This is a genomic window from Sporosarcina koreensis, assembly GCF_000826145.2.
Taxonomy (GTDB): Bacteria; Bacillota; Bacilli; order Bacillales_A; family Planococcaceae; genus Sporosarcina; species Sporosarcina trichiuri.
In genome coordinates this window covers 289,442-520,127 of sequence record NZ_LN651337.1, presented here as the reverse complement: position 1 = coordinate 520,127, position 230,686 = coordinate 289,442, and the positions used below count along the sequence as shown (strand labels likewise).

Genomic DNA, 230,686 nt, shown 5'->3' with positions numbered 1-230,686 from the left:
AAGGGCAAAGCGGAGGAACTCGATCAGGCGGTGGATGATCTGCAGAAGATCGCCGGCAATACGTCCGTTGAATTGGATGCATTCCTGAATGAGTATGTCAATACGATCGAACCGACCGTGAAAAGCGAGATCAGTCAGGCAAAATCGACACTCGGCCAGGCGAAAGGTCTGCTGACGGATATCCAGGCGGCCCTTCCGCAAGTGAAGACAATCCTTGGCAATTCGGACAGTGATCTGGATGAAGGAAAAGCGACCATAGAGAAAGCGGTCGCCCAGTATCCGTTCATTTCCGAGAAAGTGAACGAGCTTGCAGACCGCATCCGATCCACCCAAGGTGAAACGGACATCAACGAGATCATCAAGCTGCTGCAGAATGATCCGAATGCGGAGAAGACGTTCTTTGAAGAACCGATCCAGCTGCAGGAGAACCGGCTGTTCTCAATCGAGAACTATGGGACCGGTATGACACCGTTCTATACGGTACTGTCGCTGTGGGTCGGCTGCCTGCTGCTCATTTCGCTGTTGTCGACGGATGTCCACCAGGAGGGCTATACGGCACGGCAAGTCTATTTCGGGCGGTTACTGACGTTTGCGGTGATCGGGCTGCTGCAGATGCTCATTGTCGTCAGCGGCGATCTGCTCATCCTCGATGTCCATATCCGTGAACCGTTCTGGTTTGTCGTTTTCGGAACCATCATCAGCTTCGTGTTCATGTCGATCGTCTACACACTTGTATCCGTATTCGGGGATGTCGGCAAAGCGATGGCGATCGTCATGCTCGTCCTGCAGATCGCAGGATCGGGCGGCACGTATCCCGTCGTCCTGCTCCCCGATTTCTTCGGAGTTATCAACCCGTTCCTTCCGTTCACCTATGCTATAGATGTGATGCGCGAAGCGGTCGGCGGTATCGTATGGGAGCGGGCAGTGAAAGACCTGTCCTTCTTGCTGCTCTGCAGCGCCGCCTTCCTCGTATTCGGGGCACTGCTCAAAGAGCGCATTAACAGGGGGACGAAGAAATTGCTTAAGAAATCGAAGGAAGCGGAAATCTTCCATTGAGAACGCAAAAAGCACGGCAGCTGAGTGATACGGCTGCCGTGCTTTTCAATTGGACGCAATCTCTCGTCGGAAAAGAAGACCGAGGACCGTGCCGAAGACGGCATGACCGGCGAGCCAAAGCAGCATGGCAGTCCCATCCGTCACGTCAGGCGTCCTGTCCGACAAGGCGGTCGTCGGAAACAGCAGGATGCCGATCAGGACGCTCACAGCTGTGCAGATCAGCAAAGCGCGCCGCTTCCAATGAGGCCGAAGGATGTACATGAGCCGGAAGCCGAACGCGACGGCAACCGAGACGATCAGATGGAAGACGACTTCCAGCCATTCCGGGTAATCGACCGTACCGACGACCGGTATGTAATCGACATTCAGCAGGAACGTATACACCTTGACATCCGTGACCGCTTCCAGCCATTTCAGCAGGAAGGTCAGCACCAGACCGGCAATAAGGCCATAAATGGCTGTCCGGACGATATTCCAGTAAGAACGGACTCTCAAGGCGGTCATCCCTTCTGCCCTTTGATGCTGTCATAGGCGGCCAGCGCCCGCTTCCGTGCTGCAGTATGATCGACAATCGGTTCCGGGTACGTGCTGCCGAGGATGACGCCGGCTTCTTCCAGCACTTCTGGATCAGCCGCTGCAGGTTCGTGGATGGCGTCATCCGGCAAAGAGGCAAGCTCAGGCACCCATCTGCGGATATACGTTCCGGCCGCATCGAATTTTTTTCCCTGTGTGATCGGATTGAAAATCCGGAAGTACGGCGCCGCGTCGAAACCGGATCCGGCGACCCATTGCCAGCCGAGTGTATTGTTCGCGATATCGTAATCGGCAAGAGTCTCTTTGAAGTACTCCGCCCCTGTCCTCCAGTCGATCAGCAGATGCTTGATGAGGAACGAAGCGGCCACCATGCGGACGCGGTTATGCATCGTTCCGGTTTCCCACAGTTCCCGCATGCCGGCATCGACGAGCGGGTATCCGGTGCGTCCGGCTTTCCAGGTGGCCAGCCCGTCGGCATCGCTGCGCCAAGGGAACTTCCGAAACTCGGGACGGAGGGATTCGTCCGTGATGGACGGGAAGTGATACAGCTGATAATACGCGAATTCACGCCAGGCCAGCTGCCGGAGGAACGGTTCCGGCTGCAGCACATCACCTTCTTCCTCGGCTCGCCGGACTGCATGCCACAGAGCGCGTATGCTCATATTGCCCGACGCAAGGAACCCGGACAGACGGGACGTGCCGTCAATGCCGGGATAATCCCGTTTCACTTTGTAGTCTTGAATCCCGTTATCCCGGAATGCTTCCCAGCGGACGAACGACCCATTCTCCCCCGGGGACCAATACCTTAGGAATTTTTCCTCCCACCCGCTTTCGCTGCTGAGCCGGCTGTCTTTCAGTATAGCGGATTCCACATCGGCTTCCGGCCAGGGAGACAAGGATTCCGGTACCGGAACCGGCCATGGCACGGTCTGCTGCTGGAACGCTTTCCAGAATGCTCCGAACACCTTGAAGGGGGTGCCCGATTTGGTCAGCAATGCATCCGGGTCGAGCATCATATCAGGCACAAAACGCCGGATGCGGAGATGGTTCAGGCTGCCCTCTTGGAGGAGTGCCGTTTCTTCTGAACGCGAGACGGGGTCGACCTGTCCGTTGAAATAGAGCGCCTCTGCCCCCGTCTCTGCAGAAAGACGCACAAACACATCCAGCGGATCCCCTTCCATCAGCTTCAGCGGACTGCCGAGCGCTTCCAGCCGGTCCATGAGGATAGCGAGTGATTCCCGGGTCCACCAATCGCAAGCGGACAGAGTCTCTTTTTCAGGCAGCACATAGACCGGCAGGACCTCCCCTTCTGCCGCCGCTTCCGCCAGCGCCGGATGATCATGGACCCGCAAATCTTTCCGGAACCAGACAATCGTTTTCACCTTGCATCCCTCCTGAAAAAAGGACCGCATCGCATGCGGTCCCTCGGTTTGTCTTGATTATAAAGGAGAGGGCGCCGGTTTTCCAAAATAATACCCTTGGAACAGCTGATACCCCTTCTCTTTCAGCCACTTGAAATCCTCTTCCCGCTCGATTCCTTCGGCCAGCGGGACGGAACCGCTCTCCCCTGCTTTCTCAAGGAACTTGAGCGCCGTCTGCTGCTTCTTTTCGTCTTCCGCCACACCGTCCACAAAAGAACGGTCCAGCTTCATGTAATGCGGTCTCAGATCCGTCAGCATCTCGACGGTACTGTACCCTTCCCCGACATCATCCAGCGCATAATGGAATCCTTTGTCACGATAGTAACGCAGAATACTTTTCAGATGCTCCACGTCGTCCACGTGATCGGTCTCCACCACTTCGAAGACGAGCTGTTTCGGATCGATGTTGAATTGATTGGCGACCGCGACGGTGGACTGCAGACAGAACTCCGGCGAATAGATCGACGTCGGGACGAAGTTGATGAATGCCTTCAGATCGACCAAGGGCGCCGCATGCCGGACCGCCGTAATCCGGCAAAGCCGATCCAGCGCATACAATCTGCCCCGGTTACGGGCTGCTGCGAACGCCTCATTCGGAAAGATCATCTCCCCTTCCGGCGTCAGGAAGCGGGCCAGCAGTTCGTATCCGTATATTTGACGATCACCATCGACAATCGGCTGATAGTAGGAAATAAGTCTCTCCTGCTGGATCAGTTCGTCGATCCATAAAGAAGTGAAGACACGGTCCGTTTCTGAAAATGGACGCCATTTTTCTTCCCCGGCAATCCGGAAAACCATATCGCTGTCCCCCAGATAATCGTTCGCAAAATCCGCCAGATCATGCAGCCCTGCCTCGTTCACTGCAATAATGTCCGGGTCCCCTGATAACGACCCGAGTGTGTTCAGACGCTCCATATGGCCAGCGACCATTTCGCGTTCCTTTGCATCCGGCACGTTGACTTCAAATGTCAAGTCCGTCACGATGCATGCTGCTCTGCATCCCATCCTCAAGCCTCCGTCCTAATTTCGTATCCATGATAAATGACTTTGTTCTCCATTGTAATCGATTTATCCCATCAGAAGCAAGTGAAAACATACTAAATGCCTAGTGAATATATGAAAAAACAGCATGCCCGATAGGACTAGACGGGCATGCTGCATATTGTTTTCGTTATGTGGACAGACCAGGATCGGACGGCGGTATCTTCGTCGTCTCCGGTGGTGCTGTCTGGACTTCCACCGTCGTATCGATTTCCGATTCGATCGTCTTCCCAAGCATATAGTATTCCGTTTCTTCCTGCGTGAGACTGTTATATTTCTTCTGGATGACCAGATAGAAGCCGATTCCGAGCACAGCCCAGCTGACAAGCAGCACATACGATGGCGTAGTCAGGGAAGCCGGTGAGAGCGGCACAAGCAGCAGGAGCAGGAATACGGCGCTCGCGATGATGCCGAACAGTGCCAATGCTTTCTTGACGGGTGCGATTTCACGGTTCGCTTCCTCTGCCCCCCATGCAAGCACTTTGTAGGCCGCAATGCACGTGAACAGATAAGCGACCGAGACGCCTGTTGCGGACATGTCGACGATCCAGGAGAGTGCCTGGCGGCCGAACCAAGGCGTCGGAAGCGTGATCAGAGTCACGAACCAGATGCCCCAGACCGGTGTCTGGTTCTTCTTCGAAATCGTGCGGAACATATCAGGCAGCGCCCGTGCGCGCGCCATCGAGAACAGCAGACGGCTGGATGACATATAGAACCCGTTGAGTCCTGTGAAGATCCCCATCATGATGGCGACCGCCATGACAATCAGTCCGATCTGGCCGAGCGCCGAATTGACGACCTGTCCGGTGAGCCACAGATCACCGTCCGCAATCGATCCGGCCGGGAATGTCCAGGCGGTCAGCCCGATCATCACGGCATAGATGAGGAACGAGGTGAACAGCGAAGCCACAATCAGCATCGTCGCTTTCCGCGGCGAGAAATTGAATTCCTCCGCCGCCTGCGGAACATTGTCGAAACCGACATAGGCCCATGGCGCAATCGCCAGGATGACCAAGATCGATGTCAGGATCGACTGCTCCCCGCTGAACAGCGGTTTCATGTTATCGATCGGGTTATCTGCAACCCCATACGTGAACGCCCCGAGGATGAAAACTCCTGCAACGAGGAAGACGCTGAAGTAGAACTGGATCCTTCCGGAGATATCCGTTCCCGTCGAATTGACGACGGCAAACAGCAGGATGATGATAGAGGAGATGATCACTTCCGGCAGATAGACATCCCAGCCGGCGATACTGTATAAGTACATCTGTTTCATGAAGCTTGGTGCCAGGAATTTCAGCAGCAGGGAGAATGCTGACGCATTCAGAGCAACGATCGAAATATAGCCGAGTGACAGGAACCATCCGCAGATGAACGCCCACACTTTGCCGGCTGCGATGAACGCATATGTAAAACCGCCTCCGGAAACCGGGAATTTCTTGATCATCACGCCGTAACTCGAAGCGATCACCATCATGACAAGGGCCCCGATCAGCAGGCCGATGATAGCTCCGAGCGGCCCGGATTCACCGATCCAGTCCCCGGGCAGGATGAACGCCCCCCATCCGACGGACGAGCCGAGTGCGATGGCGAACACCCATGACGGTTTGAGAGTCTTCGCCAGTTTCCTTCGTTTCTGATGCGTGTCAGATTGATCCATATGTAAGTTCCCCCTAGAAAATCTTTCTTGGAGTTATTCCCTCTCTCAACCAAGTGAAACATGGACTTTTTTCTGTCTGCCGACCTCCAGGTTCTCTACCATAGATGCCGGCTGCGCCTTCCCTCCATCTCGCCAGCACCATGTTTCGGAAGCCACGGCGAGGGTAATCTGAAACTAGCAATCAAAATACATTCACGAACCAGGAGGCGCTGCAATATGGTGAAACGTCAAGTAGTCGGATATTATAACAATGAAAACGATGCGATCCTAGCCATCGAAGATCTGAAACGCCAGGGGTACAATTCAGACGAAATTTCCGTGATCAGTAAAGAGCGCGAGCCCGCCGAAACGGTTGTGGAAGAAACCGGAACCCATGCAACAGACGGCGCGGCAACCGGTGCTGCGACGGGCGGGGTGCTCGGCGGACTTGGCGGGGTGCTTGCCGGTATCGGAGCCCTTGCCATTCCCGGAGTCGGCCCCATCATCGCGGCCGGACCGATTGTCGCCGGCATCACGGGAGCTGCCGCAGGCGCAGGCGTCGGCGGTCTGGCAGGTGCATTGATCGGCATGGGCATCCCGGAGGAGGAAGCCCATCAGTACAATGAGCGGTTCAACGAAGGCAAGATCCTCGTCCTCGTAGATGGGGACTACCCGCGCCGGGATACGGGACTCGATGAATACAACCGGACACTTCTTTAAGATCCACAAGTGCACCCTTTCGCAAGCTGAAAGGGTGCTTTCCATGCTATACTGGTCGTATGGATACGACGAACGGAGGAAGCGGATCATGCAATACAACCAGCAGAAGATGGCCAAGCTCGTCAAACAGGAACCCGAACTGACGAAGCGGCTGAATACGATCATGAAGGAACACGAACTCGAACGGGCCTACGCCCTGAAGGCGCTCTATCACGCTGAAGTGAAAGAGAGCGGCCGGTTCATGAAGTCCTATCAGGAACTGAAATAAGACGACAGAGACAGGCAGCGGACACACGTACATGTCCGCTGCCTGTCTTTTCTCTATGGATGTCCGCGGCTGCTCTGTGACGCTTACCGGAAGTTTCCGCCGAGCAGAAAAGGTTCGGCCTATCCGCACTCGCATCAGGAGGTTTATGAGCGGTCTGCCGCCGGTTATGAGCGCTCATGCTTCAGTTATGATCACATTCTATGTTTTACGATCACTTTGGCCGTTTTATGAGCGGAAACCGGTTTTTATGAGCACACTTTCTGATTTATGAGCGCAATCCCTCTTTTTATGAGCCCTGCCCTCTTATACAAGACAAAAATCCGCATACAAAAACCGGCGCAGCTCATTGCGCCGGCCGGCCATTCAATAGTATGGCGAAATCAGGACATAGACGAGGACGCCGGTGAAGCTGACGTAGAGCCAGATCGGCATCGTCCAGCGAACGATTTTGCGGTGCCGTTCGACTTCCCCGTTCCAGGCACGCGCCACACTCGTCAGCGCAAGCGGGACGATGGCTGCCGCTAGAACGATATGGCTGAACAGGATGAAGTAATAGAACCCTGCCAGGAACCCGCTGCCGCCGAACGATGTCGATTCAGCAAGGAAATGGTACATGACATATGTGATCAGGAAGAAGAATGTCGTAACGAATGCCGCGTAGATGAACCCTTTATGTAGGGTAATGTTCCGCTTCTTGATGGCGATCAGCGCACCGACAAGGAACAGGAAGGTGAACGTATTGAAGATTGCATTCAGCATCGGAAGGATCGTAATGTCAAATGCGTCGAAATCCTTCTGACCCGGGATGCCGGCCAGTATGCCGATCGCGCCGATCAGTATAATGGACGTGATCGTGATGAATGGTCTGTAATTGCGTTTCTTTATAGGGGGCTGCAAAGTCGTCGTTTCTTTCAAAGCTCTCACTCCGTTTTGTGCAATTTGCCGTACCCTTCCAGTCTACCACAACAAAAAAGGCGCGGCCAATGGGGATCAGCCCAATGTGCGCGCCAGGAACGCTTTCGTGCGTTCTTGTGTCGGATTTGTTAACAATACGGCAGGATCGCCTTCTTCGACAATGTGGCCGTCCGCCATGAACAGCGCTTTTGAAGCGACATCTTTCGCAAACGACATTTCGTGCGTCACGACGATCATCGTCATCTCCTCTTCCGCGAGCTTCTTAATGACGGCGAGCACTTCCCCTGTCAGCTCCGGGTCAAGGGCGGATGTCGGTTCGTCGAACAGCAGGATCTCCGGCTCCATCATGAGCGCGCGGGCGATGGCTACGCGCTGCTTCTGACCGCCTGACAAGTTCGCCGGATAGGCATCGGCTTTATCCGCCAGACCGACCTTCGCCAGCAGCTCCGTGATCCGGCCCGCAAGTTTCTCCTTCGGTTCCCCTTTGACGAGCCGGGGGGCCAGCGCGAGGTTCTGCTTCACGGTCATATGAGGGAACAGGTTGAAGTGCTGGAACACCATCCCGATCCGCCGTCCGATCGTGCGGATGTCTGCAGGTTTTGCATAGTCTCCGTTTTCGACGAGCGCCTGCCCGCCGATCCGGATGGTCCCCCCTTCAATCTCCTCGAGGTGTGCCAGGCTCCGCAGCATGGTACTCTTCCCGCTGCCGGACGGACCGATGACGGCCACCACTTCGTTTTTCTCCACTGTAAACGTGATCTGCTTCAGAACTTCCGTCTCCCCGAACGATTTCCGCATATCCGTCACTTCTATCAAAGCCATCGCTGTTCACCTTCCTCATACATAATGGAACCGTCTCTCGAGCCACTTGAAGACGACCGTCAGCATCGCAGTGATCAGCAGGTAGATGATCCCTGCCAGCACAAACGGCACGATCGTGAAGTCCCGGTTGACCGCTGTCTGTGCGAAGTGCAGCAGTTCCGGCACGGCGACCGCATACAGCAGCGCCGTATCCTTCACGAGGGTCACCGATTCGTTCGCGAGTGCCGGCAGTGCAATACGGATCATCTGCGGGATCACGATGCGTGTCGTCGTCTGCCATTTGTTCAGACCGAGCACCTGTGCGGCCTCATACTGCCCTTTGTCGATCGACAGCAGCCCGCCGCGGAAGATTTCCGCGAAGTACGCGGCATAGTTCAGGATGAACGCAAGCGCCGCGGCGGCGAACCGGTCGATGACGAGGTAGTCTCCGATGACCGGGATGAGCGGCAGCCCGAACACGAAGAACAGCAGCTGCAGCAGGAGCGGGGTGCCCCGCATGAGATAGATATAGACGTTCGCCAGCCACGACAGCGGCTTGAACGAACTTCGTACAGCGAGTGTCAGAAGGAAACCGAGCGGAATGGACGCGATGATGGCGATGAAGAACAGCAGGATTGTCGCCTGCGCCCCTTGCAGCATCGGTTTCAGTATGGATAACAGATAATCTGGTGACATGTCATTCCCTCCAAGCAGACTGGAACCTCTTCATCAGTCCAGGACTTTGTTCTCCCCGAACCACGTTTCGGAAATTTTGGCGGCCGTGCCGTCGTCGTTCATCGTATCGAGCGCTTTCTGCAGCTTCTCGAGCAGTTCCTCGTTCCCTTTCTTCACACCGACCCCGTATTCTTCAGGAGCGAGTGTTTCATCGAGCACTTGGAACGTTCCTTCTTCTTTCGACATATAGTAATCGATGACGACTTCATCGATGATGACCGCATCCACCCGCTTGCTCTTCAGATCGGACAGGGCGAGGACGTTATCCGCGAACTCCGTCTTGTTCTTCACTTTGTCGGCGATCGGATTCGCTTCGAGCGCATCGGACGCCGAAGACAGTGCCTGCAGCCCGACAGTCTTCCCTTCCAGATCGGCGAGCGACTGGATGTCGGAGTCTTTCAGCACGGCGACGACTTGCGCGTTGCTCAAATAGGGTTTGGTGAACAGCACTTTCTTCTTCCGTTCATCGGTGATCGTATAACCGTTCCAGATGAGGTCGATGCGGCCGCTGCTCAGCTCGGTCTCTTTCGCTTTCCAGTCGATCGGCTGGAATTTCGCCTTCATGCCCATGTGCTCGGCAGCCGCTTTCGCATAGTCGATATCGAATCCGGTCAGTTCGTTGTTCTCATCCCGGAACCCCATCGGTGCGAACTTGTCGTCGACGCCGATCACCAGCTCATCGCTATCTCCTGCCGCATCCTTCTGTGCCCCGCATCCTGCAAGGACGGCTATGATCCCGGCGCCTGCCAGCAGCATTTTCATCTTCTTGAAATTCATCTGGTTCTCCTCCGCTTCATCGCTTTAGTGTGGTAAAGTACTCATAGAATAGCATACTCGTCTTTCCGTTGCAAAGCATTTCGATCAAAATTTTTTCTGGAAATCCATGCAACCGTTTGCATGGCGGTCCGTATACAATGGAAAGAGAAAGGGAGGGGTGGCATGATGGGCATGGCCCCGTTTGAAACAGCAGCTTTCAACATAGTACCCGTGCTGGTTGGCATAGTCTTTGTCATTGTTATAGGAGTTATCCTCTTTGTCGCTGTGAAAAACATCAGTGAATGGAATACGAACAATCAGTCACCCCGGATGACAGTGGCTGCGCATGCGAAGACGAAGCGGACCGAGGTTTCCGGAGGCGGACATGATACCATGTCCCACACGTATTACTATGTAACGTTCGAATTCGAAAGCGGCGACCGGCAGGAATTCAGCGTCGACGGCAGGCAATATGGGCAGATTGCGGAAGGTGACATCGGTCATCTCACATTCCAGGGCACACGGTTCCTTGCGTTCGACCGCTCCCCTGCCTGAGAAGACCAAAAGCCCTTTGGATCCGCTGACGGAATCCAAAGGGCTTTTCGTTATTCCGGCTGCAGGGCCGGACGTTTCTTCCGGGCGATCAGCAGATACAGCACAAGGGCCACAACAATCAGACCGGCCAGTACCAGGTAGAGATCCCGGTACCCGTAAGACGTCGCGATGCCGCCGAGGAAGTACGGTCCGAAACCAAATCCGAAATCGAGGAAGATGTAGAACGTCGAGGTCGCGATTCCGATCCGTTTAATCGGCACCCCAATCAGTGCAATCGCCTGTGCACACGATTGGAAGTTCCCGAACCCTAAGCCGATGATGGCACCGGCAATCAGCAGGACAATCCCGCTCGTCGTCCCGCTCAGGACGAACAGACCGACAGCAAACAGAACGAGGGACGGCAGGACGACGAACGTACCGCCTTTCCGGTCCAGCAGTTTGCCGGAGAACGGACGGGAGACGAGGATAGCCAGTGCATACACGAGGAAGAAGAAGCTGGCCGCGTTCACCAGGTTCGCCTCTTTCGCGAAAAATGACAGGAACGACAGGACGCCCGAATATCCGACACCGGCCAGCAGCGTGATGATGCCGATCGGAATGGCGCGTTTTTCGATATAGTTCGCAATGCCTTTCGGCGCGTTTTCATCCTCGACCACTTCATGGCCTTCTTCTTCCGGACGTCTTTCCACAAAGAAGAACATGAACAGACCGATGATGCCGAGACCGAGCGCGAAGGCGAACAGCCATTTGAACTCGACATGCTGGCTCAGGTAGATGCCGAAGAACGGCCCGATCGCTGTCGCGAGCACCGTACTCATACTGAAATAGCCGATCCCCTCACCTCTCCGCATCGGAGGGATGATCTGCGCAATCATCGTACCGGTCGCCGTCGACGCAATCCCGAGTCCCATCCCGTGGATGAAGCGGATGATCATGAGCAGCACGAGGTTGGTGGCCGTGAAGTAAAGACCTACCGCAATTACCGACAGCATCATGCCGATCAGCAGGATCTTCCGGCTGCCGACGCTTTCGATGACCCGTCCCGTGCCGAGACGTGCCAGCAGCGTCCCGATGATGAAGATCCCGGAGACGAGTCCGGCCATGCTGGCGGACGCGCCGTATTCATCGACCGCATACGGCGCCATGGTCACCATGAGCATGTACATGACGAGCATGAGGAAAAAGTTGATGATGGATATAAAGATGAAGTCCTTCGTCCAGAGATTTTGTTTTCCTTCCATATTGTCACCACTCCATTAGTTCATAAGATTTGCATATGTTTCGTCGAGCAGCCCGACAGCACGCTCGATGTCCTCTTTCGGGATGCCGGCCAGCAGCTCGTCGTACAGAGGCTGCAGCTCGGACAGGATCTCCTGGACAAGAGTCTCCCCATCCCCGGATAATTTCAGCCGTTTCTCCCGTTTGTCCTCACCCGGCGTCACGTCGAGATGCCCGAGTTCATGGAGCCGTTTGACGGTTTTTGCAACAGACGGCTTTTCGATCATCTGGTACTCCGCAATTTCCGCCGACGTCATCTCCCCTTCCCGCGACAGCAGGCTGAGCACTGTCCACTGGGCCGTATGGAGGTCGAAACGCGCGAGCAGCTTATTGACCTGGTTGACGACCGGCCGGTACAGTTTGATATAGCTCCTGAAAAACTGATGCGCCAGATGCAATGGGCTCCCTCCCTTTAATTAGTTATCCTATCTAACTATTTAAGTATACACCCGCTGGTTGCCCATGTAAATGGATGTGCCTTAAAAACGTAAGAAGACTGCTCCGGCAATGAATCGCCGAGGCAGCCTATTGTACAGATCAGTACGCGGACCAGCCGTTGTCCGCCTGCATGATGACGCCATTGACATAGGAAGACTCGTCTGATGCGAGGAACAGCGCAATGTTTGCAATCTCTTCCTTTGTACCCGGACGGCTCAGCTGAGGAACGCCTTTCATCGCCTGCTCCATACCATGCTTGTCCGGCTGCACGAGGTTGTTCGTTATATTGGTCGGCACAGAGGCCGGCGCGATGGCATTACAGCGGATATTCAAGTGTCCATAATGCGATGCAACGTTTTTCGTCATCCCCGCCACCGCATGCTTGGATGCTGTGTACGCGAGCCCTCCTCGCCCTCCGGTCACTGCGGAAATGGAGGCCATGTTGACAATGACGCCCGATTGCTTTTCTTCAAAGATGGACAGCGCCTTTCGGGTCGCCCGCATGACGCCTGTCGTGTTAATGGCGATGACTTTGTCCCATACATCATCGGTGATCGTCGCAGCCGAAAACATGTTGTCCATAATGCCGGCATTGTTGACGAGGATATCGAGCGTGCCGAATGTCTCGACAGCCGTATCGATCATGTTCTGGATATCCTCTTCCGCCGTGACGTTCGTCTTCACCGCAAGTGCAGACCCGCCTGCTGCTTCAATTGTTTTTACGGTCTCTTCAGCGCCCTCCATGTTCATATCCGCAATGACCACTTTCGCACCTTCCCGCGCGTACAATTCCGCGATCTCCCGGCCAAGACCGGATCCTGCACCTGTCACAACAGCTACTTTGTTCTCCAATCGCTTCAACAGAATCGCCTCCATTACAAGTATGTACTTCATCTATCAGTATACTCTTTAACATCTAAATAATAAAACAATCCGACCGCCTGCACCGGATTCACACAAATACTTGCCCGCCCCGCCGGAATACCGTATACTGATAGAGTTCTTTCACAATGTCTCAGTAGCTCAGGGGATAGAGCAACAGCCTCCTAAGCTGTGGGTCGCAGGTTCGATTCCTGCCTGGGACGTATGTAAACCCCCTCGCAACGTAATTTGTTGCGAGGGGGTTTTTGCGGTTGTATATTTCATCGTAATTCAAATACTGGGTGGAATTAGTAGTTTTTAAATGGTAGTATGTTACCAAGGAACTTGCACCTACTTTAAAGTGGCAGTAACTAAGAATCTCACTTTTTATGAAGCCTACTCTATATTTTATCATCGCGGCAGATGGAGGACGCTCTTTATAAAAAAGGAACAGAACCCGGTCATGCAGAAGCTGCTGCTGGCCGAAGAGTTTTACCATGTGTACGCTAACCAGATCTTGCAGCTAACCAGCAGTGAGACAGTCATCCATAAGCAAGAAGCTCAGGCCAAACGGATGGCCGCTTACTTGCTCATGCCTGAGCGATTCATCTGCGACGTTTATGAGGCTGCATTAAACGAGGCTATGCTGATCTCAGAAATCGCCGACTACTTTCTAGTGGCGGACGAGTTTGCTCACTATTGAATGGAGCTGAACTTTCATCATAAGGTGGATGTGATTGCTTCGTATGGTGGGAAGTTGGGGAATTTTGAGTGGATTGAGTGAGAATACTTATATTGTTGGGAGCGAATATACATGGATGTTCTAAATGAAATAAATGCGACAAACTACCATGGATCAGTTCCTATCGGTAATACCCGACCATTTATCGTAAACTGCGGGAATGAAGCCTATGTGGCTAAGATATTTGATGAGGAATTCGAAAATAAGCATCTAATAAATGAATACGTTTGTAATTGTTTAGCCCAATTTTTGCATGTCCCTTCACCTGATGCATCCCTGATAAGAATGGATCAATCAATAATAGATTCAGTGCCTGAACTCAAAGAAAGAAACATAAAATCAAACTTATTATATGGCAGTAAACTTATTGAGCCAGCTCAGCCTAATATCACTCCTCCCTTACTGGAGAGAATTAAGAATACTGATGATATACCTTCTATTATCCTTTTTGATCAAATTATCTACAATAATGATCGTGCTACTAATGATGGTAATCTGCTAATTAACTTCAAAGAAAAAAAGATATATGCAATTGACCATTCTCATGTTTTTAAGGATGGTTTATTATGGGATGTGCATTCATTGGATAGAATCAATTCGGAGCGGGTATACTTAATTGATAATTTCCATCAGAAATATTACAAAATGATGCTACGCTATGTCAAAGGTAACGATCCTTTTAGCAAAATAAAAGCACGACTTTCATTTTTAACTGAGCAAGATGTCACTTACATAATTGACTCTGTTCCTTTAGAATGGAAGCTGTTACCTGACGATGCGGACGCATTGAAGCGATTTATCTTGCATAGAATTAATAACGTAAACGAAATTTTCAGATGCATACAAAATCAGTGCCCTCAATGGAAAGGAGTGATATGAAATGAAAACAACGATCTTTTTTTCAATTTGCAGGTACGTGCCATCGCTTCTTAGAGGGGAAAAAGTTAACGTTGGTTTCGCTTATCATCTTCCTTCTGAAGGCCTTTTAGGGTTTTATGATTCAAAAAACATGAAACGAATAAGAAATTTTGATGATGAAGTAGAAGCGGATATGATTCATGCTGTTTTTGAATCTTTGAAGTATGATTTTTCTTCCGATTATCTAGACGGGGTCGAGGAATATGAGGATAAAAAGTTATTCAGCAACTCCCTCTTGAAAAGTAAAATTAAAAACTATGTTAACCAAATTCAATTTAGTGATGTTAGTGTTTATGAGACATGTGACAATTTAGATAAAGCAATAGAAGATATTGCTGATATGTATCTTTATTTCGATAAGCCAAAAAGTCAAAGAATGAATCATCAACGCGTTCAAGCACTGGCTAGGAAAATTATAAAATCTAGTGCTTACAAAGATGACTTAATTAACTCTTCGAGTAAGGATGTGTTTTTTGATCCACCGTACGATTTTAAAGTAAGCTTAAATGGTCAAATGAATTACATAAAAGGTTTTTCATTTGAATATAAGCAGGCAAACCGTTTTTACAAAGAATTTAAATCGTATCTGTTTGATTTAGAGCATGAAATCACCAATAGTGATATTGATATTTCGAACTTCAAGATTGTAATTAATAATACGGAGTTTGAAGAAGAGCATGAAAAAGTTATTCAAGAATATCTCCCCGAGGAACTAGATATCATAACTCTTGAAAAGTTTGGCGAGTATATTAACTCTAGTAATTATGGATTGTTTAATCAATAAAACTCATCTTTAGATAAGGTGGGTTTTCATTTGCCCTGAAAAAGAACATTCATTCTACTCAGGCGAGATATTAGATGGGAAGGGCAGTCGAAATATAAAAGATATATTACGTCTTATCGCGGACATGGCAACTAGAGGAGGTAAACGTCAACAGAAAACAACAACTGTTTCGGCACGGGACAAAACAAATGCTGCTAAGCAGCTCACTTTATTTGAAACCGAGCTGCAGAACAATAAGGAGCTCTAATTTGGTGAATAAAAGGACCTCACATTCAAAGGATTTTTCGCCATGTGGAGAAACAAGTATTCGGATACGACCTTCGCTCCCCTTCCAAGGATGAAAATATTAGCTGCATCAAAGCCCGCGTCCTCACCGCTTTGTCAAATTACAAGATGACCGTAATCCCTAAGATGGACATGGTTCACTTCTTCGATAATTGCAGAAGTCCGGCCGCCGGTTGGATGGCAAACCCGGCATTCCCCCTTCCACACTGCACAACATCTATAAAACCTTCAACTCCGTCATGAGTCTGCGACCGAATGGGACATAAAGTTACATCTGCCTATGTATCACGAATTTGAAAATATTCTGATTTGTTTATTAACTTCATTGTGTACAGGTAATGAATACCCTATTCCTGCCTGGGACGTATTGATAAATTGCCTTTTGTGCTGGTCTTTGCCAAGACTTGCACAAAAGGCAGGTTTCTTTTTGTCCATTTCTGTAACTTCCCCTCGCCTTCACCCGTCTCATTCAGCTGAAGGAGTGATAAATCATGAGGAAACTGATGATGATTGCCTTGCTCGTCTTGACAGCTGCTGCGTTGGCGGCTTGCGGGCAAGGTAAAGATGATGGAAATGGAACGAATGAAAACAACGGCGGGTCAGCAGCACCTGAAGAGACGGCCAGCCTGGCAGCGTCGGAGCCGACATTGCCGCCAGGGTTCGAGGATCGCAGCAATGCCGAGGAGCCGAAGGGCTTTTTGGCTGAATTGGCGGATGAGAACAAAGCCTATGAACACGCCTGGGAAGCGTACGGTATGGAAGGCGAACGCCCGGACATCGACCTGTCCGATCAATCCATCCTGTTCGTGAGCCTTCAGGAGTCCAGCAGCTGCCCGCACAAACCGGATACGATGGAATTGGATGGTCAGCAGCTGACGATCGGCTTCGAGCCGCTGCCAGATGCCTGCACAGCGGACCTGGCTCCTCGGACTCTTGTCTTCGCTGTGAAAAAGATGGATGACGATAAGGCGCTTTCGTCCGTCCTGCTCAAAATGCCCCAGCAGGATGTGAAGGTGCCGGTCACGCCGTATGACACAGAATACCAGCCTTCCGGACAGCCTGAATCAGCCGTCGAGAGTACCGGCAAGATCACTGCGATCGAGGATGGCCGCCTGACCGTCATGATGGATGACATGAAGCAGGAAGTCGTCGTGTTGACGGAACAGATCGATCCGGCGAAACTGTCGTCCCTCAAGGTCGGCGATCAAGTGACGCTCACGCATGACCAGGCGTTCACAAAGTCGATTCCCCCGCAAACGAACGGGTACGACATTGAGCCTCTGAAGAAGTAAGTTATTGGACGAAGCTCCCCTTGTAATTCTCCGCGCTGGCGGGTAAGCTGAAAACATCTTGCGAACACACCGGGGAGGTTGTCGCTGTCCTATGAAAGAGACTTGGAAAGAACTGAAACAAAGCAGCCGGGGCCGAATGATCTATCTCGGTCTCCTGCTGCTGCTTGGGCTCGGCTATATGGGCACTGAAATCAGGAAAGTGAAGCTAAGCCGCTCATTGGGGTCTATTGAGGATTTGTCGAAAGCTGACGTCATGCAGCTCGATTCCCTGCATGGCACGTCCGTCGGGCTGCAGATCGGCCTGCTTGCGATCATCGGTCTGTATGCGCTGTACATCTTGACGGGTCCGTCGGCGTCTTTACTTACCTTCGTCCAAGTACACGCGGCTGTTCTGGCCGTGTTGGCGGTGATCGGTCTGCTGCTGGCACTTCTGTTCAGAGCATCGGTGCTTGCGATGATCCAACCGCTTGCCGGGCCGGCTGTCATCATTGGCGCCGTGTATTTCTTCTATATGGTTCGGCAGAGTTTTGCGAAGCCGGCGGACTGACAAAAACGGACTTGACTGCCTATCAGTCAGGTCTGTTTTTAAAAATCAAATTTTCCTTACTTACCGACTTGCGCCTTCTCTATATGCTAAGTTTTCGTTCGTCGAAAAATTCAGACAATATACTGGTTTATGTCTGAATTGTATGAAGCACAGGCACGCTATGATTTTTTCTGGCATAGAAAAAGCACCCCGAAGGATGCGAGTTTACTGAAAGAAATGATCGATAACTTCTTTTGAAGATTTGAAACCATTTCCTTCTTGATCTTTATAACGAAAGTTTTCATTCCTATAGCTATTCAGGAGACCTTCTCGACTTTCCAATTCAACTTCTAATTCGTGGATTGTATTTTGCAAGTTTAAAGTGCAGAGATTTGCAATGAAAAATACAGAGGGTTGCCACCCGAGTATTTTACATTCTTTTGGATAAAGCATTGGTCAACCGGAAACTCTGTCCTGTATAGGAGATGATGTGCGCATGATGGATCAACCGATCCACCATGGCTGCCGTTAATCTAGAATCTGAAAAGATACGGTTCCACTGACTAAACTCCAGATTTGACGTTAAAATCAAGCTCTTTTGCTCGTACCATTCTGAAATCAGTTGAAACAATAATTCGCTCCCTTCTTTTTCAAAAGGCAGATACCCCATTTCATCCAGAATGATCAACTCGACCATTTCAAGCTTTCTGCGAAAGTTTTTCAATTTCCTTGCCGCTAATGCGGACTCCAATTCTTCCACGAGCCGGGACACCCGAAAGAAGCGCACTTCATAACCCTTCAGACAGGCCTCGCGGCCTAAGGCGGTGGCCAAATGAGTCTTGCCGGTACCAGGCGCTCCCACCAGAATCACATTCTCTTGCCTGCGGATGAAAGTGAGATTGCACAGTTCCTCCTTATCCAAGTGTCCTGGAAAGTGAATATCCTTGTGCCAGTGGTAGTTATCCAGTGATTTCTCGTCCAGAAAATGTGCTTTCTTGATATTACGAAATGCTTTGGCATGATCACGTCCATCTCTTTCTTTAAGCAGAAGACCGTGTACAAATTCTTCGGGTGTCGTAAACGGGACGTCGGCGTAGCCATCGGCTACGTGGGCAAGCCGTAGTTGCCGGCACAGTTGCTCAATGGATTCTCTCATGACTGGACCTCCTGCTGCTCCGGCTGTAAAGCATCATATTGAGACCACTCTACATCGTACGGATGAGAGGGGGCTGGAGAAGCAGTCATCAACTCATAGAAACGCTCTTCGATTTCATTCATTTCATGCTGGATCAAAAGTGAAATCATCTGTTCAATTCGTTCCTGGCGCTGCCTCCCATCCTTGACGGATAAGTAGTTCAGTATGCGAGGCGGCAGATACCGACGATAGCAGGAATGTTCGACCACCCTCGGTTTAGTGCGCCAGATTTTCAAAATCTCATACCAGGGGATCAAGCGTCGTTTTTCTAGATAAGGCCTATGGTCGCTCAGGAGTACTTCGCCATCTTCCGTAATGATTTTGAAGATGTCCCAGTAGGCGACACACGTCAACTTCGCATGTTTCCTCGCGCCAGGCACGTGAATGAGACGGTTATCCAATTTAAATTCGCTGTACTTGTTAAAAGACGCGTCTGTTTGCTTGAATACGGGATAATCCTCGTCTGGCAGCTTCCGAAGTACTTTTCTTTCTTCCTGCCACAGCTCTTCGATCAGTTTCTGCTTTGTATAATGGAGTCGCTGTCGGTCCTTCGTCAGTACTTTGAGCAGCTGCGATCGAAGATCGTCCCAATCTATCATGATCGGTGGGACACTGAAGAAGTTGTAGCGTACATAGCCTACCTTCCGCTCCACATGTCCCTTTTCGTTCCCTTTGTTTGGATTGCACACCTGCACGTCAAATCCGTAATACGCCTGGAAAGCGGCGAAGCCATCCGTCAACTCTGCTTCTCCGTGGGAGCCGCGCACTTTCTTCACGGCGGGAGATAAGTTGTCAATCCGGATACTGAGCGGAACACCGCCCGCTTGTTCAAAAAGCATCTTTAGTCCGCTCAAGAAACACTCCTGATTTTCCGATGGCATTGGTACGCAAAAAGCTGCGTTGCTTGCCGGGTAGGACATCACCAATGCACGAACATCCTTATAGACGCCCCCTTGGACAGCTTCCATGACTCCAAAATCAACCTGCGCCTGCCAGGAGGATGTTCCAAACGCTCCGCTTCCGTATCAGGCGAACTTTTCTCGTCGTTGGAAGCTCGCCAAGTTTTGATGAAGTCACACAGGGTCCGATAGGATCCTGTAAATCCTAACTCCACCAACTCCTGATGCATTTGCTTGTTCGTCCGCCGACTTTTCCGTCTTTCCCTTGCAACCTCTTCCAGCCAGTCGCCAACAATTTCTCCCCACTTGCTTTCATACATCATTCCTCTTCGTTTTTTTATTTTCATTTCGGGTAGTTGATTGTCATCCGCATATTTCTTAGCGGTCCGCCAATTGATCGACATGGTCCTGGCGATTTCAGATATCGTCAATCCTTTATTATCTCGTAGTGTTTTAATACAATGAACTTCAGACATTGCTAGCATCCTTTCCTACCTCCACCTGTTAGATTCGACACCTATACAGTAGAGGGACTTGGGGTGGCTGGCAAGTCTTTTTTTATGCACCAAAAAAGTGCGGGACTCTGTACAAATCACTTGCACAAGTCTGCACTTCTATTTTGCAATACACAATACCTGTAATATTCGTTCGACATATATCGACACATTACCACTTTGCATAGAAAAAGCACCTCCGAAGAAGCGCTATGAATGTAAAATAACTTTCGCTTTATATATCTTGCCAAGTGAACTTTTAAAAAACATGTAAGTTTTCAACTTCTTGATACCTTTGCTTCTGAGATAATTATAAATTGGTTCGTAAGATAACTTGTGTTCATAAAATTCTCCGGGATTTAATAATATTTTTACGTTCTGGGTTCCATCTGGGAATGCCATTCTCGCCTTATTAAATCTACTCATTTGTAAGGTGCATTCCGCTAAATGAATTGGAATCTTACCGGTATTTACAATCTCCAAGTTTATGAAAACTGGATGTCTAAAAATGTCCCCGGCGTAGCTAACCCCATAGCTCATTGTCGATTTGACCTCAACTCGTGGTTTATCGTCCCTTTTCGCTAAATATAATGCCACTATTACAGCGCTTATGGTTCCGATAGAGGTTAACCAATCAGATATATTACCTAAATCATAAATTATCATCCCGCTCACCCCCATCTGACACTATTCGCCCAGAAAGGTGAAAATCCTTTATTTATCACTCGTTACGTACGGGGCAGTCAGAGGTGTCTGAGTTGCTCAAGCGCACCCCTCCTTTAATGGTTCCCCTCACTTATACAGACTTCGTATGACAAGCGTATGACAAGGAACATTCAGGACACCCGTTCCAGCACCTTTTCCTTTGCTCGGCTGATGTACTTCTGGACGGTCGCCTTGCTTACGCCGATCTCTTCTGCAATCCGTCCCATACTCATCTTCTGCCCAATATGCAAGATGTAACACTGCTGCTCCCGAAGCGACATCGCACCGAATATCTGCGAAAGGAGGATATTCTCTTCCTGCGTCATATACAGCTGTTTAGCACCCATATCCTCCAGCTGCTCCTAAATGTCCGGAATCAGATCCATACTCTCAAAATACTGCCGCTGATAGATCGCCTTTTTGTCCGCACCGCGATAGTTCCCAGGTTGCCGCCCGGTTGCCATCCAGTCCATGGAATACGCCATACTGTCGATCATGCTATTGATCTGCGTCAGGTCCTGTTTGGTCGACGGATCCAGCCGCTCCAGTCCATCTCGCATGGCCGTCAATCCCCTCTTCCCTACCTCATACTCCCGCAGCAACTGATCCGCCCAGTTCTCCATCCTAACTCCCCCTATCGTTTTCTGACTGCTCCCCGCCGCCGTGTATACGTGCCTCGATTCGTGCCCATCAGATCAGCCAGTTCCCGGGCAGACAGGCGCTCTACTGGCTTGTCCGCTGTATTGGTATGTTGAATTCTTTCCGACTTACCTCGTCGCTCCTGTGCCTCTCTCATGACACCCCTCTTTTCTGTTTGAAAATAAAAAAAGAGGACAACAAATGACACAGCGCAATGCTGCAATCAAATGTTGTCCTCTGGTTGGCCAGGGCGGACTATTTTATATCAAGTTGGAATAGCTCCCATTGCATGATAAAGCCATCAATAACTCTCCATCTTCCTTCTTCAGAACCTCTAACGTAAGGAGTTCTTTCATCGTCTGAGTAAATCAATCTGAATGTTTCATCATTGAACTTTATTTCATCTTTGACCTTCAATCCAACTTTAACTTTCAATTCAGTTACTGCGGGAGCTTCATCTCGTATTTCTAGTATTTCGTAACTATCAATATCAATGTCCTTTAGTAATCCTTTTAATTCTCCGGCTTTTTTAGCCTTCGTCATTTTTCTCGAATCATAAAAAATTCGATCTGATAAATGACCAAAGTTGTTATCGTTAATATATTTAAAGATTTCAATCAAACTTCTTTCAGGTGTACCTTCCTCAAAATCTTCAACTCTTCCCTCCTTAGGAACAGAAACACCCACTTCAATGTCTCTTTTCTTCCATTCATCCATCATATCTTTTTGCTGGTCCAGTTTTTCTCTCGTTGTAGCATAATTTGATAATGAAGAGAGGGTTTCTTCTACGCTAGGAGCTGCATAGAATTCTTTGGTTTTTCCGGATTTCATTTTCTTTTTAGCTTCTATCCAATCCATAAGTGAAAAAATTACAGCTAATAATTTACTTGAAACAACAGGATTTGCATAGTTCAAATCTCTCCCATGTAAAATACCATTCCTGTAAGGTATCTTAATCTCTTCAATGTTAGTTTTCCTTCTAGTTTTGGACATTAATTTTGAAACTTCGTTTAGTCCTGATTCATGACCTACAACTGAATCCCAAGCAATTAAGTCCGTACTTTCCGCAAAAAATCCTGTTGCTTCTTCTTCGTTAACGAATCCATCAATTATCATCAAAAAGAGTGGTATACATGAATAATATCTCCCACTGAAGTGGTCATCAGTAGCCAATTCAAATAAGGACGATCTTCCCCCCAGATGTCTTTTAGCCCGGTTGCATAAATGGTTCACCTCTTCTCTATTAGTATAATAACTAGTTAAATATTCTTCTCCATCATCAGTTCCATTTTCATTTGCAATTTCAATGCTCTTTTCCATAATTTCAACACTTAATGACTCGAAAGCAATCCATCCTGTATCTTTGAAAGTTTCATTAAAGCTGTCCGGTAAAGTGAAGAGGGAGGCGAATTCCTCATCAATCCTTTTCACTTGACTTTCAAATTTCATTTTTTGAAGAGGTGTGATTTTCATCGATTTCATAAGAGTTTTATTGCCTAGCAATTCTTTAATTCCGCTTATATGATTTCTTATCTCCGCAATCGAAGTAACATTTTCTATTTTACTCAAAACTCTTCTCCCTCTTTCCGCCGCATCCATGTAACTTTTTCTTGGTGCGTAACGATCTAATCTTCACTGTGCTTATTGAGTGACAACAAATGACACAGAGCTATGCTGTAATCAAATGTTGTCCTCTGGTTGGCCAGGGTGGATTTATTTCTTTTTCTTCGCTAAGTGACTAAGATCTTGGGCATATTTGTGATTCAAAAAATTTTCTTCGTCAACTGCATCTATACTTTCTAAGTTTGCGATTCTCCAAAGAACTTCTTCCGCATCTTGCATTTCCTCGCTAGTTAGTTTTACATTTTTTAAAAGTAACTGATTTTGAAAAAGAAGATAAAACTCTATTTTGTCGTTTGTTAATGAATCACCCCTACTGAAGAGATACTGAATAATTGGCATCATAATTGTTACTATAATGACAAACCCTGCAAAGAATATCATTTTTTCATCGGTACTCGTTTCATTGCTTGTTATCGTAAAGACAATTACCGAAATTGCTTGGATAACTAAAAGTACGATTGGTAAAATTTTTAAAGTTTTAGAGTACTTCTTATTCTTTTTCATCTTACTATAGTAATACAAATTCATGTCAATTCTATCAAATGTTCTAGGTTTTTTAAGGAATTTATTAATGTCAGCCTTCCTAGCCTTATCCCGGTTCTTTTCACTCTTTTTACCACTCAAAACTCTTCTCCCTCTTCCCTCCGCATCCGTCTCACTTTCCCCTGATGCGTTACGATCTTGTATTCACCGTGCTCTGGTAATTCTCGCAACTTCGCTTTCCCCTCCGAAATTACCACAACACAGTTTACCGGTAGATCAATTATACCAAGATAATTGAGAAATGTATCCATATTTAATGGAATGTCTATGTTCACGTGGACCTCTCCAATTAAAGTTAGATGTTCCTGTGTATTACACAACTTCGACACTATTCTGACTTGTGTCTGAATTGTATGATGCACAGGCACGTGACACTGAAATTACCAGACATAATACATTCGAGCAACCAAAGTCTTCAAAAACAGCTCAATCTCCTCTTTGTGTTATAAACCTGATTTTCATTTGAATTGCACCATGTACAGTTGCGCGTTAAGTAAAAACTTTGTACCTTGACCGGTGATGAAACCGCCGATTCCTTTGGAGATCATACAGCCCCACTTGCCCTCGACTACCCAGTCCTTAGTAGCGCTGTTGGAATCGGACAATTCCTATCCAAACAAAAAAGAGAACTCGGTGAACTTGTTACGGTTCAATCGACCTAACTTCGTCGCGAGTCCATCTGAAAAGAGAAACGTGCCTGTGTGTCACACAACTCCTAAACTGAGTGACATGAGTGACATGTGCCTGTGTATCACACTACTTCGACACTATTCTGATTTGTTTCTGAATTGTATCTTGCACAGGCACTTAACGATTATTCCCTGCATGGCACGTCTGTCGGGCTGCAGATCGGTTTGCTTGCCATTGTCGGCCTGTATGCGCTGTATATTCTGACAGGACCGGCGGCGTCTATACTTACCTTTGTTCAGGTACATGCAGCTATGCTAGTCGTACTGGCTATGATCGGTCTGCTGTTGGCACTTCTGTTCAGAGCATCGGTACTTTCATTCGTCCAGCCGCTCGCCGGACCGGCTGTCATCATTGGCGCCGTGTATTTCTTCTACTTGGTTCGACAAAGCTTTACAAAGCCTGCGAGCTGATAAAAACGGAAGCTGACCAATGACGGTCAGCTTCCGCTTTTCATTTAACGATATTACCAAGAAACTGCCCAACTTTCTCCCTATACAATCCCGGCTCCTTCGCATACGACTCCCCATGATTCGCGCCTTCGACAACAAGCAGTTCGGTACTGCTGGAGGTGCTGTTGTACAACTCCAATGCGTTCTTCAGCGGGACAAAGGTGTCGGAGTCGCCGTGGATATACAGGATCGGCACGTCCGTATGCTTCACCGCTTCCAGTGAGTTCGCCTCCCGGAAGAAATACCCTGCCCGCAGTTTCGTGATCAGGCTTGTGCTGTCGAGGAGCGGGAATGCCGGCAGGTGGAACATCCGGTTCATCTGGTAGGCGAACAGCTGATAGACCGAGCCGTACGGACTGTCGGCCACGATCGCTTTCACCTGCTTTGGCAGCTCTTCTTCTCCGCTTGCCATGAGGACGGTCGCCGCACCCATGGACAGTCCATGGTAGACGACTTCGGTCTGCTGGCCGAGCTTTCCTGTCAGAAGGTCCGTCCAGTCGATCAGGTCGAGCCGGTCCGGCCAGCCGAATCCATAGTAGGTTCCCCCGCTCTTTCCATGTCCTCTGGCATCCGGCATGAACAGGTTATAGCCGAGCTCCTGGTAGTAGAACATGCCGAACAGCCCCATCTGTTTGGCGTTGCCGAGATAGCCGTGCGTCAGGATGACGAGCTTACCGGACGGCTTGGCAGCAGGCAGGAAGTACCCGTTCAGCTCGATGCCGTCGCGGGACGTCATCGTCAGCTGTTCAAAGTCCTGATCCGCCACCCATGATGTCCAGTCGCCGTTCAGATAGAGATCCATCGATTCATCCGCCACATCGAGGTCGGCGTTGTTCTGAAGGAATTCTTTCGGTCCCCGCTTGATGGCGAGATCATAGAAGAATATGCCGCCCGCCAGCTGGATGAGGACGAACAATGCGATGACCCCGACGATGATTTTTTTCCAATGGTTTTTCAGCAGCTTCATGCGGTCCCCTTCTGTCTTCTAGTAGTTACTACAAGTATATAGCAGTCTGCCCCGGAAAGGACAGTGCAGACTGCTGGTGTTCAGCTGCTCGGCCTGCATCGTTTGACAGTGCCTGCTGACAGGGAAAAGGAAAAGGAATAGGACGGACTCTGTCGAAGACGGATGTACCGGGGAGGTGTTCGGATGAGTGTACTCAAACTGATGCTCCTGGCCGCATTCGCGCTGCTTTTGACTGCATGCGGAGATGCCGGCATGGGGAATCCTACGGCAAAAAATATTTTAAAGGAAAATCCGGAAGCCGATATCGTGCGCGTCGGCAGCTTCGTCTATACGGCGAGTGAGAAGCCTGCAGCTGAGATGACCAACCTGGAAAAAGGGTTCAATATCGGAAAGGTGAAAAAGACGACGGATTCGCCGTATTTCTTCCATGACTTCTATGCGAGCCGCCTGGAAAAAGGCTCAAAGATCTATTCGACAGACAAACATGGCAGCCGGGAGGATACGCTGTACATCCTGGTCATTGAAGAGGACGGTGAACTGTACGAATACTATACTCTGCTTGAAGGATGACTCATCTATGTAGGCGGCACTGCTGGGCAGTCCCCAGTCGGAGCGGGCCGGGTATTGGTTTTCCACTTTCTGCCGAAAGTGCCCCTCAGGCGGGACAGAGTCGTGCCGCGGCTCTGTGATGCTTCAGTCTATGTCAATTCCAATAGGATTATTCATCGCAGATCCTGATTATCGAACGGACAGCTCCGGACTTCTAAACTTTTTTCCGTTGGACGGTTTGGTCAGCTGAAATCGAGGGAATTCAGGAAACAGGAAGATTGGTAAGGGAAGAAAGGATGACGACTTGTGATAGATACGAAACAGGCATTGCTGACGAAAGAAGACCTGACAACAAGAACGGATCTGCCTGAATGGCTGATCCGCGAATATACGACATTCCATGAAACGGTTACGGATAAAACGTTCCCGTGCTATTTCGGTATGAACGGCGAACGGAAAGGTGAGCTCCGCTATGCCTACATCACCCAGGATGACTGGAGTAATCTCCCGCAGGCGCTGACAGAATTCCTCGCACTGTTCGATAATCCAAAACATAAGCGGCACGGCTTGTTCGTCTTTGTGGAACCATTTGAAACGGAAGGGACACTGGATGAATACCGGAAGCAGTTCTGGGACATTCTTCAATATCTGCACGATGAGGACGAGATCGAATGGCCTGCAGACAGCCCACGGGATCCCGACCACCATCTGTGGGATTTCCGGTTCCATGGAGAACCGATCTTCGCTTTTGGCAACACACCTGCCTATAAACAGCGGAAGACACGGGACCTCGGCAATGCGATGGTGATCGGGTTCCAGCCGCGTAAGATCTTCAAAGGACTGACCGGTACTGAAAAAGGCGGCATCATGTCACGCGAAAAAGTCCGCGAGCGCGTCGAAGCGTGGGATCATCTGCCGAAACATCCGGATATCAGCCATTTTGGCGACCCGGATCATAATGAATGGAAGCAGTTCTTCATCGGTGATGACAGCGAACCGATCCAAGGCAAATGCCCGTTCACCCATAAGGAAATGAAATAAGCCGTCCATACCGGGCGGCTTTTCCTGTGCCTGTATTGTCGTCCCGTCAGCCGAACTTCCCTGCAATATAGTCGGCTGTCTCCGAAAACTGGGGGTTGCTGAACACCCTCTTCGTCTCCCCTGTCTCCTTCACTTCCCCGTTCAGGAAGAAGGCTGTCCGGTCCGAAATCCTTTGTGCCTGCTGCATGTTGTGTGTGACAAGGATGATCGTGAACCGCTCTTTCAAGGACTTGATGAGCTGTTCGATCCGTGCGCCGGAGACCGGATCGAGCGCGGATGTCGGTTCATCCATCAGCAGGATTTCCGGCTCCACTGCAAGCGCACGGGCGATCATCAGCCGCTGCTGCTGACCTCCTGACAGGCTGGCTGCCGGCTTCTTCAGATCATCTTTCACTTCCTCCCAAAGGGCAGCGGACTGCAGACATGATTCCGCGATCTCGTCCAGTTCGGATTTCCTGAACGTTCCATGGATACGCGGCCCGTATGCAATGTTGTCGTAGATGGAAAACGGGAAAGGATTCGCATGCTGGAAGACCATCCCGACTTTCTTCCGGAGGGCGACCGTATCTTCCGTGCGTTTCGTGATGTCCTCACCGCCGATCCAGATGGAACCGGATGTCCTTGTTCCAGGAATCAGGTCGTTCATGCGGTTCAGTGAGCGGAGGAATGTCGACTTTCCGCAGCCCGACGGACCGATCAGGGCGGTGATCGCCTTCTGTTCGACAGTCAGATCGATCCCTTTCAGCGCTTCGTTCGTTCCATAGAAAAATCGGAACTGTTCTGTCCGGATTGCCGGTTCGTATGTGGGCACGGCAGCTGTCTTCATCATGTAGATCCCCCTATCCGATTTGTCCCGAGACGTATTGTTTCGTCCGTTCGTCCAGCGGCTGATTGAACAGCTGCTCCGTGGCTCCGTGTTCGACCATGTGCCCCATGTAGAAATAGGCGGTTTCGTCTGATATGCGTTTCGCCTGCTCCATGTTATGGGTGACGATGATGATTGTGATCTCCTGTTTCAGACGGCCGATCAGCTCCTCGATCTTTGCAGTCGATACAGGATCGAGCGCGGAGGCCGGTTCGTCCAGCAGCAGCACATCCGGCTGCATGGCAAGGGCCCGCGCGATACAGAGACGCTGCTGCTGACCACCTGACAGACGGAGCGCCGAACTGTGCAGCTGATCTTTCACTTCATCCCACAGGGCGGCTTTCCGCAGGCTGTCTTCGACGATCTTGTCGAGTTCTGCCCGGCGCCTTTCCCCATGGCGGATCGGACCTGCAGCAACGTTCTTGTAGATCGATTTAGCGAAGGGAACCGGCCGCTGGAACACCATGCCGATCCGTTTGCGGACTTCCAGCAGATTCACTTGCGGCCGGTTCAGCTGGATGCCGTCATAATAGACGCCGCCTTCCGTCCGGCAGTCCGGAATGCTGTCGTTCATGCGGTTCAGCGCCCGCAGGAAGGTCGATTTCCCACATCCTGATGGTCCGATCAGCGCTGTCACCGTGTTTGTACGGAACGTCAGACTGACTTCCTTCACTGCCTGGACGCTTCCATAGAAGACCGACAGCCGGTCCGTTGACAGCTTCGGATATTCCCGTCCGGAACCTGTGGCTGCGGTGACATGCGCACCTGCAGGTACTGACGGGTTCCTCAATGTGACTGCCTGCATACGATCACTCCTATTCTAGCTTGCACTCATTTTTTTGAAGACGAAGCGGCCGATGAAACGTGCTGCCAGGTTGAACAGCAGGATGGACAGGATCAGCAGGGCCGCGGCACCATCTGAGATTGCGGCCGCATCCGGCATGATGCCTTCCCCATTGATTTTCCAAATATGGACGGCCATCGTTTCGGCGGGTCTGAACGGATTGAGCGGTGACACCGGCGACAGTGGATTCCAGTCACTGAAATCGAGTGCCGGCGTACTCATGCCGGCTGTATAGATGAGTGCCGCCGCTTCCCCGAATACCCGGCCAGCCGCCAGGATGATCCCCGTCAGCAGTCCCGGCAGCGCAGCGGGCAGAACGATCTGTGTAATCGTCTCCCATTTGGAGAACCCAAGTGCAACGCCGGCATCCCGCTGTGCACGCGGCACGTTCTCAACCGATTGCTCGACGACCCGGACAAGCAGGGGCAGGTTGAATACGGACAGCGCGAGTGCTCCGGATATGATGGAGAATCCCCAGCCCATATAGATGACGAAAAACAGAAAGCCGAACAGACCGACGACAATCGAAGGCAGGGACGACAGGACTTCTATCGCGACCCGCAGACCGCGGATGAGCCAGCTGTCTTTCGCGTATTCAGCGAGATAGATTCCTGCGCCTAGTGCGACAGGCAGCGAGAATACGAGCGTCAGAATGAGCAGGTAGAACGAATTGAACAGCTGCGGGCCGACCCCGCCGCCGCTTGTGAAGATCTGCGGTGGCGAGGTGATGAATTCCAGGCTCAATATCGGAAGCCCTTTGACGAATACATAACCGAGAAGCCCGCCGAGCAGCGCGAGGATCAGTCCTGCGATGGCGTAAAGTCCGGCCGTTGCAAGCCGATCCGCCTGTTTTGCATTGATCATCGGCGTTTCCTCCTTCCGATCCAGCGGACACTGAGTGTGAACACGAGTGACATGAGCAGCAGGACGAGTGCGAGTGACCAGAGAGCATTGTTTTCCGCAGTACCGAGAACGGTATACCCCATCCCCATCGTCAGGATGCTCGTCAATGTCGAGGCAGGCTCGAACAGTGAATGCGGCAGCACGGCGGCGTTGCCGATCACCATCTGGACTGCAAGAGCTTCACCGAATGCGCGTGCCATTCCGAAGATGACAGCCATCAGCAGTCCCGGTTTGGCGGTTGCCAGGATCACTTTACAGATCATCTGCCAACGTGTGGACCCGAGTGCGAGAGACGCTTCCCGGAGCTGGCGCGGGACTGACTGGATCGCATCGAATGCAAGGCTTGTCACTGTCGGCAGGATCATGACCGACAGCACGATGGTGCCTGCTGCGATTCCGAAGCCGCTTCCTGATACATGGTCCCGCAGCAGCGGGACGACGACACTGAGACCGATGAAGCCATACACGACGGAAGGAATTCCGACAAGCAGCTCGATCACCGGCTGCAGTATGGTCCTTCCCGACTTCGGCGAAATTTCACTCATGAACAAGGCGGCACCGACAGCGATCGGCGTGCAGAGGATCGCCGAAAGCCCGGTGACCGCAAGCGACCCAGCAAGGAACGGCAGGGCGCCGATGATCGGCTGGCCCGATCCAGTTTGCCGGCCGGGATTCCAGGAGGTTCCTGTGAAGAATTGTTTCACGCTTCCGCCGTTCACCGTGAATGTCGATATCCCTTTTGTAAAGACGAGGAAGAAGATTGCCGCAGTCAGCAGTGCGGTCATCAGAACGGCGGCAAAGGTCAATCCTCTGCCGATCCGTTCAGTGTGCTGTTTTCTGCTTCGTCTGAATAACGGATGCTCCGTCTCTTTCACTAACTTGGCCATCATCCGTTCCCCTTTCTGCGAAGACTGCGTTCTGCAGTTACTTTGTTTTCTCGATGGTACCTTCTGCATCCCGCTCGACTTCCATACCGGTCACCGGCAGGTAGCCCATCTCAGGAAGCAGTGTATCCTGTACGTCATCCGACAAGATGTAGTCGATCAGCTCTTTCGCGAGCCCGTCCGCTTCCCCATTCGTATACATGTGCTGGTAGGCCCAGATCTCCCAATTGTTCGTTTCGACTTCCTCTTTGGTCGGAGAGACACCATTCACTTTCAAAGCCGTGACGGAATCATCGAAGTACGAGAACGCCAGATAGCTGATGGCGCCTGGTGTTTCGCTGACAATCTTCCGGACAGTGCCTGAGGAATCCTGTTCCTGGGCGTCCATCGGTTCGTTCCCGTCCAGTCCGAATGCCTCGAATGTGGCGCGGGTGCCGGAGCCTTGCGCCCGGTTGATGACCGAGATTTCCTGGTCCGCTCCGCCAAGCTCTTTCCAGTTCGTCAGTTTGCCTGTGAAGATATCGATCAATTCTTCCGACGTGACATCTTCCACACCGGTATCCGGATGGACGACCGGCCCCATGCCGACGACTGCCACTTTATGGTCAACGATCTTGCTTGCATCGATTCCGTCCTTCTCTTCAGCGAAGATATCAGAATTTCCGATATCGACAGCTCCTTCACTGATCTTGCTGAGCCCTGTGCCGCTGCCGCCTCCCTGGACGTTGATGACAGCTCCCGGATGATCTGCGCTGTATTGCTGGGCTGCAGCTTCAACTAGCGGCTGGAGTGCACTTGAGCCGACCGCCGTAATGTTGCCTGATGTTTCTGCGGCAGGTTCCTTCGCATCTGCCCCGCCTTCTGACTGTTCTGCTTTTGACGAACTGCAGGCTGCGGACAATCCGGCACACAATAGAATAGCTGCTGCGAATGATAACCGATTTCTTTTCTTCAATCTGTATCCCACCTCAACATTTTTTTACAGCTCTCGTTCGCTGCTGTATCTATACTGTAACGAAGCAGTATTAAGGGCACTTGAAGCGGAAGTAAAGGTTATGTAAAGATCATATATTGATAGCTTTACACGAAAAAAACCGCCTGGCATAGGCGGTTTCGCGGTATGTATGCAGGATCAGTCACTGATCCGTTCCAGTTTGTAGCCGAACCCCCGGACGGTCTTGATATACATCGGCTTCCTGGAATCCCGTTCAATCTTTTCACGCAAGTGGCTGATATGGACATCTACGATCCTTGAATCCCCGGTATATTCATAGTTCCATACTTTGTCCAGCAGCTGTTCGCGGTTCAGCACTTTGCCGCTGTGGCGCGCGAGGTACAGCAGCAATTCGAATTCTTTCGGCGTCAGGTCCAGCGGCTTCCCGGAGAACTGGGCCTCGATCCGTTCTGGATAGATGATCAGCTCCCCGATGCGGAACGGCTTATCCTGCTGCGGCTCAGGTTCTGGAACGGTCAGCCGGGACCTCCGGATGATCGCTTTGACGCGGGCGACCACTTCCCGCGGGCTGAATGGTTTCGTCAAATAGTCGTCAGCCCCCAGTTCGAGTGCGAGAATCTTGTCGAATTCCTCCGATTTTGCGGTCAGCATGAGGATCGGTGTCTGGATTTTCTCCTGCCGCAATGTCTTGCATACTTCCATGCCGTCCATTTCAGGCAGCATGATGTCGAGAATGATCAGATCCGGCCGGTTTTCCGCTGCCATGGTGACGGCTGACTGCCCGTCATGCGTGACATCCGCCAGAAATCCCGACTGTTCCAAATTGTATTTAAGCAATGCAGCTATGGACGGTTCGTCTTCGACAATCAAAACCCTGTTCATCCCTGTCAGCCCCTTTTTCAGTACTTTCACACAAAGCGATAGTCTCCTACCTAATGTAAAGGGTAACCTGTCAAATGTCTACACAATCCTGGCCGAACAGGGATTCCCTGGTTCAGTCAGCTGGATCGTCTGCTCCATTCACTGCTTGGAACAGTTTATCGTGAATTTCCATACTGGGGTCCTCAATGTAAAAGTCTCCGATCTTCCCCTCTTTCTTATTGAAGACCGCTTTTCCAACCATGTCAAAGCGTCCGGGTTCCATGCCGTCAACCGCCATCTCGACAACTGCCGTGATATTGTACTGGTTGGACGCTGTCTTGACGTCACTCTGGGTGACCTCCGCTTCAATGAGACGCAGACTGTAATTGGTCTCTTCAATCAAGTGATACCGGAATACCCCTGTTGCTTTCAGCCGATACAGGCCGTCTTCGGTGAAATAAGGTCCATACAGCGATTCGATCAGGGAATCATAGTCTGCTTGTTTCTCTTTTTCGCTCCCCGGACTGGTCATGATCTCATGCATGACCGCCTGGTATCTGGGGTTCGGCCCGTTCAGTTCGATATTCAGGACGGACTGCACTTTCGCAATCGCCACCGCGGGGATCAGCGTGTCTTCCGTCTTCCCTACTTCCTCTTTCAGCTGAACGGTTCGCGCTGATTCCTTATCCGATTTCAGGTCCTCTGTATGCGGAGCATCCGTTTTCTCTGTGCATCCTGCGAGCAGCAGGCTGAGCACATCTGCCGCAGCTGAGAAACCTGCCCGCCGTCCCTCTTTCCATCTCCCCATGTTGCCGCCTCCCCGTCTTGTTTTCATCTGCCATGCTAATGTATACGTCCATGAAGACCGGTAAGGTTCAGAATTCCAATAAAAAAATCCGGCACATCCCTGTACCGGATTCCAATTATTATAGTAGATCAACAATCCATGTCGCGAAAATGATGACGATCGCTGCCGGCACGATATACCGGACGAGCGTTTTCCAGATTGTATGCAGTGTCGGATTCATCTTCAGTTCATCTGCAGTATCCTGCTGGCTCAGCACGAAACCTGCAAAGACAGAGACGGCGAGAGCGCCAAGCGGCATCGCGATCCGGCTCGTCAGCAGATCCGCAAAATCGAAGATTGAACCGCCGAAGATCTGGACGTCCTGGAGCAGGCCGAATGACAGGGCACTCGGAATCCCGACGATGAAGATCAGGCCGCCGAACAGCCATGCAGCACGGCCCCGCCGTTCGACTTTGCTTCGGATTCCCGTCGACACGACAATTTCAAGCATTGCAATTGCCGAGGTCAGGGTCGCAAACAGCATAAGGATGAAGAAGACGAGCAGGAAAAAGCCGCCGAACGGAATTTCGTTGAAGATGGCCGGCAGAATGACGAAAATCAGCCCGGGGCCTTCCGCAGGCGATTGGCCGAGCGCGAAAACGGCCGGAAAGATGACGATTCCCGCGAGCAGGGAGATGACGATGTTAAGTACCGAAACGTTCACGGCAGACTGCCCGAGCCGCTCTTCTTTGTTCAGATAGGATGCGTACGTCATCATAGCGGTGACCCCGACACTGAGCGAGAAGAACGCCTGGCCAAGCGCGAGCAGGAAGGTCTTTCCGTTCAAATAGGACCAGTCCGGCACGAACAGGAATTTCAGCCCTTCCATTGCACCGTCAAGCGTCAGCGACCGGATTCCGAGAACGACGAAGAAGATGAACAGCAGCGGCATCATCCACCGGCTGGCCCGTTCGACGCCGCCCCGGATGCCGCTCTGGACGATCCAGATGGTCAGCATGAGGAAAGCGGCCTGGGCGATCAGCACCTCGAATGGATTTTCGATGATACCGTTGAACAGCTGTCCATAGCTGACATTGCTCAAGCCGCCTGTCAGGGACCGGATCAGGTAAGACAGGATCCAGCCGCCGACCACACTGTAGAATGACAGGATGATGAACGACGCGGCCAGACCCATCCAGCCGGCCCAATTCCACTTCCTGCTGCTCGACAGCCGTTCAAGCGATGTGACGGCGTCCGCCTGTCCGCGCCTGCCGATGACAAACTCAGCCAGGAGGATCGGCAGACCAATCGCCAATGTGCAGAGGATGAACAGCAGCACGAACACACTCCCGCCATTCATGCCTGCCATGTAAGGGAATTTCCATATTGCGCCGAGACCGATTGCACTCCCGGCCGCCGCTAAGATGAATCCGATTTTCGATGTCCATTGTTCCCGTTCTTTCATTCCGTACCCTCGTTTCAGGCAAACCAGCAGTTTACACGTCGTTTAGATTTTTCAGATCGCCTGTCACCGCGTCGACACACTCTTCGGAATCGAGGAAGCCGCACAATTTATACCGCTCCGTTTCCTGGTGATAGACATAGACCGGATCCATGGTGATGAACGGCACCATCTCGTCGAATGCACTCTCCTGCGAGACGGTTGCGACGAGCGGCTGGGTGAAGCCTTCGAACAATCTTGCCATTTCATAGGAATCCATGTAATTCAGCACTTCATATGTATGGACATCCATCAGCAGTTTCAGTTTTCTGCGCAGCGGCCCGTTGATGCCGCCGACCATGCGGCATTCGGCTTCGATGATCCCCGGCTGCCTGTACACTTTGTACAGCTCCCATTCCCCTGACTCATCCGACACTGCGGATCCCAGGAAACGGGCAGCCGATCGGGCAGCTTCTTCGAGATCTGCACTATTCAGGTTTTCAGACGGCTCAGCCAGAATCCGGAATGCCTCGTCCGCAGCAAGATTGGAACGGAACGGAGTGACCGGGTGCCGCACATCGCTGATCTCTTCTTCTCCCGTCCAAGTCAGGAGGGCGGCCGGGAAGCATGCCCCCTGGTCTTCCGTATCATACGGAAGCACATGACCGTCCTGTGTGATATATACTTCATCGATCGCATAATAATCCGCAAACCGCTCTTCTTCCTCGATCGGCAGACGGACGAGTGTCAGCTGCTCCCGGACGAGCGGCTCCACATCTTCGAGCGTCAAGTCGAATACAGCCGGCTCGAACACCTGTGATGCGAGCAGGGGCATGATCGCTGTCAGCAGGCGGCCGTCCGCATCCCATTCGATCTTCATATGGGATTCGGTTGCCAGAGGGAACCCTCCGTGTGTCAGGATTGCTTCGTACCCATCTTCACCGGCAGCAGTCAGCGTCAGGGACTGTCCGAATTCCAAGCCGGTCTGCTGTTCAGCCCACTTTTTGAAAAAAGCGGTTTTGTCGCTGTCCGCAGTGAGCGGCATTGCACATGACGTGCCGCCGGCTGCAACTGCCAGTGTGATCTGTCCGAAGCGGAGGGAATAGTCGACGGACACTGCGCCATCCGGCAAGTTCACGTCTTCCTCCTCAACATCCGTATCAGCCGGGTACCAGTCGCAGGATACTATGATGTCCGTGCCTCCGAACGCACACGGCCGTTCAAATAACGACGTATTATGCAGACGGCAGTTTTGCAGGCCGATCATCTCGCTGATCTGCTCTGTGATCTTCTCAATTCGTAAGTCCACTGCTGACGCCTCCTTGGAAATTATTCGAAAAAGACTTTATCGGTATTGTACTTCGCACGCATGGTATTGATGATGTACGTTTCGTAAATTTCGCGCTCCATCGGGTCTTCAACTAGGATGACGCCGATCTTATTCACTTCGTCCCGGTGAGGTTTCAACGGGGACACGTTGTCCTCCAGATGTTTCTTCACTCGCGGGCGCAGTTTCCGTGCTTTGCCGACGAACAGCAATTCGTCCTGTTTGTTGTAGAACAGGATGATCCCGCCTTTGTCGCGTGGAATCTCATGCAGATCGACGAACCCGTTCACCGGGGTGATCGGTGTTTCGGATGCCATCTGTTTCTGCAGGCGCTGTTCAATTTTTACAGTGATTTCAGGGATGGTAATCGATATCAATACAGTCACGTCCTATCTCATTTTGTTAGTATCCTACCACACATTCCCCATGAATGCGATTTGTCATTATTTTTCGACGAAAAGACCGCCCTTATACATGGACGGTCTCTGCTGAATTTTTTATTTGCCGAACACTTCATGGAGCACCTTATCCGCGCCGGAATTATTGAGATTCTTGTGCTGGATGCTGTCCGGCTTCTTCTGCATGGCAGCTGCGAACGCCTGCGCATATTCCGCTTCGCCGATGATGTGGACTTCATCCCAATGCCGTTCTTTTTTCATCTTACTGATGTCACCGGCAAGTGATTTGTAGAACCGCTCGAGATTCTCTTTCAATCTATCATCCAGGTCGTCCACGTGGCTGCCGCCTGTGCCGCGGTTTCCTGAAGGGTTGAGCCCTTTCTGTTCACGCCAGACGTCGAGTCCGGAGTCGAATGTATAGGTGAAGTCATCGCCGACGTAGCCCATTGCAGTATCCAGGAAACGGACATTGCCGAAGCTCGGCATGACGATTCCCGAGTTCGGATAAGCGCTGAGCATATTATGAAGTTCGTCGATGACGGGATGGTCTTCCCAGTAGAAGTTCGTTTCAATCGGAATTTGCACGTAATAGACGGAAAAAAGTTCAGGATCCGCTGACGCAAAGATGACGACTCCTTTTTTCAAGTCGTTCCGGTTGTCCTCGATCTCCTTGACGACACGGTCTTTCGCTTTCTTGAATGCTTCTGTTTCCGCTTTGTCATCTGCCGCAGCCAGATATTCTTCCAGCCGCTTGAAGCCGGACTTCAGCTGGATCTTCCAAGCACCCTTCTGCTGATCAGGGTCTGCCGGGTTGGTGTTCAGATAGACACTGAGGACACAGCGGTTCTCGCAATGGAAATCTTTCAGAGTTTGAAGTTCTTCACTAAGTGACATAGTCGCTTCGACCTCCTCATAGTTTGCTTCCCTATTCCTCTTTCCCTTCAGCATTAAATACTAAACGGGATTCAGATCGGTTTTCTAAAAATTCATGCAGTATTCCGGATGGGTTGTCCGTCGGTTCCACCAATGATATACTGCAGAAAAACATGAAGATGGACAGGTGATGAAGTAAATGGATTACGATGTATTTCTATTCGATTTGGATGATACCCTGCTTGAATTTGAAACAAGTGAGCGCAATGCGTTCAAACGGGCATTCACGGAAGCTGGACTTGCGGAAGGACTCGATGCATACCGTTCGGAATACCGCAAGATCAGCAGCGTTCTCTGGCGGGAGCTTGAAGAAGGCAGGACGACGATGGCCGAACTGAAGGTAAGCCGGTTCCGGGAATTGTTCCGGCGGTTTGATATTCGGCTGGATGCCGATGAATTCTCGGAGACATACTTGGCGATGCTCGGAGAGGAGGCGCACCTGATCGACGGAGTGGTCGATATGCTCGACTCGCTCGGCGATGCTCCGCTTGCTATCGTGACAAACGGTTTCGTAAAGGCACAGATTGCACGTATCGCCTGTTCCCCGCTGAACGAGCGCTTCAAGGTCATTCTGTCGTCCGAAGAAGCAGGCTATCAGAAACCGCGGCCGGAAATCTTCCGTGAGGCACTTGAACGTCTTGGAGCGGACGAAACTTCCCGTGTACTGATGACCGGTGATTCCCTCACTTCGGATATCAAGGGCGGAAATCAGGCCGGCCTCGATACATGCTGGTTCAATCCGGATAAGCTTGAAAATAAGACTGACGCTGTACCTACCTATGAAATTTCAGACTGGCGGGAATTCTCGTTCGGGAAATCGGCCGCAGGCACCAAGGGGTAACGAAGCAGCCATCCTTTCACTGAAAACAAAAAAGGCAGCGGACCGCAATTCAGTTGCGGTCCGCTGCCTTTTCATGTCACTTTTTCCGTTCAGCGTATTCTGAGAGACCGGTATAATACCGGTTCAGCGACGATGGGGAAACCTCGAACGAACCGGCAATCGCTTTTACCGTGAGATCGAGAGGCTCGATCAGACCGCTTTCCATTCCATAACGGATCGCTCCGGCCGCGACGGCTGCATCTTTCCGTGCGTTCGGCTGCTCCTCGACCAGGTAATCCTCTACAAGGTCAAGCAGCTGGCCGCTGTCCCGGCCGTTCTCTTCCAGGAACGCTGCCAACCGGCTGAGGACACCCTGCTCGAAATGGGTGAACTCCTCCCCTTCATAGCCATTTTCGGCGAGCGCCTCCCATAAGGAAACAGCCTGCGCTGCCATGAAGGCTTCCGGTTCCTCAGACTGAGCTCTGAACCTGCTGACAAACGCTTCGAACACCGGCTGCTGATCAACCGGGAAGAAGATCAGCGTCGAGACGGCCAGAAGACGGCCGTTTTCTTTGTCTTCCGGCAGCGTGAAGCACCAGAGATGGACCCCGTCCGGTATGGGCTTGCCTGTTTCTTTCCGAAGCAGGACCTCTTTCTCCCTCAGTCGGTCCATAACAGTGATCGTCTCAGCGTCCGATGTCTTCACCTGACCAAGAAGTGTGAGGGGGGTCCCCCAATTTTCCAGAAGCCGGATGATGGAAGGCCGGATCGCTTTCTTCAGCTGTTTCTTAACAAAGCCTGCCCAAATATCATGACGGTGATGGAAAAAGAATTCATCAAGCGCAATCGCTTCGATCATTTCTTCATTATAGGAAGAGGCGAGCGGCCGTTTCCAGTTGAGTGCAAATTCCCGGTAGTCCCCGAAATCCTTCTTTTTCGGGTATTCGTCATAGAACGCCTGCAGGGTCCGCTCGATCTCTTCGGATTTCACGGCCTCTACGGTCGTCTGTTCATTCGTCTCACAGCATTTCTTATGCTTTTTCCCGCTGCCGCAAGGGCACGGATCGTTTCTGCCAATCATAGTCAACACCTGTTTCTTTATAAGCTGTTGTATAGTTTATCACTTTTATCTGTCTCCGGGAAGGGTGCCTACACTGTAGGTTGGAATTCCTCTGCATCGACGACACGGTTACGGCCATTTTCTTTGGCGTAATACAGGCACTCATCAGCAATTTCAATCAGACGTAAAAAGTGGATGGCATGTTCCGGCAGCTGAGCTGTCCCAGCGGAGAATGTGATCGGTTCACCGACAGGGCTGTTCTCAGCAGAGATATCGATCCGGAGCCGGTCTGCAAAGCGGGCCGCTTCCCTGCTGGTTCTGCCGGGCAGAACGATGACAAACTCCTCGCCGCCATACCGGTAGCAGGTGCCGGCTGTCCCGGTGTGCTCCGTCATCTTGCGGGCCAGGAACTTCAGCACCTCATCGCCGGCACTGTGACCGTATGTGTCGTTGATCCGTTTGAATCGGTCGATATCCAGGATGATGAGCGAGAATCCCGTTTTCTGCTCGGTCAGGGTGCACGTTTGTTCAGTCAGCGCCCTCCGGTTGAACAGGCCGGTCAGTGGATCTGTCGAGGACTCCAGTATGAAATGGTCCATTTGTTCCCGGTAATTCATGAAACTGTCATTGAGCGCCCTGTCCAGTTCGATCGCCTCACGGTACCAGGCCCCGCTGTCGACAGTCTGCGGACCGGTGCCATTCTTATGATCGGCCGCATACCCCGCAAGGCGTTCCAGAGGTCTTGCGATTCTGGACGCCATATATAGAATGAGCAGAGCAGAGAGGATAAGCAGCGGAATTGTTTTGACGATCATTTCCAACAGCATCCGATTCGCAGGAGCAAGCGCTTTTTCGGCAGGCCGCTGGGAGACGATGCCCCAGCCTGTCAGCGGGATGACAGCATATCCTGCAAGCATCTTCTGGTCCCGGCTGTTCACAAGCTGCATACTGCCTTCATTCCCCCGCTTGAGTTCTTCGATGACTTTGTTATTGTCAACATATTCCCCTACCCTGCTCGGATCCACATGGTACATGAGCATCCCCCGGCTGTCGACGACGTATACATACGAACCGTCCTCATAGAAATGCTGACCAAGCAGGTTATAGAGTACATTCTCTTCCGATAGATAAATGCTGCCGCCGACCATGCCGGCAATCTCCCCATCAGCGTTAAGGATCGGGGTGCTGATGAAAACGATCAGACGACCCGTTTTGGAAGTGAACGGCTCACTGATCTCCGGCAGACCAGTATGCAGTGATTTCACTGTATCCGTCCCTTGCATAGGCTCACCGACCAGCCCTTCCACACCTTTCGATGTCCCCCGGATGATGCCCCTGCCGTCCGTAATGACGACAGAGCTCAAGGATTCCGACTGGACCACCAGCCGTTCCGCTTCACGGTTCAAGTATTCGGTGTTTTCAAAGCTGACCGCCTTTGACAGGCTCGAAGCCGAATATGCGAGCGTCCGTTCCGTCCGCAGGAGATAGCCTTCTGTAATCTTCGCAAGTTTCTGGGCATATGCCGAATTGGTCTCCAGGGTGATGTCTTTCAGTGTCTGCCGGTCGGCCCGGTATCCGGCATACAGGCTGCTGGCGAGTGTAAGTATGATGGACAGGAGTGCCATTCCGAGTAACAGTTGTTTGATCGATCGCTTCATAGCCGGACACCGCCTTTAGTTTTGAATAGTTATATATACTCACGACTATTATGCCACACGTTAAGAAAGAACTAGCATTGGTTTTGGAGATTGATCAGCCAGTCATCCGTCTGTGGCGCAGAACAGGATGCCTGCCGGTGAACGTGGCGGTTTTCAGATACTTCTCGGCAGATCGGGTGCCCGACTGGAGGAGTTCCTGCTTCTCTTCATCAGAGAGGGCGAACTGTACAGCGGAGATCCCCTCCGTCGGAATGAACAGCACATCCTGTTCCAGCTGCTTTGGAATATGCTTTTGGTCATGTGCGTCTTTCATCGTCGAAAAGAGGGCTTCGTAAAGGGTGAGACCGTTCCGGATGGATTTTTCTTTTTTGTGTCCGGCTTCATACGTGAGCTTCATTCCGACAACTGGCTGTGCGGGCGGTTTTTCTGCTTCACCGAACACCCAGAGCGGGAAGTTGCTCAGCACCCCTCCGTCCACAGTGACGGCATTGCCGGCCAAGGAATGGAGGGTGACAGGCTCGAAAAAGAAAGGGATGCTGGTACTCATCCGCAGCGCACGGGCCACCGGGAAAAAGTCCGGCCGGAGTCCATACTCTTCCAGATCATCTGGCAGGATGACCAGCTTGCCGTTCGTCAAATCGGACACGACGATTTTCAGCGACCCTTCCGGCAGGTCTGCAAACGTGTACACCCCTTTTTCCGCAAGCAGGTCACTGAACCAGTTCTCCAGCGCTACCCCCTTGTACAGCCCCATCTTCCAGTACAGCTGGATCCATTTAAGGAATGGCACGGGAAACCAAGTCTTGCGGGCATCGAGCAGAGCCGGGAAGTCCTGTTCCATCAGGACGTCCTCCATCTCGCTGGCCGAGTAGCCGGAAGCGATCATTGCGGCAACGATTGCTCCTGCACTCGTACCGACCGTATTTTTGAACGTGTACCCATTCTCTTCAAATACTTTGCAGGCTCCGACAAGTGCGAGCCCTTTCATGCCGCCGCCTGAGAATACGCCATCTATCTCCAAGTTCTCTCCTCCCTTTTTTCTACTGTAAGGTCAGGAGGAAGTAAATAGAACAAAAAAGACCATCAGTTGACATGAGGGTGAACAGCTGGTATACTTTATAAGTTAACAATTGTTTTGTTGATTGTTTGAATTCTGGCATTCTGCGGAATGTTTACCGATAATACGTATTCACACTGGCGCGGCTACAGGGCCGCAAGGACGCAAAAGTAGGTAGGGTTTGCGTTGCTTATGTTAGGAAACACCTGCTGGACAACGACCGCGGCAAATGATCGTTGTGACACATCACATTTCGAAAACAATCATCCACTATTGACGATTCGATAATCAGCAAGACACAAAAAACAAAGGGGCGCCCCATTACCGGGCGCCCCTTTTCCAATGGGTTCATGTCTCTGCTCTGTCGCCGATCAGCACAGCGAGAATGATCATTCCGACAAACATCGCTGCAAACAATGAGATGGTCACCTGATGGGTTCCCGTCAGATCATATAGGACCCCGATGACGAGCGGCAGCAGACCGCCGATCACATATCCTCCCGTCTGCATCATTGCAGTCCATGAATTGGTTTCCGCAGCGCTCTCCGTTTCGTCCAGCGGAAGCACGAGTGCGATCGGAAACATTCCGCCAAGCGGGATGCCCATCAGCAGAGCCCCGACCCAGAGCAGCGGGATATAGCCTGTATAAAACAGCCCGACAGCAATCAGACCCACGGACAGGATGAACAGCAGCCACATCTTCCTGCCGGGGTACTTTTCCATCATCAGCGGAATCGAGATATTGAGGACGATCTGCACTGCCGTCATCATGCTGACGAGCGTTCCCGCCTGTACGAGCGTCATGCCTTTCGAGACGGCGATCGGTGCCAGCCAGATGACGACGGAAAAGAACGCGGCCGACTGGAGTCCGAAGAACAGCAGGAACAGCCAGGCTTTCCCCGTCTTCCATGGGGAGCGGCCCGGGCTTGCAGCGGCAACTGTCTTCTGCTTCGCGTTCTGCCTCACCATGACCGTGTCATTCGCGGAAGACAGCCAGGCAGCGACACCGATGAACGCAAGCACCGCCCAGATGCTGAGGGCAAACGGATACGAACCCGTCGCTTCATAGAAGTAGGCGGATAACCCTGTACTCAGTGTAGCGCCGGTCCCGAGACCGAACGAATAGATGCCGATCACCGCGCCCGCACGATGCGGGAAGTTCTGTTTGATCATCGCGGACAGCAGCGGACCGGCCACTGCGATGGCGACACCTGCCCCGACGGACGAAATGACGAGCATAGAGTACGTCGGGATGAATTCCCGGACAGCCGTCATGACACCGATCAGCAGCACCATTGCCACCATCGTCGCATTCAGTCCGATACGGCGGTTCAGCACCGGCGCAAGCGATGCAAAAATCCCCATGCAGACGACCGGCAAGGCGGTCAGCAGACTGACCTGTGCGTTCGTAAGTTCCAGATCGGCCCGAATCGTATCGAGCAGCGGACCGATCGATGTGACAGCCGGCCGCATATTGAGCGATACTGCAAAAATGGCGAAAATCATCAAGTACATCTGCTTAATAGTCATTTGATTGGTTTCCATAGGCAGTCCCTTCCCTCACAGGCTCCTCCGAACTTGCGTTTGCCCCTCGCTGCGGTTATAATTTCCAGTGAAAGGGTGGCGTACATGAAAATCATACATTGGTCGTATACACGCAAGTATCAGATCAAAGGTATATTCGACTTGTTTCCTGACGCTGTAGTCATCTTCCGGCAGATCAACGGCTATTATTTCATCCGCTCCATCAGGGGGCTTGAGCCGACCTATCTGCCAGAACGAAAACATTATGTACAAATGGAATATTGCATCAATAAAGAGCTCGGCACACTTGCAGCCTACCAGAACCGGCGTGCACTCGGCAGACAGCAGCAGAGCAGCTGACTGCGCAGTTTACGCGGCTGTTTCCATTGTAAATCCGGCAGCGGGATTATGCCACTTTGAATGGTTCCCCAGGCGCCGGTATTCATGCTATAATAGGCAAAGTGTGAATTTTAGGAGGTCAATCATGTTAGCAGTGAGTAATGTCAGTCTCCGGTTCGGGGACCGGAAACTTTTCGAAGATGTTAATATACAGTTCAACCCCGGCAACTGTTACGGTCTGATCGGTGCGAACGGTGCCGGCAAATCCACATTCCTGAAAATCCTTTCAGGAGAACTGGAGCCGCAGACAGGCAATGTCATCCTCAATAATGACGATCGTCTTGCAGTCCTGAAACAGGACCACTTCCAATATGAAGACGAAGCCGTACTGGATACCGTCATCATGGGTCATAAGCGCCTGTATGACATTATGACAGAGAAAAACGCCATTTACATGAAAGAGGACTTTTCCGACGAGGACGGCATGCGTGCCGCTGAACTCGAAGGCGAATTCGGCGAGCTGAACGGCTGGGAAGCTGAATCGGAAGCAGCAATCCTTCTCCAGGGCCTCGGTATTCCTGAAAGTATGCACTCGATGAAAATGGCTGAACTGACAGGTTCCGACAAAGTGAAAGTGCTCCTCGCACAGGCCCTGTTCGGTAAACCTGACGTGCTGCTTCTCGATGAGCCGACCAACCACCTCGATCTGAAAGCAATCCAGTGGCTGGAGGAATTCCTGATCGGATTCGAGAATACGGTCATCGTCGTATCCCACGACCGTCATTTCTTGAACAAAGTCTGTACGCACATTGCGGACCTCGACTTCAGCAAGATCCAGATCTATGCCGGCAACTACGATTTCTGGTATGAGTCGAGCCAGCTCGCGTTGAAGCTGTCCCAGGAACAGAACAAGAAAAAGGAAGAGAAAGTGAAGGAACTGCAAGCGTTCATCGCACGGTTCAGCGCCAACGCTTCAAAGTCGAAACAAGCGACTTCGCGGAAGAAGACACTCGACAAGATCCAGCTGGATGACATCAAACCATCCTCCCGCCGGTATCCGTACGTCAATTTCCAGCTCGGCCGTGAAATCGGCAACGATGTGCTGATGGTCCGTGACCTGTCCAAGAACCAGGATGGCGTCCAATTGCTGAAAGATGCATCGTTCACGTTGAACAAGGAAGACAAAGTCGTCCTGATCGGCAACCCGCTTGCGAAGACGGCGCTCCTCGACATTCTCGCGGAAGAAACGGAAGCGGACGCTGGAAGTGTCAAATGGGGTGTTACAACGTCGCGTGCATATTTCCCGATCGACAACAGCGAATTCTTCGAAGGGGATGAAAAGACACTTGTCGAGTGGCTTCGTCCGTATTCTCCTGAAGATGAGACCGAGACGTTCCTGCGCGGATTCCTCGGCCGCATGCTGTTCTCCGGCGAAGAAGTGAACAAGAAGCCGTCCGTCCTCTCGGGTGGTGAAAAAGTGCGCTGCATGCTGTCCAAGATGATGCTCACAAATGCAAACGTCCTTCTTCTCGACGAGCCGACGAACCACTTGGACCTCGAGTCCATCCAAGCACTTAACAACGGCCTGATCGCATACAAAGGCGCCATGCTGTTCACTTCCCATGACCATCAGTTCATCCAGACTATTGCGAACCGCGTCATCGAAATCAACGATGACGGAACGATCTTCGATAAGATGATGGGCTATGATGAGTACTTGGAATGGAAAGAAGCACAGCCTGCAGGGAACTGATTGAAAGCAAAAAACACAGGAGCCGCCGGATGATCCGGCGGCTCCTGTGTTTTTCTTTTTGGCGGACATGATTTTCGATAATCCGGAAATACTAAAGAAAAAGGAGAGGATTGCAATGAACCGATGGATAGGTTTCCTGCTGCTGATCATCCCCCTTCTTCTCATGCCCGCCTGCTCGAAACTGAACGGTCAGGATGTTACCACCCCCGATAATTCAGGCAATAGCGGAGAACGGACACCGCTTGACGAAGACACGACAGGTGACGGTGAGGAGAACCGGGCGGACAGCAGCGGCGATCCCGAAAAGACAAAAGCTGACAGTGATGAAGAACATGGCGATATCCAGAATCCCGCGATGATGGACTATTTCCTTCCCGATGGCTCAAAAGTGCATTACAAAGGGCTCGGGAATGAGTATGCCGAAATCGACATGCAGGTGTTTCATCCATATGAAGACATTGTCATGACCTATGAAGACAACGGCGGCTCTCTGATCCGGAAGCTGTTCAAGGTCGAAGAGGACAAAATCATCAAATTGGATGAAGAGCATGTCGATACGGAATCCAATGCACCGTCCATCGCAGAGATCAAGCAGATGGAACGGCAGGGAATCTATTTGCAGAAGCCATTTGAAAAAGGGGCTTCCTTTGAGCATTGGACAGTCGTCGATACGGATGCTTCCGTCGATACACCCTACCAAAAATTCGATCATGCCATCGTAATAGAAGAAAAAGGGAATGACTACGTCAACAGGCGCTATTTTGTGGAAGGGTTCGGTGAGGTGATACGGGAGTCGGTGATGAAGGGCGAGAACGACGAAGAGTTCACGATCACATCCACCATGGAGTCGGTGAAACAGCCGCATTAAATCCATAAAAAAGAGGACCTGCCTCGGCAGGACCTCTTTGTTCGGTTATTAGAGTTTAATAACGTTCGCAGCCTGGAGACCGCGGTTGCCTTCGACGATTTCGAATTCAACCTGCTGGCCTTCGTCCAATGACTTGAAGCCTTCGCCCTGGATTGCTGAGAAGTGTACGAATACGTCGTCTTCTCCGTCAACCTCGATGAAACCGAAACCTTTTTCTGCGTTGAACCACTTGACTGTACCTTGTTTCATAAAAAATTACCCCCAAATTATGATTGCTAATACATGAACCCGCCAGTGAAAGGCAAAATTCACGTATTACAAAAAGTACCGACGCAGCCGATCACTTTCTGTAATACGTGAATAGTTGTTCGTTGCGAGTATCTGCTATTAACCTGTAAAACTACTATACCATACAGCTAGTATATGTCAACGACACAATAGGAAATATTCTAATTATTATTCATCCAGGAAAGGAACCGGTTTCTCGCCGGATAAAATGAAAATCCCGTGATACAGCTGCAGGTCCTCATCACATCCGTCACAATACGTCCGCTCCCCCGGATTCCAGAAGGCGGTGAACGTCCGATGTTTGCTGCGCTCCTTCTTGAAACGCGGACGCATTTCCTCCATCAGGGAATGTGCATACGCTGCCGCCTCTGCCAGTTCTCCGAAATAACGCCGGCTGCGCACCATTTCATCCCACCCATCAAACATCCACCAAGGTTCGTAATCCGCTTTCATGTAAATGACTTCATACATAGTGCAACCTCTTTTCCTGTTCAGTTGACAATTATACAAAGCACCCTCATTTTTTCCAAGCAATGCGTTCCGGACCCTGTCCTAAATATTCGTCTCCGGCCGAAATGTGCGGTATAATTGCAGAAGAACGATACTTAGACGAAACCTTTTACTGATCGATACGTAATAAAGATAATCACCTTACTCGAAAAGGAGGGCTGTCTGACGATGAAAAAAGTAAAGCAGTTCTTTTTGCGTCACTTCATCGTGGCACCCGTCAGTTTCGGAACGTTCTTTTTCCTGCTGCTCGGTACGGGGATGAACCTATTTGCTGCGACCGGCATCCTCATTGCCATGTATCTCGGCGGCACATTCGGCATCAAACAGCTCCAGATCGGCTCGGCAGTCAAGGAACTCGGCATGACGCGTTCCGAATATAAACATATTCAGTTCCAGCTCGAAGAAGCGAAAAAGAAAGTCAAAAAATTGGGCAGCCTCTATGGACAAGTGCGTTCCGTCCAGGCATTCCGGCAAGTGTATGAACTCAGCAGCCTGTCACGGAAAGTCATGACCATCGTCCGGAACGATCCGAAGAAGTTCTATCAGACCGAGCAGTTCTTCTACGCTCATCTCGATTCTGCCGTCGAACTGACGTCCAAATATGCCCTGCTGTCGAATCAGCAGCTGAAAGACAAGGAAGTGCGGATTGCACTCCAGCATACCCGGGAAACGATCACCGACGTCACCCGTCAGTTAGAAGATGACCTGCAGGATGCGCTTGCAACCGACCTGGCCGCCCTGCAGCTCGAACTCGATTATGTCGATGTGACCATGCGGCGCAGAAAAGAACTGCCGACTACAGAGGAGGAATTACTCGATGACCGAAAACAAGCCAATGACCGATGACGTGACATCTTTCGATGACTTGCTGAGCAACCCGTTCAGCCAGGATGATCAGCTGCTTCCTGAAGAAATGCAGACGAAACAGCCTGCTGCAGGTCAGCCTGTCAAGCTCATGGAGCGGCTGACAGATGAGGAACAGCAGAAAGCGAAGGAATTGGCGTCACAAATACCTGTCGGCGATTATGAAGCCATCCTGACATACGGATCAGCTGCACAGAATGAACTGTCCTCATTCTCCCATAAGATGCTCGACCACGTGCAGAGCAAGGATATCGGGCCTGTTGGAGATGTGCTGAACGACCTGATGGGCAAGCTTTCCGAAATCGATCCCGATGATCTGTCAGAGAAGAAGAAGTCGGGTCTGAGCCGGCTGTTCAATAAAGCCTCCCGGTCCATCCAGGAAATGATGACGAAATACCAGAAGCTGAGCACTCAGATCGATCGCATCGGTATCCAGCTTGAACATTCGAAACGCGGCCTGATCGAAGACGTGCATATGCTCGATAACCTGTACGAACAGAACAAAGTCTATTTCCAGGCACTGAACGTCTATATCGCTGCAGCCGAGCTGAAGCGCGACGAACTGGCTGGCGAAATCATCCCGAAGATGCAGGCGGACGCCCAGCAGTCGAACGACCAGATGGCGATCCAGGAAGTGAACGATATGATCCAGTTCCTTGACCGCCTCGAGAAACGTCTGTATGATCTCCAGCTATCCCGCCAGCTGACGATCCAGAGTGCCCCGCAAATACGAATGATCCAGCAGACGAACCAGACGCTCGCCGAAAAGATCCAGTCATCGATCATGACATCGATTCCCCTCTGGAAAAACCAGATTGCGATCGCCCTGACGCTCAATCGTCAGAAGAAAGCCGTCGAGTCCCAGCAGCTCGTGACGAAGACGACCAATGACCTGCTGCTCCGGAACTCGGAAATGCTGAAGATGAATTCAATTGAAACCGCTAAAGAGAACGAACGCGGGATCATCGAAATCGATACTTTGAAGAAGACACAGGAAAACCTGATCCAGACGATTGAGGAGACTCTCGCAATCCAGGCGGACGGTCGTGCGAAACGGAAGGAAGCCGAACGGGAAATCGGACGGATGGAAGAAGAACTGAAACAGCGTCTGCTCAATATCCACGAAAAAACGCAAAATCGTCCGCTTTGAGACGATTTTGCGTTTTTTTATTGCGTCACGATGGTCAGCAGCTTCCGCAGGATACGCAGCGTCTGGTCGGCAAATTCCTCAACCGAGCCGGCTGCTGCCGTTTTGCTGCCGAACATCGCAGAAAACAGCTCCCGCTGTTCCTCGGTCGTCTCTACGGCGGATAAGAACAGGTGAATGACGGAGATTCCCTCCCGCTCCGTCTCCCAGACCGCTTCCGCCGTATCCAGGACGCCATTCCGGTCGTACCCGAATGCCGATGGCTCCCCATCCGAAAATACGAGAAGGAACTTGTGCCGTTCCTGCCGTTTCGCCAGGCGCCCGGCCATCCAGCGGATTGCAAAGCCGTCACGGTTATCTTCATGAGCAGTGAAATTCATGATCGCGCCGCCGCTGTCCGTCCGTATGTCTTCGAAAGCATGCATGATCTCAAAATAATTCGGCTGTATCTCCTTCGTCGCTTCATAGGCATCTTCATAATACGACGCGATTTCGAACGGCACGGACAGTGCCCGCAGCACATCGTGGAACAGCAGAACGGCTTCCTTTGTTTCATCCAGTTTATCGATCATCGATGCAGAACCATCAACGAGAAGGCCGAACACAGCGTCGAGCTGGATGGAAGGCGCTGACTTCCTGTAGAACGGTTTCGGCCGCTCCTCCGTCAGCAGGCTGGTGAGCTTGGATGACAGACGTCCGGACGCAAGGCTTTCCCGCCGATCCTGCCGTTTCTGCTGCAGCCGTTTCCGCATCTCGGCGGTGATCGCTTTGACGAGCGGAGTATGCTTCGATCGAAGCAGTTCAAGCCTGCGGCGCTCACTCCCGTCTGTTTCATCCGGCAGCCGCACGACCTCATACGTGACATTCCGGTTGGCAGGGCCGAATGAGTCCCCCGCCCGTTTCATGGCAGTCTCCAGCTTTCCATCTTTGTGCGCTGCTACCCCCGACTCTGCGATCTCATCCTCGTTCCCTATCGACGTCCCTTTGCCGGTCTGCTGGATACTGGACGGATCATCCCCCGCCTTGGCATCATCCGAAGCCGACAGGCCGGACGTTCCTTGCTGGAGATCGAATGTCAGATGAAACCCTTTTTCATCTTCCGTTTCACGGTGCCAAGCACGGAATTCCTCCTCGATCGTTTCCTTTTCCACGGAGGACCCGATTTCTTCCGTTTTTGTTTTTCCGGATGGTGTCTGCATCCGCTCCCCGTCCTCAAACCCATCCCCGATCGTATAAACAGGCAAAATTACATCGATCTGCAGGCTGCCTGCCGCCAGTTCGAGAATACGTCTTGCCAGCAGGATGCTGTCCCGCGTGGATGATACGTCATAGACCTGTTCCGCAAGAAGCCGGATCCGATCTATCGGCAGACTGCCGAGGAGCGGATCCGGTCCTCCGAGCGTTCCGAGATGGATATCCAGAAACAGCTGGCTGATCAGCGCGTCTGCCAAAAAACCACGTTTTGCGTTGGCGGCCAGCCGATCGCGATGGTAAGCAGCGTACACGTCCCGCCGAGCATCGAACACCCTGCTTGTTCCCGGACGCTCAATTCGGATAGCTTCGGTGAGCCGGAATTCCTCCAGCATCATGACAAGCTGACGTCCGAGGATCGGCAACGGAGAGGCTCCTTCGGAAGCGGTGAATTGCCGCCATGCCCGGAGGTCGAACTGCCGGAAAAAGCCTGCGGACAGCAAGTATATATCCGACAGCCGGCCAAGATGTGTGACAGTATCGTCACGATGCCGCCAGAAGACGCTCATGGCGAGGACTGATTCCTTTGGCTGGTATTCGATCAGCTGCCTCTCTGTCAGGCGCAGGTACGGCGCTTCGGCGAGCGATTGTGCAATTTTTTCGTACAGCATCAGACTATGTGTCTCTACGGACTCATCGTTGAATTGGATGAACCGGCTTACTTTGCTCATCGCTCTCCCCTCACTTCACCCATGTGGCTGCCAGTTCGTTGACCAGGTCACGTTCCATCCTATCTTCCAGCAATTCTGCAATCGCATAGCGGACCGCACGGCCGATCGGTATATGAACAGCAAGTTCCAATGCATTCAGCAGGCTCCGGACTGAAGCCGCTTCGTCAGCCAGCAGTCCGTTTGCCACCTGTTTGGTCAGGTCTTCCGACAAGTTCATCAGGACATCGACCGTATCGGCCGGGGCATCCGGCACAGCTCGTTCGAGTACCTGGCGCAACTGACCGGCTGCCAAGTAGGGTATCGAAAACGACACAAAGCGGTTTTTCAGTGCTTCGTTCATCGGTGACGTCCCGATATAGCCTTCATTGATAGCTGAGATGACGGAAAAGTCAGGATGCGCCGTCAGCACCTCGCCCGTGAATGGATTCGTGAGCATCCTTCTGTGATCGAGGACGCTGTGCAGGACCGGCAGTGTTTCGGGTTTTGCCATGTTGATTTCATCGATATACAGGATATGGCCATTTTTCATGGCCTGGATCACCGGCCCATCGACAAACTCGATGATGCTCTGCCCATTCCTGACGATGATCGTCTTGAACCCCAGGAGTGCTTCAGCATCTAGATCGACCGAGCAGTTGACACTCTGCATCGGCTGATGGAACAGCGCTGAAATACTTTGCGCCAGCCGTGTCTTGCCGCTGCCGGACGGGCCTTTCAGCAAGACCGGTTTCCCGAGTGACACAGCTGCTGTAATATCTTCAAAAAGATGTTCTGTCGGGCTGATATATCCGCCGGACTGGATGAGCCGTTCTTCGTCTTCTGTATAGGTGCGTGCATGTCTGGACCGTATCATCCGTTCCACAATCGTTTCCACTCTGCAGTCCTCCCTGTTACGCAAAACGGTCTGATGCGATGGAAGCATCAGACCGTCTGCCGGATCATTCGAAATATGTCTTGTAATAGCCGCCGACTTTCCCTGTGTTATCGACAACGAACAGGAATTCTTCCGTCTCGTTTTTGACATCATAGGTACGGCCGGGCGTCAAGACGTTCGTGACAAGATATTTTGCAGCGTCTGCATGCTTGCAGACGACTTGCCGGATTGCCGGAGCATCCGGCCATTCTTTGAACGATGACATTGCGGCTCCCGCCCTTCTGTAGGTAATGATGATGCAAGACACCGCCCATCAAACTGCAGGCGGTGCTGGCAGTCCGATTATGAACCGAGAAGGAGGTCTTCCGGATTCTCGATCAGTTCCTTGACCATCTTCAGGAAGCCGACAGAATCTTTGCCATCGATGACACGGTGGTCATACGAAAGGGCGACATACATCATCGGACGGATCTCAACGTTGTTGCCGACAGCGACCGGACGCTTCTGGATCGTATGCATGCCGAGAATGCCGACTTGTGTGCCGTTCAAGATAGGTGTCGACAGCAGGGAACCGAAGACGCCTCCGTTCGTGATTGTGAACGATCCGCCTGACATGTCTGCAAGTGTCAGCTTGTTGTCGCGTGCTTTCTTTGCAAGTTCACCGATCGTCGCTTCGATCTCTGCAAAGTTCTTGCGGTCAGCATCCACGACGTTCGGAACGACGAGGCCGCCTTCCGTAGACACGGCAATACCGATATCGTAATAGTTCTTCATGAGGAGCTCATCTCCGTCAAGCTCGGAGTTGACGTTCGGATATTTCTTGAGTGCCGCCACGACTGCCTTCGTGAAGAAGGACATGAAACCGAGACGGACGTCGTTCTTATCGAAGAATTCGTCTTTCTTGCGCTTTCGCAGTTCCATGACGTTCGTCATATCGATTTCGTTGAACGTAGTGAGCATCGCTGTATTCTGCTTCACTTCCAGAAGACGTTTTGCGATCGTCTGGCGGCGGCGGCTCATCTTGACGCGTTCAACCCGGCCATCGTCCGCTGCAGGTGCCTGCTGTTTTGCAGGAGATGGAGCCGCTGGAGCCGGCTGGGATTTCGGCGCAGACCCGTGAGCTTCCACGTCCTGCACACGGATGCGTCCCATTGGGTCGACAGGTGAAACGTCTGCGAGATTGATGCCTTTTTCGCGTGCGAGCTTGCGTGCTGCCGGGCTTGCGATCGTACGGTCTCCTGAAGCAGCCTCTTCAGCTGCTGCAGGCGGTTCAGCTGCAGCCGGTTCCGATACTTGTGCAGGCTGCTGCGGAGCAGGCTCGACGGATGCCGCCGGCTGCTGTGCAGGAGCACCAGATCCGGCGCCGACTACTGCGATCACTTGTCCGACTTCAACTGTGTCGCCTTCTTCCGCCATCAGCTGCTGGACGGTCCCTGCTTCTTCCGAGATGACTTCGACGTTAACTTTGTCAGTCTCCAACTCAACGATGAATTCACCTTTGTCTACGTTGTCACCGGGCTGTTTCAGCCACTTTGCGATCGTTCCTTCGGTAATCGATTCTGCCAGTTCAGGTACTCGGATCTCTGCCACAATAAATTCCTCCTCTAAATATCGTTCAAAAAGTAGTTCAGGCTTACTGTTTCAGCGCTTCTTCGACAATGCGCTGCTGTTCGGCTTTGTGCATCGTGCCGTTGCCTTCAGAAGGACTTGCGCGATGGATCCTTCCGGTATAGTTTACCGGCAGGCCTTGTGAGATTTCGTTCAAATACGGACGCGCGAATGACCAGGCACCCATGTTTTTCGGTTCTTCCTGAACCCATACGATCTCTTCCGCATTCGGGTAGCGCTGGATGATCGCGGACAGTTTATCGGATGGGAACGGATACAGCTGCTCCACACGGGCGATGTGCAGATGATCGTAACCTTGTCCGTCTTTCACTTTCTCAGCAAGGTCGATCGCCATCTTGCCGCTGGTCAGGAGGATCTTTTTCACGCTGTCCGCGTTTTTCCCTGTATTCGGTTCTTCAAGCACCGTCTCGAAATGACCTTCCGTGAGATCTTCCACGTCTGCTCCGACGAGCGGATGACGGAGAAGTGATTTAGGAGTCGCCAATACGAGCGGGCGCTCGGCTTCATCACCCAGGATGGCCGCCTGCCTGCGAAGAACATGGAAGTAGTTCGCCGCGCTTGAAATGTTGGCGACGGTCCAGTTGTTTTCCGCACAGAGCTGCAGGTAGCGCTCGATACGTGTACTTGAGTGTTCCGGTCCCTGACCTTCATAGCCATGCGGCAGCAGCATGATCAGACCGGACTGCTGGCCCCATTTCGCGTTGCTGGAAGAGATGAACTGGTCGTACATCACCTGCGCCATGTTGGAGAAGTCCCCATACTGTGCCTCCCAGATTGTGACCGTCTTTTCCTCTTCCAGATTGTAGCCGAACTCATAACCGACAACGCCCGCTTCGGTAAGCGGACTGTTATAGGCGACGAACGATGCATTCGAGCCGCTGATATGGTGGAGCGGTACGAACTCCTCACCTGTCTTCTCGTCGTGGAGAACGAGGTGACGATGAGCGAAAGTCCCCCTCTGGATATCCTGGCCCGACATCCGGACCGGCTTGCCGTCCTGCAGGATCGATCCCAAGGCGAGCTGTTCAGCGTGCGCCCAGTCGATCTTCCCTTTGCCGTTGAACGGATCCTGGCGGCGTTTGAGAATCCGGTCCAGCTTGCCGAATACATGGAAGCCTTCAGGATAGGTCAGCAGTTCCTCGTTCATGCGGCGCAGGCGGTTTTCTTCCACGCCTGTCTGGAGATCACGCGCATAGCCTGCGAGGACAGCTTCCGGTGTCGCGTTTGTTCCCGGTGTGCTGTCGGCGGATGTCTCCTTCACCTTATCGTAAGCCCGCTGCATCTCAGCGAATACATCCGCATCCAGCTTGTCGACTTCTTCCGCTGTCAGGATGCCTTCATTGACGAGTGCTTCCCCGTAAAGCTGGCGTGCCGTCGGATGGCTGTGGACTTCCTGGTACATTACCGGGTTTGTGACCATCGGTTCATCCATTTCGTTATGACCATACCGGCGGTAGCCGATCAAGTCGATCAGGATGTCCTTGCCGAATTTCTGGCGGTATTCGAAGGCGAACAATGCAGAAGCAATGACGTCTTCCGGACTGTCGGCATTGACGTGGACGATCGGCACCTCAAAACCTTTTGCCATATCCGATGAGTAATGGGTCGAACGGGAATCGTAATATTCTGTCGTGAAGCCGATCATATTGTTTGCGATAACATGGATGGAACCGCCTGTCTGGAAACCGCGGACCCGGCTGAAGTTGAACGTTTCCTGGACGATCCCCTCACCCGGGAATGCTGCATCGCCGTGCACCATGACAGCATATGCCGCGTTCGTATCCTGCACCGGAATCCCCGGAGCATCCGTGTTCTCCTGCGCTGCGCGTGTCTGACCGGCAATGACCGGATTGACGACTTCCAGGTGTGACGGGTTATAGGCAAGGAAACGGTCCATGCCGCCTTCTTTTTTGTAAAGGGCGCCGAGATGGTACTTGACATCTCCGAACCAGCCGCGTGTCACCTCGACCGAGCCATCTTCCGGAAGGAATGGCGACGAAGGGACTCCCGCAAATTCGGCGAACATCATTTCATACGGTTTGTTCAGAATGTGCGTGAGTACGTTCAGCCGGCCGCGGTGCGCCATGCCGATCAGCATCTTCTTCGTGTCCGCTTCCTCAGAACGGCGTACGAGCTCATCGAGGAACACGACAAGCGTATCAAGGCCTTCTATGGAGAAACGTTTCGCCCCAACGAACGTCCGGTGGATGAATTTCTCGAAACCTTCGATCCTTGTCAGACGGTCGAGCAGCTGTTTCTTCTCATCCGCAGTAAGTGAGACTGCCAGCCGGCCGGATTCGATGCTCTGCTGGATCCACTGCTTTTCATCCTCATCGATCAGATGGGCGAATTCAACAGCGATTTTCCCTGTATAGAGCGATTTCAAGTAATTCACGGCATCCAGAGCATTCTCCACTTGAGCGGGTGCATCCTGAAGGAACAAGGATGCCGGCATCTCTTCCAGATCCCGTTCGGAAAGATCATAAGAGGACAGTTCCATGCGTGTTGCGTCTTTCGGACGGTCGTTCAGCGGATAAATATCCGCAGCGAGATGTCCGTATGCGCGAATAGCGTCCATCAGTCTGTAAGCGGACAGGACTTTCCCGAAATCAGCCGGACTGCCTTCTGTCCTTTCCGGCGACGGTGAGCCTGACTGACTTCCGGCTGCAGCCGGGGCTCCGTTCCTTCTGAAGAAGTCAGCAAGTTCTGCATCGACAGACTCAGGGTCGTTTTTGTACCGTTCGTACATTTCCATTACGTAGCCAAGGTTCGGGCCGGAAAAGGCCGCATACGGCGAACGTTCGGAACCAACACGATTCGACATGAATTATTACCTCCACATTTGCCTTTCGGCATGTTGCACAAATTTTTATATCCTTATCCATGTTACCATGCAGAATGGGGAATCGAAAGGGTTTCGTTCTAGTAACTGCATGTTTTATCCGCGAACTAGTTTACACGCTGCGGCTTATGGTTGCAAGGGGCAGGATCATATGAGACACGGAATTCCTTGCCGCATAATTATGCACCTGTTCGGCAGCCGAGGATGAGATCCGCCATTTCTTCCGGTGTTTTTGTCGAATCTGTCTTTTCCATAGTGGCGAGAATGGCCTGCCTGTCATCCTTGAGTCCATCCAGGCTCAACAGCAGCTCGGTTTCTGTCAGTTCTTCTTCTGTCAGAACACGGGCATAACCAAGTTTTTTGAAGTGTCGTGCATTCAGGATCTGATCGCCACGGCTCTTCTCAGCGGAGAGCGGCACGAGCAGCATCGGGATTCTGACTGCCAGCAGTTCGAAGATCGCATTGGAGCCGGCTCGGGATAAGGCGTAATCGGAGGCTGCCAGCAAGTGCGGCAGGCCTTCCGTCACGTATTCGAATTGGACATAGCCTTCCCTGCTGTCGAGTGACTCGTCGAGGTTCCCTTTTCCGCACAGATGGATCACCTGGAACCGGCTGAGCAGCTCGGGCAGACATCCGCGGATCCCTTCGTTCAGGACGGCGGATCCCTGGCTTCCGCCCATGACAATCAGGACGGGTTTCCCTTCCGACAATCCCGCCATGCGGAGTCCTGTTTTGCGATCGCCATCGAACAGCTCGGGCCGGATGATCGCTCCGATGCACGATGATCTGTCTGCGGGCACATAGGCAAGTGTCTCTTCGAAAACAGTGAAGATATGTTTTGCGAATGGAAGTGCGAGTTTGTTTGCAAGACCCGGTGACACATCGGACTCGTGGGCCACAACCGGAATGCGTGCAAGTTTCGCAGCCAGGACAACCGGCACGGAGACGAATCCGCCTTTCGAGAAGATGATCTCGGGCTTCAGCTTCCGCAATATGGAGTATGCCTGCAGGACCCCTGCTCCGACACGGAACGGATCCGTTAAGTTTTTCATGGAGAAATAGCGGCGCAATTTCCCGCTGTCGATTGCATGGTAGATGACTTCGGGATGACCTTTCCCGATCAGATCACGTTCGATCCCTTCATGGGACCCGATATAGTGTATTTCATAACCCCGCTCCAGAAATGCAGGAATGATCGCTTCGTTGACAGAGACGTGGCCTGCTGTCCCTCCGCCTGTTAACACGATTACTGGCCGTTTCATGTGGCCGTTCACCTCTTCTATTCGTTAAAAACTTAACGTCTTTTCTTCTAACCTCTTGATAGTATACCAAAAAAGCATGCTACAATTAGAGTCGAATTTGAAAAAGGAGGGGAAACCCATGGAACCTTCTCTTCTTCCGGAACGGAAACCGGTCCGTTTCCTGAAGATCGTGACACCGATCCTTATTACACAAGTGGCCCTGTACATGGTGACGTTCTTCGATATTCTTATGACTGGCCGCTACGATACATACCATCTGGCAGGCGTGACGATCGGTTCCTCATTCTGGGTGCCGGTCTATACAGGCCTTGCCGGCATACTTATGTCACTGACACCGATCATCGCCCAGCATATCGGCGCCCGCAGAAATACCGAGGTCCGGCCTGCGGTCCAGCAGGGGCTGTACGTATCGGCTGCACTGGCAATTGTCGTCTTTCTGCTGATTACCCTCGTGTTCTTCAAGGTCATCCGGTCGATGGGACTTGAAAATCCGGTCGGACCGATCGCTATCCGCTACTTGCAGGGCATGTCAGTCGGCCTGCTGCCGCTGTTTGCGTACACCGTTCTCAGGTCCTTCTTTGACGCGCTCGGATCGACACGGGTGTCGATGTTCATCATCCTCATTTCCGCGCCGATCAATGTCCTGCTGAATTATCTGCTGATCTATGGGAATTTCGGCTTCCCTGAGCTCGGCGGTGCGGGAGCTGGGTATGCATCCGGTCTGACATACTGGATCGTCTTCGGGATTGCTCTTGGGGTGGCATTGGGCGGAAGGCCGTTCCGCAAGTTCAGTCTGTTTGCACAGTGGCAGCGGCCGAAGTGGCTGTACTGGAAGGAGATTCTGGTCATCGGGGTGCCGATCGGCCTCTCCATTTTCGTGGAGACGAGTATTTTTTCGGTCGTCACACTGCTTATGAGCTCATTTTCGACTGAAATCATTTCCGCACATCAGATCGCACTCAATTTTACGTCCCTGCTGTATATGATGCCGCTCAGCATTTCAATGGGCGCTACGATTCTTGTTGGTCAATCGGTCGGCGGGAACCAGTATGCGGATGCAAAACGATACAGCTACATGGGCATCACGTTTGCTGTCGCATTCAGTCTGCTGTCCATCGCCATCCTGCTGATCGCCCGCTCGTCGATTGCATCCCTGTATACGACCGATCCTGCAATCATGGCACTGGCTTCCCAGTTCTTCATATTCGGTGCGCTGTTCCAGCTGTCCGATGCGGTGCAGGCCCCGATCCAAGGTGCCTTGCGGGGTTATAAGGACGTCAACATTACATTCATCATGGGGTTCGTCTCCCTGTGGGTCATCGGTCTGCCTGTCGGCTACGTCGCAGCTTCGTTCACCGGGCTCGGTCCATATGGATATTGGGTCGGCCTTATCGCCGGCTTGACCGTCGGTGCGGTTGTCCTGAGTTTCCGTCTGCGGTTTATCCAGCGAAAACACGAAATGCCCGCTCAATGAAAAACCGCTTCACTGCAAGTATGTCTGCAGTGAAGCGGTTTTTTGATCACTTCTGGATGAACTGCTGGGTCCAGTAGTTTCCGTTTGCATCGTAGCCGATACCGATATGGGTGAAACCTGGCGTCAAGATGTTCTGCCGGTGGCCTGGAGAATTCATCCAGCCCTGGACAACTTCCTGAGCGCTCCGCTGACCCATCGCAATGTTCTCAGCTGCAGAGCGGTAGGTGATGCCATTCGCTTTCATCTGATCGAACGGAGACCCGTATGTTGGACTTGTATGGGAGAAGTAACGGTTCGCTGCCATGTCGGCGGATTTCTGACGGGCCGATTTCAACAGTTTTTCATCAAACTGCAAAGGTTTCAGTCCGGCTTTCTGACGTTCTGCGTTCGTCAAGTCCAATACAGCCTGTTCGATCTGGCTTGCAGAAACTTGAGTCGAAGCTTCAGGCTGACTCGGTTTTTCTTGTGGAGGAGTCGGTACTGAAGGAGCAGTGTCAGGTTTCTGCTCGGGTTTCTGTTCGGGTTTTACCGGCTGCTCGGGATTCGCTTCCGGCTTTACCGGCTGTTGCGGCTTTGTTTCCGGCTTCACAGGTGTCGGTGCGGGTTCCGGTTTAGCTGACGGTTCATCGGGTTTACTGTCCGGAGCAGGTGCGACAGGTGTCTGCTCTTGTCCGGCCTGATTTCTATATTGTTCGAAGAACAGTTTATACAGCTTGATGGAATCTATGTTGATGCGCCCATTGCTTCGGAATGCCTTAGAGTAGCAAGGCTGCTGGCCCGCTTCCAAATTGATCACTTGTGCTGCTGTCTTCGTCTGGACGGAATCCAGTGATGCTGCTTCTGCGTGGCTGGTATACGGCAAAACGAGTGCCGAACCCAGCAAGATGACTGCAATCGGTTTTTTCATCTTGTACGCCTCCCTTCGCAACTATCATATACGAAAGAGATTCGGCGAAAATTGGAAGAATCCGGTCTGGGGACCAATCCGGCTGGTCGAACCCTTTGTTAAGGTGATGTTTTTACGCACAGAAGGATATCTTTGGCAAGGTGCTGAGTTATTGCCATGTTTCGGATGTTGACATTCTCGCTGAAGAAGTTATTCGGCCTCCCATTCCAGCCTCTCGATGCCTTCCCCGATCATGACGATGCGAGCCGGCATCGTGACGTATTCCGGCATCCAATTCACCATCCCATATGCATACTGGAAGAGCATCGGATGCTTGGCGCCTTCCACTGGTATATAGCCTTTCATGCGGTACACTGTCTCCGGCAGCCTCCGTACCCAGCGCTCGACAGCTTCCTGTGTCACCGGTTCACGGAACTCGATGACCTTTGTTGAAATCGGCAAGTGCTTGCCTGAGATGACCGGACGTTCAGATGCGGACTTCCGGGCCAGCGTCTTTTCGATGAAACCGAAATCGAGCTTTCCCTGGACTGTCTGGACAATCGGAGCATCTTCATTTAAAGATGAAATCTCCATAGATATAGAGGCGAGTTCCGATTCACTGACCAGATCCGTCTTATTCAGCGCAATCAGATGGGCATGGCGGATCTGTTCCAGGAACAGGGCATGCATACGCGGAGACAGCTTTTCCCTGTGCAGCCAGTGCAGCGCATCCGCTACTGTTACGATCCCTTTGACAGACAGACGATCGGCAAACAGGGGAGAATGGACAGCGTCGAGCGCTTCCACCGGATGGGCCGCTCCCGTCGTCTCGATAAGGATGACATCGATATCCTCATAGTCCGTCAGCAGGCTTTGCAGCTGAGCCTCTGTGTTCTCTGAGCCCGTACAGCAAATACAGCCGCCGAGCAGTTCTTTCAGCGGCACGTCGCCGGATTGGGCCACGCTATCCGAGTCTACCGGGACGTCGCCGAATTCGTTCATGAGCACAGCCGGCTTCCTCCCTTGCGCTTGGAGCTGTTTGAGCGAGTGAAGCAGCAGCGATGTCTTCCCGCTCCCGAGAAAGCCGCTGTACAAATAGACATCTATCATCGTGACTGTTCCTTTCCTTGAAAGAAAGCGTCCGATCTCCAGGGATCAGACGCTTTCCAGCTCATTATTTTGCGATTTTCTTCTCAACTGTCTCTTTTGCCTTCAGCAGCTGAGGATCGTCGTTTTCCACTTTCTCTTTCAGTTTGTTCATCAGGCCGATTGTCGTATCACCCGTCAGCACGCCTGTTTCCTCAAGCTGCAGGTCAGCCTGCAGCTTCTTGACGGCCGCTTCGGTCTTTTCGTCGAACAGGCCGTTGATCTCACCGGGATCGTAGCCGACCGCTTTCAGCATTTCCTTGGCCGGTTCTGTATTCGGAGAGACCTCCCCTGCCTTCAGTTCTTCTGAAGGATCGAGGAACGGCAGCATGGCGTAAGTTGGATAGTCGACCTTCACATCCGGCTCGATCCCTTTCTTGTGGATCCAGTTGCCATCAGGTGTCAGCCATTTCGCTGTCGTGATCTTCAAGTTGGAACCATCTCTCATATCGGTCGGTGACTGGACAGTCCCTTTCCCGAATGATTTCGTTCCGACGAGCGGAATGCCTGCCGATTCCTTCAGGGCGCCAGCAAGGATCTCGGAAGCGGATGCACTGCCATCGTCGATGACGAGAGCAACCGGCACGTTGACCTTACGGCCGCCGGAAGCAGGGTACAGGACTGCCTTCTTGCCCCGTTCCTGTGTCTGGACCAGCGTCTTGCCTTCCTCCACGAAGAGGTCGGAAATTTTCAGCGCTCCGTCAAGTACGCCGCCCGGATTTTGGCGGACATCAAGAACAAGCCCTTTCATGCCTTTGGCTTCCATTTCATCAAGGGCTTTCAGCAGCTCATCATACGTATGCTCGGAGAACGTCGTCATACGGATGTGTGCAATTCCGCCGTCGAGCATTTCCGCATAGACGGTTTCGATCGGAATATCATCACGAGTCACTTTCACATCGAACGGCTCCGCCTTGTCACCGCGTTTGACGGTGAGCGTGACAGTCGTCCCTTTTTCCCCGCGGATCAGCATGACAGCTTCCGAAGAAGACATACCCTGGATGCTTTTTCCGTCAACCGCCGTGATGAGGTCGTTCGGCAGCAATCCTTCTTTTTCAGCCGGGGAGTTCTTGATAGGTGAGACGATTTTGATGTAGCCATCCGCTTCCTGGATTTCTGCACCGATCCCCTGGAAACTCGATGAGATGTTTTCCATCAGATGCTCGGTCTCCTCTTTGTTGAGGTAATCCGAATACGGATCATCCAAAGAATCGACCATCCCGTTGATGGCGCCGTCCAGAACTTTATTGTCGTCGATATTTTCGTAGTAGTTCTTCTTGATTTCGTCATATGCGTCATACAATTTCTGGAATTCAGCCCTGTCCGTTTTCTGCGGACTGACCACTTCCACCACTTTGTCCTCACCGAATGTCAGCGCGAAAAAAGTGATTCCCGCTGTCAGGATGACCAGCGTGAAAATCAGCATGACGAAAGAAAACGGCTTGATCTTAAAGTAGCGGTTCGCAGAAGGCGTACGCTCTGGTTCCGGCGAGCGGCTCGGCTCCCGCTGTTCGTTTTCGTCCATTTGGGATCCCACTTTCTTCGTTGAATTGCCAATACCGTCGAAAAAGGGCCGCTGATTTGCATGCGGCCCTTTTATCTATTACTCCTGGATCGCAGCTTCCAGAGCAACTTCGATCATTTCGTTGAAGGTCGTCTGACGTTCTTCGGATGAAGTTGCCTCGCCTGTCAGGATGTGATCGCTCACTGTCAGGATGGACAGTGCTTCACAGCCGTGTTTCGCAGCGAGTGTGTAAAGTGCGGCAGTTTCCATTTCGACAGCCAGCACACCATACGAAGCAAGTTTTTCGTGCTCTGCGTGTTCATTGTAGAAAAAGTCTTCTGTGAAGACGTTACCGACCTGGAGGTGGAGTCCCTTTCCTTTACCTGCATGATAAGCTTTCAGCAGCAGGTCGAAGTTAGCCGTCGGCGCATAGTCGACACCGTTGAAAAACGTACGGTTGATGGGCGAATTGGTCGTAGCGCTTTGCGCCAGGATGACATCGCGGACTTTGACGTCCTTCTGGATCGCACCGCAAGTACCGACGCGGATAAGTTTCTTCACACCGAATTCCTGCATCAGCTCTGTCGTATAGATGGAAATTGACGGAACACCCATGCCTGTCCCCTGTACGGAAATACGCTTGCCTTTGTATGTTCCCGTGAACCCGAACATGTTGCGGACTTCGTTGTATTGGACAACATCTTCCAAGAATGTTTCAGCGATGTACTTCGCACGGAGGGGATCTCCGGGAAGCAGGATCGTATCGGCGACATCGCCCTTTTTAGCGTTGATATGTATACTCATTTGTCCAAGCACCTCTTCTTTCTATTTCTTAACACATCATACAATTAAACCGTTTACTTTGCAACGGTATGCCGAGCTCTTACAAATACCGCTCCTCATACTGACGATACAAGTCATCGAAAATAACAGAGGGCATTTCGGAATCCGCTTTCTCTTCGATATAACGCGATAATGCGTCGAAAGAACGCTCACTCTTCGGAAAACTGTGATCGTTGAACATCCTTTCGGCGAATACCGCATTCAGGTCATCTTTTCCGCCGCCGCGGAATGAGAGGACAAATTGATAAAAAGAGCGGTCCATACGCGGACCCCCTTCCGTTCTTATTTGAATTGGGATTTATAGTCCCCGAGCCCTTCTTCGTCGAATTTATCGACAGGGACAAAACGCAGGGCTGCAGAGTTGATGCAATACCGGGTGCCGGCTTCTCCGGGTCCATCCGGAAATACGTGACCGAGGTGGGAATCCGCCGTCTTGCTGCGCACTTCCGTCCTCCGCATGCCGTGGGACGCATCGAAATGCTCGGTCACTTCCTCTTTCTCGATCGGTTTCGTGAAGCTCGGCCAGCCGCAGCCTGCGTCATATTTGTCTTTCGAACTGAACAGGGGCTCTCCTGACACGACATCGACATAGATGCCGTCTTCATAGTGGCTGTCGTATTCGTTCTGGAACGGCGGCTCTGTGCCCTGTTCCTGTGTGACGTGATATTGCAAATCTGTCAAACGGTTTTTCAGATCTTCTTTCATGGCTGCTCACTCCAATTCTCTGATTTGAATCGTTCGCGACCGGATCCGACGGAATACCGCTTGTAATGACCCGGGTTTTTCTTATAGTAATCCTGATGCCCTTCTTCTGCCAAATAAAACGGTTTGGCCGGCAGGATATCTGTAGCGATCGGTTCGCTGAATTTTTTCGATTCCTCAAGTTCCCGTTTGGACTGTTCAGCTTGTTCATGCTGTTCAGGCGTATGATAATAGATGGCCGTCTTGTACGATTCCCCGCGGTCAAAAAACTGTCCGCCGCTGTCTGTCGGGTCGATCTGCCGCCAAAAGATGTCCAGCAATTCCCTGTACGATATCACTTCATCGTCAAATTCTATCTGCACGGCCTCCCGGTGGCCCGTCGTTTCCGAACAGACCATCTGATAGGTGGGGTTCGGCACGTCACCGCCAGTATAGCCCGAAACAACGGATTCGACGCCGTCATACTTATGGAACGGTTTCACCATGCACCAGAAACAGCCGCCTGCAAATGTCGCTACTTGTTTCATCGTCTGCACTCCTTATCTTTTCAGAATTGACACATCGAGAACAATCTCATCCTTCTCCAGGTTGAACGATTTTGCACGGACGGATACCCCTTTGGCGACCGGAACTTTCGACAAGTCGATGAAAATCTCTTCCTCCTTCGGCCGGACGATCATCCAGGAAGGCAGCTTGATTGAATCCCGCAGGACCTTCAAAACAGCGGATGGCTGGATGTTCAGCTGTCCGAGTTCCATGGAGGATTGCTTCAGTATGAGGTTTCCATCCTCTCTGACGATCGGATCGAAGTGCATGACGACTGGCAGCCGGAACGAAAATACCGTCAGCTCCGAATAAAGGATCACATCATCCTTCACTTTCATCTGCACGGGCAGCTTTTCACCTTTCATCGCGTCACGGATATATGTATTCGCGATGCCCTCGAAGTCTTTCTTTGTCGTGCGAACCGTCAGGTGGTTCGCTTCTCCTTCACCGATCACTTCCGCAGCTGGCAGCTCCTGCGATTCACCGGCTGAACCGATCAGGAACAGCACCCCGGCAAATCCCGCAGCCACAACGCCGGATAATGTGAAGAAGGCTATTTTCCATCCATTCAAGCAATCATCTCCTACCTGTCCTTTTCCCCCTGGACGCGTACTTGCAAACCCCAATCATGCAGGACGCTCACATAGCGATCTTCCATCAATGCATAGCCTGTCGCATTCGGATGAAAGAAATCTGTATGATAGACGAGGTTCGCATTCTCTTCGAACAGATCCGCAACCGGGATGAAACAGCTGTTTCCATCCAGTTCGATCCGTGCCTGGATCGCTTCGTTCCAGTCCTCGATAATGTCTTCGAACTCTTTGACCTCATCAGTGATCAGCAGCATCGGATTGTACAGACCTGACATGATGATCGGCGCATCCGGATTCAGAGCACGGATCGTGCCGAAGATTTCATCGAGCCGTTTCGAATAGCCATCGAGTTCCGTATAGAACGGCTTCTTCTTCAGTTTGAACAAGTTGGCTTTCAGCACTTTCATCAAGTCGTTGCCGCCGATTGTCATGAAGATGACGTCCGCATCCCCGACTGAATCTTGGATCGCTTTCTCATCCAGCTGTTTCAGAAGCTGATCGCTGCGGCGGCCCCTTTTCGCCAGGTTCTCTGTTTCCACATACGTGATACCTTCCCATTCGGTCAGGTCTGAAGCGACCCGCTCGAAATAACCGCCTCTTTTCATCTCATCTCCGACACCTTGCGTCAGGGAATCGCCCAACCCGACAACATGCAGCGATTTCGGCAGGAAATCTGTCGGTATGTCCCACTCTGTAAATTCGACATCACGTCTTTCCGTAAAAGGCTCTGCGTTATTTCTGAACACCTGATCACACCCCGTAATCACCAATGAGAAGGCGAGAAAAATGACTAGCGCGCTTCTTCTCATTCTCCTTTTCCCCATTTCCTAAAAATTATGCGAGCAGCTATGCATACAGCGTTTCCTGCTCAGTCCGTGTAGTACATGAACCCGATTGCTCCGGCTCCGGTGTGGGTGCTGACGACAGGCGATGTGAAAGAGAACCGGATATCCGTGAAGCCGCTCTCTTCGATAAGACGTTTCAGCGGTTCGGCCATCGCCAATCCGTTGGCGTGGGAGATCCCGATACCTTTCACGAGTTTACCGGCCGTGTCCTCTTTGAAGGACGCGAAGAGCTGCGCAGCAACCTGCTTATGGCTCCGCGCCTTGCCGATCGGTGTATAGACACCATCCTGCAGCGAAGCGATTGGTTTGATGTTCAATAAGGAGCCGATGATCCCTTTGCCTTTTCCGATCCGGCCGCCTTTCACGAGATTGTCGAGCTTATCGACGACGACATACAGCATCGTCTTCATCCGGATGTCCTCCAGGCTGGCAGTGATTTCAACCATCGACTTTCCCTGCTGCGCCATCTTTGCCGCTTCGATCACTTGGAACGCCAGACCATGGGATATATATCGGGAGTCCACGACTGTCACGGGGGCTGTAGTCATTTCGGCTGCGGCTTCAGCTGACTTCACTGTACCGCTCATGCCGCCTGTCATATGGATCGACAGGATGTCGCTGCCGTCCGAGCCAAGTTCGTCGTAGATCTCCGCAAAAGTTCCGGAGGACGGCTGGGAACTCTTCGGGAGCGATTCGGCCTTTGCCATTTTCTCAAGAAATTCCTCAGGTCCGAGGTTCACCCGGTCTGTGTAGATTTCACCGTCGATATGGATGGATAACGGGACGATACGGATCCCGTATTCCTCGATTTCCTGCTGGGTCAAGTCTGCGGTGGAATCTGTCACAACTTTAATCTGTGTCATTGTCAATCTCTCCTCTATCAGTGGAAACAAGTTTTCTATTTCAGTATAATAAGCAAAAAAGGAGGCTTTCTGCCATTGGCGACTGCATTTGACTATAAGAACGGCCGTGAAGAACTTTGGAATGCGCTCACCCATGGTCTCGGCGTCCTGCTGAGTATACCGGCTCTCGTTCTGCTTATTCTGAAAGGCATCCGCCAGGAAAGTACGCTGGCCCTTGTCAGTTATACCGTTTTTGGGATTTCCATGCTGTTTCTCTATTTGATGAGCACACTTTTGCACAGTATGCCGGAACGCCATAAACGGCTGTTTGCGATTCTCGACCATTCTGCGATCTACCTTCTGATCGCCGGGACGTACACGCCATTTGTCCTTGTCGGAATCGGCGGCGGCTTGGGCTGGACCTTGTTCTGCATCGTCTGGGGTCTGACATTGTTCGGTACGGTATTCAAGATTTTCTTCATCCACCGTTTTGAAATTGTTTCTCTCTTGCTGTATATCATTATGGGCTGGCTGATCATCGTTGGACTTAAGCCATTATATGCGAGCCTGTCAGGCCCTGGCATCTCGCTGCTCGTAGCAGGCGGTATTCTGTACACTGCCGGCGCTTTCGTGTATGCCTGGCGTAAACTCCCCTACAATCACGCTATTTGGCATCTGTTCGTACTGGCGGGCAGTGCTTCCATGTATTTCAGTGTAATACTCTATTTATGAAGCGGTGTTTGTAAGTATGTTTGTAAAGAAAGGAGACTGATTCTTCGCGGATATCGCGAGTTACGAATCGGTCTCCTTTTTCGTCCGCACGGCTGACAGGCAGCTCAGGCCGCGGTTTCCCGTTCATAGATGCAATAGACGTATTCAATGCCGTCTTCCGTACGGTGGGCATCCGATTCAGAAATCAGTTTCCAGCCGGTTGAATACTCCGGGAAGTACGTATCCCCTTCGTATGAATGACGGATCACTGTTACATACAGACGGTCTGCGATCGGCATCGCCATTTCGAAGATTTCCGCCCCGCCTATGATCATCACCTCATCGGCATAGTTTTCTGCACGGACAATCGCCTCGTCCAGAGTCTGGACGGCCACCGCCCCTTCAGCATGATACCCGGCGTTCCGTGTGAGGATGAGGTTCAGCCGGCCTTTCAGCGGGCGTCCGATCGATTCGAACGTCCTGCGTCCCATGATGATCCCTTTCCCCATTGTCTTCTCTTTGAAATATTTCAGTTCTTCAGGGATATGCCATGGCATGGCGTTGTCAGCACCGATGACCCTGTTCTCGTCATGTGCAACCAGCAATGAAATCATAAAGTATCCTCCTGTTCAGACAGCGACGGGCGCTGAAATTTTCGGATGCGGATCATAGTTTTCAATGGAGATGTCCGCGGTTGTCAACTCGAAGATCGAGCGGCCTGCCAGATTGACTCGCAGATCAGGCAGTTTGCGCGGTTTCCGCGTCAGCTGTTCGTTCACTTGGCTGATATGGTTGGAATAGATATGTGCGTCCCCGAGTGTGTGGATGAACTCACCGGGTTCAAGCCCGGTCTCCAGTGCAATCAGGTGGACGAGCAAGGCGTAGGAGGCGATATTGAACGGCACACCGATGAAAATATCGGCACTCCGCTGGTACAGCTGGCAGGACAGTTTTCCGTCCGCCACATAGAACTGGAACAGGACGTGGCAAGGCGGCAAAGCCATGTCATCGAGTTCCGACGGGTTCCACGCTGTGACAATATGCCTGCGGGAATCAGGATTCGCTTTCAGACCTTCGATCAGCTGCCTGATCTGATCGACAGGTTCGCGTCCTGCTGCTCCTCCGAAACTGCGCCATTGTTTTCCGTAGACAGGGCCCAGATCACCGAAGCGTCCGGCAAAGCTCTCATCTATCAGAAGACGTTCTTTAAATGATGCCATCTCGTTTTCGTACGCTTCCCGGAATGTTTCATCCGCTGGTGCACGTCTGCCGAAATCTGTCATATCCGGGCCGGTGTACTCATCGCTTTCGATCCATTGGGCGAAAGCCCATTCATCCCAGATCGGATTCCGTTCTTCGACGAGCGTCCGGACATTCGTATCCCCTTTCAGGAACCAGAGCAGTTCCGAGACAATCAGACGGAATGCGGTCTTTTTCGTCGTCATCAACGGAAAACCCTGTTGAAGATCATAGCGCATCTGATAGCCGAAGACACTGAGCGTTCCTGTACCGGTACGGTCCTCTTTCTTGACCCCGGTCTCCAGTACATGACGGCAAAGATCCAAGTATTGCTTCATAACCCAACCTCCTGTTACTCAATAGCTTAACTATAACAAATCAAGCACTCAAATTACGAGCGAGAGAAATAAAAACCGCCGGCAGCTGTCAGGACAGCCACTTCGGCGGTGTGTTCTTCGACCAGTAGACTTCCCCGATCGTATGATGTGTTTCGTAGTCGTCAGCTGCGACATGATAGTGGAAATTGAAGAAATACCCGTCTTGCGGGCGTTTCTCCGTCCGGACGTGGAACAGGAGCAGGTTCTTATCGGTTTCGGCATCTTTTATGTTGAATATCTTTTCAGCATGTCCGCCGGATGGCCGCTCTGAAATCGCCAATTTCCGGTCCATCTGGAACTGTTCGCCGAATGTGTCCCGGATAACGCGCTCCATTTCAGGGAAGATCACCGTATCGAACTCGTCGCCGATCGCAGGTCCGATCTTCGTTCCGAATTTTGTGTACGCCAGCTTGCGCGCACCGCTGATCAGCTCGTCTTCCGAGGCAGCAGGGAGCGGATCGCGTTCAAACGTGGTCTCAAAACTGACAGAATAGGCACTTCCGCTTTCCGGAAGACCCGGTTGTTTGATGTTTTCCTTTTCATGCAGTGAATCCCAGATCTCATGACTCGGCGAAATAACGCCCAATGTTACGAACGCAACAGAAATGATCATCAGCTGCTGCAGCCATTTTTTCATCATCCATCACCTGCGCATTTCATAAAATATCGATTTGCTTTCTGAACAGTACGAAAAATATTCGAAAAGGTTCCTTCTTTTGTAGTTTCATTGTACAATAAGTGACAGGGAACTGGTATGTTTTTTTAAGGAGGTTGCTCAGATGGATGTTCAACTGATTGCCGGTATCGGCATGCTTGTCTTTGTTCTATACTTAAGTTCACTCAATTTCACGCACTGATTGCTTAAAACGCCCGCAGATCCAGTTACTGGACCTGCGGGCGTTTCATGTTTCCATGCAGCCGAAATGAAATTTTGTATTCGGCCGGCGGATCCGTGTGAAGCCGAATGTCTCGAATGCCCGATCGCCGAAATGAGCTTTCAGAACGACCCGTTTGGCGGCGACCCGCCTGGCCTCTGCTATCCACTCGTCCGTCAATCCTCCATGCAATCCCGTGTCACGGAGCGGTGCGAAACTGGCGGATTCTTCGATTGATGTCGAAAACATCGGATCCAGATAGACGACATCAAACGAATCCGTTTCCATACTGCGCAATATTTCTACAGCCGTTCCCTGCTTCACCTGGATGCGTCGCATCGCTGCTTTCAATTCAGGGAAAGCGGGATCGTATTGCTGCAGTCCCTTGGCGGTGATGAAAGCGACCACTGGATCGGCTTCAATTCCGACAATTTTGCCTGAATGTCCTGCCGCGGACGAGGCAAGAATACAGTCCGTCGCAAGTCCGAGTGTGCAGTCGAGGAACCGGTCCCCTGCAGAAAGTGCACAGGCGGCCAGGAAAGGATCCTCTTCTCCCCTCAGTACCCGTTTCAGCCGGAACATCGCCGTGTCCGGATGAAAGAAGAACGGTGAACCCGAAGTTTCCCGGCGGTAGAATGAAAACCCATCCTTGCCGGCGATGAGGGCATCCGCCTTGTGATCAGCCATCAAGTTCTGCACCGACCGCTTCCTCCGTTCCTCGCACGGACAGCCGAGACGTTCGGCGGCTTCCCGGGCAAGCTGTTCGGAGAGCGAGTCCGGCCGGCTGGCTGTCGAAACGATCAGCTTCCGGTTCAAGAGGCAGACACTTGGTTCAGGGCTCCTGTCAGGTGCTCTTGTACTTGTTCCATCTCGAATCCTTCGATCTGCTCCCGCGGGATGAAATAGGCAAGCTCACCATCTTTCAGGACAGCGATGGAAGGGGAACTCGGCAGGACATCTGAAAAATAGGAACGCATGGCGGCTGTCGCTTCCTTATCCTGACCGGCGAACACCGTATAGAGCTGATCCGGTTTCCGGTCGGCCTGTCCAATCGCTTCACGGACAGCCGGACGGGCAAGGCCCGCCGCACAGCCGCAAACGGAATTCACGACGACGAGCGCTGTTCCCTTTTGGTTTCGCATCGCCTCTGCAACATCCTCTTCCGTTGTCAATTCCGTGAAGCCGGCAGCCGTCAGTTCGCTGCGCATCGGCTGGACAATCCCCTTCATGTATTCTTCATAGGCATTCATATCCCATATCCCCTTCCGGTTCATCATTTTTTGTCTTGCATCTGCTGTCCATTCTACATGGAAACGGGCGGAATGAAAACGAAGTGCTTTCAAGGCACCTGTGGTAAACTGTCAGCAGAGAACTAGGCAAGGAGATGTTTTGGGATGGACCTCAAAATGAAACAGCTGAATCAATACTATTATGACAAATTCACGGCTCGCGCATTCGATGAAAAAGATGTCCTCGGCTTCTTTGCAAGTGAGGTGCCTGATCATCCTGTATTGGCGGAAATACGCCGGCTCGTGTTGACGAGAGAGATTGGTAACGGGCCGGCTGAAGTGTACTTCCGGCACGCAGCCGAAGTGATCAGCCGGCTCGGTAAAGGCGGCCCGAAAGAGAAAATCGACCTCCTGTACACCTTCAAGGATATACGGAATGCACTCAACCAACATTTCACACAGGCCGGACGGGAAAAGCTGAGCATTGCCGCGGTCAGCGATTTCCTGCTCTGCCTTATATCGCTCCTGCAGCATATCCCGCTCGGTCGGGTGACCGGCAGACGTTCGTCGGGTTTCCTTTGTTTCGCGGCTTCCAAGAAGGAGCTGCTGCTGATGGGAAATTTAAAAACGACTGTCAACGGGCGTTCCGTTCCGGTCACGTTCCCGGTGCTCACGGTGAAGAACGACTACGAAAAAGTGGAGCCGCGCGACAGCGCCGACACCCCGTATCTTTTCGAATCGGCAGCTGCGGAAATCATCACCCAGGAAGGACGGCTCTTCGTCAGCTTTCCTGAGCTGACTGGACAATCGTGAAAAAACAGCCCTTCTCCAATACGGGAGAGGGCTGTTTTTCCGTGTCAGTTCCTGTCTGGCGTGTCGGTCGGCATCCGGGACCTCCAGACACTCTGTCTAGTCAGCAGGATAGTCGTTGATAGTCCGAAGACAGGAACTCCGCTTGCCGGATCACTTTCAATCGGACTCAAAAAGCAAAGCAGGATTCCTTAGCAAACAGATTCAGTTGGAGCTTCCGCGGACCTCCGTCATCTGCTTCCAGATCGATCCTTTGGCATCTTCCCCTTCTTCAATCCGCTCGATAGCCATACGGACCTGCAGCTTCACTTCGAATTCCGGATCGTCCTCTGCTGCATGCAGGGCAGGAAGGGCCTTTTCGGTGCCTGTTTCGTACAGGAACATGGCCGCACGCCAGCGGACAAGTTTGTTTCTGTCCTGCAGCAGGTCGATCGCAGCGTCTTCGAATTCCGTGAATCCGAGATCGCTCATGCAGTCGCCCGCTGTCCTTCTGACGGCCCAGCTTTTGTCGTGCAGCGCTTTTTCGATGTACGGAACGACGTCCGGAGACTCGATCATGCCGAGATAAACGGCCGCCAGCCGGCGGATCGACATCTTTTCGTCTTCCAGCGCACGGCTGAGCAGCGGCAGATCAGCGGTCGACGGATCCGCCATCTGATCGAGCAGACGGAACCGCGTTTCCCATTCGTCCGTTCCGAACTGTTCGAGTGTGACCGGCTGTCGTTTGGAAGACACAGTTTCGCCGCCTTCCAGTGTGCTGCGGACAATCGAGTCCAGGCGTTCCTGCGGATAAGCGGCCTCGATTTCCTTGACGACGGTTTCGCCGATCTCCTCCTTGCTGCCATATCGTATTCCGTAATCGGCCCATTTGCGGAGCAGGATGTAATTTTCGACTTCCGCGCTGTGGACTTTCTCCATCGCTTCAGTGAAGCGGCTGCCGAGAGCGAACCGTTCTTCGTTTTCACTGTCGAACACTTTCACCTGAAGCGGGATTTCCTTATACGTCTGGACATGTACATACACTTCACCATAGTGCTCCGCAGCCTCTTCAGTTGCTTCCGGTTCACCGGATTCCTCATCCGCAAACACATTCCGCACGTCAGCCAGGATCGTTTCCCACGGGACATTCCCCGCCCGTTCCAGCGCCATGAAGTCCATGACATGATAGATGCCTTTCACGCCGTTGATAGCGAGCAGCCGGTTCACCGGTTCAGGGGCTGATCCGGCATCCTCCTTTTTATAGTTGTGGCTTTCGAGCCCCGGTAATTCCGTGTCGAGCACAAGTTTCATGGAATTCGGGCTCGGTGTCGGTTCGATTGACAGGATATTCATCCGTCCGTACCTCCTTTTAATTCTTCATGATTTCTTCCAGTTCACTCCACCGTTCAATCAGAGTTTCATAACGGTCATTCGCTGTATTCAATTTCTCCGTAATGGAAGATAGTTTTTCATAGTCGGCACCGCATGTCACCATTTCGGCTTCCAGCGAGGCAATCAGCTGTTCCGTTTCGTCGATATCAGCTTCGATCGTTTCCCACTCGCGCTTTTCTTTGTAGGTCGGCTTCTTTTTCGGGACACTTTCCTGACGCGGCGCCTGCGGTTCGGCAGCAGGCTGTACTGTCTGTGCTTTTGCAGATTCATGCGTCTTTACGGACTGGAGATAATCCGTATAGGTCATGAGGACCGTTTCGATACCACCGCTGCCGTCGAGCACCCACAGCCTGGAAGACGTCCGGTCCAGGAAGAACCGGTCATGGGAAATCGTCATGACGACACCCGGAAACGTATCGATGAATGATTCAAGGACGGATAAGGTTTCGAGATCCAGATCATTCGTCGGCTCATCCAGCAGCAGGACGTTCGGCTGCTCCATGAGCAGTTTCAGCAAATAGAGCCGTTTGCGTTCGCCGCCGGACAATTTGCCGATCGGCGTTCCGTGTACAGAGGCGGGGAACAGAAAACGTTCCAGCATCTGTGAAGCCGAGATGCGGTTGCCTTCACTGTCTTCGATGTCATTCGATGTCTCGCGGACGTATTCGATGATCCGCTGATCCGGCTTCATCTCAGGCAGGTGCTGCCGGAAGAATGCGATCCGGACAGTCGACCCTCTGTCGATCTCTCCCTCATCCGGCTGGAGTACGCCGGCGAACAGATTGAGCAGTGTCGTTTTCCCGGCGCCGTTCGGTCCGACGATCGCAATCCGGTCGCCGGACTGCAGCAATGCAGAGAAATCCTGTATGACAGGCCGTCCGCTGAACGATTTGGAGATGCTGTCCGCTTCGAGCACTTTCTTGCCGAGCCGGGATGTCTTCAGCGCAACATCCAGTTCATCCTTCTGCGTTCCGCCCTTCACCTGCTGTTCGAGTTCCTCGAAGCGTCCGATACGTGCTTTCTGTTTCGTCGAACGTGCTTTGGCACCTCTCCGTATCCATTTCAGTTCGGATCGGTATCGGTTCTTCAGCTTGTCTTCCGTTGCTGCACTCATCTCTTCCCGCAAAGCTTTCGCTTCGATGAAGTCGCCGTAATTCCCTCTATGCGTATAGAGTGTCTTGTCCGCGAGTTCGTAGATTGACGTGGCGACAGCGTCAAGGAAATACCGGTCATGGGTGACGAACAGGACCGCTCCCGATACGGTGGTGAGGTAATCCTGCAGCCATGTGATCGACGAAACATCCAGGTGGTTCGTCGGTTCGTCGAGCAGCAGCAGGTCGGCAGGCTCGATCAGCGTCTTCGCGAGCATGACGCGTTTCTGCTGGCCGCCGGACAATTCCCCCATCCGCTTATCGAATGTATCGATTCCGAGTTTGGTCAGTATGGTCCTCGCCTGTGTATTGACATCCCATGCATTCTGGTGGTCCATCTCAAGCTGCAGCGCTGCAAACCTGTCCTGCAGTTCCTGTGATTCAGGCTGGTCTGTCAGCGAACGCAGTGCGTGTTCGTAATTCAAGTTGAGCTGGATGACCGGTGCTGTGCTCTGGAAGACCGCCTCCATGACCGTCAGGCCGGGATCGCTTTCAGGTTCTTGCGGCAGATAGGCGATCCGGTACTGGTTCGGATGGTCGAACGTCGCGGTATCTGCATCTTCAGTGCCTGCGATGATGGAAAGCAGCGTCGACTTCCCTGTCCCATTTATGCCGACCAGTCCGGCCTTCTCACCGGAACCGATTGTAAACTGCACGTCCCGGAACAGCGTCTTGTCCCCTACCGTTTTTGTAAGTTTTTCTATGATCAGATGATTCATGCGTCCACTTCCATTCTGTAACCTGCTACTTGTATAATACCTCATTTGCGGCATGATTTGTAGGAATAGAGGGTATTGGAAGCTGGATGAGCAGAGAGGGAGGGAATTAGGGATTTTTCAATCAGAAGTCTTAAAAAGTTATAGGAGGATAACTATATCTATGTATTCATTCTTTCCAAATAGACTTAAAACTCAATGAAATCAGCATTATAAGACTTAATGGATTTTCGAATAAATTATTTTCAGACTACCATGGATAGTGGTACTATATTCTTCATAGTCAAAAGGAGGATTTAGAATGTCACAGCTGTCTAAAGAGGAGATTGTTGAAAGCGTCCCGCAAAAAGGCTTTTTCGGTCATCCTAAAGGATTGTTCTCGTTATTCTTCACGGAGTTTTGGGAGCGCTTTTCTTACTATGGAATGCGTGCGATCCTTGTTTTCTATATGTACTACGAAGTCTCGGAAGGCGGTCTCGGCCTCGACAAGGGAACCGCACTCGCCATCGTTTCGCTGTATGGCTCACTCGTCTACATGTCGGGGATCATCGGCGGCTGGCTCGCGGACCGCGTGCTCGGAACGTCGCGTTCTGTCTTCATAGGCGGAATTTTCATAATGCTCGGCCACATTGTGTTGTCCTTCCCGGGCAATCTCGGTATGCTGTTCTTCTCCATGGCGCTCATCGTCATCGGTACAGGACTGCTGAAGCCGAATGTGTCCAGTATGGTCGGCGATATCTATCCGGTCGGTGATAACCGCCAGGATGCCGGCTTCAGTATCTTCTACATGGGGATCAACCTCGGGAGCTTCATCGCCCCGCTGACTGCCGGAACACTCGGTACGGAGTATAACTTCCATCTCGGTTTCGGACTTGCTGCAGTCGGTATGTTCTTCGGACTTGTCATGTTTGTCATGACGAAGAAAAAGAACCTCGGACTTGCCGGAACTTATGTTGCAAACCCGCTGACGCCTGCAGAGAAGAAGAAAACGTCTATAATTGTCGGAATTGCGGTGATTGTGTTGGCGATTATCGTCGCTGTCGCCATCCCGACCGGCTACCTTACGCTGGATTCGTTCATCGCATTCGTAGGGATTCTCGGATTCCTCATCCCGGCGGCTTACTTCTTCGTCATGTACCGCAGCCCCAAAACGAATGCTGATGAGAAGTCTCGTGTGCTCGCGTACATTCCGCTGTTCTTGACTGCGGTCATGTTCTGGTCGATCGCCGAGCAGGGCTCCACGATCCTTGCATTGTATGCGGATACGCGGACCAATCTGGACTTCCTCGGAATCCATCTGTCACCTGCCTGGTTCCAGTCACTGAACCCGCTGTTCATCATCATCTTCGCACCTGTATTTGCATGGCTCTGGGTGAAACTCGGCGATCGGCAGCCGTCGATCCCGCATAAGTTCTCACTCGGACTGCTGTTTGCAGGTATTTCGTTCATCGTCATCCTGCTTCCTGGCGTCATGGGCGGCACGGATGCATTGGTAAGCCCGATCTGGCTTGCTTTGAGCATCTTTACGCTTGTACTCGGTGAATTGTGCATTTCGCCGGTCGGCCTTTCAGCTACGACGAAGCTTGCGCCTTCCGCATTCACTGCACAGACGATGAGCCTCTGGTTCCTGTCGAACGCAGCAGCACAGGCACTGAACGCACAGCTCGTGAAATTGTATTCAGCAGATACCGAGACGTTGTACTTCGGGATCATCGGCGGTGTCGCCATCGTCCTCTCGATCATCGTATTCTTCGTATCGCCGATCATTTCGCGTTATATGAAAGGTGTCCATTAATCACAACAAAAACGGTTCCCGGACAGGGAGCCGTTTTTTTGTTCGGGGATGAACGCGACCCGCGCTGCATACGATAATTATCCGGATAATTGCTGAGCGGAGGTGTGCGGGTGGTGTGGATACTGATATTGCTGCTGATCTTCGTTCTCGCGGGGCCATTCGTGTTTCCCTTCGCGGAACGGTATTTGGAGTTCTATCTCTTCTGGCTCGGCCTGGCTGCGGTTCTCGTGTCAGGTGTGTGGAGTGCGGAATTGCTGAAGACCTCGCTGGAAGAGCCGATAGCGATCACTCTGGCAGTGCTTGCAGCGGGAGTATTGTTCCGGCTCGGCAGTACGCCCTTCGGCCGGGCTATTCTTCTGGCTGAGCGGGTCATACCCTCCAGGCTCTTCACCGCGATGATCGTCTTCGGTCTCGGATTGGCCGCAAGCGTCATCACCGCAATCATCGCAGCCGTCCTCCTCGTCGCGATAGTCGGCATTCTCGGCTACGGCCGCCGCTCGCAGGTCCGTCTCGTTATCCTGTCGTGCTACTCGATCGGTCTGGGTGCTGTTCTGACACCGCTCGGCGAACCGCTGTCGACGATCGCCACGAGCCGCCTCGGGGAGAGTTTCTTTTACCTGTCAGGACTTCTCGGCAAGGATGTCCTGATTTCGCTCCTTATTATCGCAGCCGTTGCTGCCGCAGCTGTCGAGCCGCCTGTCCGTAAGGCATGCGGACAATCTACTGAGAAGGAATCATGGCATGCGATCTTTTTCCGCGGTTTCAATGTTTATGTATTCATCGTGGCGCTCGGCTTCCTCGGCGCGGGTTTCGCACCGCTTCTCGGGCAGCTGCTTGACGGCAGGAGCCCGGCGTTCCTCTATTGGGCCAACACGATTTCCGCGGTGCTCGATAACGCGACGCTCGCTTCGATCGAACTGAGTTCTTCAATGGATGCAAGCGTGGTCCGCGCTATCCTGATGGGGCTCATCATCAGCGGCGGGATGCTGATACCGGGGAATATCCCGAATATCATCGCGGCCGGGAAACTGTCGATCACGAGTAAGGAATGGGCACGGTTCGGTCTTCCCTTCGGTCTGCTCGGCATGCTTCTCTATTTCTTGGTCGCTGTCCGATGAAAAAAGCTGTTCTGCGGTCAGTTTCCTCTGACAGTCAGAACAGCTTCTTTTGTTATTCAACTTTTCTTATTTGCCTTTTTTCGTAAGACGTCCGAGTGCGAATGCGCCGGCCGCCAGACCGATCATCGTATTCGTCTTCTTGTTGAAGACCTGCTTGACGATCAGGTTCATGTTTTGCGGGCGCTCTGCCAGACGGCGCATGAAGTATCCGTACCAGTCCTGGCCGAACGGTACATATGTCGTGAAGTTGTACCCTTCCTTCGCAAGCTCCAGCTGCATATCCTTACGGAAGCCGTACAGCATCTGGAATTCGAATTTCTCGTTCGGGATATTGTTCTCCTTCACGAACTGCTTGACGTGGTTGATGACATGATGGTCGTGTGTTGCGATCGATGTGAACTTGCCGTTCAGCAGGTGCCATTCGATCAATCGGACGAAGTTTTCATCGATATCCGCTTTGTCCTGGTACGCGACGGCAGGTGATTCCTTATATGCGCCTTTGACGATCCGCAGACGGAAATCCTTATGCTCTTTCATGTAGTCTTCCGCTTCGAAGAAGTACGCCTGGATGACTGTGCCGATGTTCTTGTACTCTTTCGACAGGTCATCGAGAAGGTCGAATGACGGCTTCAGACGGCCATAGTCTTCCATATCGAAGTTGACGAAGATATCATACTCGTTCGCTTTTTTGACGATTTCACGCAAGTTGTCCTCACAGAAGTCCTTATCGATATCCAGCCCGAGCTGAGAAGGCTTGAGTGAGATGTGTGCATCCACCCCGTTCTCATGGATGGCTTCGATGACACTCAGGATCTGTTCTTTCGCGTCTGTCGCTTCCTCGCGGTTATGCACGAACTCGCCTAGATTGTCGACGGTGCATGAAATACCGTGGGCATTCAGTTCACGGATGCTCTCGATCGTTTCAGGGATGTTGGTTCCGGCTACGACGTTTTGGGCACCCAGTTTCAGGCCGTATTTTTTTGCTGCGCTGTTCAGCATCTGGTTTTGAGAAAGGCCGATAAAAAAGTCTTTTAGCATGTCGATAACTCCTCAGAACTAAAATTTTTCACTACTTCATTATATCATATATCGCGCAAAACAGCTCTGTTCTGATTTTACAATCTACTGAGAAAACGGGCTTTCAGAAAATGCGGGTCAGCTGACAGTCCCGCTGTCTCCGTCTTCTGCCAAACGGAATTTGCGGATGCTTGCTTCAAGCTCTTCCGCAAGCCGCTTCATGTCGTCCGACTGGCCAGCTACCTCCGTGATGGTCGCAGACGTTTCTTCTCCGGATGCTGAAATGTTGGCTGTCATCTCTTCGATGGAATGGATGGCGTCCGCCAGCTGGCGGATATGCTGCTCGGCTTCCTCTGAGAGCCGTGATTCCTTGATAAGGTTTTCGGAGATGGCCTCCACTTCCTTCACAGTCTCTTCGACCGCAGCGGAGATGCCGCCAAGTGTGTCTGCGGTCTTGCGGACAGTATCCGAACCACTTTCTATAAGTTCCCCGCTTTCCTCCGAGGATCTCACTACTTTTGAAATACTTGAAGAAATACCCTGGATGAGCGCGCCGACCTGCTGGACGTCTTCGTTCGACTGCTCGGCCAGAAGCCTCACTTCTTCGGCGACTACGGCAAACCCTTTGCCGTGTTCTCCCGCCCGTGCCGCTTCAATGGAGGCATTCAAGGCGAGGAGGTTCGTCTGCGCGGCGATATCGGAAATCGATTCCGTAATCAGCTGGATCTTCTTCGCAGACCCGATCAGGCCTTCGATCGCAGTCTGGGAACTCAATGCAGACTGCCGGATTTTCTGCATATCGTCATTCAGCAGTACTGCCCGCTGTCTTCCTTCCTCGGAGAGGAGTTTCGTGTTATTGGAAATGGCCGCTGCGTTTCCAGCGCGCCTGTCCGCCTGGCGCAGTCCTTCTGCCAGATCCTTCATAAGCTGTGCGGCCTGTTCCGCACTTGCGCCACCGTCGGCTGTGGAGCTTGCCGCTTCGTTGATGTTTTCCGAAACCATGTGGGCAGCCCCTTCCATTTCCTTCAACGAATCGGATGTTCTGGAAGTGCTCATCGTCAACTTCGAGGCTGTCGATCCGACAGTGCCGATCATGGTCCGCAAGTTGGCGGAAAGCGTATTGAGCGTCTTTGCCAAGTCGCCGACTTCATCCTGACTTTCAACAGGGACATCGCTGAGGCTCAGGTTCCCATCGGCTATCTGTCTGGAGTGCTCGATAAGCGAAGAGATCGGTTTCGTCTTCTTGCGGAGAAGGAACAGTGTCAGCAGAGCCGCCAGCAGCAAAGGCACGATGCTGATCAGAATACCGTTCCGCACTACGTCCCAGGTCCGTGATGAAACGATCGATGCGTCAAAATCAATGACGCTGACTGCGATCACTTCTTTTGAAGGGTCATGATCCTTGAAGATCGGTGCATATCCTGAGAGGCGTTTCATGTCTGCATAGTTGTAAGCCTTTGAGTAGGTTGGATGTTTCATCTCTTTCAGCATTTCAATCGCTTCCCTGTCAATATGGAAGTCATCACCCGGTGCGAATCCTTTCGCTTTCAGGTTATCGTCCAGCGCTACGATCGTTCCGTCCAATGTCAATATGTACTGAGTTTCAAAAATACTCTTGTGCTCAATTGTCCAATTCAACTGTTTCCCGATTTCGTCCTGGACATCCGAATCCCCGCCCAGCGCTTTTTCCATATCATCTGGCAGGATAAGCCCCGTCGTGATATTTGCACAGCCGTATGCTTCGATTCCCGCCGCATCAAACAATTTATCGTACGCTGTTTTGTATGTAGCGACAGATGTGATGGCAAGCATGACGACAAGGATGCCGATAATCAGACTGCCCAGCTGGAATGTTAAAGATCTTGTCAACTTCATGAGTCCTGATACCTCTTTCGATAAAATTATATATGACTTTATTCCTTGGTAAGTATACCGCTTGCCTGACGATAAAACTATACCTTAATACCTTTTCCACATAACGTTCACGAGACGGCCTTTCTAGTATCGGCTGTTCTGCAAAATTAGTAAGGGTTCAAATTATATTCTTTTTGTCCGAATAGTGTATGATACTGTAGATATCATTTTATTCGACATAAATTATTTACTGTAAGCCCCTTGCTTACAATGGAGGTTTCCAAATGACGGAGCAGAATATTTTTGAATTACTTCACACAATCGAGAAAGTGACCTATCAGATGGTCGTCCAGTGGCAGCAGCGGTCTGATAATGATCTGGGGATTTCGCATATACTCGTCCTGCAGGAACTGCTGAATGAAGGGGAAAGCCGGCCATCCGATATCGCGAAAAAATTGAATTTCACGCCTGCCTCTCTGACGCACCTGTCTACGAAACTGACAAAACAAGGGCTCGTCGTCCGCCGCCAGGCTGAAAACGATAAACGGACCAAATATTTGTCGATCACCGATGAGGGCAAATCTGTCGTTGAAAAAGCATATAACGACGGCATCGAGGTTCGGCGTGAATTGTTTTCCCATATCTCGGCAGACGAACAACAGGCATTGCTCGATATTTATAAAAAACTAGATGATGCACTGAAAGAGGCGAAAGAATGACAGGTTTCAGGGAGGGATTGACCGATGTATGCCATTATTGCGAATCCGGCGGCAGGTCGCGGTAAAGCTGCGAACCTGTTCCAGAAGGTACATGACGGCCTGACAGCAGCCCGGATTCCATGCACAGCCCTGCTCAGTGATTCACCTGATGCAGCCGGCTCATTCATCACCGGCCTGCATGATCAGGCACCTGTATCGATGATCATTGTGATCGGCGGTGACGGGACAGCAAGCTCTGTTTTACAGCTTGCCGTCAGGCTTGACATTCCCCTCGCCATCCTGCCCGCAGGCTCGGGCAATGATTCCGCAAGGACATTCGGACTGACTGCTGATCCCGGCCAATTCCTGTCCAGCATCCTTGTCCCGTCGATCCGGCGTGTCGATCTGCTGAATGTGAACGGCAGACTCGGTCTAACCATTGCAGCAGCCGGTGCCGATGCGGAAATCGGCAGACGTGCCAACCAATCCGCCTATAAGCCTGTGCTGAACCGGTTCGGTCTCGGTTCCCTCGCCTATCTGATCGCGGCTCTCGAGACACTGATTGAATTCAGACCTTTCTCAGCACGGCTTACAGTCGGCGATGACATCCATGACTGGCAAAGCGTCTGGCTTATCGCAGCAGGCAATACGCCGACATACGGCGGCGGCCTCCGCGTCTGCCCGTCAGCAGATCCGCTAGACGGTTCGATGGCCATCACTGCGGCCCACTCTGCCCGGAGACTGACCGTCCTCTTCCTGCTGCTGCCGAAGCTGCTGCTCGGAAAGCCGATCAGAAGCCGGGCTGTCACCTATGCGAATGGTCCGGAAGCCGTCCTGACTGCCGATCAGGACATCCTGTTCTTGATTGACGGGGAACCACAGGAGAATTCGGTGTTCCGTCTGAAGGTGGAGCCGGATGCCCTTCAGCTCGTCGACACGCGGCAGTTTTTGTGATTTTATAAAGAAAACGCTTACATATATTTTTTATGCCAAATGTTCTAACTATTTCGTTTAAAGCGTTGTCACTCTGCTTCCTGCATGGTAGTATTGAAAAATGCCAGTTGCCCAGGAGGTCTTCACTTTGACGAACATACAGGAAGCAGCGAAAAAACAGTTAGCTATCGAAGATATTCTGATTGCGAATCAGGTGCTGAAAGACGTTGTCGTCCATACACCGCTCCAGAAGAATGAGCGGCTGTCGAATGAATATGGATGCACCGTCTACATCAAGCGGGAAGATCTGCAGTCGGTCCGCTCGTTCAAACTGCGCGGTGCGTATTATAAAATCAAATGCATCGAAGAGGAGGCACGGCAGAAAGGTGTCGTCTGCGCAAGTGCCGGCAATCATGCACAGGGCGTCGCGTATGCATGTGCGGAACTCGGAATCGATGCCAAGATCTTCATGCCGCTTCCTACACCGAAACAGAAAGTCGATCAAGTGGAAATGTTCGGCAGAGGGACTGTCGATATCGTGCTGACAGGCGATACGTTCGATGATTCGTTCGAAGAGGCGAGCCGATGCACGTCGGAGGAAGGGCGGATCTTCATCCATCCGTTCGACGACTTCGATATCATGGCGGGCCAGGCGACCGTAGCAGTCGAAATCATGAATGACATCGGAGAGCCGCTCGATTATGTGTTCGCAAGCATCGGCGGGGGCGGCCTCATGTCCGGTATGAGTACATATATTAAAAACCTCTCGCCGCAAACCCGGATGATCGGCGTCGAGCCTGCAGGAGCGGCGAGTATGCGTGCATCGTTCGATAAGGGGGCGAGGACTTCCCTGCCCGATATCGATAAGTTCGTCGATGGAGCTGCCGTGAAGTGTCCCGGCCAGAAGACATTCGATGTCTGTTTCGAACTGGTCGATGATGTCCTTGCCGTTCCTGAAGGGAAAGTCTGCACGGCGATCCTCGACCTGTACAACAAGCATGCCATCATTGCGGAACCTGCGGGCGCCCTGCCCGTGGCAGCGCTCGATGCGTATAAAGAACAGATCAGAGGTAAATCTGTCGTCCTTGTGATCAGCGGAGGGAACAACGATATCGGCCGTATGCAAGAAATCAAGGAAAAATCGCTGATCCATCAGGGCCTGCTCCATTATTTCATCGTCAACTTCCCGCAGCGTTCAGGCGCACTCCGTCAGTTCCTGGATAATGTGCTTGGACCGAACGATGATATCACCACGTTCGAATATACTAAGAAGAACAACAAAGAGAACGGGCCGGCATTGGTCGGTATCGAATTGAAAGACCCGGCAGACCACGGCGGCCTGGTCGGCCGTATGGAGGAAAACGGATTTCCGTTCACTGAAGTGAAGCATGACAGCATGCTCTTCGATCTCCTGATCTGAACAGCAAAAAGCAGGTACAGCGATGGTGGATGTACCTGCTTTTTGCTGTTTTCATATGCCTGCAGAAATATATTTCACTTCGACGAATTCCTCGATACCCTGGCGTCCGCCTTCGCGTCCAAGACCGCTCTGCTTGAACCCGCCGAATGGTGCCTGCGGCGTGGAAGGTGATCCGTCGTTCAGCCCAACGATCCCGTACTCGAGCTGCTCGCTCATCCGGATACCGCGGCTCATATTCTCCGTGAACAGATATGCGGCGAGCCCGAAGATCGTATCGTTCGCTCTCCGGATGGCTTCTTCTTCCGTCTTGAACGGAGCGATCGGCACAACCGGCCCGAACGTCTCTTCATGCATGCAGATCATATCATCGGTCACTCCTGTCAGGACAGTGGGCTGGTAGATGAGCCCTTCTTCCAGGTTGCCGCCAACGGCTGCTTCTGCGCCTTTGTCCAGTGCATCCTCCACATGGCGTTCGACTTTCTCGAGTCCTTTCCGGTCGACGAGCGGTCCGATCTTCGTTTTTTCTTCCAATCCGCTGCCCGTCTTCAGCTGTCTGACCTTTTCGCTGATCTTCCTCGTGAATTCATCTGCAATCGATTCCTGTACGTAGACGCGGTTCGCACAGATGCACGTCTGGCCAGCATTGCGGAATTTCGTAGCAATGACGCCGTCCACCGCTTTGTCGAGATCACAGTCATCCATCACGATGGCAGGCGCCAGCCCTCCGAGTTCCAGAGAAATCTTCTTCACAGTATCCGATGCTTTCTTCATGAGTTCCCGGCCGACTTCCGTAGAACCGGTGAACGTGATCTTCTTCACCCGTCCGTCTTCGAGCCAGGCGTCCGAGATTGCGCCTGAGTCCCCTGTCACAACGTTGACGACGCCTTCCGGGATACCGGCTTCGAGTGCAAGCCGGCCGAGTTTCACGGCAGTGAGGGGGGTCAGACGGGACGGTTTGATGACGACCGTGCAGCCGACAGCGAGTGCAGGCGCGACTTTCCGGGTGATCATCGCCGCCGGGAAATTCCACGGCGTGATGGCTGCGACGACGCCGACCGGCTGTTTCGTGACAAACAGCCGCTTCCCTGGTTTTGAAGCGGGGATCGTCTCACCGTATACGCGTTTCGCTTCTTCCGCATACCAGGCGTTGAAGCCGTTTGCATACTCCATCTCACCGCGCGCTTCCGTGATCGGCTTGCCCTGTTCCTCGGTCATCGTGCGGGCGAGGTCTTCCTTGTCCCGCTCGATCAGATCATGCCATTTCATGATGAGCCCGCTCCGCTCGTAGGCTGTGAGTGCAGCCCATGCGGGGAACGCACCATGTGCGGCATCCACTGCCCGTTTCGCTTCATCCGCCCCGCCGTTCGGCACAGTGGCAATCGTTTCCTGTGTATATGGGTTGACGATGCCGATCGTACCCAGCTGTTCGCCGTAATCCTGCTTCCCAATAATCATTTCATATTTTTCCATAACTGTTCCTCCTAGTGAACGATTTGGTTTTGCTTAAAATGTGTGGATTTTGTCATGCCGAAGGGTCAGACAGGAGCCGCTCCCCTTTTTATGATAAAATGAAGGACAGCAGGCTGTTCCAGCTGTCTGTTCAAATATTCGACATTGAGAGGCGACGTATAAATGGAAACTCCAGTTAAATTGACGACTCTGACAAAAAAAGGCGGCTGCGGCTGCAAAATCGGTCCCGCAGACCTGGCTGATGTTCTCCGGAATCTGCCGCAGGCGGAACCGGATCCGAACCTGCTCGTCGGTCTCGACACGAGCGATGATGCCGGTGTGTATAAAGTATCCGATGACCTCGCGATTGTCCAGACGCTCGACTTCTTCACACCGATCGTCGATGATCCGTACGACTTCGGTCAGATCGCAGCGGCCAATGCGATCAGTGACGTTTACGCGATGGGCGGCACGCCGATCACGGCCCTTAATATAGTAGCATTCCCTATCGCGGCACTCGACAAAACCATTTTGACGGAAATCCTCCGCGGAGCGGGCGACAAGCTGAAGGAAGCGGGTGTCACACTCGTGGGCGGCCACTCGATCGATGACCAGGAACCGAAGTTCGGACTGGCCGTGACAGGAACGGTGCATCCTGATCATGTACGCGCGAACGCAGGCGCAAAACCGGGGGATGTCCTCCTGCTGACAAAACCGATCGGCGTGGGGATCTACACGACTTCCCTGAAACACGGCAAGCTGTCCGGCGGAGAGGTCCGTGACGTGACCTCCGTCATGACGACACTGAACAAGACGGCCGCTGAAACGATGAAGCCATTCAGCGTCCACGCAGTCACGGACGTCACCGGTTTCGGACTGCTCGGACATACATCCGAAATGGCGAAAGGCAGCAACGCCGGCATCATCATCCATGCTGACGAGGTGCCGGTCCTCCCGCGTGCGAAGGAACTGGCGCAGGACGGCCATGTGCCGGGCGGAACGAAGAACAACTTTGCCCATCTGGAAGGTGCGGTCTCGTTCGATCCGCGGCTCGATCAGATCGATCAATGGGTATTGTGTGACGCGGTAACGTCGGGCGGTCTACTGATTGCAGTATCGGCGGATGATGCCGATCAACTGCTGTCCTCCCTCCAGGAAAACGGAGTGGCAGCGAAACGGATCGGTGAAGTGACGTCTGAACATCCAGGACATATTACAGTCCGATAAGAAGGTGCAGCTATGTTTCGTGATATTAGTTTAAAAGATCTGATGGAACTCCATGCAAGTGGTGCGCACACGCTCATCGATGTCAGATCGCCGAAGGAGTATGCCGAATCGAGCATTCCCGGCAGTCTGAACATCCCCGTCTTCAATGACGAAGAGCGGGCGGAAGTCGGAACGATCTATAAACAGGTCGGACAGGCGGAAGCGAAAAAGAGGGGCCTTGAAATCTTCTCGGCCAAACTTCCGCAGTTCATCGCCGATTTCCAGGCGATCGGGACACCGATGACCGTATTCTGCTGGCGCGGCGGGATGCGCAGCAAAACCGCGGCCACCGTGCTGGACCTGATGGGCGTGCATGCGAACCGGCTGATCGGCGGCATCCGTACGTACCGTCAGTGGGTCGTCGAGCAGCTGGATTTGATGGACTATCGGCCGGAATTGCTTGTGCTGAACGGCTATACGGGATCCGGCAAGACGGTCATCCTGCATAAGCTTGCAGATGCAGGCGAGGCGGTCGTGGACCTGGAAGGGCTCGCCGGACACCGCGGCTCGATCTTCGGCCAGATCGGCCTGCAGGCGAAGAACCAGAAGAATTTCGAGTCGCTCCTGCTCCATGAGCTGAAACGGACTGCAGAAGAACCGCTTGTCTTCATCGAAGGCGAAAGCAAGCGGATCGGCAAAGTGACGATGCCCACTTTCCTGTTCGAGAAGAAGGAACTGAGCCGTCAGCTGATCATCCGGCTGCCGATCGAGGAACGGGTGCGTCTCACGCTCGCCGATTATAAGCCATGGGAGCAGCCGGACGAGTTCCTGATCGCGTTCGAGCAGATCAAGCGGCGCATCCATGTGCCGGTTGCAAAGGAGATCGGGACGGCCCTCCATTGCGGAGACTATGAGACCGCCACTCTGCTGTTGCTCGAGCATTATTACGACCCGCGCTATCGGCATTCGACCGGAAAGGTGGATGATGATCTGAAGACGATCATCGAAGCGGATACCGTGGAGGATGCATTCGAGCAGGTATTGGTCTGGAAAAAGGAATATATGAAGCGCATATGAAAAGCATGGCCGGAGGAATGACTCCGGCCATGCTTTTTTGTACTGGACCATACAGTCGGGCGGCAGCGAGCAGCTGGCCGGCTGTATGTCTTGCTGGATTTTCAGTTGTTATACGGGTTTATGAGCGGGATTGAAGATTTATGATCACTTTTCATGATTTATGAGCGAAAGTACGCATTTATGATCACTTTCCCGGGTTTATGATCACTTTCGGCGATTTATGATCACTTCGCCAGGTTCATGAACAGATCAGATGCCTTGCCGCCGCAGATTCCCGCTTACTTGCTGTCGTTCACCCGCTGAAGCGGTATGTCGGCGGTGATGTCGTTCAGCACCCAGCTGGCGGCGACCAGACCGGCGACGGATGGACAGTAGGCATTCGATGCGGGCGGCATTTTGGCTTTGCGGATCGCGGCGTCCGGCTTGCCGACTGTTCCGACGACATCTTCGCGCACGATGATCGGACTTTCATCGGAAAACACGACCGGCACACCTTTTGTGATACCCGCTTTCCGCAGTCGGGTGCGGATGACCTTTGCGATCGGATCGGTGTGCGTCTTTGAAATATCGGCGATCTGGAAACGCGTCGGATCGATCTTGTTTGCGGCCCCCATGCTTGAAATGATCTTGACGCCGCGCTCGAGGCACTGCTCGATCAGATGGATCTTGTAGCTGATCGTGTCAGAGGCATCGATCACGTAGTCCGGCTTCTCTGCGAAAAAGCGGTCTGCCGTCTCTTCTGTGTAGAACATATGGAGCGGTACGACTTCACAGTCCGCATTGATGTCTTTGATGCGCTCCTGCATGACTTCCACTTTCAGCTTGCCCACTGTTGACAGGTAGGCGACGAGCTGCCGGTTGATGTTGGTGATATCGACGTCATCCTTGTCCACAAGGATGATCTTACCGATGCCGCTCCGGGCGCATGCTTCTGCGGCGAACGAGCCGACACCTCCGACGCCGAGAATGGCGACTGTCGTATCCGCCATCCGGCCGATCCCTTCTTTGCCGATGGATAGTTCGTTTCGTGAAAACTGGTTTAACATGAGCCAACAACCTTTCTCTTTCAAAATAAAAACCTCTCAGCAGGATTGCTAAGAGGTGGACTGTCTGAAGTGGAACAAATCCCGAATGTGCCGTCTTTGTAATATCGTTTTGAACCCGCACGGTGCAGGTGGGTGCCCGGTCTTCTCACTTCTGAGGTCCCATGACAGGCATGTCATCATGAGAAGAACCTGGGCTCCCGACGATTAAAGTGTTCGGTCAAAACTGTCTGGCAAATAACGAACACCTCAGGATTTGTTAATACATGTATCATAGCATATGCTTGTAAGCGTTTCAATCATTTGCACACGAAATTCTTGATTGAAATCAGAAAAGTGCTAATTTCCTATTTTCGTTCTGGGGCTAATTGAATATGCAATTCCGTGAGCTGCGCCGGGTCCACTGTATCCGGAGCTTCTGTCAACAGGTCCGTTGCGCTCGCTGTTTTCGGGAACGCAATCGTATCACGCAAGTTCGTTGAACCGGTCAGCAGCATGACGAGACGGTCAAGACCGAAGGCGATGCCGCCGTGCGGAGGTGTGCCGTATTCGAACGCGTCCAGCAGGAATCCGAACTGCTCGCGCGCTTCCTCCTGGGTAAATCCGAGTGCTTTGAACATCTTCTCCTGCACGTCACGTTCGTAGATGCGCAGTGATCCGCCGCCAAGTTCATAGCCATTGAGCACCAAGTCATAGGCGAGCGCCTTCACTGTCTCTGGACTCTCCTCGAGTTCTTTGACGTCAGCAGGCATTGTGAACGGATGATGTGCTGCGTAGAACCGGCCGTCTTCCTCGTCGTACTCGAACAGCGGCCAGTCGGTGACCCACAGGAAGTTGTAGAGCGACTCGTCGATCAGACCGCGTTCTTTCCCGAATTTCATGCGCAGCGCGCCGAGCGTATCAGCAACGACCGATTTTTTATCGGCGGCAAACAACAGCAGGTCGCCAGGCTCCGCAGCAGCTGCAGTCTGCACCGCTTCCGCTGTGTCCCCTTCGAAGAACTTCGCAATCGGTCCTTTGAGTCCGTCTGCTTCCACCTTCAGCCATGCCAGGCCTTTCGCTCCGTAGACGGCAGCAAATTCACCGAAGCCATCGATATCTTTCCGGGAGTAATCGGCAGCCGCCCCTTTGACGTTGATCAGCTTCACTTGGCCGCCGGACTCAAGTGCACCGGTGAACACTTTGAATGCTGTATCTTTCACGATTTCCGATACATCGGTCAGCTCCATGCCGAAACGTGTGTCCGGTTTGTCAGATCCGTAGCGAGCCATTGCATCCGCATACGTCATCCGTTTGAATGGTGCGTCGATTGCAATCCCTTTGACGTCCTTCATCACTTTTTGCATCATACGCTCATTCAGTTCGATGATCTCTTCGATCGACATGAAACTCATTTCCATATCGACTTGTGTGAATTCCGGCTGGCGGTCCGCACGCAGATCCTCGTCCCGGAAGCAGCGGGCAATCTGGAAATACCGGTCGAAGCCGGATACCATGAGCATCTGCTTGAATAGCTGCGGCGACTGCGGCAATGCGTAGAATTCGCCTTCATGGACACGGCTCGGCACTAGGTAGTCACGAGCGCCTTCCGGGGTCGACTTCGTCAGGATCGGCGTCTCAACTTCGAGGAACCCTTCATTGTCGAGGAAATTACGGATTGTCTTCGTAATGTCGGACCGCATCTTGAATGTACGGGCTAGCTGGGGACGGCGCAAGTCGAGATAGCGGTATTTCAAGCGGAGTTCTTCGCTGACGTCCGTATCGTCCTCAATCAGGAATGGCGGATTTTTCGCTTCGTTGATGATTTCAATCTGTTCCGCGTGTACTTCGATGCCGCCTGTTTTCAGGTTCTTGTTTTTTGTCCGCTCGTCGCGTTCGACGACATTTCCAGTCACCGAAATGACGAATTCACTGCGCAGCCGCTCAGCCGTCTCAAGTGCCTGGCCGGAAATCGCCGGATTGAAGACCGCCTGGACAATTCCTGTCCGGTCCCGCAAATCGACGAAGATCAGGCCGCCGAGGTCACGCCGCTTCTGCACCCAGCCTTTCAGTGTCACCTGCTCCCCGATATTCTGTTCGTTCAATTCCCCACAATACTGTGTCCGTTGCATCATTACCACTGCCTCTCTTAGTTCCCTGCTGCCAGGATGTTTTTCACTAGTTCATCGGCGGAAACCGATTGCTGCGTGCCTTCCGCCATGTTTTTCAGCTGTACGATATTCCGTTCGACTTCCTCTTCACCGATCACCGCCACCCATTTCGCCCGGAGACGGTCCGCTGACTTCATCTGCGCTTTCATCTTGCGGTCCATATAATCCATATCCGCCCGGATGCCCGCTGCCCGAAGTGTCTGCAGCACCTCAAATGCCCGGTCTTTCGCCGCTTCGCCGAGCGAGACGACGTAGATATCGAGCGCATCGTCGTTTTCAAGCTCAGCGGATTCCGCTTCCAGCGCAAGCAGGAGACGTTCGATGCTCATGCCAAATCCGATACCGGGTGCGGAAGGTCCGCCGATCTCTTCCGCCAGCCCATTGTAGCGGCCGCCGCCGCATAATGTCGTGATGGCGCCAAACCCTTCGGCGGCACTCATGATTTCGAAAGCTGTATGATTATAGTAATCAAGTCCGCGGACGAGGTTCGGATCCAGCTCGAAACTGATTCCTGCCGCCGTCAGCAGCTGCTGCAGCTTGTCGAAATATGCACGGGATTCATCGTTCAGATAATCCGTCAGCGACGGCGCAGTCTTCATGAGCGGATGCTCGCGGTCCACTTTGCAGTCGAGGATGCGGAGCGGATTTTTTTCCAGACGGCTCTGGCAGTCCGCACAGAATTCACTGATCGATGGTTTGAAGTGTTCGACGAGTGCATCCCGGTGCGCTGCGCGGGATGCCTGATCACCGAGCGAGTTCAGCACAAGCTTGATGTCCTTCAGGCCTGCCCGTTTGTATACATCGAGTGCAAGCGCGATGACTTCCGCATCGATTGCAGGGTCGGCACTGCCGATCGCTTCCGTGCCGAATTGGACGAATTGGCGGTAGCGCCCCGCCTGCTGGCGTTCGTACCGGAACATCGGCTCGATGTAGTATAGTTTGACCGGCTGGTCGGGCCAGCCGAACATTTTGTTTTCAACGAACGAACGGACGACTGGTGCTGTCCCTTCCGGCCGCAGTGTCATGGAGCGGTCGCCCCGGTCTTTGAATGTATACATTTCTTTCGTCACGATGTCCGTCGTATCGCCGACCGTCCGCTGGAACAGTTCGGTCTGTTCGAACATCGGTGTGCGGATTTCCTCATAACGGTACAGGTCGCATACTTCATGGATCATCCGTTCGAGCTTCTGCCATTTCCACGATTCGGACGGCAGGATGTCTTGTGTTCCTCTTGGCACTTTGAACTTCATCGGTAAACCCCTCTCCTGATCATGCGGGTCATTTCGCGGAATGCAAAAAAGCCCCCATCCCCTGCGTCTGCAAGGGACGAGAGCTTATATGTAAGCTTCCGCGGTTCCACCCAAATTGATGTCATCTGACACCCACTCGTATCCGGATAACGGCCGGTTCCGTCCCTGCCTACTAAGCGGTGTCCGCGTTTCAGCCTGGCGTCTCGCTGGTGTTTTTCTCCAAGGTTGCCTGAGGGGGATTTCAGCCTGGGTCCGCCCTTCTCTGTTCAGCCAGTTGCTTGAATACTTTCCAAGTCATCGACAATGTTCACTGCATGCAGTTATCAATAATAGTACCATCTGTCGCCAAGGTGTCAACCTTTTTCATTTGGTATGGTTTTTTCCCGTCCGTTCTTTTACAATATGGACAAAGGAGTGTGGAAACATGCCGAAACTTGCAAAAACAGCACTCGCTGCGGGGTTCTTCCTGCTGGCTGTGCTGCTGGGCGGCGGCTTCATCACAGCTGTTGCTGACGGTGCTGCAGAGACTGTCACAGTCGATTCCCCGACACTGAACATCCGGTCGGGTCCGGGGCTCACCTACTCGGTGACAGGCCGGCTGTCGGACGGGCAAACCGTTGATGTCATCGGGCATTCCGGCGACTGGCTCAAAATATCCGGAGATGGCGAAACCGGCTGGATTGCAGCATGGCTTACAAAGAAAGGGAATGCCTCCGAAACTGCAGGCAAAACGGTCGTATCCCGTGTCGATTCCCTGAACATCCGCTCCGGTCCTTCGACCAATTCCGCGGTCATCGGCAAACTCCGTTCCGGAGAACCTGCCGATCTGCTCGGCTACGACGGGGAGTGGGCTTCCATTTCAGCTGATGGTACAGACGGCTGGGTGCATACGACATACATAACGGAAGTGCCTTCATCCTTAGGTGTCACCGAGGAAAACGCCGACAATGCAAAAGCAGTCAAGGCGGATACGTTCACCGTGGCGGTCGATAAGCTGAATGTAAGGAAAAAAGCGACACAATCTTCGAAACGTGTCGGCACCATACAGAAAGACGAATCGTTTCCAGTTGAACGCATTGAGGGGAACTGGGTGAAAATCGCGCTGTCCGGCAAAACGTCTGGCTGGGTCTACGCATTTCACGGAGACCTGTCAGGACATCCCGAACAGCAGTCACTCGGCGGGAGCGCAGCCGTATCGGTCGTCACGAACGGGACGAACATCCGTCAGTCCCCTTCGACCGCGTCTGACGTGGTCCTGAGAGCAGATGCCGGAGACGTGTTCCGCGTGAAAGGCGAAGTAGACGGCTGGTATGAGATCATCCTGGAAAACGGCGGGACGGCATTCGTGGCTGACTGGGTCGTCAACCGGACTGGTGAATCATCAGATGCCTCTTTCGCACCCACGAAGAAGGCACGGGAAAAAGGGACACTGAAAGGGCTTACGATTGCAATCGATCCGGGACACGGCGGCAATGACCGCGGCACGACCGGCACGCGCGGAACGGACGAAAAGGACCTGACACTTCTGACTGCAGAGCTTTTGGCAGGCAAATTGAAGGACGCCGGCGCGACAGTCGTCATGACGAGGGATTCCGATACATACGTTTCGCTGAGAAAACGGACGGACATCGGCCATCAGGAGAATGCGGACGCATTTGTCAGTCTCCACTATGATGCCAATCCGGACCGGTCGATTTCCGGATTCACAACGTACTATACACAGCCTGCGCAAAAGGCATTCGCCGATGCGCTGAATGAAGGGCTCGCCGGTACGGTCGACCTCGGGAACCGCGGCACGCAATCCGCCAACTTCCTCGTCCTGCGGGAAAACCGGCTGCCGGCAGTCCTGATCGAACTCGGATTCCTGTCCAATTCGTCGGAAGAGCGTATGCTGACGAGCGGCTATTTCAGGGAGCAGGCATCGCAGGGAATCTATAAAGGGCTTCTCGATTATTTCGATGCCCAATAAAAAATCCGCAGGAGCCGGTTGCTCCTGCGGATTTTTCACTTGGATTCGATGATCAGGGTCACCGGTCCGTCATTGACGAGCGACACATCCATCATCGCCCCGAACCGGCCGGTTTCAACCCGAAGCCCGAGTGCACGGAGCTGCTCATTGAAATGATCGTAGAGCGGCTCTGCATGCTCCGGACGGGCCGCTTCGATGAAACTCGGACGTCTGCCTTTCCGGCTGTCCCCGTACAGGGTGAACTGGGAAATCGACAGGATCTGTCCCCCAGTTTCATCGATCGACCGGTTCATCTTGCCGTCTCCGTCTTCGAACAGGCGGAGTCCGGCGATTTTCTTTGCTGCATAGTCGGCGTCTTGTTCCGTATCCTCGTGGGTCAGGCCGACGAGCAGGACATAGCCATGCCCGATCGCACCGATGACTTCATCATCCACGGTGACAGATGCCTGTTTGGACCGCTGCAGGACGACTTTCATAGAAAACTGATCCCTCTTTCGTCAATTGATCACCCGCTGAACGGAGTAGATGTCCCGTACTTGCTTGATTTTATCGACAATCCGCTGCAAATGCTGCAGGTCGGTGATTTTGATGGACATGCTGATATGTGCGATCTTGACGCGGTCCGCCTTGCCGGAGACGGCGATGATCGGTGTTTTCGTATCCACGACGGCCATCATCACTTCGTTCAGCAGTCCCTGCCGGTCGTACCCTGTGATTTCGATATCGACCTGGAACTCCTTCTTCTGGCTGTCCATCGGGGCAACCGCCCAAGCAACATCGATCAGACGGTCGTCACGGCTGTCCGTATGGATATTCGGACAGTCCACCCGGTGGACGGAAACCCCCCGCCCTTTTGTGATGAACCCGACGATTTCATCGCCCGGCACAGGGTTGCAGCATTTCGACAGACGGATCAGCAGATTATCCAGATCCTTCACGATCACGCCGGATTCCGTCATGATGGGAGCCGGCGGATTCTTCAGATCGGCGACAATCTTATCGATCGCTTCCTTCTTCTCACGCTCTTTACGGATCTTGTCGGTCATCCGGTTGACGACCTGCTGGGCCGTGATGCCCCCCGAACCGATCGCCGCGTACATGTCCTCTTCCGACGTGAAGCTGAATTTGTCGATGACCCGCCGGATGCTTTCCGGCGTCACGACATCCTTCATCGTATATTCCTGCAGCTTCACTTCTTTTTCAAGCAGTTCCCTGCCTTTGAAGACGTTATCCTCGCGCAGCTGCTTTTTGAAATACTGGCGGATTTTGTTCCGTGCCTGCGACGTGTTCGCAATCTTCAGCCAGTCCCGGCTCGGTCCGAATGACTGCTTGGATGTGAGCACCTCCACGATGTCGCCGGTGTACAATTCGGTTTCGAGCGGCACCATTTTGCCGTTCACTTTGGCGCCGATCGTCCGGTTGCCGACTTCGGAATGGACCCGGTAGGCAAAGTCTATCGGGACAGAGCCTTTCGGGAGTTCAATGACATCCCCGTCCGGCGTGAATACATAGACCATGTCAGAAAACAGGTCGAATTTCAGCGATTCCATGAATTCCTCGGCATTCGAGGATTCGTTCTGCATTTCGAGGATTTCCCGGAACCACGTCAATTTCGAGTCGATCGTATCAGGGTGGTCCGCTGTAGTCCCCTCTTTGTAGGCCCAGTGTGCAGCGACACCGAATTCGGCGATCTTATGCATCTCTTCCGTGCGGATCTGGACTTCCAGCGGATCGCCGGCAGGACCGACGACCGTCGTATGCAGCGACTGGTACAGGTTCTGCTTCGGCATCGCGATATAATCCTTGAAGCGGCCGGGCATCGGTTTCCACAGCGTATGGATGATTCCGAGCACAGCGTAGCAGTCTTTGATGCTGCTGACGACAATCCGGACCGCGAGCAGGTCATAGATCTCATTGAACTCTTTCTTCTGCAGGATCATTTTCCGGTAGATGGAATAGAGGTGCTTCGGACGCCCGGACAGCTCCGCGTGAATATCCATCTTGCTGATTTCCGCGTCAATCTGCTCCATGACATTCGACAGGTAGTTTTCCCGTTCGACACGTTTTTGCTTCATGAGGTTCACTATGCGGTAATATTGCTGAGGATTTAAGTAGCGGAGGGCAATATCTTCCAGCTCCCACTTGATTGCAGAAATACCGAGCCGGTGTGCGAGCGGCGCAAAGATTTCCAGTGTTTCCGCAGAAATACGCCGCTGTTTCTCTTCACGGACATACTTAAGGGTCCTCATATTGTGCAGGCGGTCTGCGAGTTTGATCAGGATGACGCGAATATCCTGCGCCATGGCGATGAACATCTTCCGGTGGTTCTCTGCCTGTTTTTCTTCATTGGATTTGAACTTAAGTTTCTCAAGCTTCGTGACACCGTCGACAAGCATGGCGACTTCCTCGCCGAAATCACGGACGATGTCTTCCCGGCCGATTTCCGTGTCTTCTACGACATCATGCAGGAAGCCGGCCGCGACAGTCGACGGATCCATCTGCAGTTCTGCAAGTATGCCGGCGACCTGGACCGGATGGAGAATGTAAGGTTCTCCGGAACTTCTATATTGCCCTTCATGTGCGCGCTTTGCCGCTTCATAGGCTTTTTTGACGAACGCGACATGCTCACCGTTCATATATTTGCTGACGAGCGCGAAAATATCGTGTTCTGTCAGGTCTTGTGCGACAGCCATTCTCCCACCCCTTTCGGCCATTATCGAAAAAAGAATCATATCTCTATTGTATGGTGAAAACAGAAGTTTTGTAAAGAAATGAATTTGTCCAAAAAATATGTATGTGACAGAAACTTGACGACTTGCGGCCTAGCAAAAATCCCCCCGCTGCGGGCAGCGGAGGAATCCGGTCAGTATGTCATCAGTGCACGAATGTTATAGTTATCCAGCTTTCTGCGGCCATCCAAATAGGAAAGCTCAATCAGGAACGCGCAGCCTGCGACAACACCGCCCAGTTTTTCAACAAGTTCAACTGTGGCGCCTACAGTTCCGCCGGTTGCCAGCAGATCGTCGACGATCAGCACCCGCTGTCCGGGCTTGATGGCATCTTTATGAATTGTCAGCTGATCGACACCGTACTCGAGATCATAGTCAACAGCAATCGTTTCGCGCGGCAGTTTGCCCGGCTTCCGGACAGGGGCAAACCCGATTTCGAGCGCATACGCGACCGGGCAGCCGATGATGAATCCGCGTGCTTCCGGGCCGACGATGAGCTCGGCGCCGACTTCTTTGGCATATTCGACAATCTGATCCGTCGCATATTTATAGGCTTCGCCGTTATCCATGATGGTCGTAATGTCTTTGAAGCTGATTCCTTCTTTCGGATAGTCCGGCACTACTGTTACATACTGTTTCAAGTCCATACTGTTTCCTCCTCGACGGCCTGCACTTGCTGCACCTGTTGGAACCATTGTTTCAGTTCATGGTAAGGGGCGTAAAGAAGCCGTTCTTCCATTTCGATCTGCTGCTGCCGTTCCTTGTAGGCTGGCGCTTCTGCAAGGTCACGTTTGCCTGCTGCCGGTTCGGCGATGACAGCACCATTCTCTATCTTAACAAATCCAAGTTCAAAAAACACTTTCGACATGAAATAAATCGTGTCGATTTTCCAACCTTTGTGCTTCGCGAGCTGCCCACCCTGGTTGCGGATATCAAAAGTCCCCCGTTTTTTCAGGAACGTGAAATACCAGCCGAACTCCTGCCGGCTCGGAATCCCGTCGAAATACCGTGATTCCGGTGCATAGAAATGCGCGTAGATCCTGCCCGGACTGAACAGGGTCATCAGCTGTTCGAGCTGCCGCTGCTGGTCCGGTATGTCGAGCAGGACCAGACTTTCGACAGCCGCGTCTCCCGTGCAGTCTTCCGCCATACGAATATCGGCATCGGGGAGGAACGGCGCGAAATATGTTTTCGTATTCGGCTGGAACGCGACATACAGAACTTTCTCTTTCGGGATTGTACCGACCCAGCGCTGCGGATCCCGGATACCCCGCAAATCGAATACCTGCCGCTCCTCGGAACGTATGTCTTCAATGAGAATCTGCGGTTTTTTGAAGTTATTCCATTCATTGACCTGCAGGTCGCCGATAACATTGAGCGACATGCCGTGGGTCATTTCATCCGCAAGCGGGCCCTGGCTGAAACCGATGGCGTCGAGCTTGTGCCCGCCGTCCTCCAGTTCGAGTTTCAGATGGTTTTTCGCTGCGCCGATCTTCCGTATGGAAGCGACCGATGTGTTCTCGATCATATAGACCGGTTTCGGGAACGACATGCCGAACGGACGCAGCTGTTCCAGTGATTCGAGGACACCGACTTCGATCTCGCCGATCGTCAGCGGCACATCGATCGAGACCGTAGCGGTCAGCTGCTCGTCTGTCAGCATGTCCGCTGCCTGCCGGTTCAGCTGGTTGCGGAGCGTATCGACATCCTCCAGTTTCAGTGTCATGCCCGCCGCCATTTGATGGCCGCCGAAATGAGGAAGGATGTCCCGGTTCTTTGCAAGTCCCTGGTACATGTCAAAACCTTCGACACTGCGGGCGGATCCTTTTGCTGTCCCCGCTTCGGGATCGATCGACAGGATGATCGACGGCCGGTGGAACTTCTCTGTGATCCGGGAAGAGACGATCCCGATGACCCCTGGATTCCACCCTTCTTTGGCCAGGACGAATACATGGGGGATATCGTTTCCATACTCGGCTTCGACCATGGCGAGCGCTTCCTGTGTGATGCCGTTGACGAGCGCCTGCCGTTCTTTGTTCAGCCGATCGAGTTCCGCGGCGATCCCCGCAGCGACAGTTGGCTCGTCCGCTTTCAGCAGATCGACCGCTGCATCCGCATCACCGAGCCGGCCTGGAGCGTTCAGCCGGGGGCCGACCATGAAGCCGAGCGTTTCTTCGGTGAACTGCCTTAGTTCCGTGCCGCCTGCTTTGGCAAGTGCCTGGATGCCCGGGCGGCTGGACATGCGGAGTCGCCGGATGCCTTCTTTGACGAAGTACCGGTTTTCATCCAGCAGCGGCACAAGATCAGCGACAGTGCCGATGGCTGCGAATTCCAGCAAGTCGAGCGGCGCTTCACCGAGCAGCGCGGTGGCCAGTTTGAAGGCGACACCGACCCCTGCGAGTTCGCCGAACGGATAGTGGCCGTCCGGATGCCGCGGATGGATGACCGCGTCCGCTTCCGGCAGCGTCTCGCCGATTTCGTGGTGGTCCGTGATGATCAGATCGAGCCCGATCGACTTGGCGTAGGCCGCCTGCTCGATACCGGATACTCCATTATCGACAGTGATGATGAGCGATGCACCAAGGTCGGCGATTTCCTGGAACAATCCGCTGTTCGGCCCGTAGCCATGGGAGAACCGGTTCGGGATGACGAATGAAACATCCGCACCGAGCCGCTCGAGCGCCGTCGTCAGGACGGATACACTTGTAACGCCGTCCGCATCGTAGTCGCCATAGACGACGATGTGCTCACCGTCAGCAATCGCCTGTTTAATGCGCGCAACCGCCTTATCCATGTCATGCAGCAGGAACGGATCGTGCAGCACACCGGCATCTGCCGACAGGAATTCTTTCACTTCAGCGGGATTCGTGAATCCCCGTGACACCAGGATTTTCGCATGCATGGACGGAATCTTCAGCTCGTCCATCAACGTTTCCACCGCAGTTCCATCAGGTCTATGTATTTTCCATTGTTTGTTTGAACGTATCACTGTGCAGTCACTTCCTCTTCCGCAATTATACAGGGGTTTGCCGATTTCCGAAAGGATTGCGACGGAAAAGGAAAGGATTCTCCTCGCAACCGGCGGAGGAGCAGCAGAAACGTGATTGAAATAAGGGGCAAGTGCTCATTAACCGGGTGAACCGCTCATTAATCTCTGAAAGTGATCATAACTCCTCGATTCTGCTCATAAATCACCGAAAGTGATCATAAAACCTGAAAAGTGATCATAAACTCGCAATTCCGCTCATAAACCATGCGAAAGCGCTCATAACTTCACAAATACAAGGCCGCCCCGGCCCCATGCCCGCGGTGCAACATCAGACACATACTCCCCTGAGACGCGTGAAAAGGCAGCAAGTCAAGAGCTGGCTTGCCGGCTTCGCTCCGCTCCGCATTTTTCTTCAGCTGCAGACTGGCGGGAATATGCGCCTTTCACAGGCTCATAATTGGAAGAGACATTGCTGCGTACTGGATGATCCAGCTGACAGAATCCCCATACTCCGCTGACCGGCTGTTGTACGAGCCTATAAAAACACCGCCAGCATGGATAACAAGTATCCATACTGGCGGTGCTGTTCTTCATTGTTTTGCGTCATACTCATCGGTCATGATTTCATTCGCAAGCTCCGGTGACTTCTGCAGCATGGCGATCTCGTTCTGCTGGTCGGCGATGATGCCTTCCTTTTCGGTGATCTGCCGCTGCAGTACTTTCAATTCGCGACGTGTGCGGACTGTCCGGAACACGGCGAAGAGTCCGCTCACGAGGGCGCCGAGCAGCGCAGACCCTAGTATCACGAGCACGAGCGGCCAATGTGCTTCGCCGAAGACATAATCGACGGGGACTTTCCCGACGTTGAATACTGCAAATACGGCAATTATGATAGCGGCCAATAATCCGACGATCAGCATCCATTGCGACTTCATCCGTCTCAACTCCTTTTGTACTGGCCTGGCCCGCCGCATTGTGGCGGGACGGCATAGAAAAACAGGTATACCTGAGTATACCTGTTCAGAAAGCTCTTGAAACAAATCAGACGACCGGTTCGTCGGATCCCCATTGTTTCTTCTCTTTGACTGTTTTCAGCTTGCCTGTTTTCTTGATCTGCCGCTTTTTCATATCGTACCAAAGCTGTGCGGAGATGTAGATTGACGAATACGTACCGGCGATGAGACCGATCAGCAGCGCAATCGAGAATGGCCGGATCGACGGTGCACCGAGTGCGAGCAGGGCAACGACGACGATCAGCACGGTCAGCACAGTGTTGACCGAACGGCCGAGTGTCTGACGGAGTGATTTGTTGATGATATCCGCCAGTTCTTTCTCGTTGTCAAGATGACCGATCTTGTGCATGTTCTCCCTGATCCGGTCGAACGTGACGATCGTATCGTTGATGGAATACCCGACGATCGTCAGGACTGCAGCGATGAAAGTAATATCCACCTCGAGACGCAGGATGCTGAAGATCGCGATCATGAAGAACGCATCGTGCAGCAGACCCAGAATAGAAGCGACACCCATTCGCCATTCAAAGCGGAATGCGACATAGATGATAATGCCGAGCGCTGCGATGGCGAGGGCTTTGATAGCGTTTTTCACGAGTTCCTTCCCGATTGTCGGTGATACGGTCGACACGTTCGGCTCTGCGCCGTATTTCTCGGCGACTTGCGCTTTCAGGCTGTTGATTTCCTCTTGGCTGAAGTCTTCTTTGTACCGGGCGACCCCGATATTGTTCTTGTCACCAGAAATGACAATATCATCGCTCGGATGTCCGATGTCTTCCAAGTAAGTGCTGACTTCCTGTTTCGTGATTGCATGGTCCGCCAAAATCTCAGCACGCGTACCGCTCGAGAAGTCGATCCCGAGGTTCAGCTTGAAAATGCCGAGAATGATTGCACCGGCAATCAGCAGGACGATGGACAATGTGTAGAAACGCTTGCGTGTATGGACGAAGTCGAAACGGTCGAATTTCGTCGTCAGATCGAGCGTGTCCATATGTTCGCCCGCCGGATGGACCCGTTTCTTCGAGACACCGAACCAGCTGGTCTTCCCGTCGAACAGGCCGCTTTGGACGAGCAGGCCGAGCAGCAGCCGCGCCCCCCATACTGCTGTGATGAAGCTGACTGCGATACTGATGATGAGCATCGTCGCGAATCCTTTGACCGAGCTTGTCCCGAAGATGAACAGGACGACAGCGGCCAGGAGTGTCGTGACGTTGGCGTCAAGGATTGCCGTGAAAGACTCCTTCGCACCTTTGGTAAACGCCGTCTTGATGGAGTTTCCAATCCTCAGTTCCTCTTTGATGCGCTCATAGGTGATGATATTCGCATCGACGGCCATACCGACTCCGAGCAGCAGGGCTGCGATACCCGGCAGTGTCAGCACCCCGTTGATGGCCGTAAAGACGACCATGATCAGGTAGACGTAGACCGAAAGTGTGATGACTGCGACCAGTCCGGGCAGCCGGTAATAGAACAGCATGAACAGGAAGATCGCGGAAATACCGACGATACCTGCTGTGACAGTCTGTTTAAGTGCCTGTTCCCCGAATTGTGCTCCGACGGAAGTCGAGTACATCTCTTCCAGATGGACCGGAAGTGCTCCGGCGTTCAGAATACCGGCAAGATCTTTCGTCTCTTCGACGGTGAAGCTGCCGGAGATTTCAACATTCGAGGAATTGATGGTCTGACGGACGGACGGTGCAGATATGAACCGCGGGTCCGGTTTTTTCATCTCTTCCTTATAGGAATCTTTTCCTTCTTCAAAATCGAGCCAGATGACCATGACGTTCTCCGGTGCTTTGGCTGCGACTTCCGATGTGACTTCCGCAAACTTGGAAGGGTCTTTCATTTCCAATGTGACGACCGGGTTGCCGTTCTCGCCGAAGTTCGCTTTCGCTTTGCCGGCTTTCAGGTCGTTCCCGTCGAGAAGCAGTTTGTCATCCGCATCCCGGAATGTCAGGTTGGCCTGTGTGGACAGCAGTTCCCGTGCCTTCTGCTGGTCTTCGACGCCGGCAAGCTGGACACGGATCCGGTTGTTCGATTCGATCTGGATGCTCGGCTCACTGACACCAAGTACGTCGATCCGGTTGCGGAGCGCTTTCGCTGTGTCCGCGACAACGTCTTCCGTGATTTTCTGGTTGTGATCCCCAGTCTTCAGCGGCTGGACCTCGTACAGGACTTCGAATCCGCCCTGCAGGTCGAGACCGAGTTTTACATTGTTCAATATCGGATTCGCCGTTCCGCCGATCGTTGCTGCAAAAATGACGATCAGCAACAGGAAGGCGACGATCCGTCCTCTTTTCTTCATGATCCGTTTTCCCCCTCTATCCGTGAAGCGGTCGTGCTTTGGTATGTACGTAAGAAACATCAACAAAACAATTATGAGACAGTGCCCGCGCCGTGTCAAATCTAAATGGAAGTTTACTAGTTCTGTTTGTCCTTTCTGGGAGCCAGCAGCAGCTGCAGTTCCTCGCTGTTCAGGTCGGAGAACCAGTCGGATGAACGCTGCTCCTCGATCTGCGTGTAGGTCATATATTCCGCCGGTGTCAATTCCATGACGCCGTTGATGATCTCGTGGGTGCGCATTTCACCGATAATCCGCTTGCGCCATTTCTTCTGCACGCAGTACTTCCAGATATCCGCATCGGTCACCGTTCTGTAGCCGTAGAAATGGAATTCTTCCCGTTTGCTCTCCACTGCAGGACGGACGTGGTTGAATAAGTCTTCGTATTTGATCTCCACTCGCAGTCATCCCTTCTTCTAGCGAAGTTGTAAATACAGTATGTACCGCATACAAGTAGTGTATATGAATTGGCTCGACTTGAGAAGGAGATGTTTTCAATGTCCTCATTTATCCGCGGAACGGTGATCTTGACCTTCGCCGTTTTTATGACGAAATTGCTCGGTTTTGTATACCGCATCCAGTTCATGCGGGTGGCCGGCGAAGAGGCGGTCGGTGTCTATATGACTGCTTACCCGGCGTTCATCTTCTTCCTGTCTCTTGTACAGCTGGGGATCCCGATCGCCATTGCAAAGGTGATCGCCGAGCTGACGGCAAAAGGGCAATCCGCCCGCTTTGCACAAGTGATGCGATCTTCCGTGCTTCTAACAATCATCACCGGACTTATCTTCCTGCCGCTGTCCATCTTGTTTGTCCCGTTCCTGTCGGATACCCTCCTTGGCAATCCGGCGGCATCCGTTACGTTATTTGTAGGCATCGCCATCGTGCCGATCGCGGCGGTCGGCGGAATCATCCGCGGTTATTTCCAGGGGATTGCCAGGCTGGAAGAGACAGCCTGGAGTCAGGTGATCGAGCAGATCGTCCGCATCGGGCTCATCACCTGGATGCTGCCGTACTTCCTGACTGACGGCAGTATTGCCCTGAATGCTGCATATGCGATGGGCATCACTCTTCTTGCAGAAGCCGTGTCGGTCCTCTATTTGTGGATCAAGTTCAAGAAACAGCAAAAAAAGACTGCATCCCTGCAGTCGAAAGACGGACTGTATCCGGTGAACCCTTTGCTTGCGGTCGCCCTGCCTTCTTCAGGCAGCCGGTTGTTCGGCAGTTTCACCTGGTTCCTCGAGCCGATCATCTTCATCCGTGCGCTCGCTGTGTCCGGTCTGACGGCGGCAGCCGCAACATCACTGTACGGAGTCATCTCCGGCGTGCTCATCCCGCTGCTGCTGTTCCCGCAGTTCATACCATATGCGCTGTCCGTCGTACTCGTACCCGCGGTGAGCGGTGCGTCGGCGGCTGGAAATATCAAGAAACTGCAGGAGCGCATCCACTTGTCTCTGCGGTTATCGGCTCTGACCGGTGCATTTGCAGCAGCTGTCTTCTTCGTTCATGGCAAGGAGATGGCCGAGACGCTGTTCCACGTCAAACAGGGGGCCTCGTATATGGTGGTGCTTGCGCCGATCTTCTTCTTTTATTACATTCAGAGCCCTCTGTTCTCGATTTTGCAGGCGACAGATGAAGCGAAAGCCGCGATGATGAATTCCGTGTATGGCGGGATTGCCAAGCTTCTCGTCATGTTTGTCCTGGCGTCCCAGCCCGGACTCCAGGAGACCGGTGCCATCGTGGCGATCGGTTTCGGCGTCCTCATCACGTCCTTCCTGCATATCGCAACGCTGCGCAGGAACCGGAAGACCGCCACCGGCTTCACGATGTTCGTCCTGCCGTATGCATCGTTTATCATCACAGCGGTGCTGCGTCCGATCTTCATCCCGACCGGCGGGTACGGCCTGATCGCGGATTGCAGCATCACTGCCCTGTTCCTGGCGGTCGTCCTGTTCTTCACCGGACAGATCCGCGGGGAGGACTTCAGGCATTTCCGGAAACTTGCCGTGCGTCAGAGGTAATCTTTCTTCAGCTGGACTCTGAAATCATTCCCTTCCAGGGCACAGTAGAACACTTGCGCGGGATCGGTGATTCCTTTCTGTTTCAGTTCATCAAGCAGCCAGTCCTCGCTTTTCTCATAGATGCCGAGGTGCTGGCGGTCGATGTCCCCGTCCAATATGAGCGGCAGGACAGGTTTGGTCTCACCTTTTTTGAATACGGAAAGGTTTCCGGACGGTTCCAAATACGCATAGTCGACTTCGTACACCGAGCCGATCTGCTGTTCACGCAGCTGCTGGAACAGGTCATCCAGGTTGTAGCGCTGCTTCCGCATCTCCTCTTCCTGGATGACCCCATCCCGGATCAAGACAGACGGATCCCCATCGACCACGTCCCGGAACTTTTTGTTTTTCAAAGAGATATAGGAAGACCCGAATTGAATCAGCAGTAAGACGAGCATAGGCAGAATGGAATTGATGAGTTTTTCCTCTGGGGAATCCAGTGCAAAGGCAGCGACCTCCGCGATAATGACGAAAACGACTATATCGATGACACTCAGCTCTCCGACTTCCCGCTTCCCCATCAGCCGCAAAACCAGAACGATAAGCGCATATAAAAAGACGGTACGTAACGCAATAATCAGCAAATCAGGCATACAGGGTCCCTCCTCCTTGCCTTTCAGTCTGCCCCGACCCGCGCCCGTTTAAACAGAGAATAGAAAAAGCTGTCCACCCGGGATTATGAGCCCGGGCGGACAGCTTCATTTTTTCGGTTATCAGATAGCTGGTGTACTTTCCGTCACACGGCCGACAGCCTGCCGGTCGAACTGAAGGACTGTACCATCTGCCATCTTCAAAAACACGGATGTTTCGTCGACTGCATCGATTGTCCCATGCAAGCCGCCGATCGTCACGACACGGTCGCCGCGTTTCAGATTGGTCTGCATTTCTTTTGTCTGCTTCTGGCGTTTTTGCGCCGGACGGATCAGCAAGAACCACATGATGGCGATCATTGCGATGAACGGCAGCAAGTTTACTAACGTTGCACTCATCTAAATTCCCCCCCTACCCTGACTAGTATACAAGAATTAAAAGTTTTTTGCATTTGGTTTGTTGAAACCGTACTGCTCGAAAAACTCTTCCCTGAAATCGCCGAGCCGGTCTTGCCGGATCGCTTCCCGCACTTCCTCCATCAAGTGGAGTAAAAAGTACAGGTTATGATAAGACGCCAGCCGGAGGCCGAAAGTTTCATTGGCCCGGATCAGGTGCCGGATATAGGCCCGGCTGTAATTTTTGCACGCATAGCAGCCGCAGTTTTCGTCGAGAGGACCGAAATCATGTTCATATTTCGCGTTTTTGATGACGACACGGCCGTGGCTCGTCATCAGCGTGCCGTTACGGGCGATCCGTGTCGGCAGGACACAGTCGAACATGTCGACGCCGCGGATCGCGCCGTCGATGAGTGAATCCGGTGAGCCGACGCCCATGAGGTAGCGGGGCTTGTTCTCCGGCAGCAGAGGCGTCGTGAATTCGAGGACCCGGTTCATGACGTCTTTCGGCTCACCGACGGACAGCCCGCCGATTGCATAGCCCGGGAAGTCGAGTGACACGAGATCTTTCGCACTCTGTCTGCGCAGGTCTTCGAATTCGCCGCCTTGGACGATACCGAACAGGCCTTGGTCTTCCGGCCGCTGATGGGCATTCAGGCAGCGTTCCGCCCAGCGCGACGTCCGTTCGACGGACGCTTTCATGTAGTCATGTGTGGCAGGGTACGGCGGACATTCGTCGAACGCCATCATGATATCCGAGCCGAGCGCATTCTGGATTTCCATCGCCTTTTCCGGGCTCAGGAACAGTTTGCTGCCGTTCAGGTGGTGGCGGAAATGGACGCCCTCCTCTTCGATCTTGCGGAAGTCGCTCAAGGAGAACACCTGGAAGCCGCCGGAATCTGTCAGGATCGGCCGGTCCCAGTTCATGAACTTATGCAGTCCGCCTGCTTCCCGGATGATGTCATGGCCGGGCCGCAGCCAGAGGTGGTACGTGTTGCTCAGGATGATGCCTGCACCGATTTCCTTCAGTTCTTCAGGCGACAGCGTCTTGACTGTGGCCATCGTCCCGACCGGCATGAACGCCGGGGTCTCGAACGAGCCGTGCGGGGTGTGGACGATCCCGAGGCGCGCACCCGTCTGTTTGCATGTTTTGATATGTTCGTATGTGACTGCTGGCATTAGTGGTTCCCCTTTCGTGCAGGGCGGATGAACATCGCATCTCCGAAACTGAAGAAACGGTATTTCTCATCGACCGCCTGCTTATAGGCCTGCAAGATGTATTCCCGGGAAGCGAGCGCGGAGACGAGCATGACGAGCGTCGACTTCGGCAGGTGGAAGTTCGTGATCAGCCCATCGACCGCCTTAAACTCATACCCCGGGTAGATGAAAATCGATGTCCAGCCGGAGCCGGCCACGATCTTCCCGTCGTGTTCACTCGCAATCGTTTCGAGCGTCCGAGTCGATGTCGTGCCGACGGAGATCACACGGCCGCCGCGTTCTTTCGCCCGGTTGATGGCCGCAGCGGTCTCCTCGGTCACCTGATAGTACTCCGCGTGCATTTCATGGTCTTCGATCGAATCGACGCTGACAGGACGGAATGTACCCAGACCGACATGCAGTGTGATGAATTCGACATCGACCCCTTTTGCGCGCAGTTCATCGAGCAGTTCCTCCGTGAAATGGAGACCTGCCGTCGGCGCTGCTGCTGAGCCGCGTTCTTTGGCGAATACTGTCTGATAACGCGACTGGTCCTCAAGCGTTTCGGTGATGTACGGAGGAAGCGGCATTTTGCCGAGAGCATCCAGCAGTTCGTAGAAGATGCCTTCGTACGAAAACTTGAACGTGCGTCCACCATGGTCGGCGACAGCCGTGCACTCCGCTGTCAGACGGCCGTCACCGAACGTGATGACCGTACCGGGCTTGACCCGTTTCGCCGGTTTGACGAGCGTCTCCCATTCATTGTCACCGATTTCCTTGAGCAGCAGCACTTCAATCGAAGCACCAGTTTCTTCCTTAACACCGATCAGTCGGGCTGGCAGCACTTTCGTGTCATTCAGCACGAGGACATCCCCTGCCTCCAGTTCATCGATAATGGCGCGGAATTGTGTATGCCGGACCTCCCCGCTTTCGCTGTCGAGCACAAGCAGCCGGCTGGCCGTCCGATCGGCGAGCGGTGTCTGCGCAATCAGTTCCTGGGGCAGGTCGAAGTCAAAGTCATTAACATCCATTGCTATAATCTCCTAACTCATTCAAATCTATGTGCGGAATCACCGTTCCAGCCAAACAAGATGCTGGCAGTCCGGTTTCATCCGGCTTGGTTAATTCAGCTCAGGCACCGGAAGGCCGAAGTGTTCATAGGCGGATGGAGTGGCAATCCGCCCGCGCGGGGTCCGCTGCAGGAAACCTATCTGCAGCAGATACGGCTCGTAGACATCCTCGAGTGTCACGGATTCCTCACCGATACTCGCAGCGAGCGTCTCAAGGCCTACCGGACCGCCGCGGAACCGTTCGATCATCCCTTTCAGCAGCTTATGATCGATATGATCAAGGCCATGGGAGTCGACTTGGAGCATTTCCAGCGCCTCCTGTGCAATTCCGAGAGAAATTGTACCATTCCCGCGCACTTCAGCATAGTCACGCACTCTGCGGAGCAGCCGGTTTGCAATACGCGGAGTCCCCCGTGATCTCCGGGCGATCTCGACTGCAGCCTGATCGTCGATCTTGACGTCGAACACGCCGGCGCTGCGGATGACAATCTCGCGCAGCGGCTCGATTTCATAGTATTCGAGCCGCAGCGGTACGCCGAACCGGTCGCGTAGCGGTGCCGACAGCGAGCCTGCCCGTGTCGTTGCGCCGACCAGTGTGAATGGCGGCAGGTCGAGGCGGATCGATTTCGCGGAAGGCCCTTTGCCCACGACGATATCGAGGGAGAAATCCTCCATCGCCGGGTACAGCACTTCCTCGATCGCCCGGTTAAGCCTATGGATTTCATCGATGAACAGCACATCCCCCGGTTCGAGCGATGATACGACAGCCGCGAGGTCGCCTGGCCGTTCGATGGCAGGACCGCTCGTCATCCGCACATTGACGCCCATCTCGTTCGCGATGACCGATGCGAGCGTCGTCTTCCCGAGTCCCGGCGGTCCGTAGAGCAGTACGTGATCGAGACTTTCGCTTCGCCGTCTCGCCGCCTCGATGAAGATCGACAGATTGTCCTTCACCTTGTCCTGTCCGATATAGTGAGCGAGCATCTGCGGGCGAAGCGACTGCTCGAAGCCCTCATCGAAATCGGACAATTCACTTGACAGTACGCGTGAATCCACGGCACTCCCTCCTTTTCTTATCTATGCCCGCGCAGGTCACTGCTGTTTCAGCAGCAGCTGCAGTGCACGTTTCATGTAGTCTTCCGTTGTCATGTCCTCCTGTTCGAGCACTTTCTTCACTTTCGCCGTTTCCCGCGCCGAGTAGCCGAGCGCCTCAAGTGCAAGCATCGCTTCAGCAAGTGAGTCGTTCTCAGCAAGCGCAAAGAGCGAATCACCGTCTTCCGGCATGTCCACTTCCGTAAACAGATCGGCAAGCTTCCCTTTCAGGTCGAGGATCATCTGGCGGGCCGTCTTCTTGCCGACACCCGGGAACTGGACGAGGAATTTCTCGTCTTCCTGCTCGATCGCCGAGATGACCTGCGACGGGATGCCGCTTGCGAGAATGGCGAGCGCCCCCTTCGGTCCGATACCGGAGACTGTGATCAGTTTCCGGAACAGTTCCCGCTGTTCGAGCGACAGGAAGCCCATCAGCAGTTCCGCATCCTCCCGAACGTGATGGTGGATGAACACCTGCTGGACGCTATCCGTCATATGGAATGCATATGGATTAGGCGTGTAAACCTGGAATCCGATACCGTTCGCTTCTATTGTGATATACTCGGGTGTCACTCTTGTAATGATCCCTTTTATGTAATCATACAATGCTGCTTACCTCCTAGAGTCTTATCATCCAGTATACCACAGACAGACGAAAGCACAGCAAAGTTGGTATTGAAAAAAGAACTGTCCGCTGCCGCGTTTGGCGGCGGCCGACAGTTCTTATGTTCTGTCTTGTTTCCTCTGCAGCTGACTGTCCGAAAAGCGGCACAGCCCCGGCCAGGCGTGCAGTCCCTGTTTCGTGAATTGCACGAGATGGTTCCGGATGCGGTGCCGCCCGGGATCCGGCAGTCCGGCAAAATACAGCCACTCCCGCATGACTTCGTTCGGATACTGCAGCATGATGAGCGCTTCTTCACTCAACTCCTGCAGACGGGGCAGCTCCCGGAACAGCTGCTCCCCGTCATACGCCATATGAGGCAGGACCCGGTGCAGCCAGAGGGCGATTTCGGCAGATGCCGAACCGACAGCCGCAAGGTCGAAGTCGATCAGGTAGACCGTTCCATCGTCTGCTGCGAGCAGATTATGATGGACGACATCCCCATGCAGGATTGTCGGCACTTCTTCCTTTTCACTGACACCCTCCAGCCTCAGCAGCGCCTCTTCTGCATACAGGCAGATATCGCTGAATGCCGAGGTGCCGATATGGCCTGCAATCAGTTCTTCCTGCTGTCTAAACCGTTCCAGCCGCCTCACCCACTTGCGATGCAGATTGAACCGGGGCAGGTAAGTGACGGAATTCCAGTCGATGACCTCACGGGTCGCATGAAGCGCATCGAGCGACCGGAGGGATGCCCTCCGGTCGGTGATGCTCGCGTAATCCACAGGCCGTGTGCCGGACAGCCAAGGCTGGATGATGAGATGGTCGGTCCCTTTGTCGGTCAGCGGAGCGATATATGGGAACCCGACAGCCTGCAGCTGATTGTGCAGTTTCCTCACTTTCCCGGCCCCTTTGCTGTCCTTATACCGTTTGACCGCGAACGACTGGCCTTCTTCCTCAAGGCGCCAGACGTGCGGTTTCACTTCAAAGAATAAGGTTTCCCGTTTTTCCTTCACTTAACAATTATCCATCGGATCCGTTTGTTCCTGGCCGTATCCCGGCATTTCCGGATATTGGGCACCCGGCATCATGGACGGCATAGGCGCCATGTACGGTACCATGCCGTAATAAGGATACGGAGACATCTGGGAGCCGCATGACGTACACAAGTGCATATAGTTCGGATGCTGCGATGCCTGGATACCCGGCATCGGATAGTTCGGCTGCTGATACACCGGCTGCTGGAACTGCGGCTGCTGGTAAGGCGGCTGATGCGGGATCGGCTGCGGAACGTATCCGTTTTCAGGCGGGCAATAGGCTGGCGGTGTCAGATCGAAGCCGGATGACTCATGGGCAGGCGGACGGTGGTAACTGGATTCGCAGTGATCCGTTTCACAATCGGATGGCGACATGCCGGGGAACTGGCCCGGTTTGATCGGTGATTCGTCAGGCGGACAGTCATTCATGTCCGGGGATTCCGGCAGCGGGCTCATGTGAGGCGGCCCCTGCATATCCTGCGGCAGCATCGGCGGAGTCATCGGCGCCGGCTGGACAGGCGGACTCATCGGCGGGACCGGCATCTCCTGTGCAGGCGGCAGATGCTGATGGCCATACGGGTAACAGTCCGCATCATAGATCGGCATCCAGCCGCACGGTATACCGATATACATCGGCTGCATCATCGGCGGCTGCGGATGCGGAACAGGTGCAGGCATCGGCTTTTCACAGACGGGCTTTTCCGCTTCAGGCGGCTTCGGCATCGGAGACGGTTTCACTTCCGGCATCGGTTTGATTTCCGGTTTCGGTTTCGGCTTCGGGACCGGCTTCACTTCCGGTTTCGGCTGAGGCTTCGGCACGGGTTTCACTTCCGGCTGTGGCTTCGGGGCCGGCTTCACCTCTGGTTTCGGCTGCGGCTTCGGAGCTGGTTTCAGTTCCGGTTGCGGCTGCGGTTTCGTCACAGGCGGCACAGGCGGTGTCTGTGGTTTCGCCGGCTTCTCCATGTGCGGTATCTTCTCTTTCGGAGGCTGGCCGCTGTGAGGTTTGGAATGGGGTTTCGTCCCTTTTCCGCCCTCTGGCAGGAAAATTTTCATGCCCGGCACTATGTAGTCCGGGTTCGCGAGATGGGCATTCACCTTTTTCAATTCCTCAAATGAAATTCCGTATTGACGTGCAATCTTCCAAAGCGTGTCACCTTTTACAACAATATGGACATTCACTCTGTAAAGTCCCCCTTCCATCGACTCATCATATGAACGGGCGCTCCGGCATGTGACCGATTCACCGGAGTGCGCCTTCTCATTCATCTATACGAGCCTGCGGAAGGAAATAGACCTGCGAAGACGAAAAAGCCCGCCGATCAGGAATCGGCAGGCAGCAAGTCGTCATATGTATGGTAGGAACCGAACGATGTCACGTCGCAATGGAGTGCTTTCAATTCTTCAAGCGCACCTTTCATCATCGGTTCCCCCTCGGACGCCAGCACATCGACAATGAAGAAATAATTGCCGAGACCTGTTTTCAGCGGCCTCGATTCGATCTTGCTCAAGTTCAGTTTCCGCCAGGCGAAGACGGACAGGATCTGATGCAGCATCCCCGGCTGGTCGTCCTGCGGCAGCTTCACCATAAGAGTCGTTTTCAGCAGTCCCGGGTTTTCCATCTCCAGCGTTTCCTTGCGGAGCGACAGGACAACGAACCGTGTATGGTTGAAATGGAAATCATGGATCGAGGTTTCCGCCATCTCGAGCCCGTATGTTTCCGCGGCAAGCTGGTTGCCGATCGCCGCGATCGGAAGTTCGGGATGTTCGGATACATACTTTGCGGCCGCTGCGGTCGATGACGTCTGGATGAGCGGCACTCTCCGGTAATGAAACTGCAGATACTTATGGCACTGCGCCAGTGCATGCGGATGTGAATGGATGGAGTCGAGTCTGTCCGTTCCGTCCGCCTGTTCCGGATGCACCATCAGATGCTGCCGGATCGGCGTTGACAGTTCGGCGTTGATGTACAATTCACTGCCGTGAAACAAATAATCGATCGTCAGCGGCACCGACCCTTCGAGTGCATTCTCAAGCGGCACGACGGCGTAGGCGACATGCCCCTCCGCCACCGCTTCGATACAGTCCGGAATCGACGGATACGGCACAAGACCGCCCTGCCCGAAAAAACCGCGCGCTGCGATATGGGTGAAAGACGCTTCAGGCCCCAAATATGCGACCGTCGGCTGTGCGGTTTTCCTATTCATCATCAGGTCTCCTCTCAAAGCGCGCCAGAACTGACCAGATGGACGGAATCGACGAAACTCGGTGCGTTCAGTTTGTGGATGAACGTCTCCACCGAGACCGTCATTTCCGTGACGTTCAGCGACAGTGTAATATTGGCTCTTCCCTGTACGGGGATCGTCTGGTGGATCGTCAACACGTTGCAATGGACGGACGAGATGGTCTCCAATAGGACTGCGAGCGATCCTTTCAGATCCTCCAGCTGGATGAACACCGTCAGCACCCGTTCGCGCGCAATCTCCTCGAACGGATAGACGGCGTCCTTATATTTGTAATACGCGCTTCTCGACAGGCCGACCTGCGCAGTCGCCTGCTGGATCGTCGACACGTCACCCGCAGCGAGCAGCCGCTTCGCTTCCAGCATCTTCTGCATGGACTCCGTCAGAACATCTTCGCGCACCAGATAGAACTGGTCCTCTCCCAGCTGCTTCATCGTTCATCCCCCTGCGGCCTTGAATAAGGCCGTCTTACTCGATAAATTCAAATTCAAAGTCAAGCAGGCGCACGATATCCCCATTCTGTGCACCGCGTTCGCGGAGCGCGTCATCGACTCCCATTCCGCGCATCTGGCGCCCGAACTTGCGGACCGACTGATCGAAGTTGAAATCGGTCATCTTGAACATGCGCTCGATCGCGTATCCAGAAAGGACATAGGCACCGTCGTCATCGCGTGTGATTTTGAAGTCCGGTGTTTCCGGTTCGTATTTGTACAGGACGGAGTGTTCTTCTTCGTCCTCTGCGGTTTCATGAAGCGGGAAATCAGGCGTCACTTCAAGCAGGTCCGCGATTGCATAGAGCAATTCCTCCAGACCGTTCCTCGTCAGAGCGGAGATCGGGAAGATCTTGTGATCCGTTTTGCCGAGCTGCTCTTTGAACAGTTCCAGATTGTCCGCAGCATCCGGCATGTCCATCTTGTTCGCAACGATGATCTGCGGCCGCTCCGTCAGTCTCAGGTTATACTGTTCGAGCTCTGCGTTGATGGTTTCAAAGTCCTCGAATGGATCGCGTCCTTCCAGACCCGACATATCGATGACGTGGACGATGACCCGTGTCCGCTCGATGTGCCGCAGGAACTGGTGACCGAGCCCGACACCTTCATGGGCGCCTTCGATCAGCCCCGGCAGGTCCGCCATGACAAACGTCCGGTGGTCATCCGTCTCGACGAGTCCGAGGTTCGGGACGAGCGTCGTGAAATGGTAGTCGCCGATCTTCGGCTTGGCAGACGAAATGACGGACAGCAATGTGGATTTTCCGACACTCGGGAAGCCGACGAGTCCGACGTCCGCCAGCACTTTCAGCTCCAGGCTGATTTCGCGCTCGACGCCCGGTTCACCTTTCTCCGACAGTTCTGGAGCCGTGTTCTGAGGAGTCACGAAACGGCTGTTGCCGCGCCCTCCGCGTCCTCCGCGGGCGATGACCGCCCGCTGTCCGTCCTCGACGAGATCGGCGATGATCTCACCTGTTTCGACATCGGTGACGACCGTGCCGGGCGGTACTTTGACGACCATGTCCTCACCCTGGCGTCCATGCTGGTTCTTGTTCGCGCCATGCTGGCCGCGCGGCGCCTTGAAATGGCGCTGATACCGGAAGTCCATGAGCGTGCGCAGGCCTTCGTCCACGACGAATGTGACGTCGCCGCCTTTTCCTCCATCTCCCCCGGCAGGACCGCCGAAGGCAATATACTTCTCGCGGCGGAAAGCGACAATTCCATCGCCGCCGTCGCCGCCTTTTACATACACTTTTACGTGATCGACAAACATGTCAGTTCCTCCTAATGTCCACGGATCGTGAACGTCCAATACTCATTGCTTTTATAGACCTCTGCAGTCCAGTGTTCCCGCTCCTCCGATGTCCATTCGTGCGGTATCGGCTGCACGGGCAGCGTCAGTGTCACTTTCCAGTCCGCATCCTCTGCGGATACCATGATCTCCACGCTGTTATCCGTAAACGGATCCGCATGCTCTTCCAGCTGGCGGAACAGGGCGTCCAGAAACTCCGTGACATCCCGGTCATCGGCCTGCCGCGGTGCGGCCGCCGGAGATGTCTGCGCAACCAGTTCGGCCGCGAACGCCTTGAAATGCCAGCCGAACGTAAGCAACCACGTCTCGAGCGCCGGCAGTCCGAGCCCGGCGACCCGCGATGCCTGCTGCATCCGTTCCGTCGACGCGAGCAGCTGGTCCCGCGCTTCCGGCACACGGCCGAGATCCATCTGCATCAGGATGAGCTGCAGCTCATTCAAAAAGTCGTGCCGCGCATACCGGAGCGCCTGCCGTACTGTCAGTTCCGATTCGTTCATTCCTGTCACCGCCTGCCGTTTCGTTCCTTACAGTATAGCACTATCCGGGCAGGCCGCGTCAAACGGTTTCGCCGGCTGCAGATGCACCCGGTTTTGCAATGAAATTTCTTAGCGCTGTCTACGCCCGCGGCAGTCTGCCGGTTCCGGGAGTCCGTGCTGCCGCGCAGGAAAGGGCTTGAGCAATTATGGGCTGATTCGGGAACGGCCGGCTGTGTTCTCGTATAGCGGTCTCTCTTAGGTCATGAGAAGGGTTTTTGGCGTTCGGGCTGTTGGGGCAGGCTTTATTGCATGAAGTGACCGGTTTTTCGGGGCTTCGTGTAAATAGAGGCCGCCTAATTGCATGAAGGACTGGAATTTCTTCAGCTTCGTGCAATTAGAAGCGTTCTTATTGCATGAACGATCAGTTTTTCTCGGCTTCGTGCAAATAAAGCATTTCTTACTTCGACTCACCCGCATATCCCGCACGCGAACCGCAGTTAGAAGCGCCCCTGCCAAAACTTGACCGGACACCCGGCGCCCGATAATCCCAATCAACCAAAAAAGGACTGCACGCAATGCTGTGTGCAGTCCTTTCTGAATTCAATTCTTATGCTTCCTGCACTGCAGGATACACACTTACTTTTTTCTTGTCGCGGCCGAAACGCTCGAAGCGTACGACGCCGTCAACTTTTGCGAAAAGAGTATCATCGCCTCCGCGGCCTACGTTTTCACCTGGGTGAATTTTCGTTCCGCGCTGACGGTAGAGGATCGATCCGCCAGAAACGAATTGTCCATCGGCACGCTTTGCGCCAAGACGTTTCGATTCGGAGTCACGGCCGTTCTTTGTAGAACCTACCCCTTTTTTCGATGCGAAAAACTGAAGATCCAAACGTAACATATGTTCCACCTCCTGCTTACTGATAGGATACTTGTATGAATTGCCCGTAATCTTGTTCAATCGTCTCCATGGAAACAATCATCGCCCGCATGATCACCTGCTGGTCATGGTCATCTCCCGTTTCCGGAAGAACGACTTTCAGATAGCCGCCCTCATCACCCTGTTCGATGACCGGGGTGATGCCTGTCAGTGCGATCAACGCATTGACTGCGCCGAATGACACAGCGGATGCCGCTGCGCACACCAAGTCTTTCCCATGTTCCGCATAATCAGCATGTCCGCTCATCTCAAATGAGGTGATGCGGCCCGACGGCTGTTTCTCGATTCTCAGCTGAATCATCGCGGCTTATAGGTTGATGCCTTCGATGACAACTTTCGTGTATGGCTGACGATGACCTTGTTTGCGGCTGTAGTTTTTCTTTGGCTTGTATTTGAAGACAGTGATTTTCTTGCCTTTGCCCTGTTTCACGATTTTCGCTGATACAGTTGCGCCTTCCACGAATGGAGCGCCGACTTTCACGTCATCTCCGCCTACAAAAAGAACTTTGTCAAATGTGATCGCCTCGTCAGCGTCTCCCACTAATTTCTCGATGAAGATTTCCTGACCCTGCTCCACTTTGATCTGCTTTCCGCCGGTTTCAATAATTGCGTACATACTTGCACCTCCTCGAATTGTCTTAGACTCGCCTTAACGGGTGACCCATGTGGATGCTTGTACCCGGTTCAGAGCGGTTGCAGCACGGGTGCGCTACAAACATAACAGTAGAATAATATCACAGCCCGGCATATCATGTCAACCTGTTTCTTTTCAGCTGATCATAGATCCTCCGGTATCGCCTGTAGCGGAACCCGCCGATGTTCTGCAGACCGAGGAAGACGGCGAGAGCAATGAGCAGCGCGGTTTCCGGCAGGCCGGTGAACAGCAGGGCGATTCCGACGGCAAGGAAGCCGATCGAGAACAGCAGGAACGCCGTATGGTCGAAATAGCGGCTCGTCTCACTCTCGAACAGCACGAGCAGCGCCTGTCCGCCGTCGAGCGGCAGGATCGGCATGAGGTTGACGAGCAGGATGACGAGCTGGACGCGGATCACGTCATCAGCCCCCGGGAACGGGATGGCACAGGCAGCGGCCAGGACAGCAGCTGTTGCGCCCGGACCGCCGAGCGCCAGAAGGAGACGCGACCGCTTCGGATACGTGTCCCTGTCCGGCACGACCAGTTCCCCGCCGTACGGATAGATCGTCACGGACCGGATACGCATACCCGAGAATAGCGCCGCCGCAATATGGCCCGCTTCATGGAGCAGCAGGGACAGGAACACGATCACATATGCAGCAAGACCGTCCATGACGGCGAGGAAGACGAATAGCGGAAGCAGGACCGGGTGCAGCCGGAATCTCACTCCGCCACTTCCTCGAAAAATGCAGGCAGGACGGTCGGGTCAAGCACGAGTCCATCCCGCTTCACTTTCAAATACATCGCGCCTTCTTCCATCATGCCGAGCGTGTCCCCCCTTTCGACCGCCGTGTATGGCAATTTCGCGAACGATCCGACGAAACCGTATGTCACTTCATCTCCATTGTCGTACTGCACAGTGAGCGTCTTGCCCGACTGTCTCGTGAAACCGGTGAAGACGACGAGCCCGCTTCCCCTCGCCGCGATCGGCAGCGGTTCCGCATACGACAGGATGACCCCCGATTTGTAGGGCTGCATCGATTCATAAGCCGCGAACGGATCGACGGGCACCGCTTCCCCGCTCACCTGGATCATGCCGTTCGATTCAGGTTCGAGTCTTGACGCCACCCATTTTTTCATCGCAACGAAATCCTGGCCCGTCGACAGATACTGGGTGACCGGGCGGGTGACGGTGCCGTTCTTCTCCAATTGGGACACCCCGAGCACACCTGCCGTGAACACCAGAGCCGCCAGCCATCTCTTCCTAGCTTTCAAGCGCACTCCTCCTTTTTGCCAGTATATGAGGAGGGCCGCCCGAATAGTCGGGAACCTGGCGGACGGATGCTGCCTGTCATCATTTCCGGGGAAATAAAACGCCCCCATGCCGCGCAGGCACAGGGGAATCGATATTATTTCTTGAACAATGATTTCAGTTTGCCGAAGAAGCCGGGTTTTCCGGTGTCGATGGACATGAGCGGCACCGACTCACCGAGGATCCGGCGTGCGATATTCCGGTAGCCGAGCGCTGCCGGATTGTTCGGATCCATGACGACGGGTTCGCCTCTGTTCGACGATGAGATGACGTTTTCATCATCGAGCACGATGCCGAGCAGGTCGATCGACAGGTGTGTCGTGATATCGTTGACGTCCAGCATGTCGTCCTGGTTCATCAGCGACCGCCGGATCCGGTTGATGATCAGCTTCGGCGGCTCGATGTCTTCCTGTTCGAGGAGGCCGATGATGCGGTCCGCATCACGGACGGCCGAAATCTCGGGGGTCGTCACGACGATCGCCCGGTCCGCGCCGGCAACCGCGTTTTTGTATCCCTGCTCGATGCCGGCAGGGCAGTCGATCAGGATGTAATCATAATCGCGCTTCAGTTCGGTGATCAGATCTTTCATCTGCTCCGGTGTGACGGCGTTCTTGTCGGTCGTCTGGGCGGCAGGCAGCAGGAACAGCCGGTCGTCGAACCGCTTGTCCTTGACGAGCGCCTGCTGGATCCGGCAGCGTCCTTCGATCACGTCGACCAGATCATAGATGATCCGGTTCTCAAGACCGAGGATGACGTCCAGGTTCCGCAAGCCGATATCCGTATCGACCAGACAGACTTTCTTTCCCTGAAGGGCCAATGCAGTGCCCAGGTTCGCAGACGAAGTGGTTTTCCCGACTCCGCCTTTCCCAGATGTTATTACGATTGCTTCTCCCACATTAGCTCCCCCCTTTGAATGTAGACAGATTCGGACGCAGCAGTCTCAAGTCCTGCAGACGGTCGATGGCGATGAACCCATTCGAATGCAGGTAGGCGCATTCCATTTCAGGCGACTCGGACAGAATCGCCAGTTCATCGGTCATCGTCTCCATCTGGTCCGCGATGATAAGATGGGTCGCTTCCAGCCAGGAAGCGGCGATCACCGCTTCCCGGTTGCCGGTGCAGCCGGCGTGCGCCTTCCCTTTCAGGCGTCCTAATATATAAATGCTTCCTGCTGCCGAGACGAAACCGTTCGGATTGACATCGCCGATGACGACCAGGTCGCCTTCCGCCCGGACTTCCTGCCCGGAACGGACGATGCCGATGTACGTCTCCGACTGCTGTTCCCGCACACGCTGGTTGCACTCTTCCATCGTGATGACATCACTTTGAATCTTTGAAACCCGCAATTGTCCGGCAGACTGCACCGTCTGGATGATCTCCTTCATCGCTTTGTCGCTGCAGTACCGGTGGCCGGTATGGATCTTCACCTCGACGGCACCTTCCAGTCCCGGATCCTGCGTCTTGCGGCCGAGTTCCTCCAGAAGATCCGTATACGCGCATTGATCGTCCAGCCGCAGGACCAGTCCGTCCTTCGTCCCTTTTATCGTTACCAGTTGTTGTTTCGGCAATTGCCTCACCCGCCCCTATCGCGTAAATTACATACCGATCTGCTTCTCTATGACTCGTTTGTACAGCCAGGTATGGAACACCCAGCCGAACAACAGGATGAAGACCGAATTCGCAATGACGGTCGGCACGAGCCTCGTTGTCAGAAAGGCTTCGAAGCCGATCGACGTCAGCGCAATGAGACTTGCGAACAGATAGGACATCATCTCGAGCAGGATGATCATGCCGAGGGACAGGGCCATCACCGAAAAGATGGAGCGGTGGACCTGCCGGATGAGCACTGCCGCCAAGTAACAAATGAGCGGATAGAGAAATGCATATATCCCAATAATATCAATGTGGTACATATCATACAAGAGGCCGAAGACCAAACCGTAAATTATCGACTTCCGCCGGCCATAGTAGCAGGCAAGGAAGACGAGGAAGACGGTCAGGAACCGGGGGACGAGCGTATAGCGCACATCCCCGAGCTCGATCGGCGAAAACAGGCTGAAGACCGGCTCCACGAAAAACAAAACGACCGCAAGCAGAGGGATGAGGAATCGGGTCATGATCCTTCCTCCCCCTCCGCTGCAGACGCTTTCGCCGAGTCGGTCCCCTGTGCTGTTTCAGACTGCCGTTTTGCGACCATCACATGATCGAGCATCGAAAATTCAGCAGCCGGACGGACATACGCCAGCTTCGTGAGCCCGTAATCGTCGGTCGACACTTCGGTCACTTCCCCGATCAGCAGTCCCTTAGGAAAGATTCCGCCGAGACCGGAGGACATCACTTTCTGTCCAACTTTGACCTCGAAATTCGAATCGATCCGTTTCATGATCAATTCGCCGCGTTCATGGTCGAACCCTTCCATCAGGCCGAAAATATCTTTCTTGCCGGGAATCATCGCGGAGACCCGGAAATTCTGGTTCTCCGTCGACAGCAGTTCGACAGTCGAGGTGAATGCTGTGACGAGGACGACTTTTCCGACGAGGCCGCTCGATGTCATGACTGCCATGTTCAGCTGGACGCCGTGTTTCTCACCTTTGTCGATGATGATCTTCTCTTCCCATTGGTCGGGATTGCGTGAAATTACGGTCGCCTGGACCGGATCGTAGGCGCGCAGATCGTCCTGTTTGCCGACAATCTTGCGCAGCCGCTCATTCTCCTCTTTCACATCCGCAAGCTCGACTTCGTTGGATGCATACTCGGTCAGACGCGCTTTCAGCGTCCGGTTTTCTTCATATGTATTCAGAATTCCATCGATATCATCGAAAAAGCCGGTGATGGCATGCGCCGGTTTTGAAAACAGCGATTGTCCAAAACCGACCACGTCTTTCACCATTTTTTCGGGGAGGCTGGCGCTCTGCCGGTCTTTCATGGAGAAGGCAATCAATGCCACCAGGACAATCACGCCCACGAGCAGTAAAATAAGTCGTTTGTTCGAAAAAAATCGCGGCATTGCCGAGTTCCTCCCTTACTTATTTCGCCTGCATCTTCTTGATGACGTCGAAATTCTCGAGTGCTTTGCCTGTCCCGATCGCGACACAATCAAGCGGATCCTCGGCGATGAACACCGGCATATTCGTTTCGTCGGAGATGACCTTGTCCAGGTTGCGCAGCAGTGCACCGCCGCCCGTCAGGACGATTCCGCGTTCCATGACATCCGCCGACAGCTCAGGAGGTGTCGTCTCAAGCGTCTTCTTCACCCCGTCCACGATCTGGAGCAGTGATTCGCGAAGCGCTTCGACGATTTCATCCTGTGAGATCTCAAGAGTCTTCGGCAGGCCTGTCAGAAGGTCACGTCCGCGGATCTCCATCTTCTCGGCCGTTTCGACAGCGCTCGCCGAACCGATCTCGATCTTGATGGCTTCCGCAGTGCGTTCCCCGATCGTCAAGTTGTACGTCTTGCGTATGTAGCTGATGATCGCTGCGTCCATCGTATCCCCGCCGACACGGATCGACTCGCTCGTGACGATGCCGCCGAGTGAAATGACCGCAACTTCAGTCGTACCGCCGCCGATATCGACGACCATGCTGCCTGTCGGTTCCCAGACAGGAAGGTTCGCACCGATCGCTGCCGCAAATGGCTCTTCGATCGTATACGCGTCTTTTGCGCCTGCCTGGCGGGCTGCATCGATGACCGCACGCTGCTCGACGGATGTGATGCCGTACGGCACGCAGATCATCACGTTCGGCTTCTTCCACGCACCGCCTGATGCCTTTGTCGCTTCTTTCATGTAATGCTCGATCATCGCTGTCGTAATGTCGAAGTCCGCGATGACGCCGTCTTTCATCGGACGTGTCGCCACGATCGAACCCGGCGTCCGGCCGATCATATTTTTCGCAGCGCTTCCGACTGCGACAATTTCATTTGTCATCGTATTTTTCGCAACTACGGATGGTTCCCGCAGAACAATGCCTTTTCCTTTGATGAAAACCAACGTATTGGCGGTGCCGAGGTCAATCCCGACATCTCTCGCTCCTAGTCCAAACAAATTCGTTCTTCCTTTCTGCAGTACCGTTTTATGAGGCTTGATAAAAGCATACACCATAGTATAACGGAAAGGCGAACAAATTCACAGTGTCACATGTATCCTTTCTCTTTCAGGGAAATATAGCGGTGATCGCCGATGATGATATGGTCAAGAAGATCGATGCCCATCAGCTCACCCGCTTCCGTCAGCCGCTTCGTCACCTCGATATCCTCCGGTGACGGCGTCGCGTTACCGGAAGGATGGTTATGTGCGACGACGAGCGACGCGGCCGACCGTTTCACCGCCTCGCGGAAGATCTCCCGAGGATGGACGATGGACGAGTTCAGGCTGCCGATGAAGATCGTCTGCTTATGCAGCACTTCGTTCTTGACATTCAGGAACAGGACGACGAAATGCTCCTGGTTCAGTTTCGCCATATCCGTCATCAGATACGCAGCGGCATCTTCAGGCGACTTGATCGCATAGCGGCTTTCGTGCGGCATGGAATAGATCCGCTTGCCGAGTTCCGCGGCAGCCATGATCTGCACGGCTTTCGCATCCCCGATCCCTTTGACGGCAGTCAATTCCTCGATCGTCACATCCCGCAGATCCTGGATGCGGTCGAATTCCGACAGCAGCTTGTTCGCCAGCACGAGCACCGATTCGGTCCGTGAGCCTGTCCTGAGCAGGATCGCGACAAGTTCCTGGTTCGACAGGCTTGCCGCCCCCTGGCGCGTCATCCGCTCCCGCGGCCGGTCCGCGAAATGGATGTCGCGGATCATGAGGGAATCCTTATACTCCGCCGTCATGGGAGCGCCTCTTTTCGCACCTGGATAATATCCCGGCTGCGGAGTATATGCGCAAGTTCGGAAATCGGCAGGCCGACGACATTCTCGTAATCGCCGCGGATCGATTCGACGAACAGGCCGCCCGCCGTCTGGATGCCGTAGCCGCCCGCTTTGTCGAGCGGATCCCCGGATGCTGCATAGGCTCCGATCAATTCTTCATCGAGGTCACGGAATGTGACGGCCGTGACGGCTGAAAAACGTATGATCTCATCATCCCGCATGATTGTCACACCGGTTATGACACTGTGAGTCCGTCCCGACAGCTCGTTCAGGAACCGCTCCGCCTCGGCAGCGGATCCCGGCTTCGGGTACACCTTCCCGTCCAGCGCGACCACCGTATCGGCACCGATGATAACGGTTCCCGGATGGTCTTTCACAAGCGCAGACGCTTTTAGGGACGACAGCCGCTCTGCATAAGTTTCCGGAGTTTCGGACGTTTCGATCGGCGGTTCCTCCGCTCCGCTCGGCATGACGGTGAACGGGATGCCGAGCCGTGCGAGCAGTTCCTTCCTCCGCGGCGAGGATGATGCGAGGATGATCGTTTCATTCGTTTCAAACAACATAGGGTAACGCCTCCTTTGCCTCATCATACGACACAGGGGAGAAGAAGAAAATTGTCTCGGAATCCGGATAATGGCGTTTTGGCATGGTTTTGAGCGTCAAAACTGAAGTTTGACACAATCGCCGCTCTCCGCAAAATGGGCGATCACATGCATGCGGATGATGTTAAGATCGCCGGTGAACGCCGTGATGGCGGCCAATTTCTCGGCAAGCGGATCCTTTTTCCCGCCTTCCGCCGACTGTTTCCGCACATTCACCAAATCTTGGATTTCGGAAACTTTTCCCGCTTTCAGGACCGCCTGGACAAGCTCGCCTCCCCCGCCTGTGCAGGCGAGCGGCGTGACGGAGAGCGACTTGCGGAATGCCCCTTCACTGCCTGCCGGATCCGCGTCCTGTTCAGTCGGACCGAGCGCACTCCAGACGAAGTACTGGCTGTCCGAACGGACGACCGCTGCGGCCGGCACCTGGCTGTCGGCTATGAAGGCCGCTGCAGATCCCTTCGACGAGAACACTCCGTGCTGGCGAGCATACATCGCAACAGGTGCACCGAGTGCCGGCATCTCCTCCGCTTTGGCCTCCCCTTTCGGATCGGCTGCCGCCGGACCGTTTGCCGGTACGTTCGGTTCCGGCGTCGCGGCAGCATCCGGCGCATCTGTCTTCATGAGAATGAAGCCGACGACCGCCACGGCGATGATGCCGAGCAGCACCCCTTGTCCGAGCGCAAGCATGATCGTCAGCTTCGAATACTTTTTCTTGAAATTCATCGCAATCCCCCCTCGTTCAATCGTATCAGGGTGGACGCAAAAAAGAACAAGACTCCTGTCGTCTTGTTCTGAAGAATTGTTCGACTCAAGCTAACAGCGAAAGATACCATCCGACAAGCGCATCCCCTGCAAAATAGCAGATGACGGCGGCGACAGCGATCGACGGACCGAACGGCACCGGCGTCTTCCGTCCCTGTCCCGTCCTCCTGAGATGGATGATACCGACAATCGAACCGATCAGCGCTGCGAGGAACAGTGTGAGCAGCGTGAGTTCCGTGCCGAGCACGAGACCGAGCACGAAAAACAGCTTGATGTCCCCGCCCCCCATGCCGCCTTTCGAGACGACGGCGATCAGGAACAGAACGCCGAAGCCGATAATCGCACCGAGCAGGCTGTCCCACCAAGGGCTCAGCGGACTGACAAGACGGAGGACTGCAAGCACGATCCCCGCCGGCAGCAGCACTTTATTCGGAATAAGCATATATGCGATATCGGACACCGTGATGATGACGAGCATCGACAGGAAAACGAGTGCAACGGTGAGTTCCGCCGTGAAACCGAAATGCAGGAACGCCCACGCAAACAGCAGGCCGGTCACGAACTCCATGAACGGATAGATCGGATTGATCCTCGTGCCGCATCCCCGGCATCTGCCGCGCAGGAACACGAACGACAGTACAGGGACGAGATCCGGCAGTGTCAGCCGGCGGTCGCATACAGTGCAGTGCGACGGCGGGGTGACAACCGACTCCTTTTTCGGGACGCGTAAGCCGACCACGTTATAAAACGAGCCGAACACCGTCCCGTAGATGAAGAACAAGACCGTCCAGACGATCGTCATTCGGTATCCTCCTCTTCCTGACGGGCGGTCGGATCGACTTTGCCGGCAGGGTCAGGGGCATCCAGTTTCGGCGTCTCCTCGATCAGGTCTGTCAAATCAGGGCGGTAGAACGCCTGGAAGGACAGGGTCAGTTCGAGCGGCACCGTCTCCTCTTCGACTTCACGCTGTTCCTCAGGCGGCGTCAGCTCGATCGACTGGACGATGAAGATGCGCTCCATTTTTTCGATTTCGCGGATGAACCGGTCGACCTGACTGTAATCAGAAGCCGTCAGCTCGACGTCGACCGTCATCGCCTGGATGGCAGTCTCGGGAGAAGGCTCCGGAGTGTCCCCGGACTCAATGGACTCTGCAGCGGGTTCCGTCAGGTCCGGCCCGGTCTCCCCTTTTGTGAACTGCACGTCCCCGATGTCCGCACGTGATTTCACTTCCGCCTTCTCCAGCTGGACGAGGAGCTGTTCTTCGAGCGGCAGCACAGGCACTTTCTGCTGGAGAGGCCGCGAATTGGACGAGACCTCTTCCGGCTGGGCCGCGACTTGGCGCTGCAGTTCGAACAGGACCTCGCGCTGGTCGGCGAGTGAGCTGACCGCCTGTTCATTGGCCTCCCGTGCCGGCGCATACAACTGATACCAGCTGTAGGCTGCAAGCAGCAGGAAAAAGATGATCGACAGGATGAGGACGGCGAGGTCCTTCTGCCGTTTAGTCAGACTCCGCATCGGATCCCTCCTGTTCCGTATCGGCCGGCGGTGCAGCATCCGGCACTGTTCCATCCGCTGCCGGGTCATCGGCTTCTGGCGGTGCATCAGTCGCCGGCGGCGGGGTTTCTTCCGGCACGGCAGGCGCTGCCCCGTCGAGCGTACCGCGCGGATCGTTGAAGAAGACCGTATAGACAGCGATATACCGCGGCAGGAAGCGGCGGATGACAGCTGTGCCGCCGTCCGTCATATCGGCCGTATCCTCGATTTCCTCGGTTTCGACCGATTCAAGGGACGCGGTCTGAATCGCTTCGGACGCCTGGATGCGCGTCAGGTAGTACGCCGCTTCGGTTTTATCGTCAAACTGCACTTCGACCGTCGCCTGGTGGGGCGCGGCGAACGCGAACGACCGGAAAAATCCGCGCCGCGGCAGCTGGGCGGTCAGGTCCTCAAGCAGCGGAGCGGTCTCATAGCGGTAATTTTCCGCCCACTCGACGCTTGCCGCCAGTTCATCATGCGCCTGAGCGCTGTCCGAACGGTTCAGACGGCCGGACAATTCCGCCTGGGTCGCCTGAAGGTGGATCAGCTGATCGTCAAGGCGTTCCGTGTCGGCGGTCAGACTCCGGGCAAGGAGAAAAAACACGAGCCAGACAAGAAGAGCCGCGCCGATGACGCCCAGCGCGGCAACCAGGAAACCGGAACGTTCCCTCTCCTTTTCCGGCAGTAAGTTAATGTCGACTAGCATGGGACACCTCTTTCAGTGCAAGTCCGATCGTCCGGTTGAACGATGACGGCACCGCCCCGCCGGATGCAAACAGAAGCGGTTCGGGCAGCAGCGGACTCGCCGCAACATGGAGCCGGCCGGACGCAAGCGCCAGCAGGTCATCGAGATCGGCATAGAGGCCGGTGACGAGCACATGGGTTATCGTCGCAGTGCCATTCCACATATTGTAGCGGTAGAAATTGACGAGTTTCTCGAGTTCCTGCACGATCGCCTGGGGCGACAGCAGCGAACTCGACGCCGGAAGGTCCGGCGATGCTACATTGATATCTGCGGCACTTTCAAGATCGACCGGCCGCATGAACAGCGGGTAATGTTCGTGGAAGATCGACACGACGAGCTTGCCGGCGGTCAGATCTGCGAGCATTACGTGCTCGTCCCCCGTGAACTGATGCTGCCGGTGGGCGAGCCGGTAGAGGGCGAGCGGTGCGATGTCCGCGACGAGCGGATCGAACTTCGCGGACGCGAATGCCTCCTCGTAGCCATGCAGCACGCTTTCCTTCGAGGCGATCAAGATCGCTTCGTTGGATGTGGTATTCGGCAAATACGGCACCACGTCAAAAACCGGATCATCGAACGGCAAATAGATCGATGACCCGATTTCTATGAAAAAGTGCCCCTTCAGTTCATCATCCAGCACGTCCTCCGGATACGGCACTTTCCGGATCATCACATATGTATCGGGCGCGAGGAACTGGACACCGCGTTTGGCAATGCCCCACTCCTTCGCCAGCCCGTCAAGCACGGACACCAGCCCTGCAGGATCCACGACCCGGCCGTCATGCACGATATTCGGCGCAAGCGGCACGTCGACCGCTTCTTCGACGACCAGGTCCTCCCCCGCCTTCAGCTTCACATAGCGGACCGCGTCTTCTTCAATTGTCATCGAGACCGGCCGCTTCGGGCGGGTGAATGGGATTTGCATGGGTTGGCTCCTTATTTGCTTGGTTTACTGGTTGTTCCGATTTTAATTACATCAGTTTTCTCACTCAAGTCTTTCTTGGTAGCATCAGTAGCTGAGACAGTCTTCTTACCCGCCTCACCTGAAAAAGTAATAGTTAATGAGTTATCGTCTTTCTTGTTTACAGTTGCAGAAGTTAGCGAACTTTCTTGTAAATACTCTGGCTCTAACTTATAGCCGCCTTCTGTACTAGCAGTCTTTAAAGATACAGTTGTCTTATCAGGATGTTCAGCGAAGAATAGATTAGCTGCTTCTATTGCATTTGTGGCATCAGCTAAAACTGCTTTTTCACGGGAGTTTTGTATGATATTCCCAATCGACGGCACAGCAATCGCTGCGATAATACCCAAAATGACAATGACTGCGAGCAATTCGACGAGGGTCAGGCCCTTTTCGTTCTTGATTTTCTTCTGAAGAAACTCCTTCATGTGTTCTCCTCCTTAGTGTACTTGCTTTTGTTCTTATTGTCAGTATATCAAAAGTTCCAGAGAAGTCTATCTATTAATCTATAAAATCGCCATAAAAGTTGCTGAACAGTGATTCAAATAGTCTATAAGTTATCGATTTGATTAAATAGATCGAACATCGGCAGCAGAATTGCAAGTACAATAGTCCCGACTAATCCAGCAAGCAGGACGATCATGATCGGTTCGATGAGCGCTTTCAGCCGTTCCGTCGAGGCATCCACTTCGCTTTCGTAGAAATCAGCGACTTTCGCGAGCATCGAATCGAGCGAACCAGTCTGTTCGCCGATCGCAATCATATGCGGGATGAGCGGCGGGAATGCCCAGTGGCCTTCCATCGGCTCGGTGAGCGAACCGCCGCGTTCGAGCGATTCGCGCGAGCGGACGAGCACTTTCTTCACGACTTCGTTGCTGACGACGCGTTCCGTCATCGCAAGCGACTGCAGGATCGGCACGGAACTTGAGAACAGCGAGCTGAGCGTGCGCGTCAGTGTGGCGAGCACCGATTTCTTCGCGATATCGCCGAACACGGGAAGCCGCAGCAGCAACGTATCGGTCATCATCCGGCCTTTCGGATTGGAACGGAGCAGATAGAAGCCGACGCCGACTGCCGCAACCGCCATGACGATGACATACCAGTAGGACAGTGCGAAGTCACTCGATGTCATGACGAAGCGCGTCAGCAGCGGCAGTTCCCCGCCGACACTGGCGAACAGGTCGACGAACATCGGCACGACGAAAGTCAGGAGGAAGATGACAACCCCGACCGCGACGATGCCGACGACGACCGGGTAGGACAACGCTGACATGACTTTCTGGCGAGTCTTGTACGCTTTCTCGTAATGGACAGCGAGACGGTCGAGCGAGTCGTCGAGTGTACCCGACAGCTCCCCGGCTTTGATCATGTTGATGACGAGCGGCTCGAACGCTTTAGTATGCTTTGCGAACGAATCGGACAGTGCGCCACCGGTCCGCAAGTCTTCATTCACTTCCGTCAGGATCTTCTTGAACTGCTTGCCTTCCACCTGGAGGGAGAGGATGCGGATCGCCTCGACGATCGTCACCCCTGCCCGCAGCAGTGTCGAGAACTGCCTTAGGAACATGATGAAGTGCTGGCGTTTGACCGGCTTGCCGATCGTAATCTCTTTCGTCAGCGTTGTTTCTGCCTGCTCGGTCAGGTTCTTCACCCGGATGCCGTCTTTTTTCAATTTCAGCGCGGCATCCCGTTTGTTGTCCGCGATGACGATCCCGCTGCGGACCGAGCGCGCGTCGCGGCCTTCATACTTGAAACGCGCCATGGTCAGGACTCCTCCTGCAGGTATGGTTCAGCTGTGTCGTACGAAATGAGTCCCTTATCGAGCAGTTCTTTCACCGATGTATTCATCATATGCATGCCCGCCGCCCGGTTTGTCTGGATGACGTTCGGGATCTGATGGACTTTTTCGGAGCGGATCAAGTTCGCGACCGCCGGATTGTTGATCATCAGCTCGGTGGCTGCCCGGCGCCCCTGCCGATCGGATGTCGGCAGGAGACGCTGTGACAGCACTGCCGTCAAAACCCCTGCAAGCTGGACGCGGATTTGTGCCTGCTGGCCGTGCGGGAACACGTCGATGATCCGGTCGATCGTCGATGCGGCGCTCCACGTATGAAGGGTCGCAAGCACCAGGTGCCCCGTCTCCGCTGCGGTGATCGCTGTCGAGATCGTCTCGAGATCGCGCATCTCCCCGACGAGGATGACGTCGGGATCCTGGCGCAATGCCGCGCGGAGGCCGTCGGCGAATGTCGCGGCGTCGAAGCCGACTTCCCGCTGGTCGATGATGCTTGCTGCGTGGCTGTGCATGTATTCGATCGGATCTTCAAGTGTCAGAATATGCTTGCGGGATGTCTGGTTCAAGTAGTCGATCATCGATGCGAGTGTCGTCGATTTCCCGGAACCCGTCGGACCGGTCACGAGGATCAGCCCCTGCTTCGTCTCGGCGAGTGTCTTCAGGATGCCCGGCATGTGCAGCGACTCAATCGTCGGAATGTCCGTCGGGATCGTCCGGAACGCAAGCGATGTCACGCCCCGCTGCTGGAACGCATTCACCCGGAAGCGCGCGACCCCGGGCACGTCATACGAGTAATCGACCTGGCCGTGCTCGCGGAATTCCGGGAACAGCTTATCCGGAACCGTCGCCTGTGCAGCGCCCATTGTAAATGCTTCATCCACCGGTTCGGATCCATAGCGCTTCAGATCCCCGTTGATCCGGAAGACGGGCGGCGATCCGATCGTCAGGTGGATATCTGATGCATGCAGTTCCACTGCTTTTGCCAGAACGTCATTGATCTGGTCTTTCATCATATGGATTCCCCCTTACTCCGGCAAGGCGACGCGGAGCACTTCTTCCGTCGTCGTCATGCCCTGTTTCACTTTTTCCAGTCCGTCGTCAACGAGGAATACGGTGCCGCTGTCGACGGCCGCATCCCGCATCTTTGCAGGTGTCGCATGGCTGTTGATCAAGTCCCGCATGGCGTCGTCGATGATCAATACCTCATGGATCGCGACCCGGCCGCGGTAGCCCGTCATGTTACAGGCCGCGCAGCCCGGTCCGCGGTTCACCTCGTCGATCGTCATGCCGCGTTTAGCGAAAATCTCTTTTTCACGCTCAGTCGCCGGCATCTTGCGCCCGCAGTCCCGGCACACTTTCCGGATAAGCCGCTGTGCAACGACCGCGTTCAGCGACGCTGTCACGAGGAACGGCTCGACACCCATATCGAGCAATCGCGTGATGGATGCAACGGAATCGTTCGTATGGATGGTGCTGAGGACAAGGTGCCCGGTGAGTGACGCGCGGATGGCGATTTCCACTGTATCGCGGTCCCGGATCTCACCGACCATGACGATATCGGGGTCCTGCCGGAGGATCGAACGGAGGCCGGTCGCAAACGTCAGGCCGACGTTCTGATTCACCTGGATTTGATTGACGCCGGACAGCTGGTACTCGACCGGGTCCTCGACGGTGATGATGTTCACTTCTTCGGCATTCAGTTTGTTGAGCGCCGCGTACAGCGTCGACGATTTCCCGGATCCCGTCGGCCCGGAGATGAGCACGATGCCATTCGGGCGCGTGATTTCATTCAGGAACCGGTCGAGATTGAGAGGGCTGAACCCGAGTTTCTTCAAGTCGCTGAGGGAGCTGCTCAAGTCCAGGATCCGCATGACGATCTTTTCACCGAATATGGTCGGCAGGGTGGACACTCGCAGATCGATCGGCCGGAAATCGATCGTCGTCTTGATGCGCCCGTCCTGCGGCAGCCGCTGTTCGGTGATGTCGAGGTTTGCGAGGATTTTGATGCGTGCCGTCAGCATTCCCTGCATATGCTTCGGCAGCACCCGCTCCGTCTTCAGCATCCCGTCGAGACGGAACCGGATGAGCAGTTCGTTCTCCTGGGGATCGAGGTGGATGTCACTCGCCTTCTGCGTGACCGCGGACACCATGAGCTGGTTGACGAGACGGACGACCGGCGAATCGAGGTCCGTCAGTTCCTCCTGCTGCTGGGTCGCCGTCTCTTCCGGCTGGTCGATGAAGATGTCCTCGAACGATTCATTATCATAATACTTGGAAATCGTCCGCAGGATATCGTCTTTCGAGGCGATCGCCGTCTCGATATGGAATCCTGTCGACAGGCGAAGATCCTCGACGGTCAGGTAGTCCATCGGGTCGCTCATCGCGACAAACAGCCGGTCGCCGTCCGTCTTCAGCGGCACGAGCAGGTTGCGCTTTGCGAACTCCTTCGGCACGATGTTGAACAATTTCGGATCAAACGGATAGCGGAACAGGTTGATGTGCGGAATCCCGAGCTGGAATTCAAGCACTTCGATCAGCTGCTGCTCTGTGATGAACCCGCGGGAAAGCAGCGCATCACCAAGACGCTGATCCCGCGGTTTCTCGGCAAGCGCCGTGTCAAGCTGTGTAGTGGTGATCAAACCCGACTCGACGAGCAGATCGCCGAGCCGTTTACGGGGTGCTGCCATGGGTAGTTTCCTCCAGACGTACGTTCACTTGTTAGGGTGTCACTTGATGAGGTTTCCGCCTTTGTCGTAAACATGGCCGTCGCCTTGCGGTTTCGCAGAAGGCTTGCCATTGATGCTTCCGACTTGGTCATCTGGATTGCCGGAAGACGGCTTCCTATTTCCTGGGCTGCCGGAGTTCCCATCGTTGTTACCATCGGTGCCCGGTTTGCCGGGCTCATTATTTTGCGTATTATCAGTGCCCGATCCGTCAGATGAATTCCCATCTGGCGACGAATCGTTGGGACTGGATGAGCCGCCGTCCGCCGAGGAGCCCGGCGTTCCTGTATCGGTTCCACCCGAATCAGGTGTCTCCGTCTCAGGACGCGCAAGCGCATGCTCCTCGACACGGGAGACCGGAGGGTAGAAGTCTTCGGACACCGGCTCCACGGTCAGGAGTCCGCCGTCTTCCAGGATTTTGCGCTGGACGATCACTTCGGAGCCGTCACGGCCTTCCGTCAGCAGATCGACGCGGCCAGCCGCCAGGTCTTTATTATAATGAACGGTCGTCTTCGGCTCGTACTTGTTCGTTTCAGCGACATACGGTTCGTATGCATAACGGAGCGGGAGACCGGCATATTCGACATGCAGTGCACCGCCGCTCCAATTCGAGCGGATTGCGTAAGAAGTCTGGTTCGGATTGGTCAGCACGAAGTCGAGCCCGAGCTGACGGTCGATCGCCGCTTCGAATCCCGGCTTGACTCCGTCGAGAAGTTCCGTCCGGATCGTCCGTTCCTCCACCCAGAAATTTGTACGAAGGGCGGCTTCATACAAAGCCGAAGCGAGAATGGTCATCTTGTCATCGGAAAGCAGGCCCGTTTCCGTTTCCTCGATGAAAGCTAGCAGCGAGAATGGCTCTTTCGGCTCAAGCTGCACACCATCGAGCGCGTCGAGCACATCCAGCATCTGTTGGGAGAACCCGTCTGTCGGCACGTCTGCAGACGCAACCGTGACGGCAGGCTGTGTGGTTTCCAAATACTCCGTCAGCTGGACGGACTGCGGCATGATGCCGGATGATAATTTATCGCTGATCCCCTGTGCAATCGAAGCCACTTCCGAATCGCTGAACTGCAGCATCGGCAGTTCCTGGGCAAGCAGCGCACGGAGGCCGTCTTCACTGACTGAGGCCACGAGCGGGTTCTCCGCTTCCGTTTGTGCCCGGTCCACTGTTGCAGATGAATCATAGGTGACGAGTTCCGCAGGCAGCGGAATCTTTGCATCTTGGTAGACGAGGTCCGCCTGCAGGTTGTCCTGCATACCAAGCAGATCGGACGTCAGCTTGATCTCTGCGTCGCGGCTCGTCCGGTTCGACAGATCGAACGGCCCGGCATATGTATGAGCGCCGAACCGCTTGCCGAACAAAAATTGATCCGCCGCAAACGAACCGGTGGAAGCAATACCGAACAGCAACAGTGACACGCCAGCGATACTGATGAAATAATTGATGATCCTTCGATTGCCCACGAACCGAACCTCCATTCAACAAACTGAACTTAATGACTTTCCTGCCGTTTCGCCAGCAGCACCGCTGTCGCGAACGACAGACCGATAATAACGAGCAGCGCGTACCAGATGGACATCGTCTGCGCGACGAGCATCGCGAGGAATGCGGTGGATGTTGCTAGCAGGACGATCCAAAGGGTAATCAGCGGCAGTCGGTTGATCCGTATCAAATAATAGATAAGCCCTGCGGAGAGCAGTGCAGCTGCCAATAGTAACAGATATGGAATCATAGGTACCTCCGGGATTATTATTAATACTCAACATCAAGTGAAGGTGATGGCCACTTGATGCCGCTTTCTGCAGGAGGGGCAGCGGTCACAGGACACTTCGTTGAAAAATCGGCGTCTGACAGCATTGGATACGGCTGCTCGGAGTCCCGCCTCCATAGTAGGCAAACGCCCCTTTATAGTAAATATAGCTGGATGACGAGATTTCGGGCTTGTTATCGATTTGAAGCGAGCCGGCGACACACACCTTCGATTTGTCTTTGACCTCCAGTTTGTTTCCGCTGCTGTGGAGGGCTCCGCCGATATATAAGTAGGAATCCTCGATTTCTGTGTTTCCCCGAAGCGCAGCACTTCCTCGGACAATCATTTTCGAGTCTTCCAGTTCGAATTCCTTCCCAGCGATTAATTCGCCTGCCACCTCGACAGTGGAGTCTTCGATTTCAATGTCTTCATCAGCTTTCAGATAACCGCCTATCTTCACAGTGGAGTCTTCAATTTCAAGCTCTTTTTTAGCATATAAATTGGAGCCTATGTTTACGATAGAGTCTTCGGTTTCAATATCTTTATCGGACGTGACGGAACCTTTTACATAGAAGTGGGAATCTTCGATGTCGATGTCTTTTGTGACACTCACAGACCCTTCAGAAGTGACAATAGAGTCTTCGATTTCAAGTTCGTTGCCGCCAACCGTCATACTGCCTTTGAAATAGACCTTGGAATCTTCAATGTCCAGCTTCTGTCTATTCAGAGTTGAAAACTCATACGGAAAGTAAACGGTCGAATCGTCGATTTCACTGATCCTGCTGGGTGTCACAGTTGATTTGCATTTTTTGTTTTCAATTTTCGTCTTGTCTGCGCACGCTGCAATGGTACTGTCTCCTGGGTATACCCAGTCCCCTCCGCCGCTGCCTGTGACACTTGAATCTGCTGGATCAAATGAAGGAACACGGAACTGCTGCTCGAACGTCAGGTATCTTATCGTGCCGTCCGATGTCTTCTCTCCTATCACACCGCCAGCCACCTTGATGGTAACGCCATCCGTCTGCAGCGAAATCTCTGGCAGCTTATCGGGGTTCACTTTGAAACTGTACTGGTTGTCAATAGATACCGACGCATTGTTGATCCGTTTTTCGTTAACATCCTTCAGTGCTAGTTCCAGGAGTCGTGCGCCTTCTTGCCGGGCAGCTGTATAATCAGCTTCGTTTGGCTGTCGCTTTCTACCATTCGGAGTTGTAAGTCTGTTCTCGAGGAATGTCTTTACTTGCGTTTCAATTACATCCTTCTTGTCGTAGTACTGGTTGGCGAAAAGGTTTTAACATAATCGACACCAGTTTCAGCAGCGACATAAGTCAGCTGGTTTCTGTCAGTGATTTGTTCCTGCTTAGCATTACTGATACTGGCTCGCATGAAAACAGCACCAAGGATTGAAATCAGGACAACGAGAAACAGGACAAGCAGCAGCGCGTATCCTTCTTCGTTTTTCGTCCGTTTCACCTGTCACCCTCCATCACTCTGTTTTATATCGAGTTATAGACGTTGTTACATCCACTGCCAGATTTCTATTTTCCGGATCCTGAACAGTCAGGGTGAAATTATCGACGTTATTCTTTTTTGGTACATACTCAGATTTCACTGCTGAGCTGCTGTACCGGTAACTATTGCCGAGCACCAATTTAAAGGAATCCTGTCCTTCACAATTGGAGATGGATACTTCAGAGGACTCTACTGTCAGTCTGTAACAGGTTCTCGTCCGGTGTTCTTGCTGCAGCCGGGTGATAATCAGGTTGGCGTCCTGCTGCAGCTGAAGTTTAGTAGTTTCTACTGCGCTATGCCGTACACTTATATTAATGGCTGTCCAGATAATCCCAGTCACCAGCGATATCAGAACAAGGACAGCTAGCAATTCAACGAGGGTTACGCCGGATTCATCCTTATGAGTTTTCAGCATGCTCACCTCTACTTGACTTGTATATAGCCGAATGAACGGCTGCTCAATTTTCCTTTATCGTTCACTTCTATTGTGATTTTGTGCAATCTGGTCATGCCGGGTTTCAGCTCCTGGCCGAGGGGCGGTCCTTCATCCGGCAGCTTTTTTATTAATATCGTTGCATTCGGATTTTTCGGCTCAGTCTCTTTCCACCAGTCTCCCTGAGCTGTAAATCTCGAAGGAGCAAGTGTTTTCTCTTTCCACTTTTCTTCCCGGTACTCTTCCAAAATGACCCGCGCCTCATTCATCGTCTCGAGCTTCGCTTCCGTGCGGCTGTTGAACAATGTCATTTGCGGGAAGATGGTCATGAAAGCAACAAACACGATGCCCAGGATGACGAGCGATGCAAGGATTTCCACTAAGGTAAGTCCTGCTTCATGGTTTTTCTGGCTTTTCGCTGTCATGACATCACCCCGTTTCGGTCCTTTTTCCTATCTACAGCATACCGGACTGGGGATGCAAGTTCAATATAGGGATACTACAAATCTACAACAAAAACAGAGACTGCCGAAGCAATCTCTATTTCTGTCATTCGTTAAATACCGATCGGTTTTGAACGGTCAGCTTCATAGATTCCGACACGGTTGCGACCTGCCTGCTTGCCGCCGATGTACAGCGCCCGGTCGGCATTCCGCAGCAGGCTCGATTCGGAATCCGTATCTTCCGGAATAGAGGAGACGCCGAGACTCACGGTCAGGCGGATTCCAATCCGTTTCCGCTCCTTCGACAGGTCCGGCTGGATGGTGAACAGCGTCTCCTCCACTTCCCTGCGGATCCGTTCCGCGAGGTCAGCGGCCCCCTCTTTCATCATGTGGGGGAGAAGGAGCACAAATTCTTCACCGCCATACCGGGCGAGTGTCCGGTCATTCGTTTCGTATTTTCGGAGAATGTCCGCAAACGTGACCAATATGTCGTTGCCGCTCTGGTGGCCGTACGTGTCGTTGATGGACTTGAAATGGTCGATATCCATGATGATGGCCGACAAATCACTGAGCTCCCCGGACCGGATCCTATCCATCTCGCGGGTCATCTGCTTTGTCAGATACCTGAAGTTGTTCAGCTTGGTTAGACCGCAGCGTTCGCTGATGGCGAGCGTCTTCTCATAATGATACGCTTTGACGATCGACGTTTCGAAATAGCCTGTGAGCAGCTCGGCCATCCGCTTGTCGAGATCCTCAAAAAAATTCTTCCGGAACGACGTCAATATCAGGAAGCCTTCTGTTGTTCCGCTGCGGATGACTGGCGCAACCAGAAGGCTTTGGACGGAATTACTGAACGAGAACTGGGTCAGTTTCCTGATCTCCTTGGCAGTCGGATGGATTACCGCTTTTTCTGCATTCATCAGATGATATGAATCCGGGTCGCAAGTGAAGAAAAGGGAGTTCTCTGCAATCTCTCCCGCTTCCGAGCAGGTGAGCAGCTTCAGTTCTTTTTGTCTTGTGACATCCAGCAGATACAGCTGGTCATAATTGACAACGTGTTTGATCTTCCTGATGAACTTTTCAATCACTTCATCCGTCAGCAGGCTGTCCGTCAGTTCATGGCCCATTTCAACGGCCGACGACAGTTTCTCCTGAAACTCCCCTGAAAAAGCGAACCGTTTGATGATCAGCAGAATGATCAGGAATGGAGCTCCCAACAGCAGGAGAGAATAGTTTCCAAGCTGATCTGCAAGCAGGCTGTAGGCGACAGCTAACGGGATGAATACCAAAGACGTGGCTAAATCCCATATAGTGAGTTTCCATTCGTTCTCCGTCGATTCACCTTCCAATTTCGTCATGCAGAAGATGATCAGTGAATTGATGAGTGAATAGGAGATTGCATAGATGATTGCGGCAAAGGTGAATGACCATAGAGTCGGCTCCGCGGTACTGCCGCCTGCGAGATAGAACATCCCTGCACTGAAGATCGACACCAGCGTGAACATGAGAGAGTTGGTCGAAAACCGGTATAGCGGCGGCAGACTTGACTTACTCAGAAATTGCAGTGTCAGTAACGCAATCTGCATGAATATCATCTCTGCAAAAAGGCCGTACTGGAAAAACACGACAAATATAATCCACCGTTCAACTGGAACGCTGTTCGAAAACACTTTGAAGGACATACTCAGCGCAACAAGCATCATGACGAAATTGGCAGACAGGAAACCGTAATTCACCGTTTCGAAAGGAAACCGGTCATACACCAGCCAAACGGCGACAGGAACAACGAGCAGCCACAGAGCAAATGCTGTAAACTGCCTCTTCGGATAATCTAGCACTTTACACACTCCATTCTGCGGTTCCTCACTTCACGTATACCCCCACCCGATTGCGTCCCGACTGCTTCGCTCCGATGTAGAGGGCGCGGTCTGCGTTTCGCAGGAGCACCATGGCTTCGTCGGTGTCCTCAGGCGAGGCTGCCACTCCTAAGCTGGATGTGAGGGTGATCGTTTCCTCCAGCAGCCCCTTATCCAGATGGCTCTGTATAGTCATTTGCGTTTTCTCGATTAACTGCCGAAGCATTTCAGCAAACGCTGCAGCTTTTTCTTTCGAGTATCCCGGGAGGATATAAACGAATTCCTCACCGCCATACCGTGCTGCCGTGCCGCCTGACGGACATTGTTCTTTCAGGAGTCTGCTGAGCTGCTGCAGGACACGATTGCCATTTTCATGGCCATATGTGTCATTGACCGCTTTGAAGTGGTCGATATCCAGCATGACGAGAGCGACCTGATCAATACTGCCCCGCTTTAGGGCGGCTATCTCACTCTCCAGTTGGCGTTCCAGATACCGGTAGTTATAGAGACCGGTGAGGGCACACATATCGCTCTCCTGTTCCGCTTCCTCGATATACTTCGCCTTCTCGGCAGCTACGACAAAATAGGAGCTCAATAAGTCCAGTACATTCAGATGAAATTCTTTGAAGCTGTTGCGTTTACTGCTGCCGAGCACGACTCCGCCGACCACCTTCTGATGCCGGATCAATGGGATGCACATGAGGCTTTCCAAGTTTTCCGGCACGACCGTGACAGTCTGGCGGATCCACTGTTCACGGCGCGTAAACAATTCACTCGTTTCACCTGACAGCAGCCTCCCGGCTATCCCCTGCCCAGCCGCTAAACGGACAGTCGGCGGTGTCTGTTTTTTTCCATCCGCATAGAAATACCTCGGTTCCAGCCATCCTTCGTAAGCGTCGTATAAGTAAATATAATCTGCGGAAAACAGACTGGATGCTTTCGTCAGATACTCTTCGTTAATCTCATTGCCTCTGGTCATGGCAGCGAGCTGCTGCCCGATTTTACCGGCCGCCTGGATAAAGCCTGTCAAGTCCTCCCGCTGTCCGTTGACACGCAGTAAGTAAGTCATCAGGAAAAACGGTATACCGATCAGCACATACCCGATGGCACCATAGAACATCAGCATGTAGTAAAGTGAAACAGCGAGCGGCACAACAAGAAGCAGTCTGAAATAATGGAACAGCGTCTCTCTCATCGTGTTGCGTCGCATCCGTCTCGTCAGCGTCCCGTACAGCTTGAAAATCGCATCATACAGCACGGAATAGACAACCTGATACGCAATCACGCCTGTGACAAGCGAACCGAACGCCAGGCTGCCGACTTCCGCACCAGCGAGCGCAAAGGCGGCAGCGGACAGGAATGACAGCAGGAAGTACGCAAGCGAGTTGTACAGCAGCCGGTATAGCACATCGCCTGTATGAGCTTTTGAGAGGACTGCAGTGATGACGATCAGCTGCGTGACGAGTACTTCTGCAGTCAGGCCATACAAGAGGAAGACAGGAAGCGTGAACCAGACGAACAGGACGATCGATTTCCCGTTATAGATGATGGGAAAATATATACTAAAAAATCCGAAAATAGCAGACAGACCGAGCCACAGCCAGTTCACATCAGGCAGTGGGTGTGCTGTCAAAAGGTATACAGTGCCGGCCGGGACAATCAGTGTCCAGAGCAGCAGCAAAATCAGAAACGGCCGGCCTGTCAGCTTCATTCACTCCACTCCTTCGCCCTGTCTGGGATGCCCATTTTTTTCTACCTATAGTTCTAGTTGTAGTATATGAGACTTTAGACTGTTTAGCAAGTATAAAGACCCTGAGACTATTTTCTTCCTGCCATTATTCTTCTTTAGTATTATAGAAGCATCCAAGCGATCTGTCACCTGTTTATTTCCAAAGCGGCATTTTTCATACAGCGTTTCAGCGGAAGTGGCTCCAGGTTCATCAAAATCGACGAATGTGAATGAAGCGGCGACCGGAATGAGCTCCGCAAGAACGGCTTCTATATCCTTGTTCGCCATCATGCCGATGACAAAATCGACGATTTCACCGGGAAACTGCTGCTCGATCGTCTCCCGAAGGCGTTTTGCGGCCGCCGGGTTGTGGGCGCCGTCAAAAAAGACGCCAGGCGCCGCTTCCTCGAACCGGAATGACAGCTGCGCTTCTCCGATGCCTGTCCGGACCGCTTCTTCCTCTATATCAGGATATGCAAGATGCACCGCCTCGATTGCCATTGCTGCGTTAACCGCCTGATGAGGGCCTTTCAGCTTCCTGTTTAGCCGGTCAATCGTGCGGATCCCGCAGAACCGGTCACCTTCCATGCTGAAGTCGTTGCCGTACCGATAGAGCGGACTATCCCCTTCTGCTGCAATCTTTTCCGCTTCCGCCATGGCTTCTCGCGGCAGGTCCCCGACGACTGCCGGGATGCCGGGTCTGAAGATGCCCGCTTTGTGCCAGGCAATCGATTCGAGGGTATACCCGAGGAATTCGGTATGCTCCTTTGCAACCGATGTGATGACGGTGACGGCGGGATTGAGAACATTCGTACTGTCAAACCGGCCGCCGAGTCCGCATTCGACGAGAATGACATCAGGCTTCGCCGTTCCAAATGTGACGAATGCCGCCGCCGTCAACAGTTCGAAGTCGGTCAGGCAGCCGTCGAGTCCTGCTTCGCTGATCCTTCGGAAACTGTCCTGCAGCTGGGCGGAACTTGTGTTGCGGCCGTTCAGCCGGATCTGATCATGGATGTCGATCATCGCGGGAGATGAAAAGACGCCGGTCGTCACACCCGCCGCCTGCAGGATGGACTCCATGAATGCGACCGTCGATCCTTTGCCGTTCGTGCCGGCGACATGGATTGCCCGCAGCTGTGCCTGCGGATTGCCGAGCGCCTGCATGGCATGACGGATCGCTTCGAGACCCGGTTTGATGGTGCTGCTGCTCGTCAGGCCCGCATGTTCTATGTACACATCCAATTTCGGTATCATGCTTTTCCCCCGCCTTATGCTAGAATTGAATGAATTCGATAAGTTCTACTGTATACCAAAGTATAGCACGGGGAGAAGGGTTCATTTGAAAAAATGCTGGATTATTTATAATGGCAGTCTCGTCAGCGAAAAGTTCAGGGATCAGGCGGACCTCGTCGCCGGGGCGGCGGAGCGCGCAGGCGTCGATGCGCGGATCCTGAAAAACTATGAAGTGCTCATGGATGTGACCCAGCCGCTTGATGATTTGCCGGATTTCGTCGTCTTCCTGGATAAAGATATTGTGCTCGCGACCTATTTGAAATCGCTCGGCATTCCGGTGTACAACGACCCGGAGGTGATCGAACGGTGCGACAATAAGACGAAGCAGGCGGTTGCCCTTGCGCGCGACGGCATACCGATGCCCCGGACGATTCTGGCGCCGAAAGTGTATCCTAAGTTCACGATTTCTGACAGTGGATTTTACGAGCGGGTACTAGGTGAGCTGGGTCTCCCAATGATCATCAAAGAAGCCCGGGGCTCGTTCGGCATGAATGTGTACTTGATTGAAACAGAAAAAGCGTTCTATGAGAAGGTCGAGGAGTTGCGCGGAACGGATTACCTGTTCCAGGAATTCATCGCGTCAAGCCGGGGACGCGACATCCGGGTGAACGTTGTCGGCGATCGGGTTGCCGCTGCGATGGCGCGTTCCTCGGAAACCGATTTCCGGGCGAATATTACGAACGGCGGGACTGCCGCTGTCGTAGAACTCACGGCTGAACAGGAATCCGTCGCTCTCCGGGCTGCCCGGTCGGTCGGTGCGGACTTTGCCGGTGTCGATCTGCTGTACGATCCGGACGGGCAGCCGCTCGTCTGCGAAGTCAACGGTGCGGCCCATATCCGTAATCTCTACAATGTTACGGGCATCAACGTCGCTGACGATATGATCGCCTGGATACTGGAGGAACTATCATGACGGGATGGCTAATCTACAGCCGCGAAGAAGCGGAGCGGAATGCGTGGTTCATAGGGCAGCTGATCGCGGCAGCTCAAAACTGCAGGCTGGATCTTGAACTGAAGATCGAGGAAGAATTGCAGCCGGATGACGCTCAGCCGGATTTTGCGTTGTACCGCGGCCGTGACTTTGACATCAGCCGCGGCCTGGAAGACGCCGGCGTCCGCGTGTTCAACCGTACCGAAGTGAACCGGATCGCGAATGATAAACTCGCGGCATCACAGCTCGCGATGATGCTCGGCGTTCCGGCGATTCCAACGGCTAAAGTGAGAGCTGTGGACGAGATCCGGTCGTTCCCGGCTGTCGTCAAGACGGCCGATGGGCATGGCGGCAGTGATGTGTTTTTGCTGGAGGATGAGAAGTCGGCTGCGGAATTGTTTGCGGAACGGCCCACGGAGCAGTGGATTGTCCAGCCATTCATCGATCACACGCCGTCCGACGTCCGGCTCTATATGCTCGGAGTTGTCTGTATCGGTGCAGTGAAGCGGACAGGCGCCGGGTCGTTCAAGTCGAATGTCGCACTCGGCGGCACGGCGGAGCCGTTCAGCCCGCCGGCCGCGCTCACAGCCTTAGCGGAACGGATTGCCAAGGCGCTGAAAAGCGATTATGTCGGTATCGACTTTATCCAGGATCAGGATGGGATCTGGCTGTTCAATGAACTTGAAGATCCTGTTGGCGCGCGGTCGCTGTATGCAGCAGGCGACCTGGATGTTGCGGAGGAATTGATGAAGTACATTTCCGATAAGCTGGACGATCCGTATGCGGGATAGCTGCCTGTTTACGGAAGATAGGAAAAGCGAAGTGCCTGATTTGTGGCGCTTCGCTTTTTTATGCCGGGATGGCTGCTGATGCGGAGCATTGCCCGCTTGCGTTATGAGCGGTTTCTCCTGTTTTATGATCACTTTTCGGGATTTATGATCACTTTGGTGAGTTTATGAGCGGAATTCTGTGTTTATGATCACATTCTTGGTTTTATGATCATTTTTCAAGATTTATGATCATTTTCGGCCGGTTTATGAGCGTTACGGCCGCCTCCGCCCCCATGGAAAAAAGGCTCCGCAGCTGCGGAGCCTTCCTTAGTTAAATCTCTTTCAGTTCCTCGATCCGGCGCTGGACGGCGGCGTGTTTTTCGAGGTAATCCTTCTCTTTCGCACGCTCTTCGTCGACGACGGCCTGCGGTGCTTTCGAAACGAAGCGTTCGTTGGACAGTTTGCCCTGGACGCGCTTCACTTCACCGGTCCATTTGCCGAGTTCTTTCGTCAGACGTGCGATCTCCTCGTCGATATCGAGCAGCCCTTCAAGTGGCATGAACAGTTCCGCGCCTGTCACGACGGCGGACATCGATTTACCTGGCGCCTGGACGTCCACACCGATTTTGAGGGATTCCGGATTGCAGAACTTCTCCAGATACGCCTGGTTCTCATCCAGCACGGCAGCTGTCGCCTCATCTTTCGCAGCGATGTAGAGAGGCACCTGGCGGCTCATCGGTGTGTTCACTTCCGCGCGGATGTTGCGGACCGCTTTGATGATATCCGTCAGCAGTTTCATGTCATCCGAGCGTTTTTCATCCGAGTAGGCAGCATTCACTGTCGGCCATGGTGCCACCGTGATCGACTCGTCGCTGTGCGGCAGGTTCTGCCAGATCTCTTCGGTGATGAACGGCATGAGCGGGTGCAGCAGACGCATCGTGTTGTCGAGGACATAGGCAAGCACGGAGCGCGTCATCTTCTTCGCGTCCTCGTCTTCCCCATACAATGGCAGCTTCGCCATTTCGATATACCAGTCGCACACGTCATCCCAGATGAAGTTGTAGAGCGCACGGCCGACTTCGCCGAATTCATACCGGTCGGACAGCTTGGTGACGGAATCGATTGTTTCGTTCAGGCGCGTCAGGATCCAGTCATCCGCGACAGATCGCTTGCCGGACAGGTCGATTTCCTCGTATGTCATGCCTTCCATGTTCATGAGCGCGAAACGGGAGGCGTTCCAGATCTTGTTCGCGAAATTCCAGATCGCTTCGACTTTTTCCGTCGAATAGCGCAGGTCCTGCCCCGGTGATGACCCTGTCGCCAGGAAGTAGCGGAGCGCATCGGCACCGTACTGGTCGATGACGTCCATCGGATCGACCCCGTTGCCGAGCGACTTCGACATTTTGCGGCCGTCTTCTGCACGCACCAGTCCGTGGATCAGCACATCATTGAACGGACGCTGATCGGTGAATTCGAGCGCCTGGAAGATCATCCGGGACACCCAGAAGAAGATGATGTCATATCCTGTAACGAGAGCGTCCGTCGGATAATACCGTTTGAATTCAGGGTCTTCCGTATCCGGCCAGCCCATCGTCGAGAATGGCCAGAGTGCGGATGAGAACCACGTATCGAGCACGTCATTCTCCTGATGCCAGTTCTCGATGTCCGCCGGCGCTTCCTCACCGACATACACTTCGCCAGTTTCGTTATGATACCAGGCCGGAATGCGGTGGCCCCACCAGAGCTGGCGGGAGATGCACCAGTCGTGGACGTTCTCCATCCATGTCAGATACGTCTTCTCGAACCGCTCGGGAACGAAGTTGACTTTGCCGTCCGTCTTCTGCAGTTCGATCGCCTGTTCTGCCAGCGGCTGCATCTTGACGAACCATTGTGTCGACAAGTATGGCTCGACGACTGCGCCGCTCCGCTCCGAGTGGCCGACGGAATGGTTGTACTCTTCGATTTTGAACAGGACATCCATCTCCTGCAGGTCCTTGACGATCGCTTTCCGGCATTCGAAACGGTCCATGCCTTCGTATTTGCCGGCCATGCTGTTCATCGAGCCGTCTTCGTTCATGACGAGGACACGCGGAAGGTCATGGCGGTTGCCGATCTCAAAGTCGTTCGGGTCGTGTGCCGGCGTGATCTTGACTGCGCCGCTTCCGAAGTCCATCTCGACATAGTCATCTGCGACAATCGGGATTTCACGGCCGACAATCGGCAGTTTGACCGTCTTGCCGATCAGGTGCTGGTAGCGTTCATCATCCGGATGGACGGCGACCGCCGTATCCCCGAGCATCGTCTCCGGGCGGGTCGTCGCGATTTCGATACTTCCGGTTCCATCTGTGAGCGGGTAGCGCATATGATAGAAGGCACCCGCTACATCTTTATGGATGACTTCGATATCGGACAGCGCTGTTTTTGTTGCGGGATCCCAGTTGATGATGTACTCGCCGCGGTAGATCAGCCCTTTGTCATAGAGCTTTACGAACACTTCCCGGACTGCACGCGACAGGCCTTCATCGAGTGTGAACCGTTCGCGGGAATAATCGAGCGCGAGACCGAGTTTCGCCCACTGCTCCCGGATATGGCCGGCATATTCCTCTTTCCATTCCCATGTCTTCTCGAGGAATTTCTCGCGGCCGAGGTCATAGCGGTTCTGGCCGTCCGCACGGAGCTTCTCCTCCACCTTCGCCTGTGTCGCAATACCCGCATGGTCCATGCCGGGCAGCCAAAGAGCATCGTAGCCCTGCATCCGTTTCATGCGGATCAGGATATCCTGCAGCGTTGTATCCCACGCATGGCCGAGGTGAAGCTTGCCTGTCACGTTTGGCGGCGGGATGACAATTGTATACGGCTCCTTGCCGCTCTCCGGCTGGGCTTTGAAGTACCCGCCTTCCAGCCACCATTCATAGCGGTCTTTCTCGATCGTCTGCGGATCGTACTTCGTCGGCATTTCTGTCTGCTGTTTGTCCGTCATAACGGTTCCTCCTCATATGTCCTTATGGATGTGTCAGTGATCGCCGGGCATCTGCCCGGCGTGCAGCTGTATCGCGGATGAAACACAAAAAACCCCTTCGTCTGTAAAGGACGAAGGAGTCAGTTCGCGGTACCACCTTTATTCGCATGCGTGCCTAAAAACACGATGCCTCGAAAAACATAACGGCTTCTAACCGGTTTCCGCTAGTGACGACTGTGTTCACGAAAACTGCTGACGGGTGACGTTCAGTCAGGCTGCACTGGGTCCTCGCACCATTCCCGGACCCTCTCTGAAAAATGCCAGCCGGCTTACTTTCCCGCTCACTGCATCCCTATGCTGTTTCCATCAGTGTACCGGAAACGTGCCAGACCCGTCAAGCCTGCAATGAAAGGATGGTGTCATGAGAAGAGGATACAACCCATACTTGCTGCCGCCCTGGCTCCGGAAAACGAGATTCTACTGCAAGATGATCATCATCCCGATTTCCGTCTTCCAGCTCATCCGGCTGCTGATCATCCCGACGACCGGTGATTTCCTGCTCTTCTGCGTACTTTGCGGCTGCGCGTTCCTATTCCACCGCAACATTATTTAGCACATACGGCGTGACAGACACGTCATCGTCCAGGTCCTGGATGAACGCCAGCATTTCGTGATGCCCGCTGTCTTCAGTCACTGTCATCGCAATCGCCACGCTCGAACTGTCACTGTCCAGATCCGCTTCCGCGGAATCAGCTGCTGCTGCAGCGGAAGTCACTTCAGCTGCCTGCTCATCTGCTGCAGTGGCAGTATTTGACTCTGCCGCGCTGATGATCTGCTCAGCTGCCTCGACAGCTGCCGTTTCCGCAGCCACTGCAGGAACGGCCTCTTCCCTGGCGGATGCTTGTACGGTCCACATGACCAGCAGCTCGCCGCTGTCCGTAGCGGATGCCGACGCATCGACCACTTTCGCTGTCACACCGACACCGTCAGCTGCCGGCAGATCGACTTGCAGCGGTACGGCGTACTCGAAATAGCCTTTCGCGCCTTCCAGCTCCACGTCATCGATAAGGATTGCGTCCTCCGCTGTATTTTCTGCATTGGCTGCGCCTTCTCCAAACGTCACATTCGCCGCAATATGGTAGATGCCCGACAGCCGGACGGCATCTTCCGTCTGCTTATCATCATAGCCTGCGGTCACTTTCACACTGTCCGCCTCTGTCACCCTGCCTGCTGATGCGGGGAATTGGAATGTTTCGGATAATGTCCATTCGATCGGTTTCATCTCTCAGCCGCCTCCTTTATTCTCATGCATTGTATGCGGGGATGGCCGGAGACAGAACAAAAAGCCTTACCGGCACGATGATGTCCGATAAGGCTTTTTAAATTATTTCTTCAGTTTGCTAAAGACGGTATGGAACGCCTTCACTGTTTCCGCAATATGCTCTTCGGTATGCGCTGCAGACAGGAACATGCCTTCGAACTGGGACGGCGGCAGGAAGATCCCCTCGTCCGCCATCATGCGGTAGTATTCCGCGAACAGTTTGAGATCGGATGTCTTCGCTGTTTCATAATCGACGACATCCTCGTTTGTGAAGAAGAAGCCGATCATCGATCCTGCCCGGTTGACCGTATGCGGAATGTTGTTCGCTTCCGCCGCTTCGCGGAACCCTTTTTCCAGCTGGTCGCCGAGTTTCATGAAGTGATCGTATGACGCAGGCGTCAGGCGCTTCAGTGTCTCGATCCCTGCAGTCATCGCGAGCGGGTTGCCTGAAAGTGTCCCTGCCTGGTAGACCGTGCCCGCCGGTGCGATGTGTTCTATGATCTCCCGTTTGCCGCCGTACGCGCCGACCGGCAGTCCGCCGCCGATCACCTTACCGAGGCATGTCAGATCCGGAGTGACCCCGAAATGACCCTGTGCACAGTTGTAGCCGACGCGGAACCCGGTCATCACTTCGTCGAAGATGAGCAGTGTGCCGTTCTCTTCCGTCATCTTGCGGAGCTCTGTCAGGAAACCGTCCTTTGGCGGGACAACACCCATATTGCCGGCAACCGGTTCAACGATGACAGCTGCCAGATCGTCACCGTATTCCTTGAAGGCGAGTTTCAGGCTCTCCAGATCGTTGTATGGCACTGTAATCGTATTCTTCGCAACACCTTCCGGCACGCCCGGGCTGTCCGGCAGGCCGAGTGTCGCAACGCCGGATCCCGCTTTGATGAGAAGGGAATCGCCGTGACCGTGGTAGCACCCTTCGAATTTCAAAATCAGGTTGCGCTTCGTATAGCCTCGGGCAAGACGCAGGACACTCATCGTCGCTTCCGTACCAGATGAAACCATCCGGACCATCTCGATTGACGGCACCCGCTCGATGACGAGTTCAGCAAGCTCGTTTTCAAGCAGTGTCGGCGCACCGAAACTGGACCCTTTCACCGCTGCGTCCTGAAGTGCTTTCACGACGCCTTCCTCGGCGTGTCCAAGAATGAGCGGTCCCCATGACAGGACGTAATCGATGTATTCGTTGCCGTCGATATCCTTGATGATCGCACCTTTGCCGCTCTCCATGAAGATAGGGTCCATATTGACCGATTTGAAGGCGCGGACCGGGGAATTCACTCCGCCCGGCATGAGATCGACCGCTTCTTTGAATGCCTGCTTCGATTTTGTATAGTCTCTCATTTCGTCTCCTCCAGCCAGCGCGCCGCATCTTTCGCATGATAGGTCATGATCAGATCTGCGCCCGCGCGTTTCATACTTGTCAGTGTCTCCAGAACAATCCGCTGCTCGTCGACCCAGCCGTTCAGCGCGGCTGCTTTCACCATTGCATACTCCCCGCTGACGTTATAGGCGACAAGCGGCAGCAATGTGTTGTTTTTCACATCACGCATGATATCCAAGTAGGATAATGCCGGTTTGACGATGAGGAAATCTGCGCCTTCTGCAACATCGGATTCCGCTTCACGGAGCGCTTCCATCCGGTTGGCCGGGTCCATCTGATACGCTTTCCTGTCACCGAATTGCGGTGTCGAATCCGCAGCATCGCGGAACGGACCGTAATAGGCAGAGGCATATTTCACTGCGTAGCTCATGATCGGCGTCTCTTCGAAGCCTGCTTCGTCCAGACCGTGACGGATGGCAGTGACGAATCCATCCATCATGTTGGACGGTGCAATGATATCCGCACCGGCTTTCGCCTGGGACACAGCCGTCTTGACGAGAAGTTCGAGGGACGGATCATTCAGGACCCGGTCCCCTTCGATCACGCCGCAATGTCCATGATCGGTATACTCACACAAACATGTGTCTGCGATCACCACCAGATGCGGGTGGCGGTCCTTCGCAAGGCGGATCGCTTCCTGGATGATGCCATGATCGTGATACGCACCGCTGCCGACAGCGTCTTTTTCAGTCACGACACCGAAAAAGATGACAGATGGAATTCCGAGCGCGACCGCCTCGTCGAGCTCCTCGCCGAGACGATCCATCGAGTGCTGATAGACACCCGGCATGGACGGAACCTCCTGCTTGATATCCTCCCCTTCGATCACGAAGATCGGATAGATGAAGTCGGATGCATCCAGCTGTGTTTCGCGCACCATGGCGCGCATCCCCGCAGAGCTGCGCAGACGGCGGTGCCGTTTGAAGTTCAATTGTGTCATCAGTCAGTTCCTTCCTTTCGACTCGGCGAGTGCCCGCACGAGTTCCGGTAATGTATAGACGGACGGCATGACGCCGGCATGCGCGCCGGCTTCCATCAGTGCCCGTTCCGTAATATGCCCGATTGCCCCGATTGTAAAGCCCGTCCAGCCGATCTGCGGCGCCAGGTATTCCCCGAACACCGAAACTGCGGACGGACTGGCGAACAGGATCGACAGCGGCAAGTCTTGTCGTGCCAGATCCGCAATCCTTTTGATGGAAGCCGTTTCAGGGACTGTGTCGTATACTGTCCATTCATCGACAGACAGGGAGAGTTCGGTTGAGATGAGCGATCCTGCCAGGTTCCCCTTCAGGAACAGCGCACGGAGTGCTCTGCCGGCAGGGTTGAACTGCTTGACGAATACATCGGCGCTGAACACATCAGGGATGAAATCCACGCCGAAGCCGAGCTCACGCAGGGCAGCCGCGGTTTTCTCGCCGACGGCTGCGACATGCACGGGAAACGACTCCGCGTCCATGCCGGAACGTCCAAGCTTCCTTTTGAATACAGCTACTGCGCTCTGGCTCGTGAAGATGAGCCAATCGTACGCCTGCGCCTGCAGCAGCCGGGCATGATCATCATCGCGCTGCCTTTCGGCTGTCCGGATGAGCGGCAGGGAGACCGGCTCCCCGCCGAGCTGCCGGACGAGCTCGTACGGCTCCTCTGATTTTTTCGTACTTGTGAAGATGACGGTCTCACCGCAGAGCGGCTGCTTACTGGACATCCATTTCGGCCTTCACTTTCTCGATGACTTCCGCTGCCCCTTCTTTCCGGAGTGTATCCGCCACGATTTCACCTGCTTCCACGGGTGTGTCTGCCAGCGCGGTGTGACGGTAGACAACGGACGCATCCGGCGCTGCGATGAAACCTGTCATCTCAATGCCTTCTTCTTTCACACGGGCAAAGCCGCCGATCGGCACTTGGCACGATCCGTCCATTTCCCGCAAGAACGTCCGTTCCGCTTCCACTTCTCGGAAAGTCTGCTCATCGTTCAGCTTTGCCAATTCCGCAAGCAATTCTGCGTCGTCCGACCGGCATTCGATCGACAGGGCACCTTGCCCGACTGCGGGAATGCAGTCTTCCAGGTTCATATATTCAGTGACGATATCTTCGCTCCAGCCCATCCGCTTCAGGCCGGCTGCCGCGAGCAGGATGGCGTCGTATTCCCCGCTCTGCATCTTTTTCAGGCGGGTGTCGATATTGCCGCGGATCCATTTGATGTCGAGATCGGGACGCAGCAGCAGCAGCTGGGAACTTCTCCGGAGACTTGACGTTCCGACAACAGCACCTTTCGGCAGGTCCTTGAACGCTACATTGCCATTCGAGATGAACGCATCGCGCGGATCCACACGTTTCGGGATACAGCCGACAATCAGTCCTTCCGGCAGGACAGACGGCATGTCCTTCATGCTATGTACCGCAAAGTCGATTTCCTTGTCGAACAGCGCCTGCTGGATCTCCTTGACGAAGAGCCCTTTCCCGCCGACTTTCGACAGCATGACGTCGACGATCTGGTCACCCTTCGTCACGATCTCTTTCACTTCGAATTCGAACGGCACACCTGCCGCCTTCAGCTGATCGATGAACCAGTTCGTCTGGGTCAATGCGAGCTTGCTTCTTCTCGAACCTACAATAATTTTTCTCAAAGTCCTCTTCCTTTCCGGTTGTATGGATTCCCGGCCAGTTGCGTTCACAGCCAGAAGTGGAATTGCGATAGTCTGCTTCCTAAAAAGAAATTGATGATGATCAGCACGAATGCGATCACGTTCGCCCAGGCGAAATCCGCCGCCTGCAGTTTCCCGCGCCGATTCAGCATGAGCAGCGAACTGTAGACGATCAGCAGCAGAAACGACCCGACAATCTTGAAGTCGAAGATCGTCCAGTCGTCAAGAGCCGTATAGGCCCACTGGATGCCGAGGATCAGGCTCACGAGCAGCATAGGGATTCCCGTATAGATCGCCGATTTCGTACCGGTCAGCGCATGCTGGAGCGAAGGAAGGCGGCTGAACTGTGCCGACCATTTCTTTTTCTTCAGCAAATTATATACGAGCAGGTACAGAATCGCGAATACGAACGCCATCGCGAATGCGGCATAGGACAAAATCGCGAACATGATATGGATGAACAGCAGTTCGGAAATGAGCGGCTCCCCGACTCCGCTCCCGGCCGGTCCGGCAGGTGCGAAAATATGGAATGTCATGAAACTGAACCCGATCACATTCAAAAAGAATCCCGCATAGCTTGAGCTGTACCGGAGCTGGATGCCGAGCGACAGGGCGATCAGGATCCAGGTGAAGAAATAGACCCCGTCGGTGAGTGACAGAACCGGCAGCTGCCTGGTCAGGATGATCGTCCGCAGCAGGAACCCCGTCTGCATGAAGAATACGGCAGCGGTCAGCCAGAAAGCCGCCCGCTGTGCATGCGGTTCTTTTTTCAGGAAATCGATGAAGTAGAAAACCAGGCTGACGGCATACAGCACAAGCATAGCTTCCTGAAGCCGCGCCATCGTCATTTCAACCATAGGCCAATCTCTGCCTTTCTGTTAAAAAAGCCATTTCCGCATCAGCCGGCAAAGAAGCGGGATGGGAAATGACTTGGACAAACCTTGTCAATATGTCATATCAGGCTGCAGCCCGGCCGTTTGGGAAGCACCGGCTCCCTGTTCCGCTTTTTGCTGTTGTGCCTGCAATTCTTTTTCACGCTGCACCTCTTCTGCAATGCCGAAAATCGACTGGAACAGCTCGAGCTTCTCTGCCGCTTTCGGATCGGAAGCGAACTCCTTCGCCTGCAGGATCGGTTCTTTCAATAACTGATTGATGATCGATTTCGTATGCTTGTTCAGCACTTTCTTTTCGCGGTCCGTCAGATCAGGCATCTTGTTCTCGATGCTCGCCATCGTCTCCGATTGGATGGACAGCGCCTTTTTACGCAGAGCTGTGATAACCGGAACAACACCGAGTGTGACGAGCCATTCCTTGAAGAGCACGACTTCACCGCGGATCATCGTCATGATTTCATCCGCCGCCCGTTTCCGTTCTGCGAGATTCGCTTCCACGATCCCCTGCATGTCATCGATATCGTACAGGAACATGTTCGGAAGCTCGCCGATGCGCGGATCCATGTCGCGCGGTACCGCGATATCCACGAGGAACAGCGGTCGCCCTTTACGCAGCCGCTCGACGAACTGCATCAGTTCCAGATCGATGATGTAGTCTTTCGACCCTGTACTGCTGATGAGGATATCGACATCCAGCAGCGTGCACTGCAGTTCCTGGAGCGGTTTGGCGGCCCCATCAAATTTACCGGCCAAGTCCTCCGCTTTGGAAAGTGTCCGGTTCAGCACAGTGATTTTGCCCACACCGCTTCCCTGCAGGTTTTTGATAGTCAGCTCGCCCATTTCACCCGCGCCGACAATAGCGATATGTTTGTTCTTCAGCGAACCGAAGATCTTCTTGCCGAGTTCGACGGCCGCATATGAAACGGACACGGCATTCTCGCCGATCGCCGTTTCGGCATGGGCCCGTTTTGCGACAGTGATCGCCTGTTTGAACAGTTCGTTGAAGATCGTGCCGGTCGTACCGATTTCCTGCGCTTTCAGGAAACTTGTACGGACCTGGCCGAGGATCTGTGTCTCACCGAGAACCATCGAATCGATACCCGACGTCACAGCCATCAAGTGTTCGACGGCTTCGTCCTCTTCTTTGATGATGAGATGCTGGGTGAAACTTTCGACCGGCAGGCGGAACCATTCCGCCAGAAAGTTTTTGACATAATAACGACCTGTATGCAGCTGATCCACGACGGCGTAGATCTCTGTCCGGTTACAGGTCGAAACGATGATATTTTCAAGTATGCTTTTTGTCGATTGGAGAGTTTTCATGGCGTGCGGCAAATCAGCTTCATTGAACGAAAGCTTTTCTCTGATTTCTACCGGCGCTGTCCTGTGATTGACTCCGATTGCGAGCAGTTTCACTACGGATTCACACCTTTCGCGTCTATTTCCTGTTCCTAAGTATAACACAGCATGCGTACAGTTCATGGACGATTTATGAACAACATATGACGTCTGACCGGAGCGCATTCTCCTTATAATCATTATAAAGTATTTGCCGCCCGCTTTCCAATGGTCTGTTTCTGGACGCATCACCATATTATGCCCGGCCGAAAAAGCTGTTCCAGTCGCAACGGCCGGAACAGCCTATGCAGACGCCGGATGGAGATTCCGGCAGTTACATCCTGCTTTCGATTTCCGTCCATACTTCTTCGACACCGATCCCCTTTTCAGAGGAGAAGACGAACAGCGGGTCGTCGCCGAGCATGTTGAGAGTCTGGCGGACGATTTTCTTGTGCTTGTCCCACTTGCCCCGCGGAATCTTATCGGCTTTTGTCGCGATGACGATTGTCGGAATGTTGTAATGGACGAAGAAATTGTACATATTGACATCATCTTTCGACGGTGCATGGCGGATGTCGACAATCTGGATCGCTGCCCGCAAGTGTTCGCGGCCGGTCAGGTACCGCTCGATCATGCCGCCCCATTTCTCTTTCTCCGTTTTCGATACGCGCGCATAGCCGTAGCCCGGCACATCCACGAAGAACAGCTGCTCTTCGATCTTATAGAAATTCAGGGTCTGTGTCTTGCCGGGTTTCGATGACGTCCGGGCGATGTTCTTCCGGCCCAGCATCTTGTTGATGAACGAAGACTTGCCGACGTTCGACCGTCCGGCGAGCGCAAATTCCGGGAAACCGTCCTCCGGATATTGTTCCGGACGGACGGCGCTCATCACCATTTCAACGTTGTGTACTTTCATAGCTCCGTTCCTCCAATGCAGCGGCGAGCACCTGCTCAGCATCGTCTGCCAATTTGAATGTAAGATCGTTCCGTATTTCAGCGGGGACCTCATCGATATCCCGCTCGTTCTCCTTCGGCAGGACGATGACACGGAGACCCGCCCGATGCGCACTCAGTGTCTTCTCCTTCAGGCCGCCGATCGGCAGCACCCGGCCGCGCAATGTGATCTCGCCCGTCATGCCGACTTCTTTACGGATCGGCCGGTCGGTGAGCGCGGAGACAAGCGCTGTGGCGATGGTGACGCCTGCGGATGGACCGTCCTTCGGCACGGCTCCCTGAGGCACGTGGATATGGATGTCGTTCGTTTCGTAGAACTTCGGATCGATGCCGAGACTTTCGGCTTTCGATCGCACATAGGACAGCGCCGTCTGGGCGGATTCCTTCATAACGTCTCCGAGCTTGCCTGTCAGGATCAGTTTGCCTTTTCCAGGCGACAGTGATACTTCAATCTGCAGCGTATCACCGCCGACCGATGTATAGGCAAGTCCGGTTGCAACGCCGACCTGATTCGTCTCCTCGGCCTGTCCGTGGCTGAACTTCCGTTTCCCCAGGTAGGCCGGAAGGGTCTTTGCACTCACTGTGACGCTTTTTTTCTTGCCGCCCGCAATGAGACGCGCCGCTTTCCGGCAGACACTTGCGATTTCCCGCTGCAGCGAACGGACCCCGGCCTCACGCGTATAGAACCGCACGATATCGAGGATTGCCGGCTGCTGAAACTTCACTTGCGACTTTGTCAGCCCATGCTCCTTCAGCTGTTTCGGAATGAGATGGTTCGCTGCGATCGCCTGCTTTTCAAGCTCGGTATAACCGGCGATCGAGATGATTTCCATCCGGTCGCGCAGCGGTCCCGGAATCGCACTCAGATCATTGGCGGTTGCAATGAACAAAACTTTCGAGAGATCATACGGCTCTTCTATGTAATGGTCACTGAATGTGCTGTTCTGTTCAGGGTCCAGCACTTCAAGCATAGCGGAGGACGGATCCCCCCTGAAGTCGTTCGACATCTTGTCGATTTCATCGAGCAGGAAGACCGGATTGACGGTGCCTGCTTTCTTCATCCCCTGGATAATACGGCCCGGCATCGCACCGACGTACGTCCGGCGGTGTCCCCGGATTTCGGATTCGTCACGGACGCCGCCGAGGGAGACCCTGACGAACTTCCGGTCGAGCGATTCCGCAATCGACTTGGCGAGGGATGTCTTCCCAACACCAGGCGGTCCTTCGATGCAGAGGATCGGCCCGCGGAGCGACTTTGTCAGCTGCCGGACGGACAGGAATTCGAGAATGCGTTCCTTCACCGTATCGAGCCCTTCGTGATCCCGTTCCAGAATCTGCTCGGAGCGGCTGATATCCAGCTGATCTTTCGTTGCATACGACCAGGGAAGTGCAACGAGCCAGTCGAGATACGACCGGATGATCCCGCTTTCCGCGGCAGCCGACGGAATCTTTTCATAGCGGTCCAATTCACGCTCCGCAGTTTTCCGGACGTCTTCCGGCATGCCGGCGTCTTTGATCTGCTCGCGCAGCGACTCGACCTCAAGCCCTTTGCCGTCCTTGTCGCCGAGTTCGGTCTGGATCGCTTTCATCTGCTCGCGCAGGTAGAACTCTTTCTGCGTGCGCTCCATCGCCTCACGGACCCGTTCGTTGATCTTCTGCTCGAGGTCCATGACTTCCTGCTCATTGAAGAGCCGGCCGATCAGCCATTCGAGTCGTTCGTTGACATTGCGTGTTTCCAGGATGTCCTGTTTTGCACGGATTTTCAGCGGCAGGTAGGATGCAATCGAATCTGCTAGCCGACCGGGTTCCTGGATGCCTGATACGGCATTATACGCATCTTCGTTGATACGCTTCGACACTTCCGTATATTTTTTGAAGTAAGCAAGCAGCGTCCTCATGAGCGCTTCGGTCTCCGGATCGACTTCAGTGGAATCCGGGAAACCATTGACGGAAACGACAGGATAGAGGTCCGCCTCTTCATAGTCCATCCATTCCGCGCGCTCGACACCTTCGAGCAGTACACGGTAGACGCCGTTCGGCAGCTGCGTCATCGATTTAACGAGCGCAAGCGTTCCGAGATGATACAGGTCTTCGGGTTCCGGGTTCTCTTCGTTCATGTCAATCTGGGTTGCCAGGAAGATGAGGTTGTCGTTGGCGAGCGCATGCTCGATTGCGAAGACGGAGCGTTCACGGCCCACGTCGATATGTAAAGTCATTGTCGGGTAAATCAGTATGCCTCTCAATGGTAGAAGAGGGATTGTATGTCGTACTGCCATTTAGAAACGTCACCTCCATAAGTAACTATATCGATTCGTATGTATGACGGCAATAACTAGAATTAGGAAAAAAGCTGACTCATTCAGCACATTTGCGCTTTTTACAAGTCAGCTTCCCAATCTGTTTACGCTGTATGTTGTTCGTTATCAAGCTTCATTTCCGAACCGTCTTCGCGATAGAGGATCGGCGACCCTTTCCCAAGAACGGAATCTTTCGTGATGAGACACTCTTTCACTTCTTCAAGTGACGGCAGCTCATACATGACGTCAAGCATGATGTTTTCGATGATGGACCGCAGACCGCGGGCGCCTGTCTTCCGCTCGATCGCTTCGCGGGCGATTTCGATCAGTGCGTCGTCTTCGAAACGAAGTTCCACGTCATCGAGGCTCAGCATCTTCTGATACTGCTTGACGATTGCGTTCTTCGGCTGCGTGAGGATCTGATACAGTGTATCTTCGCTCAGCTGCTCAAGTGTCGCGATCACCGGCAGACGCCCGATGAATTCCGGAATCAGACCGTATTGCTGGAGATCTTCCGGAATCATGCGGGACAGAAGTGAACGTTCTTCTTCTGCAGCATTCGGATCGGAACCGAAGCCGATGACTTTCTGACCGACACGGCGTTTGATGATCTCTTCGATGCCGTCGAACGCACCACCGACGATGAACAGGATGTTCGTCGTATCGATCTGGATGAATTCCTGATGCGGATGCTTCCGGCCTCCCTGCGGCGGAACGCTTGCAACAGTGCCTTCCAGAATCTTCAGGAGGGCCTGCTGGACGCCTTCACCAGATACATCGCGGGTGATCGATGCGTTTTCGCCTTTACGGGCGACCTTATCGATTTCATCGATATAGATGATCCCTTTTTCAGCACGGTCGATATCGAAATCAGCCGACTGGATCAGCTTGAGCAGGATATTCTCGACGTCTTCGCCGACATAGCCGGCTTCTGTCAGCGATGTTGCGTCTGCAATCGCAAACGGCACATCCAGAATGCGTGCCAATGTCTGAGCGAGAAGCGTCTTACCGCTTCCTGTCGGCCCGATCAGCACGATGTTCGACTTCGCGAGTTCGACATCGTCGACTTTACTGCCGGAATTGACACGCTTGTAGTGGTTGTAAACGGCAACGGACAGCGATTTCTTCGCACGGTCCTGCCCGATAATATACTCATCCAGGATGGACTGGATCTCTTTCGGTTTCGGTACGTCCTTGAACTCGAAGCCTTCTTCCAGACCGACTTCTTCCTCGACGATCTCAGCGCAGAGTTCCACGCATTCGTCACATATATAAACCCCTTGTCCTGCGACCAGTTTGCGGACTTGGTCCTGCGTCTTGCCACAGAACGAACAGCTCAAATTGTCTTTTTCATCATTGAATTTGAACAAATTGCTCACCCCTATTCAGTGAAATCTTACAAGATTCCATCTGGTTTATCAAATGATTTGACCTCTTGCAGTATGTACACAGGATTTCTTTTATGATGCCATGGAATCAGGACTGCACAGCAGGCAGGCGGCGGCAGAGTCCCGCAATGCAGGCATCCATCGGGCATGTACAATGTGCTGCCACTGCTGGAACGGCTGTTTTGCTCATAAAATCAGGAAAGTGATCATAAAACGATAAATGTGATCATAAATCGCGGAATGTGATCATAAAACCTGTTGAGTGATCATAAAACACAAATAGTGATCATAAATCCCTGAAAGTGATCATAAATCCCAAAAAGTGATCATACCTTCACAAACCCGACGGACAACCCGCCATTCCGCAGGCCCTGTACCTGCAGTCTTCCCTAAGCCAAGCATCCTATCCCGATGATATAGAAAAGCAAGGTACGGATTGCTGCGTACCTTGCCTAGAGTACAACTATTATTCAGCGTCTGTGATCTTTGCGTTGTCAACAAGCAGCTGGACTGTCTTGTTGAAGCGCAGGTCGTTCTCAAGCATGCTTGTGCCGCCGAGAGCTGTTTTGATCTGCTCGATATCCATGTTGAACTGCTTGGACATCTTGTCGAGCTCTTCGTTGATCTCCTCTTCGGAGATTTCGACGTTCTCTTCTTTGCCGATCGCTTCCAGAGTGAGTGATACGCGTACACGGTTGATCGCGTCGTCGTGCATCTGGCTGCGCAGAGCGTCTTCATCCTGACCGGAGAACTGGTAGTAGAGATCCAGGTTCATGCCCTGCATCTGCAGGCGCTGACCGAATTCCTCAAGCATACGGTCTGTTTCTGCATTCACCATTTCTTCAGGCACTTCGAATTCCGCGTTGCGGGCTGCCGCTTCCACGAGGTCATCGCGAAGCGCTGTTTCTGCTGCCGACTGCTTTTCAGTTTCAAGGTTTTCGCGGATCTTCTTGCGGAGCTCGTCCACTGTTTCCACGTCTTCGTCCATTTCTTTTGCAAGCTCATCGTCGAGTTCAGGCACTTCTTTCGCCTTCACTTCGTTGACTTTCACTTTGAACACTGCCGGCTTACCAGCAAGTTCTGCTGCGTGGTATTCTTCAGGGAATGTCAATTCGACATCTTTTTCGTCGCCTGTCTTCAAGCCGACGAGCTGCTCTTCGAAGCCCGGGATGAACGATCCGGAACCTACGACAAGGTCATAGTTCTCGGCTTTTCCGCCTTCGAACGCTTCACCTTCCGAGTATCCGTCGAAGTTGATGTTGGCCGTATCGCCGTCTTCGATTGCGCCGTCTTCTTTGACGACCATCTCAGCCATGGACTCACGGCGTGTTTCCAGCTCAGTATCGATTTCTTCGTCTGTCACTTTAGTCTCCTGGCGTGTTGCTTCCAGGCCTTTGTACTCGCCGAGTTTCACTTCAGGCTTCAGAGGGACGATTGCAGTGAATACGACCGGCTCGCCCTTTTCGAGTTTCTCGATGTCGATTTCAGGGGAAGCGATCGGCTCAAGACCTTCTTCGCGGACAGCTGCATCGTATGCTTCAGGAAGCACGATGTCGATTGCGTCGTTGTAGAGTGCTTCTTCCCCGTACATTTTGTTGAACATCTTGCGCGGCATTTTCCCTTTACGGAATCCAGGTGCGTTCACTTGCTTGACGACCTTCTTGAATGCCTGATCAAGCGCCGTGTTGAAACGCTCTGCTGTTACTTCAAACGTCAATTTCCCTTTGTTACCTTCTTGCTTTTCCCATTTAACTGTCATTATTCATACCTCCGAATCATTAGTGACGACTATATTCCGACCTGTTATATACGCCATTGACAACTTTCTCAGTATATCACAGTCTCTTTATCTTTCAACAAATTTCATTCCACGGCCTGCCCTGCGTCCTGATCGACGCCCAGGATCAGCCGGTGGAGCGCTGTCTGTGGATACTGTGCGCCTTCGAAAAGGAAGGAGGCGTAGCTTGCATATGCATCTGCCACCCGATCGGCGGACGCCCCCCATCCGACGGGATAGCTGACGATGGCGAACTTCCGGACGGCCTCTTCGATCAGCTGCAGACGTGTCGGATCCTTATCAAGCAGACGGCCGAGCAGGCGGAGCACTTCCACCGTAACGGCATCCTCACCCGGGAGCGGAATTTCTGCCGGAATAACACTCACCCCACGGCTGAATTTCACGACGACAACCGTCTCCTGCCAGCCCAATTTTCGGAGCAGCACGAGTGCAAAGGTCCTCATCATGTCAGGTACGGCTGTGCTGCCTGCAATCTCGCTGAGGAGCGGTCCGGCATTCTCCGGCACGTGTGCCTCCAGCTTTGTGAGAAACTGTTGCTGAACAGGCCCTGTCATCTGGAGAAAATCTTGCAGGGACGGCAGCCCGTCTTCCAATTCTGCCGGTTCCTCACTGAATCTCCTGGCAAGACGCCCATTCAGTTCCTGCAGATAGATGAACTTCTGCTGAAGATCCGGCGGCACCACGTCTTCTTCCAGCAGCGCGCTGATGATCTCCTCGACTTCATCATAGTCCTGCAGCTGGATACAGATGGCGAGATACAGCTCCATCGCTTCGAAATAATCCGCCAGATCGCTGTGGATCCATTGGGCGGCATATGGTTTTGCCCTCTCGAACTCTTTCGTTTCATAAAGAGCGGCCGCCAGCAGGCCCGGCAGCTCGGGCGCATCCGGTACAATATCAAGAAGCTGTTCGCAAAAGCGGACAGCTTCCTGAAAGTTTTCGGCCTGCAATGCATCTTCCGCCTGGCTGAGCAGCCGCTCCATGGTGCCGGGAAAGATGATCATATTGCCTTTTGTATGAAGTTTTTTCCGCTTCCGTTTCACGTCCGTCACCTGCTTTCAGAGTTACTATACCACAGCTGGCGGATCCGATGCACCTGTACGGAAACACCCGTCAATCTTTTGGCGGGATGAGGATTTTTTCGACTTCCACATTCTCGTAACTAAGCCGGTTTTCAATCGGCTGCATGAATTTGAAGACGAGCCTGTCGACTTTCATTTCAAGCGGAGTCCCGTCATCGAATGTGAATGTGAGCGTGGAATCGCCGTCCTTGCTCGGAACGGAGCGGAACACAGCATCTTCGACGTCCCCCCATTCGTATCCTTTTACATCAAATGACAGCAGCGGACGATACTCGAACCCATTATCGGTCAGCATAATATAATGGAGGCTGCCGAGATAGAAGAAGAATGCCGACAGGATGACAAGTACACCGCCTATGTACCATGATTTCCTGACAAGGCTCATCAGGTACAGCACAAAGCAGGCGGCAATCAGCAGGACGAAAGCCGCTGCGTAGATTCCATATACACCGGTCTTCGTGAAAACGAACCAGCTCCCCGCCCGGAAATGGAGTGAGTTGGCGATGAAATTCGGCAGCAGGAACACCATGAATGGTCCGAGTATGATAAGTCCGACGCCGATCACCATGAAGATATGTTTCTTTTCCGTATGAATGCTAATCCACTTCCCTTACTGTAACGTACGTATCAGCTGAACAGCATGCGGTGTGTCGTCTCCGCTTCCGAATCGTCAAACTCAAACCCATTGCGGCGGTAGAACGCGTCCGCTTTGGATGACTCCGTCTTGACCGTCAGTTCATGGAACGCTCCCTTCGCATTACGGATGATTTCCTGCAGCAGCAGCGATCCTGCGCCGTTCCGCCGTTCGCTTTCTTTCACATAGAATCGCTGAAGCCGGCCGGTTTCAGGGTCTCCGCCCGGCACCGGGAACCGGTTGACGCCGCCGACTGCGATGACTTCCCCATCCTCATTGCGGACAGCGTACAGTGCTTCGCCCGGCTCGGAAAACGTATTGACGCTATCTCTATATTCCTCGACGAGCCTGGTCAGGAACCGGTAGCCTTCCGATTCGCTTTCCGCCACCAGCGCATCGATCTCCAAAGCATTCAGATCGTTCACCCGCTCAACAGTATACGTCATGTTGTCCTCCCCTTTTCTGCAAGGTTGATAACTCACTGGTACCATTCGCCATACAGATGAAAACTCCTGCTTGTTTTTTGAAAATAATGAAAAAGTCCAATAAACCGGTCAGGCGTTGGCGGCGGCGCGGTTGAGCGACTCTGCAGACGAGGCGACTTCAGTCGTCGAATGCTGGATCGCCTCCACCGTGACCGACACTTCATCCATCTGCCGGCGGACATGGTCGGCGATCGCATTGCTCTTGTCGATCGAGCCGACTACATGCCGGAATGAGGATGTAGTCGATTCGGAAGCAGCCGCACCCGCCCGCACCGCATCGCTGACGGACTCGAGATGGCCAAGCACCTGCTTCGTATGCTGGTTCGACAGACTGATCAGTTTACGGATTTCCGTCACCGATGTCTTCGTCTGTTCCGCCAGCTTCCGTACTTCCTGGGAGACGACCGCGAATCCTTTCCCATGCTCCCCGGCACGGGATGCTTCAATCGCCGAGTTCAGCGACAGCAGGTTCGTCTGGTCGGCGATATCCTGGACAAAATCCGATCACCGCAGCGATTTGGCCATTCGAGTCACTGAGCTGTCCGATGCTGTCCGATGCTGTCCGATGCTGTCCGTCATACGTTCCGTGTACTGCTCGATGACAAATACTTTTTCCGCCAGCTCTGCAAGACGGTTCTGTCCTTCGTCAGCAGCTTTCTTCGCAAGGCTTGCCTGCTCATTGCTCTCACCGGCTGTATCGCTCACCTTGCGTATTGTCGAACTCAGCATCTCCGCAGCCGCCTGGGTCTCTTCCGCAAGTGCGACGAGCCCTTCACTCACTTCGGTCATTGCCGTCTTCAACACGTTTTTCCCCTCGTCGAATTGGTCGGTCATCCGTTTCCTGATTTCCTCGTCATAGGCTTCGAGTACAAGCTGCTGTTCGAAGCTGATCATCTTGTTGATTGCCGCGATCACACGCTGCGTATCTGCCGCGTCATCCATTTCGCTGAATACGATTGACAGCAAAGTGTTCTGCAGATTCTGGAATGCTCCCATGTAATCGGACGGCGGCAGGCCGAGCCGGTAATGTGTTTTTGCAATGATGATCTGCTGCCGGATGAACTCTTGATCAATCGTACCGCCGAACAGGTCAATCAGATGGGTCTTCAGCGCCCGCCTCAAATGATCCTGGGTGGAATTCTCCTCGATCATCATTTTGAGTTCCGGCACCTGCAGAATTGTCGTGTAGAAATTGTCCACCAGCTCATCTCCATACATTCCGATCAGCGGCTGGATCACTTTCAGCGCTTGTAAATCCTCCAAGCCCAGATTGATGACATGCAGCTTCCGCCTGATAGTTTTTTATCTTCTACACGTACGACCGCCTGCATGGCCGCGGCAGTCTCCTTGAACACAGGCATTTTCCGCGGCTTCTTTTTCTTGAACAGCAACATTCCCGTCTCCTTCAGGTATGTATTCTGAATTTCTCTCCGCCAGAAATTCGGTTTCCTTCTATACTATTCAGCAGGGGGGCAGTATATCCTTTGCGTCTGCCGCGTCATTCAGCTACAGTCTAGCAATTCTGAACTCTCAGCAGGCATCCGTCCGCATAAAAAGCTGCATGGATGCGTTCCGGTTCAAACGGGTCCATGCAGGACAGTCATTCGGGTGACAGTTGATCCAATTGTCTTCGGGCAGCTTTCACCTGCCCCGGGTCGATCGGATGACAATAGCTTTGCTTCTCGCGTACTGCCGAGCCGATGTGCACTTCCCGGACGCCGGTCTTCCGGATGAACTGCTCCAGTCCATCAGCTCCGAGACCGCTGCCTGCCAGGATCGTCAGGCCGGTTCCCGCTGTCTGTTCCGTCAATTCCCTGATTATTCGGGCGCCGAGTAATGCGGTCGGCTGTCCGCCAGACGTCAGGATGCGTTGGACTTGCGGATAGCCGGCAAGTACAGCGGCCGCGCGCAGCTGATCTGGAACCTCATCGAACGCCCGATGGAATGTGACGCTGAGACCGCCAGCTTCTGTGAGACATCGTTCCAACGAATCTGTGTCGATACATCCATCATCCGTGAGCATGCCGATGACAATGCCGGCAGCATCGGATTCCCGGATAAAGTGAATATCACGCAGCATCACGTCCAGGTCGTCTTCGGTATAGCAGAACGAATGGCTGTGCGGCCGGACGATGACATGGACCGGTATGGACACTGCCTGGACGACCGCTTCGATCAGTCCGCGGCTCGGTGTCAGGCCGCCTTCGGACAGGGCGGCGCACAATTCCAGCCGATCCGCTCCCGCCGCTTCCGCTGTCCGTGCATCTTCGACACTCGATGCGATGATTTCCAATTTCATTAGACTCCCTCATTTCCAATGAGAATCATAGCGTACTCGTACTGTGGAAAGCGAGGAAATGGAGACTGCAACTGGATAACGACCATCTCGGACAGCGCCCCGTTCTTTAATACTCACAGAATCCTCCTATTACAAACGTCCTTCCTCAGGAATGGTGAAGGCCAGGATGAAGTAGATGAGCAAGCTGCCGGGGATGACAAAGAACAGCAGCCGGACCCCGAATGGAGAGATTCCCAAATAATGCGCAATTCCTTCGGCGACACCGGAGAGCACTTTATCCTCCGTACTTCTCCGCAGCTTCTGCGGCAAAAAACAACCCTCCTCTTCCTTCAAGCAGATAAGCGGGTGAACCTCACCACAACGGCTCATCCTCGCTGCTCAGCTTGATGCGCCAGATCACGAACGGGATGAACAGCAGGCTCAGCCAGCCGAGCGTCAGCAGCCGCTGGGTGTCCGAGGAAATGTACTGGCGTTTCCCGCAGCTAGGACAAGCCCTCCCTTGCTTCGAGAACCCCAGCTTCCAAATATCCTTCGCACGCCACTGGACGCCGCAATTTGAACACCGCACCATGGAACCGCCTCCTTTCCTATCATAGATCCACGTTCTTCATCTAGTGCCGCTCTTCTCCTGCCCCCCATCCAACCGCTTCCTCATCCGGACAGACTGCAGCAGATGGCCGTCAAAGTCCTCGTCAAACACTTCCACAATCCGAAAGCCTTTCGCTGAATAGAACTGAAGGCCGATGTCATTCTTCTTTTCCACAATCACTTCCAGCACTTCCAGTCCCGGCAGCATGCCGATGCCCCGTTCGAGTAAGGCAGTCCCTGTGCCCGTTCCCTGCTTCTCCGGCAGCAGGTAGATCGCCGAAAGTTCAGCGGTCCCTCCCTCATTGACCGGCGTGAAATTCGCAAACCCGGCAATGCGGCCCTCTTCTTCCGCTACGAGCATGACGGATCGATCCATACGGCGCACCAGCATGTCGCTGTTATACGCCGCTGCGAGGAACCGGTCCTGCACGTCCCGCGGTATGATCCCTTCATAAGTTGCATCCCAGCTTCCCGCAGCTGCGGCCTGGACGCCTTCGATATCTTTCTGTTCCATCGAACGTATGATTGCTGCCAATGGATAACCCCCTTTCTTTTCCCTTTGTTAGTTCAGGTCTACACATATACCGTCTGCCCACGACCGCAGACCAGTACCTTTTCAGACAATTCTATCCAACAACCGCGCAAACCGCAATGGGAATTTCCATATTGCATGAATTCTCTGCAAAACCGGAAGGAAATTACATAAGGCATGGTATACTCCTTATAAATACGGGTAAAGAGATGGTTGTTACGCTCTGCAGTTTTATTCAGAAAGGTGCTGTGCCTATTGTCAACGCAAAAACGTGTACTCGTCATCGGCGGCGGACTCGGCGGAATCTCCGCTGCAATTTCGCTTGCCCAAAGCGGCTACGATGTGTCGCTCTATGAAAAGAACCGCCATCTCGGCGGCAAGCTGAACCGGCTGGAGAAAGACGGTTTCGGATTCGACCTCGGGCCTTCGATTTTGACAATGCCGAAAGTGTTCGAGCGGCTGTTCACTGGCAGCGGAAAGCGAATGAGTGACTACATTCCGACCATCCGGCTGAATCACCAGTGGCGGTCGTTCTTCCCCGGCGGGAATGTGATCGACCTGTACGAAAATCTGCACGATATGGAAACGAGAAATCCGCATTTATCCAAGAAGGACATGCGGCAGTTCAGAAAACTGCTGGACTATTCGAAGAACCTCTATGAAACGATCGAGAAAGGGTACTTCAACAAAGGACTCGATACGACGCGTGAGGTCGGTGAATTCCACGGCGTGCTGAGCACGTTCAAAAATTTCGACCTGTTTTCGACTGTTCACGAAGCGATCGGAAAGCGGATCAGCAACGACCAGTTCGCGGATATGCTTTCCTACTATAGTAAATATGTCGGCTCCTCTCCCTATGACGCGCCAGCTCTTCTCAATATGATGATCTACATGCAGCAGCACGAAGGCGCCTGGTATGTGCCGGGCGGCATGGACCGCATCGCGCAGGGGCTGACGAAACTGGGACAAGAGATCGGCGTGAAGTTCCATACCGGACAGGCGGTCATCCGTCTCGACCGGCAGGACGGCAGGATCACGGGCGCAGTCCTGGAAGATCGGACAAAATTGACCGCGGATTATTACGTCGCCAACATGGAAGTCATCCCGCTGTATGAGCGGCTCCTGCAGGAAGATGAAAACTATGTGGCCAAGCTCAAGAAAAAATTCGAGCCGGCAAGCTCCGGAATGATCATGCACCTTGGCGTGAAAAAGAAATACCCGCAGCTCGCCCATCATAATTTCTTCTTTGCGAAGGACCAGAAAAAGCAGATGAACAAGATCTTCCATGAGCGCAAGCTGCCGGATGATCCGGTCATCTACCTGGTGAACACCAACAAGACCGATCCATCCCAGGCACCAGAAGGCCATGAAAACATCAAAGTCCTTCCGCATATTCCGTTCATCCAGGATGAGCCGTTCACACGGGAGGATTATGATCAATTCACAGACCGCGTCTTCACGAAGCTCGAGCGAATGGGACTGACCGATCTCCGGAAGAACATCGTCACCTCGGACATCTGGACGCCGGAAGATATCCGGCAGACGTACTGGACAGACCGCGGCGCCATCTATGGAACCGTGTCGGATAAGAAGATGAACAAAGGGTTCAAGCACCCGAAACAGAGCGAGCTGTACGATAACCTGTACTTTGCGGGCGGCACGGTCAATCCGGGCGGCGGCATGCCGATGGTGACGCTGAGCGGCCAGCAGGTCCGTGACAAGATCGTCGAACGGGACAACAGACGCCGCTGATTTCCGGGAAAGCGAGGAGAGATCGATTGGGCAAAAAGATAATTGTCATCGGGGCCGGTGCTGCCGGCCTCGCAAGTGCCATCCGGCTGCAGCATGCCGGATACGACGTGGAAATCCATGAAAAGGAAGCGACACCCGGCGGGAAGATGAACCGCATCGAACTGGACGGCTACCAGTTCGATCTCGGACCGAGCATCATCATGATGCCGGACGTCTACCGGGATGTGTTCCGTGTGTGCGGCAGAAATCCCGACGACTACATACCGATGCAGCCGCTCGATCCGATGTACCAGGTGCATTTCACGGACGAGCCGAACCGGCCTGTCGACGTATCGGGCGACCTCGTGAAGTGGATGAAGACCCTCGAAACATACGGACCCGGCGACGCGGCAGGGTTCCTGCAGTATTTGAGTGATATCTACAAAGGGTTCCAGGTTGCCTGGGACAGTATCATCCAGCGGCCCTTCCGCCGGAAACGCGACTTCTACAATCTGACGATGCTGAAGAAAGGCATGAACATGAAAGCCGGCGGCAGTGCGCACAAATTCATCGGCAATTACGTGGAGAGCGAAAAGCTCAAACAGATCATCAGCTTCCAGACCCTCTACATCGGGATCTCCCCGCTGCAGAGCCCATCGTTCTATACCATGATCCCCGCCATCCAGTTCCTGTATGGCGTCTGGTTCATGCAGGGCGGCATGCATACGATGGCACTCGCGATGGAGCGGCTGTTCAAGGAACTGGGCGGTGTCATCCAGTACAACTCGCCCGTCGATGAAATTTTGATCGAGCGTCAGCAGGCGGTCGGCGTACGGACCGGCGGACAGGCAATCCCGGCCGATTACGTCGTCTGCAACGCCGACTTCCCTTATGCCATGAAGGAACTCGTACAGAACCAGCCGGCGAAAGGGAAATACACCGACCGCAAAATCGACAGCATGAAATACTCCTGTTCGTGCTTTGTCATGTACCTCGGCATGGACAGGAAGTATGACGGGGTGGACCATATCCACCATTTCGTGTTCGATGCGGACCTCGAGAAGAACATGAATGATATTTTCGAAGGGAACAAATTGGAGAAGGCCTCATTCTATGTATATATCGCGTCGAAGATGGATCCCTCCCTCGCCCCTGACGGCAAGGATGGGCTTTATGTCATGATGCCTGTTTCAAACAGTGCCGCAGCGGACTATGAATGGGATGATGAAACGATCGCCGGATATCGCGCCTACCTGCTCGATACATTGAAAACGATCGATGGCTTCGAGGACGTCGACCAGCAGATTGTGGCGGAGCGGCACTTCACGCCGCTCGACTTCGAGTCGAAATTCAATGCATTCAACGGCGCAGCATTCGGCCTGCTGCCGACCATGCTGCAGAGCAGCCAGATGCGGCCGCAGAGCAAAGCGCCGGCGTGTGAGAACCTGTATTTCAACGGCAGCAGCACCCATCCCGGCGCCGGTGTGCCGATCGTCCTGCTGTCCGCAAAAATCTGCGCGCAGGAGCTGATTTCGGATGACCAGGGCATCCTATTCGGGTATTGAGGGCATGTCCGTTCATCTGTTACCTGACAAAGACAAGGAGGCGGTGACATGGTGATACTGGATACGGTCAATCTGATCTTGGGGGCGCTCGCCCTCATCGCCGGCTTCCTGATGTTCCGGTCGCTGCCGGTCCCTTCCTCCGCACGGCGGGAGGACGTTCAGCTGCCAACGGTTTCGATCATCGTGCCGGCGCGGAATGAAGAACAGCGGATCCAGCCGCTGCTGCGCTCCCTGCAGCAGCAGACGTTCCGCTCGTATGAACTGCTCGTCATCGACGATGATTCTTCCGACAATACAGCCGCGGTCGCCGAGCAGTATGGTGCAACTGTAATTCGGAACAGCCCGGCTGCCGCGGGTGCAGGAAAGTCGGCGGCGTGCTGGCGCGGGGCAGAACAGGCAGCGGGTGAATGGCTGCTGTTCCTGGACGCGGATACAGCGTTCGAACGTGACACAGGGCTGTCCGATCTACTCGGGAGCTACGCTGAAAAAGGTGCATCCGGGATTCTATCCGTCCAGCCGTACCATACCGTCCGCCATTTGTACGAAAGTCTGTCGGCGGTCTTCAACATCATTGTCGTCGCCGGCATGAACCTGTTCACTGCCTGGCCGGAGCGGTTCCGGACGGCCGGTTCATTCGGCCCGTGCATCCTCTGCAGCCGGGATGACTACTTCCAGGCAGGCGGACATGAGAAAATTGAAGGTGCGATCATGGATGACCTGGCTTTGGGCGAGGCGTTTCTTGAAGAAGGTCTTCCCGTAGCCTGTATAGGCGGCAAAGGGACGATATCATTCCGTATGTACCCGGAAGGCTTTAAAAGCATGGTGGACGGCTGGTGCAAGAGCTTTGCGATCGGCTCCCAGTCGACACATCCGTTCGTGATGGCGCTTGTCATCCTCTGGATTGCCGGCAGTTTCATCAGCGCCGGGGAACTCCTGTCGGCAGCCTTCACAGGCGGCGGTGTCCGGCTCCTGCTGAGCGGGCTCCTGTACGCGGCATTCGCCCTGCAGACCGCTCTTTTCGCCCGCCGTGTCGGCAATTTCCACTGGCTGTTTTTCGTTTTCTATCCGATCCTGTTCCTCTTTTTCGCCGCGGTGTTCCTCTATTCGCTGTTCCGCGTCCATATCCTCAAATCCGTCGAGTGGCGCGGCCGCAAGATCGATGTATAGGAAAAGCCCGCCGGACAGTGTACTGCTGCTGTCCGGCGGGCTTTTCGGTTTACTGATCCAATCCGGCGACCGCTTCTTCGATCTGCCGGGCTGCTTTTTCGACAACCGACCGGGAGCACGCCAGGTTCATGCGGACGAACCCTTCGCCGCCCGGCCCGAACGCCTTGCCCTGGTTCAGTGCGACATGCGCCTCCGTCAAGAAAAAGCTCTCGAGTTCTTCCGGTGACATGCCGAGCTCCCGGCAGTCGATCCATGCCAGGTATGTCGCTTCGAGCGGCAGGACTTTCAGTGCCGGGACGTGTTCTTTGAAGTAGCCGGTGATGAATTCGACGTTACCCTTCACATAGTCCAGTACATCCGCGAGCCAGTCCCCGCCTTCCGTATAGGCGGCTTCCGTCGCGACCGGGCCGAACGAATTCGGCATACCGATCGAATTACGGGCGGTCTCCTTTTCGAATGCCGCACGTAGTCCGGCGTTCGGAATAATGATATTCGATGTCTGCAGACCGGCCAGGTTGAACGTCTTGCTGGGTGCCGTGCACGTGATGCTGCTGTCTGCAAATTCATCAGAAATGGATGCGAACGGGACGTGGCTGCCCTGCTCGAAGACAAGGTCCGAATGGATTTCATCAGAAATTACGAGGATGCCATGTTCCAGGCAGATTTCGCCGAGCGTCTGCAGGTCTTCCTTCGTCCAGACAGTGCCGCCCGGGTTATGCGGGTTGCACAGCATGAGCAGTTTTACGGAGCCGTCGATCTTCGCACGCAAGTCGTCGAAGTCCATGGAATATCGGCCGTCCTGCTCCTTCAGGGGATTGAAGACGACCTCCCTGCCATTATTCTCGGTCGTGCTCATGAACGGATAATAGACGGGCGGCTGCACAATCACTTTGTCACCAGGTTCCGTGAAGGCCTGCACGGCAAGACTCAAGGCCGTCACGACACCCGGACTGTGGCAGATCCATTCCCGTTCGACCGTCCAGTTGTGACGGGTCTTCATCCAGGAGATGATCGAATCATAATACCCGTCATCGCGTGTCGTATAGCCGAAGATCCCGTGCGCCGCCTTCGCCTCGACCGCTTTCGAGACGGCTTCCGGCACTTTGAAGTCCATATCCGCCACCCAGAGCGGCAGCAGGTCCTTCGCGCCGAACAGCGCCTCGGCCCCGTCCCATTTCACACTCGATGTCTTCATGCGGTCAATGACCGTATCGAAATCATGTTTCATTCTAATACTCCCCTTTCCGCTGTGACTGCGTTCGCTGTTCTCTTCTTCCTTATCGTATCGTGAACGTGGAATCGTGTACAAAAAACTGCCTGATGCGCTGGATGAATTCCCTACGTTCCATTTCCTTCTGCCACCCTTTTTAGTACAATGGTTACAGAGTGTTAGGTAAATCTGAACAATCAGGATAGAGGAGCGATTCCCATGAAGCGGAAGTTCATAGTACTGACGGCCGTCCTGCTGATCGCCATGCTGGCCGGCTGTGCAAAAAAAGAATCGCCGGCAGACCGTCTGGCCGCGTATACGAAATTCTGGAACGATGAAAAGTTCACGGACATGTATACGGATTATTTGAGCAGCGGGACGAAAAAGACGTTCGATCAGGATGAATTCGCAGAGCGTCAGGAGAAACTGATTGAAGACCTGTCGATCGACGACCTGGAAGTGACCTACAAGAAACCGAAGGAAGACGCGGAGTGGGACGAAGAACAGCCTGCCGTCTTCCCCATCCATATCAAAATGGACACCGCGGCCGGTCCTGTCGAGTTCGACAAGGATCTGACGTTCATCTACGAGGAACAGGACGAAGAGAAACACTGGTATGCCGACTGGGACCCGTCGTTCATCTTCCCCGGGCTGACTGCGACGGATACCGTCCAGATCCAGACGACGAAAGCGGTGCGCGGCAAGATCTTCGACCGGAACGGCAAGCCGATCGCGATGAACGGAATCGGCTATGAAGCGGGCATCGTGCCCGGCAAGTTCACCGATGCCGGCAAGAAAGCGGACGTTGCAAAACTGCTGAATACGACCGTCGAATTCATCGACAAGCAGCTGAACCAGTCATGGGTGCAGCCTGATTATTTCGTGCCGATCGGCAAAGTTGCGAAAACCGATGAAGCGCTGCTCGCCAAGCTGATCGAGATCCCGGGGATGACCTACCAGGAAACCGCGATGCGCGAATATCCTTACGGCGCATCACTCGCCCATCTGTCCGGTTACATCGGCCCGATCACCGCCGAACTGCTTGAGAAACACAAGGACGCCGGCTATACCGAGACCGACCTGATCGGGCGGCAGGGTCTGGAGCGCATCTTGGAGGACCGGCTTCGCGGCGAGAACGGCGTCGGCATCTATATGAAGGGACCGGAAGCAGGCAGTACTCCGGAAAAGATCGCCGTGAAAGAGGCGGTCGACGGTGAGGACATTACATTGACGATCGACGCCGACCTGCAGAAGAAGACGTATGACGCGATGCGCGGGGAAACCGGTACAGCGGCAGCGGTCGATCCGCTCACCGGCGAGACACTCGTGCTGACGAGCTCTCCGAGTTTCGATCCGGCGGAATTCATGCTCGGCATCAGCGGCGAACGCTACAAAACATTGTCCGAAGATCCGAAACAGCCGCTGTTCAACCGATTTGCAGCCGCTTATGCACCCGGTTCATCCATCAAGCCGATCACTGCGGCGGTCGGTCTCGAAGCGGGCATACTGAAACCGGACGCCGGTATCATGATCAGCGGGAAGACGTGGCAGAAGGACAGTTCCTGGGGATCCTACCGCGTGTCCCGCTTCCATCCCGAAGCCCCGAACCCGATGGATCTGAACAAAGCGCTCATCTACTCGGACAATATCTATTTTGCCCAGCAGGCGCTTGCGATGGGCAAAGAGAAATTCATCAGCGGACTGAAACGTTTCGGGTTCGGCGAAGAGATTCCGTTTGCCCTCAACTTGACACCGTCTCAGATTTCAAATGACGGAACGCTCGCATCGGAGGGACAGCTGGCGGATACATCGTTCGGGCAGGGCCAGATGCTGACGAACATCCTGCATCTTGCCGTCATGTACGAACCGATCATCACGAACGGGCTCATGTATAAGCCGACGCTGTATAAGGATGACGCCACACAGCAAGTATGGCAGAAGGATCTGCTCACCAAGCCGAATGCAGATGAGCTGAAGACCGATCTGCGGAATGTCGTGCTGGATGGGTTCGCGCAGAAAGCGAATCTGCCGGATATTCCGGTCGCCGGTAAAACCGGCACAGCCGAGCTGAAGAAAGCGGCCGGCGAGAGCGGCCAGGATAACGGATTCTTCGTCAGCTATAACGCCGACCACCCGAATTTCATCCTCGCCATGATGATCGAGCACGTCGAAGACAACAACGGCAGCGGCTACGTCGCAGAACTTGCGGCCGATGTCTACAAAGCGTATTACAAGAAATGAAAAACCAGCACAGCCTGCCGGGAAACCGGAGGCTGTGCTGGTTTTTTCAGGTTGATTGGCGGGAAGTGATCATAAATCAGGGAAAATGATCATATATCCGCTAATTTGATCATAAAACGCAGAAAGTGATCATAAACGCCGGATCGCGCTCATAAACCCGGATAAGTGATCATAAAACCTGGAAAGTGATCATAAACCTCCCCGCTGCGCTCATAACTTCACAAATGAACGCTCAGACGCCTTCAATGCGTGTCAGTTCCCTCCTGTCTATGCCGACGGTAATCATATTTTTCACTCCGGACGTCCAGCTCGACGCCATTGATCCGCACGTTCGTCTCTCCTGACCACTCCACCTCGGCTTCTACTCCGTCAGCCCAGTAAATGATTGTCTGCTTGCCCGTACGAGCTGCCGTCACTTCTCCGGACAAGGTATACGGGACGGTCGCGCCTCCGTTGTTCCGGTAGACTGTCAGTGTGTATTCTCCATCGGGCGACCGGCTCGAGAGCAATCTCTCTTCGGTCGGCAGATACTGCATGTCAATGAATAACCAATAAAAAGCAAATCCCGCAAGGACCGTGAGAACTGTAAAATAACCGATCACAACTGTCATGACAGGATGGCATTTCATCCACTTGCCCATGCGCAGACCCCTTTCTCCTAGCTGTCTGTTTATCCCATATAACGCTCGCTGCTGCGGAAGGTTGCCGATCCCTCAGCCAAACCATGAATTGTCCGAACTTTTCTTCTATACTATACTGGAGGGAACAATCGGTTCTTGCACTTTTATAATAAAGAGGGGGGTCACTCATGTACACGCTCTACTGCCGCACCTTCCAGTCCGTCTACCGGCTTGTGGCAAAGGCCCTGCCCTGGCGGCAGCCGCTGCTCCTCGAAGGCGAAAACAGCGTATTGGAACTGCCGGCACTTCTCTACTGCCATTCTGTCCGCCGCGTCCTCGTTGTGACGGACAGCACCCTGCCGAAACTCGGGCTGCTCGATGGCCTGCTGGATGAACTGCAGACTGCAGATATCCAGTCAGTCATGTATGACAAAACCGTGCCGAACCCGACGATCGATAATGTGGAAGAGGCGCTTGCGCTCTATCATTCTGAACGCTGCGACGGCATCATCGCGTTTGGCGGCGGTTCGGCAATCGACTGCGCGAAAGGTGTCGCTGCCCGGGTGGCCCGCCCGGATCGGACGCTGCCTCAGCTGAAAGGCCAGCTGAAAGTCCGGAAAGAGACACCCCCGCTCGCCGCCATTCCGACGACCGCCGGCACGGGGAGCGAGGCGACCATCGTGTCGGTCGTCTCGGACAGCCGGACGCACGAAAAGTATGCCATCAACGATCCTGTCCTGACACCGCGATTCGCTGTGCTCGATCCGCTGCTCACTGTCAATCTGCCGAAACTGATCACGTCGACGACCGGTATGGATGCGCTTACACATGCTGTCGAGGCATATATCGGCGGCAGCACCACACCTGCCACACGCGCTTGGAGTCTGGAAGCGGCCCGGCTCATCTTCGTTCACCTGCCGGCCGCTTACTCCGACGGGCATGATATCCAAGCCCGGAAAAACATGCAGCGCGCGGCTTACCTGGCAGGCCGGGCGTTCACCCGTTCGTATGTCGGCTATATCCATGCGATCGCCCACACGCTCGGCGGTTTCTATAATGTGCCGCACGGTCTCGCGAATGCCGTCATCATGCCGTACGTCCTCGACTATTACGGGGAGTCCGTCCATAAGCCGCTCGCGGAACTGGCGCTCGCTGCCGGTCTTGGTGACAACCGGCTCTCCGACGCGGGAAACAGTTTGGCGTTCATTCGGGCAGTCAGGCAGCTGAACGTGGACATGGGCATTCCCGATACGATCAGCGGCATCCGGGAAGAGGACATCCCGCTCATGATCGACCGCGCGCTCGCCGAAGCGAATCCGCTGTATCCTGTCCCGCGGATTCTCGGCCGCACGGACCTGCGCAGGCTGTATGATGCGATCCGTGATTGACCGAACCCAAAAAAAATCCCCGTCATGCCGAAACGAGCCGGCACAGCGGGGATTTTTCATATTCAGTCCATGAGATCCGCAATGATCTCGAACGAACGCAGCCGGTCCTCCTGATAATAGACCGGGGAGCTGAGGATGAACTCGTCCGCTTTCGTCTGGTTCAGGAACGCTTCCAGTTCCCGTTTCACAGTTTCCGGTCCGCCGACAATCGTTGCGGGCGACTCGAGCATTGCGGCAGCGGAAGCCTGTTCCGCCGGCGTCCAGACAACTTCCGGATTCTCGAGCGGCGGCTTGAACTGTGTCGGTTTGCCGCGACCGAGACTGAGGAACTGCTGCTGGAGGGAGGTCGCCAAGTACATCGCTTTTTCATCCGTGTCAGCGGCGACAATGCTTACGCCGAGCATCGCATACGGCGCATCCAGATGCCTCGACGGCTTGAAGTTCTGATGATACAGCTGAAGCGCCTGCATGACATACGCCGGTGCAAAGTGACTCGCGAACGAAAACGGCAGGCCGATCTGGGCAGCAAGCTGCGCACTGAAGCCTGACGAGCCGAGCAGCCAGATCGGAATGTCCTGTCCTTCGCCCGGGAACGCGCGGACACGCGCATTCGGCTCCGGATCGAAGTAGGATCGCAGTTCCGCGACCTGCTGCGGGAAATCCTCTCCGCTGCTGTGGAGCGTCCGGCGCAGTGCATAAGCGGTCGCCTGGTCGCTCCCCGGCGCGCGCCCGAGCCCGAGGTCGATCCGGCCCGGATACAGCGCATCGAGTGTGCCGAATTGCTCCGCAATGACGAGCGGCGCGTGGTTCGGCAGCATGACGCCGCCCGAACCGATCCGCATCCGCTCCGTTTTGCCGGCGATATGGCCGATCAGGACGCTTGTTGCGGAACTGCCGACACCCGGCATATTATGGTGCTCCGCGAGCCAGTACCGGTTGTAACCGAGCTTCTCCACATGCTGCGCAAGTTCCGCACTGTTCTTGAATGTCTCCGACGGACTGCCGCCTTCGCGGATCGGGGCAAGGTCGAGCACGGACAGCGGGATGCCGTTGAATTTCCTGGATGATGACGTCATAGAAACCACTCCTCATCGCTTGTTCCATCAGATGTGAAACAAACTTACTTTAGGTAACCTAACGTCAATTTACTATACTTCAGATGGAGAATCAACTCATCGGTTTCAACAGGCACCCTCCGTTATCGGACAGCCCCGTCATGCAGGACCAGCCAGCGAGTTCGCTGTTAAGATCTCCACAAACCGGTCACCGGCCATTTCAGTCGTCGCAGTCCCGCCGAGATCCGACGTGAGGTTCGCCGGCTCTGCCAGAATCTCTTGGATCGCATCGAGAATCCGCTTGCCCCACGTCTCTTCACCGAAGAAATCCATCATCTGGCTGACGGACCAGATCGCCGCGAGCGGATTGGCGATCCCTTTACCCGCAATATCAGGCGCGGACCCATGGACAGGTTCGAACATCGACGGGAAATCGCGCGTCGGGTTGATGTTCGCACCTGCCGCGAGCCCCATTCCCCCAGCGATCGCCGCGCCGATGTCCGTCAGAATATCCCCGAACAGATTGGACGTGACAACAATCTCGAAACGTTCCGGTTCCGTGACAAAGTAGAGGCTTGCCGCATCGACCAAATAAGAATACGTCTGTACATCGGGATAGTCCCTGCCGACCTCTTCGAAGACTTCATCCCAGAACACCATGGAATAATTCAACGCGTTCGCCTTGCTGACACTCGTCAATGTGCGGCCCGACCGTCTGGCTTCGTCATACGCATAGCGGATGATCCGCTCCGTCCCTTTTCGGGAGAAAACGCCTGTCTGGAGGACGACTTCTTCAGGTCTGCCCTTGAACAGCCGGTCGCCCGCCCCCGCGTATTCCCCTTCACTGTTCTCCCGGATCACCAGGAAATCGATATCCTCCGCATTCTTCCCTTTCAGCGGGGTGAGTTCCGGATTCAGCAGCGTGACCGGCCGGAGGTTCACATACTGATCGAACTCTTTCCGGATGGTCAGCAGCAGATCCCTCAGCGAGATATGGTCCGGCACGCCCGGATAACCGACCGCCCCGAGGTAAATGGCGTCGAATCCCTTCAATTGCTCCATGCCATCTGCCGCCATCATTCTGCCGTGCTCCAGGTAATACTCACAGCCCCACGGAAATTCCGTGAATGAAAACGAAATCGACGGATCCAGCTGCTCGATGGTCTTTAACACTTTCATCCCTTCCGCCACCACTTCCGGTCCGATCCCGTCGCCCGGAATGACAGCGATGCTGATTGTTTTCATGACACCCTCCTGCGCGCCTGTCACGGCGCAAGTTTTTCTGCGTTCGCAATGACGGAAAGCACTTCGCCGCGAATTGCTTTGACCAGGTTTTCCGCGATGATGACAGACGTCTCCCTCGCCGCTTCCAGACTGATGCCGCCAATATGGGGAGTCATCGTGATCCCTTCCGTGCTGAAAAACGGATGGTCCGGAGCGGGTGGTTCCGCTTCATAGACATCGACGGCCGCTCTCAGCAGTTTTCCACCCTCAAGGGCTTCACAGAGATCTGTCTCATTGAGCACTCCGCCGCGTGCCGTATTGACGAGCACAGCAGTCGGTTTCATCCGCTCGAAATACTTCCCGTCGATCAGCCCGCGTGTCTGATCGGTCAGCGGAATGTGGAGACTGACCGCATCACTTTCAGTGAAGACCTCTACCATGGAAGTCGTCAGCCCGATACCGAGGGAGTCCGCCAGTGCCTGCCGCTCCTCGGTGATCGACCGCACACCGGCGAGCACTTCCATGCCGAATCCATTACGTGCCATCGCCGCCACCTGCTGGGCGATCGACCCGAACCCGATCAGGCCGAGTGTTTTGCCCCGCAGCTCCATCGTATACCGCCCATCCCTGCTGGAGAAATTGCCGTCTTTCATCTCCATATGGAACCCACTTATATCTTTCATGGCGGCCAGCAGCAGGGCCATCGTATGCTCCGCGGTCGCCAGGCTGTTCAATTTCGGGGCATGCAGCACTTTGATGCCTTTTTCGGTGGCATACGCGACATCGATATTATCGAGCCCGATACCCGCGCCGGAAATCGCCTTGACGGTTTTACACGCATCCAGGATGGTCGGGGTGATGCGGGCAGGAGCCCGCAGAATGATGCCGTCCACCGGATGCTGCTGCACATAATCGGCGATCGCCTGCTCGTCGAACGTCTCAAACCGCTTCACGGACGCCAGCTGGTTCAGTTTTTCTTCACCATCCGGGTGGTACATCGGGTAAATCTGAACGATATGCAGAGACACTGGACAACCCCTTTCATGCTAATCAACCTAAGCCCAGGGAACTCCCTGTTGGATAAAATCCTAGTCCGACCGTCCCGCTGTAGCTTCACTGCAAGTTTTCGACGATCGTCGTAATTCCCTGACCGCCGCCGATACAGAGTGTCACGAGGCCGTATTTCGATTTCCTGCGTTTCATCTCATAGATCAATTTCGTCATCAGGATGGCGCCCGTCGCCCCGATCGGATGGCCGAGCGCGATCGCTCCGCCATTGACGTTCACCTTTTCCATGTCCATGCGGGTCCCTTCAATGACCGCGAGTGACTGCGCGGCAAATGCTTCGTTCAGCTCAATCAGATCGATATCATCGATGGTCAGCCCGGCTTGCGCCAGCGCCTTCTCGGTGGACGTGACCGGACCGATCCCCATCACGACCGGTGACACGCCGCTCACCGCCTGGGCGATGATCTTCGCTTTCGGCTGGACGCCGTACGCTTTCAATTTCTCTTCCGACATCATCAGGACGGCGGCGGCTCCGTCATTCCTTCCGCTCGCATTGCCCGGCGTCACCGTCCCGCCGTCCTTGAAGACAGCCCGCAGTCTGGCCAGCTGGTCCATTGTCGACTTCCTCGGATGTTCATCCGTCTCAAATAGGAAACTGCTTTTCCTGCTTTTCACTTCTAATGGAACGATTTCCTCCTTGAACCGTCCCTCGAGGATCGCACGTTCCGCTTTCAGCTGGCTGCTCAGCGCAAACTCGTCCTGCTTTCGGCGCGAGATCGAATACCGGTCCGCCAGATTTTCCGCCGTCATGCCCATCGTCAGCTCCCCGTATACTTCAGCAGGCTGGGAGCATGGCTGGCTCTCCGTATTCGGGTCCAGCAGCAGCCCGTTCCCCGCCGACAGCCCATACCGTGCATGGCGGATGTAATACGGCGCGGTGCTCATGCTCTCCGCTCCGCCCGCGATGACGACGTCCGACAGACCGAGCCGGATCTGCTGGTCGGCATTATGGATGGCCTGGAGTCCTGACCCGCATTGCCGGTGGACGGTATACCCCGGCACCGTCACCGGCAAATCGGCTCGCAATGCAGCGAGCCGGGCCAGATTCGATGTGTCTGCACTCTGTTTCGCCTGTCCGAGGATAACTTCGTTCACCGCAATCGCCGGATCGGTCCGTTCCATCACTTCCCGGATCACCTTTTCGGCAAGGTGATCGACCGGGACATCTTTCAGTGAACCGCCCATCCGACCGACCGCCGTCCGCACCGCCTCGACAATATAGCTATTCCCCAATCCGTCACAGCCCCTTTTGCGCATAATCGCGTTTCAATTCGCCTGCGATGATATTGCGCTGGATTTCCGATGTGCCTTCATAGATCTTCGTGATCCGGGCATCCCGGTAATACCGTTCAATCGGGTAGTCCTTCATATAGCCGATGCCTCCATGGATCTGCAGCGCAAGATCGGCGACATTGTTATACACTTCCGATGCGAACAGCTTTGCAATCGCCGCTTCCTTGACGACACGCTGTTTCTGATCGGTCATCCACGCCACGCGGTATGTCATCGAACGCAGCACTTCGATCTGCATGCTGATGTCGGCGAGCATATGCTGGACCGCCTGCATGTCGATGATCTTCTGCCCGAATTGCTCCCGCTCATGCGCATAGTCGAGCGAGTGCTCAAGCAGCCGCACACAGGAGCCTAAGTTCCGCGCAGCGAGCCCCGCCCGGCCGTTCGCAAGGATTTTGAGGGCATTGATGTAACCGGATCCCTCTTTCCCGAGGACATTCTCTTCTGGCACCTCCATGTTGTCGAAGAACAGCTCCGCGGAGTGGGAGCCCCGCAGCCCCATTTTGCGCTCCACGGTACCGAGCGTGAATCCGGGCGTATCCTTTTCGACGATGAACGACGTGATCCCCCGCGCGCCCTGCGAGCTGTCCGTCACGGCCATCACGGTGAACACATGGGCATCCACCGCATTCGTAATATAATGCTTCGAGCCGTTCAGGACGTAGCGGTCTCCCTTCTTCACAGCGGTCGTCTTCAGGTTCGCCGCATTCGACCCGGCACTCGGCTCGGTCAGTGCGAACGAGCCGATCCATTCCCCAGTCGCCATCTTCGGAAGGAATTTCTCTTTCTGTGCATCAGTTCCGAGGTCGACAATACCGACCGTCCCGATCCCTGTATGGGCGCCGATCAGCGTGGTGAAGCCGTTGTGCGTTTTCCCGAGCTCTTCGTAGATGGCACACTTGCCGACCATGTCGAGACCGAGCCCCCCGTATTGCTCCGGGATGCCGAGGCTGAACAGCCCCATCTCCTTCGACATCGCAACGATCCGATCAGGAATGCGGTCATTCTCCTCGATTTCCATCGCAACAGGCTCCACCTGCTCCCGGACGAACTTCCGGACGCTCTCCTGTAAGAAAAGGACGTCTTCGCTAAACTTGAAATCCATGTCCACTCTCCTCTTATCCGTTGATGAAATTCGCAGGCCGCTTTTCCAGGAACGCCAATGTCCCTTCCTGTTTGTCTTCCGTTCCGAAGGCGACCGCCTGGGATAATTTTTCGAGCCACATTGCTGTTCCGGCGTCGATATAGTACCCCTTATGGACTGCGGATTTCGCAAGCAGCACAGCGACAGGTCCTTTCTTAAGTACAGCATCCGTAATCTGTGCAAGGGTCACGGAGAGCGTTTCCTCATCCGCCAGATACGTGACCAGCCCGATCCGTTCTGCTTCTTTGCCTCCGACGAGACGTCCGGTCAGGATCATGTCGAGCGCGTATCCTTTTCCGACGATCCGTGAAAGACGCTGTGTCCCTCCGGCGCCCGGGATGATTCCGAGATTGAGTTCAGGCAGGCCGAGCACCGCGTTCTCTGTCGCAACCCGGATATCACACGCTAGCGCCAATTCACACCCGCCGCCGAGGGCATAGCCGGCAATCACCGAGACCGTCACTTTGGAGCAATTTTCAATTTTACAGTACAGCCCCTGCATGCCCGGCACGAGAGCTTCCAGCGCCTGCCGTTCGTGGAGCTGCCGGATATCCGCTCCGGAAGCGAACGATTTGCCGCCCGCCCCCTGCACCACAACGACACGGACTTCTGCATCCGCTTCCGCTTCCGTGAATGCCTGATCGATCTCCTGCAGCATTTGCGCATCCAGTGCATTCCGCCGTTCCGGCCGGTTCAGCGTCAGCCACAGAATCCCCTGTTCTTTCTCAACCGTCACCGCCGTATATCCAATGATGGCGATCCCTCCTTACTCATACTCGTAGAACCCTTTCCCGCTCTTCTTTCCAAGACGGCCGGCTTTCACATAGTTGACGAGCAGCGGGCACGGACGATATTTTTCACCAAGCGTCTTATGCAAGTACTCCATATTGCGCAATCTCGTATCGAGACCGACCAGATCCGCAAGTTCGAGCGGGCCCATCGGATGATTCAGACCGAGTTTCATCGCCTTGTCGATATCTGCTGCGGACGCCACCCCTTCCATCAGGAGATTCATCGCCTCATTGCCGATCAGACAGTTCATCCGGGAGGTGACGAAGCCCGGAAACTCGTTCACTTCAACCGCCTCTTTCTTCAGCGCCGTGGCGATTTCACGGATAAAAGCGACCGTTTCATCCGAAGTCTCCAATCCTTTCACCACTTCGATCAGTTTCATCTTTTGGACAGGGTTGAAGAAGTGCATGGCGACAACTTTGTCCGGCCGGGATGTGTAGGCGCCGATCTCTGTCGGACTCATCGTCGACGTGTTGGTCGCAAGCACCGTTTCCGGTTTGCAGACGGCGTCCAGCTGCCGGAAGACAGCGATCTTCAGCTCGATGTTCTCAAGGACCGCTTCGATGACCAAGTCCGCCTTTTCAGCGGCGGCCGGCAGATCCGTCTCATAGACCAGATTCCGCTTGGCAGTTTCATAGGCTTCCTGCTCAAGAAAGCCCGCATGGTAACTCGAGTCCATCAGGTTCTCGATCTCTTCCCTGGCTCTGGACAAAATCTCCTCATTCAGATCATTCAGGGTGACCCGGAAACCGGACACCGCACACGCATAGGCGATCCCTTTCCCCATCACACCCGAACCAATCACTGTGACCTCCCTCAATTTCCCGCCTCCTCATTCGTCATTCGCTTGCCCCTCCGTTGCCGTGGGGACCGATCTTGAACTCAGCTCCCGTCAGCCGCCGCAGTTCCTCCATCGTAATGCCAGACAGGATCTCGACAAGCTGCATCCTGCCCTCTCCGAATGCAAAGACGGCGTGTTCCGTGACCACGAGATCCGCCTTGCGTATCCCGCTCGTCGGGAAGGCCAGTTCTTTGACCAGTTTCGGCTCGCCGCTTTTGCTGGAATGACGGGTCGCGACGATGATGGATCGGGCGCCGGCGACGAGATCCATCGCACCCCCGACACCGAGGATCGTCTCGCCCGGCACCGCCCAGTTGGCGATTTCGCCTGTCTGATCGACCTGCAGCGCCCCGAGGACCGCCACATCGATATGACCGCCGCGGATCATCGCAAACGAATTCGAACTGTCGAACAGCGAAGCACCGGTTTCCATCGTGATCGGCGCCTTGCTCGCGCTGATCAGGTCCATGTTGACTTCTTCCGGCGGCGGGGTCGGCCCCATCCCGAGCAGTCCGTTTTCCGACTGCAGCACCAATTTCTTGTCTTCGAGATAATCAGGGATCAGCGTCGGAATCCCGACACCGAGATTGACGACCTGTCCCTGTTTCAATTCCCGGACGATCCGTTTGGCGATCGTGATCCGTTCAGTCCCGTTCAACGAAGACACCGTCCTTTTTTACATATTTGTTCAGGACGATGAAGTCTACATATACATGCGGTGTCACAATCTCAGTCGGCAGCAGCTCTCCCGTTTCGACGATTTCATCCACCTCCGCAATGACGATCCTGCCTGCCGTCGCCATGACCGGATTGAAATTCCGTCCCGTATGGTCGTATGTCAAATTGCCAAGCCCGTCCGCTTTGTGGGCTTTGATGAGCGAAACATCCCCCTTGATGGCTTGTTCGAACAGATACCGTTCGCCGCTGATCACCCGCTCCTCTTTCCCTTCGGCAAGCTTTGTCCCGACAGCCGTCTTCGTATAGAACCCGCCGATCCCCGCGCCTCCGCAGCGGACCGCTTCCGCGAGCGTCCCCTGAGGAATGAGCTCGATCTCCAGATCGCCGTCGGACCATGCCCGTACCGCATCCCGGTTCGTCGTGAAGTACGAGCCGACCGCTTTCTTCAGCAGCTTCTCTTTTTTCAGCAGAAGGCCAAGCCCTTTGCCCGGTTCTCCCAGATTGTTGCTGATGACCGTCAAGTCCTGCAGCGAAGATGCCGCCACCGTATCGATGAGCGTGAGCGGCGTGCCCGACATGCCGAACCCGCCGACGAGAACCGTGTCTCCGTTATTCATGAAATTCAAAAACTCTTTCGCCTGCACCAGTTTGTCCAACCGGCCACTCCTTTCCTGACTGCTCACACGCTCATTTCGCAAACGTCAAAAACTGCCGGGTCCGTTCCTCCTGCGGGTTATCGAAGATTTCCGCCGGTGTCCCCTGCTCGACAATCAGGCCGCCGTCCATGAAGATCACGCGATCCGCCACATCCCTTGCGAATTTCATCTCATGGGTCACGATGATCATCGTCATCCCTTCCTCTGCCAGCTGTTTGATGACCTGCAGCACTTCCCGCACAAGCTCGGGATCGAGCGCGGATGTCGGTTCATCATAGAGCATGACGGTCGGGTTCAGCGACAGCGCCCGGGCGATGGCGACACGCTGCTGCTGGCCGCCCGACAACTGGGAGGGGTAGTGATCCGCCCGGTCGGCGAGCCCCACCTTCGCAAGCAGCGCTTCTGCAAGCTCCTTCGCTTCCTGAGGCGGTGTCCGTCTGATCGTCAGCGGACCTTCCATGACGTTTTCGACTGCCGTCTTATTCGGAAACAGATTGAACGACTGGAAGACGAACCCTGTTTTCTTCCGCAACTCCCTGATTTCCCTCTTCTGACTGCGGTCCAGCCTGCCGCTGATCCGGATCGTATGAGGACCGATCGTAATATCGCCTACATCCGGCTGTTCCAGATTCGTCAGGCAGCGGAGGAACGTCGACTTGCCCGATCCGCTCGGCCCCATGATGACGACCACCTCGCTCTTGTTCACAGAGAGATCGATCCCCCGCAGGACCGGACTGCTGCCGAAAGCTTTCTTCAGATTGTTCACCTGTACGATATGCAATGTCCCATCTCCCCTTCCTGCAGCGATTGCCGGTGTCTCACCGGACTAAATGTTTTGAGGTCTGTTTTTCATAACGGTCCAGCAGCATTGTGAAGAACGTGATGAGGACCCAATAGATCGCAGCGGCCATCAGATAGATCGTGAGCGGCTCGAACGTCTTTGCGATCAGCAGGCTCGACATCTGCAGCAGTTCCGTCACAGTGATGACGGAGACGAGCGATGTATCCTTGATGAGGACGATGAACGAGTTGGACAGCGTCGGGATGGCAATCCTGAGACTCTGTGGCAATATGATGCGCCGCATCGCCTGGGCGTAGGTCATCCCCATGGAAATCGCCGCTTCCATCTGCCCTCTGTCCACCGCGAGGATCGAAGCCCGGAATGACTCGGACAGATACGCACCTGCATTCAGGCTGAGTGCCAGGATCCCGGACGTTATCGGATCCATGGATATGCCGATCTGCGGAAGTCCATAATAGATGACGAAGATCTGGACGAGAAGGGGAGTTCCCCGGATGACCGATATATACACGCTGGCGGCCTGGTAAAGCACCTTCACCTTGACAATCCGGAGCAGTGCTGTCAGAAAGCCGATGACGAGGGCGATAAGTACCGAAATACAGCTCAAGAACAGTGTCATCCCAGTCGCTTTCAGCAGTGAAGGCAGTGAATCTATTACGATCATGGCGTCCATCGTTCCACTCCTTTCCGGTTTCATTGACAAAGCAGCCGGAGGTGTCCGTCTTTACCGCTGACTGCCTGTCTGCTTAGACGGATTGCTGATAATCGATTGTGATGCCTAGGTTCTTCAATTCATCCAGGAACGGGTCGAATCGGTCCCTTACGGCGATCGACTCGATCGGCATGACCCCTTTTTCCGGAATCCTGTTTTCCGCGAGCCACTTCGCGGCAATGACCGCCGGAAGTGCTGTCGTTTTCGCCATCGAAGTGATGCCGCGCTGGTGGTCATAATTATCGACCAGCTCCCATTTGTGGGTGGTCTGCCGGCCGTCTTTCATCCCAAACACTTCCACCCGGACGACTGTGACATCTTCGTTCGACTCACCGACCATCTGGGGGGCCAAAATCTGCTCGGAGACTTTCCGCGGAGTGGTCTGTATTCCTTCCACTTCGATCGGCCGGTCTTCCAGGAACCCGAGCTCAGCCAGCACTTTCATCTTCGACCAGTGCCCCGGATAGCGGACGGTCTTTTCCGTCAGATTCTTCACTTTCCCAAGCAGTGTATAGGCCGTGCTGTGAGCATCCGTGATAACCGCTTCACAGGCGCCGACGGGGTAAGGGAATGTCATGGACTCAAGTTCCGACAGGGCGGGGAATTCGACGATTCGGTCATTCCGGATCGCCGCTGCCGGTTTTGTGTAGAGTCCGAGTACGCTCTCGAGACGGAAGACGACCTGGTACCATAGCGGGGGAAGCGGCATTCTCGGGATCCCTCCGCAGATCATGACTGCATGATCTGCGCTGTCAAGCAGTTCGATACCCTGAGCCGCCAGGAAGTTCGTGATGCCCGGCGCCACCCCGCAGCCGGGGACGATCGTAACGCCGGCTTCCCGCGCCTCGCTGTCCAGCTCCAGCTTTTCTTGGAACAGCGAACCGACCAGGTCCACCAGATGGCAGCGAGACGCGATTGCGGCTCGTACGGCAGTCAGGCTGAGTGAATGCGGGAGGCAGCCGACCGCTACATCCGCATCTTCCAGGATGTCGACCAGATCGCCGACCGATGACAGAGATGCCGTCCGACCGATGACCTTGGGATTGTCCGCTTTTTCCAAACACCGGTCGACCATGTGCTGACTGCCATCCACCGCTGTCACGGTTGTGATGGCACTGAATTTCGCGAGTTCCCTGACGACTGTCGTCCCGATCATACCGGTGCCTAATACCACTGCATGCATATAATTCTCCCCCTTCATCGTTCCAGGATTTGTTCAACACCGGAGCGGCACACTGCTGCAGTCACGCCGCTTTTTCCGGCTGTCAGAATTCGGACGGATCCGCACCGAACCATTTCTTGTAGATTTCTTTATAGGTTCCGTCTTCTTTCATCTCTGTCAGCGCAGCATTCACGTTTTTCACAAACTCTTCGTTCCCTTTGTTGACGGCCATCCCGATGCTGTCTTTGTTCAGGATGTCACTTGTGATCTTGATCGGCAGATTGTTTTCCTTGATGTTGTAATTCATGAGCAGCTGGTCGTTGATGATGACATCCAGCCGTTTGTTCGTCAGATCCTGGATGTAATCGCTTACCGCCTTATACAGTTTGACATCCGCACCGTCCACACTGTTCGCCACTTCCTCGAATGTCGTCCCTCCGCCGACGCCGACTTTCTTCCCTTTGATGTCCGCAAGTTCGGTAATATCGTTCGTGTCTTCCCGGGTGATCAGTACGGAGCCGGTCACAACGTACGGGTCCGTAAAGTCAACGCTTTTTTTCCGTTCCTCCGTCACAGTCATCTGGCCGATGATGATGTCGAATTTGTCCGCTTTCAGGCCGCCGATCAGGCCGTCCCATTTTGTTGCGATGAACTCCGGCTTCACGCCGAGACGCTTCGCGATTTCCATGGAGATGTCGACGTCGAATCCTTGGAATTCGTTTTTCTCATCCATGTAATTGAATGGCGGATACGTTCCTTCAAAGGCGACCCGCATTACTTTGGACTCCTGCACGCGATCCGCCACATTCGCACCCGCCTGAGGTGCCTCTTCGTTTTTCGTATCCGTTCCGCCCGATTTGTTTTTATTGCCGCAGCCTGCCAGGACTAGTACGAGAGCGAGAAACATGATTGAAATGAGCATGGTTTTTTTCATACGTATGACCTCCCTGTTTTTATTACAAATACTTCGCACGACAAATTGCTCGTCCATTTCTAGAATGGAGGAACGTTTGCCTGACAGTCGATTGTATGCTGATGGTTTCCGGAACATGCGACGATGGATCCTTCCGCAATCTCTTTTCTGCCGCACTGTCCGTTTGGCCCTTCGCCAGCCGATCGGGGTATCGGTCAGCGGGAAACGGCCGGGACGGCGGTCGCCGTCACAGCCGGATGTGTTCTTTTATCCGCTCGATCGCATCCAGCAGCCGCTCGGTCGGGACGGACAGCGAAATCCTAAAATACCCTTCGCCGGACTCGCCGAATGCGCTGCCCGGCGTAACGATGACGCCGGTTTTCTCCAGCACCGACGTGACGAATCCAGCCGACGTGAAGCTTTCCGGCACACGGGCCCAGATGAAAAAGCTGCCGCGCGGCTTTTCGGCTTCAATGCCGATGGCGGCAAGACCTTCGAGGACCGCTGCCATCCGTTCTTCGTAGATCCGGTTATGGGCGGCGATACAGCTCTGGTCGCTGTTCAATGCGAACGCGGCCGCTAGTTGGATCGGTGTGAACTGTCCTGTATCCGTGTTGCTTTTCAGGACTCTCAGCGCACGGAGGATCTTTTTGTTTCCGACGGCATACCCGATGCGCATCCCGGTCATATTGTACGTTTTGGAGAACGAGCCGAATTCCACCGCAACTTCCTTGGCGTCTGCTGCCTGCAGGATGCTCGGTGCCCGGTAGTCTCCGAATGTCACCATGTTGTAGGCGGAGTCATGCGCGATCGGGATCTGATGCGTCTTCGCGAATGCAACTGCTCTGTCAAAAAAATCCGGTTCCACGGTAGCGGCGGTCGGGTTGCCGGGATAGTTCAAGAACATGAGCTTGGCCTCGCTGAGCACTTCAGGCGGAATCACCTCGAAATCCGGCTCGAAGTTATTTTCCTGCAGCAGCGGCATCGGATACGGCGTGCCGTTTGCAAGCAGCGTCGCCATCCTGTAGACGGGATAGCTCGGATCGGGAATCAGGACCGTATCGCCCGGGTCGATCAGGGCCGGCACCAGGTGGGCGATCCCTTCTTTGGAGCCGATCAGCGCCAGCACCTCAGTTTCGGGGTCCAGATCAACACCGAACTGACGCTTGTAGAAATCAGCGACGGCCTGGCGGAATTCCAGGCAGCCTATGAAACTCGGATACTTGAGATTCGCCGGCTTGAGCAGTTCGTCCGCGAGCCTGCCGACAATGTGCGGCGGTGTCGGCAGATCCGGGTCGCCGATCCCCAAATCGATGACGTCGACTCCTTTATTGAGCAGCGCCGCTTTTTTCTGATTGATCTCCGCAAATAGATACGGGGGGATCTGTCCCACCCGGATAGATGCGTACCTCATACAGCCACCTTCCTTTTACTGGTAGTCATGAATCACCGGTTCTTCAGCCAATGTATGAGGAGGCAGTCTGTAATAGTAATGGTATTCGGCCGGATTCCACGTCTGCCGTTTTCAAGTACGCTGTGGAATACTGATTGGGACAACAAAAAACCCCCTGTCCTCTCTGGAACGAGGGAAAAGGAGGGAGCGCCGGCAGTCTGTTCGTTTGATAGGCCATGCGGTTTTTCCGTTCAACTTGTTCTGTCAGGCAAACACTTGGCCGCCGTTGACATGGAGCACCTGCCCGGTGACGAACCGGGAATCATCGGACGCCAGATAGACGAAGGTCGGAGCGACTTCGAACGGCTGTGCCTGCCGATCCATGGGATTTCCTGCGAGCACGACCTGGTCCGCCGAAAAACTCGACGGGATGAGCGGCGTCCAGATGCGGCCGGGGGCGATCGCATTGACACGGATCCCCTTTTTGATGACGTTCCTGGCAAGCGCCCGTGTCATTCCGACGATCGCCCCTTTCGTCGCCGTGTAGTCCATCAGTTCTTCATGGCCTTCAAAGGCGACGACAGACGCAGTATTGATGATGGAACTGCCGGCCTGAAGATGCGGCAGTGCCGCGCGTGTCGTATAAAAGTGCGAATAGACGTTGACTTTGAACGTTTCATCGAACTGCTCGTCGCTGATATCGGTCAGGTCCGTCTGTTGGAACTGGATACCGACATGATTGCAGAGTATATCGAGCGCGCCGAATGTTTCAATGGTCTGGTCGACAATGCGGCGGCATTGTTCCTTATCCCGCAGATCCCCCGGCAGCAGGAGACAGCGCTGTCCGAGCTGTTCAATACGGTCCCTGGTGCGTCCGGCGTCCTCATGTTCATCCAGATAGGCGATCGCAACGTCCGCCCCTTCCTTTGCGAATGAGATGGCTGCCGCGGCACCCATCCCGCTGTCCCCGCCAGTGATGAGCGCTGTTTTGCCGATTAGTTTCCCGCTGCCCGTGCAGTTCGGATTCTCGATGATCGGCCTCGGCACCATGAGATCTTCCCGCCCGGGCTGGCGGTACTGCCGCTGTTCCGGGACCGTGACCGCCACTTCTTCGTATTTCGTGATCTTCCCGTAATTCTTCTGAAGCGGATACGCCTTACGTTCAGACTCCCCGTGTGTCATAACGTCATCGTCCTTTCTGGTCTGCCTGGAATCAGGCTATCGTATGCGCGGGAACGATTGGTTAGACATCACACAACGAACAGGTCGGGAATACAGTATACGGACACATGACAGGAGGTGGCTGCCGCCATGGACTACTTCGTTTCGCGCAAAGTGCGCTGTCTGCTCATCCCGTATTCCGAGGAGAAATCCGTAATCGTGTACGGCCCCGGTTTTCTACAAGTGGAAGTCCCGCAGATCGGAATCCGGCCCCCTTATTATGCACATCCCGTCTATGACTCGTACTTGCCTGTCCTGTAGACCATGCGGGGTGTGAATCTGGCTACTATGGCTGCGGACAAAACCAGTTGGCCAATACGGCAAAAAGGCAGGCATCCGCTAAAGGAGCCTGTCTTTCTTGTTTGTATAGGAAGGTGTCTGACCGCAGCCGCCGGCATATCCAGCCGGGGACTGCTGCCGATTGGCCGGGTGGAGGATCAGCGGTCTGCCGATGAACCCGGCACGTCGAATAGTCCCTTCGCCTCGACAATTCGTTCGACGCCCTGTTCACAGACGCCATACCCGCGCCAGGAACACGTCTCACAGATGACAGCAATGTCGGATGGCCGGATCTGGAGCCGCACCCGCCGCTCCACTTCGCGCCACGGCAGCACATCGCTCGGTGTAAGCCCGAGCCGTTTCACAATATCCTGATCACGGGAATAAATCCCCTTGTCCTCGCAGTGATACGGCTGGTCATCAGGAAATTTCGCGCACAGGTGATCCGGTCCCTTGATCACCTGGATGAGCGTGTCCGGTTTTGTCCGCAACGTAGTATGGACAGCTGTCATATTGGCCACATATTCCGGCGAGTACCCCATCCCCCGGTAGCCGAGCAGGCAGAGAATGTGATGGCCGCGCAGTTTGATCATTGAATCACCTTCTTCAGCGTTTTGATAGGTTTCTATCAGTGTAGCAGATTGGCGGCCAATATGGCCGGGACATCTAGCAATTAAGGGGACCTTATCTTCCTGAAGGCACCGATTTCCCCCGGCTTCAGGCAATTAAGATCGCCTTATCTTCCTGAAGGCACCCACTTCCCTGGGCTTCACGCAATTAAGACCGTCTTATCTTCCTGAAGGCACCCACGTCCCCGGGCTTCACGCAATTAAGACCGTCTTATCTTCCTGAAGGCATCGACTTCCCTGAGCTTCACGCAATTAAGACCGCCTTATCTTCACGAAGACACCAAGTCCCCCTTGCTTCGGGCAATCAAACTACATATTCTCTTCAGAATAGTAATATGATAGAGTTATCTTTGAATTCATACAAAAGGGGGCAACGAAATGCGTCTATTGACGAAATGGTCGAACACGATCATGGAACGGTATTTGCCGGATCCGTACATATTTGTCGCGATACTGACATTGCTTGTATTCGCGTTGGGACTCGGGTTCACCGACTCGGGGCCGCTCGACATGGCCGTCCATTGGGGAGACGGCTTCTGGGGATTGTTATCGTTCACTATGCAAATGGTCATCGTGCTTGTGGCCGGTCACGTGCTGGCCAGCAGTCCGCTGTTCAAAAAAGGGCTGAGCAATCTGGCGGGGCTCGCGAAATCGCCAGGATCCTCAATCATCCTGGTCACGGTCGTTTCACTGATCGCCTGCTGGATCAACTGGGGCTTCGGCCTGGTGATCGGCGCCTTGTTCGCTAAGGAAATCGCGAAGAAAGTGACGACGGTCGACTACCGGCTTCTCATCGCGAGCGCCTATTCAGGCTTCATCGTCTGGCATGGCGGGCTCGGCGGTTCCATCCCGCTGTCCATCGCGACGAAAGATCATCCGTATGAGGATCTGATGGGCATTGTGCCGACATCCGAAACGATTTTCTCGACGTACAACCTGATCATCGTGGGTGTGATCTTCCTTACACTGCCGATCCTGAACCGCTTCATGATGCCGAAAAAAGAAGATACTGTTTCTGTGGACCCGGCTCTTCTGGAGGATGAGATCATTGCGGAACCGCCTGCTGAACGGACGCCCGCTTCGCGTCTGGAAGACAGCTGGATCCTGTCGATGCTCATCGGTCTGCTCGGTGTCGTATATCTCGTGCATCACTTCGCGGTCAGCGGGTTCGATCTCAATCTGAACATCGTCAACCTGATTTTCTTCATACTTGGAATCATCTTCCACGGGACGCCGCGGCAGTTCCTCGCTGCGGTCGCCAATGCGGTCAAAACAGCCGGCGGCATCATCATCCAGTTCCCGTTCTATGCCGGAATCATGGGCATGATGGTCGATTCGGGGCTCGCCGGCGTGATCTCCCAGGGATTCGTCAACATTTCCACCGCCGCGACGTTCCCGCTCTTCACATTCTATGCAGCGGGCATCGTCAATTTCTTCGTCCCATCCGGCGGCGGCCAGTGGGCAGTCCAGGCACCGATCATGCTGGACGCGGCCCAATCACTCGGCGTCAGCTATTCGAAGACCGCAATAGCCGTCGCCTGGGGAGACGCCTGGACCAACATGATCCAGCCGTTCTGGGCACTGCCCGCCCTCGCAATTGCCGGCCTGCGCGCCAAGGACATCATGGGCTACTGCGTCTTCGTCCTCGTGCTGAGCGGGATTGTCGTCAGTCTTGGCCTCTATTTCTTCTGAATAAAACCCGCTTCCATACGCGATGGAAGCGGGTTTTTCTATGCTTGTTTATTCATTGTATAGCGACATTTTGGGAATGCACTGCAGCCAATAAAATCACCATATTTCCCCTTCCTGAGAATAAGCGGGTGATTGCAGCGCGGACAGCTGTCCTGGGAAAGAGCTTCTGGACTTTCTTCTACAACAGGAATCACGGTCTCGCCTACTTTTCTTTTTGAAAGCACGCTTTCCTTCTGTTTCTGCTTCACTCCACGCAAATGCAGCTTTTTCACACGCTTCCGTTCAGCTGCATCCAGGGACGCAAGAGACTTTAAATTCCTGCATATATTCCCGACCTCATCCTCCGCAAGCAGTCTTGGCCGTTCTTTCAATAGGTACTTCCTCAGTGCGCCAAGAGTCAGAACTTCTGATGTCTCAAATGGCTGCTCCATTTTTAGAACAGCGTCACCTGTAAATACAATGACCGACTCTGCCGGCAGATTCACTTTGTTCAAATGATGTTTTAATGACTGTATATGTCCGTAGTTTTGACGGATCGGATTGTAAAACCGATTTTTGTTTTTGTAGATAACCTGTGTCCAATACTTTTGCGTTTCTGACCCGAATATCCACCCGCTGTAGTTTTTTGTTTCCAGCACAACGATCCCATAAACCGATACGATCAGGTGGTCAACCTGGGTATAACCGCCATTATCGTCCGATATGTAGAGATCCGAGAAAATATGGTATTCATCCCCAAGCTTCCTGAGGCGCCGGTTTACCAGCCATTCACCGAATGCCCCTCGGATTGCAGGCCGTTTCGCTTGATAAATAAAGCTAAGAAGTACTAAAAATATAATGACGTAAACAATCGGCTGTTTTTCCAAACCATCGAAAGCAAGCAGAAATTCCCGCATAAAGACCCCTCCTGTCGTCTTTCTTCATTGTAGACTATTTCCTGTACTTGTCTATTTTTCTTTTAAATGTTCATCCGTAAAAATGTAGTTTGCCAGGCACACCACCTGCACGAAGTCATTTACGCCTGTAAGAACTCCTTATCTTCTTGAAAATACCGATTTAACCGGCCTTCAGCCAATTAAGTATGCCTTTTCTTCTGGATGACACCGATTTCCCCGAGCTTCGTACAATTAAAAGCATCTTATCTTCCTGAAGCCAACCGAGTCACCGCGCTTCACGCAATTAAGCGCATCTTATCTGTCTGAAGTCAGCCATTTCTCTGGTCTTCGTGCAATTAAGACCACCTTATCTTCCTGAAGCCAACGATTTAACCGGCCTTCAAGCAATTAAGAGCCTCTTATCTGCCTGAAGGCAGCCATTTCACCAGGCTTCATGCAATTAAGAGCTCCTTATCTTCCTGAAGGCACCGATTTAACCGGCCTTCACGCAATTAAGACCGCCTTATCTTCCTGAAGGCACCGATTTAACCGGCCTTCACGCAATTAAGACCGCCTTATCTTCCTGAAGGCACCCACTTTCCCGGGCTTCAGGCAATTAAGAGCTCCTTATCTTCCTGAAGGCACTGACTTCCCCGAGCTTCATGCAATTAAGAGCTCCTTATCTTCCTGAAGGCACTGACTTCCCCGAGCTTCATGCAATTAAGAGCTCCTTATCTTCCTGAAGGCACCCACTTTTCGGGGCTTCACGCAATTAAGACCGTCTTATCTTCCTGAAGGCACCCACTTCCCCGGGCTTCAGGCAATTAAGACCGCCTTATCTTCCTGAAGGCACCCACTTTCCCGGGCTTCAGGCAATTAAGACCGCCTTATCTTCCTGAAGGCACCCACTTTCCGGGGCTTCACGCAGTTAAAACCATCTTATCTAACTGAAGGCACCGACTTGCCCAGGCTTCACGCAATTAAGCGCGCCTTCCGCACACGAAGTCATCCCACCAACCACCTTTCATGCAAAAAATAGCCTCCAACTTCCCCACAATATCAAATAAAGGACTTTTCAGACTTTCATCGAAAGTAGTAAGGTAGCTTTAAAGTGAGGAAGGAGTTTGACAGATGATGAAACCACCGATTGCAAAACGTATCCCGCATCCGCATGAGCTGCATGGCGATGTGCGCGAGGATGATTATTACTGGCTGAAGGAAAAAGAGAATCCTGAAGTCATCGAGTATCTCGAAGCAGAAAACCGGTATTATGACGAGGTTATGAAACCGCTCGAGCAGCAAACCGAGGAGATCTACCAGGCGATGGTGGACCGGGTGCCTGAGACGGAAGTCGATGTCCCGGTACAGCGCGGTCCGTATTTCTACTACTCGCGGCAGGACAAAGATAAGCAGTATCCGGTCTATGCGCGCAAGCAGGCAGCGATGCGCAGTCAGCTCGACAGCACGGACGAGGAGATTACGCTCGACCTAAACGAACTCGCCGCAGGGAGTGATTATCTGAGTGTCACCGCTCAGCGTCTCACAGAGGATCAGAAACTGCTCGCCTACCTCGAGAACCGCGACGGCACCGACCGGTATACGGTATTCGTGAAAAACCTGGAGACCGGTGTATTGCTGGCGGACCGCATTCCGGATGTGTTCATCTACGGCAGCCTCGAATGGGATCGGTCCGGCAAATACCTGTTCTACACGACGGTCGACGAACAGCAGCGCCCGTCGAAACTGTGGCGGCACGAGCTTGGCAGCACAGGGGACGATGAACTCCTCTACGAAGAGACCGACGACACGTTCTCACTCTATATCAGCAAGACGCTGAGCAAGCGGTTCATCACCGTCTATTCCGGCTCGAAGACGACGAGTGAAATCCGCCTCATCGATGCCGACGAACCGCTCGCAGAACCGAAACTCGTCGACAGACGCCGTGAAGGCATCGAGTACGATGTCGAAGATCAAGACGGTGACCTGCTGATCATGACGAATGAAAACGCACAGAACTTCCAGCTCCTCCGGGCGCCGATCGACAATCCGGACAGCCGGGAGAACGTCGTACCGTATGATGAGCACAAATATCTGCAGGCGGTCTACCCGTTCAAGGATGTGCTGCTCGTCGCAGGGCGTGAGCACGGCCTGACGCAGCTCTGGTCCGTCAAAGACGGCGAGCTTGCTCCGCTCACTTGGGATGAGCCCATCTACACGGTCGGCATTCTCAGCGGTCAGAGCCGGGATGCGAACGAAATCCTGCTGAGCTATGAGTCGTTCCTGACACCGGAAACGACGTACGCAATTGATCCGGAGAGTTTGGAAAAGACTGTGATCCAAGTCGCACCTGTGAGCGGCAGCTACGATCCTTCCAAGTTCGTGCAGAAGCAGTTGTTCGCGACAGCTGAAGACGGCGAGAAGATTCCGGTGCTCCTTGTACATCAGAAGGACGCACTTGCGGATGGTCCCGCACCGACACTCCTGTATGCATACGGCTCCTACGGGTCGAACAGCGATCCGCACTTCAGCCCGTACCGGCTGCCGGCACTCGAGATAGGTCTTGTCTTCGCTGTTGCGCAAGTGCGCGGCGGATCGGAAATGGGCCGCAACTGGTATGAGAACGGAAAGATGCAGCACAAACGCAACACGTTCACGGATTTCATCGCAGCGGCGGACTACCTGCTCGATGAAGGGATTTCGACGCGTGACCAGCTCGCTGCGCGCGGCGGCAGCGCCGGCGGACTGCTTGCGGGTGCCGTTGCCAATATGGCCGGCGACCGCTTCAAAGTGATCATTCCGGAGGTGCCGTTCGTCGATGTAGTCACGACCATGCTCGATACCTCCATCCCCTTGACGACCCTCGAATGGGATGAATGGGGCGACCCGCGCGAACCGGACAGCTATTTCTACATGAAATCCTACAGCCCGTATGACAATGTGGAAGCGAAAGACTATCCGCACCTGTACATCACGACCGGGCTGAACGATCCGCGGGTCGGCTACTTTGAACCGGCCAAGTGGGTGGCGCGCCTCCGAGATCTGAAAACCGACAGCAACACACTCGTCATGAAGACCAACATGGGCGCCGGCCACTTCGGGGAATCCGGACGGCTGAACCAGCTCAAGGAATCGGCTGCGCTCTACTCCTTCATGTTCGATAAGATCGGTGCAAAAGACAGCGTCAAATCATAATAGGATCCATTCGACCAGGCAGGAAGACACCGTTTCTTCCGCCTGGTTTTTCATTGTGCCGACACTTCCTCCAGCAGACCGAGCGCAGCCTCCCACGGCATCTGCCCGAGATCGCCTTCATGCCGTTTACGGACCGCCACTTTCCCTTCTTCCACTTCCCTGTCCCCGACCACAAACGAGAACGGCACCTTCCCCTTCGCCGCTTCCCGCACTTTGTAGCCGAATTTCTCGTCCCGGTCATCGACATCTGCCCGGTATCCCTGTTCGACCAGCCGGCGTTTCAGCTCATACGCGTATTCCAAATGAGGCGCTGCAATCGGCAGGATCCGGATCTGTTCCGGCGCCATCCAGAACGGGAACGCCCCTTCATAATGCTCCAGCAGGATTGCGAGGAACCGTTCGATCGAGCCGAAGATCGCCCGGTGGATGATGATCGGCCGGTGGGGTGCGTTATCCTCGCCAATATACTCGCAGCCAAACTTGCCCGGCATCTGGAAATCGAGCTGGACTGTGCCGCACTGCCAGCTGCGGCCGAGGGAGTCGAGGATATGAAAATCGATCTTCGGCCCATAGAACGCGCCGTCCCCTTCGTTCAGTGTGTACGCCATCCCCCGCTGTCCGAGTACATCTTTCAACGAGTCTTCCGCCCGGTCCCACAACGCCGGATCTCCCATGAATTCCTCAGGACGCGTCGACAGTTCAACCTCGTACGAAAATCCGAACTTGCTGTACATGTCATCGATCAGATCGAGCACTCCGCTGATTTCGGATACAATCTGGTCCTCACGGACGAACAGATGGGCATCATCCTGCGTGAACGCCCGCACCCGCAGAAGTCCGTTCAGCGAACCCGACAATTCATGCCGGTGCACGAGCCCAAGTTCCGCATAGCGGACCGGCAGTTCCCGGTAGCTCCGGCGCTTATGGTTGAAGATGAGCATGGCACCGGGACAGTTCATCGGCTTCAGCGCATAGTTCTGGCCGTCCACTTCCGAGAAATACATGTTGTCGTGGTAATGGTCCCAGTGCCCCGAAGTCTCCCACATCTCCTGTTTCATCATGACCGGTGTCCTGATCTCCTCATAACCTGCTTTCCGATGCGCGTCCCGCCAATACGACTCGAGCGCATTCCGGACAATCATGCCGTTCGGCAGATAGAACGGCATGCCCGGCGCCTCCTCCGATGACATGACAAAGTCCAATTCCTGACTGAGCTGACGGTGATTCTTCTTTTCTGCTGCCTGCTGATTCGACATAACAAATCGCCTCCTGATTTTTTTGGAATGAAAAAACCGCACCCGTCCCCTGAAAAGGGACGAATGCGGTCGTGGTGCCACCCTGATTTTCGCAGACGCCGAAAACACGTGCGTCTGCACTTCATTGCGATAACGGTCTCCCGGACAGGGTTTCATGCCGCGGCACGGGCCCCCCTGCCAGCTTCCAGGCGGTAATGCCGTCCGGTCCTTCCAGGGCTTTCAGCCGATGGCCCTGTTCTCTGTCGAAGGTTCCGGTCCGGGATCATGTCCTGTTCCGAGCTGTTCATGTATTCAACTAAAAAACCGCATCCGTCCCCCAAAAAAGGGACGAATGCGGTCGTGGTGCCACCCAATGTTCCGCACACCGAAATCGGCATGCGCTTCTTCTGATAACGGTCTCCCGGACAGGATTGCATGCCCGCGGGCAGTTCCTCCTGTCAGCTCAAAGGTGGTAGATCCAGCCGTTCCGCTACAGGACTTCCAGCCGATGGTCCTGTTCTCTGGCAGCGGATTGCAGGCGGGATCCATGTCCTTCTCCTGGCCATGCTATTCGATGTGACGTGTTGATACTGGATTATAGAGTGTACGTTAAAACTTGTCAACCCGTTACTTGAAATTAATTCATCAGGGATCCAGGACTACCGGAAACCTTGAAATTATTCCGTCATTCTATTATTTTTTCACCCACCATAGTCGCTTTCTGTTTTCGCAGACGACCTGCGACGAGCACGGCGGAGTACAGGACGAGCGCAATCCCCCCGTCCTGCCAGAAGGTCAGCCGATCGCCGAGGAAGAGGACGCCCATCAGCACGGCGACAATCGGTTCGACCGTCGCGAGAATCGCCGCCTTTCCCGCTTCCAGATGCTTCAGACCGCCCGTATACAGAATGTATGCGGCCGCTGTCGAAACAAGGGCGAGCAGCACTGCGGACACCCACACGTCACTGTGCAAGTATCGTTCCGGATGGCTGAACAGCCGGCTCGTCAGCAGCATGAACACACTCATATAGAAAAATGTGTATGTCGTCACAGTCAGTGCCGAATAGCGCTTCGTCACAGGCTTCGTGAAGATGCTGTACAGCGCGTAGCAGAACCCCGAGAGAATGCCGAGCAGCAGCGTGCTCCCCGAGATGCCGAGGGCCCCCGACGGGAGAAGGCCGACGACGAAGGCACATCCGACGATGGCGGCCGCAAGCGCAAGCCCTTTCCGGAGCGTCAGCGGTTCCTTGAAGAAGACCCGCGACAGCACCGTCACGAACAGCGGCCCTGTGTACAGCAGCGTCACCGCAAGGGACAGGCTGGATTGCGAGAACACTTCGAAATAGAAGTAGTTGAACAGCGCCAGACTGAACACCCCGGCACATGCGAAAAGGAGCTGATCCTTCCAGCGGGTCCGGAGCTGATTCCGGTATAATAAAACCATAAAAATGAATAAAAACAGAAAACTCAGGATTGCCCGGATGGCAACGACATCCCACGGAGAGAACCCCCGCTCATACAGCGGGGAGATGAACAGTCCGATCAGCCCCCAGCATGCCGCTCCTGCCATCGTCATTCCATATACTTTCCAGCCCGGCTGTCCGCTCAACTGGATCCCCCCTTCCCGGCCATGCAATTTCGATACGCGCAGCCGCATAGTCTGTATGCAGCGCCTCTGATGCTAGTATATAATAGAATCCGTTGAAGAGCTCAGAAACTTGCAACAACCATTCTAGTCGTCTACCTGCACATCCATCCAGGAAGTAGATATACGAAAACCGGAGGAACCCTATGGAAAAGAAAACAAAACAGAAATCGGTCGTCACGGCATTGCTGATTGCGACGTTCCTCACTGCGATCGAAGGCACAATCGTCAGCACGGCGATGCCGACAATCGTGGAAGACCTAGGCGGCAGCCATCTGTATACATGGGTCATTTCGGTCTATCTGCTCGCACTCGTCATCGCGACGCCGGTATTCGGGAAGCTCGCCGACCTGTTCGGCAGGAAGCCGATGTTCATGATTGGTACAGTCATCTTCCTGTCTGGATCAGCACTGTCAGGGCTCTCCTCTTCGATGGAGCAGCTCATCGTGTTCCGTGCCATCCAGGGAATCGGCGCAGGCGCACTGTCGACGATCCCCTATACGATCATCGGGGACGTCTTCGACTTCAAGATGCGCGCAAGGATGCAGGGGCTGATGAGCAGTGTATGGGGAATTTCGGGCATTGTCGGACCGCTCGCCGGCGGATTCATTGTCGATCGGATCACGTGGCACTGGATCTTCTACCTGAACCTGCCGTTCGGGATCCTGGCGCTCGTCCTGCTATGGACGTCGCTTCATGAAACGATCGAAAAGAAGAAGCGCACCATCGATTACGCCGGCATATTGATATTTGCCGTCACGATGACATCGTTCCTGTTCGCGCTGAATCGGCTTAAGGAGACAAAGAGCATATCCCCTGCCATGATCGGTCTGTTCGCCGCAGCACTTGCCGGGTTCATCCTATTTCTATGGATCCAGAAGAGAGGCCGCGAACCGATGCTGCCGCTTTCGCTGTTCAAAAACAAGTTTATCGCCATCTCGAACAGCGCCGGATTCCTTCTTGGGTTCATCCTCGTGTCCGTGACGTTCTACATTCCGCTCTGGGTGCAGGGCGTGACCGGGCTGAACGCAACACTGTCCGGCGTCACAATGCTGCCGATGTCGATCACCTGGCCCCTCGCTTCGATGCTGTCCGGCCGTCTGATGGACAAGCGGCCGATCTCCTACATCACCATGACAGGGATCGGCGTGATTATCATCGCCTGCACAGGGTTCACGCTGTTCACGGAGCAGACGCCGATGACGCTCATGATGTGTGTCACCGCGATCACCGGATTTGGCTGCGGCCTGACATTCACCGCCTTCACGGTCGCTGTCCAGTCGTCCGTCGGCTGGAATCAGCGCGGGGCTGCGATGGGCTCCCACAATCTGATGAAAAGCCTCGGCCAGGTCATCGGGATTTCCGTGTCCGGCCTGCTGCTGACGGACCAGCTGAACGGACCGGTCCTGCAGCACAGTCTGCACAGTGTCTTCATCCTGGTGGCAGTGCTTGCCGTCTGCGCATTCGCTGTCACATCCCTGCTGCTGAAAGAGCCTGAAACGTTCTCCCGCGAATGAATCCGGACATGCGAAAAGGCCGGGGGCTGCTGCTCCCCGGCCTTTTGCCGTTCCTTCGTGTTATGCTTTTGTCACAGTGATCTCTTCGTTCTCGACACCGACTGTCACCGCTGCCACGTCGTCTTCTTCCAGCAGAAGATCCGTCAATGGGTCTTCGATTTTATCCTGGATGACACGGCGGAGCGGACGTGCGCCGAACCGTTTGTCATAGCCGAGTGAGACGAGTGCACGTTTCGCTTCGTCCGTAATCGTGATGTCGATGCTGTGCTCCTCGATTGCATCCTGCAGATCGGCGAGCATGAGGTCGGTGATTGCGAGCAGGTTCTCTTCCGACAGTTCGCTGAACGAAACGATCGCATCGAACCGGTTCAGGAACTCAGGTTTGAAGTAGTCTCCGAGCATATCGAGCATCGCGACCGACTCATGTTCGGTCTTGTTGAAACCGACGCTCGCTTTTTTCGCCATACCGGTGCCTGCGTTGCTCGTCATGATGATGACCGTATCCTTGAAGCTGACAGTGCGTCCGTGTGAATCTGTGAGGCGGCCGTCCTCCATGATCTGCAGGAACATGTTCTGCACATCGGGATGGGCTTTCTCGATTTCATCCAACAGGACGATGCTGTACGGATTGCGGCGGATCTGTTCCGTCAGCTGTCCTGCTTCTTCGTGGCCGACGTATCCAGGAGGCGAACCGATCAGTTTCGACACGGCGTGTTTCTCCATGTACTCACTCATGTCGAGGCGGATGAAGGCATCCCGTGTACCGAACAATTCGGCCGCCAGCACTTTCGTGATCTCCGTTTTCCCGACACCGGTCGGTCCGACAAACAGGAACGAACCGATCGGACGATCCTTCGACTTCAATCCGGCGCGGCTGCGGCGGATGGCTTTCGCTATCTTTTCAACCGCTTCGTCCTGGCCGATGACCTGCCGGCTCAAGTTCGCAGCGAGGCCTTTCATCTTCGCCTGTTCGGCTGCCTGAAGTTTCGTCACCGGTATACCGGTCTTCTCTTCGACAATCCGTTCGATGTCCGCGACCGTGACGACTGTCGCACCAGTTTCACCCTGTTCTTCCGCTGCTTCGAGTTTATGGCGAAGGCCCATTTCCTCCGTACGCAATTCAGCCGCTTTTTCGTAGTCTTCCTGTTCTGCCGCCTGCTCTTTCAGGCGTACAGTTTCCTCGAGACGCGCCTGCAGTGCTTCCGTGTCTCCCGCTTCATGGGCAAGGTTCAGGCGTGCACCGACTTCGTCCATCAGGTCGATCGCTTTGTCCGGCAAGTACCGGTCCTGGATATAGCGTTCGGATAATGTGACGAATGCTTTGACAGCGTCTTCCGGATAGCTCACTTCGTGGAATCCTTCGTACCGGTCTTTGATGCCGTTGAGGATCTTCACGGTGTCTTCCGCAGACGGTTCCTTGACGATGATCGGCTGGAAGCGCCGTTCCAGTGCTGCGTCCTTCTCGATCTGGCGGTACTCTTTCAGCGTCGTCGCACCGATCAGCTGCATCGTCCCGCGGGCGAGCGCCGGTTTCAGGATGTTGCCGGCATCCATTTTCGATCCTTCGGCAGTCCCCGCTCCGACGAGCAAGTGGATTTCATCCACGAACAGCAGGACGTCATCACGCGATTCCAGCTCGGCGATCAGTTCCTTCATGCGTTCCTCGAACTGGCCGCGGATACCGGTGTTGCTCACGAGTGACGCAACATCGAGCACATATACTTGTTTGTTCAATAGTTTAGCCGGCACGTCGCCTTCGTGGATCTTGCGTGCGAGTCCTTCTGCGATCGCCGTCTTCCCGACCCCCGGTTCCCCGATGAGGACCGGGTTGTTCTTATTGCGGCGGTTCAATGTTTCGATGACGCGCTTCAGTTCCTGGTCGCGTCCGATGACTGGGTCGATCTTGCCGTCCCGGGTATCATCGGATAAGTTGTGGGCAAGTTCATCGAGCAGGCCCGGCTGCTGCTGTTCCGGCTCCCGCACTTGGGTATACGACTGCTTCCCTCCGTTTTCTTGGAAGAAGCCGCCTGTATTCGCTGAGAACGACGGCATGCTGCCTGCAGCCATCTGCCCTTTCAATTGACGGAAGCAGGACTGGCAAAGGTTCATCTGCATCGACTGCTGGTTCACTTGCAGTCTGAGGCTCATGGTTGCTTGATTTTGTCCGCATTGTTGGCATTTCATATAATGGTTCCTCCTGTCGTGTTGATTATATAGGTATTGTCCATCGACTTTGACTATCTTTGACCTTTAACTTAATTATACTCTGACCTTCTTTGACTTTCAAGGGAAGTGCTCATCACTTTCAAGCAGTTTGAACATTGTCAGAGACCGCACATTTGATCGGCAGCCTTGATGCAAGGTGATGAAGCCATTTTACCTGACCATCTTTCACCTTTAACTACAGTATACTCTGACCTTCTCTGACTTTCAAACAAGATGCTTTTGCAGAATAAAATGTCTTTTGCGTTCGCGGCACCGCTGTTTTTATAATGAAGGGTACTTCAATTTAATCGGTTTCTATCCGGAAAGGGTTCTGCAATTGTCCATATTCATCCGGCTGCTCCAGATTGCAGCCCTCTATCTGTTTTACCTGCTCGGCAGCTGGCTGCAGGAGTTCCTGCATCTCCCGCTGTCCGGCAGTATCGTCGGCCTGCTGCTCGTCCTGCTCGGACTGTCGACCGGCATTCTGAAACTGCGTTGGATCGAATCCGGCGCCCATACGCTGCTGTCCGTGCTGCCGATCTTCTTCATCCCGGCAACCATAGCTGTCATGAACTACGGTCATTTCTTCTCCGGCAGAGGCAGCCTGCTCATCCCGGTGACTATCCTCAGCACGGTCTGCACGATGGCCGCGGCAAGTTTTGCGAGTATCGCTGCGTCCCGGCGGAAGGGGGAATCGGAATGCAGCTGATCGCGCTCACGCTTGGATTCGTCCTGCTGACGGTGGTTGTCTATTTCGCCATGGATGTCGTGTATGTGAAATTCCATAAGCCGTTCCTCGTGCCGATCATCACGACGACCGGAGTCCTGATCATTGTGCTGACCGCTTTCGATATCCCATATGAAACGTATATGATCGGCGGCCAATGGATCGACAAGCTGCTCGGTCCGGCGGTCGTATCTTTGGCGGTTCCGCTGTACAAGCAGCGCGGCCTGTTGAAACGGCACTGGTTCCCGATTGCGGCCGGCGTCCTCGCTGGCAGCGGGACAGGCATGGTGACAGGTGTATTGTTCGCGAAACTCGCCGGTTTCCCAAAGGAGCTCGTCCTGTCCCTCCTGCCCAAATCGATCACGACACCGATTGCCATGCAGATCGCCGGGCAGGTTGGCGGTGTTCCGGCGCTCGCCGCCGTATTCGTCATCATCGCCGGCATCTCCGGCGTCCTGATCAGCAGCTGGCTGCTGCGCGCACTGGGTCTCGACTCGCCGCTCGGCCGGGGGATCGGCCTCGGCGCCGCGACACATGCGATCGGTACATCGAAGGCGATCGAATACGGCGAACAGGAAGCGTCGCTCAGCTCCGTCGCCATGACGCTGTCCGCGATCCTCGGCTCGCTGCTCGGCCCGGTCGTCGCCTGGCTGTTCTATATGTAATGTCGTGATTGCGCGGGTGAGTCGCAGTTGGAGCGCATCTATCTGCGATTCGCTGCTTGTATTCTGACGGACTGTCTTGTCAGACGTCCTTATTTTCATGGTGCAGCAGATTTTTGGATCGAGTGTCTGTTAGTACGTGTTTAATTTCATGATGACCTGGGCTTCCGACTCCTTCGCTCAATTAAACCGCTCTTTTTTGCACGAAGACTCCCGCGTCCAGCTCCTTCGTGCAATTAAGACGCCCTTATTTGCACGAAGACTCCTGCGCCCAGCTCCTTCGTGCAATTAAACTGCCCTTTTTTGCATGAAGACTCCCGAGCCCAGCTCCTTCGTGCAATTAAGACACCCTTATTTGCACGAAGACTCCCGCGCCAAGCTCCTTCGTGCAATTAAGCTGCTTTGATTGCACAAAAACCTGCACGCCCGCCCTGTGCACCCTCCATCCATAAACTTCGCAAATCGAAGTTGTGTGAATTCCGTGAACGCGATAGACTGAGAGAAGACAGATCCAAGGAGGAATTCATGATGACCTATACACCTGACACTGCAAAAACGAAGGAACTGATCCGGCAGCTCGTGTCGATTCCGAGTCCGTCCGGTTACACCGACCAAGTCATTTCATTCGTCGAGGACTATCTGAACGACAGCGGCGCCGAGATGCAGCGCAACCGGAAAGGCGGTCTTATCGTGACACTGCCCGGCGAAGACACGTCACAGCACCGGATGCTGACGGCGCACGTCGACACACTCGGTGCGATGGTAAAGGAAGTGAAAAGCAACGGCCGGCTTCGTCTCGACCTGATCGGCGGCTACCACTTCAACTCGATCGAAGGCGAATACTGCACGATCCACACGTCGTCCGGCAAGACATTCACCGGCACGATCCTGATGCACCAGACATCCGTCCACGTCTACAAGAATGCCGGCTCAGCGGAACGGAGCCAGGTCAATATGGAAGTCCGTATCGATGCGCAAGCAAAAACAGCAGAGGACGTCCGCGCACTCGGCATCGAAGTCGGCGATTTCGTCTCGCTCGATCCGCGGGTCGAACTGTGTGACAACGGATTCATCAAATCCCGCCATCTTGACGATAAGGCGAGTGTTGCGATCCTGCTGCAGCTGATTGAGCAGCTCCGTGATGAAAAGATTAAACTGCCGTACACGACCCACTTCCTCATTTCCAACAACGAGGAGATCGGCTACGGCGGCAATTCGAACATCCCGCCGGAAACCGTCGAGTACTTGGCGGTCGACATGGGCGCCATGGGCGACGGGCAGTCGACCGACGAGTTCACGGTGTCCATCTGCGTCAAAGATGCGAGCGGCCCGTACCACCTCGGCCTGCGTCAGGCACTCACCCAGCTCGCGAAGCAGCATGACATCCCGTATCAGCTCGACATCTATCCGTATTATGGCTCGGATGCATCGGCCGCCATCAAAGCCGGCCATGATATCATCCATGGCCTGATCGGACCGGGCATCGATTCGTCACATGCGTTCGAGCGCACGCACGAAGACTCCCTGAGATGCACGCTGCAGCTGCTGTACCACTATGTCCAATCGGAAATGCAGCAATAATACGCTTGAAGACAGCCGGTTCTGCCGGCTGTCTTTTAATTTTGCGAAGAAATCACCGCGTGCCAGTCCTATCCTCCGCTGCTGATGAATAAAATCAGCAGTACCACCCAAGTTACGGAGGAACCCCCTGATGAATTCCATTCTGCTGTATGTCTTTCTCGGCGTCTCACTTGCCGCACCGATCGGCCCGGTGAAAACCGTGCTGCTCAACACGGGCATCAAGAACGGATTTTTCCATGCCTGGTTTTTCAGCCTCGGTTCGCTGGCCACGGATATCCTGTACATGGGGATGGTCTATTTCGGCATCGGAAAATTCATCGATTCCCCGCTGCTGCAGATCATCCTATGGTCGTTCGGCTGCTTCGTCCTGCTGTATACCGGCACTGAAAACCTGTTTTCTCTGCGCAAGACGGCCCTGGACGTCAAGGTCGGCAAACGGACCCGCCTGCGGAAATCCATCATTGCCGGATTTTTCATGTCACTGCTCAATCCGCTGACGATCCTATTCTGGCTCGGCATCTACGGCTCCATGCTTGCGAAAACGGCCGGTATTTCGACAGGCATGCAGATCATCCTGAACAGTTTCGCCATCCTTGTCGGAATCATGCTCGTCGATTTCCTCATGTCGTTTTTATCGAACGGTGCCCGCCGCCTGCTGTCTTCCAAGCTGCTGGTATACGTATCCATCGTGTCGTCGTTCTCTATGATCGGCTTTGGTCTTTACTTCGGATTCCAGGCGTTTCGTGCCCTTTTTCTGGGATGAATGACGGAATTCCAGCTGAATTCTGCAGAATACATACAACCAAGACGTCCCGGCGCATAATTTACAATCGTTAGGAAACCATACCTCCATCAAGAGAAATTACACATCGAGGTGCGGCATGAACAAAACAACTAACGAGGTAAGCGTCTGGTGCATCATCAGTCTCGCTTCCATTCCGCTCGTCATGACGCTTGGGAATTCGATGCTCATCCCTGTCCTGCCGATCCTGGAGGACAAAGTGGGGATCACCTCATTCCAGTCGAGCATGATCATCACGAGCTATTCGGTCGCTGCTATTTTTCTGATTCCGATTGCAGGGTATCTCTCGGACCGGTTCGGGCGGAAGATGGTCATTGTGCCCAGTCTGATCCTAGCTCTCATCGGCGGACTGGTCGCCGGATTCGCCTCTTGGAAAATGGATAGCCCGTTCACCGTCATCATCATCGGACGAATCCTCCAAGGGATAGGCGCAGCGGGCGCCATGCCGATCGTCCTGCCGCTCGTCGGCGATCTGTACCAGGACGACGAAGAGAAGACCAGCTCGAGTCTCGGCATCATCGAGACATCCAATACATTCGGCAAAGTGCTGAGTCCGATTCTCGGATCCGTGTTCGCAGCATTCCTATGGTTCCTGCCGTTCTTCTCCATTTCCGCACTCAGCCTACTATCGCTTGTCCTGATCTTCTTCTGCGTCAAAGTGCCGAGGGAAAAAGACGAACCTGTGAAGTTCAAGGAATTCCTCCGCAGCACGAAAAAGGTGTTCAAAGCGGAGGGCCGCTGGCTGTATACCGTCTTCCTGAACGGCGTCCTCGTCATGCTGATCCTGTTCAGCATGCTGTTTTTCCTGTCTGAGAACCTCGAGAAGGTGCATGACATCAAAGGCATCAAGAAGGGATTTGTCCTGGCGATTCCGCTGCTGCTGCTGTGCATCGCATCGTTCGCTTCCGGCAAATGGATCAAAGGCAGCCTGAAAACGATGAAACGGCTGATCATCGCCTGTCTCATCCTTATGTCGGTGAGTGTTGTGTTCGTCGGATTCGTCAGCAAAAAACTGATTTTACTGCTCATCGTGACAAGCCTGGTCGGTATCGCGATCGGTGCCATGCTGCCGGCGCTTGACGCCATGATCACGCACAACATCGACAAGTCGCTGCGGGGAACGGTCTCGTCCTTCTATAGTTCTGCACGCTTCATCGGCGTCGCGGCCGGGCCGCCCGTCATGTCGCTCATCATGAAGAACATGCTGAACGCCGGCTATATCACCGCCGGCATTCTTGGTGCCATCCTGCTGTTCGTCGTCTGGAAGTTCGTCCGGACAGATGAAGAGGAGGAGCCTGCAGCGGAAGCCAAGGCATGACAAACAGGACCCAGGCGGATTGCCGGGTCCTATTCCTATGTAGAGAAAGCAGTGGAGGCGGCTCATTTCGCCTTCAGGCTGTAGACGATCAGGATGACTCCGGCAAACAGGCAGATGATCCGCGTCAGCGAAATCTTTTCTGTCAGTCCGCTCAGCGCAAGCCCCGTCGTCGTAACAAGAATCACCGGACCGACCAGCGCCAGCATACTGTTAATGTAAAACGCTTTCTCCAAATCATTGAACTTGTACATCAAAGCCGCAGCCGTGATCTCGATACTTCCCGATAGCACACGCAGCAGCACCATGAGCAGCAGCGCCCGTTCAATAACAGCAACCACATCCCCGATAAGTTTGTACTCCACTGTATGCAGACAGGCTCCCGAATAGTCGGTGTGCATCTTGAATTGTGTCCGGATGCCGATACATTCAGTGAAGTGTCCGATACCACACGCCAACTGTCCGATACCCCGTACGAAATGTCCGATACTTCCTGCCATGTGTCCGATACACCGCTCCATCTGTCCGATATCTCCTTCCCGGCGACAGGCCATGCCCGTTTCCGCTATACTGGAAGGAAACTGTGCAAAGGAGGTTTCGCTCATGAAACCTAATGAACGCACCGAACAGATCATCCAGAAATACAAAGAGGATGAAACGCTCATGATCCGCCTGTTCGTCCAGTGGTGTGCGAACCACAACCTGGATCCGCAGCACGTCTACCGGACCGCCTACCCGGATCAGCGCAGGAACGCTGCGCTGCAGGAGGCGATCGATTCGGACGAAGGGATGGAGGAACTGCCCATCGACAACGACACGATGCTGGATGTGCTGCAGTTGTTCGGAAATGATGACCTTGCATTTGCCGTGGCTGATGAAATCGCTAAGATGCCGAGAAGCAAGTGAGCGGCGGAACACTCTCGAAGGCCGTCAAGCCCTATATATGGCAGCAAATCCGGGACCCCAAGTTATTGGGTGTCCCGGATTTTTTACAGAGAAACCAGTGTAGTTCAACTTCTAAAGGGAAAACAAACACCAGACCATTCCAACAAAGGGGACTTGCTTCATGAACAGACGACTGACTTTCGCAGCAGTGCTGCTGACAGGCACACTGGCCGCATGCTCCGGCCCGGACAACGGGGAACCAGCGGACGGCGACAACCCGGCAGCAGAACAACCTGCAGCAGACCCGGATACTTCCCCAGACAGCACGGACAGCATGGGAGAAGAAGACACGACTGCCGACCGCGGCGAATCATCGGACAGCGGCAGTACATCGGATGATCCGGCTGCCTCAGAGGACGACACGCCAGCCAGTGACGGGTCCTCATTCTCAGGCCATGGCACGTCAGATTCAACGGACGGAAACGGCTCAGAAGCATCGGATCAGAACGAGGACAGTTCTGACGATCCGTCTGTCGCAGATGAACAGAAACAGATGGCGATCGATACACTGAACGATCTTGTCGCAGACGGTAAAAAAGGCAAAGTCTATGCGCTGACCGATACGTTCTGCGTCGGTAAGACGACCCAGACCGATGTCTACAACGAAATCGGTCAGCCGGAACGTCAGGATACGTTCGACCGTTACACCGGTTCAATGGGACGTGCATCGTATGATCTCCGATACGATAAAAACGGAGTCCTGGTCGAAGCCCGCTATCTCGGCACGAACGTCGAGCGTCAGACGAACCTCGGAGGTATCACTAGCGAGGACCTTGTCAAACAGCTCGGCCAGCCTGACGAAGAGCGTAGTCTGCCGAAGACGAAGCAGGTCAACTATACGTATGACCTTGGTAGCTACAAGATGCAGTTCATCCTGAACGACAAAGACACGACCGATCATGTCAACCTTCTTCTCAAATGACAAACGCCTGCGGACCGGGACTTTTTCCGGACGCAGGCTTTTTTCACTATCCCCTCAGCGCCAGCTGTTTCCGCCGGGCAAATGTATAATCGCCGGCGTGCACAGTGACTGTCCCTGCCTCCACCCAGGCGACCGTCGTGAACAGCTTCTGCAGGAAATATCGGTCATGGCTGACGGCAACTAGCGTACCGCTGAACTGCGCCAGCGTCTCTTCGAGCACTTCCCGGCTTTCGATATCCAAGTGATTCGTCGGTTCGTCGAGGATGAGCAGATTCAGATCTTCCTGCATGAGTTGCGCAAGGCGCAGACGCATCCTCTCCCCGCCGCTCAAGTCCTTCACCTTCTTGTAGACGTCATGACCATAGAACAGGAACTGTGCAAGTACATGCCGGGCATCGGCTTCCGTCATGGCAATATCTTCCCGGAACGCTTCGATCAGCCGCTGGTCCCCCTCGGCCGTACCGAACTGCTGGGCGAGATAGCCGGCTTTCACATTTGAACCGAGCCGCACGGTGCCTTCCGAAGGTGCCAGCTCACCGAGCATCAGTTTCAGGAGAGTCGACTTTCCGGACCCATTGTTGCCGACAATCGCCAGACGGTCCTGCCAATGGACCGCAAGTGAGCAATCAGCGAGGACGTACGATTCATCGTCGAATGAATGGCTGAGTGCCTCCATGGAGATCACCTCTTTCCCGCTCCGGTCTGAGGCGTCCAGGTGAAGGCGCATCGCCTTTTCGGCCTTCGGTTTCCGGACGACTTCCATCCGGGTGAGCATCTTCTCCATTGACTTGGCCTTTCGGTACAAGTCCGGATTCGGCGGCGAGGCTTCGTTCGCCCACTGCCGCAGACGGCGGATCGCTTCTTTGATTTTCTTTATTTTTTTCTGCTGCTCCTGGTACGCGGAAAACTGCTGGGCAAGCCGTGCTTCTCGGTTCAGCAGGAACTGATCGTAGTCGCCACGGCTCACCCAGCACTCGCCATCCTCCAATTCAATCACTTTCCCCGCCGCCCGGTTCATGAATTCCCGGTCGTGTGACACAAGGATGACTGTGCCTGGGAATTGCTGAACGTGCTGTTCGAGCCACTCGATTGCGGACAGATCCAGATGGTTTGTCGGTTCGTCGAGCAGCAGGATGTCCGGCTGCTGCAGCAGGATCCGGCCGAGCATCACTTTCGTCTTCTCCCCGCCGCTCAGCAAGTCGAACGGCTGATCAAGAAATCGGGTGATCCCCAATCCATTCGCGATGCTCAGCAGGCGCGACTCCATCTCGTAGCCGCCCTGCTCCATGAAGGATTCCTGCAATTCGCCGTACTGACGGAGAATCCGGTCCGTCACCTCTTCAGCCATCCGGGATTCCAGTTCCTTCATCCGTTTTTCCACTGCAAGCAATCCACTGAAGGCTTTCAGCATGACCTCCTTTACGGTCTGCCCCGGATACGATGGGATCTGATGCAGAAAGCCGACCGTGCTGTCTTTCGCACGGATGATCCGCCCGCTGTCCGGCGTGTCCTCTCCTGCGAGCAGCCGAAGCAGTGTCGTCTTCCCGCAGCCGTTCCGGCCGACAAGTGCCACGTGTTCGCCTGCGTTCACATCCATCGTCAAGTTTTCAAAAATTATTGTGCCGCCAAGTGATTTGGCGATTCCTTCTGCTTTCATATACATAGTAAGTGCCTCCTGAGGAGCGCACTGATTTTCGGCAAACAAAAAAGACCGCCTGATAACAGACCGTCTCTTCGTGAAAAGAATGGCGTCAATCAGCTGCGCTTCGATTTTTTGGTTTTCTAAAAATGGACAGACGTATCCCGTCGGCCAAAAAATCGAACGTAATGACACGTGCAAAATACATGGACGTATCCACCTGTACACCTGTCAGCGCTGCTGTTTGTTCCATACTTCCCACCTCCGTTCCAATTAGTTAATTGTATGCTATCACATACTCCGCTGAATTGCAAGAAAACTCCGAACGGACGGACCTCATACCAAGCCGAATCGGCGTGCCTGTCCGAGCAGCCCTGCATCTTCCAGCGCCCGCACTTCGACCTCCCCGAACAGATCGAAATGGGGAAAGTCCTTTTTATAATCGATCCATTCCGGTTTCAAGCCGTACCGTCTGCCCCACTCTATCAGTTTTTTTACATCCGTACAGCCGGCCTTCGTCACTGTCTTACAGCCCGGGAACCGATCGTCCAGCCAATAGTGAGTCAGAAAAGCGATCTTCCCCGCCTGCACATCCGCCTTCCATGTCTTCAGTTCATTCCGATTTATTCCGAATGCCATCAGCTGACGCCCCCGGAAATTCCATGATCTGTCTTCATACTGCTTTCACCTCTGCCGAAAGTATACAAAAATCGCACGGAAAAGGCTTCTGAGGCATCCTGCATGGAAAGTCTGAAACTGACTGTCGTATCTGGATGCCCACCTGCAGGTAAAACCGCCTGTCTGCTCATTACTTATGCGTCATACTTCGACAGCTGCGCTTCCAGCCTTGCGTTCATTTCCTTCACTTCATCCAAGTACTGGCCCATCATCGTCTGCAGGAACAGGATCCCTTCCATGGCTGTTTCAAAGTAGCCGTCTTCCACGATATCGGTCAGCTTCATCCGCTTCTCTTCCTTCTCCCGCAAGTTGATACGAAGGAAGCCGATATGTGAATCATAGACGACGAGTTCATACCGCGCTTCGTCGAATCCGAGGATGGGCCCGCGGCTCGTGTGCCGCTCGATCGTCGGATGCGTGAAGTAGAGCCCTTTCTTATGGTACCACTGGATGAGCGGCATCGCGTCTTCGAGGGAGGTTTCGATCAGTTCCTTCTGGCGGGACTGCAGCTCGGTGAAAGTCGTGGAGTCGATTTCATATTGCTCGAATTGTTCTTCCAGTTGCTCTGTCGTCATACGGCATGCCTCCTGGTTTCTGGGGATTGGATTTTTGCATCGGTCCGCGTCTATGCATGAGTCCCTTTCCAGATTCCCTTTTTATGATAAACTAAGCCTCTAAGGAGGACGTCACTCATGCGGAGCATCCATTTCCACGGCAGCCGGATCGTCAAGACCGGAATCGCCATCTTTCTGACAGCTGTCATCTGTGACTGGTTCGGGTGGCCGCCTGTATTCGCGGTCATCACAGCCATCGTCACGATCGAGCCAACCGTGAGTGATTCCATCAAAAAAGGGATCGTCCGGTTTCCGGCATCCGCCATCGGCTCCGCCTATGCGGTGTTCTTCATCTCCCTGTTCGGTAATTCCCCGATCACCTATACACTCGCTGCAGTGTTCACCATTCTTACCTGCTATAAATTGAAGCTGCATGCCGGATTGCTCGTCGCGACACTGACGTCGGTCGCCATGGTGGAAGTGATCCACAGCAATTATCTGATTGCGTTCTTCATCCGTCTGGGCACGACGACGGTCGGCCTGACCGTATCGACCCTCGTCAACATGATCGTCTTCCGCCCGGATTACCGGCAGGATATTGCGAAGAATATCCAGACAATCGGGGCCCGTGCCGGTTCGATTCTCGAGCACACCTTCCGGACGGTGCTTTTTGATGCCGCTGCAGACCGGAAGGCGGATGGGATCCCGATTCATCAGCTCACACAGGATATCCGCAAAACGGAAGTCCTTCTCCGGTATCAGCGTGACGAATCCAGCCTGCATCCTCTCATCGGCGGCGATAAGGATGAGCTGCTGCTGGCGGAGCGTCAGCTGCTCTACCTGCACAACCTCGATTACCATCTCGGCAACCTTCTGCAGGTCCCGATCCGGTCGCTGGCATGGACGGAAGCCGAGCGGGCTGTCATCATGGACGCTGTTGCAGCACTTGCGGATGATCTGCAGCATGCAGCTGAGTATGACGCAGAGCGCCATAACGCCCAGTTGAAAGCGATCACCGATCTGTTCTGGGAGGACAATGAAGAACTGACGAAGCATAACTATATCCACCCGACAAAGTTTCCGCCGGAACTGATCATCCTTTACGAACTCGTCACAATCTACGACTTGGTGGACCGCTATTATAATCCCGAATCACCGGCCGGTTCCGTTCAGCCCGGCTGAACAATCTTAAGGAGGCAGTCTTCCCAGGGAAGGCTGCCTTTCATTTTTTTCATTATCAGCTGATTATAATGAAGCCCCCTTACCGATCTTGGAACACCAGCTCGTTCCCTTCTGCTTCCTTCACTGTCCAAGTTTTCTTCTCTGTATCATAGGTGACCGTTTCGACAACCAAAAACGGCTCATCCGTCGCTTCGATCGCCATGCGGAAGACCTGCGATTCGGACAGCGCGGCACCCGCTGGACGATAATCCGGATGGACGGTTACATATTTCGCCTGTCCCTGTGCCGGATACGATTCCGCAAATGGACCTGTCGCATCGACAGTGACACGGCTCCCTGCCGTCAGCCTGTCAGCTTCCGCGAATGCATATGAGACAGCGGCTTCGGTACCGCCTGCGACCAGGAACCCGCCATCTCCCGTATCGAGAACGAATCCGCCCTCTTCTTGCGGCGTTTCCGTTTCCGGATGATCCGGCAGTATGACGGCGGACTGCCCGGGCTCAGGCGCCATGCTGCCTTCCTGCTGGAACAGGATTGGCTTCTCCTGGAATTGTTTCTTGAGTGCGTCGATATCGGTTCGTTTCAGGAAATCGTGCGTGACAGAAATATCACCCGAGATTGTATCCACGGACACTGCGTAGGAGCCGCTTCCCTCATACAATTTCTTTACCGCCGCACTCACCTGATCCTGCAGCGCAATCAGGTCCTGCTGGGTATGCGGACTTCGGTAGAAATGGATCAGTTCCGCGAGCAGTTCGCCCGCATCCACTTTCCTCTGGAGCCGGTCGAGGACCTGCTGCAGACGATCATCAGGCTTTTTCACGCCGATCCAGACGCCGGGAAGTGATGCTCCGTCTGCTTCCAGCTCATAGAACAGGATCCCTTGCCGATCGAACCCTTCCATGCCATACACCGCTTCTACCGCTTCTATGGCAGCTGGCCCTTCGACAATCTGAATTTCCATGTCACGCTCCGCTTCTTCAGTCTGTTCGCCGAAGTACCCTTCTTGAAAATCGGTGTACGCCAAATTATCTTTCACTGCCTGCTGACGTTTTGACGGTTCGGTCCCCTTCTGTTCCAGTTTTGCAATGATATCCCGGCCGTCGGCAGTCTCCAATATCGGCCACTCCTCCCCGTGAGCTGACTTGTTCCCGGCCGGGGGATCGGATGATGCGGTGCCACAGCCTGCGGTCACCAACACAGCAGCGAAAAGTGCAAACGGCCTCCTGCCCATACTGCATTCCTCCCTTTGGAATCATAGACGGGTAAGGCGGAGTAACGTTACAGATGGTGTTGGAAAATTCATATATTCATGCAGGCGGATGAACGGCAGAGCCGCCAATTCCTTGCAATCTCTTGTTCTTTCACCTTGTTTTTCGCTATGATAGCAGTATTGACTTTCGGGGAGCGTGGATAATGGAGACCGTAAAAGAATTCGCTGGAATGGCCGCAGGCACCTTGTTTTTCATCCTGCTGACATGGGCGCTGACCAGCTCTTATTTAGAGGAGTATGACCTGACGTCTGCCAAACCCGCGACAGCGTCGGTCGCTGCGAAGGTCGGGACGAAAAGCCTGCTGCGCCCGCCCGCCTTTTTCGTGAAAATCCGGCAAGACGATGGGAGTCCTTCAGAGGAACTGCACCGGATTTCAAGAAGTCAGATGGAAAAACTGTCCATTGGGGATCCGGTGAGCGGTTATGCGACCGGACCGACCGGCTTCTCGACTATCCGGACCATCGTCTACGACAGCATCTTTTACATGATCGGTATTTTCATATTCGGTTTCATCTCGCTGTGCTGCCTATTTGCGACCATTCTATCTATCCCGGCCATCGATCAGGCCGAACAGCGGTCTTCCCATAAACGGGCTGTGAAAAAGAAACGGGAGCGTCGGAAGAAAAAGAAGAAACCGAAACGGACGAGGAGCGGCTGGGGACTTGCTCTGGGGTGTGTCGCCTTCTTCCTCTTGGTGACACTGCCGTTCCTGTCCAACTTGGTGCATAGTGCCCTGCCAGCCGGCAAGAACAGTGCCGAGGCACTGATCATCAATGAGGATTCCTATGTCACCTACCGCAAGCATGAAGATTCCTCGTATCGGTTCAATATCGTATTCGACGATGAAGACGGAGAGACGATCCTGGCCATCAAGGACATCACGCCGAACACGTACAGAAATTATTCGATCGGCGACAGCCTGCCAATCGAATACCAGACATCCAATCCGTATAACATCCATGTACGCGGCACAACACTCACCGATATCCAGCAGATGCTGCTCACATGGGAAATGTTCCTGTATGCTGCTCTCTTTGCCGTCAGCGGATTTGTCATTTGGGCCTATGTCAACAGTAGGAAGAACGGGAGAAGGGACAGCCGCAAGGGAGATCGCTTTGCCTCCCGCTGAACTGATTAGCAATAGTCGAGAACATGCCAGTGCTGCTCGTCTGGAGACGGCTGCGGCAAACCTTTAACTCTGCGAACAGCAAGAAACCCACAGGGCCTGTCATCGATATCCGGACCTGAGATTGGAGATCTGATATGCAAATCACATATGAACCGCTGTCTTCGCTGACATTCGAAGCGGCACACGCACTTTTCAACCGAGCGTTCGAAGGTTATCTCGTGCCGATGCACCTGACCCTCGATGCGTTCATCAGCCGGTTCGGCCAGCACGGCCTGTCCCCGGAAGTATCCATCGCTGCGTTTGACGGCGATGTCCCTGTCGGCATCGTCCTGCAGGGGATCCGGGAGACCGGCGGGAGGGTGATCTCCTGGAACGGAGGCACCGGGATCGTCCCCGAATACCGCGGCCGGAAGCTCGGACAGCCGCTGATGGAAGCGGCGGAAATGCTGCTGACGGATAGGAATGTAGGCGTGGCCACCCTCGAGTCGATTTCCGGCAACGAAGCCGCAATTGCGCTGTATGAACGGTGCGGCTACCGGATCACGGACCACCTGCTGTTCCTCCAGACCGACGGGATCCTGATGAACACGCTTCCCGAGCTCGGCGACGCGGAAATCGTCCGCATTCCCGCCGCCCGGCTCGCCGGAAGCTCGCTTTTCCCGGCAGTCGGCCCCTTGCAGATCGACCCGTCGGACATTGCGCGCGCGGGCGGCGAAGCGGTCCTGCTGCTGAAAAACGGCAAAGCGGCAGCCGCCTGCCTTGTCCGCAAAGACGGCGTTTTCGGGGAACCGGCAAAAAGCATCACGCTGTATCAGGGAGTGCATCCGGACGGCGAAGACGCACTGCGCCTGCTGCTTCCCCATACGCTGGAATACGATACGGCGGTCATGCGCAAAACGTACAATTTCCCGAATGGTGACGGAGCAGCCGCAGATCGGCTGATCAGAGACGGCTTCGAACGGCAGCCGTTGTCCCAAGTATTCATGGTGAAAGAGCTGTCATGAGGAAACTGCTTCGCAGCAAGTGGTCTGAATGGCTGTTCTTTCTCATCTGCGGTCTGCTGATCCTCTGGCTATTATCCGGCTTCGTCTTCATCCTGTTCCTGGCACTTGACGAACTGTCATAAACGAAAAAGGCTGTTTCCAATAACTGCATGGAATCAGCCTTTTCGTATTCAGCCGGCCGCTTCAGACCGCTTCTTCAGCTTGGCGTGCAGGTCATTCAGACGCGTCATCAGTTCTTCATATTCGTGTACACTGATCTTGCACAGCTCGATCACTTCAGACACACGTTGCATGATCGCCGGCTTTTCGTCGATCGCCTTCTGGTTTAGCTGCACGAACACTTTGCGTTCATCTTCCGAAGACCGCTGTTTGCGCAGCCAGCCTTTGTCCTGCATCCGGGAAACCATCGGCGTCAGCGTGCCGGTGCCGAGACTGACGCGCTCCCCGAGTTCCTTCATCGACTGTCCGTCCCGCTCCCATAATGCAAGCAGGACGACATACTGCGGGTACGTGAGGCCGAACTGTTTCAGCGCCCCTGCGTACAGCCTGCTGAACTCCCCTGCCGTCTCCTGGACCGCAAAGCAGAGTTGCTTGTCGAGCGTGAAAAACTCATCCATCATAATACTTTCTCGATGTCCCCTTTCAGTTTTTCAGGGGAGGTCTGCGGCGCGAACCGATCGACGACCTGTCCGTTCCGGTCGACGAGGAATTTCGTGAAGTTCCATTTGATGCCTTTGGACAGTAGGCCTTTCTGCTCGGCTGTCAGATACTTGAACAGCGGGTCGGCGCTGTCTCCTTTGACGTCTATCTTCGCCATCATCGGGAACGTGACGCCGTAGTTCACTTGGCAGAATTCCGTCGTTTTGTCGATGTCATCGAATTCCTGGTCGTTGAACTGGTCGCATGGGAAGCCGAGGACGGTCAGCCCCTGGTCTTTGTATTCTTCATACACGGACTGCAGCCCGCCGAACTGCGGCGTGAAGCCACACTTGCTCGCCGTGTTCACAATCAGCAGCGGCTTGCCTTCATACTCTTTCAAGGACAGCGGTTCCCCATTCGATTGTGTCACTGTGAAATCATATATAGATGTCATCCGAATTCCTCCTTATTATATCGTTGCCAATTAAATCGTACACGATTTAATTACACTATACAAACTTATTGCCTGAGTACCCGTTTTCCAGCCAATCCATGCTTTACACCGCAGGTCAGACAGCTTATTATATAAGAGTTCTATTATATAAGGAGTTGTTTATATGGAATTGATTCAATTGGAAAAGGAACTGAAAGCACTGGCGGATGCGAAACGTCTGCTGCTGCTGGCCTGCATGAAAGATCGCGAAGTGTGCGTCTGCGATCTTACCGATGCCCTGCAGATCTCCCAGCCGGCAGTCAGCCAGCATCTGAGGAAATTGAAGGATGCCGGGTTCATCCAGGAACGGCGTGTCGGCACGTGGCGGCATTACAGCATCCGGGAGGACATCTCCCCATTGTTCCGGCAGCTGATCGATGGCCTTGAGAGACCGGATTCCTGTGACTGCGGAGGTACCTCATGCTGTATGTAGCGGCCGCCATCTTCCTCGTCACTCTGATTCTGGTCATCTGGCAGCCGAAGGGGTTCAGTATCGGCTGGCCGGCTGCAGCCGGTGCGGTCGCTGCGCTGCTGGCAGGTGTTGTGGACATGACGGATGTCCAGACGGTCATCGGAATCACCTGGAACGCAACGCTCTCATTCGTTGCGATCATCCTCATTTCCCTGATCCTGGATGAAATCGGCCTGTTCGAGTGGGCCGCGCTCCATATGGCGCGACTCGCGAATGGCCATGGTGTCAAGATGTTCATCCTCGTCAGTCTGCTCGGAGCTGCTGTTGCCGCTTTGTTCGCCAATGACGGGGCTGCCCTGATCCTGACGCCGATCGTGCTGGCCATGGTGCGGCACTTGAAATTCAGTGAAACGATGATCTTCCCGTTCATCATGGCAAGCGGGTTCATCGCCGATACGACGTCGCTGCCGTTCATCGTCAGCAACCTCGTCAATATCGTGTCCGCCGATTTCTTCTCGATCGGGTTCGGGGAGTATGCACTGCGTATGATCATCCCCAACCTTTTCTCACTCATGGCGACGATCACGGTCCTGCTGCTGTATTTCCGCAAGTCGATACCGCGGACATATGATGCGCAGATGCTGAAAGTGCCGCGGGAAGCGATCCGCGACTTGCGGCTGTTCTGGCTTTCCTGGCCGGTGCTCGCCGTGCTCGTGGCAGGCTACTTTCTGAGCGGACCCCTCGGCATTCCGGTATCGTTCATCGCCGGCGGCGTCGCCCTGCTCTTCTTCCTGCTGAGCCGGAGCAGCCCGGCAGTCGACACGGCGGCAGTCGTGAAAGGGGCCCCTTGGACGATTGTCGTCTTTTCGATCGGCATGTATGTTGTCGTCTACGGCCTGGGCAATGCCGGACTGACAGACGCACTTGCAGGACTTATCGAGTGGACAGCCGAGAGAGGATTCTTTGCTGCGACGATCGGGATGGGATTCCTGGCCGCTTTCCTCTCCTCCGTCATGAACAACATGCCGACGGTGATGGTGAACGCACTCGCCATTGCGGAGACCGATACAGCTGGATCGATGCGGGAAGCGCTCGTCTATGCCAACATCATCGGCTCGGATCTCGGCCCGAAAATCACGCCGATCGGTTCCCTTGCCACTCTCGTCTGGCTGCACGTGCTGCAGACGAAAGGCGTCCGTATTTCGTGGGGGACGTACTTCAAGACAGGGATCCTGCTGACTCTGCCGATCCTGTTCGTGACTCTGCTCGCGCTGTATGTCTCCCTGCTTGCATACTGAGCAGCGGGAAATTGTGCCGCAACCAGACGATCATCGAAACTTATATGGAGGTATGTGACTATGGAAAGAAAATTGATCTACTTCATCTGTACAGGCAATGCCTGCCGCAGCCAGATGGCGGAAGGGTATGCAAGGAACATCTTAGGAAATGGATGGGAAGTCCGCTCCGGAGGCATCGAAGCCCACGGCGTGAATGCTGACGCTGTCTCGGTCATGAAGGAAGACGGGATCGACATATCCCGGCAGACGTCCGATGTCATCGACCCGTCCTTGCTGGCCCGCAGCACGCTGGTCGTCACTTTGTGCGATCATGCCGATGCGAACTGCCCAGTCATGCCGCCTGGAGTCCCGAAGGAGCATTGGCCGTTCCCGGATCCTGCAGGCGGCTCCTGGGAAAGGTTCCAGCAAGTCCGGGACGACATCCGGAAGCGGATCGAGCAGTTCCTTGCACAGGGACGGTACTGATCATTTCCCATGCCAAAAAGCCGTGATTGTCCAGCAATCACGGCTTTTCCATGTCAGAAAATCGATCGTCTTGCAATGACCAGGCCGTTCAGGCGAGCAGCACACCGCCGGCTGCACCAAGCACAACGACGATCCAGGGCGGCCACTTCCAGAACACGAGCAGGCTGAACAGCACCGCCGCCAGCGCGAAATCCTCCGGTGCCTCAACCGAGCTTGTCCAGATAGGATGATAGAGGGCTGCGAGCAAAATGCCGACAACGGCCGCATTCACTCCGATGACAGCCCCTTGTATGCCCGGGCGTGCACGGAGACTGTCCCAGAACGGCAATGTCCCGAACAGAAGCAGGAACGCAGGCAGGAAGATGGCGACGGTCGCAAGCAAACCTCCCGGCCAGCCGTCCATCACCGCTCCCAAATACGCAGCAAAGGTGAACAGCGGGCCCGGCACGGCCTGGGCGGCGCCGTAGCCCGCCAGGAAGGACTGTTCCCCGATCCAACCGGCAGGGACGAATTCCTGCTGCAGCAGCGGCAGCACAACATGGCCGCCGCCGAACACGAAGGATCCTGCCCTGTAAAAGCTGTCGAACATCGACACAGCAGCGGAGCCGGTCGCTTCTTTCAATATAGGGAGCAATGCCAGCAGTCCGAAGAACAGGAACAGGCAGACTGCGCCGAACCGCCGGCTGATCGGGAATTTCATAATCGGGGGCCCTGTGTCTTCCCGATTGCGGAATACGAGCAGCCCCGCAGCGGCTGAGACCAGGATGACAGCGATCTGCATATAGGCATTCTGCCAAATGAGCAGCATGGACAGAGCTGCCAGCACAAACGCCTTGCGCGTCAGATCAGGAGCAAGTTTACGGCCCATCTGAAGAACCGCTTGTGCCACAACGGCAACCGCTACGAGTTTCAAACCATGCAGCCACCCCGAGCCCCCTGCATCATAGACGTCCACCAGCAGCGCGAAGAGGATGAGTGTCACGGCAGAAGGAAGCGTGAAGCCGACGAATGCCGCCAGACCGCCCGATATCCCTGCACGCATGACGCCGATGCCGATGCCGACCTGGCTGCTCGCTGGACCCGGCAGGAATTGTGCCAGCGCCACTAAGTCGGCGTATCCTTTTTCATCCATCCATTTTCTTTTTTCGATATACTCGCTGTGGAAATAACCCAAGTGCGCAATCGGACCCCCGAAGGAAGTCAGACCGAGCCGAAGGGATACGAAGAATACTTCCACAAGCCTATGTAAGGTGGATCCATTACCTGTATCTTTCACAGCGTCTCCTTTCCGACAGCACGGAAGCCGGACCGGCTGCATGGGTATACTGCCGGCTCCTTCAACTGTCTGGTACTTACCGTCTCCCCCGATTATAGTCAGCCGGCCCAGCTCGACACAACCGTATCCCCTAAAGTTTACACACTCTTAACAATTGCAAGAAGGCATCCGCAGCACGAAGGAGCGATCGGCACTCCCACAGGCAGCTCTCCTATACTTTGTGTATCCTCTATGCCAGAATGGAAAGTACAGACGACTTTGTAAACTGGTCCACATTCCAACTGAAAGGAGGGCGAAGAGATGTTCCTGACCCTTATGTCCGCCGTTCTGGCAATTGCACTTATCGTGTTCGGTATCCTGTTCATGACCAGCAAGCGGAAAAACAGGACCACATTCATCCTCGGGTTCTTGTATTTGCTGGCCGGACTGATCGGCATTATAGTTGCATTCTCTTTTTATTGGTGAAAGACAAACAGGAACAAGCCGGATGGGACGCATCCGGCTTGTTCCTGTTTGTCTAGGTGAACCTGTATAAAGGAATCTCTTTACGGCTTGAAGATGACCTTGATACTTCCATCCACTTTCCGGTCAAAGATGTCGTATGCTTTTTCCGCTTCGTCCAAACTCATCTTGTGGGTGATGATGTCAGTCGGATCGAATTCCTTATTCTCAATCTTCTTATACAGCTCCGGCATCAGATGGATCACCGGCGCCTGGCCCATTTTGAGCGATACATTGCGCGTAAAGAAATCGCCGAGCGGGAAGTTGTTCGCTTCCGTCGCGTAGACACCCGTCAGCTGCACTGTCCCGAATTTACGGACAGCTTGGGAAGCGGTGACGATCGGGCTGATCGTGCCGAACTGGTTATCGTCATCCGAGCCGAATTTCGTTTTCGGCGGAACGGTTCCGTCCATCCCGACACAGTCGATGACGACGTCTGCTCCGCCTTTCGTCTCTCCATGCAGCAGCTCGCCGATCGTTTCATGCTGTTTGAAATTGAATGTCTCCACGTTATTCGTCTTCTTGGCATGATCCAGCCGATAGTCCATCTGATCGACGGTGATGACCCGCTTGGCGCCTTTCATCCAGGCGAATTTCTGCGCCATGAGCCCGATCGGCCCCGACCCCAGAATGATAACCGTGTCCCCTTCTTTCATGCCGCTGTGCTCGACACTCCAGTAAGCGGTCGGCAGCACGTCGGACAGCAGCAGTACCTGCTCGTCTTCCAGTTCGCTCGACTCCGGTACTTTGAATGATGTGAAATCCGCATACGGAACCCGGAGATATTCCGCCTGGCCGCCGGGGTAGTTGCCGTTCGGCTCTGCGAACCCGAACAGACCGCCCACTTCTCCGTGTGGATTCGAATTGTCGCATTGGCTTTCCATCTGATGGTTACAGAAGAAACACTCGCCGCAGCCGATGTTGAACGGGATGACGACTCGGTCCCCCTTCTTCAGTTTGCTCACTTTGGAACCGACTTCTTCCACGATCCCCATCGGTTCATGACCGACGACATAATCCTTCTCCGGTACGATCCCGCCGTGATACAAATGCAGATCGGACCCGCAGATCCCACTCGCTGTGATCCGTACGATCATATCCGTGTCTTCCTGGATGTCAGGGGTGTTCACATTTTTCGATACCATCGATTTCTCGCCTTGGAATGTTACTGCTTTCATGCTGTCACATCCTTTTCATGGTTTACTTCACTGCATGGTTTGTTTAGCCTGACAACCAATTCGTAAACCTTCTTTTCTCAGAATGCTGACATAGCAGCCGGACGAAACCAAAAAACAGGAGGAATCACACAGTCCAGGTCTGTTCAGTTGGCAATCCAAGATCATTCGTTATGGTTATTTGTTCACACATACAGTGCTTATCGGTAATGATCGAGATACCGGCTTTCCTCGAAAATTCCTTTCGAATTTTCCGAAGTCCACTCATCTGTCGTCATGCCCGGGTGCAATGCCAAATAGGCTTCAATTTGCAGTGAATTTCCGTATCAGCATGTGGTGTCTTCACCGTCACGCCACATATCAACGGTTTTCCGGATAAACCGCTCCAGTTCCGTCTGTTCGATACGTATTGTCTTTCGGATACGGATGCATCCTTTTCCATAGGAATATCCATCCAACAGAGCTTCGGCATTTTCCACCTTATCGATTGTCCCTACATAGAGGCTGACATAGTGTTTTTGGACGTTCAACGCGAAGACATAGTCCGCATCCTTGCCGTAGTTCAGCATTTTGTAGCGGATGACCTCATCAAATTCAGGCGCATACGCCAAAATCATTTGCCGGACCTCCAGCAGTTTCTCTTTCCGCCAGTCGTCTTCAAGGACTTCCAAATATTCGTCTGATGTCTTAGCGTCATACTGCACCATGACAGCTCCTCCTCATTCTGTAGTCCCGAAAAATCTGGTACCCGCTTGAATTTCTATATAGGCCGGCCACCATAATCTGCTCGGTTTCATTCCTTAGTTTCTTAAGACGGAAATAATTCTATGATAGGAGCAAGCAAGATCTAAAACACTTTCTGCCTTGTCATCCCGTTATCCTTCCACCAGCGCTAAATAGTTCACCAGCCGCCCTTCCGTTTCCACCAGCAGGAATCCCCCGCCTTCTTCCACGGTATAGATGATCGACCCGGCAGGCAGTCTGGAAGCTGTTCCGTCCCCGAAGTCGGCCACCTGATCACTTTGCTTCAGAATCTTCCCGACCGCTTCCTTCTTCGTGAAGGATTGTTCTTTCACCCAGTCGACTCCTGACTGGTAGATGAGTCCGTCGAATTGGAAGATATCCGCATCCGGAATTTCCGCCAGCACTTCCTCCGCCGTCGGATGTTCCGTCGTATGCGTCACTGTCTCGATCTTTTCATCGGCACAGCCAGCTAGAAGCAGAAACAGACACGCCAGCAATGGAACGTACCACCGATCGCTCATCTTGTCACTCCCCTTTTTCAAACAGACGGCTGACGGTTGGAAAAAGTTACATCTGCTTACAAGTATACATGGTCTGTATGCTGTAGGAATGAAAAACGGGTGCTATTTCAAGTGGGAATACGACCACTGAAAACAGGTGCCCGGATCATAGACCGGGCACCTGCTTGTCATGTGTCTGCTGTCCTTGCTGTCAGCTAGAGAACGGTTTCCACGTCCTTGATGAGCTGTTCATTCTCTTTCAGGCTCATGCCGTTATACTTCTTCACAATCTCCCCATCCGGATTGACGAGGTAGAAGTAGTAACTGTGAGAACGCTGATCGAGCGCCCCTTCTTCCAGTACCGCTTTGAACGTGTTGACGGAAAGCGTCCGGATCGTCTCGAAATCATACCCTGTCAGAAACGTGAACGTGTCCGTATCCGCTCCATAGTCCGCCGCATACTTCCGGAGAACCTCAGGAGTATCGTTGGCGGGATCGATGCCGAACGAGACGATCTGCGGAGTGAAGCCGTCCGCCTTCAAGGCCTGCTGGATGTCCACCATGTTGGCGGTCGTCCTCGGGCAGACCGTTGTGCAGTGCGTGTAGGAGAAGTACGCGATCCACCAGTCGCCTTTCAGGTCATCGAGCGACAGCGGATTGCCGTCCTGCGTCGTGTACTTGAAATCGGGCAGCTGTTCGGACATGTTGGTCTCGATCTGTTGTCGTCCGCATCCTCCAAGAACCATCAGAACAGCGATCAATGCCACTCCAATCCTCAACTTCATGCAATCACTCCTCTTTGATGGACCAGTAAAGAGTAATTACGCCTTCGCTGTATCTTTCTCCTGCTTCACGAGCTGGCCGCCTTCTTCAAGGAACTTGATCATCCCTTCCGCCGCACGGTACGCCATCGCACCGACCGTCGCTGTCGGATTGGAACTGCTCATATGCGGGAAGGAAGAAGCGCCCACAACGAAAAGATTGTCCATATCCCATACTTGTGAATACGTATTCACTGCGGACGTTTCGGGATCGGCTCCCATGATCACTCCGCCGCCAGTATGGTCGGATAAGGACGTCTTGTTGAATTCCGTTTCATCTGTGATGTCAGGAACGGTGATGTGATCTGCGCCCATCTCTTCGAGCAGTTCCTTCGAACGCTGATGCGCATAGCGGACGATATTGCGGTCCTGGTCGTGGAACCGGCTCGTCACACGCAAGAGCGGATCGCCGAAAATGTCCGTGTATGTCGGATCCAGATCGAAGTAGTTGTCCTTCCAAGGCAGTGCGCCGTTCTGCTGCTGGACATCGATCCGGCGGTTCGCGTAGAACAAGGATTTGTCCTTGAACTCAGGGCCCCATGACGGCACGCCGTCCGGAACGAAGTTGTTCGAGATCGGCCGGTCGCCGCGCTGGGAGGTCCGCAGGCAGAAGCCGTGCAGGAAGTCCAGTTTCGTGTGATCCAGCTGCTCGACATTGAAGTCATCCATCGTGACACCGAGCGCACCTGTGCCGGCATACCGGTTGAATTTCTTGTTATCGAAGAAACCGCGGACACGGGTATGGGTCAGGTTCCGCTGGTGGGCGGTCTGGTTCTTCCCGATGACGCCTGTTCCGGTTTTCGGATCATATGGCTTGCCGATCTTCGACAGAAGCATGAGGCGGACATTGGAGAAGACGAATCCGCTCACGACGACCAGGTCTGCCGGCTGGATGAATTCCTCTCCGGTTTCCGTATCGACGTATTTAATGGCACTCGCTTTCCCGTTTTCGTGCAGCACCCGTACGGCATACGCATTGTGGCGGAGCTCATAATTACCGGTCTTCTGCGCGGTTGCCAGCACCGTTGCGATCGGGTCGGATTTTGCACCGAAGTCACATCCGAATGATTCACAGAACGCACAGTAGACGCACGCATTGATCGTTTCCCCGTCCGGGTTCGTATAGGACTCCGACAAGTTGGCTGACGCAATCCGGTGAGGGTGGTAGCCGAGGTTCTTCGCCGCTTCGGTGAAGACGCGGATCACTTCCGTCTCTTTTTGCGGAGGTGTCGGGTAGTCGCTCGAGCGCTGGCCTTCGCGCAGCGGATCGGGCTCCCCGGAAATACCGGCCATCTTTTCGAATTTGTCGTAATACGGTTCCGCTTCGTCGTACGTGAGGCCCCAGTCCTGCAGCGTCATGCCTTCAGGGATCATATCCTTGCCGTATTTCTCGGCGGTCTTGCTCGCCATTTCGAAGTCGGTCGGCAGCCAGCGGTAGACCATGCCATTCCAGTGCACCCCTGAGCCGCCTGTGTCCGTTCCGTTGATGGCATTCGTATCATTACTGCGGTTCGGGGAAGCCACTTCATCCATCGTGTTGCGGATAGTCAGTGTCTCCTTGCTGAGATCCTGGAACATGACTTTCCGGCTGTCATAGCGTAATTCGTCTTTCGACCCTATGTAATCTTCCCGTACTTTCTGTTTGCCCCGTTCCAATCCTACGACTTTGTATCCTTTTTTCGTCAGCTCTGCTGCAGCAATCCCGCCGGCCCAACCGGATCCGACGATGACCACATCAGTCTTTGGCAGCTGTTTCGCCATGTTCTCACTCCTCTGTCATTATTTTTGCTGGTAGTCCGTCAGACTGACCTGATCCATTTTGATGAAATCTTTCTCTTCGATGATGTTGGCGTAGGATGCGATAGATCCCGGATACTCTTTCATCTTCCATCCTTCCATGCCGCGGTTGCCGCCATAGAGCGGATCGCTGTACGCCCCTTCGAGTGTGAGGGTGCGGAGCAATGTGAAGAATCCTTTGGAACCGATCCCCTTGATTTTGATTTTGTCCGCTTCCAGGTCCTTCAGGATCTCTGTCTGCTGGTCATCCGATGCTTCGTTGAACGCCGTATCGAACCGCTTCTGGCTCTCCTGGCCCATTGCCCGCAATCCATTGATGAAGATCTCGCCGCGGTTCAGGCTGGAATCCGCCGCAGTTCCGTTACCGTTCTTGAACGGCCCCTGCCGGTAATCACTGACGTTGTTTCCGTACGGACCGGCCAGCTGCTTGTCGATGAAATACGGAACACCTAATTCAATTGCACCCGGACCATTCTTGTCTTTCGGGTAGATGCGTTCCACAGCCTGTTCCAGGATGACGAAGTCTGCGAACCGCGTGAAGAACATGCGGGCTTCTTCATACCGCTTCTCCTCTTTTTTGCCGTTCCCTGCACTGTTTGCCTGGTCCTTGTTCTTCTTGCCGAATTGGTTCGTGAACAGGCCGCCGAGCAATGCGCCTCCCGCGACCCCTCCGACCGCAATCCCTGAATTTTTCACGAATTGACGGCGACTCGGGTCCTTGATGTTGCTGTCGCCATTCGGCTGTTTCGGCTGATTGTCCGCCATGTGCAATTCCTCCTTCACCTTTTTAGTTGAGCAAAGCCATATTGTTACCTGTGTCATTTACACTGGTCTGCCGGGATAGGCGGACCGTCTCATCGATGACCGTCCAATTCTCCCAGCCTCTTTTTTGCACGTCGAGTGTACCACAATACTTTCAGTGAAAACGTGTTTTCATCAAATTACTTCGGTTTTCTAACTAAACGATTCATAACACCCAGAGAATTGTAAGATGATATGTAATGAGTTACATTTTGGATGCCCGGTATTTGTCTGGAATTTATGCAGGAGATGGAAGTCTCCCAATTCCCCCAGGAAGCAACCGGGCGTAATGACTCCGGGCATAAGAAAAACCGACTCCCTGTCAGCTTGCGCAGCTGACGGAAGACGGTCTTGGGAACTTTCTATTTTAGGACTTCGCCGAAATGGCTCCGCCCACTTTGCTTTCCTTATATTCCTTCGCATACTCGGCAGCTGCTGTGAACAGCACATCCGTCGAGGAGTTAAGAGCCGTCTCACACGAATCCTGGACAACCCCGATGATGAACCCGACTGCGACCACTTGCATCGCGACGTCGTTTGGGACACCGAACAGACTGCATGCGAGCGGAATCAAA

The 230,686-nt window shown here is 53.9% G+C and carries 232 protein-coding genes, 1 tRNA gene, 1 other RNA gene and 3 other annotated features (2 of these 237 cut by a window edge); of the genes, 58 read left to right on the top strand and 176 right to left on the bottom strand.

What is annotated here, in order from left to right:
* Positions 1-1,056, top strand: the final stretch of a protein-coding gene (locus BN1190_RS08255) for a YhgE/Pip domain-containing protein (protein WP_179860764.1). The gene continues 1,203 nt to the left of window position 1, outside the view; only the last 1,056 of its 2,259 coding nucleotides appear in the window; its start codon lies beyond the left edge, outside the window; its stop codon occupies positions 1,054-1,056.
* A gap of 45 nt (positions 1,057-1,101) precedes the next feature.
* On the opposite strand, the gene BN1190_RS08250 is transcribed toward BN1190_RS08255, so the two are convergent.
* From BN1190_RS08250 to BN1190_RS08235, 4 genes are all read right to left on the bottom strand, one after another.
* Complete coding sequence (locus BN1190_RS08250; protein WP_144036080.1) at positions 1,102-1,560, bottom strand: hypothetical protein; 459 nt, start codon at positions 1,558-1,560, stop codon at positions 1,102-1,104.
* The gene (locus tag BN1190_RS08245) at positions 1,557-2,972 is read right to left on the bottom strand and encodes a cryptochrome/photolyase family protein (RefSeq protein ID WP_052461765.1); all 1,416 of its coding nucleotides are present in this window, start codon (positions 2,970-2,972) and stop codon (positions 1,557-1,559) included. The genes BN1190_RS08250 and BN1190_RS08245 overlap by 4 nt, the downstream gene beginning before the upstream one ends.
* A gap of 57 nt (positions 2,973-3,029) precedes the next feature.
* Positions 3,030-4,016: an EAL domain-containing protein gene (locus tag BN1190_RS08240; protein WP_040286461.1), complete on the bottom strand. Its 987-nt coding sequence runs from the start codon at positions 4,014-4,016 to the stop codon at positions 3,030-3,032.
* A 166-nt stretch (positions 4,017-4,182) separates the two neighbouring features.
* Positions 4,183-5,712: an APC family permease gene (locus BN1190_RS08235; protein WP_040286460.1), complete on the bottom strand. Its 1,530-nt coding sequence runs from the start codon at positions 5,710-5,712 to the stop codon at positions 4,183-4,185.
* Between the two features lie 216 nt (positions 5,713-5,928).
* On the opposite strand from BN1190_RS08235, the gene BN1190_RS08230 reads away from it, so the two are divergent.
* A complete protein-coding gene (locus BN1190_RS08230; RefSeq protein WP_052461764.1) occupies positions 5,929-6,411 on the top strand; it encodes a general stress protein in 483 nt (160 codons plus the stop codon).
* A gap of 43 nt (positions 6,412-6,454) precedes the next feature.
* Positions 6,455-6,679: a hypothetical protein gene (locus tag BN1190_RS08225; RefSeq protein WP_338066431.1), complete on the top strand. Its 225-nt coding sequence runs from the start codon at positions 6,455-6,457 to the stop codon at positions 6,677-6,679.
* Positions 6,680-7,042: 363 nt separating this feature from the next.
* Here the strand turns inward: BN1190_RS08225 and BN1190_RS08220 are convergent, their stop codons facing one another.
* The 4 genes from BN1190_RS08220 to BN1190_RS08205 all read right to left on the bottom strand — a co-directional run bounded on the left by BN1190_RS08220 (position 7,043) and on the right by BN1190_RS08205 (position 9,907).
* A complete protein-coding gene (locus BN1190_RS08220) occupies positions 7,043-7,594 on the bottom strand; it encodes a DUF420 domain-containing protein (protein ID WP_052461763.1) in 552 nt (183 codons plus the stop codon).
* Positions 7,595-7,669: 75 nt separating this feature from the next.
* Positions 7,670-8,416 (bottom strand): amino acid ABC transporter ATP-binding protein, encoded by a 747-nt coding sequence (locus tag BN1190_RS08215; protein ID WP_040286458.1) that lies wholly within the window; start codon positions 8,414-8,416, stop codon positions 7,670-7,672.
* A gap of 15 nt (positions 8,417-8,431) precedes the next feature.
* Positions 8,432-9,091 carry an amino acid ABC transporter permease gene (locus tag BN1190_RS08210; protein WP_040286457.1) on the bottom strand — a complete coding sequence of 220 codons (660 nt, stop codon included), beginning with the start codon at positions 9,089-9,091 and terminating at the stop codon, positions 8,432-8,434.
* 33 nt (positions 9,092-9,124) lie between these two features.
* Positions 9,125-9,907, bottom strand: coding sequence for an amino acid ABC transporter substrate-binding protein (locus BN1190_RS08205; protein ID WP_244898701.1), 783 nt, complete (start codon positions 9,905-9,907; stop codon positions 9,125-9,127).
* Positions 9,908-10,069: 162 nt separating this feature from the next.
* On the opposite strand from BN1190_RS08205, the gene BN1190_RS08200 reads away from it, so the two are divergent.
* A complete protein-coding gene (locus BN1190_RS08200; RefSeq protein ID WP_040286456.1) occupies positions 10,070-10,441 on the top strand; it encodes a DUF2500 domain-containing protein in 372 nt (123 codons plus the stop codon).
* Positions 10,442-10,491: 50 nt separating this feature from the next.
* On the opposite strand, the gene BN1190_RS08195 is transcribed toward BN1190_RS08200, so the two are convergent.
* The 3 genes from BN1190_RS08195 to BN1190_RS08185 form a co-directional block, all read right to left on the bottom strand.
* Positions 10,492-11,682, bottom strand: coding sequence for an MFS transporter (locus tag BN1190_RS08195; RefSeq protein WP_040286455.1), 1,191 nt, complete (start codon positions 11,680-11,682; stop codon positions 10,492-10,494).
* Positions 11,683-11,697: 15 nt separating this feature from the next.
* Entirely contained in the window at positions 11,698-12,117 is a 420-nt protein-coding gene (locus BN1190_RS08190; RefSeq protein ID WP_040286454.1) for a MarR family winged helix-turn-helix transcriptional regulator, read from the bottom strand.
* A 139-nt stretch (positions 12,118-12,256) separates the two neighbouring features.
* On the bottom strand, positions 12,257-13,018 hold the full coding sequence (locus BN1190_RS08185; protein ID WP_082023380.1) for a glucose 1-dehydrogenase: 762 nt from the start codon (positions 13,016-13,018) through the stop codon (positions 12,257-12,259).
* A gap of 151 nt (positions 13,019-13,169) precedes the next feature.
* Between BN1190_RS08185 and BN1190_RS08180 the strand changes: the two genes are divergently transcribed.
* From BN1190_RS08180 to BN1190_RS08155, 6 genes are all read left to right on the top strand, one after another.
* Positions 13,170-13,242 (top strand) — tRNA-Arg (locus BN1190_RS08180).
* Between the two features lie 98 nt (positions 13,243-13,340).
* On the top strand, positions 13,341-13,721 hold the full coding sequence (locus BN1190_RS15320; RefSeq protein WP_082023317.1) for an ImmA/IrrE family metallo-endopeptidase: 381 nt from the start codon (positions 13,341-13,343) through the stop codon (positions 13,719-13,721).
* A gap of 111 nt (positions 13,722-13,832) precedes the next feature.
* Positions 13,833-14,639, top strand: coding sequence for a HipA family kinase (locus tag BN1190_RS08170; RefSeq protein WP_040286452.1), 807 nt, complete (start codon positions 13,833-13,835; stop codon positions 14,637-14,639).
* A 1-nt stretch (position 14,640) separates the two neighbouring features.
* On the top strand, positions 14,641-15,462 hold the full coding sequence (locus BN1190_RS08165; protein WP_040286451.1) for a DUF3037 domain-containing protein: 822 nt from the start codon (positions 14,641-14,643) through the stop codon (positions 15,460-15,462).
* A 776-nt stretch (positions 15,463-16,238) separates the two neighbouring features.
* The gene (locus BN1190_RS08160; RefSeq protein WP_040286450.1) at positions 16,239-17,039 is read left to right on the top strand and encodes a hypothetical protein; all 801 of its coding nucleotides are present in this window, start codon (positions 16,239-16,241) and stop codon (positions 17,037-17,039) included.
* Between the two features lie 91 nt (positions 17,040-17,130).
* Positions 17,131-17,586 (top strand): hypothetical protein, encoded by a 456-nt coding sequence (locus BN1190_RS08155; protein ID WP_040286449.1) that lies wholly within the window; start codon positions 17,131-17,133, stop codon positions 17,584-17,586.
* Between the two features lie 409 nt (positions 17,587-17,995).
* Here BN1190_RS08155 and istB read toward each other — a convergent pair whose 3' ends face one another.
* The 9 genes from istB to BN1190_RS08120 all read right to left on the bottom strand — a co-directional run bounded on the left by istB (position 17,996) and on the right by BN1190_RS08120 (position 23,914).
* A complete protein-coding gene (gene istB / locus BN1190_RS08150; RefSeq protein ID WP_040286448.1) occupies positions 17,996-18,721 on the bottom strand; it encodes an IS21-like element helper ATPase IstB in 726 nt (241 codons plus the stop codon).
* Positions 18,718-19,728, bottom strand: coding sequence for an IS21 family transposase (locus tag BN1190_RS08145; RefSeq protein WP_244898700.1), 1,011 nt, complete (start codon positions 19,726-19,728; stop codon positions 18,718-18,720). Before BN1190_RS08145 ends, istB begins: the two co-directional genes overlap by 4 nt.
* The gene (locus BN1190_RS15225) at positions 19,680-20,135 is read right to left on the bottom strand and encodes a hypothetical protein (protein ID WP_244898699.1); all 456 of its coding nucleotides are present in this window, start codon (positions 20,133-20,135) and stop codon (positions 19,680-19,682) included. Before BN1190_RS15225 ends, BN1190_RS08145 begins: the two co-directional genes overlap by 49 nt.
* A 228-nt stretch (positions 20,136-20,363) precedes the next feature.
* Positions 20,364-20,819 carry a hypothetical protein gene (locus BN1190_RS08140; protein WP_040286447.1) on the bottom strand — a complete coding sequence of 152 codons (456 nt, stop codon included), beginning with the start codon at positions 20,817-20,819 and terminating at the stop codon, positions 20,364-20,366.
* A 170-nt stretch (positions 20,820-20,989) separates the two neighbouring features.
* Positions 20,990-21,205 carry a sigma factor-like helix-turn-helix DNA-binding protein gene (locus tag BN1190_RS15220; RefSeq protein WP_244898698.1) on the bottom strand — a complete coding sequence of 72 codons (216 nt, stop codon included), beginning with the start codon at positions 21,203-21,205 and terminating at the stop codon, positions 20,990-20,992.
* Positions 21,206-21,220: 15 nt separating this feature from the next.
* On the bottom strand, positions 21,221-21,481 hold the full coding sequence (locus BN1190_RS15215) for a hypothetical protein (protein WP_244898697.1): 261 nt from the start codon (positions 21,479-21,481) through the stop codon (positions 21,221-21,223).
* Between the two features lie 271 nt (positions 21,482-21,752).
* Complete coding sequence (locus tag BN1190_RS08130) at positions 21,753-23,096, bottom strand: hypothetical protein (protein WP_144036079.1); 1,344 nt, start codon at positions 23,094-23,096, stop codon at positions 21,753-21,755.
* A 114-nt stretch (positions 23,097-23,210) separates the two neighbouring features.
* Complete coding sequence (locus tag BN1190_RS08125) at positions 23,211-23,744, bottom strand: hypothetical protein (RefSeq protein WP_040286445.1); 534 nt, start codon at positions 23,742-23,744, stop codon at positions 23,211-23,213.
* Positions 23,741-23,914 (bottom strand): XtrA/YqaO family protein, encoded by a 174-nt coding sequence (locus BN1190_RS08120; protein ID WP_179860808.1) that lies wholly within the window; start codon positions 23,912-23,914, stop codon positions 23,741-23,743. Before BN1190_RS08120 ends, BN1190_RS08125 begins: the two co-directional genes overlap by 4 nt.
* A gap of 537 nt (positions 23,915-24,451) precedes the next feature.
* Here BN1190_RS08120 and BN1190_RS08115 point away from each other — a divergent pair.
* On the top strand, positions 24,452-24,763 hold the full coding sequence (locus BN1190_RS08115; protein WP_040286443.1) for a hypothetical protein: 312 nt from the start codon (positions 24,452-24,454) through the stop codon (positions 24,761-24,763).
* 40 nt (positions 24,764-24,803) lie between these two features.
* Here BN1190_RS08115 and BN1190_RS08110 read toward each other — a convergent pair whose 3' ends face one another.
* Positions 24,804-25,769 (bottom strand): alpha/beta hydrolase, encoded by a 966-nt coding sequence (locus tag BN1190_RS08110; RefSeq protein WP_052461762.1) that lies wholly within the window; start codon positions 25,767-25,769, stop codon positions 24,804-24,806.
* A gap of 183 nt (positions 25,770-25,952) precedes the next feature.
* Here BN1190_RS08110 and BN1190_RS08105 point away from each other — a divergent pair, with 183 nt between their 5' ends.
* The gene (locus BN1190_RS08105; RefSeq protein WP_040286442.1) at positions 25,953-26,339 is read left to right on the top strand and encodes a hypothetical protein; all 387 of its coding nucleotides are present in this window, start codon (positions 25,953-25,955) and stop codon (positions 26,337-26,339) included.
* A 285-nt stretch (positions 26,340-26,624) separates the two neighbouring features.
* Positions 26,625-27,359: a YqcI/YcgG family protein gene (locus BN1190_RS08100; protein WP_040286441.1), complete on the top strand. Its 735-nt coding sequence runs from the start codon at positions 26,625-26,627 to the stop codon at positions 27,357-27,359.
* A gap of 46 nt (positions 27,360-27,405) precedes the next feature.
* Here BN1190_RS08100 and pstB (BN1190_RS08095) read toward each other — a convergent pair whose 3' ends face one another.
* The 11 genes from pstB (BN1190_RS08095) to BN1190_RS08045 all read right to left on the bottom strand — a co-directional run bounded on the left by pstB (BN1190_RS08095) (position 27,406) and on the right by BN1190_RS08045 (position 37,518).
* Complete coding sequence (gene pstB, locus BN1190_RS08095; protein WP_098060152.1) at positions 27,406-28,185, bottom strand: phosphate ABC transporter ATP-binding protein PstB; 780 nt, start codon at positions 28,183-28,185, stop codon at positions 27,406-27,408.
* A gap of 13 nt (positions 28,186-28,198) precedes the next feature.
* A complete protein-coding gene (pstB, locus tag BN1190_RS08090; RefSeq protein ID WP_082023316.1) occupies positions 28,199-29,029 on the bottom strand; it encodes a phosphate ABC transporter ATP-binding protein PstB in 831 nt (276 codons plus the stop codon).
* A 15-nt stretch (positions 29,030-29,044) separates the two neighbouring features.
* A complete protein-coding gene (pstA, locus tag BN1190_RS08085; protein WP_040287222.1) occupies positions 29,045-29,929 on the bottom strand; it encodes a phosphate ABC transporter permease PstA in 885 nt (294 codons plus the stop codon).
* A complete protein-coding gene (pstC, locus tag BN1190_RS08080; protein ID WP_040286439.1) occupies positions 29,929-30,861 on the bottom strand; it encodes a phosphate ABC transporter permease subunit PstC in 933 nt (310 codons plus the stop codon). Before pstC ends, pstA begins: the two co-directional genes overlap by 1 nt.
* Positions 30,862-30,895: 34 nt before the next feature.
* Complete coding sequence (locus BN1190_RS08075; RefSeq protein WP_040286438.1) at positions 30,896-31,810, bottom strand: phosphate ABC transporter substrate-binding protein PstS family protein; 915 nt, start codon at positions 31,808-31,810, stop codon at positions 30,896-30,898.
* A gap of 177 nt (positions 31,811-31,987) precedes the next feature.
* On the bottom strand, positions 31,988-32,692 hold the full coding sequence (locus BN1190_RS08070; protein ID WP_040287221.1) for a response regulator transcription factor: 705 nt from the start codon (positions 32,690-32,692) through the stop codon (positions 31,988-31,990).
* A 112-nt stretch (positions 32,693-32,804) separates the two neighbouring features.
* Positions 32,805-33,479, bottom strand: coding sequence for a hypothetical protein (locus tag BN1190_RS08065; RefSeq protein ID WP_040286437.1), 675 nt, complete (start codon positions 33,477-33,479; stop codon positions 32,805-32,807).
* Between the two features lie 118 nt (positions 33,480-33,597).
* Positions 33,598-34,923 (bottom strand): sodium-dependent transporter, encoded by a 1,326-nt coding sequence (locus tag BN1190_RS08060; RefSeq protein WP_040286436.1) that lies wholly within the window; start codon positions 34,921-34,923, stop codon positions 33,598-33,600.
* Between the two features lie 31 nt (positions 34,924-34,954).
* Positions 34,955-36,208 (bottom strand): hypothetical protein, encoded by a 1,254-nt coding sequence (locus tag BN1190_RS08055; protein WP_040286435.1) that lies wholly within the window; start codon positions 36,206-36,208, stop codon positions 34,955-34,957.
* Positions 36,209-36,228: 20 nt separating this feature from the next.
* Complete coding sequence (locus BN1190_RS08050; protein ID WP_082023379.1) at positions 36,229-36,543, bottom strand: nucleotide excision repair endonuclease; 315 nt, start codon at positions 36,541-36,543, stop codon at positions 36,229-36,231.
* 180 nt (positions 36,544-36,723) lie between these two features.
* Entirely contained in the window at positions 36,724-37,518 is a 795-nt protein-coding gene (locus BN1190_RS08045) for a VLRF1 family aeRF1-type release factor (RefSeq protein ID WP_040286433.1), read from the bottom strand.
* A 178-nt stretch (positions 37,519-37,696) separates the two neighbouring features.
* On the opposite strand from BN1190_RS08045, the gene BN1190_RS08040 reads away from it, so the two are divergent.
* Entirely contained in the window at positions 37,697-38,398 is a 702-nt protein-coding gene (locus BN1190_RS08040) for a YjjG family noncanonical pyrimidine nucleotidase (protein WP_052461761.1), read from the top strand.
* A gap of 76 nt (positions 38,399-38,474) precedes the next feature.
* Here BN1190_RS08040 and BN1190_RS08035 read toward each other — a convergent pair whose 3' ends face one another.
* From BN1190_RS08035 to BN1190_RS08020, 4 genes are all read right to left on the bottom strand, one after another.
* Positions 38,475-39,458 carry a YecA family protein gene (locus BN1190_RS08035; protein WP_040286432.1) on the bottom strand — a complete coding sequence of 328 codons (984 nt, stop codon included), beginning with the start codon at positions 39,456-39,458 and terminating at the stop codon, positions 38,475-38,477.
* Between the two features lie 68 nt (positions 39,459-39,526).
* Positions 39,527-41,095 (bottom strand): sensor domain-containing diguanylate cyclase, encoded by a 1,569-nt coding sequence (locus BN1190_RS08030; RefSeq protein ID WP_040286431.1) that lies wholly within the window; start codon positions 41,093-41,095, stop codon positions 39,527-39,529.
* 94 nt (positions 41,096-41,189) lie between these two features.
* Entirely contained in the window at positions 41,190-42,116 is a 927-nt protein-coding gene (locus BN1190_RS08025) for a patatin-like phospholipase family protein (protein WP_040286430.1), read from the bottom strand.
* A 384-nt stretch (positions 42,117-42,500) separates the two neighbouring features.
* The gene (locus BN1190_RS08020) at positions 42,501-43,682 is read right to left on the bottom strand and encodes a CynX/NimT family MFS transporter (RefSeq protein ID WP_098060151.1); all 1,182 of its coding nucleotides are present in this window, start codon (positions 43,680-43,682) and stop codon (positions 42,501-42,503) included.
* Positions 43,683-43,781: 99 nt separating this feature from the next.
* Here BN1190_RS08020 and BN1190_RS08015 point away from each other — a divergent pair, with 99 nt between their 5' ends.
* The 3 genes from BN1190_RS08015 to BN1190_RS08005 all read left to right on the top strand — a co-directional run bounded on the left by BN1190_RS08015 (position 43,782) and on the right by BN1190_RS08005 (position 46,636).
* On the top strand, positions 43,782-44,036 hold the full coding sequence (locus BN1190_RS08015) for a hypothetical protein (protein WP_040286428.1): 255 nt from the start codon (positions 43,782-43,784) through the stop codon (positions 44,034-44,036).
* A 124-nt stretch (positions 44,037-44,160) separates the two neighbouring features.
* Positions 44,161-45,768: an ABC-F family ATP-binding cassette domain-containing protein gene (locus tag BN1190_RS08010; RefSeq protein ID WP_040286427.1), complete on the top strand. Its 1,608-nt coding sequence runs from the start codon at positions 44,161-44,163 to the stop codon at positions 45,766-45,768.
* Positions 45,769-45,883: 115 nt separating this feature from the next.
* On the top strand, positions 45,884-46,636 hold the full coding sequence (locus BN1190_RS08005) for a hypothetical protein (RefSeq protein ID WP_052461759.1): 753 nt from the start codon (positions 45,884-45,886) through the stop codon (positions 46,634-46,636).
* A gap of 48 nt (positions 46,637-46,684) precedes the next feature.
* Here the strand turns inward: BN1190_RS08005 and BN1190_RS08000 are convergent, their stop codons facing one another.
* A complete protein-coding gene (locus tag BN1190_RS08000) occupies positions 46,685-46,885 on the bottom strand; it encodes a cold-shock protein (RefSeq protein ID WP_040286426.1) in 201 nt (66 codons plus the stop codon).
* A 207-nt stretch (positions 46,886-47,092) separates the two neighbouring features.
* Positions 47,093-47,395 (bottom strand): DUF1033 family protein, encoded by a 303-nt coding sequence (locus BN1190_RS07995; protein WP_040286425.1) that lies wholly within the window; start codon positions 47,393-47,395, stop codon positions 47,093-47,095.
* A gap of 207 nt (positions 47,396-47,602) precedes the next feature.
* On the opposite strand from BN1190_RS07995, the gene BN1190_RS07990 reads away from it, so the two are divergent.
* Positions 47,603-48,280 carry a 5-bromo-4-chloroindolyl phosphate hydrolysis family protein gene (locus BN1190_RS07990; RefSeq protein WP_040286424.1) on the top strand — a complete coding sequence of 226 codons (678 nt, stop codon included), beginning with the start codon at positions 47,603-47,605 and terminating at the stop codon, positions 48,278-48,280.
* A complete protein-coding gene (locus tag BN1190_RS07985; protein ID WP_040286423.1) occupies positions 48,252-49,448 on the top strand; it encodes a toxic anion resistance protein in 1,197 nt (398 codons plus the stop codon). Before BN1190_RS07990 ends, BN1190_RS07985 begins: the two co-directional genes overlap by 29 nt.
* 17 nt (positions 49,449-49,465) lie before the next feature.
* On the opposite strand, the gene BN1190_RS07980 is transcribed toward BN1190_RS07985, so the two are convergent.
* The 6 genes from BN1190_RS07980 to BN1190_RS07955 all read right to left on the bottom strand — a co-directional run bounded on the left by BN1190_RS07980 (position 49,466) and on the right by BN1190_RS07955 (position 57,974).
* On the bottom strand, positions 49,466-51,367 hold the full coding sequence (locus BN1190_RS07980) for a vWA domain-containing protein (RefSeq protein WP_040286422.1): 1,902 nt from the start codon (positions 51,365-51,367) through the stop codon (positions 49,466-49,468).
* 10 nt (positions 51,368-51,377) lie between these two features.
* Positions 51,378-52,220 carry an ATP-binding protein gene (locus BN1190_RS07975; RefSeq protein ID WP_425313929.1) on the bottom strand — a complete coding sequence of 281 codons (843 nt, stop codon included), beginning with the start codon at positions 52,218-52,220 and terminating at the stop codon, positions 51,378-51,380.
* 85 nt (positions 52,221-52,305) lie between these two features.
* Positions 52,306-52,506, bottom strand: a complete 201-nt coding sequence (locus tag BN1190_RS07970) for a DUF6501 family protein (protein ID WP_040286421.1) — start codon at positions 52,504-52,506, stop codon at positions 52,306-52,308.
* 77 nt (positions 52,507-52,583) lie between these two features.
* Positions 52,584-53,831 (bottom strand): 2-oxoglutarate dehydrogenase complex dihydrolipoyllysine-residue succinyltransferase, encoded by a 1,248-nt coding sequence (odhB, locus tag BN1190_RS07965; protein ID WP_040286420.1) that lies wholly within the window; start codon positions 53,829-53,831, stop codon positions 52,584-52,586.
* A gap of 43 nt (positions 53,832-53,874) precedes the next feature.
* Complete coding sequence (locus BN1190_RS07960) at positions 53,875-56,694, bottom strand: 2-oxoglutarate dehydrogenase E1 component (protein WP_040286419.1); 2,820 nt, start codon at positions 56,692-56,694, stop codon at positions 53,875-53,877.
* A gap of 197 nt (positions 56,695-56,891) precedes the next feature.
* Positions 56,892-57,974, bottom strand: coding sequence for an undecaprenyldiphospho-muramoylpentapeptide beta-N-acetylglucosaminyltransferase (locus BN1190_RS07955; RefSeq protein WP_040286418.1), 1,083 nt, complete (start codon positions 57,972-57,974; stop codon positions 56,892-56,894).
* Positions 57,975-58,092: 118 nt separating this feature from the next.
* Between BN1190_RS07955 and BN1190_RS07950 the strand changes: the two genes are divergently transcribed.
* A complete protein-coding gene (locus BN1190_RS07950) occupies positions 58,093-59,448 on the top strand; it encodes an MATE family efflux transporter (RefSeq protein ID WP_040286417.1) in 1,356 nt (451 codons plus the stop codon).
* Between the two features lie 46 nt (positions 59,449-59,494).
* Here the strand turns inward: BN1190_RS07950 and BN1190_RS07945 are convergent, their stop codons facing one another.
* The 10 genes from BN1190_RS07945 to BN1190_RS07900 all read right to left on the bottom strand — a co-directional run bounded on the left by BN1190_RS07945 (position 59,495) and on the right by BN1190_RS07900 (position 67,376).
* Complete coding sequence (locus BN1190_RS07945) at positions 59,495-60,355, bottom strand: CAP domain-containing protein (protein ID WP_082023314.1); 861 nt, start codon at positions 60,353-60,355, stop codon at positions 59,495-59,497.
* Between the two features lie 189 nt (positions 60,356-60,544).
* Positions 60,545-61,444 carry a CobW family GTP-binding protein gene (locus BN1190_RS07940; protein ID WP_040286416.1) on the bottom strand — a complete coding sequence of 300 codons (900 nt, stop codon included), beginning with the start codon at positions 61,442-61,444 and terminating at the stop codon, positions 60,545-60,547.
* Between the two features lie 64 nt (positions 61,445-61,508).
* Entirely contained in the window at positions 61,509-63,005 is a 1,497-nt protein-coding gene (locus BN1190_RS07935) for a S41 family peptidase (protein ID WP_040286415.1), read from the bottom strand.
* A gap of 78 nt (positions 63,006-63,083) precedes the next feature.
* The gene (gene deoD, locus BN1190_RS07930) at positions 63,084-63,788 is read right to left on the bottom strand and encodes a purine-nucleoside phosphorylase (RefSeq protein WP_040286414.1); all 705 of its coding nucleotides are present in this window, start codon (positions 63,786-63,788) and stop codon (positions 63,084-63,086) included.
* 79 nt (positions 63,789-63,867) lie between these two features.
* Positions 63,868-64,089: a YozE family protein gene (locus BN1190_RS07925; protein ID WP_040286413.1), complete on the bottom strand. Its 222-nt coding sequence runs from the start codon at positions 64,087-64,089 to the stop codon at positions 63,868-63,870.
* A gap of 20 nt (positions 64,090-64,109) precedes the next feature.
* Positions 64,110-64,532, bottom strand: a complete 423-nt coding sequence (msrB, locus tag BN1190_RS07920) for a peptide-methionine (R)-S-oxide reductase MsrB (RefSeq protein ID WP_040286412.1) — start codon at positions 64,530-64,532, stop codon at positions 64,110-64,112.
* Entirely contained in the window at positions 64,529-65,056 is a 528-nt protein-coding gene (gene msrA / locus BN1190_RS07915) for a peptide-methionine (S)-S-oxide reductase MsrA (protein ID WP_040286411.1), read from the bottom strand. Before msrA ends, msrB begins: the two co-directional genes overlap by 4 nt.
* 12 nt (positions 65,057-65,068) lie before the next feature.
* On the bottom strand, positions 65,069-65,647 hold the full coding sequence (locus BN1190_RS07910) for a YpmS family protein (RefSeq protein WP_040286410.1): 579 nt from the start codon (positions 65,645-65,647) through the stop codon (positions 65,069-65,071).
* 11 nt (positions 65,648-65,658) lie between these two features.
* Positions 65,659-66,414, bottom strand: coding sequence for an SGNH/GDSL hydrolase family protein (locus BN1190_RS07905; protein ID WP_052461757.1), 756 nt, complete (start codon positions 66,412-66,414; stop codon positions 65,659-65,661).
* A gap of 122 nt (positions 66,415-66,536) precedes the next feature.
* The gene (locus BN1190_RS07900; RefSeq protein ID WP_040286408.1) at positions 66,537-67,376 is read right to left on the bottom strand and encodes a DegV family protein; all 840 of its coding nucleotides are present in this window, start codon (positions 67,374-67,376) and stop codon (positions 66,537-66,539) included.
* Positions 67,377-67,451: 75 nt separating this feature from the next.
* On the opposite strand from BN1190_RS07900, the gene trhA reads away from it, so the two are divergent.
* Positions 67,452-68,087 carry a PAQR family membrane homeostasis protein TrhA gene (gene trhA, locus BN1190_RS07895; RefSeq protein ID WP_040286407.1) on the top strand — a complete coding sequence of 212 codons (636 nt, stop codon included), beginning with the start codon at positions 67,452-67,454 and terminating at the stop codon, positions 68,085-68,087.
* A 104-nt stretch (positions 68,088-68,191) separates the two neighbouring features.
* On the opposite strand, the gene BN1190_RS07890 is transcribed toward trhA, so the two are convergent.
* The 5 genes from BN1190_RS07890 to BN1190_RS07870 all read right to left on the bottom strand — a co-directional run bounded on the left by BN1190_RS07890 (position 68,192) and on the right by BN1190_RS07870 (position 71,807).
* A complete protein-coding gene (locus tag BN1190_RS07890; protein WP_040286406.1) occupies positions 68,192-68,680 on the bottom strand; it encodes a dihydrofolate reductase in 489 nt (162 codons plus the stop codon).
* 15 nt (positions 68,681-68,695) lie between these two features.
* A complete protein-coding gene (locus BN1190_RS07885; RefSeq protein ID WP_040286405.1) occupies positions 68,696-69,643 on the bottom strand; it encodes a thymidylate synthase in 948 nt (315 codons plus the stop codon).
* Positions 69,644-69,731: 88 nt separating this feature from the next.
* Positions 69,732-70,319, bottom strand: coding sequence for a YpjP family protein (locus BN1190_RS07880; RefSeq protein ID WP_040286404.1), 588 nt, complete (start codon positions 70,317-70,319; stop codon positions 69,732-69,734).
* Positions 70,320-70,584: 265 nt separating this feature from the next.
* Positions 70,585-71,373, bottom strand: a complete 789-nt coding sequence (locus tag BN1190_RS07875; protein WP_040286403.1) for a class I SAM-dependent methyltransferase — start codon at positions 71,371-71,373, stop codon at positions 70,585-70,587.
* The gene (locus BN1190_RS07870; RefSeq protein ID WP_040286402.1) at positions 71,370-71,807 is read right to left on the bottom strand and encodes a BrxA/BrxB family bacilliredoxin; all 438 of its coding nucleotides are present in this window, start codon (positions 71,805-71,807) and stop codon (positions 71,370-71,372) included. The genes BN1190_RS07875 and BN1190_RS07870 overlap by 4 nt, the downstream gene beginning before the upstream one ends.
* 144 nt (positions 71,808-71,951) lie before the next feature.
* Here BN1190_RS07870 and BN1190_RS07865 point away from each other — a divergent pair, with 144 nt between their 5' ends.
* Positions 71,952-72,599 (top strand): hypothetical protein, encoded by a 648-nt coding sequence (locus tag BN1190_RS07865; protein WP_040286401.1) that lies wholly within the window; start codon positions 71,952-71,954, stop codon positions 72,597-72,599.
* A gap of 201 nt (positions 72,600-72,800) precedes the next feature.
* Here BN1190_RS07865 and BN1190_RS07860 read toward each other — a convergent pair whose 3' ends face one another.
* A complete protein-coding gene (locus tag BN1190_RS07860) occupies positions 72,801-73,928 on the bottom strand; it encodes a conserved virulence factor C family protein (protein WP_040286400.1) in 1,128 nt (375 codons plus the stop codon).
* A 16-nt stretch (positions 73,929-73,944) separates the two neighbouring features.
* Positions 73,945-75,837: an ABC-F family ATP-binding cassette domain-containing protein gene (locus BN1190_RS07855; protein WP_040286399.1), complete on the bottom strand. Its 1,893-nt coding sequence runs from the start codon at positions 75,835-75,837 to the stop codon at positions 73,945-73,947.
* A 298-nt stretch (positions 75,838-76,135) separates the two neighbouring features.
* On the opposite strand from BN1190_RS07855, the gene BN1190_RS07850 reads away from it, so the two are divergent.
* Complete coding sequence (locus tag BN1190_RS07850) at positions 76,136-77,629, top strand: peptide MFS transporter (protein WP_040286398.1); 1,494 nt, start codon at positions 76,136-76,138, stop codon at positions 77,627-77,629.
* Between the two features lie 110 nt (positions 77,630-77,739).
* Positions 77,740-78,747: a DUF1646 family protein gene (locus BN1190_RS07845; RefSeq protein ID WP_040286397.1), complete on the top strand. Its 1,008-nt coding sequence runs from the start codon at positions 77,740-77,742 to the stop codon at positions 78,745-78,747.
* 66 nt (positions 78,748-78,813) lie between these two features.
* On the opposite strand, the gene BN1190_RS07840 is transcribed toward BN1190_RS07845, so the two are convergent.
* Together BN1190_RS07840 and BN1190_RS07835 are read right to left on the bottom strand one after the other, a co-directional pair.
* Positions 78,814-79,785 carry a proline dehydrogenase family protein gene (locus tag BN1190_RS07840; RefSeq protein WP_040286396.1) on the bottom strand — a complete coding sequence of 324 codons (972 nt, stop codon included), beginning with the start codon at positions 79,783-79,785 and terminating at the stop codon, positions 78,814-78,816.
* A 117-nt stretch (positions 79,786-79,902) separates the two neighbouring features.
* Positions 79,903-81,639, bottom strand: a complete 1,737-nt coding sequence (locus tag BN1190_RS07835) for a methyl-accepting chemotaxis protein (RefSeq protein WP_040286395.1) — start codon at positions 81,637-81,639, stop codon at positions 79,903-79,905.
* A gap of 263 nt (positions 81,640-81,902) precedes the next feature.
* Between BN1190_RS07835 and BN1190_RS07830 the strand changes: the two genes are divergently transcribed.
* From BN1190_RS07830 to ilvA, 3 genes are all read left to right on the top strand, one after another.
* Positions 81,903-82,337 (top strand): MarR family winged helix-turn-helix transcriptional regulator, encoded by a 435-nt coding sequence (locus BN1190_RS07830; RefSeq protein WP_040286394.1) that lies wholly within the window; start codon positions 81,903-81,905, stop codon positions 82,335-82,337.
* 24 nt (positions 82,338-82,361) lie between these two features.
* On the top strand, positions 82,362-83,270 hold the full coding sequence (locus BN1190_RS07825; protein ID WP_052461756.1) for a diacylglycerol/lipid kinase family protein: 909 nt from the start codon (positions 82,362-82,364) through the stop codon (positions 83,268-83,270).
* A 136-nt stretch (positions 83,271-83,406) separates the two neighbouring features.
* Positions 83,407-84,669, top strand: coding sequence for a threonine ammonia-lyase IlvA (ilvA, locus tag BN1190_RS07820; RefSeq protein WP_040287215.1), 1,263 nt, complete (start codon positions 83,407-83,409; stop codon positions 84,667-84,669).
* Between the two features lie 51 nt (positions 84,670-84,720).
* On the opposite strand, the gene BN1190_RS07815 is transcribed toward ilvA, so the two are convergent.
* Positions 84,721-86,139, bottom strand: coding sequence for an NAD-dependent succinate-semialdehyde dehydrogenase (locus BN1190_RS07815; RefSeq protein ID WP_040286393.1), 1,419 nt, complete (start codon positions 86,137-86,139; stop codon positions 84,721-84,723).
* A 162-nt stretch (positions 86,140-86,301) separates the two neighbouring features.
* Here BN1190_RS07815 and selD point away from each other — a divergent pair, with 162 nt between their 5' ends.
* Entirely contained in the window at positions 86,302-87,345 is a 1,044-nt protein-coding gene (gene selD / locus BN1190_RS07810; protein ID WP_040286392.1) for a selenide, water dikinase SelD, read from the top strand.
* Positions 87,346-87,357: 12 nt separating this feature from the next.
* Positions 87,358-88,401: a tRNA 2-selenouridine(34) synthase MnmH gene (gene mnmH, locus BN1190_RS07805; protein ID WP_040286391.1), complete on the top strand. Its 1,044-nt coding sequence runs from the start codon at positions 87,358-87,360 to the stop codon at positions 88,399-88,401.
* 278 nt (positions 88,402-88,679) lie between these two features.
* On the opposite strand, the gene BN1190_RS07800 is transcribed toward mnmH, so the two are convergent.
* From BN1190_RS07800 to hisS, 4 genes are all read right to left on the bottom strand, one after another.
* Complete coding sequence (locus BN1190_RS07800; RefSeq protein WP_040286390.1) at positions 88,680-89,447, bottom strand: tRNA threonylcarbamoyladenosine dehydratase; 768 nt, start codon at positions 89,445-89,447, stop codon at positions 88,680-88,682.
* Positions 89,448-89,521: 74 nt separating this feature from the next.
* Positions 89,522-89,703, bottom strand: a non-coding RNA gene (gene ssrS, locus BN1190_RS07795) — 6S RNA.
* 88 nt (positions 89,704-89,791) lie between these two features.
* Complete coding sequence (aspS, locus tag BN1190_RS07790; protein WP_040286389.1) at positions 89,792-91,558, bottom strand: aspartate--tRNA ligase; 1,767 nt, start codon at positions 91,556-91,558, stop codon at positions 89,792-89,794.
* 14 nt (positions 91,559-91,572) lie between these two features.
* Positions 91,573-92,844, bottom strand: a complete 1,272-nt coding sequence (hisS, locus tag BN1190_RS07785) for a histidine--tRNA ligase (RefSeq protein ID WP_040286388.1) — start codon at positions 92,842-92,844, stop codon at positions 91,573-91,575.
* Positions 92,845-92,913: 69 nt separating this feature from the next.
* Positions 92,914-93,151: a binding site (T-box leader), on the bottom strand.
* 117 nt (positions 93,152-93,268) lie between these two features.
* On the opposite strand from hisS, the gene BN1190_RS07780 reads away from it, so the two are divergent.
* Entirely contained in the window at positions 93,269-94,813 is a 1,545-nt protein-coding gene (locus BN1190_RS07780; protein ID WP_052461754.1) for an N-acetylmuramoyl-L-alanine amidase, read from the top strand.
* Between the two features lie 35 nt (positions 94,814-94,848).
* On the opposite strand, the gene dtd is transcribed toward BN1190_RS07780, so the two are convergent.
* The 7 genes from dtd to BN1190_RS07745 form a co-directional block, all read right to left on the bottom strand.
* Positions 94,849-95,289, bottom strand: coding sequence for a D-aminoacyl-tRNA deacylase (dtd, locus tag BN1190_RS07775; protein WP_040286387.1), 441 nt, complete (start codon positions 95,287-95,289; stop codon positions 94,849-94,851).
* A gap of 21 nt (positions 95,290-95,310) precedes the next feature.
* A complete protein-coding gene (locus tag BN1190_RS07770) occupies positions 95,311-97,506 on the bottom strand; it encodes a RelA/SpoT family protein (protein WP_040286386.1) in 2,196 nt (731 codons plus the stop codon).
* 170 nt (positions 97,507-97,676) lie between these two features.
* Positions 97,677-98,189, bottom strand: coding sequence for an adenine phosphoribosyltransferase (locus BN1190_RS07765; protein WP_040286385.1), 513 nt, complete (start codon positions 98,187-98,189; stop codon positions 97,677-97,679).
* Positions 98,180-100,468, bottom strand: a complete 2,289-nt coding sequence (gene recJ, locus BN1190_RS07760; RefSeq protein ID WP_338066429.1) for a single-stranded-DNA-specific exonuclease RecJ — start codon at positions 100,466-100,468, stop codon at positions 98,180-98,182. The genes BN1190_RS07765 and recJ overlap by 10 nt, the downstream gene beginning before the upstream one ends.
* Before the next feature lie 653 nt (positions 100,469-101,121).
* Positions 101,122-101,466: a LapA family protein gene (locus BN1190_RS07755; RefSeq protein WP_040286383.1), complete on the bottom strand. Its 345-nt coding sequence runs from the start codon at positions 101,464-101,466 to the stop codon at positions 101,122-101,124.
* 106 nt (positions 101,467-101,572) lie between these two features.
* Entirely contained in the window at positions 101,573-103,849 is a 2,277-nt protein-coding gene (gene secDF, locus BN1190_RS07750; protein ID WP_040286382.1) for a protein translocase subunit SecDF, read from the bottom strand.
* 116 nt (positions 103,850-103,965) lie between these two features.
* Entirely contained in the window at positions 103,966-104,283 is a 318-nt protein-coding gene (locus BN1190_RS07745; RefSeq protein WP_040286381.1) for a post-transcriptional regulator, read from the bottom strand.
* A 99-nt stretch (positions 104,284-104,382) separates the two neighbouring features.
* On the opposite strand from BN1190_RS07745, the gene BN1190_RS07740 reads away from it, so the two are divergent.
* Positions 104,383-105,903, top strand: coding sequence for a putative polysaccharide biosynthesis protein (locus tag BN1190_RS07740; protein WP_040286380.1), 1,521 nt, complete (start codon positions 104,383-104,385; stop codon positions 105,901-105,903).
* Here the strand turns inward: BN1190_RS07740 and BN1190_RS07735 are convergent.
* From BN1190_RS07735 to BN1190_RS07530, 42 genes are all read right to left on the bottom strand, one after another.
* Positions 105,894-106,535 carry a DUF421 domain-containing protein gene (locus tag BN1190_RS07735; protein WP_040286379.1) on the bottom strand — a complete coding sequence of 214 codons (642 nt, stop codon included), beginning with the start codon at positions 106,533-106,535 and terminating at the stop codon, positions 105,894-105,896. The genes BN1190_RS07740 and BN1190_RS07735 overlap by 10 nt on opposite strands.
* Positions 106,536-106,655: 120 nt before the next feature.
* Positions 106,656-106,931, bottom strand: coding sequence for a preprotein translocase subunit YajC (yajC, locus tag BN1190_RS07730; protein WP_040286378.1), 276 nt, complete (start codon positions 106,929-106,931; stop codon positions 106,656-106,658).
* A 36-nt stretch (positions 106,932-106,967) separates the two neighbouring features.
* Entirely contained in the window at positions 106,968-108,107 is a 1,140-nt protein-coding gene (gene tgt, locus BN1190_RS07725) for a tRNA guanosine(34) transglycosylase Tgt (RefSeq protein ID WP_040286377.1), read from the bottom strand.
* Complete coding sequence (gene queA, locus BN1190_RS07720; RefSeq protein ID WP_040286376.1) at positions 108,107-109,156, bottom strand: tRNA preQ1(34) S-adenosylmethionine ribosyltransferase-isomerase QueA; 1,050 nt, start codon at positions 109,154-109,156, stop codon at positions 108,107-108,109. Before queA ends, tgt begins: the two co-directional genes overlap by 1 nt.
* 90 nt (positions 109,157-109,246) lie before the next feature.
* The gene (gene ruvB / locus BN1190_RS07715; RefSeq protein WP_040286375.1) at positions 109,247-110,251 is read right to left on the bottom strand and encodes a Holliday junction branch migration DNA helicase RuvB; all 1,005 of its coding nucleotides are present in this window, start codon (positions 110,249-110,251) and stop codon (positions 109,247-109,249) included.
* 36 nt (positions 110,252-110,287) lie between these two features.
* On the bottom strand, positions 110,288-110,893 hold the full coding sequence (gene ruvA / locus BN1190_RS07710) for a Holliday junction branch migration protein RuvA (protein WP_040286374.1): 606 nt from the start codon (positions 110,891-110,893) through the stop codon (positions 110,288-110,290).
* Positions 110,894-111,010: 117 nt separating this feature from the next.
* The gene (locus tag BN1190_RS07705; RefSeq protein ID WP_052461753.1) at positions 111,011-111,904 is read right to left on the bottom strand and encodes a phosphotransferase; all 894 of its coding nucleotides are present in this window, start codon (positions 111,902-111,904) and stop codon (positions 111,011-111,013) included.
* The gene (gene safA / locus BN1190_RS15315; protein WP_052461752.1) at positions 111,905-113,191 is read right to left on the bottom strand and encodes a SafA/ExsA family spore coat assembly protein; all 1,287 of its coding nucleotides are present in this window, start codon (positions 113,189-113,191) and stop codon (positions 111,905-111,907) included.
* A 53-nt stretch (positions 113,192-113,244) separates the two neighbouring features.
* A complete protein-coding gene (pheA, locus tag BN1190_RS07695) occupies positions 113,245-114,129 on the bottom strand; it encodes a prephenate dehydratase (protein ID WP_040286373.1) in 885 nt (294 codons plus the stop codon).
* Positions 114,130-114,143: 14 nt separating this feature from the next.
* Positions 114,144-114,599: an ACT domain-containing protein gene (locus BN1190_RS07690; protein ID WP_040286372.1), complete on the bottom strand. Its 456-nt coding sequence runs from the start codon at positions 114,597-114,599 to the stop codon at positions 114,144-114,146.
* 34 nt (positions 114,600-114,633) lie between these two features.
* A complete protein-coding gene (obgE, locus tag BN1190_RS07685) occupies positions 114,634-115,926 on the bottom strand; it encodes a GTPase ObgE (RefSeq protein ID WP_040286371.1) in 1,293 nt (430 codons plus the stop codon).
* Positions 115,927-115,937: 11 nt separating this feature from the next.
* The gene (locus BN1190_RS07680) at positions 115,938-116,462 is read right to left on the bottom strand and encodes a Spo0B domain-containing protein (RefSeq protein ID WP_052461751.1); all 525 of its coding nucleotides are present in this window, start codon (positions 116,460-116,462) and stop codon (positions 115,938-115,940) included.
* A 586-nt stretch (positions 116,463-117,048) separates the two neighbouring features.
* Positions 117,049-117,339: a 50S ribosomal protein L27 gene (rpmA, locus tag BN1190_RS07675; protein WP_025783524.1), complete on the bottom strand. Its 291-nt coding sequence runs from the start codon at positions 117,337-117,339 to the stop codon at positions 117,049-117,051.
* A gap of 16 nt (positions 117,340-117,355) precedes the next feature.
* A complete protein-coding gene (locus tag BN1190_RS07670) occupies positions 117,356-117,679 on the bottom strand; it encodes a ribosomal-processing cysteine protease Prp (protein WP_040286370.1) in 324 nt (107 codons plus the stop codon).
* A 6-nt stretch (positions 117,680-117,685) separates the two neighbouring features.
* The gene (gene rplU / locus BN1190_RS07665) at positions 117,686-117,994 is read right to left on the bottom strand and encodes a 50S ribosomal protein L21 (RefSeq protein WP_040286369.1); all 309 of its coding nucleotides are present in this window, start codon (positions 117,992-117,994) and stop codon (positions 117,686-117,688) included.
* 14 nt (positions 117,995-118,008) lie between these two features.
* Positions 118,009-118,083, bottom strand: a sequence feature (ribosomal protein L21 leader region).
* Positions 118,084-118,127: 44 nt separating this feature from the next.
* Entirely contained in the window at positions 118,128-118,739 is a 612-nt protein-coding gene (locus BN1190_RS07660) for a metalloprotease (protein ID WP_040286368.1), read from the bottom strand.
* A complete protein-coding gene (locus BN1190_RS07655; protein WP_040286367.1) occupies positions 118,736-119,287 on the bottom strand; it encodes a M23 family metallopeptidase in 552 nt (183 codons plus the stop codon). The genes BN1190_RS07660 and BN1190_RS07655 overlap by 4 nt, the downstream gene beginning before the upstream one ends.
* Before the next feature lie 134 nt (positions 119,288-119,421).
* Positions 119,422-120,219, bottom strand: coding sequence for a septum site-determining protein MinD (gene minD / locus BN1190_RS07650; protein ID WP_040286366.1), 798 nt, complete (start codon positions 120,217-120,219; stop codon positions 119,422-119,424).
* A gap of 1 nt (position 120,220) precedes the next feature.
* Complete coding sequence (locus BN1190_RS07645) at positions 120,221-120,892, bottom strand: septum site-determining protein MinC (RefSeq protein WP_040286365.1); 672 nt, start codon at positions 120,890-120,892, stop codon at positions 120,221-120,223.
* A 27-nt stretch (positions 120,893-120,919) separates the two neighbouring features.
* The gene (mreD, locus tag BN1190_RS07640; RefSeq protein ID WP_040286364.1) at positions 120,920-121,441 is read right to left on the bottom strand and encodes a rod shape-determining protein MreD; all 522 of its coding nucleotides are present in this window, start codon (positions 121,439-121,441) and stop codon (positions 120,920-120,922) included.
* On the bottom strand, positions 121,438-122,331 hold the full coding sequence (gene mreC, locus BN1190_RS07635; RefSeq protein WP_040286363.1) for a rod shape-determining protein MreC: 894 nt from the start codon (positions 122,329-122,331) through the stop codon (positions 121,438-121,440). Before mreC ends, mreD begins: the two co-directional genes overlap by 4 nt.
* 19 nt (positions 122,332-122,350) lie before the next feature.
* Positions 122,351-123,367, bottom strand: coding sequence for a rod shape-determining protein (locus tag BN1190_RS07630; protein ID WP_040286362.1), 1,017 nt, complete (start codon positions 123,365-123,367; stop codon positions 122,351-122,353).
* Between the two features lie 89 nt (positions 123,368-123,456).
* A complete protein-coding gene (radC, locus tag BN1190_RS07625) occupies positions 123,457-124,155 on the bottom strand; it encodes a RadC family protein (RefSeq protein WP_040286361.1) in 699 nt (232 codons plus the stop codon).
* Entirely contained in the window at positions 124,152-124,757 is a 606-nt protein-coding gene (locus BN1190_RS07620) for a Maf family protein (RefSeq protein ID WP_040286360.1), read from the bottom strand. The genes radC and BN1190_RS07620 overlap by 4 nt, the downstream gene beginning before the upstream one ends.
* Positions 124,758-124,853: 96 nt before the next feature.
* Entirely contained in the window at positions 124,854-125,519 is a 666-nt protein-coding gene (locus BN1190_RS07615) for a hypothetical protein (protein WP_040286359.1), read from the bottom strand.
* 85 nt (positions 125,520-125,604) lie between these two features.
* Positions 125,605-126,360, bottom strand: a complete 756-nt coding sequence (locus BN1190_RS07610) for a prepilin peptidase (protein WP_040286358.1) — start codon at positions 126,358-126,360, stop codon at positions 125,605-125,607.
* A complete protein-coding gene (locus tag BN1190_RS07605) occupies positions 126,357-127,073 on the bottom strand; it encodes a hypothetical protein (RefSeq protein WP_052461750.1) in 717 nt (238 codons plus the stop codon). The genes BN1190_RS07610 and BN1190_RS07605 overlap by 4 nt, the downstream gene beginning before the upstream one ends.
* A complete protein-coding gene (locus BN1190_RS07600) occupies positions 127,057-127,797 on the bottom strand; it encodes a hypothetical protein (RefSeq protein WP_052461749.1) in 741 nt (246 codons plus the stop codon). Before BN1190_RS07600 ends, BN1190_RS07605 begins: the two co-directional genes overlap by 17 nt.
* The gene (pilM, locus tag BN1190_RS07595; protein WP_052461748.1) at positions 127,781-128,758 is read right to left on the bottom strand and encodes a type IV pilus biogenesis protein PilM; all 978 of its coding nucleotides are present in this window, start codon (positions 128,756-128,758) and stop codon (positions 127,781-127,783) included. The genes BN1190_RS07600 and pilM overlap by 17 nt, the downstream gene beginning before the upstream one ends.
* 11 nt (positions 128,759-128,769) lie before the next feature.
* Positions 128,770-129,222, bottom strand: a complete 453-nt coding sequence (locus BN1190_RS07590) for a type II secretion system protein (protein ID WP_040286357.1) — start codon at positions 129,220-129,222, stop codon at positions 128,770-128,772.
* A gap of 122 nt (positions 129,223-129,344) precedes the next feature.
* Positions 129,345-130,556: a type II secretion system F family protein gene (locus tag BN1190_RS07585; protein WP_040286356.1), complete on the bottom strand. Its 1,212-nt coding sequence runs from the start codon at positions 130,554-130,556 to the stop codon at positions 129,345-129,347.
* Positions 130,557-130,558: 2 nt separating this feature from the next.
* Positions 130,559-131,596, bottom strand: coding sequence for a type IV pilus twitching motility protein PilT (locus BN1190_RS07580; protein WP_040287207.1), 1,038 nt, complete (start codon positions 131,594-131,596; stop codon positions 130,559-130,561).
* A 15-nt stretch (positions 131,597-131,611) separates the two neighbouring features.
* Positions 131,612-133,273: a GspE/PulE family protein gene (locus tag BN1190_RS07575; protein WP_040286355.1), complete on the bottom strand. Its 1,662-nt coding sequence runs from the start codon at positions 133,271-133,273 to the stop codon at positions 131,612-131,614.
* Positions 133,274-133,312: 39 nt separating this feature from the next.
* Entirely contained in the window at positions 133,313-134,773 is a 1,461-nt protein-coding gene (locus BN1190_RS07570) for a G5 domain-containing protein (RefSeq protein WP_040286354.1), read from the bottom strand.
* A 29-nt stretch (positions 134,774-134,802) separates the two neighbouring features.
* The gene (locus BN1190_RS07565; RefSeq protein WP_040286353.1) at positions 134,803-135,042 is read right to left on the bottom strand and encodes a hypothetical protein; all 240 of its coding nucleotides are present in this window, start codon (positions 135,040-135,042) and stop codon (positions 134,803-134,805) included.
* A gap of 85 nt (positions 135,043-135,127) precedes the next feature.
* Entirely contained in the window at positions 135,128-136,048 is a 921-nt protein-coding gene (locus BN1190_RS07560) for a hypothetical protein (protein WP_040286352.1), read from the bottom strand.
* 263 nt (positions 136,049-136,311) lie between these two features.
* A complete protein-coding gene (locus BN1190_RS07555) occupies positions 136,312-136,533 on the bottom strand; it encodes a hypothetical protein (RefSeq protein ID WP_040286351.1) in 222 nt (73 codons plus the stop codon).
* 13 nt (positions 136,534-136,546) lie between these two features.
* Positions 136,547-136,987 carry a prepilin-type N-terminal cleavage/methylation domain-containing protein gene (locus BN1190_RS15380; RefSeq protein ID WP_040286350.1) on the bottom strand — a complete coding sequence of 147 codons (441 nt, stop codon included), beginning with the start codon at positions 136,985-136,987 and terminating at the stop codon, positions 136,547-136,549.
* An 8-nt stretch (positions 136,988-136,995) separates the two neighbouring features.
* Positions 136,996-137,430, bottom strand: coding sequence for a type IV pilus modification PilV family protein (locus BN1190_RS07545; RefSeq protein ID WP_040286349.1), 435 nt, complete (start codon positions 137,428-137,430; stop codon positions 136,996-136,998).
* A gap of 131 nt (positions 137,431-137,561) precedes the next feature.
* Positions 137,562-139,286, bottom strand: coding sequence for a sensor domain-containing diguanylate cyclase (locus tag BN1190_RS07540; protein WP_040286348.1), 1,725 nt, complete (start codon positions 139,284-139,286; stop codon positions 137,562-137,564).
* A 25-nt stretch (positions 139,287-139,311) separates the two neighbouring features.
* Positions 139,312-141,015 carry a sensor domain-containing diguanylate cyclase gene (locus BN1190_RS07535; protein ID WP_040286347.1) on the bottom strand — a complete coding sequence of 568 codons (1,704 nt, stop codon included), beginning with the start codon at positions 141,013-141,015 and terminating at the stop codon, positions 139,312-139,314.
* A 45-nt stretch (positions 141,016-141,060) separates the two neighbouring features.
* The gene (locus BN1190_RS07530) at positions 141,061-142,287 is read right to left on the bottom strand and encodes a bifunctional folylpolyglutamate synthase/dihydrofolate synthase (protein ID WP_040286346.1); all 1,227 of its coding nucleotides are present in this window, start codon (positions 142,285-142,287) and stop codon (positions 141,061-141,063) included.
* A gap of 85 nt (positions 142,288-142,372) precedes the next feature.
* Between BN1190_RS07530 and BN1190_RS07525 the strand changes: the two genes are divergently transcribed.
* Together BN1190_RS07525 and BN1190_RS07520 are read left to right on the top strand one after the other, a co-directional pair.
* The gene (locus tag BN1190_RS07525) at positions 142,373-143,239 is read left to right on the top strand and encodes an ATP-grasp domain-containing protein (protein ID WP_040286345.1); all 867 of its coding nucleotides are present in this window, start codon (positions 142,373-142,375) and stop codon (positions 143,237-143,239) included.
* Positions 143,236-144,048 carry an ATP-grasp domain-containing protein gene (locus BN1190_RS07520; RefSeq protein ID WP_040286344.1) on the top strand — a complete coding sequence of 271 codons (813 nt, stop codon included), beginning with the start codon at positions 143,236-143,238 and terminating at the stop codon, positions 144,046-144,048. The genes BN1190_RS07525 and BN1190_RS07520 overlap by 4 nt, the downstream gene beginning before the upstream one ends.
* A gap of 310 nt (positions 144,049-144,358) precedes the next feature.
* On the opposite strand, the gene BN1190_RS07515 is transcribed toward BN1190_RS07520, so the two are convergent.
* Positions 144,359-147,007, bottom strand: coding sequence for a valine--tRNA ligase (locus BN1190_RS07515; protein WP_040286343.1), 2,649 nt, complete (start codon positions 147,005-147,007; stop codon positions 144,359-144,361).
* Between the two features lie 103 nt (positions 147,008-147,110).
* Positions 147,111-147,340, bottom strand: a binding site (T-box leader).
* 67 nt (positions 147,341-147,407) lie between these two features.
* On the opposite strand from BN1190_RS07515, the gene BN1190_RS07510 reads away from it, so the two are divergent.
* A complete protein-coding gene (locus tag BN1190_RS07510; RefSeq protein WP_040286342.1) occupies positions 147,408-147,599 on the top strand; it encodes a hypothetical protein in 192 nt (63 codons plus the stop codon).
* Here the strand turns inward: BN1190_RS07510 and BN1190_RS07505 are convergent.
* From BN1190_RS07505 to BN1190_RS07410, 20 genes are all read right to left on the bottom strand, one after another.
* Positions 147,576-148,268 carry a hypothetical protein gene (locus tag BN1190_RS07505; protein WP_052461747.1) on the bottom strand — a complete coding sequence of 231 codons (693 nt, stop codon included), beginning with the start codon at positions 148,266-148,268 and terminating at the stop codon, positions 147,576-147,578. The two genes, BN1190_RS07510 and BN1190_RS07505, sit on opposite strands and share 24 nt — an antisense overlap.
* A gap of 102 nt (positions 148,269-148,370) precedes the next feature.
* On the bottom strand, positions 148,371-149,660 hold the full coding sequence (gene hemL / locus BN1190_RS07500; protein WP_040286341.1) for a glutamate-1-semialdehyde 2,1-aminomutase: 1,290 nt from the start codon (positions 149,658-149,660) through the stop codon (positions 148,371-148,373).
* Complete coding sequence (gene hemB / locus BN1190_RS07495; RefSeq protein WP_040286340.1) at positions 149,657-150,640, bottom strand: porphobilinogen synthase; 984 nt, start codon at positions 150,638-150,640, stop codon at positions 149,657-149,659. The genes hemL and hemB overlap by 4 nt, the downstream gene beginning before the upstream one ends.
* A 3-nt stretch (positions 150,641-150,643) precedes the next feature.
* Positions 150,644-151,402 carry a uroporphyrinogen-III synthase gene (locus BN1190_RS07490; RefSeq protein WP_040286339.1) on the bottom strand — a complete coding sequence of 253 codons (759 nt, stop codon included), beginning with the start codon at positions 151,400-151,402 and terminating at the stop codon, positions 150,644-150,646.
* Positions 151,392-152,324, bottom strand: a complete 933-nt coding sequence (hemC, locus tag BN1190_RS07485) for a hydroxymethylbilane synthase (RefSeq protein ID WP_040286338.1) — start codon at positions 152,322-152,324, stop codon at positions 151,392-151,394. Before hemC ends, BN1190_RS07490 begins: the two co-directional genes overlap by 11 nt.
* A 44-nt stretch (positions 152,325-152,368) precedes the next feature.
* Positions 152,369-153,199: a cytochrome c biogenesis protein CcsA gene (gene ccsA / locus BN1190_RS07480; RefSeq protein ID WP_040286337.1), complete on the bottom strand. Its 831-nt coding sequence runs from the start codon at positions 153,197-153,199 to the stop codon at positions 152,369-152,371.
* 87 nt (positions 153,200-153,286) lie between these two features.
* Positions 153,287-154,651: a glutamyl-tRNA reductase gene (gene hemA, locus BN1190_RS07475; RefSeq protein ID WP_040286336.1), complete on the bottom strand. Its 1,365-nt coding sequence runs from the start codon at positions 154,649-154,651 to the stop codon at positions 153,287-153,289.
* A gap of 256 nt (positions 154,652-154,907) precedes the next feature.
* Positions 154,908-155,489: a ribosome biogenesis GTP-binding protein YihA/YsxC gene (gene yihA, locus BN1190_RS07470; RefSeq protein ID WP_040286335.1), complete on the bottom strand. Its 582-nt coding sequence runs from the start codon at positions 155,487-155,489 to the stop codon at positions 154,908-154,910.
* Positions 155,470-157,803, bottom strand: a complete 2,334-nt coding sequence (gene lon, locus BN1190_RS07465; protein WP_040286334.1) for an endopeptidase La — start codon at positions 157,801-157,803, stop codon at positions 155,470-155,472. The genes yihA and lon overlap by 20 nt, the downstream gene beginning before the upstream one ends.
* Positions 157,804-157,928: 125 nt before the next feature.
* The gene (gene clpX, locus BN1190_RS07460; protein WP_040286333.1) at positions 157,929-159,194 is read right to left on the bottom strand and encodes an ATP-dependent protease ATP-binding subunit ClpX; all 1,266 of its coding nucleotides are present in this window, start codon (positions 159,192-159,194) and stop codon (positions 157,929-157,931) included.
* Positions 159,195-159,678: 484 nt separating this feature from the next.
* Positions 159,679-160,971, bottom strand: a complete 1,293-nt coding sequence (gene tig, locus BN1190_RS07455; RefSeq protein WP_040286332.1) for a trigger factor — start codon at positions 160,969-160,971, stop codon at positions 159,679-159,681.
* Between the two features lie 104 nt (positions 160,972-161,075).
* Positions 161,076-162,053 carry a tetratricopeptide repeat protein gene (locus BN1190_RS07450; protein ID WP_040286331.1) on the bottom strand — a complete coding sequence of 326 codons (978 nt, stop codon included), beginning with the start codon at positions 162,051-162,053 and terminating at the stop codon, positions 161,076-161,078.
* Positions 162,054-162,123: 70 nt separating this feature from the next.
* Positions 162,124-162,660 carry a hypothetical protein gene (locus BN1190_RS07445; RefSeq protein ID WP_040286330.1) on the bottom strand — a complete coding sequence of 179 codons (537 nt, stop codon included), beginning with the start codon at positions 162,658-162,660 and terminating at the stop codon, positions 162,124-162,126.
* 59 nt (positions 162,661-162,719) lie between these two features.
* On the bottom strand, positions 162,720-163,172 hold the full coding sequence (locus tag BN1190_RS07440) for a GNAT family N-acetyltransferase (RefSeq protein ID WP_040286329.1): 453 nt from the start codon (positions 163,170-163,172) through the stop codon (positions 162,720-162,722).
* Positions 163,173-163,280: 108 nt separating this feature from the next.
* The gene (locus BN1190_RS07435) at positions 163,281-163,658 is read right to left on the bottom strand and encodes a methyl-accepting chemotaxis protein (RefSeq protein ID WP_425313928.1); all 378 of its coding nucleotides are present in this window, start codon (positions 163,656-163,658) and stop codon (positions 163,281-163,283) included.
* Between the two features lie 57 nt (positions 163,659-163,715).
* Positions 163,716-164,495, bottom strand: a complete 780-nt coding sequence (locus tag BN1190_RS07430; protein WP_276327495.1) for a globin-coupled sensor protein — start codon at positions 164,493-164,495, stop codon at positions 163,716-163,718.
* Positions 164,496-164,811: 316 nt separating this feature from the next.
* Positions 164,812-165,510, bottom strand: coding sequence for a copper homeostasis protein CutC (locus BN1190_RS07425; RefSeq protein WP_040286328.1), 699 nt, complete (start codon positions 165,508-165,510; stop codon positions 164,812-164,814).
* 129 nt (positions 165,511-165,639) lie between these two features.
* Positions 165,640-165,819, bottom strand: coding sequence for a PspC domain-containing protein (locus BN1190_RS07420; protein WP_040286327.1), 180 nt, complete (start codon positions 165,817-165,819; stop codon positions 165,640-165,642).
* A gap of 43 nt (positions 165,820-165,862) precedes the next feature.
* Positions 165,863-166,081, bottom strand: a complete 219-nt coding sequence (locus BN1190_RS07415) for a hypothetical protein (RefSeq protein WP_040286326.1) — start codon at positions 166,079-166,081, stop codon at positions 165,863-165,865.
* Between the two features lie 36 nt (positions 166,082-166,117).
* The gene (locus tag BN1190_RS07410; RefSeq protein ID WP_098060124.1) at positions 166,118-166,633 is read right to left on the bottom strand and encodes a GNAT family N-acetyltransferase; all 516 of its coding nucleotides are present in this window, start codon (positions 166,631-166,633) and stop codon (positions 166,118-166,120) included.
* Between the two features lie 252 nt (positions 166,634-166,885).
* Between BN1190_RS07410 and BN1190_RS07405 the strand changes: the two genes are divergently transcribed.
* From BN1190_RS07405 to BN1190_RS07395, 3 genes are read left to right on the top strand one after another with little or no spacing between them, the layout of a single operon-like run.
* On the top strand, positions 166,886-168,382 hold the full coding sequence (locus BN1190_RS07405) for a phytoene desaturase family protein (RefSeq protein WP_082023308.1): 1,497 nt from the start codon (positions 166,886-166,888) through the stop codon (positions 168,380-168,382).
* A 26-nt stretch (positions 168,383-168,408) separates the two neighbouring features.
* Positions 168,409-169,926, top strand: coding sequence for a phytoene desaturase family protein (locus BN1190_RS07400; RefSeq protein WP_040286325.1), 1,518 nt, complete (start codon positions 168,409-168,411; stop codon positions 169,924-169,926).
* A gap of 48 nt (positions 169,927-169,974) precedes the next feature.
* The gene (locus BN1190_RS07395; protein WP_040286324.1) at positions 169,975-171,093 is read left to right on the top strand and encodes a glycosyltransferase; all 1,119 of its coding nucleotides are present in this window, start codon (positions 169,975-169,977) and stop codon (positions 171,091-171,093) included.
* A 49-nt stretch (positions 171,094-171,142) separates the two neighbouring features.
* On the opposite strand, the gene BN1190_RS07390 is transcribed toward BN1190_RS07395, so the two are convergent.
* Complete coding sequence (locus tag BN1190_RS07390; protein WP_040286323.1) at positions 171,143-172,321, bottom strand: MalY/PatB family protein; 1,179 nt, start codon at positions 172,319-172,321, stop codon at positions 171,143-171,145.
* 201 nt (positions 172,322-172,522) lie between these two features.
* On the opposite strand from BN1190_RS07390, the gene BN1190_RS07385 reads away from it, so the two are divergent.
* Positions 172,523-174,544, top strand: coding sequence for a penicillin-binding transpeptidase domain-containing protein (locus BN1190_RS07385; RefSeq protein ID WP_040286322.1), 2,022 nt, complete (start codon positions 172,523-172,525; stop codon positions 174,542-174,544).
* Between the two features lie 242 nt (positions 174,545-174,786).
* Here BN1190_RS07385 and BN1190_RS07380 read toward each other — a convergent pair whose 3' ends face one another.
* Positions 174,787-175,185, bottom strand: a complete 399-nt coding sequence (locus BN1190_RS07380; protein WP_052461744.1) for a DUF5412 family protein — start codon at positions 175,183-175,185, stop codon at positions 174,787-174,789.
* Between the two features lie 167 nt (positions 175,186-175,352).
* On the opposite strand from BN1190_RS07380, the gene BN1190_RS07375 reads away from it, so the two are divergent.
* A complete protein-coding gene (locus tag BN1190_RS07375) occupies positions 175,353-176,552 on the top strand; it encodes an iron-containing alcohol dehydrogenase (protein WP_040286321.1) in 1,200 nt (399 codons plus the stop codon).
* A 62-nt stretch (positions 176,553-176,614) separates the two neighbouring features.
* On the opposite strand, the gene BN1190_RS07370 is transcribed toward BN1190_RS07375, so the two are convergent.
* From BN1190_RS07370 to BN1190_RS07300, 15 genes are all read right to left on the bottom strand, one after another.
* The gene (locus BN1190_RS07370) at positions 176,615-177,628 is read right to left on the bottom strand and encodes an LLM class flavin-dependent oxidoreductase (protein WP_040286320.1); all 1,014 of its coding nucleotides are present in this window, start codon (positions 177,626-177,628) and stop codon (positions 176,615-176,617) included.
* Between the two features lie 138 nt (positions 177,629-177,766).
* Positions 177,767-178,852 carry a tartrate dehydrogenase gene (locus BN1190_RS07365; RefSeq protein WP_040286319.1) on the bottom strand — a complete coding sequence of 362 codons (1,086 nt, stop codon included), beginning with the start codon at positions 178,850-178,852 and terminating at the stop codon, positions 177,767-177,769.
* Positions 178,853-178,872: 20 nt separating this feature from the next.
* Complete coding sequence (locus BN1190_RS07360) at positions 178,873-179,859, bottom strand: NAD(P)-dependent oxidoreductase (RefSeq protein WP_052461743.1); 987 nt, start codon at positions 179,857-179,859, stop codon at positions 178,873-178,875.
* A gap of 85 nt (positions 179,860-179,944) precedes the next feature.
* Positions 179,945-181,132 (bottom strand): thiolase family protein, encoded by a 1,188-nt coding sequence (locus BN1190_RS07355; protein WP_040286318.1) that lies wholly within the window; start codon positions 181,130-181,132, stop codon positions 179,945-179,947.
* A gap of 4 nt (positions 181,133-181,136) precedes the next feature.
* Positions 181,137-182,297, bottom strand: coding sequence for an acyl-CoA dehydrogenase family protein (locus BN1190_RS07350; protein ID WP_040286317.1), 1,161 nt, complete (start codon positions 182,295-182,297; stop codon positions 181,137-181,139).
* A 13-nt stretch (positions 182,298-182,310) separates the two neighbouring features.
* The gene (locus BN1190_RS07345; protein ID WP_244898694.1) at positions 182,311-183,072 is read right to left on the bottom strand and encodes an enoyl-CoA hydratase/isomerase family protein; all 762 of its coding nucleotides are present in this window, start codon (positions 183,070-183,072) and stop codon (positions 182,311-182,313) included.
* A 30-nt stretch (positions 183,073-183,102) separates the two neighbouring features.
* On the bottom strand, positions 183,103-183,948 hold the full coding sequence (locus BN1190_RS07340; protein ID WP_040286315.1) for a 3-hydroxyacyl-CoA dehydrogenase: 846 nt from the start codon (positions 183,946-183,948) through the stop codon (positions 183,103-183,105).
* A gap of 19 nt (positions 183,949-183,967) precedes the next feature.
* A complete protein-coding gene (locus BN1190_RS07335) occupies positions 183,968-184,627 on the bottom strand; it encodes a 3-oxoacid CoA-transferase subunit B (RefSeq protein WP_040286314.1) in 660 nt (219 codons plus the stop codon).
* Positions 184,614-185,303 carry a CoA transferase subunit A gene (locus tag BN1190_RS07330; RefSeq protein ID WP_040286313.1) on the bottom strand — a complete coding sequence of 230 codons (690 nt, stop codon included), beginning with the start codon at positions 185,301-185,303 and terminating at the stop codon, positions 184,614-184,616. The genes BN1190_RS07335 and BN1190_RS07330 overlap by 14 nt, the downstream gene beginning before the upstream one ends.
* A 31-nt stretch (positions 185,304-185,334) precedes the next feature.
* The gene (locus tag BN1190_RS07325; RefSeq protein ID WP_040287201.1) at positions 185,335-186,078 is read right to left on the bottom strand and encodes an amino acid ABC transporter ATP-binding protein; all 744 of its coding nucleotides are present in this window, start codon (positions 186,076-186,078) and stop codon (positions 185,335-185,337) included.
* A 43-nt stretch (positions 186,079-186,121) separates the two neighbouring features.
* Positions 186,122-186,778: an amino acid ABC transporter permease gene (locus tag BN1190_RS07320; protein ID WP_040286312.1), complete on the bottom strand. Its 657-nt coding sequence runs from the start codon at positions 186,776-186,778 to the stop codon at positions 186,122-186,124.
* A 73-nt stretch (positions 186,779-186,851) separates the two neighbouring features.
* Complete coding sequence (locus BN1190_RS07315; protein WP_040286311.1) at positions 186,852-188,000, bottom strand: saccharopine dehydrogenase family protein; 1,149 nt, start codon at positions 187,998-188,000, stop codon at positions 186,852-186,854.
* A gap of 82 nt (positions 188,001-188,082) precedes the next feature.
* Positions 188,083-188,913 (bottom strand): transporter substrate-binding domain-containing protein, encoded by an 831-nt coding sequence (locus tag BN1190_RS07310; protein WP_040286310.1) that lies wholly within the window; start codon positions 188,911-188,913, stop codon positions 188,083-188,085.
* Positions 188,914-189,139: 226 nt separating this feature from the next.
* Positions 189,140-190,306: an LL-diaminopimelate aminotransferase gene (locus BN1190_RS07305; RefSeq protein WP_040286309.1), complete on the bottom strand. Its 1,167-nt coding sequence runs from the start codon at positions 190,304-190,306 to the stop codon at positions 189,140-189,142.
* Between the two features lie 243 nt (positions 190,307-190,549).
* A complete protein-coding gene (locus tag BN1190_RS07300; protein WP_040286308.1) occupies positions 190,550-191,467 on the bottom strand; it encodes an SDR family oxidoreductase in 918 nt (305 codons plus the stop codon).
* A 129-nt stretch (positions 191,468-191,596) separates the two neighbouring features.
* Here BN1190_RS07300 and BN1190_RS15025 point away from each other — a divergent pair, with 129 nt between their 5' ends.
* Complete coding sequence (locus tag BN1190_RS15025; RefSeq protein WP_179860762.1) at positions 191,597-191,767, top strand: hypothetical protein; 171 nt, start codon at positions 191,597-191,599, stop codon at positions 191,765-191,767.
* A gap of 176 nt (positions 191,768-191,943) precedes the next feature.
* Here BN1190_RS15025 and BN1190_RS07295 read toward each other — a convergent pair whose 3' ends face one another.
* A complete protein-coding gene (locus BN1190_RS07295; RefSeq protein ID WP_040286307.1) occupies positions 191,944-192,378 on the bottom strand; it encodes a DUF1284 domain-containing protein in 435 nt (144 codons plus the stop codon).
* 414 nt (positions 192,379-192,792) lie between these two features.
* Between BN1190_RS07295 and BN1190_RS07290 the strand changes: the two genes are divergently transcribed.
* Complete coding sequence (locus BN1190_RS07290; protein ID WP_040286306.1) at positions 192,793-194,106, top strand: short-chain fatty acid transporter; 1,314 nt, start codon at positions 192,793-192,795, stop codon at positions 194,104-194,106.
* A gap of 38 nt (positions 194,107-194,144) precedes the next feature.
* Here BN1190_RS07290 and BN1190_RS07285 read toward each other — a convergent pair whose 3' ends face one another.
* On the bottom strand, positions 194,145-195,002 hold the full coding sequence (locus BN1190_RS07285) for a nuclease-related domain-containing protein (protein WP_052461742.1): 858 nt from the start codon (positions 195,000-195,002) through the stop codon (positions 194,145-194,147).
* A 1,110-nt stretch (positions 195,003-196,112) separates the two neighbouring features.
* Here BN1190_RS07285 and BN1190_RS07280 point away from each other — a divergent pair.
* Positions 196,113-198,173 carry a S9 family peptidase gene (locus BN1190_RS07280; RefSeq protein ID WP_244898693.1) on the top strand — a complete coding sequence of 687 codons (2,061 nt, stop codon included), beginning with the start codon at positions 196,113-196,115 and terminating at the stop codon, positions 198,171-198,173.
* A 50-nt stretch (positions 198,174-198,223) separates the two neighbouring features.
* On the opposite strand, the gene thrS is transcribed toward BN1190_RS07280, so the two are convergent.
* Both thrS and BN1190_RS07265 read right to left on the bottom strand, forming a co-directional pair.
* A complete protein-coding gene (gene thrS / locus BN1190_RS07275) occupies positions 198,224-199,429 on the bottom strand; it encodes a threonine--tRNA ligase (RefSeq protein ID WP_052461741.1) in 1,206 nt (401 codons plus the stop codon).
* Positions 199,430-200,093: 664 nt separating this feature from the next.
* Positions 200,094-201,017 carry a DMT family transporter gene (locus BN1190_RS07265; RefSeq protein WP_244898692.1) on the bottom strand — a complete coding sequence of 308 codons (924 nt, stop codon included), beginning with the start codon at positions 201,015-201,017 and terminating at the stop codon, positions 200,094-200,096.
* Between the two features lie 182 nt (positions 201,018-201,199).
* On the opposite strand from BN1190_RS07265, the gene BN1190_RS07260 reads away from it, so the two are divergent.
* Positions 201,200-202,570, top strand: coding sequence for an MDR family MFS transporter (locus tag BN1190_RS07260; RefSeq protein WP_040286305.1), 1,371 nt, complete (start codon positions 201,200-201,202; stop codon positions 202,568-202,570).
* A gap of 60 nt (positions 202,571-202,630) precedes the next feature.
* Here the strand turns inward: BN1190_RS07260 and BN1190_RS07255 are convergent, their stop codons facing one another.
* Complete coding sequence (locus BN1190_RS07255) at positions 202,631-204,754, bottom strand: ATP-dependent Clp protease ATP-binding subunit (RefSeq protein ID WP_040286304.1); 2,124 nt, start codon at positions 204,752-204,754, stop codon at positions 202,631-202,633.
* Positions 204,755-205,112: 358 nt separating this feature from the next.
* On the opposite strand from BN1190_RS07255, the gene BN1190_RS07250 reads away from it, so the two are divergent.
* The 5 genes from BN1190_RS07250 (at position 205,113) to BN1190_RS07230 (ending at position 209,865) form a co-directional block, all read left to right on the top strand.
* Positions 205,113-205,484 carry a CidA/LrgA family holin-like protein gene (locus BN1190_RS07250; protein ID WP_052461740.1) on the top strand — a complete coding sequence of 124 codons (372 nt, stop codon included), beginning with the start codon at positions 205,113-205,115 and terminating at the stop codon, positions 205,482-205,484.
* Positions 205,475-206,167, top strand: a complete 693-nt coding sequence (locus BN1190_RS07245; RefSeq protein ID WP_040286303.1) for an LrgB family protein — start codon at positions 205,475-205,477, stop codon at positions 206,165-206,167. Before BN1190_RS07250 ends, BN1190_RS07245 begins: the two co-directional genes overlap by 10 nt.
* Before the next feature lie 525 nt (positions 206,168-206,692).
* Positions 206,693-207,745 carry a M42 family metallopeptidase gene (locus tag BN1190_RS07240; protein ID WP_040286302.1) on the top strand — a complete coding sequence of 351 codons (1,053 nt, stop codon included), beginning with the start codon at positions 206,693-206,695 and terminating at the stop codon, positions 207,743-207,745.
* A gap of 130 nt (positions 207,746-207,875) precedes the next feature.
* Positions 207,876-208,508, top strand: coding sequence for a LysE family transporter (locus BN1190_RS07235; protein ID WP_040286301.1), 633 nt, complete (start codon positions 207,876-207,878; stop codon positions 208,506-208,508).
* A gap of 118 nt (positions 208,509-208,626) precedes the next feature.
* Positions 208,627-209,865, top strand: coding sequence for an MFS transporter (locus BN1190_RS07230; protein ID WP_040286300.1), 1,239 nt, complete (start codon positions 208,627-208,629; stop codon positions 209,863-209,865).
* A gap of 62 nt (positions 209,866-209,927) precedes the next feature.
* On the opposite strand, the gene BN1190_RS07225 is transcribed toward BN1190_RS07230, so the two are convergent.
* On the bottom strand, positions 209,928-210,203 hold the full coding sequence (locus BN1190_RS07225) for a YqhV family protein (protein WP_040287195.1): 276 nt from the start codon (positions 210,201-210,203) through the stop codon (positions 209,928-209,930).
* A 262-nt stretch (positions 210,204-210,465) separates the two neighbouring features.
* Between BN1190_RS07225 and BN1190_RS07220 the strand changes: the two genes are divergently transcribed.
* Entirely contained in the window at positions 210,466-210,768 is a 303-nt protein-coding gene (locus tag BN1190_RS07220; RefSeq protein ID WP_040286299.1) for a hypothetical protein, read from the top strand.
* Positions 210,769-210,928: 160 nt separating this feature from the next.
* Complete coding sequence (locus BN1190_RS07215; protein WP_052461739.1) at positions 210,929-211,729, top strand: DUF4309 domain-containing protein; 801 nt, start codon at positions 210,929-210,931, stop codon at positions 211,727-211,729.
* A gap of 46 nt (positions 211,730-211,775) precedes the next feature.
* On the opposite strand, the gene abc-f is transcribed toward BN1190_RS07215, so the two are convergent.
* The 4 genes from abc-f to BN1190_RS07200 all read right to left on the bottom strand — a co-directional run bounded on the left by abc-f (position 211,776) and on the right by BN1190_RS07200 (position 214,621).
* Entirely contained in the window at positions 211,776-213,392 is a 1,617-nt protein-coding gene (abc-f, locus tag BN1190_RS07210) for a ribosomal protection-like ABC-F family protein (protein ID WP_052461738.1), read from the bottom strand.
* 88 nt (positions 213,393-213,480) lie between these two features.
* Positions 213,481-213,621, bottom strand: coding sequence for an RAxF-45 family protein (locus tag BN1190_RS15020; protein ID WP_179860761.1), 141 nt, complete (start codon positions 213,619-213,621; stop codon positions 213,481-213,483).
* A gap of 83 nt (positions 213,622-213,704) precedes the next feature.
* Positions 213,705-214,007 carry a hypothetical protein gene (locus tag BN1190_RS07205; RefSeq protein WP_040286298.1) on the bottom strand — a complete coding sequence of 101 codons (303 nt, stop codon included), beginning with the start codon at positions 214,005-214,007 and terminating at the stop codon, positions 213,705-213,707.
* A gap of 173 nt (positions 214,008-214,180) precedes the next feature.
* Positions 214,181-214,621 carry a hypothetical protein gene (locus BN1190_RS07200; RefSeq protein WP_040286297.1) on the bottom strand — a complete coding sequence of 147 codons (441 nt, stop codon included), beginning with the start codon at positions 214,619-214,621 and terminating at the stop codon, positions 214,181-214,183.
* 117 nt (positions 214,622-214,738) lie between these two features.
* Between BN1190_RS07200 and BN1190_RS07195 the strand changes: the two genes are divergently transcribed.
* A complete protein-coding gene (locus BN1190_RS07195; RefSeq protein ID WP_040286296.1) occupies positions 214,739-215,782 on the top strand; it encodes an aromatic acid exporter family protein in 1,044 nt (347 codons plus the stop codon).
* Positions 215,783-215,861: 79 nt separating this feature from the next.
* Here BN1190_RS07195 and BN1190_RS07190 read toward each other — a convergent pair whose 3' ends face one another.
* A complete protein-coding gene (locus tag BN1190_RS07190; RefSeq protein ID WP_040286295.1) occupies positions 215,862-216,899 on the bottom strand; it encodes a hypothetical protein in 1,038 nt (345 codons plus the stop codon).
* A 299-nt stretch (positions 216,900-217,198) separates the two neighbouring features.
* Here BN1190_RS07190 and BN1190_RS07185 point away from each other — a divergent pair, with 299 nt between their 5' ends.
* The 3 genes from BN1190_RS07185 (at position 217,199) to BN1190_RS15310 (ending at position 219,311) form a co-directional block, all read left to right on the top strand.
* On the top strand, positions 217,199-218,185 hold the full coding sequence (locus BN1190_RS07185; protein WP_040286294.1) for a hypothetical protein: 987 nt from the start codon (positions 217,199-217,201) through the stop codon (positions 218,183-218,185).
* A gap of 134 nt (positions 218,186-218,319) precedes the next feature.
* Positions 218,320-219,189 (top strand): GNAT family N-acetyltransferase, encoded by an 870-nt coding sequence (locus BN1190_RS07180; protein ID WP_052461737.1) that lies wholly within the window; start codon positions 218,320-218,322, stop codon positions 219,187-219,189.
* Positions 219,186-219,311, top strand: a complete 126-nt coding sequence (locus BN1190_RS15310; protein WP_276327488.1) for a hypothetical protein — start codon at positions 219,186-219,188, stop codon at positions 219,309-219,311. The genes BN1190_RS07180 and BN1190_RS15310 overlap by 4 nt, the downstream gene beginning before the upstream one ends.
* Positions 219,312-219,359: 48 nt before the next feature.
* Here the strand turns inward: BN1190_RS15310 and BN1190_RS07175 are convergent, their stop codons facing one another.
* Positions 219,360-219,806 (bottom strand): MarR family winged helix-turn-helix transcriptional regulator, encoded by a 447-nt coding sequence (locus tag BN1190_RS07175; protein WP_040286293.1) that lies wholly within the window; start codon positions 219,804-219,806, stop codon positions 219,360-219,362.
* On the bottom strand, positions 219,806-220,282 hold the full coding sequence (locus tag BN1190_RS07170) for a glutathione peroxidase (protein WP_040286292.1): 477 nt from the start codon (positions 220,280-220,282) through the stop codon (positions 219,806-219,808). The genes BN1190_RS07175 and BN1190_RS07170 overlap by 1 nt, the downstream gene beginning before the upstream one ends.
* A gap of 163 nt (positions 220,283-220,445) precedes the next feature.
* On the opposite strand from BN1190_RS07170, the gene BN1190_RS07165 reads away from it, so the two are divergent.
* The 3 genes from BN1190_RS07165 to arsC are packed head-to-tail and all read left to right on the top strand — an operon-like array spanning position 220,446 to position 222,496.
* On the top strand, positions 220,446-220,754 hold the full coding sequence (locus BN1190_RS07165; RefSeq protein WP_040286291.1) for an ArsR/SmtB family transcription factor: 309 nt from the start codon (positions 220,446-220,448) through the stop codon (positions 220,752-220,754).
* Positions 220,742-222,031, top strand: a complete 1,290-nt coding sequence (locus BN1190_RS07160) for an arsenic transporter (RefSeq protein ID WP_040286290.1) — start codon at positions 220,742-220,744, stop codon at positions 222,029-222,031. Before BN1190_RS07165 ends, BN1190_RS07160 begins: the two co-directional genes overlap by 13 nt.
* A gap of 60 nt (positions 222,032-222,091) precedes the next feature.
* Complete coding sequence (gene arsC / locus BN1190_RS07155) at positions 222,092-222,496, top strand: arsenate reductase (thioredoxin) (protein ID WP_040286289.1); 405 nt, start codon at positions 222,092-222,094, stop codon at positions 222,494-222,496.
* An 88-nt stretch (positions 222,497-222,584) separates the two neighbouring features.
* Here the strand turns inward: arsC and chrA are convergent, their stop codons facing one another.
* Entirely contained in the window at positions 222,585-223,772 is a 1,188-nt protein-coding gene (gene chrA / locus BN1190_RS07150) for a chromate efflux transporter (protein WP_040287192.1), read from the bottom strand.
* 300 nt (positions 223,773-224,072) lie between these two features.
* Between chrA and BN1190_RS14845 the strand changes: the two genes are divergently transcribed.
* The gene (locus BN1190_RS14845) at positions 224,073-224,237 is read left to right on the top strand and encodes a DUF3810 domain-containing protein (protein ID WP_144036076.1); all 165 of its coding nucleotides are present in this window, start codon (positions 224,073-224,075) and stop codon (positions 224,235-224,237) included.
* Positions 224,238-224,317: 80 nt separating this feature from the next.
* Here the strand turns inward: BN1190_RS14845 and BN1190_RS07145 are convergent, their stop codons facing one another.
* From BN1190_RS07145 to sstT, 7 genes are all read right to left on the bottom strand, one after another.
* Entirely contained in the window at positions 224,318-225,451 is a 1,134-nt protein-coding gene (locus BN1190_RS07145; protein WP_040286288.1) for an alcohol dehydrogenase catalytic domain-containing protein, read from the bottom strand.
* Positions 225,452-225,774: 323 nt separating this feature from the next.
* Positions 225,775-226,155, bottom strand: a complete 381-nt coding sequence (locus tag BN1190_RS07140) for an iron chaperone (RefSeq protein ID WP_244898691.1) — start codon at positions 226,153-226,155, stop codon at positions 225,775-225,777.
* A 168-nt stretch (positions 226,156-226,323) separates the two neighbouring features.
* Positions 226,324-226,713, bottom strand: a complete 390-nt coding sequence (locus BN1190_RS07135; RefSeq protein WP_040286287.1) for a hypothetical protein — start codon at positions 226,711-226,713, stop codon at positions 226,324-226,326.
* A 194-nt stretch (positions 226,714-226,907) separates the two neighbouring features.
* On the bottom strand, positions 226,908-227,477 hold the full coding sequence (locus tag BN1190_RS07130) for an SCO family protein (protein WP_040286286.1): 570 nt from the start codon (positions 227,475-227,477) through the stop codon (positions 226,908-226,910).
* Between the two features lie 36 nt (positions 227,478-227,513).
* Entirely contained in the window at positions 227,514-229,274 is a 1,761-nt protein-coding gene (locus tag BN1190_RS07125) for a GMC family oxidoreductase (RefSeq protein WP_040286285.1), read from the bottom strand.
* A gap of 18 nt (positions 229,275-229,292) precedes the next feature.
* Positions 229,293-230,075: a gluconate 2-dehydrogenase subunit 3 family protein gene (locus BN1190_RS07120; RefSeq protein ID WP_052461736.1), complete on the bottom strand. Its 783-nt coding sequence runs from the start codon at positions 230,073-230,075 to the stop codon at positions 229,293-229,295.
* 403 nt (positions 230,076-230,478) lie between these two features.
* On the bottom strand, positions 230,479-230,686 hold the final stretch of the coding sequence (gene sstT, locus BN1190_RS07115; protein WP_040286284.1) for a serine/threonine transporter SstT. The gene runs 1,034 nt beyond the window's last position; 208 of the gene's 1,242 nt are visible here — the last part of the coding sequence; its start codon lies off the right edge, out of view — the gene reads right to left on this strand; its stop codon occupies positions 230,479-230,481.

What these genes read in the sequence shown, in the direction of transcription:
- BN1190_RS07975 (WP_425313929.1), bottom strand. Translation starts at nt 52,220, where the DNA reads ATGATACGGTCCAGACATGCACGCACCTATACAGAAGACGAAGAACGG.
- BN1190_RS15310 (WP_276327488.1), top strand. Translation starts at nt 219,186, where the DNA reads ATGAGGAAACTGCTTCGCAGCAAGTGGTCTGAATGGCTGTTCTTTCTC.
- BN1190_RS07165 (WP_040286291.1), top strand. Translation starts at nt 220,446, where the DNA reads ATGGAATTGATTCAATTGGAAAAGGAACTGAAAGCACTGGCGGATGCG.
- BN1190_RS08170 (WP_040286452.1), top strand. Translation starts at nt 13,833, where the DNA reads ATGGATGTTCTAAATGAAATAAATGCGACAAACTACCATGGATCAGTT.
- BN1190_RS07940 (WP_040286416.1), bottom strand. Translation starts at nt 61,444, where the DNA reads ATGATAGATGTCTATTTGTACAGCGGCTTTCTCGGGAGCGGGAAGACA.
- BN1190_RS08030 (WP_040286431.1), bottom strand. Translation starts at nt 41,095, where the DNA reads ATGAAGCGATCGATCAAACAACTGTTACTCGGAATGGCACTCCTGTCC.
- BN1190_RS07160 (WP_040286290.1), top strand. Translation starts at nt 220,742, where the DNA reads ATGCTGTATGTAGCGGCCGCCATCTTCCTCGTCACTCTGATTCTGGTC.
- BN1190_RS08145 (WP_244898700.1), bottom strand. Translation starts at nt 19,728, where the DNA reads ATGGAAGCTGTCCAAGGGGGCGTCTATAAGGATGTTCGTGCATTGGTG.
- BN1190_RS07515 (WP_040286343.1), bottom strand. Translation starts at nt 147,007, where the DNA reads ATGACGGACAAACAGCAGACAGAAATGCCGACGAAGTACGATCCGCAG.
- thrS (WP_052461741.1), bottom strand. Translation starts at nt 199,429, where the DNA reads ATGTCGAATCAGCAGGCAGCAGAAAAGAAGAATCACCGTCAGCTCAGT.
- BN1190_RS07825 (WP_052461756.1), top strand. Translation starts at nt 82,362, where the DNA reads ATGTATGCCATTATTGCGAATCCGGCGGCAGGTCGCGGTAAAGCTGCG.
- yihA (WP_040286335.1), bottom strand. Translation starts at nt 155,489, where the DNA reads ATGAAAGTACACAACGTTGAAATGGTGATGAGCGCCGTCCGTCCGGAA.
- recJ (WP_338066429.1), bottom strand. Translation starts at nt 100,468, where the DNA reads ATGGACGAGCTGAAGATTCCGTCCATGCATGCGAAAATCCTGGTGTCA.
- pilM (WP_052461748.1), bottom strand. Translation starts at nt 128,758, where the DNA reads ATGCAAATCCCATTCACCCGCCCGAAGCGGCCGGTCTCGATGACAATT.
- BN1190_RS08140 (WP_040286447.1), bottom strand. Translation starts at nt 20,819, where the DNA reads ATGATAATTTATGATTTAGGTAATATATCTGATTGGTTAACCTCTATC.
- BN1190_RS07370 (WP_040286320.1), bottom strand. Translation starts at nt 177,628, where the DNA reads ATGACGTCATCATCCAGGAAATTCAACGGCATCCCGCTGTCCGTGCTC.
- BN1190_RS15020 (WP_179860761.1), bottom strand. Translation starts at nt 213,621, where the DNA reads ATGGAACAAACAGCAGCGCTGACAGGTGTACAGGTGGATACGTCCATG.
- BN1190_RS07670 (WP_040286370.1), bottom strand. Translation starts at nt 117,679, where the DNA reads ATGATTCAGCTGAGAATCGAGAAACAGCCGTCGGGCCGCATCACCTCA.
- BN1190_RS08000 (WP_040286426.1), bottom strand. Translation starts at nt 46,885, where the DNA reads ATGAAACAAGGTACAGTCAAGTGGTTCAACGCAGAAAAAGGTTTCGGT.
- BN1190_RS08240 (WP_040286461.1), bottom strand. Translation starts at nt 4,016, where the DNA reads ATGGGATGCAGAGCAGCATGCATCGTGACGGACTTGACATTTGAAGTC.
- BN1190_RS07735 (WP_040286379.1), bottom strand. Translation starts at nt 106,535, where the DNA reads ATGCCTGATTTGCTGATTATTGCGTTACGTACCGTCTTTTTATATGCG.
- BN1190_RS07815 (WP_040286393.1), bottom strand. Translation starts at nt 86,139, where the DNA reads ATGGAAAAATATGAAATGATTATTGGGAAGCAGGATTACGGCGAACAG.
- mnmH (WP_040286391.1), top strand. Translation starts at nt 87,358, where the DNA reads ATGTTTCGTGATATTAGTTTAAAAGATCTGATGGAACTCCATGCAAGT.
- BN1190_RS08110 (WP_052461762.1), bottom strand. Translation starts at nt 25,769, where the DNA reads ATGAAGCTGCTGAAAAACCATTGGAAAAAAATCATCGTCGGGGTCATC.
- BN1190_RS07755 (WP_040286383.1), bottom strand. Translation starts at nt 101,466, where the DNA reads ATGAAGTCGCAATGGATGCTGATCGTCGGATTATTGGCCGCTATCATA.
- safA (WP_052461752.1), bottom strand. Translation starts at nt 113,191, where the DNA reads ATGAATGAGAAGGCGCACTCCGGTGAATCGGTCACATGCCGGAGCGCC.
- BN1190_RS07580 (WP_040287207.1), bottom strand. Translation starts at nt 131,596, where the DNA reads ATGAAAGACCAGATCAATGACGTTCTGGCAAAAGCAGTGGAACTGCAT.
- BN1190_RS07950 (WP_040286417.1), top strand. Translation starts at nt 58,093, where the DNA reads ATGGAACCTTCTCTTCTTCCGGAACGGAAACCGGTCCGTTTCCTGAAG.
- BN1190_RS07415 (WP_040286326.1), bottom strand. Translation starts at nt 166,081, where the DNA reads ATGGTGCGGTGTTCAAATTGCGGCGTCCAGTGGCGTGCGAAGGATATT.
- BN1190_RS07125 (WP_040286285.1), bottom strand. Translation starts at nt 229,274, where the DNA reads ATGGCGAAACAGCTGCCAAAGACTGATGTGGTCATCGTCGGATCCGGT.
- BN1190_RS07615 (WP_040286359.1), bottom strand. Translation starts at nt 125,519, where the DNA reads ATGAATTTCAAGAAAAAGTATTCGAAGCTGACGATCATGCTTGCGCTC.
- hisS (WP_040286388.1), bottom strand. Translation starts at nt 92,844, where the DNA reads ATGAAGTTCAAAGTGCCAAGAGGAACACAAGACATCCTGCCGTCCGAA.
- BN1190_RS07365 (WP_040286319.1), bottom strand. Translation starts at nt 178,852, where the DNA reads ATGAAAACAATCAGCATCGCTGTCATTCCGGGCGACGGGATCGGACCG.
- radC (WP_040286361.1), bottom strand. Translation starts at nt 124,155, where the DNA reads ATGACGGCGGAGTATAAGGATTCCCTCATGATCCGCGACATCCATTTC.
- BN1190_RS07970 (WP_040286421.1), bottom strand. Translation starts at nt 52,506, where the DNA reads ATGTCATCGTTCAAAGAATGGCCGGATGCTCCGGCAATCCGGCAAGTC.
- BN1190_RS07565 (WP_040286353.1), bottom strand. Translation starts at nt 135,042, where the DNA reads ATGATTCCATATCTGTTACTATTGGCAGCTGCACTGCTCTCCGCAGGG.
- BN1190_RS07180 (WP_052461737.1), top strand. Translation starts at nt 218,320, where the DNA reads ATGCAAATCACATATGAACCGCTGTCTTCGCTGACATTCGAAGCGGCA.
- BN1190_RS08230 (WP_052461764.1), top strand. Translation starts at nt 5,929, where the DNA reads ATGGTGAAACGTCAAGTAGTCGGATATTATAACAATGAAAACGATGCG.
- BN1190_RS08065 (WP_040286437.1), bottom strand. Translation starts at nt 33,479, where the DNA reads ATGGGGAGATGGAAAGAGGGACGGCGGGCAGGTTTCTCAGCTGCGGCA.
- BN1190_RS07215 (WP_052461739.1), top strand. Translation starts at nt 210,929, where the DNA reads ATGAACAGACGACTGACTTTCGCAGCAGTGCTGCTGACAGGCACACTG.
- BN1190_RS08130 (WP_144036079.1), bottom strand. Translation starts at nt 23,096, where the DNA reads ATGGATGCGGCGGAAAGAGGGAGAAGAGTTTTGAGTAAAATAGAAAAT.
- BN1190_RS08205 (WP_244898701.1), bottom strand. Translation starts at nt 9,907, where the DNA reads ATGAATTTCAAGAAGATGAAAATGCTGCTGGCAGGCGCCGGGATCATA.
- BN1190_RS07985 (WP_040286423.1), top strand. Translation starts at nt 48,252, where the DNA reads ATGACCGAAAACAAGCCAATGACCGATGACGTGACATCTTTCGATGAC.
- msrA (WP_040286411.1), bottom strand. Translation starts at nt 65,056, where the DNA reads ATGAAACAAGTAGCGACATTTGCAGGCGGCTGTTTCTGGTGCATGGTG.
- BN1190_RS07380 (WP_052461744.1), bottom strand. Translation starts at nt 175,185, where the DNA reads ATGGGCAAGTGGATGAAATGCCATCCTGTCATGACAGTTGTGATCGGT.
- BN1190_RS07305 (WP_040286309.1), bottom strand. Translation starts at nt 190,306, where the DNA reads ATGAGGTACGCATCTATCCGGGTGGGACAGATCCCCCCGTATCTATTT.
- yajC (WP_040286378.1), bottom strand. Translation starts at nt 106,931, where the DNA reads ATGAGTGCAACGTTAGTAAACTTGCTGCCGTTCATCGCAATGATCGCC.
- deoD (WP_040286414.1), bottom strand. Translation starts at nt 63,788, where the DNA reads ATGAGTATACATATCAACGCTAAAAAGGGCGATGTCGCCGATACGATC.
- BN1190_RS07990 (WP_040286424.1), top strand. Translation starts at nt 47,603, where the DNA reads ATGAAAAAAGTAAAGCAGTTCTTTTTGCGTCACTTCATCGTGGCACCC.
- BN1190_RS15220 (WP_244898698.1), bottom strand. Translation starts at nt 21,205, where the DNA reads ATGGGTGCTAAACAGCTGTATATGACGCAGGAAGAGAATATCCTCCTT.
- BN1190_RS08195 (WP_040286455.1), bottom strand. Translation starts at nt 11,682, where the DNA reads ATGGAAGGAAAACAAAATCTCTGGACGAAGGACTTCATCTTTATATCC.
- BN1190_RS07740 (WP_040286380.1), top strand. Translation starts at nt 104,383, where the DNA reads ATGTCCTCATTTATCCGCGGAACGGTGATCTTGACCTTCGCCGTTTTT.
- BN1190_RS08235 (WP_040286460.1), bottom strand. Translation starts at nt 5,712, where the DNA reads ATGGATCAATCTGACACGCATCAGAAACGAAGGAAACTGGCGAAGACT.
- BN1190_RS07135 (WP_040286287.1), bottom strand. Translation starts at nt 226,713, where the DNA reads ATGAGCGATCGGTGGTACGTTCCATTGCTGGCGTGTCTGTTTCTGCTT.
- arsC (WP_040286289.1), top strand. Translation starts at nt 222,092, where the DNA reads ATGGAAAGAAAATTGATCTACTTCATCTGTACAGGCAATGCCTGCCGC.
- BN1190_RS07285 (WP_052461742.1), bottom strand. Translation starts at nt 195,002, where the DNA reads ATGCGGGAATTTCTGCTTGCTTTCGATGGTTTGGAAAAACAGCCGATT.
- BN1190_RS07255 (WP_040286304.1), bottom strand. Translation starts at nt 204,754, where the DNA reads ATGAAATGCCAACAATGCGGACAAAATCAAGCAACCATGAGCCTCAGA.
- BN1190_RS07610 (WP_040286358.1), bottom strand. Translation starts at nt 126,360, where the DNA reads ATGACGATCGTCTGGACGGTCTTGTTCTTCATCTACGGGACGGTGTTC.
- aspS (WP_040286389.1), bottom strand. Translation starts at nt 91,558, where the DNA reads ATGATGCAACGGACACAGTATTGTGGGGAATTGAACGAACAGAATATC.
- BN1190_RS07220 (WP_040286299.1), top strand. Translation starts at nt 210,466, where the DNA reads ATGAAACCTAATGAACGCACCGAACAGATCATCCAGAAATACAAAGAG.
- BN1190_RS07880 (WP_040286404.1), bottom strand. Translation starts at nt 70,319, where the DNA reads ATGAAAAAATGGCTGCAGCAGCTGATGATCATTTCTGTTGCGTTCGTA.
- BN1190_RS07855 (WP_040286399.1), bottom strand. Translation starts at nt 75,837, where the DNA reads ATGAATCATCTGATCATAGAAAAACTTACAAAAACGGTAGGGGACAAG.
- BN1190_RS07300 (WP_040286308.1), bottom strand. Translation starts at nt 191,467, where the DNA reads ATGACACACGGGGAGTCTGAACGTAAGGCGTATCCGCTTCAGAAGAAT.
- BN1190_RS07600 (WP_052461749.1), bottom strand. Translation starts at nt 127,797, where the DNA reads ATGCTAGTCGACATTAACTTACTGCCGGAAAAGGAGAGGGAACGTTCC.
- BN1190_RS08015 (WP_040286428.1), top strand. Translation starts at nt 43,782, where the DNA reads ATGAAAATCATACATTGGTCGTATACACGCAAGTATCAGATCAAAGGT.
- BN1190_RS08165 (WP_040286451.1), top strand. Translation starts at nt 14,641, where the DNA reads ATGAAAACAACGATCTTTTTTTCAATTTGCAGGTACGTGCCATCGCTT.
- BN1190_RS07955 (WP_040286418.1), bottom strand. Translation starts at nt 57,974, where the DNA reads ATGAAACGGCCAGTAATCGTGTTAACAGGCGGAGGGACAGCAGGCCAC.
- BN1190_RS07830 (WP_040286394.1), top strand. Translation starts at nt 81,903, where the DNA reads ATGACGGAGCAGAATATTTTTGAATTACTTCACACAATCGAGAAAGTG.
- msrB (WP_040286412.1), bottom strand. Translation starts at nt 64,532, where the DNA reads ATGAAAGAAGATCTGAAAAACCGTTTGACAGATTTGCAATATCACGTC.
- BN1190_RS07835 (WP_040286395.1), bottom strand. Translation starts at nt 81,639, where the DNA reads ATGAAGTTGACAAGATCTTTAACATTCCAGCTGGGCAGTCTGATTATC.
- rpmA (WP_025783524.1), bottom strand. Translation starts at nt 117,339, where the DNA reads ATGTTACGTTTGGATCTTCAGTTTTTCGCATCGAAAAAAGGGGTAGGT.
- BN1190_RS07960 (WP_040286419.1), bottom strand. Translation starts at nt 56,694, where the DNA reads ATGTCGAATCGTGTTGGTTCCGAACGTTCGCCGTATGCGGCCTTTTCC.
- tgt (WP_040286377.1), bottom strand. Translation starts at nt 108,107, where the DNA reads ATGCCAGCAGTCACATACGAACATATCAAAACATGCAAACAGACGGGT.
- BN1190_RS07530 (WP_040286346.1), bottom strand. Translation starts at nt 142,287, where the DNA reads ATGATACCGAAATTGGATGTGTACATAGAACATGCGGGCCTGACGAGC.
- BN1190_RS07505 (WP_052461747.1), bottom strand. Translation starts at nt 148,268, where the DNA reads ATGAAACCGATCGAATGGACATTATCCGAAACATTCCAATTCCCCGCA.
- BN1190_RS07280 (WP_244898693.1), top strand. Translation starts at nt 196,113, where the DNA reads ATGATGAAACCACCGATTGCAAAACGTATCCCGCATCCGCATGAGCTG.
- BN1190_RS07145 (WP_040286288.1), bottom strand. Translation starts at nt 225,451, where the DNA reads ATGAAAGCAGTAACATTCCAAGGCGAGAAATCGATGGTATCGAAAAAT.
- BN1190_RS07780 (WP_052461754.1), top strand. Translation starts at nt 93,269, where the DNA reads ATGCCGAAACTTGCAAAAACAGCACTCGCTGCGGGGTTCTTCCTGCTG.
- BN1190_RS08040 (WP_052461761.1), top strand. Translation starts at nt 37,697, where the DNA reads ATGGATTACGATGTATTTCTATTCGATTTGGATGATACCCTGCTTGAA.
- BN1190_RS07575 (WP_040286355.1), bottom strand. Translation starts at nt 133,273, where the DNA reads ATGGCAGCACCCCGTAAACGGCTCGGCGATCTGCTCGTCGAGTCGGGT.
- BN1190_RS07375 (WP_040286321.1), top strand. Translation starts at nt 175,353, where the DNA reads ATGTACACGCTCTACTGCCGCACCTTCCAGTCCGTCTACCGGCTTGTG.
- BN1190_RS15380 (WP_040286350.1), bottom strand. Translation starts at nt 136,987, where the DNA reads ATGCTGAAAACTCATAAGGATGAATCCGGCGTAACCCTCGTTGAATTG.
- BN1190_RS08225 (WP_338066431.1), top strand. Translation starts at nt 6,455, where the DNA reads ATGCTATACTGGTCGTATGGATACGACGAACGGAGGAAGCGGATCATG.
- BN1190_RS07520 (WP_040286344.1), top strand. Translation starts at nt 143,236, where the DNA reads ATGACGGGATGGCTAATCTACAGCCGCGAAGAAGCGGAGCGGAATGCG.
- pstB (WP_098060152.1), bottom strand. Translation starts at nt 28,185, where the DNA reads ATGAAGACAGCTGCCGTGCCCACATACGAACCGGCAATCCGGACAGAA.
- BN1190_RS07860 (WP_040286400.1), bottom strand. Translation starts at nt 73,928, where the DNA reads ATGAATATCCTGTCAATCGAACCGACACCGAGCCCGAATTCCATGAAA.
- BN1190_RS08250 (WP_144036080.1), bottom strand. Translation starts at nt 1,560, where the DNA reads ATGACCGCCTTGAGAGTCCGTTCTTACTGGAATATCGTCCGGACAGCC.
- BN1190_RS15225 (WP_244898699.1), bottom strand. Translation starts at nt 20,135, where the DNA reads ATGTCTGAAGTTCATTGTATTAAAACACTACGAGATAATAAAGGATTG.
- BN1190_RS07195 (WP_040286296.1), top strand. Translation starts at nt 214,739, where the DNA reads ATGCGGAGCATCCATTTCCACGGCAGCCGGATCGTCAAGACCGGAATC.
- abc-f (WP_052461738.1), bottom strand. Translation starts at nt 213,392, where the DNA reads ATGTATATGAAAGCAGAAGGAATCGCCAAATCACTTGGCGGCACAATA.
- BN1190_RS07140 (WP_244898691.1), bottom strand. Translation starts at nt 226,155, where the DNA reads ATGGTGCAGTATGACGCTAAGACATCAGACGAATATTTGGAAGTCCTT.
- BN1190_RS08010 (WP_040286427.1), top strand. Translation starts at nt 44,161, where the DNA reads ATGTTAGCAGTGAGTAATGTCAGTCTCCGGTTCGGGGACCGGAAACTT.
- BN1190_RS07680 (WP_052461751.1), bottom strand. Translation starts at nt 116,462, where the DNA reads ATGAACGAATCGGAACTGACAGTACGGCAGGCGCTCCGGTATGCGCGG.
- BN1190_RS07245 (WP_040286303.1), top strand. Translation starts at nt 205,475, where the DNA reads ATGCAGCTGATCGCGCTCACGCTTGGATTCGTCCTGCTGACGGTGGTT.
- BN1190_RS07120 (WP_052461736.1), bottom strand. Translation starts at nt 230,075, where the DNA reads ATGGCGGACAATCAGCCGAAACAGCCGAATGGCGACAGCAACATCAAG.
- selD (WP_040286392.1), top strand. Translation starts at nt 86,302, where the DNA reads ATGGAAACTCCAGTTAAATTGACGACTCTGACAAAAAAAGGCGGCTGC.
- BN1190_RS07385 (WP_040286322.1), top strand. Translation starts at nt 172,523, where the DNA reads ATGAAGCGGAAGTTCATAGTACTGACGGCCGTCCTGCTGATCGCCATG.
- BN1190_RS08050 (WP_082023379.1), bottom strand. Translation starts at nt 36,543, where the DNA reads ATGGCATCCGAAACACCGATCACCCCGGTGAACGGGTTCGTCGATCTG.
- BN1190_RS07995 (WP_040286425.1), bottom strand. Translation starts at nt 47,395, where the DNA reads ATGTATGAAGTCATTTACATGAAAGCGGATTACGAACCTTGGTGGATG.
- BN1190_RS07605 (WP_052461750.1), bottom strand. Translation starts at nt 127,073, where the DNA reads ATGCGGAGTCTGACTAAACGGCAGAAGGACCTCGCCGTCCTCATCCTG.
- dtd (WP_040286387.1), bottom strand. Translation starts at nt 95,289, where the DNA reads ATGAAAGTCGTCCTGCAGCGGTCCAAACAGGCATCTGTCACCGTGGAT.
- BN1190_RS07175 (WP_040286293.1), bottom strand. Translation starts at nt 219,806, where the DNA reads ATGGATGAGTTTTTCACGCTCGACAAGCAACTCTGCTTTGCGGTCCAG.
- BN1190_RS07230 (WP_040286300.1), top strand. Translation starts at nt 208,627, where the DNA reads ATGAACAAAACAACTAACGAGGTAAGCGTCTGGTGCATCATCAGTCTC.
- BN1190_RS07870 (WP_040286402.1), bottom strand. Translation starts at nt 71,807, where the DNA reads ATGAATGCCTATGAAGAATACATGAAGGGGATTGTCCAGCCGATGCGC.
- BN1190_RS07205 (WP_040286298.1), bottom strand. Translation starts at nt 214,007, where the DNA reads ATGGCATTCGGAATAAATCGGAATGAACTGAAGACATGGAAGGCGGAT.
- BN1190_RS07765 (WP_040286385.1), bottom strand. Translation starts at nt 98,189, where the DNA reads ATGGACTTGAAACAGTATGTAACAGTAGTGCCGGACTATCCGAAAGAA.
- BN1190_RS07535 (WP_040286347.1), bottom strand. Translation starts at nt 141,015, where the DNA reads ATGAAGCTGACAGGCCGGCCGTTTCTGATTTTGCTGCTGCTCTGGACA.
- BN1190_RS07490 (WP_040286339.1), bottom strand. Translation starts at nt 151,402, where the DNA reads ATGTCCAGTAAGCAGCCGCTCTGCGGTGAGACCGTCATCTTCACAAGT.
- BN1190_RS07800 (WP_040286390.1), bottom strand. Translation starts at nt 89,447, where the DNA reads ATGTTAAACCAGTTTTCACGAAACGAACTATCCATCGGCAAAGAAGGG.
- BN1190_RS08200 (WP_040286456.1), top strand. Translation starts at nt 10,070, where the DNA reads ATGATGGGCATGGCCCCGTTTGAAACAGCAGCTTTCAACATAGTACCC.
- BN1190_RS07620 (WP_040286360.1), bottom strand. Translation starts at nt 124,757, where the DNA reads ATGTTGTTTGAAACGAATGAAACGATCATCCTCGCATCATCCTCGCCG.
- BN1190_RS15215 (WP_244898697.1), bottom strand. Translation starts at nt 21,481, where the DNA reads ATGGAGAACTGGGCGGATCAGTTGCTGCGGGAGTATGAGGTAGGGAAG.
- pstC (WP_040286439.1), bottom strand. Translation starts at nt 30,861, where the DNA reads ATGATGGCCAAGTTAGTGAAAGAGACGGAGCATCCGTTATTCAGACGA.
- BN1190_RS15025 (WP_179860762.1), top strand. Translation starts at nt 191,597, where the DNA reads ATGGACTACTTCGTTTCGCGCAAAGTGCGCTGTCTGCTCATCCCGTAT.
- BN1190_RS07310 (WP_040286310.1), bottom strand. Translation starts at nt 188,913, where the DNA reads ATGAAAAAAACCATGCTCATTTCAATCATGTTTCTCGCTCTCGTACTA.
- BN1190_RS07840 (WP_040286396.1), bottom strand. Translation starts at nt 79,785, where the DNA reads ATGCTAAAAGACTTTTTTATCGGCCTTTCTCAAAACCAGATGCTGAAC.
- BN1190_RS07295 (WP_040286307.1), bottom strand. Translation starts at nt 192,378, where the DNA reads ATGATCAAACTGCGCGGCCATCACATTCTCTGCCTGCTCGGCTACCGG.
- BN1190_RS08035 (WP_040286432.1), bottom strand. Translation starts at nt 39,458, where the DNA reads ATGATTGGCAGAAACGATCCGTGCCCTTGCGGCAGCGGGAAAAAGCAT.
- BN1190_RS07185 (WP_040286294.1), top strand. Translation starts at nt 217,199, where the DNA reads ATGGAGACCGTAAAAGAATTCGCTGGAATGGCCGCAGGCACCTTGTTT.
- hemL (WP_040286341.1), bottom strand. Translation starts at nt 149,660, where the DNA reads ATGAGAGACTATACAAAATCGAAGCAGGCATTCAAAGAAGCGGTCGAT.
- BN1190_RS07350 (WP_040286317.1), bottom strand. Translation starts at nt 182,297, where the DNA reads ATGGATTTCAAGTTTAGCGAAGACGTCCTTTTCTTACAGGAGAGCGTC.
- BN1190_RS07315 (WP_040286311.1), bottom strand. Translation starts at nt 188,000, where the DNA reads ATGCATGCAGTGGTATTAGGCACCGGTATGATCGGGACGACAGTCGTC.
- BN1190_RS07130 (WP_040286286.1), bottom strand. Translation starts at nt 227,477, where the DNA reads ATGAAGTTGAGGATTGGAGTGGCATTGATCGCTGTTCTGATGGTTCTT.
- BN1190_RS07240 (WP_040286302.1), top strand. Translation starts at nt 206,693, where the DNA reads ATGACCTATACACCTGACACTGCAAAAACGAAGGAACTGATCCGGCAG.
- BN1190_RS07935 (WP_040286415.1), bottom strand. Translation starts at nt 63,005, where the DNA reads ATGGACGAAAACGAACAGCGGGAGCCGAGCCGCTCGCCGGAACCAGAG.
- BN1190_RS07770 (WP_040286386.1), bottom strand. Translation starts at nt 97,506, where the DNA reads ATGGCTGTCGCACAAGACCTGACAGAACACGATATTTTCGCGCTCGTC.
- BN1190_RS07425 (WP_040286328.1), bottom strand. Translation starts at nt 165,510, where the DNA reads ATGAAATTGGAAATCATCGCATCGAGTGTCGAAGATGCACGGACAGCG.
- BN1190_RS07925 (WP_040286413.1), bottom strand. Translation starts at nt 64,089, where the DNA reads ATGGACCGCTCTTTTTATCAATTTGTCCTCTCATTCCGCGGCGGCGGA.
- BN1190_RS07170 (WP_040286292.1), bottom strand. Translation starts at nt 220,282, where the DNA reads ATGACATCTATATATGATTTCACAGTGACACAATCGAATGGGGAACCG.
- BN1190_RS07440 (WP_040286329.1), bottom strand. Translation starts at nt 163,172, where the DNA reads ATGACGTATACTGTTGAGCGGGTGAACGATCTGAATGCTTTGGAGATC.
- rplU (WP_040286369.1), bottom strand. Translation starts at nt 117,994, where the DNA reads ATGTACGCAATTATTGAAACCGGCGGAAAGCAGATCAAAGTGGAGCAG.
- BN1190_RS07235 (WP_040286301.1), top strand. Translation starts at nt 207,876, where the DNA reads ATGAATTCCATTCTGCTGTATGTCTTTCTCGGCGTCTCACTTGCCGCA.
- BN1190_RS07865 (WP_040286401.1), top strand. Translation starts at nt 71,952, where the DNA reads ATGGACCTCAAAATGAAACAGCTGAATCAATACTATTATGACAAATTC.
- BN1190_RS08045 (WP_040286433.1), bottom strand. Translation starts at nt 37,518, where the DNA reads ATGTCACTTAGTGAAGAACTTCAAACTCTGAAAGATTTCCATTGCGAG.
- BN1190_RS07395 (WP_040286324.1), top strand. Translation starts at nt 169,975, where the DNA reads ATGGTGATACTGGATACGGTCAATCTGATCTTGGGGGCGCTCGCCCTC.
- BN1190_RS07390 (WP_040286323.1), bottom strand. Translation starts at nt 172,321, where the DNA reads ATGAAACATGATTTCGATACGGTCATTGACCGCATGAAGACATCGAGT.
- BN1190_RS07445 (WP_040286330.1), bottom strand. Translation starts at nt 162,660, where the DNA reads ATGGTGATCGGCGTCGGACTTATCATACTCGGACCATTCATGGTGTTC.
- BN1190_RS07290 (WP_040286306.1), top strand. Translation starts at nt 192,793, where the DNA reads ATGCGTCTATTGACGAAATGGTCGAACACGATCATGGAACGGTATTTG.
- BN1190_RS07320 (WP_040286312.1), bottom strand. Translation starts at nt 186,778, where the DNA reads ATGGACGCCATGATCGTAATAGATTCACTGCCTTCACTGCTGAAAGCG.
- BN1190_RS15320 (WP_082023317.1), top strand. Translation starts at nt 13,341, where the DNA reads ATGGTAGTATGTTACCAAGGAACTTGCACCTACTTTAAAGTGGCAGTA.
- obgE (WP_040286371.1), bottom strand. Translation starts at nt 115,926, where the DNA reads ATGTTTGTCGATCACGTAAAAGTGTATGTAAAAGGCGGCGACGGCGGC.
- BN1190_RS07510 (WP_040286342.1), top strand. Translation starts at nt 147,408, where the DNA reads ATGAGAAGAGGATACAACCCATACTTGCTGCCGCCCTGGCTCCGGAAA.
- pstB (WP_082023316.1), bottom strand. Translation starts at nt 29,029, where the DNA reads ATGCAGGCAGTCACATTGAGGAACCCGTCAGTACCTGCAGGTGCGCAT.
- BN1190_RS14845 (WP_144036076.1), top strand. Translation starts at nt 224,073, where the DNA reads ATGTTCCTGACCCTTATGTCCGCCGTTCTGGCAATTGCACTTATCGTG.
- BN1190_RS08020 (WP_098060151.1), bottom strand. Translation starts at nt 43,682, where the DNA reads ATGACTATTAAGCAGATGTACTTGATGATTTTCGCCATTTTTGCAGTA.
- BN1190_RS07945 (WP_082023314.1), bottom strand. Translation starts at nt 60,355, where the DNA reads ATGAAAAAACCGATTGCAGTCATCTTGCTGGGTTCGGCACTCGTTTTG.
- queA (WP_040286376.1), bottom strand. Translation starts at nt 109,156, where the DNA reads ATGGATGTTAATGACTTTGACTTCGACCTGCCCCAGGAACTGATTGCG.
- BN1190_RS08210 (WP_040286457.1), bottom strand. Translation starts at nt 9,091, where the DNA reads ATGTCACCAGATTATCTGTTATCCATACTGAAACCGATGCTGCAAGGG.
- BN1190_RS08060 (WP_040286436.1), bottom strand. Translation starts at nt 34,923, where the DNA reads ATGAAAGAACGGGAACAATGGACATCGAAAATCGGATTCATCTTAGCG.
- BN1190_RS07890 (WP_040286406.1), bottom strand. Translation starts at nt 68,680, where the DNA reads ATGATTTCATTGCTGGTTGCACATGACGAGAACAGGGTCATCGGTGCT.
- BN1190_RS08155 (WP_040286449.1), top strand. Translation starts at nt 17,131, where the DNA reads ATGAAAGAGACTTGGAAAGAACTGAAACAAAGCAGCCGGGGCCGAATG.
- BN1190_RS07200 (WP_040286297.1), bottom strand. Translation starts at nt 214,621, where the DNA reads ATGACGACAGAGCAACTGGAAGAACAATTCGAGCAATATGAAATCGAC.
- BN1190_RS07260 (WP_040286305.1), top strand. Translation starts at nt 201,200, where the DNA reads ATGGAAAAGAAAACAAAACAGAAATCGGTCGTCACGGCATTGCTGATT.
- BN1190_RS07885 (WP_040286405.1), bottom strand. Translation starts at nt 69,643, where the DNA reads ATGAAGCAATACTTGGATCTTTGCCGTCATGTACTGGAGACCGGGGTC.
- tig (WP_040286332.1), bottom strand. Translation starts at nt 160,971, where the DNA reads ATGACAGTTAAATGGGAAAAGCAAGAAGGTAACAAAGGGAAATTGACG.
- BN1190_RS07590 (WP_040286357.1), bottom strand. Translation starts at nt 129,222, where the DNA reads ATGAAGGAGTTTCTTCAGAAGAAAATCAAGAACGAAAAGGGCCTGACC.
- BN1190_RS07585 (WP_040286356.1), bottom strand. Translation starts at nt 130,556, where the DNA reads ATGGCGCGTTTCAAGTATGAAGGCCGCGACGCGCGCTCGGTCCGCAGC.
- BN1190_RS08160 (WP_040286450.1), top strand. Translation starts at nt 16,239, where the DNA reads ATGAGGAAACTGATGATGATTGCCTTGCTCGTCTTGACAGCTGCTGCG.
- lon (WP_040286334.1), bottom strand. Translation starts at nt 157,803, where the DNA reads ATGGCAGTACGACATACAATCCCTCTTCTACCATTGAGAGGCATACTG.
- secDF (WP_040286382.1), bottom strand. Translation starts at nt 103,849, where the DNA reads ATGAAGAAAAGAGGACGGATCGTCGCCTTCCTGTTGCTGATCGTCATT.
- BN1190_RS08120 (WP_179860808.1), bottom strand. Translation starts at nt 23,914, where the DNA reads ATGGATACATTTCTCAATTATCTTGGTATAATTGATCTACCGGTAAAC.
- pheA (WP_040286373.1), bottom strand. Translation starts at nt 114,129, where the DNA reads ATGAATAGGAAAACCGCACAGCCGACGGTCGCATATTTGGGGCCTGAA.
- BN1190_RS07900 (WP_040286408.1), bottom strand. Translation starts at nt 67,376, where the DNA reads ATGACACAGATTAAAGTTGTGACAGATTCCACCGCAGACTTGACCCAG.
- BN1190_RS07545 (WP_040286349.1), bottom strand. Translation starts at nt 137,430, where the DNA reads ATGACAGCGAAAAGCCAGAAAAACCATGAAGCAGGACTTACCTTAGTG.
- BN1190_RS08070 (WP_040287221.1), bottom strand. Translation starts at nt 32,692, where the DNA reads ATGAACAGGGTTTTGATTGTCGAAGACGAACCGTCCATAGCTGCATTG.
- BN1190_RS08005 (WP_052461759.1), top strand. Translation starts at nt 45,884, where the DNA reads ATGAACCGATGGATAGGTTTCCTGCTGCTGATCATCCCCCTTCTTCTC.
- BN1190_RS08105 (WP_040286442.1), top strand. Translation starts at nt 25,953, where the DNA reads ATGAGTGTACTCAAACTGATGCTCCTGGCCGCATTCGCGCTGCTTTTG.
- BN1190_RS07690 (WP_040286372.1), bottom strand. Translation starts at nt 114,599, where the DNA reads ATGAAGCAGCTGGGAGAGGACCAGTTCTATCTGGTGCGCGAAGATGTT.
- ccsA (WP_040286337.1), bottom strand. Translation starts at nt 153,199, where the DNA reads ATGGTTGAAATGACGATGGCGCGGCTTCAGGAAGCTATGCTTGTGCTG.
- BN1190_RS07980 (WP_040286422.1), bottom strand. Translation starts at nt 51,367, where the DNA reads ATGAGCAAAGTAAGCCGGTTCATCCAATTCAACGATGAGTCCGTAGAG.
- hemB (WP_040286340.1), bottom strand. Translation starts at nt 150,640, where the DNA reads ATGACACAATTGAACTTCAAACGGCACCGCCGTCTGCGCAGCTCTGCG.
- BN1190_RS08215 (WP_040286458.1), bottom strand. Translation starts at nt 8,416, where the DNA reads ATGGCTTTGATAGAAGTGACGGATATGCGGAAATCGTTCGGGGAGACG.
- BN1190_RS07850 (WP_040286398.1), top strand. Translation starts at nt 76,136, where the DNA reads ATGTCACAGCTGTCTAAAGAGGAGATTGTTGAAAGCGTCCCGCAAAAA.
- istB (WP_040286448.1), bottom strand. Translation starts at nt 18,721, where the DNA reads ATGAGAGAATCCATTGAGCAACTGTGCCGGCAACTACGGCTTGCCCAC.
- mreD (WP_040286364.1), bottom strand. Translation starts at nt 121,441, where the DNA reads ATGACCCGATTCCTCATCCCTCTGCTTGCGGTCGTTTTGTTTTTCGTG.
- mreC (WP_040286363.1), bottom strand. Translation starts at nt 122,331, where the DNA reads ATGCCGCGATTTTTTTCGAACAAACGACTTATTTTACTGCTCGTGGGC.